At 45.2% G+C, this 230,686-nt stretch carries 210 protein-coding genes, 3 pseudogenes, 1 riboswitch and 2 other annotated features (2 of these 216 only partly in view); of the genes and pseudogenes, 58 read left to right on the top strand and 155 right to left on the bottom strand.

All coding sequences use genetic code 11. The features are described from left to right. Nucleotides 1-349, top strand: partial view of an LTA synthase family protein gene (locus QFZ80_RS38305; RefSeq protein ID WP_307563862.1) — the 3' end only. Its footprint begins 1,556 nt before the window's first position; the window shows 349 of its 1,905 coding nt (coding positions 1,557-1,905); its start codon lies off the left edge, out of view; it ends in the stop codon at nt 347-349. Nucleotides 350-991: 642 nt separating this feature from the next. Here the strand turns inward: QFZ80_RS38305 and QFZ80_RS38300 are convergent. From QFZ80_RS38300 to QFZ80_RS38230, 15 genes are all read right to left on the bottom strand, one after another. Beyond that, nucleotides 992-2,209, bottom strand: coding sequence for a stalk domain-containing protein (locus QFZ80_RS38300; protein WP_307563860.1), 1,218 nt, complete (start codon nt 2,207-2,209; stop codon nt 992-994). 282 nt (nt 2,210-2,491) lie between these two features. Next, the gene (locus tag QFZ80_RS38295; RefSeq protein ID WP_307563858.1) at nt 2,492-3,898 is read right to left on the bottom strand and encodes an undecaprenyl-phosphate glucose phosphotransferase; all 1,407 of its coding nucleotides are present in this window, start codon (nt 3,896-3,898) and stop codon (nt 2,492-2,494) included. Nucleotides 3,899-3,943: 45 nt separating this feature from the next. Continuing rightward, nucleotides 3,944-5,311, bottom strand: a complete 1,368-nt coding sequence (locus QFZ80_RS38290; protein ID WP_307563856.1) for a sugar phosphate nucleotidyltransferase — start codon at nt 5,309-5,311, stop codon at nt 3,944-3,946. 50 nt (nt 5,312-5,361) lie between these two features. Further along, on the bottom strand, nt 5,362-6,876 hold the full coding sequence (gene rfbH, locus QFZ80_RS38285; protein ID WP_373460339.1) for a lipopolysaccharide biosynthesis protein RfbH: 1,515 nt from the start codon (nt 6,874-6,876) through the stop codon (nt 5,362-5,364). Nucleotides 6,877-6,896: 20 nt separating this feature from the next. Beyond that, nucleotides 6,897-8,024 (bottom strand): glycosyltransferase family 4 protein, encoded by a 1,128-nt coding sequence (locus QFZ80_RS38280; RefSeq protein WP_307563852.1) that lies wholly within the window; start codon nt 8,022-8,024, stop codon nt 6,897-6,899. Beyond that, on the bottom strand, nt 8,021-9,109 hold the full coding sequence (locus QFZ80_RS38275) for a glycosyltransferase family 4 protein (RefSeq protein ID WP_307563850.1): 1,089 nt from the start codon (nt 9,107-9,109) through the stop codon (nt 8,021-8,023). The genes QFZ80_RS38280 and QFZ80_RS38275 overlap by 4 nt, the downstream gene beginning before the upstream one ends. Continuing rightward, a complete protein-coding gene (locus QFZ80_RS38270; protein ID WP_307563848.1) occupies nt 9,090-10,055 on the bottom strand; it encodes a hypothetical protein in 966 nt (321 codons plus the stop codon). The genes QFZ80_RS38275 and QFZ80_RS38270 overlap by 20 nt, the downstream gene beginning before the upstream one ends. 352 nt (nt 10,056-10,407) lie before the next feature. Next, nucleotides 10,408-11,400: a glycosyltransferase family 2 protein gene (locus tag QFZ80_RS38265; protein ID WP_307563847.1), complete on the bottom strand. Its 993-nt coding sequence runs from the start codon at nt 11,398-11,400 to the stop codon at nt 10,408-10,410. Further along, nucleotides 11,381-12,700: a lipopolysaccharide biosynthesis protein gene (locus QFZ80_RS38260; protein WP_307563845.1), complete on the bottom strand. Its 1,320-nt coding sequence runs from the start codon at nt 12,698-12,700 to the stop codon at nt 11,381-11,383. The genes QFZ80_RS38265 and QFZ80_RS38260 overlap by 20 nt, the downstream gene beginning before the upstream one ends. After that, on the bottom strand, nt 12,693-13,301 hold the full coding sequence (locus tag QFZ80_RS38255) for an acyltransferase (RefSeq protein WP_307563843.1): 609 nt from the start codon (nt 13,299-13,301) through the stop codon (nt 12,693-12,695). The genes QFZ80_RS38260 and QFZ80_RS38255 overlap by 8 nt, the downstream gene beginning before the upstream one ends. Then, nucleotides 13,288-14,193, bottom strand: coding sequence for an NAD-dependent epimerase/dehydratase family protein (locus tag QFZ80_RS38250; RefSeq protein WP_307563841.1), 906 nt, complete (start codon nt 14,191-14,193; stop codon nt 13,288-13,290). Before QFZ80_RS38250 ends, QFZ80_RS38255 begins: the two co-directional genes overlap by 14 nt. Nucleotides 14,194-14,196: 3 nt before the next feature. Next, nucleotides 14,197-14,748, bottom strand: coding sequence for a dTDP-4-dehydrorhamnose 3,5-epimerase (gene rfbC / locus QFZ80_RS38245; protein ID WP_307563839.1), 552 nt, complete (start codon nt 14,746-14,748; stop codon nt 14,197-14,199). A gap of 14 nt (nt 14,749-14,762) precedes the next feature. After that, nucleotides 14,763-15,833: a CDP-glucose 4,6-dehydratase gene (gene rfbG / locus QFZ80_RS38240; protein WP_307563837.1), complete on the bottom strand. Its 1,071-nt coding sequence runs from the start codon at nt 15,831-15,833 to the stop codon at nt 14,763-14,765. Further along, a complete protein-coding gene (gene rfbF, locus QFZ80_RS38235; RefSeq protein WP_307563835.1) occupies nt 15,830-16,627 on the bottom strand; it encodes a glucose-1-phosphate cytidylyltransferase in 798 nt (265 codons plus the stop codon). The genes rfbG and rfbF overlap by 4 nt, the downstream gene beginning before the upstream one ends. A gap of 19 nt (nt 16,628-16,646) precedes the next feature. Further along, on the bottom strand, nt 16,647-17,672 hold the full coding sequence (locus QFZ80_RS38230) for a Wzz/FepE/Etk N-terminal domain-containing protein (protein ID WP_307563833.1): 1,026 nt from the start codon (nt 17,670-17,672) through the stop codon (nt 16,647-16,649). Between the two features lie 213 nt (nt 17,673-17,885). Between QFZ80_RS38230 and QFZ80_RS38225 the strand changes: the two genes are divergently transcribed. From QFZ80_RS38225 to QFZ80_RS38215, 3 genes are all read left to right on the top strand, one after another. Next, a complete protein-coding gene (locus tag QFZ80_RS38225; protein WP_307563831.1) occupies nt 17,886-20,387 on the top strand; it encodes an O-antigen ligase family protein in 2,502 nt (833 codons plus the stop codon). Between the two features lie 117 nt (nt 20,388-20,504). Continuing rightward, nucleotides 20,505-20,777, top strand: coding sequence for a hypothetical protein (locus QFZ80_RS39285; protein ID WP_373460338.1), 273 nt, complete (start codon nt 20,505-20,507; stop codon nt 20,775-20,777). A 1,266-nt stretch (nt 20,778-22,043) separates the two neighbouring features. Further along, nucleotides 22,044-24,212 carry an S-layer homology domain-containing protein gene (locus tag QFZ80_RS38215; RefSeq protein WP_307563828.1) on the top strand — a complete coding sequence of 723 codons (2,169 nt, stop codon included), beginning with the start codon at nt 22,044-22,046 and terminating at the stop codon, nt 24,210-24,212. A 1,030-nt stretch (nt 24,213-25,242) separates the two neighbouring features. On the opposite strand, the gene groL is transcribed toward QFZ80_RS38215, so the two are convergent. From groL to QFZ80_RS38170, 9 genes are all read right to left on the bottom strand, one after another. Continuing rightward, a complete protein-coding gene (gene groL / locus QFZ80_RS38210; protein WP_307563826.1) occupies nt 25,243-26,871 on the bottom strand; it encodes a chaperonin GroEL in 1,629 nt (542 codons plus the stop codon). A gap of 95 nt (nt 26,872-26,966) precedes the next feature. Beyond that, a complete protein-coding gene (groES, locus tag QFZ80_RS38205; RefSeq protein WP_028553854.1) occupies nt 26,967-27,248 on the bottom strand; it encodes a co-chaperone GroES in 282 nt (93 codons plus the stop codon). A 227-nt stretch (nt 27,249-27,475) separates the two neighbouring features. Further along, nucleotides 27,476-28,234: a twin-arginine translocase subunit TatC gene (gene tatC, locus QFZ80_RS38200; RefSeq protein ID WP_307563824.1), complete on the bottom strand. Its 759-nt coding sequence runs from the start codon at nt 28,232-28,234 to the stop codon at nt 27,476-27,478. Nucleotides 28,235-28,303: 69 nt separating this feature from the next. Further along, nucleotides 28,304-28,912 (bottom strand): twin-arginine translocase TatA/TatE family subunit, encoded by a 609-nt coding sequence (locus tag QFZ80_RS38195; RefSeq protein WP_307563822.1) that lies wholly within the window; start codon nt 28,910-28,912, stop codon nt 28,304-28,306. A gap of 354 nt (nt 28,913-29,266) precedes the next feature. Next, nucleotides 29,267-30,262: a molybdopterin-binding protein gene (locus tag QFZ80_RS38190; RefSeq protein ID WP_307564343.1), complete on the bottom strand. Its 996-nt coding sequence runs from the start codon at nt 30,260-30,262 to the stop codon at nt 29,267-29,269. Nucleotides 30,263-30,276: 14 nt separating this feature from the next. Next, nucleotides 30,277-30,768 (bottom strand): MogA/MoaB family molybdenum cofactor biosynthesis protein, encoded by a 492-nt coding sequence (locus QFZ80_RS38185; protein ID WP_029197035.1) that lies wholly within the window; start codon nt 30,766-30,768, stop codon nt 30,277-30,279. Between the two features lie 111 nt (nt 30,769-30,879). After that, nucleotides 30,880-31,368 carry a cyclic pyranopterin monophosphate synthase MoaC gene (gene moaC, locus QFZ80_RS38180; protein WP_281365723.1) on the bottom strand — a complete coding sequence of 163 codons (489 nt, stop codon included), beginning with the start codon at nt 31,366-31,368 and terminating at the stop codon, nt 30,880-30,882. Nucleotides 31,369-31,384: 16 nt separating this feature from the next. Further along, nucleotides 31,385-32,014, bottom strand: coding sequence for a 5-formyltetrahydrofolate cyclo-ligase (locus QFZ80_RS38175; RefSeq protein ID WP_307563819.1), 630 nt, complete (start codon nt 32,012-32,014; stop codon nt 31,385-31,387). A gap of 65 nt (nt 32,015-32,079) precedes the next feature. Next, nucleotides 32,080-32,919, bottom strand: a complete 840-nt coding sequence (locus QFZ80_RS38170; protein WP_307563817.1) for an endonuclease/exonuclease/phosphatase family protein — start codon at nt 32,917-32,919, stop codon at nt 32,080-32,082. A 151-nt stretch (nt 32,920-33,070) separates the two neighbouring features. Between QFZ80_RS38170 and QFZ80_RS38165 the strand changes: the two genes are divergently transcribed. Further along, entirely contained in the window at nt 33,071-35,020 is a 1,950-nt protein-coding gene (locus tag QFZ80_RS38165; protein WP_307563816.1) for an ABC-F family ATP-binding cassette domain-containing protein, read from the top strand. A gap of 457 nt (nt 35,021-35,477) precedes the next feature. Here QFZ80_RS38165 and QFZ80_RS38160 read toward each other — a convergent pair whose 3' ends face one another. The 8 genes from QFZ80_RS38160 to QFZ80_RS38125 all read right to left on the bottom strand — a co-directional run bounded on the left by QFZ80_RS38160 (nt 35,478) and on the right by QFZ80_RS38125 (nt 44,037). Then, nucleotides 35,478-37,811, bottom strand: a complete 2,334-nt coding sequence (locus QFZ80_RS38160) for a hypothetical protein (protein ID WP_307563814.1) — start codon at nt 37,809-37,811, stop codon at nt 35,478-35,480. Nucleotides 37,812-38,178: 367 nt separating this feature from the next. Next, nucleotides 38,179-39,750, bottom strand: coding sequence for a 2-isopropylmalate synthase (locus QFZ80_RS38155; protein ID WP_307563812.1), 1,572 nt, complete (start codon nt 39,748-39,750; stop codon nt 38,179-38,181). A gap of 184 nt (nt 39,751-39,934) precedes the next feature. After that, nucleotides 39,935-40,205: a binding site (T-box leader), on the bottom strand. Nucleotides 40,206-40,285: 80 nt separating this feature from the next. Beyond that, nucleotides 40,286-40,536, bottom strand: a binding site (T-box leader). Nucleotides 40,537-40,610: 74 nt separating this feature from the next. Beyond that, nucleotides 40,611-41,669 (bottom strand): tRNA (adenosine(37)-N6)-threonylcarbamoyltransferase complex transferase subunit TsaD, encoded by a 1,059-nt coding sequence (tsaD, locus tag QFZ80_RS38150; protein ID WP_307564341.1) that lies wholly within the window; start codon nt 41,667-41,669, stop codon nt 40,611-40,613. A gap of 58 nt (nt 41,670-41,727) precedes the next feature. Next, nucleotides 41,728-42,234 (bottom strand): ribosomal protein S18-alanine N-acetyltransferase, encoded by a 507-nt coding sequence (rimI, locus tag QFZ80_RS38145; RefSeq protein ID WP_373460336.1) that lies wholly within the window; start codon nt 42,232-42,234, stop codon nt 41,728-41,730. Further along, nucleotides 42,234-43,058: a tRNA (adenosine(37)-N6)-threonylcarbamoyltransferase complex dimerization subunit type 1 TsaB gene (gene tsaB / locus QFZ80_RS38140; protein ID WP_307563810.1), complete on the bottom strand. Its 825-nt coding sequence runs from the start codon at nt 43,056-43,058 to the stop codon at nt 42,234-42,236. Before tsaB ends, rimI begins: the two co-directional genes overlap by 1 nt. Next, a complete protein-coding gene (tsaE, locus tag QFZ80_RS38135; RefSeq protein WP_307563808.1) occupies nt 43,055-43,546 on the bottom strand; it encodes a tRNA (adenosine(37)-N6)-threonylcarbamoyltransferase complex ATPase subunit type 1 TsaE in 492 nt (163 codons plus the stop codon). The genes tsaB and tsaE overlap by 4 nt, the downstream gene beginning before the upstream one ends. Nucleotides 43,547-43,672: 126 nt before the next feature. Beyond that, a complete protein-coding gene (locus tag QFZ80_RS38130) occupies nt 43,673-43,855 on the bottom strand; it encodes an H-type small acid-soluble spore protein (RefSeq protein ID WP_307549835.1) in 183 nt (60 codons plus the stop codon). After that, complete coding sequence (locus tag QFZ80_RS38125) at nt 43,852-44,037, bottom strand: hypothetical protein (protein ID WP_307563806.1); 186 nt, start codon at nt 44,035-44,037, stop codon at nt 43,852-43,854. The genes QFZ80_RS38130 and QFZ80_RS38125 overlap by 4 nt, the downstream gene beginning before the upstream one ends. A gap of 160 nt (nt 44,038-44,197) precedes the next feature. Here QFZ80_RS38125 and ku point away from each other — a divergent pair, with 160 nt between their 5' ends. Beyond that, complete coding sequence (ku, locus tag QFZ80_RS38120; protein WP_307563804.1) at nt 44,198-45,067, top strand: non-homologous end joining protein Ku; 870 nt, start codon at nt 44,198-44,200, stop codon at nt 45,065-45,067. Nucleotides 45,068-45,144: 77 nt separating this feature from the next. Here the strand turns inward: ku and QFZ80_RS38115 are convergent, their stop codons facing one another. Continuing rightward, nucleotides 45,145-46,092 carry an ATP-dependent DNA ligase gene (locus tag QFZ80_RS38115; RefSeq protein ID WP_307563802.1) on the bottom strand — a complete coding sequence of 316 codons (948 nt, stop codon included), beginning with the start codon at nt 46,090-46,092 and terminating at the stop codon, nt 45,145-45,147. A 550-nt stretch (nt 46,093-46,642) separates the two neighbouring features. Here QFZ80_RS38115 and QFZ80_RS38110 point away from each other — a divergent pair. The 5 genes from QFZ80_RS38110 to QFZ80_RS38090 are packed head-to-tail and all read left to right on the top strand — an operon-like array spanning nt 46,643 to nt 49,613. Next, entirely contained in the window at nt 46,643-46,915 is a 273-nt protein-coding gene (locus tag QFZ80_RS38110) for an ArsR/SmtB family transcription factor (RefSeq protein ID WP_373460467.1), read from the top strand. A gap of 35 nt (nt 46,916-46,950) precedes the next feature. Continuing rightward, a complete protein-coding gene (locus tag QFZ80_RS38105; RefSeq protein ID WP_307549845.1) occupies nt 46,951-48,243 on the top strand; it encodes an arsenic transporter in 1,293 nt (430 codons plus the stop codon). 24 nt (nt 48,244-48,267) lie between these two features. Beyond that, on the top strand, nt 48,268-48,690 hold the full coding sequence (gene arsC / locus QFZ80_RS38100) for an arsenate reductase (thioredoxin) (protein ID WP_307563798.1): 423 nt from the start codon (nt 48,268-48,270) through the stop codon (nt 48,688-48,690). A gap of 1 nt (nt 48,691) precedes the next feature. Next, entirely contained in the window at nt 48,692-49,165 is a 474-nt protein-coding gene (locus tag QFZ80_RS38095; protein ID WP_307563796.1) for an ArsI/CadI family heavy metal resistance metalloenzyme, read from the top strand. A 13-nt stretch (nt 49,166-49,178) separates the two neighbouring features. Continuing rightward, nucleotides 49,179-49,613, top strand: a complete 435-nt coding sequence (locus tag QFZ80_RS38090) for a protein-tyrosine phosphatase family protein (protein WP_307549851.1) — start codon at nt 49,179-49,181, stop codon at nt 49,611-49,613. Nucleotides 49,614-49,685: 72 nt separating this feature from the next. On the opposite strand, the gene QFZ80_RS38085 is transcribed toward QFZ80_RS38090, so the two are convergent. Beyond that, nucleotides 49,686-50,963: an adenylosuccinate synthase gene (locus QFZ80_RS38085; protein WP_307549853.1), complete on the bottom strand. Its 1,278-nt coding sequence runs from the start codon at nt 50,961-50,963 to the stop codon at nt 49,686-49,688. A 126-nt stretch (nt 50,964-51,089) separates the two neighbouring features. Here QFZ80_RS38085 and QFZ80_RS38080 point away from each other — a divergent pair, with 126 nt between their 5' ends. Continuing rightward, complete coding sequence (locus QFZ80_RS38080; protein ID WP_307563794.1) at nt 51,090-51,974, top strand: LysR family transcriptional regulator; 885 nt, start codon at nt 51,090-51,092, stop codon at nt 51,972-51,974. A 53-nt stretch (nt 51,975-52,027) separates the two neighbouring features. Here the strand turns inward: QFZ80_RS38080 and mnmH are convergent, their stop codons facing one another. The 7 genes from mnmH to QFZ80_RS38045 form a co-directional block, all read right to left on the bottom strand. Beyond that, nucleotides 52,028-53,059 carry a tRNA 2-selenouridine(34) synthase MnmH gene (gene mnmH, locus QFZ80_RS38075; protein WP_307549856.1) on the bottom strand — a complete coding sequence of 344 codons (1,032 nt, stop codon included), beginning with the start codon at nt 53,057-53,059 and terminating at the stop codon, nt 52,028-52,030. Nucleotides 53,060-53,074: 15 nt separating this feature from the next. Then, nucleotides 53,075-54,124 carry a selenide, water dikinase SelD gene (gene selD / locus QFZ80_RS38070; protein WP_307563792.1) on the bottom strand — a complete coding sequence of 350 codons (1,050 nt, stop codon included), beginning with the start codon at nt 54,122-54,124 and terminating at the stop codon, nt 53,075-53,077. A gap of 135 nt (nt 54,125-54,259) precedes the next feature. Beyond that, nucleotides 54,260-55,228, bottom strand: coding sequence for a ring-cleaving dioxygenase (locus QFZ80_RS38065; RefSeq protein WP_307563790.1), 969 nt, complete (start codon nt 55,226-55,228; stop codon nt 54,260-54,262). A gap of 82 nt (nt 55,229-55,310) precedes the next feature. Continuing rightward, nucleotides 55,311-56,036: an anti-sigma factor gene (locus QFZ80_RS38060; protein WP_307563788.1), complete on the bottom strand. Its 726-nt coding sequence runs from the start codon at nt 56,034-56,036 to the stop codon at nt 55,311-55,313. A 4-nt stretch (nt 56,037-56,040) separates the two neighbouring features. Next, entirely contained in the window at nt 56,041-56,607 is a 567-nt protein-coding gene (locus QFZ80_RS38055; protein ID WP_057304934.1) for a sigma-70 family RNA polymerase sigma factor, read from the bottom strand. A 158-nt stretch (nt 56,608-56,765) separates the two neighbouring features. Further along, nucleotides 56,766-58,448 carry a hypothetical protein gene (locus tag QFZ80_RS38050; RefSeq protein ID WP_307563786.1) on the bottom strand — a complete coding sequence of 561 codons (1,683 nt, stop codon included), beginning with the start codon at nt 58,446-58,448 and terminating at the stop codon, nt 56,766-56,768. Between the two features lie 1,235 nt (nt 58,449-59,683). After that, on the bottom strand, nt 59,684-60,283 hold the full coding sequence (locus QFZ80_RS38045) for a nitroreductase family protein (protein WP_307563784.1): 600 nt from the start codon (nt 60,281-60,283) through the stop codon (nt 59,684-59,686). A gap of 234 nt (nt 60,284-60,517) precedes the next feature. Here QFZ80_RS38045 and ligD point away from each other — a divergent pair, with 234 nt between their 5' ends. Then, a complete protein-coding gene (ligD, locus tag QFZ80_RS38040; RefSeq protein WP_307563782.1) occupies nt 60,518-61,402 on the top strand; it encodes a non-homologous end-joining DNA ligase in 885 nt (294 codons plus the stop codon). A 28-nt stretch (nt 61,403-61,430) separates the two neighbouring features. Here ligD and cls read toward each other — a convergent pair whose 3' ends face one another. Then, the gene (gene cls / locus QFZ80_RS38035) at nt 61,431-62,858 is read right to left on the bottom strand and encodes a cardiolipin synthase (protein ID WP_307563779.1); all 1,428 of its coding nucleotides are present in this window, start codon (nt 62,856-62,858) and stop codon (nt 61,431-61,433) included. 257 nt (nt 62,859-63,115) lie between these two features. On the opposite strand from cls, the gene QFZ80_RS38030 reads away from it, so the two are divergent. From QFZ80_RS38030 to QFZ80_RS38020, 3 genes are all read left to right on the top strand, one after another. Next, complete coding sequence (locus tag QFZ80_RS38030) at nt 63,116-64,792, top strand: spore germination protein (RefSeq protein WP_373460335.1); 1,677 nt, start codon at nt 63,116-63,118, stop codon at nt 64,790-64,792. Next, nucleotides 64,779-65,951 (top strand): Ger(x)C family spore germination protein, encoded by a 1,173-nt coding sequence (locus tag QFZ80_RS38025; RefSeq protein ID WP_307563777.1) that lies wholly within the window; start codon nt 64,779-64,781, stop codon nt 65,949-65,951. Before QFZ80_RS38030 ends, QFZ80_RS38025 begins: the two co-directional genes overlap by 14 nt. Nucleotides 65,952-66,203: 252 nt before the next feature. Further along, the gene (locus QFZ80_RS38020; protein ID WP_307549874.1) at nt 66,204-67,574 is read left to right on the top strand and encodes a GerAB/ArcD/ProY family transporter; all 1,371 of its coding nucleotides are present in this window, start codon (nt 66,204-66,206) and stop codon (nt 67,572-67,574) included. A gap of 55 nt (nt 67,575-67,629) precedes the next feature. Here the strand turns inward: QFZ80_RS38020 and QFZ80_RS38015 are convergent, their stop codons facing one another. Further along, the gene (locus QFZ80_RS38015) at nt 67,630-68,721 is read right to left on the bottom strand and encodes a ParM/StbA family protein (protein ID WP_307563774.1); all 1,092 of its coding nucleotides are present in this window, start codon (nt 68,719-68,721) and stop codon (nt 67,630-67,632) included. Between the two features lie 200 nt (nt 68,722-68,921). On the opposite strand from QFZ80_RS38015, the gene QFZ80_RS38010 reads away from it, so the two are divergent. The 3 genes from QFZ80_RS38010 (at nt 68,922) to QFZ80_RS38000 (ending at nt 71,225) form a co-directional block, all read left to right on the top strand. After that, a complete protein-coding gene (locus tag QFZ80_RS38010; protein ID WP_307563772.1) occupies nt 68,922-69,953 on the top strand; it encodes a peptidoglycan DD-metalloendopeptidase family protein in 1,032 nt (343 codons plus the stop codon). A 5-nt stretch (nt 69,954-69,958) separates the two neighbouring features. Beyond that, on the top strand, nt 69,959-70,411 hold the full coding sequence (locus tag QFZ80_RS38005; RefSeq protein WP_307549880.1) for a bactofilin family protein: 453 nt from the start codon (nt 69,959-69,961) through the stop codon (nt 70,409-70,411). 79 nt (nt 70,412-70,490) lie between these two features. Continuing rightward, on the top strand, nt 70,491-71,225 hold the full coding sequence (locus QFZ80_RS38000; RefSeq protein ID WP_307549882.1) for an HAD family hydrolase: 735 nt from the start codon (nt 70,491-70,493) through the stop codon (nt 71,223-71,225). 77 nt (nt 71,226-71,302) lie between these two features. Here the strand turns inward: QFZ80_RS38000 and QFZ80_RS37995 are convergent, their stop codons facing one another. After that, on the bottom strand, nt 71,303-72,247 hold the full coding sequence (locus QFZ80_RS37995) for an ABC transporter permease (protein WP_307563770.1): 945 nt from the start codon (nt 72,245-72,247) through the stop codon (nt 71,303-71,305). Further along, entirely contained in the window at nt 72,231-73,166 is a 936-nt protein-coding gene (locus QFZ80_RS37990) for an ABC transporter ATP-binding protein (RefSeq protein WP_307549886.1), read from the bottom strand. Before QFZ80_RS37990 ends, QFZ80_RS37995 begins: the two co-directional genes overlap by 17 nt. A gap of 203 nt (nt 73,167-73,369) precedes the next feature. Here QFZ80_RS37990 and QFZ80_RS37985 point away from each other — a divergent pair, with 203 nt between their 5' ends. Further along, nucleotides 73,370-74,569 (top strand): sensor histidine kinase, encoded by a 1,200-nt coding sequence (locus tag QFZ80_RS37985; protein WP_307549887.1) that lies wholly within the window; start codon nt 73,370-73,372, stop codon nt 74,567-74,569. Nucleotides 74,570-74,712: 143 nt separating this feature from the next. Continuing rightward, nucleotides 74,713-75,399, top strand: a complete 687-nt coding sequence (locus QFZ80_RS37980) for a response regulator (protein WP_307549889.1) — start codon at nt 74,713-74,715, stop codon at nt 75,397-75,399. Between the two features lie 69 nt (nt 75,400-75,468). Here the strand turns inward: QFZ80_RS37980 and QFZ80_RS37975 are convergent, their stop codons facing one another. Continuing rightward, a complete protein-coding gene (locus QFZ80_RS37975; protein ID WP_307563768.1) occupies nt 75,469-75,927 on the bottom strand; it encodes a hypothetical protein in 459 nt (152 codons plus the stop codon). Nucleotides 75,928-76,052: 125 nt separating this feature from the next. Between QFZ80_RS37975 and QFZ80_RS37970 the strand changes: the two genes are divergently transcribed. Continuing rightward, nucleotides 76,053-76,331 carry an MFS transporter gene (locus tag QFZ80_RS37970; protein WP_373460334.1) on the top strand — a complete coding sequence of 93 codons (279 nt, stop codon included), beginning with the start codon at nt 76,053-76,055 and terminating at the stop codon, nt 76,329-76,331. Next, nucleotides 76,309-76,491 carry a hypothetical protein gene (locus tag QFZ80_RS37965; RefSeq protein WP_307563766.1) on the top strand — a complete coding sequence of 61 codons (183 nt, stop codon included), beginning with the start codon at nt 76,309-76,311 and terminating at the stop codon, nt 76,489-76,491. The genes QFZ80_RS37970 and QFZ80_RS37965 overlap by 23 nt, the downstream gene beginning before the upstream one ends. Before the next feature lie 193 nt (nt 76,492-76,684). Here the strand turns inward: QFZ80_RS37965 and QFZ80_RS37960 are convergent, their stop codons facing one another. The 3 genes from QFZ80_RS37960 to QFZ80_RS37950 form a co-directional block, all read right to left on the bottom strand. Then, nucleotides 76,685-78,169, bottom strand: coding sequence for a glutamate synthase subunit beta (locus QFZ80_RS37960; protein ID WP_307563764.1), 1,485 nt, complete (start codon nt 78,167-78,169; stop codon nt 76,685-76,687). A 106-nt stretch (nt 78,170-78,275) separates the two neighbouring features. Beyond that, nucleotides 78,276-82,868 (bottom strand): glutamate synthase large subunit, encoded by a 4,593-nt coding sequence (gene gltB / locus QFZ80_RS37955; RefSeq protein WP_307563762.1) that lies wholly within the window; start codon nt 82,866-82,868, stop codon nt 78,276-78,278. A 216-nt stretch (nt 82,869-83,084) separates the two neighbouring features. Next, nucleotides 83,085-83,687, bottom strand: a complete 603-nt coding sequence (locus tag QFZ80_RS37950; protein WP_307549900.1) for a YdcF family protein — start codon at nt 83,685-83,687, stop codon at nt 83,085-83,087. A 99-nt stretch (nt 83,688-83,786) separates the two neighbouring features. Between QFZ80_RS37950 and QFZ80_RS37945 the strand changes: the two genes are divergently transcribed. The 6 genes from QFZ80_RS37945 to QFZ80_RS37920 all read left to right on the top strand — a co-directional run bounded on the left by QFZ80_RS37945 (nt 83,787) and on the right by QFZ80_RS37920 (nt 88,992). Beyond that, entirely contained in the window at nt 83,787-84,764 is a 978-nt protein-coding gene (locus QFZ80_RS37945) for an HD domain-containing protein (protein WP_307563761.1), read from the top strand. 34 nt (nt 84,765-84,798) lie between these two features. Next, a complete protein-coding gene (locus QFZ80_RS37940) occupies nt 84,799-85,374 on the top strand; it encodes a thymidine kinase (RefSeq protein ID WP_307563759.1) in 576 nt (191 codons plus the stop codon). Nucleotides 85,375-85,432: 58 nt separating this feature from the next. Further along, on the top strand, nt 85,433-86,614 hold the full coding sequence (locus tag QFZ80_RS37935; RefSeq protein WP_307563757.1) for an MGDG synthase family glycosyltransferase: 1,182 nt from the start codon (nt 85,433-85,435) through the stop codon (nt 86,612-86,614). A 25-nt stretch (nt 86,615-86,639) separates the two neighbouring features. After that, complete coding sequence (locus QFZ80_RS37930) at nt 86,640-87,137, top strand: hypothetical protein (protein WP_307563754.1); 498 nt, start codon at nt 86,640-86,642, stop codon at nt 87,135-87,137. Nucleotides 87,138-87,290: 153 nt separating this feature from the next. Further along, complete coding sequence (locus QFZ80_RS37925; RefSeq protein ID WP_307563752.1) at nt 87,291-88,016, top strand: polysaccharide deacetylase family protein; 726 nt, start codon at nt 87,291-87,293, stop codon at nt 88,014-88,016. 49 nt (nt 88,017-88,065) lie between these two features. Further along, the gene (locus QFZ80_RS37920) at nt 88,066-88,992 is read left to right on the top strand and encodes a polysaccharide deacetylase family protein (RefSeq protein ID WP_307563750.1); all 927 of its coding nucleotides are present in this window, start codon (nt 88,066-88,068) and stop codon (nt 88,990-88,992) included. Between the two features lie 19 nt (nt 88,993-89,011). Here the strand turns inward: QFZ80_RS37920 and QFZ80_RS37915 are convergent, their stop codons facing one another. Both QFZ80_RS37915 and QFZ80_RS37910 read right to left on the bottom strand, forming a co-directional pair. After that, nucleotides 89,012-89,212 (bottom strand): C40 family peptidase, encoded by a 201-nt coding sequence (locus tag QFZ80_RS37915; RefSeq protein ID WP_307549910.1) that lies wholly within the window; start codon nt 89,210-89,212, stop codon nt 89,012-89,014. A gap of 110 nt (nt 89,213-89,322) precedes the next feature. Continuing rightward, nucleotides 89,323-90,519, bottom strand: a complete 1,197-nt coding sequence (locus tag QFZ80_RS37910; RefSeq protein ID WP_307563747.1) for a WD40/YVTN/BNR-like repeat-containing protein — start codon at nt 90,517-90,519, stop codon at nt 89,323-89,325. Nucleotides 90,520-90,774: 255 nt separating this feature from the next. Here QFZ80_RS37910 and QFZ80_RS37905 point away from each other — a divergent pair, with 255 nt between their 5' ends. Beyond that, a complete protein-coding gene (locus tag QFZ80_RS37905; protein ID WP_307549914.1) occupies nt 90,775-91,779 on the top strand; it encodes a M23 family metallopeptidase in 1,005 nt (334 codons plus the stop codon). Nucleotides 91,780-91,785: 6 nt separating this feature from the next. Further along, entirely contained in the window at nt 91,786-92,238 is a 453-nt protein-coding gene (locus tag QFZ80_RS37900) for a bactofilin family protein (RefSeq protein ID WP_307563745.1), read from the top strand. A gap of 472 nt (nt 92,239-92,710) precedes the next feature. Here QFZ80_RS37900 and QFZ80_RS37895 read toward each other — a convergent pair whose 3' ends face one another. The 12 genes from QFZ80_RS37895 to QFZ80_RS37840 all read right to left on the bottom strand — a co-directional run bounded on the left by QFZ80_RS37895 (nt 92,711) and on the right by QFZ80_RS37840 (nt 106,154). After that, a complete protein-coding gene (locus tag QFZ80_RS37895) occupies nt 92,711-94,204 on the bottom strand; it encodes a leucyl aminopeptidase family protein (RefSeq protein ID WP_307563743.1) in 1,494 nt (497 codons plus the stop codon). After that, on the bottom strand, nt 94,201-95,100 hold the full coding sequence (locus QFZ80_RS37890; RefSeq protein ID WP_307549922.1) for a metallophosphoesterase family protein: 900 nt from the start codon (nt 95,098-95,100) through the stop codon (nt 94,201-94,203). Before QFZ80_RS37890 ends, QFZ80_RS37895 begins: the two co-directional genes overlap by 4 nt. Before the next feature lie 175 nt (nt 95,101-95,275). Beyond that, on the bottom strand, nt 95,276-96,232 hold the full coding sequence (locus QFZ80_RS37885; protein ID WP_307549924.1) for a carbohydrate kinase family protein: 957 nt from the start codon (nt 96,230-96,232) through the stop codon (nt 95,276-95,278). Nucleotides 96,233-96,263: 31 nt separating this feature from the next. Further along, nucleotides 96,264-97,283, bottom strand: a complete 1,020-nt coding sequence (locus tag QFZ80_RS37880) for a LacI family DNA-binding transcriptional regulator (protein WP_307563741.1) — start codon at nt 97,281-97,283, stop codon at nt 96,264-96,266. 43 nt (nt 97,284-97,326) lie between these two features. After that, complete coding sequence (locus QFZ80_RS37875; RefSeq protein WP_307563739.1) at nt 97,327-98,214, bottom strand: CehA/McbA family metallohydrolase domain-containing protein; 888 nt, start codon at nt 98,212-98,214, stop codon at nt 97,327-97,329. Nucleotides 98,215-98,237: 23 nt separating this feature from the next. Then, nucleotides 98,238-99,149: a carbohydrate ABC transporter permease gene (locus tag QFZ80_RS37870; protein ID WP_307549929.1), complete on the bottom strand. Its 912-nt coding sequence runs from the start codon at nt 99,147-99,149 to the stop codon at nt 98,238-98,240. 77 nt (nt 99,150-99,226) lie between these two features. Further along, nucleotides 99,227-100,957, bottom strand: a complete 1,731-nt coding sequence (locus QFZ80_RS37865) for an extracellular solute-binding protein (protein WP_307563737.1) — start codon at nt 100,955-100,957, stop codon at nt 99,227-99,229. 83 nt (nt 100,958-101,040) lie between these two features. Next, nucleotides 101,041-101,901 (bottom strand): ABC transporter permease, encoded by an 861-nt coding sequence (locus tag QFZ80_RS37860; RefSeq protein WP_373460466.1) that lies wholly within the window; start codon nt 101,899-101,901, stop codon nt 101,041-101,043. Between the two features lie 375 nt (nt 101,902-102,276). Beyond that, a complete protein-coding gene (locus QFZ80_RS37855; protein ID WP_307563735.1) occupies nt 102,277-103,302 on the bottom strand; it encodes an ABC transporter substrate-binding protein in 1,026 nt (341 codons plus the stop codon). 16 nt (nt 103,303-103,318) lie between these two features. Further along, nucleotides 103,319-104,083 carry an ABC transporter permease gene (locus QFZ80_RS37850; RefSeq protein WP_307549935.1) on the bottom strand — a complete coding sequence of 255 codons (765 nt, stop codon included), beginning with the start codon at nt 104,081-104,083 and terminating at the stop codon, nt 103,319-103,321. Continuing rightward, complete coding sequence (locus tag QFZ80_RS37845; protein WP_047687171.1) at nt 104,016-104,855, bottom strand: ABC transporter ATP-binding protein; 840 nt, start codon at nt 104,853-104,855, stop codon at nt 104,016-104,018. Before QFZ80_RS37845 ends, QFZ80_RS37850 begins: the two co-directional genes overlap by 68 nt. Nucleotides 104,856-104,894: 39 nt before the next feature. Further along, nucleotides 104,895-106,154: a DUF445 domain-containing protein gene (locus tag QFZ80_RS37840; RefSeq protein ID WP_307563733.1), complete on the bottom strand. Its 1,260-nt coding sequence runs from the start codon at nt 106,152-106,154 to the stop codon at nt 104,895-104,897. Nucleotides 106,155-106,314: 160 nt separating this feature from the next. On the opposite strand from QFZ80_RS37840, the gene QFZ80_RS37835 reads away from it, so the two are divergent. Next, a complete protein-coding gene (locus tag QFZ80_RS37835; protein ID WP_307549938.1) occupies nt 106,315-107,142 on the top strand; it encodes a DUF2935 domain-containing protein in 828 nt (275 codons plus the stop codon). 197 nt (nt 107,143-107,339) lie between these two features. Here QFZ80_RS37835 and QFZ80_RS37830 read toward each other — a convergent pair whose 3' ends face one another. From QFZ80_RS37830 to QFZ80_RS37775, 12 genes are all read right to left on the bottom strand, one after another. After that, on the bottom strand, nt 107,340-108,020 hold the full coding sequence (locus QFZ80_RS37830) for an HD domain-containing protein (RefSeq protein WP_307563730.1): 681 nt from the start codon (nt 108,018-108,020) through the stop codon (nt 107,340-107,342). Continuing rightward, the gene (locus tag QFZ80_RS37825) at nt 108,017-108,901 is read right to left on the bottom strand and encodes a TrmB family transcriptional regulator (RefSeq protein WP_307563727.1); all 885 of its coding nucleotides are present in this window, start codon (nt 108,899-108,901) and stop codon (nt 108,017-108,019) included. The genes QFZ80_RS37830 and QFZ80_RS37825 overlap by 4 nt, the downstream gene beginning before the upstream one ends. Nucleotides 108,902-109,114: 213 nt before the next feature. Then, complete coding sequence (locus QFZ80_RS37820) at nt 109,115-109,798, bottom strand: MgtC/SapB family protein (protein ID WP_373460465.1); 684 nt, start codon at nt 109,796-109,798, stop codon at nt 109,115-109,117. A 241-nt stretch (nt 109,799-110,039) separates the two neighbouring features. Further along, on the bottom strand, nt 110,040-110,729 hold the full coding sequence (locus QFZ80_RS37815; RefSeq protein ID WP_047687167.1) for a response regulator transcription factor: 690 nt from the start codon (nt 110,727-110,729) through the stop codon (nt 110,040-110,042). Continuing rightward, nucleotides 110,726-112,201 carry a sensor histidine kinase gene (locus tag QFZ80_RS37810; protein WP_307549944.1) on the bottom strand — a complete coding sequence of 492 codons (1,476 nt, stop codon included), beginning with the start codon at nt 112,199-112,201 and terminating at the stop codon, nt 110,726-110,728. The genes QFZ80_RS37815 and QFZ80_RS37810 overlap by 4 nt, the downstream gene beginning before the upstream one ends. A 5-nt stretch (nt 112,202-112,206) precedes the next feature. Next, entirely contained in the window at nt 112,207-112,956 is a 750-nt protein-coding gene (locus tag QFZ80_RS37805) for an ABC transporter permease (protein ID WP_307563726.1), read from the bottom strand. Continuing rightward, complete coding sequence (locus tag QFZ80_RS37800) at nt 112,949-113,686, bottom strand: ABC transporter ATP-binding protein (RefSeq protein ID WP_307563723.1); 738 nt, start codon at nt 113,684-113,686, stop codon at nt 112,949-112,951. Before QFZ80_RS37800 ends, QFZ80_RS37805 begins: the two co-directional genes overlap by 8 nt. Before the next feature lie 67 nt (nt 113,687-113,753). Next, nucleotides 113,754-114,686, bottom strand: a complete 933-nt coding sequence (locus QFZ80_RS37795; protein WP_307549950.1) for a hypothetical protein — start codon at nt 114,684-114,686, stop codon at nt 113,754-113,756. Between the two features lie 202 nt (nt 114,687-114,888). Further along, nucleotides 114,889-116,052: a Ger(x)C family spore germination protein gene (locus QFZ80_RS37790; RefSeq protein ID WP_307563721.1), complete on the bottom strand. Its 1,164-nt coding sequence runs from the start codon at nt 116,050-116,052 to the stop codon at nt 114,889-114,891. Continuing rightward, entirely contained in the window at nt 116,049-117,500 is a 1,452-nt protein-coding gene (locus QFZ80_RS37785; protein ID WP_307563719.1) for a spore germination protein, read from the bottom strand. The genes QFZ80_RS37790 and QFZ80_RS37785 overlap by 4 nt, the downstream gene beginning before the upstream one ends. Beyond that, entirely contained in the window at nt 117,500-118,114 is a 615-nt protein-coding gene (locus QFZ80_RS37780; protein ID WP_307563718.1) for a GerAB/ArcD/ProY family transporter, read from the bottom strand. Before QFZ80_RS37780 ends, QFZ80_RS37785 begins: the two co-directional genes overlap by 1 nt. Beyond that, nucleotides 118,104-118,592: a GerAB/ArcD/ProY family transporter gene (locus QFZ80_RS37775; RefSeq protein ID WP_307563716.1), complete on the bottom strand. Its 489-nt coding sequence runs from the start codon at nt 118,590-118,592 to the stop codon at nt 118,104-118,106. The genes QFZ80_RS37780 and QFZ80_RS37775 overlap by 11 nt, the downstream gene beginning before the upstream one ends. Before the next feature lie 204 nt (nt 118,593-118,796). Between QFZ80_RS37775 and bluB the strand changes: the two genes are divergently transcribed. Next, nucleotides 118,797-119,444, top strand: coding sequence for a 5,6-dimethylbenzimidazole synthase (bluB, locus tag QFZ80_RS37770; protein ID WP_307549956.1), 648 nt, complete (start codon nt 118,797-118,799; stop codon nt 119,442-119,444). A 230-nt stretch (nt 119,445-119,674) separates the two neighbouring features. Here bluB and helD read toward each other — a convergent pair whose 3' ends face one another. From helD to arfA, 7 genes are all read right to left on the bottom strand, one after another. Beyond that, nucleotides 119,675-121,975, bottom strand: coding sequence for an RNA polymerase recycling motor HelD (gene helD / locus QFZ80_RS37765; protein WP_307563714.1), 2,301 nt, complete (start codon nt 121,973-121,975; stop codon nt 119,675-119,677). Between the two features lie 21 nt (nt 121,976-121,996). Continuing rightward, nucleotides 121,997-122,968, bottom strand: coding sequence for an ABC transporter ATP-binding protein (locus QFZ80_RS37760; protein ID WP_307549958.1), 972 nt, complete (start codon nt 122,966-122,968; stop codon nt 121,997-121,999). A gap of 34 nt (nt 122,969-123,002) precedes the next feature. After that, nucleotides 123,003-123,794, bottom strand: coding sequence for an ABC transporter permease (locus QFZ80_RS37755; RefSeq protein ID WP_307549959.1), 792 nt, complete (start codon nt 123,792-123,794; stop codon nt 123,003-123,005). Beyond that, a complete protein-coding gene (locus QFZ80_RS37750; protein ID WP_307549960.1) occupies nt 123,791-124,567 on the bottom strand; it encodes an ABC transporter permease in 777 nt (258 codons plus the stop codon). The genes QFZ80_RS37755 and QFZ80_RS37750 overlap by 4 nt, the downstream gene beginning before the upstream one ends. Nucleotides 124,568-124,760: 193 nt before the next feature. Further along, nucleotides 124,761-126,779 carry an LTA synthase family protein gene (locus QFZ80_RS37745; RefSeq protein ID WP_307563711.1) on the bottom strand — a complete coding sequence of 673 codons (2,019 nt, stop codon included), beginning with the start codon at nt 126,777-126,779 and terminating at the stop codon, nt 124,761-124,763. A 97-nt stretch (nt 126,780-126,876) separates the two neighbouring features. Beyond that, nucleotides 126,877-127,191, bottom strand: coding sequence for a c-type cytochrome (locus QFZ80_RS37740; RefSeq protein WP_047687147.1), 315 nt, complete (start codon nt 127,189-127,191; stop codon nt 126,877-126,879). Nucleotides 127,192-127,458: 267 nt separating this feature from the next. Continuing rightward, the gene (gene arfA / locus QFZ80_RS37735; protein ID WP_307563709.1) at nt 127,459-128,970 is read right to left on the bottom strand and encodes an arabinosylfuranosidase ArfA; all 1,512 of its coding nucleotides are present in this window, start codon (nt 128,968-128,970) and stop codon (nt 127,459-127,461) included. Between the two features lie 164 nt (nt 128,971-129,134). On the opposite strand from arfA, the gene QFZ80_RS37730 reads away from it, so the two are divergent. Next, nucleotides 129,135-130,040, top strand: a complete 906-nt coding sequence (locus tag QFZ80_RS37730; RefSeq protein ID WP_307563707.1) for an ArsR/SmtB family transcription factor — start codon at nt 129,135-129,137, stop codon at nt 130,038-130,040. A 178-nt stretch (nt 130,041-130,218) separates the two neighbouring features. Here the strand turns inward: QFZ80_RS37730 and QFZ80_RS37725 are convergent, their stop codons facing one another. From QFZ80_RS37725 to QFZ80_RS37715, 4 genes are all read right to left on the bottom strand, one after another. Further along, on the bottom strand, nt 130,219-130,653 hold the full coding sequence (locus QFZ80_RS37725; RefSeq protein ID WP_307564338.1) for an SRPBCC family protein: 435 nt from the start codon (nt 130,651-130,653) through the stop codon (nt 130,219-130,221). A gap of 35 nt (nt 130,654-130,688) precedes the next feature. Beyond that, on the bottom strand, nt 130,689-131,033 hold the full coding sequence (locus tag QFZ80_RS39275; protein ID WP_373460464.1) for an SRPBCC domain-containing protein: 345 nt from the start codon (nt 131,031-131,033) through the stop codon (nt 130,689-130,691). An 82-nt stretch (nt 131,034-131,115) separates the two neighbouring features. Continuing rightward, on the bottom strand, nt 131,116-131,430 hold the full coding sequence (locus QFZ80_RS37720; RefSeq protein ID WP_307563705.1) for an ArsR/SmtB family transcription factor: 315 nt from the start codon (nt 131,428-131,430) through the stop codon (nt 131,116-131,118). A 59-nt stretch (nt 131,431-131,489) separates the two neighbouring features. Next, entirely contained in the window at nt 131,490-132,896 is a 1,407-nt protein-coding gene (locus QFZ80_RS37715; protein ID WP_307563703.1) for an MATE family efflux transporter, read from the bottom strand. Nucleotides 132,897-133,039: 143 nt separating this feature from the next. On the opposite strand from QFZ80_RS37715, the gene QFZ80_RS37710 reads away from it, so the two are divergent. The 8 genes from QFZ80_RS37710 to QFZ80_RS37675 all read left to right on the top strand — a co-directional run bounded on the left by QFZ80_RS37710 (nt 133,040) and on the right by QFZ80_RS37675 (nt 139,400). After that, nucleotides 133,040-133,918 (top strand): helix-turn-helix transcriptional regulator, encoded by an 879-nt coding sequence (locus tag QFZ80_RS37710; RefSeq protein ID WP_307549972.1) that lies wholly within the window; start codon nt 133,040-133,042, stop codon nt 133,916-133,918. Nucleotides 133,919-133,999: 81 nt separating this feature from the next. Further along, on the top strand, nt 134,000-134,242 hold the full coding sequence (locus QFZ80_RS37705; RefSeq protein WP_307549974.1) for a hypothetical protein: 243 nt from the start codon (nt 134,000-134,002) through the stop codon (nt 134,240-134,242). A gap of 97 nt (nt 134,243-134,339) precedes the next feature. After that, nucleotides 134,340-134,633: an MFS transporter gene (locus QFZ80_RS37700; RefSeq protein WP_307549976.1), complete on the top strand. Its 294-nt coding sequence runs from the start codon at nt 134,340-134,342 to the stop codon at nt 134,631-134,633. Next, entirely contained in the window at nt 134,612-134,887 is a 276-nt protein-coding gene (locus tag QFZ80_RS37695) for a hypothetical protein (RefSeq protein WP_307549978.1), read from the top strand. Before QFZ80_RS37700 ends, QFZ80_RS37695 begins: the two co-directional genes overlap by 22 nt. Nucleotides 134,888-134,948: 61 nt before the next feature. Further along, nucleotides 134,949-135,629 (top strand): TIGR00266 family protein, encoded by a 681-nt coding sequence (locus tag QFZ80_RS37690; protein WP_307549979.1) that lies wholly within the window; start codon nt 134,949-134,951, stop codon nt 135,627-135,629. Between the two features lie 1,263 nt (nt 135,630-136,892). Then, complete coding sequence (locus QFZ80_RS37685; RefSeq protein ID WP_307549981.1) at nt 136,893-137,642, top strand: IclR family transcriptional regulator; 750 nt, start codon at nt 136,893-136,895, stop codon at nt 137,640-137,642. A 14-nt stretch (nt 137,643-137,656) separates the two neighbouring features. After that, complete coding sequence (locus QFZ80_RS37680; protein ID WP_307563701.1) at nt 137,657-138,430, top strand: SDR family NAD(P)-dependent oxidoreductase; 774 nt, start codon at nt 137,657-137,659, stop codon at nt 138,428-138,430. Nucleotides 138,431-138,500: 70 nt separating this feature from the next. Further along, a complete protein-coding gene (locus QFZ80_RS37675; RefSeq protein WP_307549985.1) occupies nt 138,501-139,400 on the top strand; it encodes a fumarylacetoacetate hydrolase family protein in 900 nt (299 codons plus the stop codon). A gap of 83 nt (nt 139,401-139,483) precedes the next feature. On the opposite strand, the gene QFZ80_RS37670 is transcribed toward QFZ80_RS37675, so the two are convergent. Genes QFZ80_RS37670 through QFZ80_RS37650 form a run of 5 tightly spaced genes read right to left on the bottom strand, consistent with a single transcriptional unit; the run spans nt 139,484 to nt 144,276 of the window. Further along, on the bottom strand, nt 139,484-140,668 hold the full coding sequence (locus tag QFZ80_RS37670; RefSeq protein WP_307549987.1) for an acetyl-CoA C-acetyltransferase: 1,185 nt from the start codon (nt 140,666-140,668) through the stop codon (nt 139,484-139,486). Further along, nucleotides 140,661-141,341 (bottom strand): 3-oxoacid CoA-transferase subunit B, encoded by a 681-nt coding sequence (locus QFZ80_RS37665; RefSeq protein WP_307549989.1) that lies wholly within the window; start codon nt 141,339-141,341, stop codon nt 140,661-140,663. The genes QFZ80_RS37670 and QFZ80_RS37665 overlap by 8 nt, the downstream gene beginning before the upstream one ends. After that, nucleotides 141,338-142,045: a CoA transferase subunit A gene (locus QFZ80_RS37660; RefSeq protein ID WP_307549991.1), complete on the bottom strand. Its 708-nt coding sequence runs from the start codon at nt 142,043-142,045 to the stop codon at nt 141,338-141,340. Before QFZ80_RS37660 ends, QFZ80_RS37665 begins: the two co-directional genes overlap by 4 nt. A 41-nt stretch (nt 142,046-142,086) precedes the next feature. Next, nucleotides 142,087-142,872 carry a 3-hydroxybutyrate dehydrogenase gene (locus QFZ80_RS37655; protein ID WP_307549993.1) on the bottom strand — a complete coding sequence of 262 codons (786 nt, stop codon included), beginning with the start codon at nt 142,870-142,872 and terminating at the stop codon, nt 142,087-142,089. 24 nt (nt 142,873-142,896) lie between these two features. Next, nucleotides 142,897-144,276 (bottom strand): GntP family permease, encoded by a 1,380-nt coding sequence (locus tag QFZ80_RS37650; protein WP_307549994.1) that lies wholly within the window; start codon nt 144,274-144,276, stop codon nt 142,897-142,899. 174 nt (nt 144,277-144,450) lie between these two features. Between QFZ80_RS37650 and QFZ80_RS37645 the strand changes: the two genes are divergently transcribed. After that, nucleotides 144,451-145,341 carry a LysR family transcriptional regulator gene (locus QFZ80_RS37645; RefSeq protein ID WP_307549996.1) on the top strand — a complete coding sequence of 297 codons (891 nt, stop codon included), beginning with the start codon at nt 144,451-144,453 and terminating at the stop codon, nt 145,339-145,341. Between the two features lie 11 nt (nt 145,342-145,352). On the opposite strand, the gene QFZ80_RS39270 is transcribed toward QFZ80_RS37645, so the two are convergent. Then, nucleotides 145,353-145,436 carry a DUF3502 domain-containing protein gene (locus QFZ80_RS39270; protein WP_373460463.1) on the bottom strand — a complete coding sequence of 28 codons (84 nt, stop codon included), beginning with the start codon at nt 145,434-145,436 and terminating at the stop codon, nt 145,353-145,355. A 137-nt stretch (nt 145,437-145,573) separates the two neighbouring features. On the opposite strand from QFZ80_RS39270, the gene QFZ80_RS37640 reads away from it, so the two are divergent. From QFZ80_RS37640 to QFZ80_RS37630, 3 genes are all read left to right on the top strand, one after another. Next, nucleotides 145,574-146,077 (top strand): hypothetical protein, encoded by a 504-nt coding sequence (locus QFZ80_RS37640; RefSeq protein WP_307549997.1) that lies wholly within the window; start codon nt 145,574-145,576, stop codon nt 146,075-146,077. Then, nucleotides 146,049-146,555: a hypothetical protein gene (locus QFZ80_RS37635; RefSeq protein ID WP_307549999.1), complete on the top strand. Its 507-nt coding sequence runs from the start codon at nt 146,049-146,051 to the stop codon at nt 146,553-146,555. Before QFZ80_RS37640 ends, QFZ80_RS37635 begins: the two co-directional genes overlap by 29 nt. Nucleotides 146,556-146,832: 277 nt before the next feature. Then, a complete protein-coding gene (locus QFZ80_RS37630) occupies nt 146,833-147,003 on the top strand; it encodes a hypothetical protein (protein ID WP_307550000.1) in 171 nt (56 codons plus the stop codon). 179 nt (nt 147,004-147,182) lie between these two features. Here the strand turns inward: QFZ80_RS37630 and QFZ80_RS37625 are convergent, their stop codons facing one another. The 11 genes and pseudogenes from QFZ80_RS37625 to coxB all read right to left on the bottom strand — a co-directional run bounded on the left by QFZ80_RS37625 (nt 147,183) and on the right by coxB (nt 158,297). Next, a complete protein-coding gene (locus QFZ80_RS37625; RefSeq protein ID WP_307550002.1) occupies nt 147,183-147,629 on the bottom strand; it encodes a hypothetical protein in 447 nt (148 codons plus the stop codon). Between the two features lie 425 nt (nt 147,630-148,054). Continuing rightward, the gene (locus QFZ80_RS37620) at nt 148,055-148,234 is read right to left on the bottom strand and encodes a hypothetical protein (protein WP_307550004.1); all 180 of its coding nucleotides are present in this window, start codon (nt 148,232-148,234) and stop codon (nt 148,055-148,057) included. A gap of 482 nt (nt 148,235-148,716) precedes the next feature. Next, nucleotides 148,717-150,309, bottom strand: coding sequence for an ATP-binding protein (locus QFZ80_RS37615; RefSeq protein ID WP_307550005.1), 1,593 nt, complete (start codon nt 150,307-150,309; stop codon nt 148,717-148,719). A gap of 432 nt (nt 150,310-150,741) precedes the next feature. Next, a complete protein-coding gene (locus QFZ80_RS37610) occupies nt 150,742-152,028 on the bottom strand; it encodes an ABC transporter permease (RefSeq protein WP_307550007.1) in 1,287 nt (428 codons plus the stop codon). Further along, a pseudogene (locus QFZ80_RS37605) lies at nt 152,021-152,925 on the bottom strand (ABC transporter ATP-binding protein). Before QFZ80_RS37605 ends, QFZ80_RS37610 begins: the two are co-directional and overlap by 8 nt. Before the next feature lie 122 nt (nt 152,926-153,047). Continuing rightward, nucleotides 153,048-153,509: a DUF420 domain-containing protein gene (locus tag QFZ80_RS37600; protein ID WP_307550009.1), complete on the bottom strand. Its 462-nt coding sequence runs from the start codon at nt 153,507-153,509 to the stop codon at nt 153,048-153,050. A 9-nt stretch (nt 153,510-153,518) separates the two neighbouring features. Then, entirely contained in the window at nt 153,519-154,376 is an 858-nt protein-coding gene (locus QFZ80_RS37595) for a cytochrome c oxidase assembly protein (RefSeq protein WP_307550011.1), read from the bottom strand. Nucleotides 154,377-154,451: 75 nt separating this feature from the next. Continuing rightward, nucleotides 154,452-154,769, bottom strand: a complete 318-nt coding sequence (locus QFZ80_RS37590) for a cytochrome C oxidase subunit IV family protein (protein ID WP_307550013.1) — start codon at nt 154,767-154,769, stop codon at nt 154,452-154,454. 1 nt (nt 154,770) lies between these two features. Further along, the gene (locus QFZ80_RS37585; protein ID WP_307550015.1) at nt 154,771-155,385 is read right to left on the bottom strand and encodes a cytochrome (ubi)quinol oxidase subunit III; all 615 of its coding nucleotides are present in this window, start codon (nt 155,383-155,385) and stop codon (nt 154,771-154,773) included. Continuing rightward, the gene (gene ctaD, locus QFZ80_RS37580) at nt 155,382-157,253 is read right to left on the bottom strand and encodes a cytochrome c oxidase subunit I (protein WP_307550017.1); all 1,872 of its coding nucleotides are present in this window, start codon (nt 157,251-157,253) and stop codon (nt 155,382-155,384) included. Before ctaD ends, QFZ80_RS37585 begins: the two co-directional genes overlap by 4 nt. Before the next feature lie 27 nt (nt 157,254-157,280). Beyond that, nucleotides 157,281-158,297, bottom strand: coding sequence for a cytochrome c oxidase subunit II (gene coxB, locus QFZ80_RS37575; RefSeq protein WP_307550018.1), 1,017 nt, complete (start codon nt 158,295-158,297; stop codon nt 157,281-157,283). Between the two features lie 277 nt (nt 158,298-158,574). Here coxB and QFZ80_RS37570 point away from each other — a divergent pair, with 277 nt between their 5' ends. The 4 genes from QFZ80_RS37570 to QFZ80_RS37555 all read left to right on the top strand — a co-directional run bounded on the left by QFZ80_RS37570 (nt 158,575) and on the right by QFZ80_RS37555 (nt 163,501). Then, nucleotides 158,575-159,261 carry a YhcN/YlaJ family sporulation lipoprotein gene (locus QFZ80_RS37570; RefSeq protein ID WP_307563698.1) on the top strand — a complete coding sequence of 229 codons (687 nt, stop codon included), beginning with the start codon at nt 158,575-158,577 and terminating at the stop codon, nt 159,259-159,261. A 199-nt stretch (nt 159,262-159,460) separates the two neighbouring features. Next, nucleotides 159,461-161,512, top strand: coding sequence for a DEAD/DEAH box helicase (locus QFZ80_RS37565; RefSeq protein ID WP_307563697.1), 2,052 nt, complete (start codon nt 159,461-159,463; stop codon nt 161,510-161,512). Nucleotides 161,513-161,669: 157 nt separating this feature from the next. After that, the gene (locus tag QFZ80_RS37560) at nt 161,670-162,257 is read left to right on the top strand and encodes a guanylate kinase (protein WP_307550024.1); all 588 of its coding nucleotides are present in this window, start codon (nt 161,670-161,672) and stop codon (nt 162,255-162,257) included. A gap of 98 nt (nt 162,258-162,355) precedes the next feature. Beyond that, nucleotides 162,356-163,501 carry a conserved virulence factor C family protein gene (locus QFZ80_RS37555; RefSeq protein ID WP_307563695.1) on the top strand — a complete coding sequence of 382 codons (1,146 nt, stop codon included), beginning with the start codon at nt 162,356-162,358 and terminating at the stop codon, nt 163,499-163,501. A 203-nt stretch (nt 163,502-163,704) separates the two neighbouring features. On the opposite strand, the gene hflC is transcribed toward QFZ80_RS37555, so the two are convergent. The 5 genes from hflC to infC all read right to left on the bottom strand — a co-directional run bounded on the left by hflC (nt 163,705) and on the right by infC (nt 168,344). Further along, entirely contained in the window at nt 163,705-164,577 is an 873-nt protein-coding gene (gene hflC / locus QFZ80_RS37550; protein ID WP_307550028.1) for a protease modulator HflC, read from the bottom strand. Then, the gene (gene hflK, locus QFZ80_RS37545) at nt 164,574-165,575 is read right to left on the bottom strand and encodes an FtsH protease activity modulator HflK (RefSeq protein ID WP_307550030.1); all 1,002 of its coding nucleotides are present in this window, start codon (nt 165,573-165,575) and stop codon (nt 164,574-164,576) included. Before hflK ends, hflC begins: the two co-directional genes overlap by 4 nt. A gap of 108 nt (nt 165,576-165,683) precedes the next feature. After that, nucleotides 165,684-166,931, bottom strand: coding sequence for a M48 family metallopeptidase (locus QFZ80_RS37540; protein ID WP_307550032.1), 1,248 nt, complete (start codon nt 166,929-166,931; stop codon nt 165,684-165,686). A gap of 71 nt (nt 166,932-167,002) precedes the next feature. Further along, the gene (locus QFZ80_RS37535; RefSeq protein WP_307550034.1) at nt 167,003-167,497 is read right to left on the bottom strand and encodes a hypothetical protein; all 495 of its coding nucleotides are present in this window, start codon (nt 167,495-167,497) and stop codon (nt 167,003-167,005) included. 361 nt (nt 167,498-167,858) lie between these two features. Then, nucleotides 167,859-168,344 (bottom strand): translation initiation factor IF-3, encoded by a 486-nt coding sequence (gene infC, locus QFZ80_RS37530; protein WP_307550036.1) that lies wholly within the window; start codon nt 168,342-168,344, stop codon nt 167,859-167,861. 76 nt (nt 168,345-168,420) lie between these two features. On the opposite strand from infC, the gene QFZ80_RS37525 reads away from it, so the two are divergent. After that, nucleotides 168,421-168,729, top strand: coding sequence for a hypothetical protein (locus tag QFZ80_RS37525; protein WP_307550038.1), 309 nt, complete (start codon nt 168,421-168,423; stop codon nt 168,727-168,729). An 8-nt stretch (nt 168,730-168,737) separates the two neighbouring features. Here QFZ80_RS37525 and QFZ80_RS37520 read toward each other — a convergent pair whose 3' ends face one another. The 6 genes from QFZ80_RS37520 to QFZ80_RS37495 all read right to left on the bottom strand — a co-directional run bounded on the left by QFZ80_RS37520 (nt 168,738) and on the right by QFZ80_RS37495 (nt 174,838). Further along, on the bottom strand, nt 168,738-169,766 hold the full coding sequence (locus tag QFZ80_RS37520) for an LLM class flavin-dependent oxidoreductase (RefSeq protein WP_307550040.1): 1,029 nt from the start codon (nt 169,764-169,766) through the stop codon (nt 168,738-168,740). A 441-nt stretch (nt 169,767-170,207) separates the two neighbouring features. Beyond that, complete coding sequence (locus QFZ80_RS37515; protein WP_307550042.1) at nt 170,208-170,963, bottom strand: sugar phosphate isomerase/epimerase family protein; 756 nt, start codon at nt 170,961-170,963, stop codon at nt 170,208-170,210. Beyond that, a complete protein-coding gene (locus QFZ80_RS37510; protein ID WP_307550044.1) occupies nt 170,960-171,901 on the bottom strand; it encodes an aldo/keto reductase in 942 nt (313 codons plus the stop codon). The genes QFZ80_RS37515 and QFZ80_RS37510 overlap by 4 nt, the downstream gene beginning before the upstream one ends. 558 nt (nt 171,902-172,459) lie before the next feature. Then, nucleotides 172,460-173,143 carry a phosphatase PAP2 family protein gene (locus QFZ80_RS37505; RefSeq protein WP_307550046.1) on the bottom strand — a complete coding sequence of 228 codons (684 nt, stop codon included), beginning with the start codon at nt 173,141-173,143 and terminating at the stop codon, nt 172,460-172,462. A gap of 36 nt (nt 173,144-173,179) precedes the next feature. Beyond that, the gene (locus QFZ80_RS37500) at nt 173,180-173,845 is read right to left on the bottom strand and encodes a TVP38/TMEM64 family protein (RefSeq protein ID WP_307550048.1); all 666 of its coding nucleotides are present in this window, start codon (nt 173,843-173,845) and stop codon (nt 173,180-173,182) included. Between the two features lie 141 nt (nt 173,846-173,986). Next, nucleotides 173,987-174,838: a sugar phosphate isomerase/epimerase family protein gene (locus tag QFZ80_RS37495; protein ID WP_307550050.1), complete on the bottom strand. Its 852-nt coding sequence runs from the start codon at nt 174,836-174,838 to the stop codon at nt 173,987-173,989. 249 nt (nt 174,839-175,087) lie between these two features. On the opposite strand from QFZ80_RS37495, the gene QFZ80_RS37490 reads away from it, so the two are divergent. Further along, nucleotides 175,088-175,939 carry an AraC family transcriptional regulator gene (locus QFZ80_RS37490; protein ID WP_307550052.1) on the top strand — a complete coding sequence of 284 codons (852 nt, stop codon included), beginning with the start codon at nt 175,088-175,090 and terminating at the stop codon, nt 175,937-175,939. A gap of 309 nt (nt 175,940-176,248) precedes the next feature. On the opposite strand, the gene QFZ80_RS37485 is transcribed toward QFZ80_RS37490, so the two are convergent. From QFZ80_RS37485 to QFZ80_RS37445, 9 genes and pseudogenes are all read right to left on the bottom strand, one after another. Next, nucleotides 176,249-177,364 (bottom strand): aminopeptidase, encoded by a 1,116-nt coding sequence (locus QFZ80_RS37485; protein WP_307563692.1) that lies wholly within the window; start codon nt 177,362-177,364, stop codon nt 176,249-176,251. Nucleotides 177,365-177,367: 3 nt separating this feature from the next. Continuing rightward, complete coding sequence (locus tag QFZ80_RS37480; RefSeq protein WP_307550055.1) at nt 177,368-177,973, bottom strand: ArsR/SmtB family transcription factor; 606 nt, start codon at nt 177,971-177,973, stop codon at nt 177,368-177,370. 281 nt (nt 177,974-178,254) lie between these two features. Beyond that, the gene (gene thiC, locus QFZ80_RS37475) at nt 178,255-180,039 is read right to left on the bottom strand and encodes a phosphomethylpyrimidine synthase ThiC (protein WP_307550057.1); all 1,785 of its coding nucleotides are present in this window, start codon (nt 180,037-180,039) and stop codon (nt 178,255-178,257) included. Nucleotides 180,040-180,052: 13 nt separating this feature from the next. Further along, nucleotides 180,053-180,697 carry a thiamine phosphate synthase gene (gene thiE / locus QFZ80_RS37470; protein WP_307563690.1) on the bottom strand — a complete coding sequence of 215 codons (645 nt, stop codon included), beginning with the start codon at nt 180,695-180,697 and terminating at the stop codon, nt 180,053-180,055. A 161-nt stretch (nt 180,698-180,858) separates the two neighbouring features. After that, nucleotides 180,859-181,647, bottom strand: a pseudogene (thiD, locus tag QFZ80_RS37465) (bifunctional hydroxymethylpyrimidine kinase/phosphomethylpyrimidine kinase); the annotation flags it as partial. A gap of 520 nt (nt 181,648-182,167) precedes the next feature. After that, nucleotides 182,168-182,935, bottom strand: coding sequence for a thiazole synthase (locus QFZ80_RS37460; protein ID WP_307563688.1), 768 nt, complete (start codon nt 182,933-182,935; stop codon nt 182,168-182,170). Between the two features lie 5 nt (nt 182,936-182,940). After that, nucleotides 182,941-183,144, bottom strand: a complete 204-nt coding sequence (gene thiS, locus QFZ80_RS37455; protein ID WP_307550061.1) for a sulfur carrier protein ThiS — start codon at nt 183,142-183,144, stop codon at nt 182,941-182,943. Next, nucleotides 183,128-184,492: a glycine oxidase ThiO gene (gene thiO / locus QFZ80_RS37450; RefSeq protein ID WP_307564336.1), complete on the bottom strand. Its 1,365-nt coding sequence runs from the start codon at nt 184,490-184,492 to the stop codon at nt 183,128-183,130. The genes thiS and thiO overlap by 17 nt, the downstream gene beginning before the upstream one ends. Nucleotides 184,493-184,501: 9 nt before the next feature. After that, nucleotides 184,502-185,122 (bottom strand): thiamine phosphate synthase, encoded by a 621-nt coding sequence (locus tag QFZ80_RS37445; protein ID WP_307550065.1) that lies wholly within the window; start codon nt 185,120-185,122, stop codon nt 184,502-184,504. Between the two features lie 351 nt (nt 185,123-185,473). After that, nucleotides 185,474-185,572, bottom strand: a riboswitch (TPP riboswitch). Between the two features lie 151 nt (nt 185,573-185,723). On the opposite strand from QFZ80_RS37445, the gene QFZ80_RS37440 reads away from it, so the two are divergent. Further along, the gene (locus QFZ80_RS37440) at nt 185,724-186,707 is read left to right on the top strand and encodes a bile acid:sodium symporter family protein (RefSeq protein ID WP_307563685.1); all 984 of its coding nucleotides are present in this window, start codon (nt 185,724-185,726) and stop codon (nt 186,705-186,707) included. 38 nt (nt 186,708-186,745) lie between these two features. Here QFZ80_RS37440 and QFZ80_RS37435 read toward each other — a convergent pair whose 3' ends face one another. Beyond that, nucleotides 186,746-187,366 carry an NUDIX hydrolase gene (locus tag QFZ80_RS37435; protein WP_307563683.1) on the bottom strand — a complete coding sequence of 207 codons (621 nt, stop codon included), beginning with the start codon at nt 187,364-187,366 and terminating at the stop codon, nt 186,746-186,748. Nucleotides 187,367-187,590: 224 nt separating this feature from the next. Here QFZ80_RS37435 and QFZ80_RS37430 point away from each other — a divergent pair, with 224 nt between their 5' ends. Next, nucleotides 187,591-188,229 carry a hypothetical protein gene (locus QFZ80_RS37430; protein ID WP_307550070.1) on the top strand — a complete coding sequence of 213 codons (639 nt, stop codon included), beginning with the start codon at nt 187,591-187,593 and terminating at the stop codon, nt 188,227-188,229. A 59-nt stretch (nt 188,230-188,288) separates the two neighbouring features. Here QFZ80_RS37430 and QFZ80_RS37425 read toward each other — a convergent pair whose 3' ends face one another. The 12 genes from QFZ80_RS37425 to QFZ80_RS37375 form a co-directional block, all read right to left on the bottom strand. Next, the gene (locus QFZ80_RS37425; protein WP_307550072.1) at nt 188,289-188,807 is read right to left on the bottom strand and encodes a YbjN domain-containing protein; all 519 of its coding nucleotides are present in this window, start codon (nt 188,805-188,807) and stop codon (nt 188,289-188,291) included. Between the two features lie 14 nt (nt 188,808-188,821). Further along, the gene (locus QFZ80_RS37420) at nt 188,822-190,678 is read right to left on the bottom strand and encodes a hypothetical protein (RefSeq protein WP_307563681.1); all 1,857 of its coding nucleotides are present in this window, start codon (nt 190,676-190,678) and stop codon (nt 188,822-188,824) included. Nucleotides 190,679-190,762: 84 nt separating this feature from the next. Further along, a complete protein-coding gene (locus QFZ80_RS37415; protein ID WP_307563679.1) occupies nt 190,763-191,083 on the bottom strand; it encodes an eCIS core domain-containing protein in 321 nt (106 codons plus the stop codon). Next, nucleotides 191,055-191,621: a hypothetical protein gene (locus QFZ80_RS37410; protein WP_307563677.1), complete on the bottom strand. Its 567-nt coding sequence runs from the start codon at nt 191,619-191,621 to the stop codon at nt 191,055-191,057. Before QFZ80_RS37410 ends, QFZ80_RS37415 begins: the two co-directional genes overlap by 29 nt. A gap of 133 nt (nt 191,622-191,754) precedes the next feature. Next, complete coding sequence (locus tag QFZ80_RS37405; RefSeq protein WP_307563674.1) at nt 191,755-193,203, bottom strand: PP2C family protein-serine/threonine phosphatase; 1,449 nt, start codon at nt 193,201-193,203, stop codon at nt 191,755-191,757. Between the two features lie 21 nt (nt 193,204-193,224). Continuing rightward, a complete protein-coding gene (locus QFZ80_RS37400; protein ID WP_307550079.1) occupies nt 193,225-193,560 on the bottom strand; it encodes an STAS domain-containing protein in 336 nt (111 codons plus the stop codon). After that, the gene (locus QFZ80_RS37395; protein ID WP_307550081.1) at nt 193,557-193,973 is read right to left on the bottom strand and encodes an ATP-binding protein; all 417 of its coding nucleotides are present in this window, start codon (nt 193,971-193,973) and stop codon (nt 193,557-193,559) included. The genes QFZ80_RS37400 and QFZ80_RS37395 overlap by 4 nt, the downstream gene beginning before the upstream one ends. A 74-nt stretch (nt 193,974-194,047) precedes the next feature. Continuing rightward, on the bottom strand, nt 194,048-197,080 hold the full coding sequence (locus QFZ80_RS37390) for a cyclic nucleotide-binding domain-containing protein (protein WP_307563672.1): 3,033 nt from the start codon (nt 197,078-197,080) through the stop codon (nt 194,048-194,050). Between the two features lie 47 nt (nt 197,081-197,127). Beyond that, nucleotides 197,128-197,622 carry a GNAT family N-acetyltransferase gene (locus QFZ80_RS37385; protein WP_307563670.1) on the bottom strand — a complete coding sequence of 165 codons (495 nt, stop codon included), beginning with the start codon at nt 197,620-197,622 and terminating at the stop codon, nt 197,128-197,130. Nucleotides 197,623-197,643: 21 nt separating this feature from the next. Then, nucleotides 197,644-200,409: an adenylate/guanylate cyclase domain-containing protein gene (locus QFZ80_RS37380; RefSeq protein WP_307563668.1), complete on the bottom strand. Its 2,766-nt coding sequence runs from the start codon at nt 200,407-200,409 to the stop codon at nt 197,644-197,646. A 17-nt stretch (nt 200,410-200,426) separates the two neighbouring features. Further along, nucleotides 200,427-200,549 (bottom strand): stalk domain-containing protein, encoded by a 123-nt coding sequence (locus QFZ80_RS39265; RefSeq protein ID WP_373460462.1) that lies wholly within the window; start codon nt 200,547-200,549, stop codon nt 200,427-200,429. Between the two features lie 46 nt (nt 200,550-200,595). Continuing rightward, the gene (locus tag QFZ80_RS37375; RefSeq protein ID WP_307563666.1) at nt 200,596-203,715 is read right to left on the bottom strand and encodes a stalk domain-containing protein; all 3,120 of its coding nucleotides are present in this window, start codon (nt 203,713-203,715) and stop codon (nt 200,596-200,598) included. 361 nt (nt 203,716-204,076) lie between these two features. Between QFZ80_RS37375 and QFZ80_RS37370 the strand changes: the two genes are divergently transcribed. Beyond that, entirely contained in the window at nt 204,077-204,463 is a 387-nt protein-coding gene (locus QFZ80_RS37370; protein WP_060645930.1) for a DUF4280 domain-containing protein, read from the top strand. A 57-nt stretch (nt 204,464-204,520) separates the two neighbouring features. Then, a complete protein-coding gene (locus QFZ80_RS37365) occupies nt 204,521-206,185 on the top strand; it encodes an MORN repeat-containing protein (RefSeq protein ID WP_307563664.1) in 1,665 nt (554 codons plus the stop codon). 471 nt (nt 206,186-206,656) lie between these two features. On the opposite strand, the gene rarD is transcribed toward QFZ80_RS37365, so the two are convergent. The 9 genes and pseudogenes from rarD to QFZ80_RS37320 form a co-directional block, all read right to left on the bottom strand. Next, nucleotides 206,657-207,544 carry an EamA family transporter RarD gene (gene rarD / locus QFZ80_RS37360; protein ID WP_307563662.1) on the bottom strand — a complete coding sequence of 296 codons (888 nt, stop codon included), beginning with the start codon at nt 207,542-207,544 and terminating at the stop codon, nt 206,657-206,659. A 164-nt stretch (nt 207,545-207,708) separates the two neighbouring features. Continuing rightward, nucleotides 207,709-208,794, bottom strand: a complete 1,086-nt coding sequence (locus QFZ80_RS37355; protein WP_307564334.1) for a nitric oxide synthase oxygenase — start codon at nt 208,792-208,794, stop codon at nt 207,709-207,711. A 72-nt stretch (nt 208,795-208,866) separates the two neighbouring features. After that, entirely contained in the window at nt 208,867-209,199 is a 333-nt protein-coding gene (locus QFZ80_RS37350) for a hypothetical protein (RefSeq protein WP_307438416.1), read from the bottom strand. 25 nt (nt 209,200-209,224) lie between these two features. Further along, a complete protein-coding gene (locus QFZ80_RS37345) occupies nt 209,225-209,923 on the bottom strand; it encodes a pirin family protein (RefSeq protein ID WP_307550094.1) in 699 nt (232 codons plus the stop codon). 217 nt (nt 209,924-210,140) lie between these two features. Next, nucleotides 210,141-211,550, bottom strand: a complete 1,410-nt coding sequence (locus tag QFZ80_RS37340) for an arabinan endo-1,5-alpha-L-arabinosidase (RefSeq protein ID WP_373460461.1) — start codon at nt 211,548-211,550, stop codon at nt 210,141-210,143. A 47-nt stretch (nt 211,551-211,597) separates the two neighbouring features. After that, nucleotides 211,598-212,441 (bottom strand): annotated as a pseudogene (locus tag QFZ80_RS37335) (carbohydrate ABC transporter permease). 30 nt (nt 212,442-212,471) lie between these two features. After that, the gene (locus tag QFZ80_RS37330) at nt 212,472-213,362 is read right to left on the bottom strand and encodes a carbohydrate ABC transporter permease (RefSeq protein ID WP_307550097.1); all 891 of its coding nucleotides are present in this window, start codon (nt 213,360-213,362) and stop codon (nt 212,472-212,474) included. 108 nt (nt 213,363-213,470) lie between these two features. Then, nucleotides 213,471-214,862, bottom strand: a complete 1,392-nt coding sequence (locus QFZ80_RS37325) for an ABC transporter substrate-binding protein (protein WP_307563658.1) — start codon at nt 214,860-214,862, stop codon at nt 213,471-213,473. 214 nt (nt 214,863-215,076) lie between these two features. Further along, entirely contained in the window at nt 215,077-216,060 is a 984-nt protein-coding gene (locus tag QFZ80_RS37320) for a glycoside hydrolase family 43 protein (protein WP_307563656.1), read from the bottom strand. 247 nt (nt 216,061-216,307) lie between these two features. Here QFZ80_RS37320 and QFZ80_RS37315 point away from each other — a divergent pair, with 247 nt between their 5' ends. Continuing rightward, nucleotides 216,308-217,246, top strand: a complete 939-nt coding sequence (locus QFZ80_RS37315; protein WP_307563654.1) for an ArsR/SmtB family transcription factor — start codon at nt 216,308-216,310, stop codon at nt 217,244-217,246. A gap of 36 nt (nt 217,247-217,282) precedes the next feature. On the opposite strand, the gene abc-f is transcribed toward QFZ80_RS37315, so the two are convergent. The 9 genes from abc-f to QFZ80_RS37270 form a co-directional block, all read right to left on the bottom strand. After that, a complete protein-coding gene (abc-f, locus tag QFZ80_RS37310) occupies nt 217,283-219,193 on the bottom strand; it encodes a ribosomal protection-like ABC-F family protein (protein ID WP_307563652.1) in 1,911 nt (636 codons plus the stop codon). A gap of 106 nt (nt 219,194-219,299) precedes the next feature. Continuing rightward, on the bottom strand, nt 219,300-219,443 hold the full coding sequence (locus QFZ80_RS37305) for a hypothetical protein (protein WP_307550105.1): 144 nt from the start codon (nt 219,441-219,443) through the stop codon (nt 219,300-219,302). Nucleotides 219,444-219,540: 97 nt separating this feature from the next. Continuing rightward, nucleotides 219,541-220,443, bottom strand: a complete 903-nt coding sequence (locus QFZ80_RS37300) for a response regulator (protein ID WP_307563650.1) — start codon at nt 220,441-220,443, stop codon at nt 219,541-219,543. Nucleotides 220,444-220,448: 5 nt separating this feature from the next. After that, a complete protein-coding gene (locus tag QFZ80_RS37295; RefSeq protein WP_307438398.1) occupies nt 220,449-221,759 on the bottom strand; it encodes a sensor histidine kinase in 1,311 nt (436 codons plus the stop codon). Then, nucleotides 221,744-222,505 carry a TSUP family transporter gene (locus tag QFZ80_RS37290; RefSeq protein ID WP_307563648.1) on the bottom strand — a complete coding sequence of 254 codons (762 nt, stop codon included), beginning with the start codon at nt 222,503-222,505 and terminating at the stop codon, nt 221,744-221,746. Before QFZ80_RS37290 ends, QFZ80_RS37295 begins: the two co-directional genes overlap by 16 nt. A 33-nt stretch (nt 222,506-222,538) precedes the next feature. Further along, a complete protein-coding gene (locus QFZ80_RS37285; protein ID WP_307563646.1) occupies nt 222,539-223,189 on the bottom strand; it encodes an amino acid ABC transporter permease in 651 nt (216 codons plus the stop codon). Between the two features lie 20 nt (nt 223,190-223,209). Next, nucleotides 223,210-223,863, bottom strand: coding sequence for an amino acid ABC transporter permease (locus QFZ80_RS37280; protein WP_307550113.1), 654 nt, complete (start codon nt 223,861-223,863; stop codon nt 223,210-223,212). 69 nt (nt 223,864-223,932) lie between these two features. Next, nucleotides 223,933-224,805: a glutamate ABC transporter substrate-binding protein gene (locus QFZ80_RS37275; RefSeq protein ID WP_373460328.1), complete on the bottom strand. Its 873-nt coding sequence runs from the start codon at nt 224,803-224,805 to the stop codon at nt 223,933-223,935. A 19-nt stretch (nt 224,806-224,824) separates the two neighbouring features. Then, on the bottom strand, nt 224,825-225,553 hold the full coding sequence (locus QFZ80_RS37270; RefSeq protein ID WP_307550115.1) for an amino acid ABC transporter ATP-binding protein: 729 nt from the start codon (nt 225,551-225,553) through the stop codon (nt 224,825-224,827). Between the two features lie 229 nt (nt 225,554-225,782). Between QFZ80_RS37270 and QFZ80_RS37265 the strand changes: the two genes are divergently transcribed. Continuing rightward, nucleotides 225,783-227,159 carry an extracellular solute-binding protein gene (locus QFZ80_RS37265; protein WP_307563644.1) on the top strand — a complete coding sequence of 459 codons (1,377 nt, stop codon included), beginning with the start codon at nt 225,783-225,785 and terminating at the stop codon, nt 227,157-227,159. A 201-nt stretch (nt 227,160-227,360) separates the two neighbouring features. On the opposite strand, the gene QFZ80_RS37260 is transcribed toward QFZ80_RS37265, so the two are convergent. After that, nucleotides 227,361-230,686 carry the 3' portion of a hypothetical protein gene (locus tag QFZ80_RS37260; RefSeq protein WP_307563642.1) on the bottom strand. Its footprint extends 988 nt past the window's final position, so the window shows 3,326 of its 4,314 coding nt (coding positions 989-4,314); its start codon lies off the right edge, out of view; the stop codon is at nt 227,361-227,363.

The following is a 230,686-nucleotide window of genomic DNA, read 5'->3' as shown; positions in this document are numbered from 1 at the left end:
GAAAGAAAACTTGGAATCTTTTACTTCACAGGTTGCGGGACATCTTGATATTACCCCAACATTACTCTATCTACTTGGTATATCGACAGAAGATTCACACTTTATGGGGGATAATCTATTTGATACTAATAGTAAGAAGATAGTGGTATTTAGAGATAATTCTTTCATAACTAATACTTCCTTTTTTATAACAAACAAGAATTTTGATAGCGGAACTTGTTATGATAAAGAAAACAATGTTATTGATACTATGAAATGTGAACCTAATTTTATACAAGCAAAGAAACGTTTAGAAATCTCCGACTTGATTTTAAAAACTAACCTATTGACCCAACTAGATAACAAATAACCCCTAGTATGAGGTCAAGACCCCTTTTAGTGGACATTTAAAAATACCTATGTAGCAAGCTCTCGTCGGTACTTAACCAGCGTCAGCTTGTTTAGTTTTTCTTCGTTCTCTTTCCTCGTTTTAAAAGCGAATGTATATCTCAATTCTCCTTTGAGCTTCCTTATTGCTTCATATATCATAGGGATAGAGAACTTCTACTTTCAAATGAGATGAAAAGCTTTCCATAGCTGCAATTATAATAACAATTGCCCTTTGCCATGCATTCTGATTTGGACGCCAACTTTCGGCAGCATGCCGTGATAAGTAAGGGACTAGTATTGGCTCCATTGTATCGCTATGAACGATCAGTCCAATCAAATCATTCAAATCCTTAAAGTCAACGTAGCTCACATTCAGACGCCGTCTTCAGACGATGAGGATTCCCGCGGTTATCTTATAAAACGACGCTTCTCCCCTTCTACTTTACTCTTCACCCACGTCTTAACACGGCCTTAATCCTGAATTCCAAAATATTCCGTTTCTTCCGATAACTGCAAATTTAAAAATACACCCCTTAGAATTCTATCAGATTAACCATAGGGTTTTTCCAATGTCTATTCTAAAGGGTGCATCAAAGATTACTACACTCTAAAAGCACTTCAATTATTCAATACTTATTAATCGCTTTTCTTCATTCCAATTTAATTTTTCACCTAATACTTCACTATAAAACCTTAATGGCAGCATTGTGATTCCATCTTTAATAAAACCGGGATATGGTAAATCAACTAATTTATTGTTCACATTTATTAACTTATCTCCAATGACGTATTCTATTTTAACTTCATTAGTTCGTGAGGTAACTAACATTCTTTCACTATCCCAGTCTATTTGAGCCCCGTTAATTTCTAATAGTTTACGCATAGGTACAAAAGTAGTCCCATTAATAATTATTGGGTTTATTTCAAATTCTAACGGTTTCCCTTTGTATGTAATCAAGGGAGTGTTTGTTGGTTCTATTTTTTTAATTACATTTAGATCCTCATTATATATAAAATCAGTATAAAACCCAGCTACACCAAAACTCTTTTGTTTCCTAATTTCCTCTACATTGTTTGTTGTATGGGTATAAGTCTTAACTCCTTCTAACAATAATCTAGAGACAAAATCAGGGTTTGCTCTCGTTGTCCACATTGTAACAACATCAATTCTTTTATTTTTGACAAAATCAACAACTTGATTATCTGTATCATCTGAAGAGTACAATGTATAGATCATTGACTTGAATCGATAAACATTGTCTATCCATCCGAGCATTTCTTGGTTATATATCTGAGGGACAATACGATCAAGAACTTCTGGATCGATACCTTTAGTCATCTCTACTATATTAGAGAATTGCTTAACAACCATATTTTTATCAACATATTTGGTATCAGTGATTAATAACATATCTGGGTGATCTACCATGAACTTAATTATTTCCTCGAGGCTTAAATGTTGATACTTTCTCATGATTGTCATATTTGAGAACTCTTTGTAAGAGATAGGCTTTCCTATTTTTTCTACAGGGAACACATCTTCTTGCTGAAGGTATGTAATATAATCTTTCTCCCAACCATGTCTAGCAACCATGATTCCATCTTCTGTTAACATAAAATCAACCTCAAATAATCGCTGTCCCTTTTGATAATTATATAGCAATGCATCCTTAGAGTTTGTATACGTATTTCCATCAATACCACCCAATGCATGAGCTATAAGCGAGTATTTCTCAAACCATTTTTGTTGGAAAGTCGATTCCTGTGCAAAAGATAGTGTCACAGTATTTATTAATAATAATATAGAAAAGAAAATGCTAAATAAAAATTTTTTTCTCATATTTTCTCCAAAAATTGAATCTATTGATGTCAACTTAAACAGAATTTAAACCTCCTATCACAATTAACTGCTTTTTAGTTTGAATTGCAGGAACCAATATTTCCTTACCTACTGATCCTAAATGTGTTTCAATAATGTAACGTGGTCTTTGTTTAACTTCTTTGTATATCTTACCAATATATTATATTTGCAACATATTGCAACAAATTTCACGAGAAAAGAACTAGCTAAACAAGCTGACCCATAAATTATAGACGTCAGCTTGCGAAGATCTTTATTGAACTAGTATGCATTCTTATTCACAAATCCGTTAATTACAGTTTTTACTATAATTTTTAGATCTAGGATAAAACTCCAGTTTTCAATATAGAATATATCGTGATTAATTCTATCTTCTATCGATGTATCCCCGCGTAAACCATTACTTTGTGCCCAACCTGTAATCCCTGGACGAATATGATGTTTCACCATATATTTCGGTATTTCTTCTTTAAATTGTTCCACAAAGTGTGGACGTTCCGGACGTGGACCTACCACACTCATATGGCCAAATAACACATTAAAAAATTGTGGCAATTCATCTAAGCTTGTTTTTCTTATCAATGCACCGAATTTCGTTTTTCTAGGGTCGTCCTTAATAGTCCATTGTGTGTCTGAAACTCCCTGAGACAGTATTCTCATTGAACGAAATTTATACATCATAAAGTTTCGACGATTAAGTCCAACCCTTTCCTGTTTAAATATAATTGGCCCTGGGGACGTTACCTTCACACCAATGGCAATAATAATTAATAATGGCAACATCATTAATATTGCTGAAAAGGAGAATACTATATCGAAGCATCGTTTTAAAATTTGATTCCTTATTTCATCAAGTGGTACATCTCTAACATTAATTAGTGGCATTCCTGCAAAATTATCAAAACGAGGTTTTGCAGGCAAAAAATCGAAAAAGTCTGGAATTATTAATACTCTTACACCATATTTTTCACAAATGCTAATAATTTTGTCGTATTTTTGATAAGCAATGAGAGGCAATGCAATAGTAACTTCATCCACAAGGTTATTCTTAAGTATATTTTCCAAATCATCTACTTTTCCTAATATCGATTGATATATTTTGTTTTCAGTGTTATGTTCTTCTTGAAAATCATCAAGAAATCCTACAACTTTAAAACCCATTTCAGGATGTTGAATAATATTATCATAAAATTTACGTCCTAGTGTACCTGCACCAAGAATAAGAATAAACTGATGATTAAAACCTTTTTTTCTTATTTCCCTTAAAATACTTTTAACTATGTAGCGATAGGCTACAACAAGTATTATATTGACAATAAGAAAAATCGCAAGAAAATGCCGTGATATATCAACTACTTTAAAAACGTAGAGAAAACTAAGCAATATGATCAAACTAACTAAGTGAACTTGAATAACCCGAACAGTTTCTTGAGAGAAGCTTTTCTTTCTTTTAGGAGAATATAGTGTGAAAAAGTACCCCAACCCTGTTGCTATAAAACCATAAACAAAACTCCATGGAAAATAAGTTTCAAAGGATAAAGGATTCTCATATGGAATTAGTCCACTATGGAACTTTATCCACCATGAAATCAGAAATGATATTTCCACACAAATTAAATCTGATAAAGAATACACTTGAGTTAAAAACCTATCATTAGAACGAATCATATGTACCTCCTTTATCACTAATCTAAAATATATTAAATTAAGAAATTAAGTCATACAATACTTCATTGTATCTTCCCAATTCAAACTTATTCTAATGATGTCTTCATCAATTAGTTCAGTACCTGTTTGTATTTCAATTAATTCTATATCAGTTGTTGCCTTAATTCCATGCTTAGCTCCTGCAGGTATCTGAAGTACATCACCTGATTTGATTGGACTTATTACACCATTTAGTGCAAATAGTCCTTCTCCGCTAATTATGGTCCAGACTTCTTTTCTTTTTTGATGTACTTGATAACTTAAATTATTACCCTCAAGAATGCCAATGCGTTTTGTTAAAACCTCTCTACCTTCCTTGGCTTTAGTATAGTCTAATATCTTATACCAACCCCATGGTTTTTCTTCATACATAGGTCTTTCATCAAAATTAATTGCTAAATCTTTAATTCTTGGACTAGCAACCTTATCACTAACTAATATACCGTCAGGACTAGCGGCAACAATTACGTTAGGTAATCCAAGCACTGTAATGGGAATATTAAGTTCATTAATCAGATGAGTATTGGTTGAATCTTCACTTATTATACCATTTCCAATTAAATTCGCACCCATCTCTTCAGTTAAAGTGTTCCATGTACCCAAGTCTTTCCAATATCCATCATATGATAATGCAACTATATTTTTTGCTTTTTCAACAACCTCATAATCGAAACTTATTTTGGGCAATTCGTTATAATTTAATAATAATTCATCATATTGAATAGGAAGCCCTTTTTCCTTTATTATTGAAATTACAAAGCCAAGCTTAAAGGCAAACACACCACAATTCCAAAGTGCTTTTTGAGCGATTAGTTGTTTAGCTTGTTCTTCATTTGGCTTTTCTTTAAAATGACTGACTCTGATAAACAAATCGTTTTCCAAAGGACTTGATGGTACAATATAACCGTATTTTTCCGATGCGAAAGTAGGAGTTACCCCCAATAAAGCAAGATTAGATTCTGAAGAATGTAAAAGAATTTCCAGTTTCTTAATTTTATCAAAAAAATCTTTTTCGACATAAGGATCTACTGGTAAAACTGCAACAACTTCATCCAAACTTATACCTTGATTTGAGTATAAGTAAGCCGCTGCTAAAGCAATAGCTGGAAATGTATCTCTTCTCTCCGGTTCAACTATAATTGGAATATTAATACCTAACTGACTGTGAATCATATCTAATTGAGATTTACTTGTTGTTAAAAGTGTCGAATCTGCCATCCCAACTGCTTCGATTTGATTCCACACTCTTTGTACCATAGATTCCAGTAGACCTTCATTATTTCTTAATACTTTAAGAAATTGTTTAGATCGAGAATCGTTTGATAGAGGCCATAATCGTTTGCCTGATCCACCCGATAATAACACTAGCTTCATTAATTAATACACATCCTCACCAATTGAAGCAGGTGCTCCTTTAAATTTTTTTATAATTTAGCGTAACTAATTGCATCAATTATTGTTTTACTCATATAATCGATCATCTCGTCAGTTAATCCAGGATAAACACCAACTAAGAATGTATCATACATAATCTTATCGGTATTTGTAAGCTTGCTTGCCAACCGATACTCAACACCATCAAAAGCGGGTTGTTTAATGAGATTCCCAGCGAATAACATTCTAGTTTGAATTCGATTTTTCTCCAAGTATTCAGTCATTTTGTTTCGAGAAAGACTAGCTCCGTCCCTTACTGTTAAAATAAATCCAAACCAGCTTGGTATGCTGTTCTCGGTAGCCTCTGGTAAAATCAACATATCTTCAATACACTTGAGACCGGCTTTTAAACGATCAAAATTACTTATTCTTTTCTCGATGAAATATGGAAGTTTATTCAGTTGTTCTAGACCAATAGCTGCTTGCATATCAGTAACTTTCAAGTTATAACCAACATGAGAGTAAGTATACTTATGATCATAACCTTGTGGTAGCTGGCCAAGTTGCCAATCAAATCTCTTATTGCAAGTATTATCGCAGCCAGAAGGACACCAGCAATCGCGTCCCCAATCTCTGAAGGATTCGATTGCTAATTTTAATAATGGATGATTAGTATAAACAGCGCCACCTTCGCCCATAGTCATATGATGTGGCGGGTAAAAACTTGAAGTTCCTATATGTCCAAACGTACCTGTTAACTTGCCATTATACAATGAACCTAGAGCATCGCAGTTATCTTCTACTACCCATAAGTTATATTTCTCTGCAATTTCCATAACAGCAGATAAATTAAATGGATTTCCCATCGTATGAGCAATCATAATAGCTTTAGTTTTCGGTGATATTGCTTGCTCAATTTGATCAACAGAGATATTATAAGTTCCTAAATCAACATCAACAAATACGGGTATTAATTTATTTTGAACGATTGGTGCTACCGTTGTTGGAAAACCTGCGGCTACTGTGATGACTTCATCACCCGGTAACAATCGCTTGTCTCCGAGTTTGGGAGATGTAAGAGCAGAAACAGCAAGTAAGTTAGCTGAGGAGCCAGAATTGGTTAGGAGCGCATATCTAACACCTAAATATGCGGCGAAGTCTGTCTCGAATTTTTTGCTAAATCGACCAGATGTTAACCAAAAATCTAGAGATGCATCAATAAGAGAAACCATTTCTTTGCTGTCGTATACTTTACCTGCATAACTTAGATTAGATATCTCTGGGTCAAACGAATCCTTTTGGTGAAAAAGGTCATGAAACTCTTCAACTTTATCAAAAATAATGCTACGTTTAGCCGAATTCATCTGTGATTTATCTAGCCTTCCAACAATTTCATACCTTACCAATGATAATTCATCGTAACTCCATTCCTCTTTTTGGAATGAATCGATAGAATAATTTGTTACTTCAAGTTTACAAGAAACAGTTGTAATATATTTCTTACTTTTATCTATAACAGCAACTAATTTATCTTCAATCTTAAGCACTGCTCCTAAATCTAACAATATCAACACTCCTCTTTATATTAACTACACTGAAATTCTTTAAGCTTGGCTGAAACAAAACTTCTAATTTCATCTTTAAAACGCTCTGGAGAAAACCGAAGAGAGTTATTTCGGCAATTGTTTGGGGTAATAATATGACCTTCCTTTTCAAAAAAATTAACAGCATCTATTAAGCTTTGCACTGTTTGTTCTTTATAAAATAATCCAGTAGGATTATCTTCCCCAATATTACGAATGGTTTCCAATGATCCACCTTTACCATAAGCAATTACCGGAGTCCCACATGCCTGTGCTTCAACTGGAATGATTCCAAAATCCTCTTCTGCTGCAAAAACAAATGCCTTGGCTCGTTGCATATGATCTCTAAGAATTTCAAAGGTTTGATATCCTAATAGTGTTACATTCCTACCTGCTTTCTCTTTAATCTTATTAAATTCCGGTCCATCACCAATAACCAACAGTTTCTTGTCCGGCATTTTAGTGAACGCTTCTACTATCATATCTATTCTTTTGTATGGGACCATTCTTGAAGCAGTGAAATAAAAATCTTCCTTTGTTTCGCACATTATAAAACTATTTATATCAACAGGTGGGTAAATCACAGATGATTCTCTTCGATAAAACTTATATATTCGTTTAGATATAAATCTAGAGTTTGCTATAAATTCATCTACACTGTTAGCTGTTCTATAATCCCATAGGCGCATTTTGTGCAAAATCCATTTTGCAATCATACCCTTCATACCTTTATTTAAACCGGATTCTGTCAAGTATTGGTGTTGTAAATCCCACGCATAACGTATTGGTGAGTGTACATATGAAACGTGGAGTTGATTAGGTCCAGTAATAACGCCTTTTGCTACAGCATGTGAACTAGAGAGTATTAAATCATATTGTGATAAATCAAATTGTTCTACTGCAATTGGCATAAGAGGTAAATACTGTCGAAACTTTTTCTTAGCAAATGGAAGTCTTTGAATAAAGGAAGTAGTAACAACTTTATTCATGATAAAACTACGCTTATTAGACGGTAGAAAGTCAACCACACTATACAAATTTGCCTCAGGGAATATTTCCAGTAGCTGTTCTACTACTCTTTCCGATCCAGCATAGGTATCAAGCCATTCATGTACTATTGCAACCTTCACGAAGAAAGAACCCCCTCAATTACACCTATCGTTTCTTTTGCAGATTTATCCCATAGAAATTGCCTTGCACGAGAAAGTCCCTTTTGCACAATATCATTTCTTAGATCATCATTATTTAATAACATCTCTATTTTACTTGCAATATCCTGAGGATTAAAAGGATCGAAATACAACGCTGCACTATCGCAAATTTCCGGTATTGATGCAGCTTTTGATACTATTGTAGGGCAACCACAAGCCATTGCCTCAATGGGAGGAAGGCCAAAACCTTCATATATCGATGGAAAAACAAGCGCTTCTGCGTGAACATAATACTGTTTTAATTCATCATCAGTGATATAGCCTGTAAATTTTACTCTATCGCCCATTGTACTAGCCATATGTGCTATTTCATCGTCTCCTGTTATGAAGCCATCCTTTTTCCCAACAATTATAATATCATGTTTGATTTTTTCTTTAATTATATCAAACCCTTTAAGTAATGCCTTTAAATTTTTGTGTGGTTTCACATTACCTACATATAGTAGATAAGGTTTATTATTTGGAAACTCCTCTTTTGATATATGAAACCATTCCTCTTGTACACCATTATGAATAGTGCTTACTTTATTAACATCAAGTTTAAGATAATGTTGGAGTTCTTTTTGCGTGAAATTAGACGGTGTTATAATATGAGCTGCTTTCTTAGATAAAGTATTGTACATAAATCTTGCGTATAATTGCTTATGGAGGCCTCCTACTAATTGAGGATTTGCCAGAAAAAATGCATCGTGTACCGTCACTAACAATTTACCTCTAAACATCAATGGAATATTGATATGAGGACTCCAAAAGAGATCAGTTTGACTAGGAATCTTTCTCAATAGCTCTATTTGTTCTGTTAATGTGTAGATATTACTTGTACAATTAATAATATTGATATTTTTTCTTCTGGACCACGAGTATTCCTGTAATTCTTCGTTATTACCCAATAAGTTAATATTAAGATCAGTTAATACTTCTGCTACAGAGGGAACTAAATTCCGTAGATATGTTCCAATCCCAGAGTGGTGTAACATCCTAATATCAATTGTTAGTGTTGACATAGCTTACCTCCCGCTTAGCCGCGAAATAAACAGCGGAAAGAATTGCAATATGAAGCCATAAATAAGGCCTAAGTATATTTTGATTGAATTGTAAGATAACTAAAATAAAAATCAGTGAATAAACCATGCCTCGTAATATTATTTTCATTTCAGTATTCGAAATTCTTATAGCTAATTTTAGAGGTAAAATAATAAGACTACCGATGTATATTGCAAATGGAATAAAACCAATTATTCCACTTGCGGCTAATACCTCTCCAAAAACCGACATTCCTTCGTTACTTTTCGCCAATTCCAGGTTATTAACATCAATACCTCTCAAATTCCCTATAGCCCAAGCTATTCCACCTAGGCTATATCCCCAGATAGGGCTTTCCAAAAATATTTTAATTGTATCAGCCAATTCTTTAGATCTAATATCTACGGAATGACTTGAAGTATTACCAATTCCGATTCCATTCATCAAAAAAAGTACTTTATTTACCCCAACTACATAAACAACGGTGAAAATTGTAATCACAGATAATAAACAGAGCCATAATGTGTAATTCAAATACTTTTTATTAACTTTTGTATTAATAATTCTCCATAAAAAAAGTAATGGAAACTGTGAAAACCAAAATACCATCATTATCCATCCCATTCTGGAAGATGATAAGATCATTACAGTTGTCTCTAATAAAAATATAACTGTAAGATGAGACATTTTTACTAAAGAACTTTTGGTCTGAAGCAAATAAGCGGTTAATACCCATCCCAAAATCATATATGTCGCAAAATAGGAAGGCTCATAGGAGAAAGCATTAATCCTAGGTAATACATCAGGAATCCACCATTGTAAAACAAGAAATGGTTTGAAATGTAATATAGGCATGAAGAATTGGATTAACCCACAAATGGAAATAAAGGGGAATGAATAAAGATAAACTTTTATTAATTTTTTCATCTTATTCTCATCACCAAAGAAATGAACAGTTACCAATATTATTAAAATATTAAAAATTTAACCAAATACCATACCCTATATTTCTAGACATCAATGGTGTGTTTGGAATAAATATAATAACAAATAATGTCCATATTAATAATGATGTAATACCTAATGGGACTGTTATTGTCCCTTTAAGAAAGATATTTAATATGTAAAATATCATAGGGATAATCAAGCATAGTTGAGCTGCTCTAAAATTGAAACCAATATTAATTACTAAAAAAACATCAAATGAAATAGTGAAAATAACTAGATAAAACATCAAGTTAATTATTTTAGTAGTTGTCATCATTTCATCTGCTTTCTATTAAACTCTAGCTGAACTTGCAATTTTTTTTATTGTATAGAATAACTTATGAGGCATACAAAGCTTCATAATACTTATTAGCAATAAGTACATTCCCGTCATTCCAATAAAAGAACTCCTATGTTTAAAGTATAGGGAGAGAACTTGTTTCCTAGAAACCCCTTTTCTTACTAAAGAAGTTAAACTAGAAACAATTAATCTCTTTTTGTATTTTTTTCCATACTTTACAACATCATCGACTTGCAACTTACTAAATTCTTTCTCCAATATTTCTTGACACATCAAAATTAATGATGACAGGCCGTATTCCCATTCTTCGATCTTTGTTTGGGAGCCAATGTTTAAATTATGGATCCTGTAGTTGGATAAAACTCTATTAACATAAGCAACTTTCCCTCTTTTTATAGCTATCTCTACCCAAGCAGCCGTATCCAATGCCAATGAATACTTACTACCATTATAGCCACCTAATTTCTTAAGGTCTGTTGTTCTAAACATTAAACTACATGGATATACTTCGCGTTTCCAATTCAAAAAATTCAATAACATTTCAATAGATGGTTCGATTAACGGTGCGGTTTTGCTAAATGCAATAGTATTATTACTTTCATCTACTATCTTTGTTTGACAATAGACTATTCCTATATCATCTGAATAAAAGTGTTCTAAGAATGTTTCGATAGCAGTAGATTCTAAGTAGTCATCATCAGACAGTAACATAAAGTAATCTCCCTTTGCAATTCCCAAACAAGCATTCCAGTTTTCATCCATATTTATTTTTTCTTTATGATTTATGATTACAAGTCTATTATCATTAAATTTCGCAAGTTCTTCAATGGTATTATCTATAGAAGCATTATTAGATATAATAACTTCTATTTCAATATAAGTTTGCTGAAGCGCAGATTCTATTGCTTTAATTAAGTAAGAACTTCTATTGTAAGTAGGGATAGCAATTGTAACAATTGGTTTTTTATCTTTTATATTCGCCATTAGCCAATCCCCCATACTTTGAATGAGTTTTAAAAAATCTTAAGGTTGATATAACTACATATATTGTTGGAATTAAACTAGCTATAATATTACCAAGTGCAATTCCATTGATTCCAAAATATTTAGCACCCAGAAGCCCTAATATAATCGATAAAATACCATTGGTAATCGCTGGTGTAATATAGGTTTTTTTACCTGTAGCTAGAATAGGTGAAACATGAGAGTGGAAATGAGTATACACTATACCGAACAAAAGTAAAGGTCCAAATACCTTTGCACCCAAATAATTTCCATACCCAATCCAGATTGGAATTAGAATTGGAGCAGTAAGAAATAATAAAGCTGATAATACTATGCTTGTTATCAACGAGATCATAAGTCCTTTTAAATATAAGTCACGCGCTTTTTTATATACTCCTGTATTCCAACTAAGCGAAATATAAGGGTAGATCATTTGTTGAATTAGTAGAGAAACAGCAATAATTAATGTAACTATTTTAACCAGTGCACTATATAAAGGTATTACATTTAAGCCCCAGAATCTTTCCACAATTAATATATCAACATTTAGAACAATTACACTTACTAAATTTAATATGAGGACTTTAAGAGACTGTTTAAATATGTCTAATACTTCTGAGAAGTTTATTTTTTTTCGCGATAAAATTTTTGGCATTTTTACAAAAATTCTAAGTATTACTTTTGACCCATATAGATAAACTAAACTGAAAATGAAAAAGATGGTGGCTAGAAATATTAAACTTAATCCAAAATAAAGACCTATTACATAAGCAATATTAGAAAAAACAGTAACAACGATTTGTATTAACTTATCCCATCCTAATTCACCATAACCATTAACGGTATTGATGTTCTTGGTAGCATATATTTTCAAACAATATCCTAGAGTCATTATTGCCCAAACAATAATACCAGAGGAAAGATAATTTGATTTTATTAATACATCACGAATATAGAAAAGATAGAGCAGAGCGCAAATACAAAAAACTAAAAAAACCACAATTCTGTAACAATAATTAACCTTCAAATAATATTTCTCTATATCACTATCAGTAGAATCAATTTTAATTTCTGTTGCCATTCTTGTTATAACAGGTCCTAAACCAGCCTGTGCCAAATTTAAAAGAGCAGAAAATGAAGTTAATAAAATCCATAATCCAGCAAGTTCTTTTGGCTGATAATATAATAATACTGGGAATATTGCCAAACCAGCTATTCCGTCTACAGATATACTTAATATCCCTAATAATACACCGCGAGAAATTTTATTTTTAATCATAGTTTATCCATTGCTTTATGGTATTATCGAACTGCCTAATAATTCTTGCCGGATTTCCAACAACTACTGAATAATCAGGTATATTTTTATTAACTAATGAATTTGCTCCAATTACACAATGTTTACCTATTTTTACATTCGGTAAAATTACTGCATTATTATAAATGTATGTCTGGTCTCCAATATTAACCTCTCCCACTTTTATCTCTTGAAAATTTATAGGCATATTAGTATCTTCATATGGATGAATAATATCGGTAATTGTAACATTAGCCGTAATTATTACATTGTTACCAATTGAAATATTCCCTGCGCAAGTAATATGACAATTTTGATGAATTTGTGAATCATTTCCCATAACAAAATTAGGCTTGTACTTATTATTCATATAATTTTCAATAAGTTCTATCCGTGAATTCGCAAAAATAATTACCCTATCTCCTAAACTCATGTTACGCAATCCACTTAATAGATTTGGTTGATAAATTACTGTTTTTTTACCAATATGTTTCGCAATTAGTTTATAAAAGAAGAAAGTCACTAATAATCTATAGTAATAATGTATCTTATTTAAGTACTTTGAAACATCAATTCCTAACATACCCAACTCCTATAAAATCAATAATATAATCTTCTAGTCTTTCTAATGGCTCATATAACTCCAATATATAATTGCTATTAAATGTGAATTTCGATATCTCTAAACTTCCTTCTGGAATAACTAGTTTTACTTCACTATTTCTTTGAATTTCAAATACTCTTTTTACTTTAAGTGCCAATTCTCTAATACTCAATGTTTCTGGCCCAGGTATATGAGTTATTATATTTCCTTTGTTTGAATAAAACAGAGTTTCTATGATCTTGCATATATCGTTAATAGATATAAAATTTCTTATTTGATTACCGGGAGAGTTAAGTTTTATTTCTCCATTTTCAATAGCTTGCCTGCAGAAATCTAATGGGGCTAATGACCATCTATTACATGATTCAAAATCAACTGGAACTCCAAAAAAATTACTTGGTCTAAGAATCCTGCCAACTATTTTATTTTGTCTCGTATATAGCTCTACATATTGTTCTGCTTGCAAATGACTTAAGCCATAATCATTCGCAGGTAGAGGAATTGTAGATTCATCTATAACACCATAAGGATTACCAAACACATGGAATGTAGATAAATATACAAATTTCTCAATGTTGTTCGCAACACAAAAATCCAATGCGGCTTTTGTACCAGCAACATTTTGAAAAATGCTTCTATATGGTTGCTCTAGACAGGTTACTTCATGGGCTGCCGCTGCATGTATGAATAAATCAACGTTTTTACTAATCTTTAAAGTTGCAAAGTCATTTGGGTGATCTAGATCAAAATAAATATCGTCTTTTGTATTCCTAGTAGCCTTTAGCACTTCCCAGCCTATCTCGTTAAAATACCTCGAAGCTATTGCCCCAAAATATCCATTAGCCCCTGAAATCATAACTGTATAAGTCATAATTTAACCCTCTCTATAAACAAATGGACTTTTAAAATCGGAAAATCTTACAAAATCACTATCCCTTTTGGAGATAATTGGATATTTAATCGGCCAAGGTATTAACAATGAATCCCAGTGAATTCCAGTATCACATTGAGCTGAATAAACGGATGAAACATTATACATTAAGGTAGCTGATTCACTTAATACAATGAAACCATGTGCGAGTCCGGAAGGAATATAGATAATACTGTGAGTAACGTCATTAAGTTCAAATATCTCATACTTACCGTAGGTAGGAGAACCTTCTCTCAAATCAACAACTACGTCCATAACATTACCTGAGATGCAATATACTAATTTGTTATGTTCTTTTGGCGGGGTTTGAAAATGAAGACCTCGTAGTACACCTTTTTTAGAATGGGAGTAATATTGTTCTACAAAGTTAGTTTCTAAACCAGATTCTAAGTATACTTCCGAATGAAAAGTCTTTACGAAATGCCCTCTTTCATCAACAAATCTGTTTGGAATTATTTCGAAACAGTCAGGAATACCTGTTTGGTTTATTTTCATGTTCAGTCTCCTGTTTATGTTGATATATATTCATCAATTTGCTTCAAACAAGTTTCCATTAGATTGTCTTCGTTCTTATAAACTTCTACCCAGGAAATGACCTTTTTCAATGTTTGTTCCAAATTCCATTTTGGGTACCAGCCCAATATAGTTTTCGCTTTTGAGCAGTCTAATTTTAAATAGTGTGCTTCATGGGGATGATTCCCCTCATCTATAGAAAACGATGAATTATTACCCCATATTGTACACATCTTACTCACGATCCACTCGACCGACTTTGCATCCTCATCATTCGGACCAAAATTCCATCCTTCCGAGAAAGAAGCACCATCTTCATAAAGCCTTTGCGCAAGAAGCAAGTAGCCACTTAAGGGTTCCAAGACATGCTGCCAAGGTCTAATAGCATGAGGATTTCTAATGATAATTGGCTGATTATTCAGTAGACTTCTAATACAATCGGGAATGAGTCTATCTGCTGCCCAATCGCCTCCACCAATTACATTACCAGCCCTTGCAGAAGCGATACCTACTCCATGCTTTTCGTAATCTTTCGGATTGAAAAAGGAATTTCTATAAGAAGATGTAACCAATTCGGAACATGCTTTACTATTCGAGTAAGGATCATAACCCCCAAGCGGCTCATTTTCTCTATATCCCCAGGGCCATTCTTTGTTTTCGTAACATTTATCTGTTGTTACATTAACCACTGCACGAACACTCTTACAATTTCTAATAGACTCTAACAAATTGACTGTTCCCATTACATTAATGGAATATGTGTCTACAGGATTTTTATACGAATCTCTTACGAGAGGTTGAGCAGCCATATGAATGACAATTTCTGGCTGTGCTTCCGACATTGCATTGTATAATGATTGGTAATCCCGTACATCACCAATATTAGAATTAACTAATTGATCTATCTCACAAATTTCATATAAACTCGGCTTTGTCGGTGGATTAAGTGCATATCCTGTTATGTTTGCTCCCATTGAATTCAGCCACAAGGATAGCCAAGAACCTTTAAACCCTGTGTGTCCAGTAACAAATACTCTTTTGTTCTTCCAGAAATTTTGATTTATCATTTATTATTCACCACTTTGTTTTCCCATATCTTCCATGGTGCTTTATCGTTAGTCCATAAGTCTTCTAGATAAGTTTTGTCACGAACCGTATCCATAGGTTGCCAAAACCCATCATGTTTATACGCTAACAATTCCCTATCTCTCGCAATATGTTCTAAAGGTTCCTTTTCGAACGTTGTTGAATCCCCTGCAATGTAATCAAAAATTCCAGGTTCTAACACAAAGAAACCCGCATTAATCCATGCGCCGTCTCCTTTAGGCTTTTCTTGAAATCCTTTAACTATATTGTTATTTGACAACTCTAAGGCACCAAATCTTCCACTTGGTTGGGTAGATGTGACAGTCGCAAGTTTACCATGAGCTTTGTGTGTTTCCACCAGTTTCTTTATATCAACATTAGAAACGCCATCACCATAAGTTAACATAAACGTATCATTTCCAATATAGTCTTTAATACGTTTAACACGACCACCTGTCATAGTTTCAATGCCCGTGTTAACCAAGGTTACTTTCCACGGCTCTGCAGAATGGTTATGAATAATTCTCTGATTATCATTTTGGAAGTCAAAGGTAACATCAGACTCATGTAAAAAATAATGAGCAAAATATTCTTTAATATAATAACCTTTGTATCCTAAGCAAATTATGAATTCATTATATCCATAAAAAGAATAAATTTTCATAATATGCCATAAGATTGGTTTGCCACCAATCTCTATCATTGGTTTTGGTCTTAAATGTGATTCTTCACTAATTCTTGTTCCGAATCCACCAGCTAAGATTACAACTTTCATTCTACACACTCCCTTTATACTAAAGCGAAAGATTTTTTTCTTTCATTGATGTCTTTTGGCTTTTCTTCCAATACTCTCTTACTAAGACAAATAGTAAACCAATAGCCGCCCCGAATACTCCTGCAATGGCAGTGTTCATCTTTGTTCTCGGACCAATAGGTGCTTTTGGTTCTAATGCAGGATTAATGACAACAGCATTAAACTGACTTAATGATTCTATCAAACCTTGATTTTTGTCATTTTGCTGGTTAGTAGCTGTTTGTAAACTTCTAACTACTTCTTGATTTTTTGTTATCATTTCTTCAAGGTTTTTCTTCTGGGCTTGTAACTTTGATGTATTTATTGAAGCATCAGCCAACTTTGTTTTAACAGATATATATACAGGATTAATTTCTTCATTTTTCAATTCAATAGCACCAAGCTTTTTATTACTAGTATTACTTATCTCTGAGACTATTGATTGTAAGTAAGCATCATCAGCAAGCACTTTTTGTGTCACTATTTTCTCGGGAATACTTTGAAGCTGTTTATTTGCTTCTTCTACTTCAGATAAACTACCTTTCAATAAATCTTCGACATCAGACAGACGTTTTTTATAAATAACAATCATATCTAATCGAGTGGAACTCTCAATTAGAGAGGCTAATTCCTTAGACACTATGTTTGCTACTGTAGTTATTTTTGCAGGATTTACTCCTACAACTTTTATTTTTATTAAATTTGATCCTTTTACGACCTCAATACTTAATCCATCTTTTATCACATTTATTGATTCAGGATCAGAATTCAACTTTTGAGCAATTCTATCGACAACATAGCTATTCTTCATTTGCTCTACAAATATATTTAAATCTTTATTAACTTGTTGATCTTTATCTATTAAATTATTTACTGTAAGTGTTGTATTGACTTGATAAGTTGGTTTAATTATAAAAAAATTTGCAATTCCAGTTAATATCGTAGTTAGCAAGATAATTAGAATTATTATCCATTTATTCATCCAAAGGGGTTCTATAATCTCTCTTAAACTGATTTCATCTTGCATTAGTAGTTTACTCTCCTCATGATAGAATTAGGTTTAATTCAATTTTTAGAATTTGAAAGCATTGACGAATTTTAGACTTAAATATTGTAGCAAATATAGTACTTGAATACTAGTGACTAATTCTTTCTGGCAATTTCTAAAGAATGTTTGTTGGATCAAGTCGATGTTTGTGGTAAGATTATTGTCGTAATTCGGAGGGAAGGGAAGTATTTTATGGAAAACAAAGGTATAGCAACGAAACCATTTAGCTTAAAGAATGTTCCTCGTAATGATGAGAAAAAATCTATTATTTTTTGGTTGTTAATTAGTTTTGTCACGTCTTTTTTATTTTGGGCTCCATTCCAGAAAGCATTATTCAATGGAAACACTGTGGATTTTGAAAGGCCAATCTATTCTGCACTAGTATGGATTTCCTTAATTATGTTTTTACTAGCAATTTATTTTATTTATAACTGGAGTTTAATCACCTTTCGTGATGTAATGAGTATTTTGGTTTGGTTATTGCCAATCTGTTACTTACTTTCTACGTTCTCAAGTGCGTCCTCCTATTATTCAGCCAATATGCTCTACATTGAAATAATGTATACATCTTTTTTTATATTAGGATTATATCTATCTAGAAATAAACTAGGTTCTAACTTTATTGAAATAATGTTTTTATTTAGTGGGTATATTATTGTACTATTCGGGATTTTCCATTGGTTGGGTAATGGAACTTATATTTATAACTTGTTTAAATGGCTACTAATTGATGTAGACGACAATTCTAGTGTATATCGCGATGCTGTAATGGGGGAAGAAATAAATGGAATACGTTTAACTTCCGTTTTCCAATATGCAAATGCCTATGCAGCTTATTTGATTGCTTTATTATTTAGCACAATATTCATGATTATTAAATCAAAGAAATGGTATTTTGTTGTCATCCATTCTTTAATGATAGTTCCAATTCTAGTTTCCTTTATGCTTACTTTATCTCGCGGGGCTCTTGTAATCCTCCCCATAATAGCACTAATAATATTATTTTTCTTTAAATTGCATCGGCAATTCATTTTTCTTTTTTACTTTTTATTGGCAATTGTTACATCATTTGCAATCTTATCAAAAATTAATAATATTGGTGTCGAACATTTTAAAAACCCAAGCAACCCTACATTAACTGGGGGTTGGTCTGTTCTTGTTTTTGCAGCTTTAGGTTTTACAGTTGTAATAGTATTTGTTCAGATGGTAATAATGCCTTTATTAAAGAAATACTTAGATCGATGGGAAAAATATAGTTGGGTGAATTTAATTTTGCCCCTAACTGCAATAATCGTTGGAATTGTTGGAATCTCTCTACTATTTTCTGATTCAGGCTTTAAGAATATGCTACCCCAGAATATTAAACACCGGGTTGAAAATATCAATTTTGCCCAAAACAGCGTGTTGGAAAGAGGAACATTCTATAAGGATGCTATTAAATTGTCAAAAGATTATCCAGTCTTTGGTGCTGGTGGTGGAGCATGGTCTGCTCTATATGAGAAATACCAAAACAACCCGTATGTAAGCAGGCAAGCACACAATTTTTTCTTACAGTATTTGGTTGAGGTTGGAATCATAGGGTTATCTATTTTCATTATTTTTCTTGTTCTTATTTACTACTGCTACATTAGAAACTATTTCAAAAGCAGTAATGAAGATAAAGAGCGACATTTTATATTTTTTATTCTAACAATTTCGTTACTTTTTCATAGTGTTATTGACTTTGACATGAGTTATGTCTATTTATCTGTATTATTATTTTTCTCACTTGGTGCATTGGCTTCGAATGTTCAACTTAATCAAAAAGCACTTTTACGTCAATGGCTAGATAAGGTTCCACAAAGTAATTTCATTATTAATAAGACTTACCCCATCTTGCTTCTTGTCCTATCTATCATTATGTTCTTTATTAGTCTAAGATTACTAAGTGCTAATAGTTCATTTAAAGAATTCACTGCTGTCACTCTTACTAGCAATGATTATAACACCATCACTAAACCGCTTAAAGAAGCCATTAAACTACATCCTAACCATCCAAATTATGTCTTGCAGAAGGTAGGGATTCTTTTCCAAGTATATAACCAGACTAAGGATGAGAAATTCTATACAGAGGCACAAAATTTATTAAATGGATTGAACGCGGCCGAACCCTATAATCGTCAACGCGTTGCACAGCAGATTTACGCCCATCAGATCAAGAACCAATTAGATAAAGCCGCTGATCTTGCAGCTTCTGAGTTGGTTAACTTCCCATGGGATATTACGCTTTATGAAGACACGATTAATCTAAAGGTACAATTAGGTACCGCGGCCAAAATGGAGAAAAATATTAAGATTATGGAACAAAACTGGAATAGTGTTCTCGAAGTGTATAATACCGTTTTGCTAAAAACGAAATACTTAGAGACCCTACCTGGAGAACAGCAAAAAGGACGCATGTTCAACGTCACGAACAAAATTGCTCTCGGTGTTACCCAGATCTATTTATTACGTGGTGATTACGTCGCTGCATCTAATTTACTTAAGCCATTTGTCACTGATCAACTGGATGATGCAACTAATCGTTTAGTTGCTCGTTGGTACCTGGCTGCCCTTCAGAAGCAACAGCTGAACGACCAAACTTTATATGATAAGCTGATTGCAAAAGATGCGAAAGAAAAACAACAGATTGAAACAATAGTGAATATGAATTAAAATAGTGGGGCTTCGGTATTTAAACTGGTACCCATAGACTGGACACTTAGAAAAAAAGTGTTCAGGCTGTGGGTACCTTTTTTGTATACTAGAGTAAATACCGGAGAGGATTACATCATGTCTAAGAAAATCTTTAGTGAAAAAGACAGTTTAAATTTATCAACGAATAGATGCGTGACTACAATAAGCGAAAAAGCAATAACCTATGCCGATGAATTAATGCAGTTGTTCATTGATCAATACATGGCAGGTCAAACCCCTAGAGAGATCTTTGAAGCAAACAGGTTTAAAGTAAACGTAATTGGAATGAAACGTGTAAAACAGTGCGCCGAGCGTTGGAAGAAAGCATACGACCCAAGAAGGAATAATTCGATTAGCCGACTCCCGTAAAGAATCCTCTGGGCGTCGTCTGAAGCGTGAACCTACGCAGGACGAAGTGATTGCAAAACATGAAGCAAGGATTAAGCTCCTCGAGTCTCAGGTGGAATTGTTAAAAAAGCTAGACACGAAAGAAAAAAGAATAAGTCATTCGAACTGATTAAGTGATACTGTAGATCAGGGCCTAGGACGTATTACTCGCTATCTTTGCGATTTACTTAACGTATCCCGCTCAGGATACTATAGCTACATACAAGCCGGAGAACTAATCAAGAAAGCATTTCATAGAAAGGGCTTCAAAAAGGGTTCTCGCTCTATCAAGATGACACTTGAGAACGACTTTGGCGTTTATCTACAACTTGAAGAGAATTCGCAGGCTTATGAAGAAATTTAACCTCGTATGTCCACATCGAAAACCAAATCCATACAAACGTATGGCCAAGGCGAGACAGGAACATCGAACGCTCCCCAATAGCTTAGAGAGGGATTTTAGAAAAGGTGTTCCTGGCCTTCCATTGCTCACCGACATTACCTACCTCCCTAATAGCCGCTCAGAGACGGCTTATTTGTCGACCATATTAGATGCCTCAACAGGAGAAATCCTCTCTTATAATCTATCCAATCGCCTCACAACTAGACATTGCTACTGATACGATTGACGCACTCGTAAAGCAAAGACGGCTGAAGCCACACAAGGATGCATTTATCCATTCGGACCAAGGAAGTCATTACACGAGTTCCAAGTACAGGGGTTTAGGCCAATCCATGTCCAGAAGCGGGAATTGCTGGGACTATGCACTACAGGAGTCGTTTTAATGCCACATGAAGGACCACATAGAACACCGTAGTTGTCCATCATTACGGGACTACAACGCTAAAATTGATCGTTATATCCGCTACTACATCATCAATAGGTATCAATGGGGATTAAAAAAGATAACCCCTGAGAGAAAAAACAGGATTTATTTACTATTATTCTATTAATATTAGTCCTGATTCATTGGACTCTATGTCCTTTGGTACAGGTTTTTTTCGACAAATTCACCATTAATAATGTGAAACATCACACACTTTTACAAAATGCCGAATATTCAAATGTCAAGTCTATAAATCTCCCAAAAATGGTGATAGTATGTTTGAGCTGATAGTAGTTTGGAACTAGTCTTAAATTACTATTTACTATTCAAAGGAGGTGAGAGAAGAACTATGCTGTTAAAAAAAGAAGAGTCTAACTATTCAAAGAAAGGAGGAGAACATACCTTGTTAAACAAGAATGCAATGATGAAAACTTCACAAGTACTGTTTTTAGCTATGTTGCTTATGGTGTTCATGCCTGTTATCGCTTTTGCTTCTAGTGGATTTTCCGGAGTAACGTTTGACGGTAAGAATGTATCTGCTACTGTTTATGGAGAAACATATTCGCCAAAAGGAGTTGCCGTACATGTTTACGGTCCCGATGGATATGTCACTTCTACCACAGCTACATACAGCACGTACAATGTTACTGACAGTGTGTACGTTTATACACTCACTGACTTCAATGTTACAGGAAACGTATATAACACTGTTACTCTTAAGGCTCCAGATGTGACTACATCAGTATACACAGCAACTTATACAGCTCCAGTAGTTGTAACACCAACAGTTGATACAACATCACCTGATTGGACAGGCGCTGTATTGTCTGCAACACCAGGAGAAACCTCTGTGGTATTATCTTGGCCAATAGCAACCGATACATCCACTGTAACTTACTATGTTTACAATGGTACTTTATCTGTTGAAACTGTTACAGGCACTACATACACAGTGAATGGCTTAACGGCAGGGACTTCTTACACCTTTGAGGTGAAAGCTGTAGATGCTAACGGTAATTGGTCTACAACTGTATTGACTAAGACTGTAAGTACAACAAGTACTCCAGTTGTTCCAGTTCCAGTAGTTGATACAACTCCACCAGACTGGACAGACGCTGTTTTATCGGCTACACCAAGTGAAACCTCTGTGGTATTATCTTGGCCTGCTGCTATTGATACATCCACTGTAATTTACTTTATTTACAATGGTACCTTACCTGCTGGAACTGTTACAAGCACTACTTACACAGTGAATGGCTTAACGGCAGGGACTTCTTACACCTTTATGGTGAAGGCCATAGATGTCAAGGGTTATTGGTCTACAACCGAGTTGTCGAAGACTGTAAGTACTACAGCTACAGAAACAGATAAAGATACTAGCCCAAGCAATCCTGGTGGTACAAAAGCAAACGGACCATCCAACGAGATCGAGATTACGGTAGGCAGCCCTGTAGCCAAAGAAGCTTTGGAAAAAGCTTTTGCCGGTAACGATAATGTTACTATCAAATTAAAGGGCGATTCCGCTTCTCTATCTGCATCAGGTCTAATTGAAGCAGCTAAAAAAGCTGGCACATCTGTAACAATCACATCCGAGAACGGTACTTATGTACTTCCATTATCCCTTCTGAAGCTTGACGATCTTGCCAAATCACTTGGTATTGCTGTAGCTGATCTGAACATCAAAGTTTCGATCACGAAAGTAAGTGGCACAACAGCAACAGCAGTTAGTGATGGAGTGAAGGCTATCGGAGCTACATCCTTGACTGATGCTATTGACTTTAAAGTCACAGCAGAAGGCAAAGACGGTAAGTCGGTAGAGATTAATGGTTTCGGAAACTCTTATGTTTCCCGTAGCGTAACAATCGGCAAAGCCGTAGACATGAAGAAAGTGACAGGCGTTCTTTATAACGAAGTTACCAAGAAATTCAGCTTCGTGCCTGCAACTTTCGAAACGAAAGACGGTAAAACTGTAGCTACACTGAAACGTAACGGTAACAGTATCTATACTGTAGTTGAAATCAACAAGAACTTCACAGATATTGCTTCCCACTGGTCTAAGGATGATGTAAGTCTCCTTGCAAACAAGTTGGTAATTGATGGCGCAACTGATACTACCTTTGCTCCTGACCGCAATATCACTCGTGCTGAGTTCGCTGCATTGGTTGTTCGTTCCCTTGGACTGAACACAGATGCTACGTCCACTACATTTACTGATGTGAAATCCTCTGATTGGTATGCAGGTGCTGTTGCTGCCGCTGTCGGGGCGAAGATCATCAACGGATACGAAGACGGTTCCTTCAAAGCCAACGCTCAAATCACTCGTGAAGAGCTTGCTACTATGGTGGTTCGCGCTCTTACATTCGCAGGCGTGAAATCTGATCTTTCCGTAACACAACAAGCTACATTATTAGGTAAGTTCACTGATGCTGGCCAAATTGTATGGGCTAAGAAAGAAATCGCAGCTGCAATCGATGCTGGTATCATCAATGGATTAACTAATACAACAATCGGTTCCAGTAAGCAAGCTACTCGCGCAGAAGCTGCTACTATGCTGAAACGATTCTTGACTAAAGCTGACTTTATCAACTAATTCAACCGCAACTTCAAAAAGGGATCTGATACAATGTATCAGGTCCTTTTTTTCATGTAGCCCCCGTGTATTCGACAATTTCTTTGTTCGGAACACTACATAAAACAACCCCCGAAAAGAATCAACGATTCCTTTCGGGGGTTTCCTTGTCAACTAATCGCGCAATATCCCTTGATGCGGATGCGGGTGAGTGCCGCAATATTCATCTGTCTCTGAACAAGTGTACACATGCTCATAGACAGGAACACAGTGGTGGCGGTTAACGATTTGAATAGGATGAATAACTTGAACTTTCTGTGGGTGGTAGAAGTCTCTTACGATTCTTTCTGGACTTGTCATGATCGGGTCAGTTGGTGGACATTGATATGGTTTGCCTGGGCCAGGTTGACTAGGTTGGCTAAGTGGGCTGAGTTGGCTAGGTTGGAACGGTTGACTAAGCGGGCTGAGTTGGTTAGGTTTGTAATGATCCATTGACGGGTCAACTCCTCTATAGGTTTATGTTAGTATACGTTTATCCCTAGTCCAATGAATGTACCAATGCCTATTTATCCAATAAATAGGCGAATTTTATGGGCCAAGCAGGTTAAATGTCCAAGCAGACTCGAAAATGGCAGGCTACTAGCACCATGATACCTCTCCCTTTTGCTTCATATATTTGTTACAATTGAGAGATGACATTGATTTGATGGTATCATCCCATCCCCTGCGTCTTGAATTCCCATACCTTAGAAGGAGGAGGGAGAATGATGAATCATACAACTCAAAACACGAATTCCGACTTTCGGCATTTAACATACTCTCATGCCCCTGATTATTCGGAGATGCATCTACAACTTCGATAGAGACCAATTGATTGAACAGGCCGATACGGCGGAGATTACTGCGAAGCAGACGGGGAAGAATAAGGTTGTTGCGGCTTGGGATTTGAATTGAAATCATGCAAAAAGAGACCCTTCACAAGCGAACTTGTGAAGGGTCTCTTTTTTGTTACTATCTGGGAAAGCTTGATGCATAAGGGGGTTAACCCTTATTACATCATGCCGCCCATTCCACCCATGCCGCCCATGTCAGGCATGCCTGGTTTGTCTTTTTCCGGTTTGTCAGCGATAACAGCTTCTGTTGTTAGGAACATAGCTGCTACGGATGCTGCGTTTTGCAGTGCGGAACGAGTTACTTTAGCAGGGTCAACGATACCTGCTTCGAACATGTTCACCCATTGGCCAGTTGCTGCGTTGTAGCCGATGCCTACTTTTTCGTTCTTGAGGCGCTCAACGATTACGGAGCCTTCTTGACCAGCGTTAGCTGCGATTGTGCGAACTGGCTCTTCTAGGGAGCGCAGGATGATGTTTACGCCTGTTTGCTCGTCGCCAACAGCTACTACTTTAGCTACTGCGTTGTACACGTTAACTAGGGCTGTACCACCACCAGAAACGATACCTTCTTCAACAGCTGCACGAGTTGCGTTCAGAGCATCTTCGATACGAAGTTTGCGCTCTTTCAGCTCAGTTTCAGTTGCTGCGCCAACTTTGATAACAGCTACGCCGCCAGAAAGTTTAGCCAAACGCTCTTGCAGTTTTTCTTTATCGAAATCAGAAGTTGTTTCTTCCAATTGTGCGCGAATTTGAGTAACACGTGCGCCGATGTCTTTTTTGTCGCCAGCGCCATCAACGATGATGGTGTTCTCTTTGGTTACGCGGATTTGACGCGCGCTACCCAATTGGTCAGGAGTTGTGGATTTCAGATCCAATCCAAGCTCTTCTGTAATCACTTGACCACCAGTTAGTGCAGCGATATCGCCAAGCATAGCTTTACGACGGTCACCGAAACCTGGAGCTTTAACAGCTACGCAAGTGAATGTGCCACGAAGTCTGTTAACAACAAGCGTTGCTTGTGCTTCGCCTTCAACATCTTCAGCAATGATCAGAAGTTGTTTACCGGATTGAACCACTTTTTCAAGAACAGGTAAGATTTCTTGGATGTTCGAGATTTTTTTGTCAGTGATCAGGATGTATGGGTTGTCAAGGACAGCTTCCATTTTATCCGTATCAGTGATCATGTATGGGGAAGTGTAACCACGGTCGAATTGCATACCTTCTACAACTTCGAGTTCAGTAAGGAATCCTTTGGATTCTTCAACAGTGATAACACCGTCTTTACCTACTTTTTCCATAGCTTCAGCGATCAATTCGCCTACTTCTTCGTCAGCAGCAGAGATTGCCGCTACTTGTGCGATGGATTGTTTGCCTTCGATTGGTTTTGCAATTTTTTGAAGCTCTTCAACAGCTGCTTTAACAGCTTTCTCGATACCTTTGCGGATAACCATTGGGTTAGCGCCTGCAGTTACGTTTTTCAGACCTTCGCGGATCATAGCTTGTGCTAGAACCGTTGCAGTTGTTGTACCGTCACCAGCAACATCGTTTGTTTTGGTAGCAACTTCTTTAACAAGTTGTGCTCCCATGTTTTCGAAAGCATCTTCAAGCTCGATTTCTTTTGCAATCGTAACACCGTCATTTGTGATCAACGGGCTGCCAAATTTTTTCTCAAGAACAACGTTACGGCCTTTAGGACCGAGGGTTACTTTTACAGCATTAGCCAAAGCATCTACCCCACGAAGCATCGCGCGGCGTGCGTCTTCACTGAACTTAATTTCTTTTGCCATGAATAGGAAACCTCCTCTAATTTAGAACCTGTACATAGTAAGTAGTAAAACGTAAAAACTAAGTATACGTACTGCCGATCTATATCCTGCTAAAATTAGGCTAATACTGCGAGAATGTCGCTTTCGCGCAAGATCAACAGTTCGCGGCCTTCGTATTTCACTTCAGTTCCAGCGTATTTGGAGAAAATGATGCGGTCGCCTTCGCTTACTTCAAGCGGAACACGTACGCCATCTTTCAACGCGCCTGCGCCTACGGCTACAACTTTACCTTCTTGTGGTTTTTCTTTAGCTGTATCTGGCAGCACGATGCCACTTGCAGTAGTCTCCTCTTTCGCAACGGCTTCAATGATTACTCGATCACCTAACGGTCTGATCATGGAAAAATAGCCTCCTTTAGAAAATTGGTAATGGGTTTGTCGATTATTAGCACTCGAATGTGTTTAGTGCTAACAACAATTCTTATGATACTCATTCTGGGAGTAATTTGCAAGTCCTTTTACACATTTTTCATTCTTTCGGACACCCCCCTCATTCTACCCAAATGAAAAACAAATATTCCCTACTAAAAAAGAAAAACAGCCTGCACATTACGCAGACTGTTTTATTATTTAGGACCGAACTCCCGCTCCCATTCAGCATCCTTCGCCAACTGTTTGCGATAGATGAACCCCGACATAAATACGCTAAATTCATACAAAACAATAAGCGGCAAAGCCACTAAAATGGCCGAAATCGCATCCGGCGGCGTAATCAACGTAGACAATATAACGAGAAGCATGTACGCATATCTTCTGAACTTGTGCAGACGCTTCGGATTCAGAAGCCTAATTTTCGTGAGGAACATCACCACAATCGGCAGCTCAAACACAATAGCCAGCGGCAGAATAATGTTGAACATGAATGTAAAATATTGCGCTGCGCCATACATCTCCGTAATTTCAAGACTTTGGCTAATGGAGGAAGTAAAGTAAAAAGCCATCGGAAAAACAACCCAATAACCAAAGGAAAGACCTACTAAAAACAACAAAAACGCATAAGGAATATAAATAATCGATGCCTTCTGCTCAGACTCGCGCAAGCCAGGCTTAACAAACGCCCATATATGATAAAGAATAACCGGCAGGGTAATAAGAATACCTACGGCCAAACCAAAATTCATATACAAGCGTAAAGCGTCCCACGGGGAAAAAACGTTCCAACCGATGCTATCAGCAGGCGGAATGTTTTTGAGGTAGCGAATGATCGGCTTCGCGCAGATTAGTCCGCCTACCATCCCTATGACCAGGACGACCAGTACCCACATGATTCGTTTGCGCAGCTCACCAAGGTGCTCTACGAGTGACATTTCTTCGTTCGTTGTCATATTTCACCAACCTGATCTAGTGGATCAAACCTTACGGCTGAAGCACTTGTTATGCTGAAAAGAAAGCGGCTAGTCCGGTAGACGCCGCGTGTTGCTTGGCGGCGCGATAGGCGCGGCCTTGGGTGCGCTCGTCGGGGCAGATGCTGCCGTGGGGGCAGATGCTGCTTCCGTCTGAGCGGGTTCCGTCGGTGTGACCGACGGTGCTTCCACAGCGGAGACTGCTGCCTGAGAGGCAGATGGTTCAGTTGCAGTAGACGAACCCGATTGTGCTGAAGACGCGTCAACGGGCTGAACAACCGCATGAACAACCTTGGGTTCTGCAGTTGCGGAAGAGACTGACTCCGCTACTTCAGGTGTAGCTGCACTCGGTTCGACAGCCGACTCAACTACTGCGGGAGCTGCCGATACAAACTCCACTGCCGCTCTCTCGGAAGGAGCACCTGCTTCGACAGCGTTTGACGAGGCCGCTCCGCCTTGAGTCGAAACCTGCGGAGCTGGTTTGACCTGCGCCGCCGCTTCTTCAGGCTCATCGTTCAGTAGGGCGTGAGCGCCTTTCTTAAAATCGCTGATCGTACGCCCCAGCACGCGACCAATTTCGGGCAGCTTCTGCGGTCCAAATATGACAAGAGCAACGATGGCTATTAATAAGAGCTCGGTGAAACCGATATTTTGGAACATGGACTTCATCTCCATTTTTTTGTTGCGACTTCGACTAAACCGTATAAATAAATGGGCAAACACACATATGGCCCACTTTACCTGCATTTTGTTCATCAAAATCAGCAGAGAAAACAGCTAATATACCGCCAAAGCGCCAAAAAAAGATGTACATTTTGCAGCAATTTGCTAGATACGAAACAAATTCATCCAAATTACCTGCACAAAATGCAGCAAAATGTCCGAATGTGCTAAAAAAACAAATCAGCAGAGTAACCCTTAAACAACTCACCCAGCAAAACCAAACATACATATCTTGCAATCTCTCATCAACTACTGCAAAAAACTACTGCTAACGCTAGCAGTAGCCACTAGCTAACACTGATAAAACCCACCGTACCCCATCTCCGTGATGTCGCTGCGCACGATAGTCTCGCCCGCGCAAATCCGCGGGAGCAGCACATCAAAGGACGTGTATGGGTCGTGCATCACGCAACCCGGCAAGCCCATGATCGGCACATCGCCTAGATAGGCGATCATCAGCATCGAGCCCGGCAGCATCGGCGTGCCATAGCTGACCACGCGGGCGCCGGCCTGCTTGATCGCACCCGGTGTGCGATCGTCTGGGTCCACGGACATGCCGCCCGTGACCAAGACTAGATCCACGCCCAGCGCTAGCAGCGCGTGGATCTCACCTACAATCGCTTCGCTGTCATCTGACACGAAGCGTTGGTCTACTACCTCGGAGCCGAGCTGCGCGAGCTTCTCCTTCACAACCGGGCCGAATTTATCCTTGATTCGGCCCTTGAAGACCTCGCTGCCCGTCGTAATAACGCCGACGCGGAGCTTGCGAAACGGCTTCACCTCAAGCAAGGTGAAGCCCTCCTCACGTCGAGCGGCAGCCAGGCGCTCGACCTCTGCAACCTTCGCTTCGTCCACAATCAGCGGGATTACCCGCGTGCCAACTAGCGAAGTGCCTGCCTGAACAACCGTGTTGCTGCGAATCGTCGACAACACGACCTCATCGATGGCGTTCACACTGTCCACGAACGCCCTATCGATCTTGACCAAGCCGTGAATCGCCGATTTCACGTTCACTTTGCCCTCATGCGGCTCTGTCAGCGTGAGGTGCTCTCCAGCTATCGCGTTCGCCATTCGCAGCGCAGCTTCATCCTCATGCAGGTAGCCAGGCTGCAGCTCCATCACATAAATATGCTCTTTGCCGATGCTCAGAAGCGCAGGAATATCGGCCTCAGTCACCTGATGGCCTTTGCGAAACAGGCGCCCTTTGAACTCGCCAGGCAAAATCTGAGTCAGATCATGAGGCAAAATCATGCCGATGGCATCTTCGACTTTAACCTCGCGCAGCATGGATTCATGTTTGCTCACCCATGGTCACCTTCTTTGCCTGTCAGAATCCCCAGCGCATGCGGAAGCTGATCGATAATCGCCATCAGATTCTCCTGAACGCCCTTGGGGCTGCCCGGCAAATTAATGATCAGCGTGCGCCCGCGAATGCCGGATACCGCTCTGGAAAGCATCGCTTTCCGTGTTTTTTGCATCGAAATCATCCGCATGGCTTCAGCAAAACCCGGTGCTACCCGATCAATTACATTGAGTGTTGCTTCCGGTGTCACATCTCGGGGGGCTAGTCCCGTCCCGCCAGTCGTTAAAATCAAATCTGCCTGATAATAATCCGTCATTTCTATTAATGAAGCCATGATTTCATCCATCTCATCCGGAACGACCCGGTATTCGATGATCTCGCCTTGAATTTCCTCTTCAATCAGCTCGCGGATTACCTGAGCGCTAGTGTCTTCTCGTTCTCCTCGGTAACCGCGGTCACTGGCTGTCAAAATCGCAACTTTCCAGTGCATCCTTCGTCACCTCTCCCTTGTTAACTGAATGAGATAACCCCACTAACCTGAGTGATCGTCGACTTTCATTTCTATGAAAAAAACTGCTTAATCTGTCTAGTCGCGTCACGGTCAACTATCTTGTCTGTGAAAATCCCCATTTTTGCCGCCTGTTTTGAGGACAAGCAGCGTGGAGCTGATAATCATATCCTTCTCTACTGCTTTGCACATATCGTAGACGGTTAGTGCGGCGGCGGATACGGCAGTTAAAGCCTCCATCTCAACGCCAGTCGGACCCGTCGTCCGGACAGTTGCTTCTATGTATAGTTCATTGTTGCCATTATCAGCAAACTGAATATCAATGCCCGTGAGCGCAATTGGATGGCACATGGGAATCCAGTCTGACGTTTTTTTGGCGGCCATGATGCCTGCCACTTGCGCAACGGCGAGGACGTCGCCTTTTTTCATTTTACCCTGCTTAATTAAATCGAGCGTCTCGCTCTTCATCATTAATGTGGAACGCGCGGTAGCCGTACGTTTCGTCTCTGTTTTGTCCGAAATGTCGACCATTCGTGCTCGTCCCTGCTCATTAAAATGGGTTAATGGGGAAGAATCGGGCAAAGCACTCACCTCTATTTTAGGTTTCTGATTTGAAGACCATTTTGCTCTCGGTGACGATTCCGTCAACTCGGAAATCATGCCAGGAAGAAGGGACCGCAGGAATCAATTGATTATCAAAAGCGGCTGCAAGCGCAAATGGTCTTTTAAGCCCACGAGCAGCAAATAACTGCATGAAGCGATCATAAAAACCGCCCCCATAGCCCAGTCTTCCAAAATCCAAATCAAAAGCAAGCCCTGGCACTAAGATCATAGATAGGGTGGACAAATCGTGTTCAATCTGCACCTCGGCGCGAGGTTCTCTGATGCCCCATGCCCCGCTTTCCACATCTTCATAGCTGCTTATGACATGTAAATTCATTGTCTTCGTATCTGCTACAACCTTCGGCACAAGCACACGAATTCCCTGCTCCCAACACCATTCCATCAGAGGGGCAACATCCGGCTCAGACCGAAAAGGCATATAACTCATGATCGTAGGCGGAGCGGACGTTTCATTCTGTCCATGCCCAAGAAGCCTATCGCTGCATAGTTTTTTCAATCTCTCATTTATGCGCTGCTGCTTCTCTTCACGTTCTTCAGACATGATGGAGGAGCGCAGTTCTTCCATTTCTTTGCGTAATTCGATTTTCCGCTCTCGGATGTTCATACTAGCTTCAGCCCTTCCCTAACGAGGAGTGGTTTCCCCCATTTTAACATAAACAAGGAAAAAAACTATACTTGCACTGGGGACTCCAGTCGAATGCGCGTTATTACGGGAAAATGGTCCGAGAATATCGTCGGAATCGCCCATGAAGATTGGACATTCTTCCTATTTGTGAAGATGTGATCGATCTTTTTCCCATCCGTAAATGTCGAATTCACACCCGCTCTTAATGGTACATTGATGAGCTGATCTGTGTCTATTTTGAACGGAAAAGCGTCTACTTCCATATTAAAATCCCCCGCGACAACAAGTGGGTCATCGTAGTTTGTTACCATTTCTGAAATACGAGCAAGTTGAAGGCTTCGATCCTCATTGGACAGACCCAAATGCGTGGTGGCTATTCGAACAGGTTCAGAATCAACCCTGATTGTTACCTCTAACAGACTTCTAGTTTCCTTATGACCAGGAAGGAGCGTATAGCTGCTGTCCTCAATCGGATAACGGCTCAGAATCGCATTGCCATATTGACCGGCTGTATAGGTTAAACTAGGTGCAAAACGCATATCCATCCCAAGAAGCTCGGCCAGTTCATTCGCTTGATCCACATACCCGCTGCGCCAGCGGTAACGATCCACTTCTTGCAAAGCGACGACGTCGGCTTTTTCATTTTGAATGAGATCAGCAATACGTTTTATATTTACTCTACCATCTAAACCTTCACCGTGGTGGATATTAAACGTCATAATCGTGAATGCTGCTGGGGAAGTGGTTGAACTAGACGCGTGAACGGCAGATATGACCTGCCTCCCAATGTCTGATGAGCTTGTTACTCCTTGACATAGAAATATCAACAGAAGCAGGGGCAAGAACGTATAGCTTATATGCTTAGCATGCCTCAAAAGTACCATTTACCCATCCCCCACCCATGCTGATTTATGCAAAATTAAGCATACGATGCCGCCTCGCATGGTGTATACTAGTGAATTGATGGGATTTATAAGAGGGCGAAAGGACGGGCTTGGACAGGTCCTTTCATTAATAAGCAGGAGGTAGCAGCAGATGCTATTACAGGTTTCTAACATTTCAAAAAGCTATGGGGTACGTTCCGTACTCTCCAATATAACGCTTCAAATTGAAAACAGAGAACGGATCGGTTTAGTTGGCGTGAATGGCGCCGGTAAATCGACGCTGCTCCAAATTATTGCCGGCGAAATGTCCTATGACAGCGGTGACTTATTTAAGGCGAAGGAAACGAAAATCGGCTATTTGAAGCAAAACAGCGGACTGCAAACGGACAAGTCTATCTGGAACGAGCTGCTCAGCGTGTTTAGCTCCTTGCTGGAAACAGAGCGAGAGCTTCGTGAGCTTGAAGCATTAATGGCAGACCCTAATTTGATCTCGGACGAAAAAAAGTACGAAACTACGATGAATCGTTACGCTTTGCACTCCGAATGGTTCCGTGAACATGGGGGCTATGAAATTGAAGCGAAAATCCGCGGCATTTTGCACGGGATGGGCTTCGGTCAGTATCCTCCGGATACGTTAGTCAAAACGCTTAGCGGCGGTCAGAAAACAAGGCTTGCACTTGCCAAAATGCTGCTCGAAGAACCCGATCTTCTGATGCTCGATGAGCCGACGAACCATTTGGACATTCCAACGCTAACTTGGCTGGAAGGTTATTTACGCGGCTATCCGGGCGCTATTCTGGTCGTGTCTCATGACCGTTTTTTCCTGGATGCTTTGGTGACATCTATTTATGAAATTGAGCGAAATGCTTCCAAACGATATACCGGGAACTACTCCCGATTCATCGAGATTAAAGAAGCTAATTATGAGATCGAAATGAAGCAGTTCGAGAAGCAGCAGGATGAAATTTCCAAGCTGGAGGATTTTGTTCAGCGCAACATTGTGCGTGCTTCCACGACGAAGAGAGCGCAGAGCCGCCGCAAGCAGCTCGAAAAAATGGATCGACTCGATAAGCCGATGGGGGATTTGAAGCGGGCTTCGTTTTCTTTTGAAATCGAGCAGACCTCCGGCAAGGAAGTGCTGCAGGTTGATCGATTAGCGCTTTCCTATGATGGAAAAAACCGATTGCTCGATGGCGTCTCCTTCCAGCTTCGTCGTTCGGAAACCGCTGCACTCATTGGACCCAACGGTGTGGGTAAATCCACCTTGCTCAAAACATTAATTGGTCAGCACAAACAAGACGCAGGCACCTTCAAGTGGGGCGCTGGCGTCACAATTGGCTATTACGATCAGGAGCAAACAGGACTGACCCCTACCAACAATGTGCTGGAAGAAGTGTGGAATACGTATCCGCATCTGGAAGAAGCACGCATTCGGACTGTGCTCGGGAGCTTTCTTTTTAGCGGTGAAGATGTTTTCAAAAAAGTCGCTGCCTTAAGCGGCGGGGAAAAGGCCCGCGTAGCCTTAGCCAAGCTGATGCTGCAAAAAGCGAATGTTTTGATCCTCGATGAGCCTACCAACCATTTGGATTTGTACAGTAAAGAGGTTTTGGAATCGGCATTGATGGACTACGAGGGCACTCTCCTCTTCATCTCTCATGACCGTTACTTTCTGAACAAGATGGCTGAGAGCATGCTCGATCTGCAGAAGGATGGGCTAACGAGCTATCTTGGCAACTACGACGATTACGTGGAGAAAAAGGCCGAGCTCGCCGAGATGGAAGCGAAGCGTCTGGCTAAAGAAGCGGAGAAGAAGGCTGCTGGAGGCAGTGGTTCGGCTGGGAAAAGTGAACCTGTGAGTGGCGGTGGGTATGAAGCAGACAAGCTTGCGAAGCGCGAAGAACGCAGCCGCCAGCGCAAGCTGGAACAGCTCGAGTCCGATATCGCCCGACTGGAAGATGAAGTGTCCGCCTTGGAGGCGGAGCTTGCTGACCCTGCTGTGTATAACAACTATGTGCTCGTTCAAGAGAAGACCGCTGCTGTTGATGAGCGGAAGATTGCGCTCGCTGCTTGTTATGAGGAGTGGGAGCTTTTGTTGGCTTGATAGGTTATCACTCAGTGGATCAATGCCTCGGAAGCGAGAATTTGTTGGACTGAGCGTGCGAATTTGGGCCGTGAGGTAGCCTGAGAGGATCTAAAACGACCTCTCAGCTGGTCAATGCTTTCAGTGGCGGGGTTTTTCTGAGCTGAGAGCGATGATTTCGACCTCTCAGACGCATTTCCGCTCGTGAGGTAGCCTGAGAGAATCTAAAACGACCTCTCAGCTGGTCAATGCTTCAGTGGCGGGGTTTTTCTGAGCTGAGAGCGATGATTTCGACTTCTCAGACGCATTTTTGCTCGTGAAGCAGACTGAGAGGATCTAAAACGACCTCTCAGCTGGTCAATGCCTCAGCGGCGGGGTTTTTCTGAGCTGAGAGCGATGATTTCGACCTCTCAGACGCATTTCCGCTCGTGAGGCAGCCTGAGAGGATCTAAATCGACCTCTCAGCGGATTCATGTCCCTATGAGCGGGGATTTTCTGTTTCTAGCTCCTGCAATCGAAGGAGCTGCATTGGTACAGCGACGAAAATGATCAACGTCGCTGCTGCAACAATGCCGGAGTCGTTAAGCAGCAGCGCTGCAATGGCTCCGATCATATTGGCCGAGAACCCGTACATCCAGTACGGGTATTTGTGCTGCCACAAGCGGAGTCGGCCGCGGGGACGGAGCACAAGGACAGCCATCACGAAGAGACTGGTGATGAGCACTTTGCTCCATGCGGATGCACGAAGCAAGTGCACGTTCATCCGCAGCTTGCGCTCGATCAGCTGTCCGATCTGATCGAAGTGCCCGGCGTGCAGCGCGTGAAACGCGCGCCCGACATGGCTCTCCCGCGCGAATGCCGCGGGAGAATCGGCGCTGTTGAGGAGCCACAGCGCCCCAAGCCCCAGCGCGAGCAGCGCCGACAGCAGGGCTGCGCCCCTGCCTAGGCGCAGCTCGCGCCAACGTTCGCCGGCGAAGCAATGCGCGCCGGCTACGCCAAAGGCGACCGCGGCGCTCAAGGCGCCGCCCGCGTTCGCGCCGAGTGACGGTGCCGCCAGGCACCCTGCCACGAGCAAGAACGCCCCGCACGTGAGCAGCGCGGGCTGCCCACCCCCATGACGGCGCTGCAAGGCCGCCGTCACGCCAAGTACGAGGGCGCCGATCAAGACGCCCATGTATTCATTCCCGATGCCGTAGTAGCGGGCGCCGATCATCGGATCATAACCCAGAATGGAATACTTCATGGCATAGGCTCCTGTACAGGTATCCAGGGTTATGATCAAAGCGCTCCCTAGGCCGAGCCAGATCATGGCTGTGGATAGGCGGCATTTTTCCATAACAACAGAAATAAGCAGCGTGGACACAATAAAAAAGGCAATCAGCACCCGCATCGTTCCTTCTATCCCTATTCTTGTTGTCAGTGGAACAACCAACCAGCCCATCAACAGCATGACAGCAGGCGCCGTGAGCAACGAGAAAAGCAGCGTACGCACAATCCTGCGCCAAGGCACTGCCCCTTCCAAATACCCAGGGTCTGCTGCTCTCCTTTTTATCCATAAGCCATAGATCAAACTTATTAGCAATACGAGCATTTCATAAGTAACAAACGGATATAGCAGCAGCGGCCTACTGCGGTAAATCATTTGCATGCTGCTCTGTTCACTGACAAGCCCAGCAAGAACGTCATTTTTCTCCATATAGGATAAAGGAATGCCCATCAGCTCACTCGGGACCGGGATGTTGAACTCTTTTAACAGCGAACTTGTGAAATCTGGCGCCGTGACTACACCTTGCCTGCGAGTAGATTCCGAAACTAATATTGCTCCTCTGCTGTCGGTCGTGTAATGAAGGAGAGGAGATAAATAGGCTTTAGCTCTAGCCGCCTCACTATTTACCTCTGGAGAGAAAATCCACAAGCTTTCCTCTTCCGTCATTCCTGCGGCCACTTGCCCTAACCATTGATCCATTTCCCTCAATATTTGCCCTTTCAACCGCGTGAAACGTTCCTCGTTGTAATGCTCTTTATCCATGTAAAGTCTGTACAAATCACCTAATTCAATGAGTGTAATGCCGGGCAGCATCCTTTTTTCCCACAAAGAACGCAATTGTGCATAATTGGTACTAACACCGTACGGTCTATCCACAACCACAGTTATCACGTCATCTCCGATTGCACCTTTGTCCACAAAACCATTGGAATCCATGAGCATAAGAGGGCTGAAGCGCCGCAATTTCTTTTCTTCAATGCCTGATCTCTTCCCCAAATCACTGCTCCCCAGCACGGAACGAAAAACTCCATACTCCTTCAAAAATTCCCCTAGGGTGCCTGGTTCATAAGCTTGGTTCTCATTAGCCCGCTGCAGCATCGTGATGTCAGGCACGAGCACAGCGTCAGCCTCAATCGGTTTAACTTCCTCATAGCGGCCTATGTAACGATTCATAAGTTCGAAAAAATGAATTCCTTGCCTGGTTTCTTTTGCTGCAAAAGCCTGCACTTCTGCGATTCCTACGGAAGGTGCCCCTGCTCCCAAAGAGACATATACGTCTCTCATCGTTCTGCTCGATGTACGAATATTCATAGCTCCAATTGCACTTAACTCCGTCAGCTTACGTAAATGAGGCAGTTCCACTAGTTGATCTGGCCGGAGCTCCAAAAACGATAAACCCGGTATCGAAACCACCGTTACCTGCTTGGACTTTACTTCGTTGTGGATGGATGGGTCGATTCCAGCTTGTATTCCCTCCGCGCTTGTGGACAACTCTAACCATAACGTTAAGATACCCACAACTATGCCTGCTATTTTTAGTTTCATGTGTATTCACCCACAGTTTTTTCTCTTAGCATTTTCATCCAAGTGAAAAGCTATCCACTGCCGGATTGTTCCGATAATTTAAAGTGGGATGATTTTCGCCCAATAACTTATCCACATCGTTATCCACAAAAAAAGAGAGGCAAAATCCGCCTCCCTCTGCACAATTCCTTCGTTTTCCACAATCTTATCCACATTGTCCACAAAAAAAATGTGAAAAAGTTATTCTTCTCCGTATTCTTTTAAAAGCGTTGGTAACCGTGGGTTTGCTCTAGTTATGCACATTGCACACAGGGTATGTGAATAACTTTGCACACAAGCTGTGTATATATCTAAGTTTTCTTACAATTTGATATTGTTTAGTCGTTTATCACGCCGTCGTGGCTTCGGTTGGAGCCGCTGCGCTATTTTGCATACGAATGGCTTGGTTGCAGGCTGAGATAAAAGCTTTCGCTACCGCAACAAGCACATCCTGGTCAATGCCTGTATTTTTGTAAGTTTGGCCGCCCACTGAGATAGTGACTTCAGCTTCTCCAGTTGCTTTTTCACCTGTGGATAACGAATGAAGCTCCAGATCGGAGAAATCCACAGCCATCGGAATTGCTTGTCGAAGGCACTGTACGATTGCTTCAATCGGTCCTTCACCTGTTCCCGAGTACACATTTTCAACACCTGTTTGATTGTTCTTTACCGACACGGATGCGACCCGATTGCGATCACTGCTGGAAACGACTTGCATATGTGTCAGAGTAAATGGCTCCATTTGCCCATCAACGGTTGAGCCTACAAGTTCCATGAGTTGATCGTCAGTCACCATTTTCTGGTCATCTGCTTTTTCTTTGAATCTGGTATACAGTGTATCCAGTTCTTCGCCCGTAAGCTCAATGCCAAATTGTAGGGCGCGATGTTTAAGCGCGTGACGTCCTGAATGCTTACCAAGGATGATCATGGACCGTGGAATGCCCAGCTTTTCCGGATCCATAATTTCGTACGTATTGCGATTTTTCAGCAGCCCATCTTGATGGATACCCGCTTCGTGCTGGAAAGCATTACGGCCGACAATCGGCTTATTGTACGCAATGGGGAAGCCCATGATGCGGCTGACCATTTTGGATGTGTTGAAAATTTCACTAGATACGATCCCTGTTTCCACACCCATGGTTTGCTTACGAGTCTCAATGGCCATAACGAGTTCCTCTAGAGAACAGTTGCCTGCGCGTTCCCCTACACCATTAACGGTTACTTCCACATGTGTGACTCCTGCAGCAATAGCCGCAAGGCTATTTGCAACAGCAAGACCCAAATCATTATGGCAATGCGCGCTGTATTCCACAGTGTCGCCGCCTCTAACACTTTGGCGCACTCTGCGGAACATTGCCCCGTATTCTTCTGGCAGCGCGTAACCTACGGTATCTGGGATGTTCAGTATGGTTGCCCCCTCAGCAATGACCGCCTCGAGCACTTCAAACAGGAATTCGTCCCCTGTTCGCGTGGCGTCCATCGGTGAGAATTCGATACGATCCACGAATTGCTTCGTATAGGCGACCATGGAGCGAGCCATCTCTACCACCTGTTGACGGGATTTGCGAAGTTGGAAATCCAGATGGATGTCCGATGAGGAAAGGAACATGTGAATGCGTCTTGAAGCAGCATCCTGTGTGGCTTTCACCGCGGAGTCAATATCCGCTTTAACAGCGCGGGCGAAGCCGCAAATCTCAATACTCTGCAGCTCACGTGAAATTTGCTGCACCGCCTGAAAATCTCCAGGACTTGATATCGGGAAGCCTGGCTCGATGGTATCCACACCCATTTTCGCTAGCTGCCTTGCGATACGGATCTTCTCTTCCGGATACAGTGAGGCTCCTGGCGCCTGTTCACCATCTCTTAGTGTCGTGTCAAAAATGCGAATACGTCGATTTGTGTTCGTGTTGTTGATTTCCATGGTTATTCCTCCTCAAGGTTAGGCCAGACCTGCTGGCAATGTTCTTTTATGGTTTGAAAATGAAAATGAATGGTGCTACGACTGACTTATGTGCCTCCACGTTACTTTAGTGCTTTTTTTCATCGTTACAGAGATACGTCATTCAGCCACCTTAAAAAACAACAAAAAGACCCGTCATCTCCACATAAGAGACGACGGGTCTTCACCCAGCGCGGTACCACTCTTGTTGGCTCCAAGTCAACGGAGCCCACCTCAGACATAGTGCAGCAAAGCTAGCTGCTGCTCTACATCACCCGATCACGGAGGTCATCCGTTCATCCCTAATAGCATAAAACTAGCTGATCAGGATGACCGCTTCCAAGCGAGTTCGGGGCATTCACGGTCTGCGTCGCATCAACCCGCAGCTTTCTGTACCGTACAAGTGAGCCCTTACTACTCTTGTTCATCGCGTTTGTTATATGTTCATGTTCCTTCATCGCATTTGTTCATGTTCGCTTCAAGTTTCAGAACAACCAAAAAAGCCTGCCATCTCTATAAAAGAGACGACAGGCTTGAACCTTCCGCGGTACCACTCTAATTGATCCGAGCTGTTACACTCGAAACCACTCATGTACCTGATCACGGGGGTCAACCGTCAAGACCTACTTGGGTGCTGGATCCTTGGCATCCTTATCAGTCTTACCGCTCCCGGGCGAGTTCAGGTACCGTTTCGTCTGTGCTTTCACCAAGCGCACAGCTCTCTGAGCGAAACTACTGTTCCTTACTAATCCCGTTCGTTGCGTTTGAAAGTATTGATTGTGATTATAATATGCAGCTTTGGCAAAGTCAATACAGTTGTCAGAAAATTTATTTTATTGCCTTTACCACTCTTCAAGCTTGAGCTGAGGCTCTGCTTTCAGTTCCATGGAGTCGAATTCCTGCTTATCCCACTTGAGGAAAGCGGCTGCGCCTATCATCGCAGCGTTGTCTGTGCAGAGGCCGAGCGGTGGCACGAGCAGCGGCACATTTAGCTGCTCGCAGCGCTCGGCGAGCCTGCTGCGCAGCCCTTTGTTTGCGGCGACACCGCCCGCGAGCAGCAGCTGCTTCGCACCGTATTCACGCACGGCGCGGTCAGCCTTCTCCACAAGCACGTCGATGACGGAGGCTTGGAAGCCCTTGGCAATCTGCGCGACTTGAACGGCCTCGCCGCGCATCTTGCTTTGGTTGACGACGTTCAGCACAGCGGATTTCAATCCGCTGAAGCTGAAGTCGTAAGAGTCTGCCTCGAGCCACGAGCGAGGCATCTTGATCTCGGACTCGGCTTCCTGCGCAAGCCGATCTACGTGCGGTCCGCCCGGGTAAGGCAGGCCCATCGCCCGCGCGATTTTGTCGTAGGCCTCGCCAGCCGCATCATCGCGCGTTCGCCCGATGATGCGGAATTGGCCCGGCCCCTCCATGAGAATCAACTCCGTGTGTCCGCCGGACACAACGAGCGAGATCAACGGATACTCGAGCTCATGCACAAGTTGATTCGCATAAATATGCCCCGCAATATGGTGAACACCAATCAGCGGCAGGTCTAAGGCACAGGCTAGCGCTTTGCCCGCAACGACGCCCACTAACAGGGCCCCGATTAATCCGGGTCCTTCGGTTACGGCTATCGCGGACAGCTCCTGCAGCGTTACGCCCGCTTTCTCGACGGCTTCCTCCAGCATCCATGTGATCGACTCCACATGCTTACGGGAAGCCACCTCCGGCACCACACCGCCATAGCGTTGGTGCGTTTCGATCTGGCTGGAAATCACATTGGACCGAATGATTTTACCATTTTCGACAATGGCTACAGAGGTTTCGTCACAGCTCGTTTCAATGGCCAAAATATAAACCGGCTTCGTAACGGGAACTTCCTTCTGCTGTTGTCCTGTTTTACCTTTTTGCACATCCGTATCTATCTCTTGCCCTGTTTCTCTAGTCAAATTCGTCACCTATCCGAAAGCCTCAATCCCCGAGACTATCCTTTCTTCTCTTAGGCAAGTCCGCCCACATAATGACAGCATCCTCGCGATTATCCGTGTAATATCCTCTACGTACGCCAACAGAGCGGAATCCGACTTTTTCGTACAAATTTTGCGCAACGTTGTTCGAGGCCCGAACCTCAAGTGTCATCCGAATAGCCCCTAAGAAAGCAGCAGTTTTCATCAGCTCCCGAAGTAAACGTTCCCCCAATTTACGTCCTCTATACGTATTCCGAACTGCCACATTCGTGACATGCGCTTCCTCCATGATGAGCCACATGCCGCCATACCCGGCGACCTCACCTTCGATATCCATAATCATATAATGAGCGAACTGATTGTTCGTTAATTCATTCTCAAAAGCACCTTTTGTCCAAGGCGTCGTGAACGCTTCTTGCTCAATTTCACAAATAAAAGGGATGTCTTCCATTTGCATGGAACGGAACACCAACGAGTTTTCGGTTGTTTGCGGTTGTCGCTGCTCCATCATTAATGATCCCCTTTCTTCGTCTTAATCCCGGCAAGTAAATTTGCTTCGGCCTCCGGAAGTCTAGTGTAATTGGGAACAAACGTATGTACATCTGCCTTCTCCCCTTTAGCCAGCCTCGGATAGGCTAGTCTCCCGATATATTCGGCTTCAATGCCATAGGAACGTACACGAACGACTCCGTCCCAATCCTGTGCGAATTGTTCAAGCTCTGCCTTGAAGCCCTCGGTTTCACCCACAAACAGAATCTCTTGGGGCCTTTGTCCTTGCGAAGATGCTGCTAAATGAATGATTTGCTCCGTCCAAGTTCCAATGATTCGAATGCCATCAGGCAGAACTTCTTGCCAGCTTGCCCCTAGCTCTCCACTAGCTGTTATCGGAGAAGCCCCCTCATAGGCATAGACGGCTGTGAAAGCCTGCTTACGCCTGCCATCCATGAGCGGAACCACCCAAGTCGGCCCATTTCCGGTCGCGCTCTGCTCTTTCATAGCACCGCCAAGTGCCATTGCTTCTAAGCTGGACACACCAATGAGATCCAGACTTAACGACCATGCGAATGTTTTGGCAACAGACACAGCAATACGAACCCCTGTATAAGAGCCGGGGCCCTGGCCTACAGCAACCGATTGAAGGTCCTTGGGTTTGAGATGTAAACTCGCAAGCAATTCTTGAATATGGGGAAGAAGCCCGATCGAGTGATTCCGTTCAGCGTAGGAGCTGACCTCGCCCAACATGTTTCCATTTTCCAAAATAGCAACTGTCATTGCAGATGTTGAGGTATCGATGGCTAAGCATCGCCCTACATTCATTGTCCGTTCTGTCATCATTGTAAATGTCCGTTCTCCTTCATTTGTACACACCAGCTCTGATACGGGGCTCCGTGCGGAGTCAGGTGAAATACTCTGGTTTGATCATCCTTCTGGGCAATCGTGATGGCTAATCTCTCTAGCGGCAAAAGATCTTCAATTAAGCTTGACCATTCGATCAGCGTAACGCCCGCTCCATAAAAATAATCGCCTAGTCCTAGTTCATCCGCTTCCTCTTGGGAAATGCGGTACATATCCATATGGTAGAAAGGAAGCTCGGCTCCCTCGTATTCTTTGATAATGGTAAATGTAGGCGAGTTGACGGTTTCGGTAATTCCCATCGCTCTGGCAAAGCCTTGCGAAAACCTCGTTTTTCCCGCACCCAGATCGCCATCTAGTGTAAAGACGGTGCCAGGCTGCAAATAGGCGGCCAGCAATCTCCCTAATTTATCTGTATCTTCCTCATGCTGGGAGTTATACGTAAATGTGGATTGAGTCAGTGATCTCATCCCTTTCTTTCCGTTTGCGCGTGCTGCTCCTATTATAGTCCTCGCTAGTAGGCAACATCAACTCTGTAATTGAAAAAGCCCGCCCCAAGATAACTCGGAGCAGGCTTTGCTGTTCTTTCACATCCACTAAAGGACCTCTTCTAACTCTTGAACCGCCACGACCCGAGAATCTGCCGGGTTTTCTTCTGCATGAACTTTGGCAACTGCTTTGCCGGAATCCACACTGTCGATCCAGACAGGGAGGCCATTTAACTCGACGTGAATCTTCTCATCAGCGGCTAAAATTTCTTGAGCGCGATGAATGTTCATGGCTCATCCAATACGGATTCCGGATGATCCATCGTATCCGTTGTCGTGGATTCGATCAATCCATTGTGCATGGTGACGTTACCGCCTCCCAAGCCTTCATTAATCATGCGATCAATGTCCATGAAATGATCATCTTTGCCTTCATTGATCGTATCTTGGGATGCATTTGAATCTTGTGCCATCCGTAATCCCTCCTTAGCTTAGATTAGCTTCATGGTAATCAACTTTCGCTTTTAACGTACCCACTCAGGGGGCAATCCATTCTCTTAAATCCCTACCGTATAAAGGAATTAAATCAAGAGAATACTAGTACAATCACGATTACCCAGGAGGAATCACGAGATGCATACGGTTTGGAAAGGTGCTATTAGCTTCGGACTTGTTCATGTGCCTGTGAAAATGTTTTCAGCTACGGAAGATAAGGATATCTCCATGCGTTACATACATAAAACTTGTATTACACCACTCTCCTATGTACGTAAATGCCAGACTTGTGAGAAGGAAGTAGAGTGGGAGGAAATTTCCAAAGGATACGAGTATGAACCAGGACGTTTCGTTATTTTTGAGAAGGATGAATTGGAAACGATCTCGGGTGAAGCGAATAAGGAGATCAAGATTCTGGATTTCGTCAACTTGACAGATATTGATCCGGTTTATTTTCAAAAGACTTACTATCTAGGGCCTGGAGATACAGGGGCTGGCGCCTATCATTTGCTGCTGGATTCCATGCGTCAAACCGGCAAAATCGGCATCGCCAAAATCTCGATCCGTTCCAAAAGCTCACTGGCCGCCATTCGAGTTATTGAGAATTGCCTCGCTATGGAAACTATTTTTTACCCGGATGAGATTCGTCCGATTTCTCAAGTTCCCAACCTTCCTGAGAAAGTCACCGTGAACGAGCGTGAAATGGAAATGGCAAAGATGCTCATCAGCCAGCTATCGACACCTTTTGAACCCGAAAAGTATAAAGATGAGTACCGCGGCCGTTTGTTGGAAGCAATCGAGCATAAAGTGGCTGGAGAAGAAGTACAAGCTGCCCCTACGCTGCAGAAAACGAGCGTTATTGATCTCATGGCCGCGCTGCAGGCGAGTCTCGACGCCACGAAACCTACGGATGGAAAAGTAGCATTAGGTGAGGACGCCAGTGTCACTGAGGTCAAGAAGCCGAAAGCGAAACCGAGAGCCAAAAAAGTCAAAGAACCGATAACGTGAATGTGAATAGGACGCAAATAAAGCGCTGATTCTTGATATTCAAGGATTAGCGCTTTTGCTTTGTTCTGTTGTTTCATCTACATATTCTGTGCGAAGGTGCAATCCGCTAGATCCATTTGAACGAAAGCTTGAATACTGGGATGCCTCATCGTTCCGTGGGGAGTCCATTCAAGAAATTGGATTTTCGCCGTTAACTTGGGTTGGGTCCAAATGGCTTCTTTGCTCCGTTCAGGCTCGTTTATAAATGGCTTTTGTGACGTCGTCATCGGTTCAACGAGCTTCGTCAATTGACGCCAATCTTCCCTACTTAGTTTCCCTGTACCGGCGTGACCTATATAAATAAAACGGCCTTCTTTATCGTATAACCCCAGCAATATCGCATTGACAACTCCCGCCCTCGTCGTTACCCCGCCAATCACAGCAAATAGGTCGCGAAAAATCTTCTTCTTCATCCAACGGCTGTCTTTTCCCCCAATGGCATAAGTACTGTTGAGATCCTTGCACACAACCCCCTCCATGCCGTGCTCCTTCATAACATCGAAGAGTTTGTTGCCATCAGCAATGTTTTGCGTAAGTTGAAATTGGGGCAAGGGGGTAATCACTTCATGGAGGATCTTCTGTCTCTCTGATAATGGCTTATCCACGACCCACTTGTCATTGTACATAAGGATATCAAAAATCATATAAGTAATGGGCGTCTGCGTGACGGCTCTATCAATACTTTGGCTTTTTCGTAAAGATTCCCTCTTCATAATCTCATGAAAGGCAGGTTTCTTTTGATCAAATGCAATGATTTCCCCGTCTAAAATGACGGAAGAAGCCGAACAATATGTTTTTATTTCTAGCAGCTCGGGGTACTGTTTGGTACGGTCATTACATCTGCGATTCACTAAACGAACTTCATTTCCATCATAATAAGTTAACATTCTGACGCCGTCCCATTTTATCTGGGCCACCCAGCTACTTGATGTTGGAATCTTTTCCGTGCTGATCGGCTCGAAAGGAAATACAGGCTTAAGTTCCATGTGGTTCTCCCATGTTTGATATGTTCTCTTCATTGTTGCCATTATTGAAATAGAACAAACCAAAAATACTAGCTGCCAAGGTGATCAATGTTTACTTCAAGCCAAGTTCGCTAAAAAAACATGTTGTACTTTGTACAACAATAAGCAAGCAAATCCGCGTTATTCTCAGAATTGTTGCATAAAATACACCATTTACTGCTAAAAGTAGCCCCATAGCATGGAATATGGCTTTATAGAATTGTTGTACAAAATACAACATCTACAGCTTGATGAGAAGAAACGAAAGAAATTGTTGTACACTGTACAACTTTCGCTCTTAATACGCCGATAAAAGCTAGACTCACAAGCATCCTAATCATCCTTCTACCTTCAAATAAACAGCAAACCCTCATCCATCATATAATTAAATAATTATATAAGCATTGACAAATGCATAGGTAATTGAGAAAATGACAATGAAATTTCTTGTACTTTACGCCTTACGAAGGAGCGTGCATCTTTGGTTGAAATAGATAAAATCGCGGACGTTTGCAAGCTGTTGGGGGATAAAATGCGGCTCACGATTCTTTCGCTTCTTAAGGAACGCGAGCTTTGCGTGTGCGAAATCGTGGAAATCATGCATACCAGCCAGCCTAATGTGAGCCAACATATGCGGAAATTAAAGGACGGCGGCTTGGTTAAGGAAGCTAAGAGAGGGCAATGGGTATATTACTCGTTAAACATTGACGATAAGCCTTATTTGCACGAATTATTTCAACATTTGCCTTATCAAAAAGAAAAGGTAGATCTCATGTCTTGCGAGCAGCCCAATTGCTGCGACTAGTAGATGTTTACTAATTAGGAGGTTTAGGAGGATCCATGGTTTATTTAGCAGTTATCATCTTTTTACTTACGCTGACCTTCGTCATTTGGCAGCCTAGAGGGCTGAATATTGGCTGGTCCGCATCAGCAGGTGCCATTCTTGCGCTGCTCTTTCAGGTTGTTTCTCTGAATGACGTCGTCACTGTAACAGGCATTGTTTGGAATGCGACGTTGGCTTTTGTCGCGATTATTCTGATCTCTCTCATTTTGGACAACATTGGATTCTTCGAATGGTCGGCTCTACATATGGCACGCATTGCCAAAGGGAACGGGAAGGTCATGTTCATCTATGTCATCCTGCTCGGTGCCGCTGTTGCCGCATTTTTCGCCAATGACGGCGCCGCGCTGATTCTAACGCCAATCGTTCTGGCCATGGTTCGCGCCTTGAAATTCCCGGATAAAATGATTCTGCCGTTCGTTATGGCCAGTGGTTTTATCGCGGACACGACATCCCTTCCCTTTGTTGTGAGCAACTTGGTGAACATCGTATCGGCTGACTTTTTCGGTATTGATTTTGTCACTTATACTAGTCGAATGTTTGTTACAAGTCTTTTCGCATTAGGTGCAAGTTTGCTTGTACTGTTTCTCTATTTTAGAAAAGACATTCCTCAAAACTATGATGTCACTCAACTTAAACGTCCATCCGAAGCGATTAAAGATATTAAGCTATTCCGTTTATCTTGGCTGATTCTCGGCATCCTGTTGGTTGCTTACTTAATCAGTGGATTCATTAAAATCCCCGTTTCCATCATTGTTGGTGCCGCTGCACTTAACTTCATAGTGATTGCCCGATCAAGCAAAGTGATTGAAACCAAAAAGATCATCAAAGACGCGCCATGGGCTGTCGTGATTTTTTCAATCGGCATGTACGTGGTTGTTTATGGATTGAAAAATGCTGGCTTAACGGATGCTCTTGGAGAACTGATTGAAACCATTTCTGGACAAGGCTTATTTGCAGCCACTATTGGGATGGGCTTCCTGGCCGCTATCCTTTCCTCGGTTATGAACAACTTACCGACAGTTCTGATTGATGCGCTAGCGATCCAGGGCACTCAAACAGAGGGAATCATTCGTGAAGCTCTCATCTATGCCAATGTCATCGGTTCCGATTTAGGGCCTAAAATTACCCCAATCGGCTCGCTGGCGACTTTATTATGGCTCCATGTCCTATCCAAAAAAGGTGTGAAAATCACCTGGGGGTACTATTTTAAAATAGGCATCATCCTTACGATTCCAACTTTGTTAATCACGTTAATTGGTCTGTACCTATGGTTAAACGTAGTATCATAATCAACCTATAAGGAGATGTTCACGATGGACAAAATAATCGTATATTTTCTATGCACGGGAAATTCTTGCCGGAGTCAAATCGCAGATGGTTATTTGAAAGCTCTGGGCAGCGACAAATATGAAGTGAAGAGTGCCGGACTAGAAGCCCACGGCCTAAACCCAAGAGCGATTGCCACGATGAAAGAGGACGGCATTGATATCTCTAATCATACTTCTGATGTGATCGACCCCGAAATTTTGAGTCAAGCTGATTACATCATTACATTGTGCGGTCATGCCAATGACAACTGCCCTGTTGTGCGTAATGATAAAGCCGAAAGATGGCATTGGGGCTTCGATGACCCGGCCAAAGCAACGGGAACCGAAGAAGAAATTACAGCCAAATTCCGCGAGGTTCGCGATGCCATTAAAGCTCGTATTACGCAGTTTGTAAAAGAAGGTAACTAAGATGATCAAACGAATGCACGTCGCGGTGAATTGTTCCGATCTTCATAAATCGTTAGATTTTTACCGTGCTTTCTTCGGCGCTGAACCGACGAAAGTCAAAGACAACTATGCGAAATTCGAGCTTGAGAGTCCCGCTCTTCACTTCTCTTTGAATGTCAGGCCGTTCGAGAAAAACGGCGTTCTCAATCATTTGGGATTCCAAGTGGATAACACGGAAGAAGTCCTACAGATGGGTGAGCGTTTGAGACAAAGCGGCCTTCTGCTCACTGACGAAATGAACACGACCTGCTGTTATGCCGTTCAAGATAAGGTTTGGGTATATGATCCCGACGGCAACGCTTGGGAAATCTTTTATACCAAGGAAGATTCCGAATTTGAATCCGCGGGTGAGCCTTTGGATGCCTCATTATGCTGTGCACCACCGTCCGCACCTGTAAAGGCAACTATAGAATTCATGCCATTTAAGAAAAAATAAGGAGGGCTTATCTATGCCGAAAAATTATCAAGCCTTAATCGAGGATAAAATCTTCTTTGGCGGTGCCTCTGATGTTGAGGACATGGTTAAGAATGAGAACGTTGAAGTGATTGTTGATCTACGTGGAGAAGCCACAGAGTGTGCTTTCCCAGCCGGTAACGTCGAATGGATTCAAGTACCCCTTGGAGATAACGCAGAGGGACCACAGGATCAGCTTTTCCAGCAAGCAATCGATCACGTTGTAGAGGCTTACAAAAGCGGCAAAAAAGTTGGCTTTCACTGTGGCGGCGGCAAAGGCCGTACCGGCGCAGTAGCCATTGGGACTTTGATTACACTGGGCAAAAGCCAATCTATCGAAGAAGCGGAGAAAATCGCTCAAAGCATTCGCCCTGTCGTGAATGTTAGGGCCCCTCAACGTGAGGCTCTAGAGAAAATATTTAATAAATAAACCATAAAACCAGACCCCTGAGCAATTAATAATTGCTTAGAGGTCTGGTTTTTTGCTATTCCTTAACGCCGTTTATCTTTCAATAATTTGCTCGCGTTTCGGTCCAATGGAGACCCAGCGAATAGGTACACCAATCATTTTCTCAATGTGAATTACATAATTTTGAGCTTCAATAGGGAGATCACTAAAGGTGCGAATATGTGAAATGTCACATTTCCAACCCGGCAGCTTTTCATAGACTGGCTCTGCTTGCTGTAATTGTGAGGTATGCGGGAAATCCATGCAAATCTCATTTTCAATGCGATAAGCGCTGCATATTGGAATCTCCTCCAGATAGCCCAGCACATCTAGATTGGTTAGGGCAACCTCGGTTGCGCCCTGCAGCCCACAGCCATACTTAGTTGCAACGGCATCGAACCATCCTACACGCCTTGGCCTGCCGGTTGTTGCACCGAATTCTCCCGCATCCCCGCCACGCGTGCGTAACTCATGAGCGGCCTCGGCGTGAATTTCAGATACAAATGGCCCTTCGCCGACACAGCTTGAATAGGCCTTCGTTACAGCAACAACTTTCTTGATCGCATATGGAGGAACTCCTGCGCCAACAGCAGCGTATCCAGCCAATGTGGATGAAGATGTCGTATAAGGATAAATACCATGGTCTGGATCTCGCAACGCTCCTAATTGTCCCTCAACTAATACCGATTGTCCTTTTGCTAATGCCTCTTGCAGCAATGCTGTCGTATTGCATACAAATGGCTCAATGAATGCCGCTTGCTTCTGCACTTCATCAACAAGCTGATCTACATCCAGGGGAGCCTTTTTATATAAATGAGTGAGAAGTATATTTTTGGACTCTAATGCCCTATTTAACTTTGATCTTAAATGACTTTCATCAAATAATTCGGATACTTGTATACCAAGCTTCGCATATTTATCCGCATAGAATGGCGAGATCCCTTGCTTGGTTGACCCAAACTTCCTATCCCCTAAACGTTCCTCCTCTAATTCATCAAATAGAATGTGATAAGGAAGCACGACTTGCGCGCGTTCAGAAATACATATCTTTGGCTCAGGTACGCCCCGCTTCACTAATTCTTGAAATTCACTTTGGAGCTTACTCATATTTAAGGCAACACCTGGTCCAATGACGTTCGTGGTTCCAGGATAGAAAACTCCGGAAGGCAGCATATGCAAAGCAAATTTGCCATAGTCGTTAATGATCGTATGCCCCGCATTGCTCCCTCCTTGGTATCTAACTACAAACTGGGAATGAACAGCAAGCACATCTGTTAACTTCCCCTTGCCTTCGTCGCCCCAATTCGCTCCTACAATAGCTGTAATCGTCATCTTAAGATCAGCCTCCCATTGAAATAACTCCATACAACTAAGTATAATGACAATATTCATATTAAAAAAATTAATATTACTAATATTAGATATTAACAGTATTAATGTCATGGAGTTGAACGAACGATGATTCACAATATGGAACTATATCAAGTCTTCTATATCACGGCAAAAGCGGGAAGTCTGTCCAAGGCAGCTGATGAACTATTTGTTACACAACCAGCTGTTACGCATTCGATTAAGCAATTGGAGGCAAAATTGGGTGGGCAATTATTTTTCCGCACATCCCGAGGAGTGACATTAACAACGGAGGGCCGCGAGCTTTTCACCTATATTGAGCAGGCTTATCATTTTATTCTGAATGGTGAAAGAAAGATTACGGAGATGCATCAGCTTACGCACGGAGAGGTGAAAATTGGAGCCGGTGATACGCTTTGTAAACATTTTCTATTGCCGCATCTTAAACAGTTCCACGAATCGTTCCCTAAAGTAAAGATACAAGTAACAAACAGAACCACAACTGAGACGATTACTCTGCTAAAAGAGGGGAAAATTGACCTAGGTATCGTCAATCTCCCTATTTCCGACCCTCATATTTCAATTCAAGAAAGCATAGTCATTCACGACTGTTTCTTAACAGGGGCAGCGTACAAGCAGCTTGCAGAAACCCCCATTTCACTTCAGAAGTTGCTCGAGCATCCGATTATCCTACTTGAAAAGGGCAGCAGCACTCGTGCCTACTTAGATCATTTTGCAGAAGGGTATGGTTTGTCCATGAAGCCAGAGATTGAGCTTGGAAGTGTTGATTTACTAATCCAATTTGCTAGAAATGGCTTTGGTATAGCTTGCGGAATTAAAGAGTTTGTCAATCAAGAACTATTGGACGAAACATTGTATGAAATTCAGTTAACAACGCCTATCCCAGCCAGAAAAGTGGGTATTATTAAATTAAAGAGCACACCCCTTTCTGCTGCAGCCACTCATGTGTATGATACTTTAAGACAAATGTGAAAAAGTGCTAACTGATTGCAGTTAGCACTTTCTTTTTATGCCATAGCTGACTGCTAAAGCTCCGACAAATAGTTTTTCACAGCTTCGACAGCTTCTTTCCTATTTCCAGCCCTGATAACGACTCGGTCTTGTTCATATCGCTTCATCGCATGCTCATAGCGCGGGTCATAGTAATGCGTCAGAAGCAGCCTGACGGCGTTCTCATAGTGCTGTTCTTGAAGATTGGTCTCAATTTCTTTGGCTATGGGTGTATGGATGCGGTTTTTAATATGCTTAAACGCATGTAGAATATCCGGCTGATTTTCGAAAGGTTTATAATCCTCGATAATATGCTGAACACGTTCTTCGATAGGTATTTCTATAAAAATCTGCGTGGCAGCTTCTTTTTTTTGAACGATAAACTCAGGAAGAACAACTTTGCCTATTCGCTTGCTTTCTCCCTCTATTAAAACGTACGGCGCTGATTCAAGCTTCAGCAGTTGTCTGACGAGTAAGGATTCGAATGTTTTTTGGTTATGAGATTTCAAACCAATTTCTCCAAAAATGGAGCCTCTGTGGCCCGCCATCCCTTCAAAATCCAAGACAGGATAGCCCTCTTCCAGAAGACTGCGCAAAATAGCTGTTTTCCCCGTTCCCGTGTTTCCCAGAATAACATGTGCAGGAGGCTTAAAATCTCCAAGCTGCTCTAGTGTACTTACAACCCACTTCCGATAAGCCCGGATACCTCCGGTCAACCGGTAAACCCGAATGCCCATCAGCGACAAAACGGTTGCTGTTGTTCTACTTCTCATTCCGCCGCGCCAACAGAAAACGACCTTCGGTTCCTTGATTTGCTCGAAAGTCTTCACATAAGCGGGCAGCTTCGCAGAAACGATCTCCAGCCCTCTATCCTTAGCTGCTTGTACGCTCACTTGCTTATATAGGGTACCTATCTCGGCGCGCTCTGCATCCTCAAATATGGGAATATTCAAGCTGCCGGGGAACGTGCCATCTTCAAATTCGGATGAGGAACGGACATCGATCGTAGTGATCTCTTTTTTATGCTGCAGGGTTAGTAATTCTTCGATGGTGATGTCTTGAAACAATGGATTTTCGCTCCTTTAACGTACAACAATGCGTCCGGGATGTTCTGTCGTGATATCGCCAATCAAGCTCGCTTCTACGCCTGCATCCTTCAGTTTGCTAAGCAATTCATCCGCCTGCTCTCCATCGACAGAGATGAGGAGTCCGCCTGAGGTGACTGCGTCGCATAAAATCCATTGGCTAATTTGATCCAAAGATTCAGCAAATGTGATCGATTCCTGTACATGAGCGAAGTTATTCTTGGTGCCCCCAGGAACGAATCCTTCTTCGGCAAGCTCTCGCACTCGCGGCAATACAGGTACATCTTCCGCAGTAATGCGAATACCTACGCCGCTGCCTTTGGCCATCTCCAGAGAATGTCCCATCAAACCAAAGCCCGTCACATCTGTGCAGGCATGAACGTTATAAGGCTCCATCGTTTCCGCTGCGACCTTATTCAGCGTTGCCATCACCTGCGTGACTCGCTGAATTTCTTCCTCATTCAGTCGATCTTTTTTGATCGAGGTTGTCAGAATGCCAACGCCAATCGGCTTCGTTAAGATCAATTTATCTCCAGGCTTAGCCCCTGCATTGGTGCGAATTTTCCCTGGGTGCACTAATCCCGTGACGGCAAGTCCAAACTTCGGCTCGTTATCATCAATGGAATGACCACCTACTAGTGTAATCCCGGCCTCCTGCATTTTATCCCCAGCACCACGCAAAATATCGGCAAGCACTTGCTTGGGAAGCGTTTTAATCGGAAAAGCAACAATGTTTAATGCCGTTAATGGCTTACCGCCCATCGCATAAATATCACTGATGGCATTCGCAGCAGCCACTTGTCCGAATGAATAGGGATCGTCAACGATCGGAGTGAAGAAATCTACGGTTTGAACGAGTGCAAGCTCTTCACTTAATTTATAAACCCCTGCATCATCGCTAGTATCTATCCCAACCAGAAGATTGGGGTTAGCAACTGTAGTCGGCAAAGATTTTATCACTTGAGAAAGATCTCCCGGACCGATTTTGCATCCGCATCCACCTTTCGTGGAGTAAGACGTTAGTTTGATTTTATCCCCTGTTGTCATCTGGCATCTATCCCTTCATCATTTTCACGCTATGTATGTATCCATGATAACCGATTTGACGCCAATCATAAAATAAAAACGAACATCTCTAATCCGTGAGCTGAATCACAGAGCAGAAATGTTCGTTTTTCGCCATCAACGTTTCGTATGCAGCGACTTCAAGTTCGCTTCAATAGACGCACGTTGGTTCTCTAAAAATGGCGGAAGGGAAAGCGATTCACCCAGTGTCTCAAGGGGTTCATCCGTAGCAAAGCCCGGACCATCGGTCGCTAGTTCAAAGAGAATACCATTCGGCTCGCGGAAGTACAAAGAACGGAAGTAAAATCGTTCTACAAAGCCAGAGTTAGGTAATCCAGCTTTGTTAAGGATTTCAACCCAAGCCAGCAGTTCTTCCTTGTCTTCAATACGGAAAGCAACGTGATGAACGCCGCCGCTGCCTTGACTTGTAACCGGCAAATCGCTGCGCGGCTCGACTTGGACTTCGGCCCCTGACCCACCTTCGCCTACTTGCATGACAATGATATCTTCCTGTCCTTTAGTCAGTGCCGGAATGCGTTCTTTCTCTGTGAAGCCTAGTAATCGAAGCGCTGCCAGTGTGGATTCCGGTTTCCGCACGGTCAGCAGCACTGGGCCTAGTCCGGTAATACCGTATGAGACCGGAACCGGACTTTTTTCCCACGGCGTTCCGCCTTTAACACCAGTATTATTTTCATCGGAAACGATGGCTAGCTGCTGACCTTCCGGATCCTCGAAAAAAACGACTTTACGTCCCGCAAAATACTCCACAGGGGAGTATTTTACCCCGTGTTCCTTGAATCGCTCTACCCAATACGAAAGTGCGTCGTCATTTGCTACACGAAGAGATGTACCTGAAATACTGCCTACTCCTAAGACATTAGGCCCAACTCCCGGAAAATCAAAGAAGGTGAGCTCTGTTCCCGGATTTCCCTTTTCATCCCCATAAAATAAATGATAAGCCGTTGTATCATCTTGATTGACTGTTTTCTTGACAAGCCGCATGCCAAGCACCTCGGTGTAGAACTGAAAATTCGCTGCTGCATCCCCTGTCATCGCGGTTACATGATGAATACCTTTTACGTTCAAATCTTTCCGTCCTCTCTAAAAAAGCATAGACCTCTGATCAAACACAACTGGTAGTTTAACCTTAACCTATTCGTAGTATGAGCTACGAAGTGCCCAGTATCTTCTTCCCGCGCGGCTGCAAACCATTCGGATCCGGTTCTAACGTAACGCCAAAGGAATCAATTTGGAAATCCTTCACCTTCACAGGGATGCTGTATGTCAGCACACCAGTACCCTTCTCGTCTACACGGAGCGTTCCGCAATTGTATCGCTTCCCGCTTCGGTTATACCACACCTGATAGGCCCAATCCCCTTGGGTTTCCTTGAGACCTTGCAAATTAATGACCACATTGTGGATATCGCCATTTTGCAGCACATAAGCTGTGCCGGAAGCTGTTGGCATTGTACTTTCGACGGATTTCAATTGAAACGTATGCACGATTTCCGCAGGTTGATTTAAGATGGGGTTGGCTGAAAAGTTTTTAGGTTGTTGATTGTTCCACCATACGCCTACAACGAGGCCTAAGATAATGGCAGCAGCCCCGCCATACACCCATTTGAACGAACGTTTCTTCTTCTTTTTCTTGATGGCCTTCAATTGGGTTGGGATAATAGACTGCATAACCTGTTGCTTCAAATCCGAGGGGACTTCTACTTCCTCCATCTCAAAAGGAAGTGCCTGCCAGACCTCCTGCAGCTCGCTTAATTCTTCCCGGCATGTGACACAAGTTCGCAGATGCCGTTCGAAAGCAGCGCGTTCCCACTCCGTGCAGTCACCTGTCAAATAATTGACAAGATAACTGCATTCCACAGTCTCCTGTTCTTTCATTACGTCATCCCTCCCTCAATGATGTCAGATGCTTCCGAAGTATTTTTAAACCTTGATGCAAACGGCTTTTTATCGTACCAAGCGGCTCATTCGTTTGAGTTGCAATTTCGCTTAGAGAATAGCCCTGCCAGTACATCATATCGATCAATTGAATTTGGCTATCCGACAAATGCACATAAGCCTCTTGAATTTGCTCTCCTATCCATTTACGTGACATAACCGATTCTGGATCAGGATCGCTCGAAATGAGCGTATGTTCCCATTCTCTGGGCTCAAATTGGATCACTTGATCGAGTCTGCGCTTCTTGCGCAAGCAATCGATGGTGATATTACGAGTAACCGTGATCACCCAATTGACGAATGCACCTTTGCTTGCGTCAAAGCCCTTTTCTGTGGTCCATAGACGTGTGAAAACAAGCTGAACAATTTCTCTGGCCGCTTGCTCTTCCTTCATGGATTTCAGCGCAAATGAATACACCAGCTTCGCATAGCGATCGTATAGCTCTTCTAAGGCAGGATGATGCTTAGCCATCACCAGCTTCATGAGCTCACCATCTGTTCGATTTCGCATAATTCGGTACACCCCGAGTCGAAATGAAGTTTATTATCTTTCTACCTTATCGCCAGCTAGACTTCTTGGCAATAGCTTTATAGAAAAATAGCGCCCCAACGTCGCTGAATCTGCCAGCATGTTGGAGCGCAATAAACCTACAGGGTTGACAAGGAAAGTTATCTTGCTGTGGTTTGAGCTGGATCGAGGACGAACCAGACCTTTCCTACATTTTGCCCCGTTGTTTCACCGGGGTTGTGATCTTTGATCCAGTAGTAAAGCGGCCAGCCTTTATAGGTGCTTTGTTTCGTGCCATCGTTTCGAGTAAGGGTACCGAAATCGCTGCTAGCTAGATCCGAGGAAACCGTAAGGTCCGCATCATAGAAGATCGGCCAGTTAACCAAACATTGGCCAACACAAGAGTTAGGGTCCGCTTTATCTTTCGTAAACAAGTACAAAGCCATACCATTTGCATCCACCAAATATGTGCCAAGAGCATCCGATTTACTTGTTTTTACAGATGTATTCGCCGTCTTGGTGCCACTGAATTTCGCAGGATCAATCACGTACCAGACTTTACCAACATCCTGGCCTAACGTGTCCCCCATTTTCTTATCATCCACCCAATAGTACAGAGGGAAACCTTTGTACGTTGTTTGCAGTTTGCCATCTGCACGAATGAGAGTGCCGAAATCTGCAGAATTAACTCCCGTTGGAGGCGCAATATTCGGTGCGTAGAATAATGGCCATTTCTCCAAGCATTTGCCGGAGCAATTGCTGACGCCCTTCGTATCTTTATCATAGTAGTAGAGTGCCATACCGTTTGCATCTGTCAAATAATTGCCTAGATCGGTTTTGGTGCCTAGCGCCACCCCGCCGTTCGAGGGTTTAATAACGAACCAGACCTTACCAACGTTATCTCCTGTGGTATCTCCGGCTTTTTGATCCTTGACGAAGTAGTATAAAGGCCAACCCTTATAGGTTAGTTGTTCTTTGCCGTCAGCACGCACGAACACTTTAAAATCCGCTGCGCTAAACTCAGCAGGAACCGTGAAATTATTGCCGTTAAAGATCGGCCAGTTGGTCAAACATTGACCCACACATGAGTTAACATCTGCTGCATCCTTGGTAAAATAGTAAAGCGTCATTCCTTTGGAATCCGTTAGATAGCTACCCAACGTATCGCTTTGCTTCAAGCTGAGTTCTGCGTTCCCGAGCACTTCTAGCTTAGTCGCACTGATTTTACCTTTATCCGCCAAATCGGCACCTAGCGTTTTCGTAGTTCCTTTGATTGGCACCTTCAGAGCTTCGATGGTTGCTGTAGCGATATGTAAGTTTTTGAATTGCTTCACATTAGCTATCTTCGATAAGCCATTTTTCCCGGCAAAGGTAAATACGTTCGCGTACTCGAAATCCGTGCCTTGTGTGTAACCTAGTGATTCCAACAGCACCTTATAATACTGCTGCGCAGTAATTCCGGCGAGCGGTTCGAATTTATCGTCTCCAGTTCCTTGCCAGCCTAGCCCTGGATTCGCTTTCAAATAACCTAGAATTGCTTGGTTCTCTTTGGAAACGCCGCTAGCATCCTTAAAGCTAGTCGTTCCGGTGAAAGCTAACGCTTCGGCTTCCAATCCTTTTAATCTTAGGGACATCACCGCGGCTTGCAGCCTTGTAGTTGGCTTGTTTAAGTAATCAGCCGTTAACCCATTGCCCTCTCCTTGGAGGATACCAATATCCCCAGCTATATCCGTTTCGGATTTGACCTTCAGAGGCTCAGCCGCGACAGCTGATAGAGCCGTCACTCCCGCCATAAGACCTAGTAACACTAGGGAAGATACCCATACTTTTTTAAAATTACCCATGCTCGATTACTCCTCCTTAAATTTTCTATCTAAGGTAACGACGTGGAGCTGCAAGCGGTTTTACCGTTTGTGAAGAGGTGGACATTTATTTATTTTTAAGCGACAAAACGTTACCAAGAAAAGTGCTGCATGTGATGAAGGCTTGGTTTTCGAGCTTTCACACCTACGCCACACCCTCCACCTCAGCTGAAAGCTCGAATATCGACTTCTCAACCTTCAAATGACAACCTTCCACGTTCTATCTACTTTTTGGCACGTTTTCCGAGTCCAATGTCAGTCACTGCTCAGCGAAAGCTCGGTTTTCGAGTTCTCACCTTTGCTGAGAAGTCCGAAAATGACTTCTCGAAGGTAGAAGGATGCTTGTTAACTACAAATGTATGCCGAGAGAGCCGAAATGGACTTCTCACCGTCGCAAAAGTAACTAAGTGTTGCTGAGAAGTCCGAAAACGACTTCTCGAAGCCAGAATGATGCTTCTTACCCCACAAATGTATGCCGAGAGAGCCGAAATGGACTTCTCACCGTCGCAAAAGTAACTAAGTGTTGCTGAGAAGTCCGAAAACGACTTCTCGAAGCCAGAAGGATGCTTGTTAACCATAAATGTATGCCGAGAGAGCCGAAATGGACTTCTCATCGCCGCAAAAGTAACTAAGTGTTGCTGAGAAGTTCGAAAACGACTTCTCGAAGCCAGAATGATGCTTGTTACCCCACAAATGTATGCTGAGAGAGCCCAAATGGACTTCTCACCGCCGCAAAAGTAACTAAGTGTTGCTGAGAAGTCCGAAAACGACTTCTCGAAGCCAGAAGGATGCTTGTTAACCATAAATGTATGCCGAGAGAGCCGAAATGGACTTCTCACCGCCGCAAAAGTAACTAAGTGTTGCTGAGAAGTCCGAAAACGACTTCTCGAAGCCAGAAGGATGCTTGTTAACCATAAATGTATGCCGAGAGAGCCGAAATGGACTTCTCATCGCCGCAAAAGTAACTAAGTGATGCTGAGAAGTCCGAAAACGACTTCTCGAAGCCAGAATGATGCTTTTTACCCCACAAATGTATGCTGAGAGAGCCGAAATGGACTTCTCAACCTCCAAACGCCCACCTCGTCACGGTTCTCACTATATTAAGCTCATATAAAACTCAACTGTCAGGTTTTGTTCTTTTATGCAAAAAACCACCCCACCGTCAAAGGACGAATGGGATGGCTTTTTAAGAACGAATAGGATGGATGAACCTACTCTTATTGGAAAAATTTCACGCGGTCTTCAAGCGGTTGAAACTCTTTATCTCCCGGTGTAAAGGTTGGTTTACCGAACGGCATTTGGGCAATCAGCTTCCACTCGCTTGGAAGGTTCCACGTTTGTGTAACTTCCTCGTTGATCAATGGATTGTAGTGCTGTAGCGATGCGCCAAGACCTTCTTGCTCCAGTGCCGTCCAGACTACAAATTGCAGCATGCCTGAGGATTGGTTGGACCAGATCGGGAAATTGTCAGCATAAGCAGCAAATTGCTTTTGCAGATTCTCGACTGTCGTCTCATCTTCAAAGAACAATACAGTTCCATACCCGCTTTTGAAACTATCGATACGTTCCTCTGTTGGCGCGAAGCTGTCAGCAGGTACGATCTTTCTCAGTGTTTCCTTCGTAATGTTCCACAATTTATCGGATTGCTCGCCGAATAAGACAACAACTCTTGCGCTTTGTGAGTTAAAAGAGGACGGTGTATGTTTCACAGCCTCGTTCACAATCTCTTGGATGCGTTCATTCGAAACGACCACTTCTTTACTCAGTCCATAGTACGTACGTCTTTCCTTTACTGCAGCTAAAAATGAGTTACTCATATTTATCTCTCCTCCGTTGCTATCATCTGATAGAATTAAGTTTTATATACAAATAGGAATTACCTTCTACTTAATGTGTTACTTACTAAATGTTATTTACTTTTATTATTATCATGTTAATCCAACTTTTTGTCAAGCATAATTTCATTACCTTTCAACAGGCCGTATAAGTTTGAGATCCCTCCCCACAGGGAATAATCGGATGTAAATCCATATTAGGAGGGACGAATTTACATGGCGGTCACAACCAAAGGAACACTGCTCGTGGAAGGGCATGAGCTGACTATTACGAACCCAAACAAGCTTTTATGGGCTGAAACGGGCATTACCAAGGCCGATTATCTCGCTAAATTAACGGAGTTGTCTCCTTTCCTGCTGCGCTATTGCCGTAATCGCCACTTAACAACCATTCGTTTCCCTAACGGGTATAATGAAAAGTCCTTTTATCAAAAAAATGCCCCCGATCCGGTACCTAGCTTCGTGAAGCTGGCGCCGTTGGATGGCATTAATTACATCAATCTAGACTCGTTATCCACCCTAATTTGGCTGGGCAATTTGGCTTGCTTGGAGTTTCATCCATCCTTCCACCGTATTGGCGAGACGCTGCCAGCAGAATGGGTGATCGATATCGATCCTTCACTAGAGGAAGAGCCGCGTATTATGGAGGCTGCCTACATCATTGGAGAAGTGTTAGATTCCCTGCATATACAGTCGGTTCCCAAAACCTCAGGCGCTACAGGTGTTCAGATCTACATCCCGATTCAGCATGGCTACACATTTGAACAGCTTCGCCGTATCGGTCATTTTATTGGCGCCTTTGTCGTGAAGAAGTATCCCAATCTTTTTACCATCGAAAGGTTCAAGAAAAATCGCGGCGATAAAATCTACGTAGACTACCTGCAGCACTGGTATGGAAAAACATTATCCGCACCTTATACACCGCGCGCCAGAAAGGACGCCTCCGTTTCCACCCCCCTGTTATGGAAAGAGGTTGAGCTTCATCCTAATATTCGTGATTTCAACCTACATACGGTGATGAACCGATTGAGAACGTATGGTGACCTGATTGAGAAGGTTCCCCTACAAAATTTGAACGCCATCTTAGAGCGTCTTAAATAATATAATAGCCTTTGACAGAATTACGCTATCAGAACAAAGGGGATAACAACCGGGCAATAACTTCCTTCCCCTTCTCCATCCGAGATCTCATCTCAAATTCGGCTAATTTCAATTCAACACTGTCCTTCAAATCCATTAAAAAGTCAGTCTCTAAGCGCTCAATAACATCCTTATTAAACATCACGGCATTCAATTCAAAGTTGCTGAAAAAGCTGCGCATATCCACGTTCGCCGTACCTACTGTAGACATTAAGTGGTCAATAATCATGACCTTGGCGTGCATGAAACCTTTGCGATATAAATAGAACTGAACCCCCGCCTGCATCAGCTCAAGCAGATAGGATCGCGATGCGTACTGAACAATTTGGGAATCTGACTTATAAGGGAGAATAATACGGACATCGACACCGCTGATTACCGCTGTTTTGAGTGCCATAGTGATACTGGGATCCGGAATAAAGTATGGCGTTGTCATGTAAATTCGCTTCTTAGCTGCTATAATACCTGCGAAGAACATCTCCTGAATAGCATCCCAGTGGGCATCTGGACCGCTCGAAATAACCTGGGCCAACGAGGCTTGCGGTTCATTATGCTCAGGAAATAACGATTCTTCAGCCAATCGCTCCCCGCTAACGAACATCCAGTCTGTCATAAAAGTCTGCTGCAAGTAATACACCGAATCACCATGCAGCATCAGATGGGTATCCCGCCAGAAACCTAGCTCTCGATCTTTCCCCAAGTACTCATCGGCAATATTAATACCGCCAACGAACCCCACCAAGCCGTCAACAACAATAATTTTCCGATGATTGCGATAGTTCATTCGTTTATCGAAGAAGGCAATGAGCGGCCGCAAAAAAGGATGCACTTCAACCCCAGCTTGCTTAAACTTATTTATGTAAGCCGTAGAAAGCGTATAGCTCCCTACCCCATCATAAATAACTCTAACCTTGACACCCTCCTTCGCCTTACGGATCAGAACTTCTTGAAATCTCAAACCGGTTTCATCATGTTTGATGGTATAAAACTCAAAATGTATATGACTTTTCGCCTGTTCAATCGCCTTTATCATAGCCTCGTAAGTGACTTCCCCATTGGTCAACACTTCAACTCGATTCTTCTGAGTAATGGGGGAACCCGGAATGTTATGAAGCAGTCCACAAAGACGCGGCTCTTCGAACAGCTGATATTTCCCCGCATTGTTCGCAATCGCAGCCGATTCCTTATACATCCATTGATGTTTAATTTCATCCATCTTACGACGTCCTTTGCGCCGAACCATTTTCCTTTGGGTATATTCCTTAGCTAAGAAATAGTACATGATAAATCCGATGATTGGAAAAATAAACAAAACGAGCAGCCAGGCTACTGTTTTAGCTGGTCGTTTATATTCGCCGATCAAAATCGTTGCGGTCTGAAAGATGAATAGCAGTAGTAGTATGACAACCCACAACAAAAGCTCCATCTCCTCTACCAAAAAAGATAAACGATTTACGCCACCGTTAAGAACGAGCGTCATATTTGCGCGAAAATTTCCCCGCAATTTCTTATCATGATAGCTTTTGCCAAGGGCTTCTCATCTATACCCCTCCAACAGTCTGGGCTCGACTGAATAAAATTTTCCAACTTTCGTAATAAAATCCTTTCATTTCGAGAAAAATAGGAAACGCATTCCTATAATCTTCATCCAGATCGCGGCAGGAGGGCCCTCGCATGGTTAAAGCATCCAAACAATTGATGAAAAGTATCCTGCGTAAACGCCCATCAGACAGGACGGGTGAGAATGATGAACATTCTGAGCTTAGTGATTCGTTAGACTATCACTTCATCGAAGAGCTTAAGCAGACTAAAATATCACTTCTATTACATGAAAATCATAAATTTATTAAAGCCATGTTTCAGGACTGCTCTGATGTTGTCGTCCGTGAATTCGAGATTGAGCCGAACATTCCGGCAATGCTTCTCTTCGTGGATGGGCTCACCAACACCCAACTGCTCAACGAAACAATGAAATCGTTAATGATTCTGGGTGGCGGCCAAACAGCGATTGACCGCATCGTAGGTACGATACTGCCGGTGTCTCAGACACAGATCTCCGATAATTACGGGGACCTGCTCGTTTCTGTTTTGGGCGGGGACACCGCCCTGCTCGTGGAAGGCAACGCGAAAGCCATTCTGCTTGGTATTCGCGGTACAGAGAAGCGCTCCGTTGGCGAGCCGGAGACGGAAACGGTCGTACGCGGACCGAAAGAAGGGTTCGTGGAGAGCATTCGCACGAACACCTCTATGATCCGCCGCAAATTAAAGACACCCAGATTGAAGATGAAATCCATGAGCGTCGGCAAAGAGAGCAATACTGCTCTTGTCATTTGCTATCTCGACGACTTGGCAATGCCCTCCCTTATTGAGGAAGTAGTCAAGCGGATTGAGCAAATCAAGATCGATGCTATTTTGGAATCGGGCATGATCGAGGAGCTGATTCAAGACAATGTCTATTCTCCCTTTCCGCAAATTCAATATACGGAGCGCCCAGATGTCGTGGCCGCTGCTTTGCTGCAAGGACGGGTGGCCATCCTCACTGATGGAACCCCCTTTGTGCTTATCGTTCCCTTCGTATTCATACAGGTTATGCAAACGAGTGAGGATTATTATGAACGATTTCAAATCGGTGCGTTCTTACGGATGCTCCGTTACGTTTTTCTTTTCCTCTCACTCACGACACCAGCACTGTACGTTGCCATAACGACGTACCATCAAGAACTACTACCAACTGCTTTGATGCTAAGCGTTGCTGCCTCCAGAGAGGCAATCCCGTTTCCAGCCGTTGTTGAAGCCTTAATTATGGAGATCACATTTGAGGCTTTACGGGAAGCTGGCGTCCGCTTACCCAAAGCTGTCGGTTCCGCCGTCTCTATCTTAGGTGCCCTCGTCGTAGGACAAGCTGCTGTTCAAGCAGGGATCGTTTCGGCTCCCATGGTTATCGTCGTATCGATTACAGGCATTGCGTCCTTCACGATCCCGCGTTTTAACGGAGCTATTGCTGTTCGTATGATGCGCTTTCCTATTCTCATGGCTGGGTCCCTGTTCGGCTTCTATGGCATCTTCTTCTCTTTGATGATTTTAATTGGCCATATGGCGAATCTGCGCTCCTTCGGAGTTCCTTACTTATCACCGCTTGGACCTTTATCCGCTACGGATTTGAAGGATGTGCTCATTCGCGCTCCTTTGTGGCAGATGGAGAAACGTCCCGAATTCATGAGTGTCCAAGATACACAACGTATGGACAGCAAGCTGCCTCAACAAATCAAGAAGGACGGAGGCATAGACGGCAGTAACATTGAACACGAGCATAAAGCAAGTGAGGAGGGCAAGCCTAATGGCACATCATAAGCATCTATTCAAGCTCGTGATGACGATGCCCCTTATCTTGACATACCTAACTGGATGTTGGGATCGAACAGAGACCAACGATATTGCTTTTGTGTTATCCTCATCCGTGGATTTGGAGGATAACGGCAAATATCGTATTGCCTATATGTTACCGCTCCCTGGTTCAATGGGTGGTGCCAGCGGCGGTGGAGGAGGGACGTCTGGAGGCAAAAGCTATTACATTGATTCGGAAGTAGGATCAACGCTGCGCGAAGCCACAAGTAAACTGCAGATGCGCATGTCCCGCAGAATATTTCTCTCCCATCGGCGAACGATTGTCATAGGTGAGAAGTTTGCCAAGAAAGGCATTGATACTTTATTCGATGTTGTCCCCCGGTCGCCGGAGAGCCGTTTGACCACCTACCTTGTCTTGACCAAAGGCAAAGGCTATGACCTATTAAACACGGATCCTAAGTTCGAACGCTTTCCTGCTGAGACGATTCGTGAACTAACGAAGTCACGCCAGTCTATGGCCACCTCAACAAAGGATATTGGCATAGCCTTAAGCTTTAATAGCGACCCCATCATGAATTATTTCGAACCTAAAGAGGGACAAGTCGCCAAAGAGCCTTCACAAGAAATTCAGGCGTTTGGCTATGCTCAGTTTAAGGGCAACCGCTTGGTTGGCATTTATACGAAGCAAGAAGCAGATGGACTTATGTGGCTCCGAGACCAAGTAAAGGAGCATCTACTCACCTTCCCTATGGAACCAGGTAAAGATATTTCCATTTTAGTGACGGAAGGACACACCAAAATTAAGCCTAAGCTGCAAGATGACAAGGTTGTTTTCGAGCTTGTTGTAGATGCTGTTGGAGCGGTTCGCGAGGATTTATCCAAGCTTGATCTTAACAAATCAGAGTTAATTCATAAGATTGAAAGGAAGTTTTCGGTGCAAGTTAAGAAGTCCATACTAGCTACTATTAATCAGATGCAAAAAGAAGGGACGGATTCCGCCCAACTCGGTTTAATCGTTTGGCGAAAACATCCTCATGCTTGGAAAACCCGATTTGAAGCCAACTGGGAGGATTATTTTAAGGATGCGGAATTCCGTATTATGGTTAATGCCTCCATACCGGAAACCGGTCTTATCAACCAAAATGTGGTTCAAGAAGGGATGTAAACCATGAATGGCATCTTCATGCTCAGTTTTCTTTTCACGCTGGCTGTCTCCCTAATTATCGATCGTAGGATGCTGAAGCAAGAAAAAAACGCTGTAAAGATGACCTATGGACTCATTACTTTTCTCATCGTGGGTCTCTTTATCAGTAAACACTTGCATTGGAACATACCGATGCCTTCACGTTTCTTCATTCATACAGTCTCCCCCTGGCTAGTCCGTGTCTTGGGTATCAAATGAAAAGGTGGTCTCACCATGGATAGTAAGCAAGTGATTAACCAGCGTCAGCTTTCATGGATAGCTTCTTCTATTATCACAAGCGGAGGCATCCTCACCTTGCAAAATGTACTTGTCCGTATCAGCCAGATGGATGCCTGGTTCAGTTACTTACTAGCTGTATTCTATTTATTCGGGATTGCTAGCTTTTTTGGTTTCATGACGAGAATCTATCCCCAGAAAAATATTTTTGAGATTTCCAAAGAGGCACTTGGCAGGTGGGGAGGCACCGTTGTCAATCTGTTCATCTTGTTTCACTTCTGGCAGATCGTTATTCGTGACATTTCTGCCGTTTCACGATTCAGTACTACACTTCTTCTTCATTACACACCAGTGGAGATTTTAATTTTACTGACTTGTTTCTTACTTATTTACTTCGGAAAAACCAGCATAGAAGTCATTGCTCGCGTGAATGATCTGTTCTACCCACTTTTCGTCATTACCATTCTGAGCATGCCTCTGCTGCTATCTAACGAATTTTATCTTCGTCTCGTAACGCCTGTCCTGACGGCGCCGCTGCAGCATGTGGCCGCTAGTAACTTGCTGACGATCGGGAGTGTTGGCGATATTTTCATTCTTGGCGCCTTTCTTCATACGGTGTACAACGCCAATCAAGTCCGATCCTCTATTCGTCATGGATCACTGCTTGGTGTTTTCCTTCTCACACTTGTCATCTTCTCCATACTCGTCGTACTCGGGCCAAAGATGCCGGGAAATTTCTTATATCCATCTTACAATTTAGTCCAAACGATTCATGTCACCGACTTTCTCGATCGAGTAGATATCATTATGCTAATGATCTGGTTCCCAACAGTCACTTGCAAATTCGTTGTGATCTATTTGGCACTCCTCTTAGGAATCAGTTCGTTCCGTAATGAACGAAACTATCCGACCATTAACAAGCCAGTCGCTCTACTCATGGCCATGACCACCTACTTATCGTTCAAAAGCATAACAGAACTTCTATCGTTCTCGAACTACAGCTCTCCCGTTATCGTTCTTGGCTATCAACCTTTGGTCATGGGAATTCTTGTCTTCGCCGCATGGAGGAAGCAGAGAAAAAATCCTTCCAACCGTTCTCCTTCCTCTGGCGGGACAGACCCAGAGATGAACCCCTCTCGGAAAGTGTCTAAAGTAAGCCAACGCTTAACTTATAATCATTGGCTCTGGGGAGGAAATATACTGATGGTCTTCTCGGCTATTTTTGTGCTTATCGGACTCATGTTCAGCCCGTATAAGCCGATTATTGGAACGATCTGCGCGATATGCTTTGGCTGTTGTCTGTTCTTGACAGCCTGGACAACTTACATGGAGGTGAGCCTGTTGAAGCAAGCAGAAGCCAGCAAATGACTTTGGCATAAAAGCACGAAAAAAAGCACCGCATATTAGCAGGTGCTTGTGAGGATTAAACAGGAACTGACTGGCTTAACCGACTTTTGGCCACTTTCAAGTAGCCATACATATTTAGATATTCGCTTTCGTTCGCGAATCGCAATTTTAACGACCCTGCTGCTTCTTGGATATAAGGTTTCAGGGCTGATGCCCCTCCACCAATCACATAGAAGCATTGAATATCGGGATATTTGCGCCAGCGCTTTTTGATCATCTCGATCATACGCAAAGCCGCACGGCGGAAATGCTGATCCACGATCGGTCGAATATCGACTTGCCCTTCGCCAAGGAGTTGAATCGTAAATTCACGATTCTTCACTCGCTGCACCAGCTTCGCACGGCTTGGAAAGACGTAGCCGTAAGCATCTTCGACATCGCGAATGACGGCATCCAAATAGGTAGCGATACCAATTTGCTCGCCATGGCTGAAGTGATTGTCAATGGCCATCCGTTTGATAACAGGAAAATCAGTTGTCAGCGCACCGATCTCGCAAACGCCGATGCAGCCGTTGTAAATCTCCTCATCCTTGACTTGCAAGCTGTCGTGCGTAGCCAAATGGAACATTGCGGCCGCCCCTTCAATGGAGACTGCAACCTTGCGAACCGATACTTTAATCTTGCGGTTTTGGAATTGTGGAGTGGATAGAAATGTCACTTCATGCTCACCAAGAAGTCTCTGCTCGAATTGCTGGTTGAACTTCGCAAACGCACGCACAGGCAAACCGGTTCCAAGCGTATATTCGACTTCGTCTGCATTTCCGTACCCAGCATTAAATGCTTGGTTGGTGAGACCTTGATAAGCTAATGCAGTAAGCGCAACAATAAGGGATTGATCCGATATCGCCTTATTATCTGTGTCTTCAAGCTCTAGGTTATCTTCGTGTTCCAAAGCAAGTTGTCCGACGAAATAACGTTGATTTCTTTGTGAAAGGGATGGGCTGTAAATCATCACGTCCAGCGCTTTCAACGGTGTATCCTCTTCCTGCAAGATATGTCTTTCGTATCCCGGCGCAATGATATTCGGGATCACTAACGGTTCTCTAGAACCATCCAGCACCAGTTTAATACTATCGTTCCCTATATCGATACCTGCAAGCTTTATCATTAGTGGCTACACTCCATATCTACAACTTCCTGTATTTGTTAAGTACATTCGATTAAATCCGACAGTATTCCTTCCTACTTTCGACTCATTTTTTATAGGACCAGTAGGTATTAGGAAGGTTTTTATCAGAATATGACGAATGAAGTACAGGAATATGAACTTTACCAAATTCAACCACGACAGGAGACAATTAAGCCTTTATGAAGCTCAACTGGAAACCCAAAAAACTGACGCTAGTCATCATTCCAGATGCCAATCAATCGGTCGTCAGGTTTCGTATTCCCCATTTATTCGCTTATATCGCTGCAGCATGCCTTTCGGTGCTATTGCTTATTTCTATAATCACGTATGTGATGCATGCAAATACCTTGAAAAAGGCTAGCGCTTTGCAAACTAAGCTAACAGGAGCTAACCAGCAATGGAGTGCTGCATTAAATTCCAAGGACAAGGCCATCGAACAATTACAGAATGAGGTTATTCAACTGTCTCAGCAAGCCGAACAAATGAAAACACAAGTCGAAGAGATGAAGAAATTCGAAAATGATCTCAAAGCGATTGCCGGGATCGACGCCAACACAACCGGCACAGCTGTTGCCAGCACGTCATCCAGCAAACAGGATAAACCTGCGGATGCAGATGCAAAGCTCCCTACCCTTGATAGCGGCATTGGCGGAAGTCCTAATCCAGCTTCCCAGGAAGACATTATAAAGCTTGGTGAGAAGACGTTAGCTTCCTTCACGGCACTTAACAGCGAAGTGAAAGAACTGCAAACCAACTTAACCGCAACGAAGCAAAAGGTTGCCGATAAACAGCATTTGCTTCGCATTACCCCAACCCTGTGGCCGACAACCACAAAGGTCGTCACATCAACGTTCGGTTACCGTAGGGATCCTTTTACGCATCGTCCCAGCTTTCATTCCGGCATTGATTTCGGTGCCCGTGAGAATGATCCTGTCTATGCAACCGCAGATGGCAAAGTCATCAGTACGGGGAAGGATATGTTCCACGGCAACAATATCGTCATCGAGCATTCCAAGGGATTGCGCACTTGGTACATGCATTTAAATAAAATTTTAGTGAATAAGGGAGATTCTGTGGAAAAAGGTAGTTCTATAGGCCTAGTCGGCTCCACGGGACGCAGTACTGGACCTCATCTGCACTATGAAGTACTCAAAAATGGGGAAAGCATCGATCCCAAACCTTATCTCAAATCAATTCGAAAGGATGAATAACCACCATGTTTAAGAAAAAGAAAGACTTCATGAATCCGAATACAACCGATACTTTGATTGGAGAAGGAACAACCTTTGAAGGCCGTATCAAGTCAGAAGCAAGCATTCGCATCGAAGGCAGCATTACAGGTGATATCGAATGCGCAGGAGATGTTATCATAGGAGAAAATGGCGTTGTAAAATCCAATATTTCTGCAAGAGACGTTGTACTGGCCGGAAGTGTGCAGGGTAACATCATAACCAAGGGCAAGCTGACAATTACTTCTACGGGTTCCCTTCAAGGCAATATCAGCGCGGCTTCCTTTATCATTGAAGAAGGTGGTCTATTTCAAGGAAACAGTAAAATGGACTCGAAAACACCAACAGCTGCTCCTCTGCAAAACGGTGAGCAAGAGAATGGGAATAAACCTGCCTCATCCGCAAATGGAGCATTTAAGGGGAATACAGTGGCTATGTAAGGTCATTCCTAGGCTTGGGGCAAGGCGCATGATATAATAGTTGGAAATTCATTTCTAACTGATACAGGAGATAGGGCCTATGAGAGAACAGACGATACTTTTTGATCTTGATGATACGTTGGTGCATTGTAATAGATATTTTGACTTCGTGATTGACCAATTTATCGATCTTATGCTTACTTGGTATTCCGGGCACGGACTTAACGCGCAGGACATCAAGCAGAAGCAGCTTCAAATCGATCTCGCTGGCATTCACATTCATGGCTTTATGCCGGATCGTTTTCCCAAATCATTTGTTGAGACGTACCAATGGTTCGCCTCACAGTATAACCGTCCAACTAATGTAAAAGAAGAATCATGGTTGTTGCAATTAGGCCACACTGTTTATGAATACACGGCAGAGCCTTATCCGCTTATGAACGAAACACTTGATCATCTTAAGCAAGCCGGACATCGACTGTTCCTATATACAGGTGGCGATGCATCTATCCAAATGAAAAAAGTGAAAGATTTGAGCTTAGACACCTATTTTGATGATCGCATCTTTGTTACGGTGCATAAGACAAGAGAATATATGGAAACAATCATGAACGAACAGCGTTTTGATCGCAACCACACATGGATGATCGGCAACTCGATCAAGACGGATGTACTGCCTGCGCTGCATGCAGGTATCCACTCGATACACATTCCTGTACAGCAGGACTGGGAGTACAACACAGGAACCATTGACATCACTCCTAAAGGGGCGTTCTACCAGTTGAACTCCTTGAAGGAAGTTCCTGATACCATCCACGCGTATATTCAAAAATGAGAAAAGGACGATTCCAAAGGTTCATTACCTAGGAGTCGTCCTTTTTGGTATCCGTTAGTCTCTGGACCACCCGATAATCAGGCGGCTACATCACGTCTACGGAATATTTCCCATGAGAGTACATTAAACAATAAGAAATAGAAGAGCAGCACGGTTATAGAGAAACCAAGCGTCATCCCTTCCGCCAGCGGCTGCCCCACTAAGTAGGGAGTGAGATCGGTATTGGCGAATAAAAAATATTTGCCCCAGCTGTATCTCAGCAGCAATATCGTAATAATTTGCCCCGCGAACATGATGAAAATACTAAGTCCAATGGCTAGGGAAGAGCTGCGAAATACGGTCGAGATCATAAAGGCCATCGTCACGATCATGACGAGTTCGATTAACTTTAGTCCATAGGTTGCAAACACATACACCAGCATACTCTCTTCCTGAACTTGTCCTGCTGCATTTACAGTTAGGTGTGGAAGGCTTAGACTCTGAAATCCGTAGAGGAACCCGTTCACAATCAAAGAAGTAATAAACATCACAATCAGCAGAGTAGCTGCAAACAGAAGCGTTGTTAGATACTTTGATAAGAGAATCTTCGCTCGATTGGCAGGACGAATGAGCAGCAGTTTGATCGTCCCCCATGTAAACTCACCAGCGACCATATCTCCGGCAATGATTACGGTAAATAATGTAACCATGATGATTAATCCCGCTGCACTTAAGGTGCCACCCCATAACGTGTTATCTGTCGGAGGGTAATTATGATCCAACATGTACTGCTGGAGTGCTATGTCCTCCCTCATCTGCTCTCTAAATTTGGCCGGCACATCCTGATTTTCCAGTTCTTTCTGATTGTGCTCAATCGATTCCGCTGCTCTGGTCTTCCAGTCTTCATTTGCTTTATAGCCCGAATGTGAAAACAGCGCAGCTAATACGACAATAGCAATCAATAATCCACCTAGAATCCAAGTTCGCAGCCTACGATAAATTTTCATATGTTCATTTCGAATTAGATTAAGCAATCGGATCACTTCCCGTCATCTCTAAAAATTGATCTTCCAGGGATTTGGTAGCCGCTCGGATGCCGTAGACCGCAATCCCTGCCTCTACGAACCTTTTGTTCCACGCAGCGGTTTCTTGTTTATCGAGATTCATGATAAGGTCATCCCCAGCTACATTCACTTGTGCTCCGTGTTCTGCTGCTAATGTCAAAGCTTGATCCATCGATGCCACCTCAAAAGCCACCTGCTGCTTGCCATCCGCCTGACCAAACTCTTTAATCAGTCTGACGTCCACCAGCTTCCCGTTCTGAATAATGGCGACACGATCGCACATCAACTCCATCTCCGAAAGTAAGTGACTGGACACGATGACTGAGATTCCATCCTCCCGGGTAAGCTTCCGCAAATGATCACGCAGTTCTCGAATACCAGCTGGATCCAGCCCGTTGGTAGGCTCGTCGAGGATTAGTACCGACGGCTTATGCAGCAAGGCTTGGGCAATTCCAAGCCTTTGGCGCATACCGAGGGAGTACGTTTTGACCTTGTCATGGATTCTATTTTCCATACCAACAAGATCAATGACCTCATGAATTCGGTCTTCCTCAATGCCCGGGAACATTCTCGCGTAATGAACCAAATTATGATAACCGCTCAGAAACTTGTACATTTCCGGATTTTCCACAATAGCGCCAACATGACGAATCGCTTGCTCAAAATGGGTACGTATCGAATACCCGCCAATCCGTATATCCCCTTCCGTGATCGACATGAGTCCGACCATCATCCGGATGGTTGTCGTTTTTCCCGCTCCGTTCGGTCCGAGAAACCCAAACACCTCGCCCCGCGGCACCTCAAAGCTTAATTTATCAATAATCGTCTTAGAACCGATTCGTTTTGTAATTTGATCGATTTTTACTATCGGTGTAATGGCATCTGTTGTTGCCGTCATCCTTAACACTCCCCTAACTTTTAACCAATATAACCCAATGCTACCCTACCTGAACCGCTTTGCCTAGTAATCCTCCTAAGAATAGTATAGTCATAGAGTAAGGTCACAAACCATCACCTAACCTATATGACTGCACTCACTATGGCTTTTTCCTGTTTTTATGTACAATGATCTTATAAGATCTTGTGTAAAGGAGTCCTTTTATGATTCAAAGAAGACCTTGGCACGGTGTGGAGTGGTCCCTGTTTATCGTCTTGACTGGTTCTACGCTGCTTGGCTTACTTTATGCGCTTCTCCATATGCATGAGCATGAACTAACTGCCACCATCCAAACGATATTGGCCATCCTCCTGTCCTATGGCGTTCCATTTCTATTCTGGAGACCGAACTACATCAACTCAACTTTCTATCCGATTGCCGTGCTGCTGACAGGTATCCCTCTACAAATCTATCTTTCATGGATGCAGCAGGATGCGTACCTTACTATTAATTGCCCATTAATGGTTATTGGATTCCTCACCGACCGAAAAAATGCTTGGTGGACCGCTCCCATATTTATGGTGGCTATGCCTTTAGAGTATTTTTTCATCCTGCATAGCGGGATGGGGGTTGGCCAATTATTTAGCATTATCTTAAATGCTGTGCTGTTCTTTGCCATTGGCCTTAGCTTACAACGGGTTGTGACTTCGAATGAGAAGACCGAAAAGCTTTTAGCCGAGAACCAACGTCAGTATCGTTTAATCCATGAGCAAAATAACGCATTAGAGCAGTACGCCAACCAAATCGAACAGCTTACACTGCTTGAGGAGCGCAACCGGATGGCTCGTGAATTACATGATACAGTGGGGCATACGTTTACTTCCGTCATCATGGGGATGGACGCTGTGTCCTACCTGATCGAAACAGCACCAGACAAAGCCAAAGAAAAGCTGGATGTCCTGCGTAGTGTAACCCGCAATGGACTCGAAGAAGTACGCCGCAGCATTCATCAGATGGTCCCCGAGGGCGATATGCTGCTCTCCCAGCAATTGACGAGACTGGCCAACGAATTTGCCCTTCATACCGGGACCCAAATCCGATTCACGACCGTAGGCGAGGAATTCGACATTCCGAAACAAACCAAACTTTCACTCATTCGCTGCCTGCAGGAATCACTAACCAATGCCAAACGGCATGGCCGGGCTTCCACCGTAGAAGTTACACTCACTTACTCCGATGATTTAGTCGACATTCGCATTGAGGACGATGGCATCGGTACGGAGCAGCTGAAAGTTGGCTTTGGTATCAACGCCATGCAGGAACGCATATTTGCTCTGCAAGGTACACTTCAGGTGAGTTCCACATTAGGTCAAGGTACTGTCGTCCATTGTTCCATTCCCGCCAAACGCTTGCCATCATTCTAAATCCTTTCCCGTTGGAAGCACCGGGTGGTACAATGTGGATACACACTTAAGCAGCGCTTTCGATGCCAGTTTTTCTGGCGAAAAACTCAAGTAACGCTTTCGATGCCAGTTTTTCTGGCGAAAAACTCTGAGGAGGATCAAGCATGAACACGACCCCGCTTAAACTTCTCCTGGTCGATGATCAGGATTTAATTAGAGAAAGCCTGCACATCGTACTTGATATGGATCCGGATATTCATGTCGTTGGTTTGGCTGAGAATGGTCACATAGCCCTAAAGCAGTGCGAAGAACAGCAGCCTGACGTTGTACTCATGGACATTCATATGCCTGTCATGGATGGCGTCGAAGCGACCCGCCAAATCAAGGCAACATGGCCTCAGATTCGTGTCATCATCCTGACTACCTTCCAGGAAATCAGCTATGTCGTTGATGCCCTAGGAGCGGGTGCCGAAGGCTATTTGCTCAAAGCCATTCATCCGAAGGATCTGGCGGCCGGTATCAAATGGGTGCATCAAGGCGGTACACTCATCCCGCAAGATATCGCCAGAATGCTCGTCCAGGAAGCGAGAGGCGCTTCTGATCACACATCGCAGAGTGCTGGAGTCAAAGCTGTAGAAGAGCAGACTAGAACCGACACTTATGGACTGAGCGAGCGCGAGTTGCAAGTACTGCATTGTATCGCAGATGGCCTCAATAACCGAGAAATTGCCGAAAAGCTTTTCTTGTCCGAAGGCACTGTGAAGAACTATATTTCCAGCATATACTCGAAAATGGACGTCCGAGACCGCGTGCAAGCATCCAAGAAGGCTCATGAGGAAGGGATGCTATAGCATCCAGCTGTACTAAGACACGGAAAGACCGCTCTTCGATTAGGAAGATGCGGTCTTTTGTCTTTTCAACTATCCGAAAAGCTTCTCCAGTAACGACTTCTTTCGTTTCCGAATCTTTCTGTAGCTTTTCACCCTGGAATATGTCGGCTCTTCATCAACCGGGTCAGGCAATTCAGCTGAATAGAGCGTCAATTGTTGGGACTTCTTATTTAAAACTTCGACATCCATGTCCGTCGGCTGCTGCAGTACCACGATCCCATTTGCCAACTGTTCATGGAGCTTATGTTCAATTTGATATTCAAATTGCCGGAGCAGTTGTTCTTGTTGTTTGTTCTGGCGTATAAAATGCTCATGAAGCTGCGTTTGAAGATCCGCAACCTGCTGGGAGAGGAGCACAATTGCTTTTTGCAGAGAATGAAGATGCTGTGTACCGATGGGTTCGTCGATTTCAAATTCCTGAAGGTCCTCCCCATTCTCAGTTAGCAGTGCATGCAGTTCCGCCGGCGTGATGAGATTCTCTTTCTTCATGTGCTCCCCTCCAATCCGTGCATACTAGGCTTTCGCAGCATCGCGCGTTTACCTGCTCCCTCTATTGTACATGATGTGTATGAATTGTTCACCTTTTGATTCTGTGAGTTAGGAGTAAATCAAACATGCAAATAGAATCCCATCTTAAAAAGAAACAGCGAGTACTAGATAATTTCCTAATGCCTTTCGTACAATCACGTTCCTTTCCTTTGTGGCTTAGCCAACTCATCTCCATGCTCGGCGGTTCTGTTACTACCGTTATTTTACCCATGGTTGTTTATTCCCTAACAGGCTCAACCACGATGATGGGCATCGTAATGGCTGCATATATGCTCCCTTACGTAATCATGCTCCCCTTTTCCGGCTGGATCGTCGATCGCTATGATCGCGTTAAAATATCTTGATCTATTAGGTTCTTTCGCCCTGCTGCCTGTGAGTTATTTCCTCATTGGCTTAATTGCAGATGGGATTGGCGGGATAACAACCATAACGATATTCGCTTCGATTGGCATCGCCATTGTTGCTAGTGTGCTATGCGTACCGGCTATTCGTCGGTTTCATTAGCGGTTTGAAAAGCTTCCTTACAGCTATTGCCTTTCGGAAAACGGCTTCTCAGCCTACTTTTCCAGCCTCGTTGCGGTTTTTAAATACTTTAAGCTCGGCACAACTGCTTTTATTTCCACCAAATGCGGTAAAAAAAGATTTGCAAACAAAAAGGAAGAAACCCAAACCAAGGGTTCCTTCCTTTTTCCGCATATTATGGTAAATTCGACGATCCCATCAAGTAACGATCAACTTCACGAGCCGCTGCGCGACCTTCGTTGATTGCCCAAACTACGAGGCTTTGCCCACGACGCATGTCACCGGCAACGAAGACACCGTCCACGCTCGTCGCAAACTTACCGTAGTCCGCTTTCGCGTTGGAGCGCTCGTCTTTGACGACGCCGAGTTGATCCAGCACCGTGTTCTCCGGTCCTGTAAAGCCCATCGCGATCAGTACCAGCTGAGCTGGGTATACTTTCTCGCTGCCTGGAACTTCCAGAGGAACGAATTGACCCTTCTCGTTCTTCTGCCACTCGATGAGCACCGTGTGCAGTTCCTTCAAGTTGCCATTCTCATCCCCCACGAATTTCTTCGTGTTGATTAAGTATTGGCGCGGATCTTCACCTTGCACCGCTGCCGCTTCTTGTTGACCGTAGTCCACTTTGTGGACTTTTGGCCATTCCGGCCAAGGATTGTTCGCAGGACGTGTGTCCGGCGACTTGGGCATAATCTCAAATTGCGTAACACTCTTCGCTTTGTGACGCAAAGATGTGCCCACGCAGTCTGTTCCCGTGTCGCCGCCGCCAATGACGATAACATCCTTACCTTCGGCGGAAATAAACGCGCCGTCGGCGTGCTCGGAATCCAGCAAGCTCTTCGTGTTCTTGCTCAGGAATTCCATGGCTAAGTGGACGCCGCCTAGCTCACGACCCTCGATCGGAAGATCGCGGCCTTTCGTTGCCCCGCCGCACAGAACGATGGCATCAAACTCCTCTTGCAGCTTCTCAATCGGATAGTTCACACCGACATGAGCGCCGGTAACGAACGTGATGCCCTCGGCTTCCAGCAGATCCACACGACGTTGGACGTACTTCTTATCCAGCTTCATGTTCGGAATGCCGTACATGAGCAGTCCGCCCACGCGGTCTGCACGTTCGAACACGGTAACCCAGTGTCCGGCTTTGTTCAACTGCGCTGCTGCAGCGAGTCCGGATGGACCCGAGCCTACGACAGCTACCTTCTTACCTGTGCGCACTTCCGGAGGCTCAGGTGTAATCCAGCCTTCATCGAAGCCTTTATCAATAATGGCTTTCTCGATGCTTTTGATTGTAACCGGTGTATCCTTCAGACCTACCGTACACGAACCTTCACATGGCGCCGGACAAACGCGTCCCGTGAACTCAGGGAAATTGTTCGTCTTGTGTAAACGGTCCAGAGCCTCTCTCCATTGACCGCGATACACCAGATCATTCCATTCCGGAATGAGGTTATTAACCGGGCAACCAGCGGCCATGCCGCTGATCAACGCCCCTGTGTGACAGAATGGAATCCCACAGTCCATACATCTAGACCCTTGCGTCTGCAATTTATCTTCAGTCAGCGGCGTCGCAAACTCCTTCCAATGTCCAATCCGGACTAGGGGAGCAGCTTCAGATGCCACTTCACGACGATGTTCTATAAAACCAGTTGGTTTACCCATTTACGTTTAATCCCTCCCAAGAGTTTTTCGCCAGAAAAACTGGCATCGGAAGCATCACATGTTTTGCTTATGCAAAACTTACTTCGTCAGCATCTGATCTGATTCGTTAGTTTCCACCGACACGTGAAACATCCCTCATATTCGCCTCGAAAGCAACCATAACGGCTTCTTGTTGGCTTAGTCCAGAGCGTTTTACCTTTTCGATGGCATCAAACATCCGTTTGTAGTCCTTCGGTATAACCTTCACGAACTTCCAAACGTACTCATCCCAGTGCTTAATAACTTGGTGGGCAACGCTGCTATCCGTAAATGTGGCATGATGCTGTATCATCGTTTTCAGTTCGTTCATTTCATACGTTTCTTCCAACTGTTCTAGGTAAACCATTTCTTTGTTCACCTTACTTGAGAAGTCACCCTTCTCATCCAGCACATACGCGATACCGCCTGACATACCTGCTGCGAAGTTGCGGCCCGTAGAACCCAGGACAACAACACGGCCGCCAGTCATGTATTCACAACCATGGTCTCCAACACCTTCAACAACTGCTCGTACACCGCTGTTTCTTACGCAGAAACGCTCGCCTGCAATACCACGGATGTAAGCATCCCCGTCGGTTGCGCCATAGAATGCGGTATTTCCAATAATCACGTTGTCTTCGGGAACAAAGTGCGATTGACTGGAAGGGAAGATTGCCAGTTTACCACCTGATAATCCTTTACCAACGTAATCATTGGCATCGCCTTCCAGCGAAAGCGTGATCCCTTTCGGTACGAAAGCACCGAAGCTTTGACCAGCAGAACCATTAAAGTGGAGGCGGATCGTATCGTGCGGCAAGCCGTCCACGCCATGACGACGTGTAACTTCACTACCGACAATCGTTCCGACAACACGGTTGACGTTCGTAATTGGCAGGATGGCGTGCACATGCTCCTTGCGCTCAATAGCAGGCTCACAAATAGCAAGCAGCTTCGTTACGTCCAGTGAGCGATCCAAGCCATGATCCTGCGCCATTTGGCAGAATCGGCCCACATCCTCGCCCATCTCTGGTTGGTGCAGAAGCGGCGATAAGTCGACGCCCTTAGCTTTCCAATGCTCGACAGCTTGCTTAGACTCAAGCACATCTGTGCGGCCGACCATCTCTTCAATGGTGCGGAAGCCAAGCTCAGCCATCATCTCACGCACATCCTGCGCGATGAAGGTCATGAAATTGACCACATGCTGCGGATCCCCGGCAAATTTCTTGCGAAGCTCCGGATTTTGCGTAGCAACCCCAACCGGACAGGTATCCAGATGGCACACGCGCATCATCACGCAGCCAATGGTAATGAGCGGAGTTGTAGCGAAGCCGAACTCCTCAGCCCCGAGCAGGGCAGCTACGACAACGTCGCGCCCCGTCATCAGCTTGCCGTCTGTCTCGACGACGATACGGCTGCGCAGGTTGTTGAGCACGAGCGTCTGATGCGTCTCCGCTAGACCGAGCTCCCACGGCAGTCCCGCATGGCGAATACTCGTCTGCGGCGACGCGCCTGTTCCTCCGTCGTAGCCGGAGATCAGGACAACGTCCGCTTTCCCTTTGGCTACACCGGCAGCGATGGTGCCAACACCAACTTCGGATACCAGCTTCACGCTGATCCGTGCCCGCGGGTTGGCATTCTTGAGATCGTGGATCAGCTCAGCTAGATCCTCGATCGAATAAATATCGTGATGCGGCGGCGGCGAGATTAAGCCTACGCCTGGCGTAACACCGCGAACCTCGGCAACCCAAGGGTACACCTTGGTTCCCGGGAGCTGACCGCCCTCGCCGGGCTTCGCGCCCTGCGCCATCTTGATCTGAATCTCGTCCGCATTGACGAGATAATGGCTTGTGACGCCGAAGCGGCCGGACGCCACCTGCTTGATTGCGCTGCGGCGAAGATCGCCGTTCGCATCTGGCGTGAAGCGCTCAGGATGCTCGCCGCCCTCGCCGGTGTTGCTCTTGCCGCCGATGCGGTTCATCGCAATCGCAATCGTTTCATGCGCTTCTTTACTGATGGAGCCATAGGACATGGCTCCTGTCTTGAAGCGCTTAAAGATCGACTCGATCGGCTCCACTTCTTCGATCGGAATCGGTTGTCGGCCTTCCTTGAAGCTCAGAAGCCCGCGCAAAGCCATATATTTCTCATCCTCACGTTGGATGAGCTTCGAGAAATTCTTATATATCGCGTAGTTGTTCGTACGAACGGCTGATTGTAAGGCATGCACCGTTTCCGGTGTATAGAGATGGTCTTCACCGTCTCTGCGCCATTGCAGATCACCACCGGTATCGAGCACCTTATCGCGTCCCTCTTGCTCGGAGAAAGCGCGGTTGTGGCGGATCAAAGCTTCCTTAGCCACAATATCGATACCAATCCCGCCAATAGGGGTGTAGGTCCATGTAAAATACGAATCGATGAGTTCTTGGCTAAGTCCAATCGCTTCGAAAATTTGCGCCCCACGATAACTCTGGATCGTGGAAATACCCATTTTCGCCAGGACTTTAACAACGCCCTTCGTTACAGCTTTAATGTAGTTATACGTTGCTTTCTCAAGATCAACGCCAACAAGCTGCTTGCGCCCTATCATGTCGTCTAACGTTTCCAACGCGAGATATGGGTTAATAGCCCCTGCGCCATAACCGAGCAGCAAAGCAAAATGGTGCACTTCACGCGGTTCGCCCGACTCTACAAGCAAACTAACTTTGGTCCGTGTGCCTTGGCGAATCAAATGGTGATGGAGACCCGAAGTCGCAAGCAGCGCCGGAATAGGTGCCTTACGGCTATCTACACCACGGTCCGAAAGAATGATCAGCGAAGCGCCTTCCACAATGGCTTGATCAGCCGCTGCATAAAGGGCTTGCATCGCACTTTCCAGACCCTCTGTGCCTTCGGCTGCCTCGAATAACGTAGGCAAAGTAACCGTTTTGAAGCCATTGCGCTTAATATGACGCAGCTTCGCCAGCTCTTCATTGGAGAGGAATGGCGATTGCAAACGTATTTGTCGACAGCTCTCGGGTTCAGGGTTAATCAGGTTACGCTCAGGACCGATTGTAGTGCCTTGAGCTGTAATAATTTCTTCGAAATTCGCATCGATCGGCGGGTTGGTAACCTGCGCAAACAATTGCTTAAAGTAGTTATATAGCAGCTGCGGTCGATCGGAAAGCACGGCAAGCGGTGCATCCGTACCCATTGAACCAATGGGGTCTACACCCGTTTTGGCCATTGGCTCCAGTGTCTTACGCAGTTGTTCGAAGGTATAACCAAATGCATGCTGACGCTGCAGTACCGTGTCATGGTCGGAACCGAGCACGATTGGCGCATCTTCTAAGTCTTCAAGGGAAACGAGGTGCTCGTTCAACCAATCACGGTAAGGCTGTTCGCCAGCGATACGGCTTTTGATTTCCTCATCGGTTACGATGCGGCCTTCGATCGTATCAACAAGCAGCATACGTCCAGGTCTGAGACGATCTTTGTACAAAATACGCTCCGGCTCAATATCCAAGACACCTACTTCAGAAGCCAGAACAATGAAATCATCGGTCGTTACATAGTAACGCGCTGGACGCAAGCCATTACGGTCAAGGATGGCTCCAATTTGACTGCCATCTGTGAAAGCAATGGCTGCTGGACCATCCCACGGCTCCATCAGTGTACTGTGGTACTCATAGAAAGCCTTCTTCTCATCGTCCATCGTTTCGTGTTTGGACCAAGGTTCTGGCACCATCATCATCGCTGCATGCGGCAGCGAACGTCCAGAAAGCATGAGGAATTCTAATGTATTATCAAACATTTGTGAATCGGAGCCATCGGTATCAATAACAGGAAGAATGCGTTTGAAATCTTCGCCGAATAATTCGGTTTCGCACATAGCCTGACGGGCATGCATCCAATTCACATTGCCGCGCAGGGTATTAATTTCACCATTATGAATCAAATAGCGGTACGGATGTGCACGTTCCCAGCTCGGGAATGTGTTCGTACTAAAGCGGGAATGAACGAGTGCGAGTGCGGAGTCTACTTTCTCATCTTGCAATTCAATGTAATAAGCGTCAACTTGCTCAGGCGTTAACATTCCTTTATAAACAATCGTTCTGCTAGACAAGCTAGAATAGTAAAATTGCGATTCACGATGAGATAATTTGATAGCGTTCTCAGATAGCTTACGAATAATATATAGCTTACGTTCAAAATCCAAGTTGCTCGTTACATCTTCACTTTGACCGATAAAGACTTGGCGTACAAACGGTTCTGCTGACTTAGCGGAATCTCCCAAAGAACTATTGTCCGTTGGAACGGTTCTCCATCCGAGGAATTGCTGCCCTTCTTGTTTGACAATTCGCTCAATTATACTCTCACATGCTTGGCGTGCCTCCAAATCCTGAGGTAAATAAACCATACCGACACCATAGCTGCCAGCAGCAGGGAGCTTTATATTCTCATCCACACAAGCGAACTGAAGATACGTATCCGGGATTTGCATCAATAAGCCTGCCCCGTCACCCGTATTCGTTTCACTGCCTTGACCACCGCGATGTTCTAAATTACAAAGGACACGAAGCGCCTGCTTGACGATTTCATGTGATTTGACACCTTTGATATTGGCAACAAAGCCAATACCGCACGCATCATGCTCAAACCCCGGATCGTACAATCCCTGTTTGGGAGGTAATCCAATTTTAGTCATGTTGTGCAACCTTTCTTCCCTCGTTTTTGGTTGTACTCTTCGTCCTTGTTGGACGATGGAGTCGTTTACCCTTGGACGCACGCGTTAAAGCGCTAAAAAGTGATGACACGCGAATGTCTATTCCACCTAAACCAAGCCAATTAATTAGATGAAATATTCTCAATATTTTTTATATTATATTAACACTTGATATCCTATAGTTCAATTCAAAAATAATTAATATGAAAAGGGTTTCATTATAATAGATTCCAGTGTAAAGATAGCAATGCCTGCACACTCCCTTAACGTATAGTACGTCAATGAAAGCGGACGAATCTGAACCGGCTCCACCGTCGATGTCATTCCCAGGCTTCTCGCCATCAGAGATGCCCGATAAGCATGGAAGCCATGCGTTACAATCACCGCTGTCCGATATCCTTTTTCCATCATAATCGCTTGACTGTTCTGTAAATTCTCCATGGTGCTTCGTGACCTCTCCTCTAAAAGGATGGCCCGCTCCGGTACTCCTTTCTCCATTAAATAACGTTTCATCGTTACAGCTTCAGAGGGTTCACTGCCGCCTATCCCCCCACTGGCAATAATATTCGGAGCTAATCCGCTGCTGTAAGCCTCCACCGCAATATCCAATCGCTCACGTAAAGCCGGACTCGGCTTGCCATCCCATACCGCAGCGCCTAGAATAATGATACAATCACTAGGAGTTCCATGGGAATGTTTCCAAGTATAGTTAACTTTCCAACTCATGAAAGAAAAGTAAAACAGGATGATTAGGAACAAAGCGACGAGTATCCAAAGCCAAGTTTTGAGTTTCTTTTTCATAGGACCATGATAGCAAACTTTCTATGTTTCATGCTATGATAGCTTATACCGCTGCAATGAACATACATCCAGATTCCACAGCCTAGGAGGAACTCTGTTTTGAGTATACAGCATACTTTTTCAACCGGAACGATCTGGGAGCCTCTCTATCAATGGCAAATGAATGCCCATCCGATTGAAGTTGAGCTTTTCCGGTCGCAGCCGGTTCGCCGTCTGAAGTTTCTGCATCACTTCGGGGCATCTGCGCTTTTTTCACCGATGACACATTCCCGTTTTGAACATACCGTAGGCGTCTGGTCATTGATGGCTCACTTTTGCCCAGATGAACCTCATCTGCGTATTGCTGCGCTTCTTCATGATATTGGACACTTGCCTTTCTCCCATGCGGTTGAGAGAACACTTGGGTACGATCATCATCAGCAGACGGAGCAATTGATTAGGCGCGGCGTCGTTGCTGATATTCTCATCAAGCATGGCATTTCGCCACCGTCGATTGTGGATATTTTGCATCAAGATAGCCCTCTTACGAATAAAACTACGCTGCTCGGGCTCGATCATCTGGATAGCTTTCTAAGAGATACTTATTATGCCGGACAACAAGTACGTCCACCCTCTGAGATTGTCAAAGGGCTTCGCTTGCGCGGTCATTATGTGGAAGCTGACGAAGATACGGCTGCTGCGCTCGTTCATGCGGTTGTCGAGGACCACAGACTCTTTCTGAACCCACAGTTTCTTGCGATGGATGCTCTGCTGGCCAAGGCCGCTGCTCATCACTGCGAGTCGAACCCTGGTATGAAGGAACGCATTCCTTCCCTTATGGATCACGAATTGATCCAGGAGCTTTTGCAGAGTAATAATGCGACTTCCAGGGAAATCATCCATGTGCTGATGTACGAGCCCCAACGGATTCAAATCAATAGGGAGCCTGTTCCAGGCAGTATAGAAGTCAAAATTCGAAAGCCTTACAAGAAACAGCCACTGATCGGCGATAAGCTCGCCTCAGAAGCAAGCTTTCAATCCGCCGTTAAACTGGCAGAGCTCGATAGTATGACCGCTACTTACTTTTTCACCATATAACATTTATTACATCCGTAGAGGGGAATGGCCCAGCTTGGCAAAATTGTATTTCCGTTATGGCACAATGAACAGTGGTAAATCAATTGAAGTTTTACGTGTTGCACATAATTATGAAGAACAAGGAAAGAAAGTCCTGCTTCTCACGTCCGTCGTAGATGACCGTTTCGGGGTTGGCAAAGTCGTCTCCAGAATCGGCATGCAAAAGGTCGCTATCGTCGTCGACAAGAACTTGGATATGATTGCACTCGCGAGTACAGAACGCCCAAACTGCATTTTGGTTGACGAAGCGCAGTTTTTGAATAAAGAGCAGGTTGCTCAATTAATTGAAATTGTGGACGAATTGGATATTCCCGTTATTGCTTATGGGCTCAGGGCTGATTTCATGGGGCAATTATTCGAAGGAAGCGATGCCTTATTAGCTGTCGCTGACACGATTGAGGAGATCAAAACCGTTTGCTGGTACTGCGACAAAAAAGCGATTATGAATATGCGCTGCAAAGACGGGGAGCCGATCTTCCACGGTGAACAGATTCAAATTGGCGGTAATGAAAGCTATGTACCTGTGTGTCGTAAATGTTATGCATCTAAGCGAAAGTCTTCACAAATTTAAAGGCTATACCCTTATAAATAGGTCACAAAGAAATGGTTTACTAAGAAAGGTGAGTTCCTTGCGAAAAAAACGGGTTTTGCTCTTATCCGAGGGCTTCGGGAAAGGTCATACGCAAGCGGCTCACGCGCTTTCAGTGGAGCTTAGGCAAAGCTCATCTGAGATTATTACACGTGTGATCGAGCTTGGCGCTTTTTTACACCCTACCTTAGCACCTTGGATCTTTTCGGCATACCGCCGCACGGTTACATCACAACCCAAACTCTATGGTATGCTTTACCGTAATCAGTACGAAAAGTCGCCAAGTCGCGTTGCGGCGCTTGTTCTACATCGTATTTTCTATTCCCAAACGAAAGCAATCATCAAGCAGCTAAGACCAGATATCATTGTTTGCACGCATCCTTTTCCGAGCATTATCGTCTCTCGTCTCAAAAGAGCTGGACTTGATGTTCCACTCTTCACCGTCATCACCGATTACGACGTTCACGGCACATGGATTGATCCGGCAGTAGACAAATATTTGGTTTCAACCCCCATGGTGAGAGAACGCTTAATAGGACGCGGCGTGCCGGAAACGCATGTTGAAGTCACGGGGATTCCTGTGCATCCTAATTTCCGTTTGGAACATAGCAAAGAGCAGATTCGCCAAGAATTTGGTCTAAAAGCAATGCCCACGGTTATGGTCATGGGAGGCGGTTGGGGTGTATTTAAAAAGGAAGAAAAGGAAGAACTGCTGACGTACTTGGCAAGTTGGAGCAAGGATATCCAGCTTCTAATCTGCCTAGGAACGAATGAAAAAGCGCGTCAACAACTACTCGAGGAAGACGTGTTCCGGCAGCCTAACGTACATCTAATCGGTTATACAAGCGAGATTAACAAGCTGATGGACATCTCCGATCTGCTCATTACGAAGCCGGGCGGGATGACTTGTACAGAAGCAATGGCCAAAGGCATTCCGATGCTGTTCTACAGCCCAATTCCAGGTCAAGAAGAGAAGAACTGCGACTATTTTCAGGAACAGGGTTATGGACAGAAAATTATTTCACTAGAGATGATAGATCACTGGTTTAAATTACTGCTTGAACAGTATCCCGAGCTTGTGAAACGTAGAACAGATATCCGCAACCATCAAAAATATACGGCGCAAGACTGCTCCACAGCCATCATGCAATACTTAAAGTTATCGGAGAAACGTCCCTACATGCAGGCATCAACAACTACACCGCTCATACAATGGTATTAACCATGTATAGGGCGGTGTTTTATTTATGGATCCCCTTCACCGATTCGGCAAGCAGTTTATCTTCTCTTATTTGCTTATCTGGTTCGTCGGCAGCCTCTGGATGATGGCTGTGCTGGGCAGCGGTTCTGTTCAGGGGAAACTGCTCGGTGTCGACGTAAATCTATATCACGAGTACGCGTGCTTTGGATTTGCGGGAGCTTTAGGCGGAGCGCTGTATGGACTGCGCATGTTTCATGAGCATTACCACGACCTCACTACCCAGTGGGTGTACTGGTACCTGATGCGTCCGATACTATGCTTTGGATCAGCGATCATTACCATCGTCTTATTCGAGAGCGGCATTCTGCTGCTGCAGGTCGGAGACTCGATGGCCGCTCGTATCAGTGTGGCATTTCTTACCGGATATGGGTACGGGAAATTCATGGAGAAGATTCGTGCATTGACGACTACGTTTTTTAATGGAAACGGGAATGGGAACAATTCCGGAAACAGCAGTAATGGCGGTGACCAGCCGAAGAACTAATAAGATGGTGCAAAAAGACAGGTTGCGGCCGCAACCTGTCTTTTTTTTGCTCAAAATCACCTTAAGAACTAAAACAATCCAAATTTATATTGAATTGGATTCGATTAATTGGAGACTATAATTTTGTCACTCACTTGTATAAAGGAGAACACCATGAAAATATTTATTATTTTGTGTAGTTGTCTATTTTTGATGCAGCCAACTGCTAGTGCCGCTCCTAAGAAAGATCGAGCTTATTATGAGACACGCGGAGAAATCGTTTGGGAAATAACCACCGATGAAAAAGTCATTGCACTAACGTTCGACGATGGTCCTCATCCTGAGTACACAGCTCAGATTCTGAAACTGCTAAAACAGTACGAGGCTAGAGCCACTTTTTTCGTTGTTGGTAATAAAGTAAAACGGTTTCCTGACGTTCTAAATCAAACCCTACGTGAGGGTCATGAGATAGCTAATCATACATATAGCCACGCCTATCTAAGCAAAAAAAACAACATCAAAAAAGAAATTAATCAAACTGAAGAACTTATCTATGACACAACAGGAAGACGTTGCCTATTGTTTCGTCCACCTGGAGGGTTTTATAACGAACGACTTGTAGCTGCTGTTCGAGCAGAAGGCTATAAGTTGATTATGTGGAGTTGGCAATTGGATACAAAGGATTGGAGTACACCAGGGGTCAACACAATTGTAAATCGCGTATTAAAGAATGCGAAAAACGGAAATATTGTATTATTTCATGACTATATTGAAGGTCCTACACAGACCATAGCAGCCTTGAAGATCATCTTGCCGGAATTAAAAAGTAGGGGTTATCAGCTGGTTACCGTTTCGCAACTTCTAAACTATAACAAGGCTGTCCCTGTAAAAATTGATTAGACATAGAGATGCCTAAACCTAAAAGAGACATGAAATGGAGTGCTTTGCGATGGCACATGTTAAGCTGCGATATTGTTTGATCCTTTGTACGCTGCCTGTTTTATTCGGATTCACAGCATCCGCTGGCGATTCCATCATGACAGAGATTATGAATGAAGCTCCAAAAAAGCGGATCTTACCTATTTCCGCCAGAATAGATCGTGTTGAGGGTGCTATCCCTGGTTACAATGGTCTGGAAGTCGATATTCAAAAGACATACGAAATGAACAAGAATAACCTTGGCGGCAGATCTATTCATTATGTTTATAAGGAAATACCAGCGGAGATTCATCTTAATCAGTTGGGAGCAGCCCCGATTTATCGCGGTAACCCCCAAAAACCAATGGTTTCTTTCATGATCAATGTCGCATGGGGAAATGAATATATCCCTGTTATTCTCGATACCCTGGACAAGCATCATGTGAAAACAACTTTCTTTCTTGACGGTTCTTGGCTTAAAAAAAATGTGACAACGGCCAAACAAATCCTGAACCGCGGTCATGAATTATCCAATCATGCTTATTCTCATAAAAACATGAGCCAATTAAGCAATAGCCAAGCTTACCAAGAAATCTCGAAAACCGAGAAACTGCTTTCTCAAGAACTACAAGTAAAAAACCGATGGTTTGCTCCCCCGTCGGGTGATTTCGATAAAGAGACTGTAGAAGTTGCTCAAAGTATGAAGCTGAATACGGTGTTGTGGACGTTAGATACGATAGATTGGAGAAATCCAAGCCCACAATCCATTATTCATAAAATAAATACAAAAGCGGACAATGGTTTCTTAATACTCATGCATCCTACTCGATCAGCAAGTTCAGCCTTGGATGGCATGATTACCGCTGTCAAGAATAAAGGATTGCACGTAGGGACTGTAAGTGAAGTATTGTCTACAAAACGGGTTCCAGTTGGTGAAGAGTACTTCGGGACAGAATGACGTGGAACTTTTGGAGGAGTTACAGAACGCGCTTAGCCTGGACAAAGCGCTCTTTCCAAGAACTATTCAATTCAGATATCGTGACTCCAATGCCCTTGCGGAAGGTATGCAGCATAAGGCCGTTACCTAAGTACACCGCACCATGTCCGATACGGTCGATGCCAATTTTATTTTTTCTTTTGGGAGTGGTGAAAAACACGAGCTCACCTACACGTACCATTCTACGCCGATGACAAGGTCAGGGGGTATAGAGGATGGGATTTCATGGGTGATAAAACTGCAAAGAAGCCTTTCTGTCAGCAGTGCTCTGCTTCCAGAAAGGCTTCTTCTTCATTTCAGTGCATCAAACGTATGCACCTTGTTCCAATTGACACCACCGCTAGCGGTGGTGTACATCACGCTTGGCTGCTCATTGTCATTCGTGATGAGCCAGCCTTGATTGATGTCTGCCATAGCCAACAGCAGCTCACCATAACCTGTGAACGACTCCTTGCCGTTCACCCATGTCTTGCCGCCGTCCTTGGTCCACCCGACGGAGTTCGGCTTGTCGCAGCTCGGGCACTGGCCCCCCATAAAAGCTACGTCTGGACTCACGACGTAGAGAGGTCCGGGCCTTGCACCCGTGTTCTTCGGCCCCGATGTCTCACCCGCAGGCAACCCAGGGGCTGGACCACCTCCGGCGGTGCTGTTTGCCAGAACCGTCAGCCAGTTCTTCCCTCCGTCTTTCGTGTGAAACAACGAATACGAGGTTTGGGTCATTCCTGATTCCCCAATTAGCTCAACCCACGCATCGTTTGCACCCGCTGAACGAATAACGACACCGGTTAATGAGGCTGCTGTTTTACGCGACATCACCTTATTCCATGTCTTGCCGCCATCCTGTGTTCGCTGGACTTCTATATGATCTTTAACTTGTCTAACAGCCCATCCATTATTTTTATCATGGAAATAGGCGTCCCCCTTCGTGCCCTCGGGTACTTGCAAGGAAGTCCATTTCACGCCTCCATCCACCGTGTGTGCATTTCCGCTAAATGCTTCCTGCTTCGTTACAAAATGAAGGAATGCCTGGTTCGGTACTTTACCAACAGAAGTCCAGTGCTGACCTCCATCCTTCGTACTTATCAGTTTACCTTCATCACCGATAACCGCCCAAGCATCTTGACTATTCAGTGCAAACAACTGCTTAATGTCGCCTGTCCCCTCGTATTGAACCTTCCATTTTACGCCGCCATCGTCTGTCCGTGCGATCCAACCTTTGCCGCCGATCCAGCCGGATTTGGCATCAGCCAGCCTTACCGCTGTTACCCCGTTCATCGATACCTTCGACGGTGTTTCATTACCTTTATTGGGAACAGCTGTCGAACTAGGAGCTGGCGTTTCAGCCGAAGCTGTCGGTTGTGGCGTGATAGCTGAACTAGGTGTCGGTGAATTTGAAGTATTCACTGGCCCGCTTGTTGTTCCGGATGATTCACACCCTGTAAGTGCAAATAGCGTTATTGCCAAAAGCGTAATTGTTTTTCTCAACATTATGATAACTCCCTTCACTTCTAATCGCTCATCGATCTACCTTATAGACGTAACTTTCATTGGAAAAGTTGAGATCAAGACAGATTGGATGATTGGCAAATTTAGTATGTCCCATAGCATATAGTGCTTATGTTGGCAATACGAATGACCGACATCCTCTTTCTAGCAAAATAATAAATTAGGCATGACTCATCCTATTGACGAATACAATCGAATCAAGGAGGGGGACATTGTTACGGAAAGGAAGAGGATCGGTTGAAATTCATCTGGGGTAAAAAAGAACTCACCTTAATGATCATTCCGGGCGCCAACCACCGAACCGTAAGATTCAAGCTTCCGCATAGTAGTCTGTATATTGTGCCAAGCTTGATCCTGCTCGTGTTGATTGGATTTTTTGTCACGATTTACTTAATGAATATCTACTCCCATCAAACGAGAACCAGCATGCAGCAAACGTTCGATGGACAAGAACGCCAACTGGTTAATCAAATTACACTTAAAAATAGCGAACTGGAACAGCTTCAAACCAATTTGATTGACTTATCCCAGCAAGCGAATGAATTTAAGGTGAAGTTAGAAGAAATTAAGAAACTCGATCATGTCATTCAGTTAATGAGTGAGCCGGAGGGAACGAAAGGGACAAGCAAAAAGCTGTCTATACGAAACCCAGAGCCGCTGGATGATGCCAGCTCTGACGTCGGGGGCAGCGAGATCCCGGTTTCATCGGAAGATGTTTCTCATCTGGTCAGCAGCACCAAACAAGGGCTTTCTACGTTAGTTGGAGATATTAACGCCCTACTTGTGAATCTGAATGAGTCGGAAGCCAAGCTGAAAGAAGCAGAGCGCCTGCGAAGCATCACACCAACGATCTGGCCAACGGTCACTCACAGCATTACATCGGGATTCGGCATTCGTAGAGATCCTTTTACACTTAAACCGACCATGCATGCAGGGCTGGACCTCGACGGAGAGATCAATGACTCTGTATTTGCAACTGCGGCGGGTAAGGTCATAGAGGCCGGTTTTGACAACGAACTTGGCAATTATGTTGTTGTCGATCATTCCCGCGGGCTTCGAACCAAGTATATGCATCTGAATAAAATCCTCGTCAAACGCGGAGAATCAGTAACGAAAGGCCAAAAGATCGGCCTACTCGGCTCCACAGGACGAAGCACGGGCTCCCATCTGCATTATGAAGTTCATAAGAACGGCGTCCAGATTAACCCCTCCCCTTATCTTATTGCCAATAGAAAGGAATGAATCCTAATGCTTGGAAGCTCCAGAACGAAGCAAATTGATACTAAAACAACCGACACATTGATTGGGGGCAGTACCATTTGTGAAGGTAAAATCATGTCCGAAGCCAGCCTACGCATCGAAGGCCAGATGAACGGCGACATTGAGTGTGCGGGCGACATCACCATTGGTGAGAACGCTGTTGTGCAGTCCAACATCCAGGCACGCGATGTCATCGTTGCCGGCAAAGTGAAAGGCAATATTCACACCAAAGGCAAACTCATCGTGACCAGCTCCGGCGTGCTTGTTGGCAATATCGATGTCCGCTCCTTCATTATTCAGGAAGGCGGCATTTTTCAAGGAAGCAGTGCGATGAACCTCGCAGCTGTGAATGAAAAAGGCAGCGGAAACGGCAAAGTCATCGATGCTAAAGCACATAAACAGCAGAAAAATGAGCAACAGGCTGCCTCTGGCGGGAACTAAAATCAAAAGAGGCTGCCCCAAACTAACATGGCCTAACGGCCACCACCGTGAATGAAAATGTACATGGCCTGTGAATCTGTACGTTCCATACTGGAACTGCAGGTCACAGGCCATTTTTTTGGGGTAGGGCAACTCTGAGTTCCAGACCGGCAGACTGAATTCCCACGAGTACTGCAATGGTTGCTTCAAGCACGTGTATAGAAATTCTTTTCACTTGAGGGTAAATGACCTGTTACCAAATTTATTCAGTAGGTGATGGAAAGGTGTGCGGGGTGGAAACGAAATTCATACTTTCATTGGAATTGTCCAATGGAATTGACTTGCAGGCCACCAAATCCCTACTTCCATTGGATTAATCCAACGGAAGTAGGTTTCAGCTCTCCGTTAGATCCCTCAGGATCGCCTGCAGATTCACCGCGGACCACCAGGCTGCCATCTCCATGATGAGTCGTTTCAAGCGTATTGCCTTCTGCTACTCATCCCGGGAATTCCGATTGCGCACAAATTGCGCGAGCAAACGGGCTCCGTAACCGGTCGCGCCTGCCGAATGCCAGCCTTGAGCAGACGAGACATCCTTTAAAGACGCCATATCGATATGAGCCCAACGCAGCGATGGCTGGACGAACTTACGCAAAAATAAAGCTGCCGTCGTAGCCCCAGCTTCTCCTACCCTGCTGATGTTGCATATATCCGCATAATCACTGTGCAGGTAAGCCTCATATTCATCGACAAGCGGGAGCTGCCATACTTTTTCGCTAACTTGCTTCCCCGCTTGTACGATCTCCGCCACCATTGCGTCATGCCCCCAGATTCCAGCATACTTGGAACCTAGTGCGGCTCCGCAAGAATAGGTCAAGGTCGCAATATCAACGGCTTCCACTGCCCCAAGGCGCTGAGCATGAATCAAAGCGTCGGCTAGTACCAAGCGGCCTTCCGAATCCGTATTGCCCACTTGAACCGATATGCCGTTCGGATATTGCAGCAGCTCGCCAGGCAGCAGTGCCTCCCCGTCTGGCATATTTTCGGCAGCAGCAATAAGCACAACGACGTTCGCCTGCACATCCCCAGCAGCAAGAATATCAAGGGCGCCTATCACGGCTGCCGCCCCAGCCATATCCATTCGCATATCGCTGATATCGAAGTCCTTCTTTAGACTGATACCGCCTGTATCAAAAGTAATGCCTTTGCCAATAAGTGCCGTAAGCGGCAATGTCTCATCCGTACAATAACGCAGTTCCAGAAGCGCTGGAGGATACTTGCTGCCCTTGCCCACGGCGATCAAGCCGACCATCCCTAACTGCTCCAGACGCTCCCCTTCATAAACGACAGCCTCAACCTTCGTACGGGCAAAATGTACCATCGTCTTCTCGATGAGGGTCTTCGGACGCAGCATATTGGGGGGCTCATTCGCGAGATTGCGGGCTAGAATCGCCCCCTCTGCATAGAGGCGTCCCCATCGTACCGCTTCATTCAATGTATCGCTTGCTTCCTCTTCGAAGTCTGCATCGGTGAGAAACTGCAAGCTTACTTCCGCATGCTTGGTCTGTTTCGTTCGATATACCTCGAACGCATAGGTGCCTAGCTTCCAGCCCTCCACCCAAGCGGTTACTGCTTCCGCTTCGCGAATAGCAACCGAATGCTCACAGCGCTTCAGCAGCTCGCCCAAGTTAATGGCTGCTCGCTCTTTCTTGTGCTTGTTAACCGCTCGTCCTGCATTCCCCGCTGCCTCGCGGATTCGTTCCGTATCTAGGCGCGAGGCCTCTCCACAACCTACCAGCAGCGCGTCCCGCTCTCCAATACGGCCATGAAGCCAAGTCAGCTCCCCTCGTTCTCCCATATGAGGCAGAAGTGAATAGGCTTGCAGCCACGAAGGAAGGCGAGTCGCTCCCATCTCTTCGATGTCGTCTGAGCAGATGGGAATAATAAGAGTCTGGGCCGCATTTTCTCCCCCAACTGTAAAGGTCATCTTAAGACACCTCCATCTTCTAGACGCTGCCATGTATCAAAGGAATATCTTCCTTCTTGCAGACGAATGACGCGAGCGCCCCGAGGTAAGCCTCCGTAGGTGTTATAGCCTGTTACGCGGCCAAAACATAACCGAATATCATGCAGCGTACCACAGTAATCATTGTCATGATCATGTCCGACAAAGGTTCCCATCACATCGCCCATTTCCACCATTGCAGCAAATAACCCGCTGTTGAGTTTGGGACAACATACCTCTTCGTGCTTGATACCGCTCACTTTCCCCAGTTTCCATACATCGTTGTATTCAGGAAGCGGGATATGGAAAAACGCGAGACCAGGCCGTATTGCCCCGCTCCGTTCGCGGAGAGCAAGCGATTGTTGCTTATACCAATGCACCTGATCAGCGGCAATCCACGCGTAACCACCGACCGATTCTGGCGCCATCGCACCCGAATCGAGACAATAAAGCACAGCAGCCGGATTCTCGGATTCCACGCTTTGAATTGTGAGCATGTAATTGCCAACGCCGCTGAGATCGGCTGGTCCTGCTTGCGAGTAGCAAGTCTTATGTGTCAGCGCAATCGCCATCAGTTCCTCACGAGTCACATTTTCCTCGGCATCGTGATTACCGAATACGTGCGTCCAGGGTATGCTAGATTCAACTGCAGGAGCAATAGCTCTACGAAAGGATGCGGAAGGGTCAGATACGCCATAGCTTGAAATCAGGTCGCCCGTATACACGATGAGATCCGGCTTCTCCGCCGCTAGCACTGCTCTGACTAAAGCGAGCGTCCGCAAATCCGCTTCATTGTCCCTGTCGCCTCCAATATGCAAGTCCGTGAATTGCACAATGGTAAATGTTCCGTCCTCCCGGAACCTCAGATCGTTAGCCATTTGTCAGTGCCCCTTTCTTGTGCCGCGATTGCCCCATCTACCCTCGCAAAGCTGCTGAACAACTCTAAAATCTTTTGGAGTTATGCCCAGCATAATGCATAGCTAATCAAGCTGAATAGAAGATAAGCCTCGCATATCTTCTATTCCAAACTTAGATTTCATCGACATATCCTCGTTATATGACCTCAGAATGGTCGGATGTCTGTTCTTTATTTTGCCTGATAAAAGCTTCCAGCCCTTCCCGATCCGGAGTACCGTTGCTGCCGCCATAAGCTTCAACTGACATGGCTCCGCAAACGTTGCCATATAACAGGCAAGTCTCGACATTCAGCCCTGTTAAGAACCCATACATGTAACCCGCATTAAACGAATCTCCTGCTCCTGTCGTATCTAAGGCTTTGACGGAGAATCCGGGGCGAGACGTTTGCAAACCGTCTTTCATCGCTACGGCTCCTTTGGGGCCGAGCTTGACTACAACATGCTTACAGAAGCCCGACATATAGCTCAAGCAGTCATCTATGTGTTCGAAGCCCGTATAGTGGTGCGCCTCGGTTTCGTTCATCAGAAAGACATCTACATAACGCATCAATTCAAACACCCCGGAATACCATTCTCCGGTATCATCCCACCCTACATCGCAAGAAAGGGTGACTCCCATCTCTTTCAACTTCTTGGCCATAGCGACGAATTCGCCATGGTTGCGTCGTCCTCGATAACCGGTTACGTGGACATGTCTGCCTAACGTTACATGAGTTAAATCCAGATCGCTTACTTGCAGCTCCGCGTTTGATCCTGCATATGTAATGAAAGAACGATCCTGCTCAGGATTAATCGCTATCGTTATGCCTGTACGACTCGTTTGGCTAGTCAGGATCAGACTGGTATCGATACCATATTGTCCAAATTGTTCCCGGATATAACGGCCATAGCCATCATCTCCAAGAACACCGTTAAATGCTACATGCAGCCCTAACTTGGCTAATGAAATCGTAAATAGTGCCGCACCTCCGCCTACATGCATCAACATATCTTCAACAAAAATTTCCTGTCCCGGCAGAGGAATCTGATTACAGCCCACCACTACTAAATCAATATTGGCATCGCCGATGACAACCGCATCAAATTTGTTCATTCCGCACTCCCTCTCCCGCTCCGTTCTCTGTCTATCCTTCAGTTTGATAGGCTTTGCAGCTGTCGCGCACGACAAGCTTATGTCCTAATATCAAATCTTCCCTCGGACTGAATGTAGGATCTGAAATTAATTCAATCAGCGTATCCACCGTAATTTTCCCCATATCCTCAATAGGCTGTTCCATAGAGGACAAGCGCGGACGAACGAGCTCCGTCAGTTGGCTTCCATCAAATCCGATAATGGATATGTCATCGGGAACTTTTAGCTGATGGTCATGGATGCAGTTCATAGCTCCAACCGCCATATCGTCACTTACCGCAAATAAAGCCGTAGGACGAGGCTCACAGGCAAGCAGTTCCTTCATCAGATTGTATCCGCTCTGCGTCTTATAGTCTCCGAACCGGATATAGTCATTCACAATCCTTACCCCCTGATCTTTGAGTGCATTGCGATAGCCTACATAACGGTTCTGCCCTGAAGTGATGTCTCTCATATCCCCGCCAATAAAGGCAATTCGCTCATGTCCGAGCTCAATTAAATATCGGGTCGCATCATAGGCCGCTTCGTAATCATCGATAATGACAGAAACGAACTTATGATCTAGAGGTCTTACACTTGAAAAGATAACAGGAATATCTAATTTATTAATAAAACTCCGAATGTCATCGCTTAATTTTTCATGCATAATAATAATGCCGTCTACACGCATCTCTTTAAACACATTCAAATATTTCAGCTCTTTATCCGTATCCTCGATAATGTTGCAGACCAGAAGGTTATAATCATTCAAGCTCGCCGTTTCCTCGATGCTGCTCAATATGGTGGAATAGAAGCTGGATGTCAGATCGGGAACAATGACGCCAATCAGGTTCGTTTTCTTCCGCACCAAACTCCTCGCAATGTGGCTCGGCGCATAACCAAGCTCGTCAATCGCTCGTTTTACTTTGGCCTTCAGATCGTCCTTCACGTATTTTTCTCCGTTTAACACTCTGGAAACTGTTGTTACGGATACTCCCGCTTTCTTGGCTACATCTTTAATTTTTGGCGCCATGATTATCATCCTTTCTTACTGGCAGCATGCACATTTTTCTCTATTATTCGACAAATAATGGCTGAGAGAAAGCCCCGAATCCACCTTCCAAGTAGACAGCGATGCGGATATAACCTTCATCGCCTTTGACCTTATACTTCACCTGTTTAATTCTTCCTGTTTCCTCATGAAGTATTCGGCCTTCTTTACCGATCAATGTCACATATTTATACATTTTATCATACAATGGGCTTGACCGAAGATCATAAATAATTTGACCGTCTTCTACCCGAATTCCATCAAATCCATAACCTGTAGAAACATAAAAGCTGCCCTCACGAATCGCGGTAAGAATAGCTCCATTCGTATTTTCTTCTGTTAGCACCATATTCCAGGCTCGTTTCTCCTGCCCGTAGACGTGTGAGTCATCATTTCCGAAGCCCCATACCCTGCGTCCTGCAGATAATAGATAATCCCATTTATCGAAAGCGATGTCGTATTCCGGATTTCCATCCCCATTCACAACCTCAATGCCATTGTACCGCTGCATGCTGAGCATATCCTCATGCCGCCAATAATGGGAGAAAAAACGGTTCGGATGAGCCAGTATAGATAGGCCCCCGTTCTCTACACATATATCGGAAAGCTTCTGATAATTGGCAATGGTAAATTCATTGGAGTAGCCGTCCATGAGAGATCTCGGAGGGTGGACAAGCAGCATGTGCGTTTGCGAACTGCTCACCTCAATGGCTTCAAATACAGTCCCAATCGTGTGCTCACCCTCATGCTCGGTAATCAGATCATGATCGGATATGCCTAGAAAGTCATAATCATGATACATGCGGTACACCACCCAAAGCGGATGATGCCCGTCACTGGCCGTCGTATGGTTATGAAAGCTGCCTCGCAGCCATATACCTTGTCTGTCATAGGGATTTGATATTACTGTCACTTACAACCTCTCCTCTTAGGCGTCTATTCTTTGACCGATCCAATCATCGCACCCTTAGCAAAATACTTTTGAATAAAGGGGTAGGCAGCAATAATCGGTGCCACAACCACGATGATCGTCGCCATCTTCAGGGAATCTCCCGTAAGCTGCATGCGTTCAAGCATTTGAAATTGCGTCGTACCGGCGGCCTGCATCAGTGAATCCCGAATCGCATCCTGTTTGGTTAACATCTCCTGCAGCAGGGTAGATAAAGGTCTGAGCGAAGCGGTTCGAACATAAAATGCACCTGTGAACCAATCATTCCAATGACTCACTGCTGTAAACAAAGATATAGTTGCCAGCACAGGCTTGCTGAGCGGCATGATAATCCGCATAAAAATACCAAAATCGCTGCAGCCATCCAGCTTCGCCGATTCCTCCAGACTGATGCTAATTTGCTGGAAAAACGTCCGCAAGATAATCAAGTTCCACGCACTATATAGTCCCGGAAGGACATAGACCCAGATCGTATTGGTCAAATGCAGACTTTTGAGCAGCATATAATAAGGAATAATACCGCCAGAGAACAGCATCGTAAAAAAGACCATAAGTGTAAAAAATCGCACGCCCGGCATCGTCTTGCTTTTTAGCGTATAGGCGGCCATAGCTGATAAAAACACGCCTACAATGGTACCTAGAGCCGTACGAAATATGGAAATGGCAAATGCTTTGCCGATATTAGCCGATGTAAACACTTCCCGATAATTTTCTAGCGTCCAAACGCGGGGCCAGAAATAGATGCCTCCTCTTTCCGCATCCTTACCTGCATTAAAGGAAAGTGCCAGTATATTCAGAAAAGGCAATATGATGGATAGGCACAGGAGAATAATGAGTGCATAATTAACGAACTTGAATATTTTTTCACCTGCTGAGAGCTTATAAAATTCATTTCCCACGTTAATCTCTCCCCGTACTAAGAAGTGCGCTCCCGCCATGATCTGGGGGAGCGCCCGCTTCCCTGCTCATCCATTCATTATTTGAGAATAACCTTCGTTTTCGGATCGCTGTCTTTCTTCTGAAGCAGTTCTTCGAATTTGTCCAAGCCAGCTGCCTGCAGTTGCTTTTTCGATGCATCTAGAATTTTTTGCGCTTCATCCATACTCTTTGCATAGAACGCACGAATGACGCTTTCATTGTAGTTCGTTAAGGCTGTTTTTAATTCATTGCCTGTCGCATGCTCGTTAATAAATGAAAGGGGACGATAGCCATCGTTGATGATTGCGTTTTTCTTCTTCTCGTCATAGCCCCAGTACTCGGCAATTTTCAGCGGTGTCGCATTGGCTTCCGGTGAAACGGCATCGCCATACTGCATTTCGCCGAAATCGCCCAGTCTGTTGATATCCGTACTGCCGAGATAGCTTCCCCAGCCGTTCCCTACTCCCTCGAAGCCCAGCTCCTTAGCTGCTTTAGGATCTTTGTTCCGCAGCTCTAATACTTCTTTTTTAACCAAAGGATTGCCTTTGGCATCCAGCGTAAAATCTCTTCCCTCTAGACCGTACTGCCAGAGCAGCTTGCCTTCACGACTGGCCAGGAAATCGGCGAATTTGACGATATCTTGCGGATTTTTCGTTGTTTTCGGAATCGACCAGGCCATATACCCACTCTTATAGTCAACCGACATCCGGTAGCTTCCATCCAAAGAATTAATAGGTCCGAGCGGAAGATAGCTCATGTCTTTATTGAAGTCCAAATAACTATGCATATCGCCGATGATGCCAAATGAGCCGTTAATAGCTCCTTCCGTTGCTTTGTTTTCCTGCATCGCGTAATAATCCGGAACCATTAATTTTTCCTTCAGCAATTTTTGAACAAACTCAATGCGTTTCAGCGGATATTCCGTCTTGCTTTCGTGAACAATTTTACCTTCCTTGTTCTTTTCGAAGCGTTGGTCAACCGCTCCCCAGGTCATATCATTGAATAGAGGTCCATTCTCGTGATTGCTATTGCCCCAATATCTAGGTCCAAGGGGGGTAACCGCTTTTCCGTTTTTATCTTTGAAATTGCCGTCTTTGATCTTCTGGGCCAATTCATATACTTGATCCGTTGTTTTAATCGTTCGAGGATCAACCTTCAGCGCTTCGGCGATATCTTTACGTATAAAAGGACCTCCGACATACTTGCGCTCTTCGTAGCCGCCCTCTCTTTGAACGTTCATATGGACAAAGTAACTGGAGCCATTAAATTCCGGACGGAACATAACAGCGTTCTTCGTATCAAGCGGCAAATATTTATCATCCAGGTACTTGCTGTACACCTTGGTTCCTTTTATAAGAGGAGTCAGGTCTGTAAACATGTCTTCTTTGGCTGCTTTCAGAATGACTGGCATTTCTTGGCGACCGCTGTTATTCAGATAATAAACGATGAAGTCCGGTAAATCATTGGAAGCCAGCCCTGCAATCAGACCGTCAATCGCATGCTGCGAGTTCACACCCTCCATTTGCAAAGTAATCCCTGTCATTTCTTTCAGCTTCTTGGCAATCTCCGGATTGATGTCTTTCGTTATATCATCGCTGTCAATAAACAGAAGCCCCTTGATTGTTCTGTCTGCAATCCAAGTTGCGGGCTTGCCGCTGCTGGCTGTCGTTGACGGTGTTGAACTAGCGTTGTCCCCTCCACTTGCTGGTTGATTGGAACTTTCACAACCGGCAAGCAGCAAACTTGCTGCCAAAGGCATGGTAACCCACTTGACCCATTTTTTGCTCATACAATACTCCCCTTATCTTTCAATTTTTATGAACAACACCCGAAGGCGTCCTTCAACAGTTGAAAAGCGGAATCATGGTAACGTTACCATATTGATTCGTCAAAAAACTTTTTGGAAGCACGATTAGCAGCTACAACAAGAATCAGTCCAATAACACCCTGCATTAAACCAACAGCAGTCGCATAGCCGTATTGTCCATTTTGAAGCCCTACACGAATGATATAGGTGTCAAGAATATCGGCTAACTCCATATTTCCAGGTGTTCTCATGAGATAAATTTGATCAAATCCCGCCTGTAGAATGCTGCCCAGCGACAAAATAAACAGGATCGAAATCGTTAATCGAATGCCCGGCAAGGTAACGTGCCAGATTTCATGCCATTTATTAGCACCATCAATTTTGGCGGCTTCATGCAGCTCAGGATTAATGCTGGCAATAGCGGCCAAATAAATGATGGAATCCCATCCTATGCTTTGCCAAATATGGCTTCCAAACATGAGTGGATAAAAGTACTTGCTCTCCATCATGAAAAAAGTACTTCCGTCTCCGCCGAAGAATCGAATTGCCTCGTTCAGCAGCCCTGTTTCGGGAGCAAGCACTCGCTGCATAAGGCCAATGACGATAACCCAGGAAAGAAAATGCGGCAAATAGGATATGCTCTGTGTGATTCCGCGAAATCTTCGGCTTCTGACCTCATTGAACATCAGCGCAAGCAGAATCGGAAAAGGCAGCCCCAGAAATACTTTGATACTGCTGATAATAAGTGTGTTTTTAATCAACTTTGCGCTTTGATAATCGTTAAAAAAGGCTTTGAAATACGTTAACCCCACCCAAGGACTGCCAAGGATTCCCTTGTTAAACTGGTAATTCTTAAAGGCTAGCATGAGTCCACCCATCGGGATATACGAAAAAATAACGAAAAATACAATACAGGGAAGGAGCATGAGATATAAATGCTTGTGCCCAAGTATTCTTTTCCCCAGATCCGCATTTTTCTTCTTCGCCGCAGCGCCAACTCTTGCTTGCGGCAGATTCGTTTCCATGTTATAACCACCTTCCCTATTGGTTTCTGCAAACTTGTCTGGTATCGATTCCATATTACCTAAAATAAAAGAATCGAGATAAGAATTAAACAAGTAAGCGTTCTATGGAATCGCTTTCATACTGGAACTATTTCCAGTATAATGAAAGTGGTTTCGTTTGACAATACTTTTTTGAGTTCATATTTTTTAAATTTTCTGTAAAATAATTCTTCATCCTGTAGGAATGAAAAAGAAGCCAGCTCCATCCAAGATTCGGATCGAAACAGGCTTCTTACCTTACTTCTCGCTCTTTACTTCTTCGAGCATCGACAAATCGACGAATTTACTAAGGTTGAGCTCCTCTTTGTTAATGCCCTTAATATAGCGAGCATCGATGGACACCTTTGCCATCTCCTCCATCACCTTGACGTCAACGTCAGTGGTGAGTTTCAAACGGCTCAGTGAGGCTTTGATCAGGTCTATGTCCATTCCTTTACCGCTGTATTGCTTCAGCTGGTTGTTGATGAGATCATAGGCTTGCTCCGGACTGTTCTGGATGAACGCGATGCCATCCCTATTCGCCTTGATCGCGCCTTTCACCATATCCCGGTGCCGCGCAATGTACTTGTCGCTCGCGACCATGATGACCGTCGGATAATTGCCGTTGTTCGGCGGGATCGCCTTCCAGTCGACGACGACTTTGCCAAGTCCGGCCTTCTCGATCTGTGTCCCCCATGGCTCGGGGACGAGCGTCGCATCGATCTCCTTCTGACGGAAGGAGATCAGCGCATCCGACGGGGAGCGCACGATGAGGTGGGCGTTGTCCGCACCTCGACCCAAGCCCACTCCCTCTTGCTCAAGCAGCAGACGGAGTGAGATTTCGTTCGTGTTCCCTTTGGAAGGAATCGCAATTGTTTTATCTACTAAATCTTTAACGCTATTAATTCCTGTGCCATTCCGAGCCACAAGCACCGCGCCGCCATTATTCGAACCGGATACGACCCGGTAATTCTCACTTTTCAAAAAGAAAGTTGTCGCAGGTCCAGGACCAACGAATCCGATATCGATATCCCCTGTCGCCATAGCGATAGATAGGTCAGAGCCGTTATCGAAGGCTGTAACCTCAATCTTAACTTCGTTGCCCCATTCCCGAACGAAATAACCTTTTTCCAGCGCGATATAGGCTGCGGCATGTGTGACATTTTTGAATACACCGACTCGTACCACTTGTGCTTTGCCTGTAGGAGTCAGCTTCTCACCACAAGCACTTACCATCACAACCACGATCAGAAGCAGAAGCATCAGCCATGCACGTTTTCTCATCCGACCCGCCCCCTACTCAAGACTTCGAGCCAGCGAGGCCGTATCGCTCTAGCACTTTGTCTTCAAGTTTCTTAAAGCAGAAGTGATCAGATACCGTGCCCAGTACCGCGATAATAATGACAATACACAGCATCAGTGATGTATCGCCAAGATTTCTTCCGTCCTGCAATAGCTGGCCTAGACCAGCCCCTTTGGCAATAAGCTCACCGGCAACAAGCGCGCGCCATGCGAAAGCCCAAGCCGTGCGAACACCATTGATCAAATGCGGGAAAGCGGCAGGAATCATGACCTGCACGAATAAATTAAACCCATTGCCCGTTCCCATCGTTTGCGCGGCGCGTAAATAAATGGGGGGGATGTTTTTGATCCCTGTGCGGCTGGCCAAGGCCATCGTCCAGGTTGCTCCGAGTGTCGTAATGAAAATAACAGATGATTCGTTAAGACCAAACCAAATAATAGCAAAAGGCAGCCAAGCAATACTCGGAATGGTCTGCAAAGAAACCACCAGAAATCCAAGTGTATCATCCAGCATTCTGTAACGTGCGAATAAGAACCCAAGTGTTGTGCCTATTAGCAAAGACAAAGCAAAGGAAACCACCAACCTCGCCATACTTGCAAATGTCGCTTGGAGCAGTTCACCATGCACCAACCCATCGTAGAAGGCTTGCAAGGTTTGGGTAGGCGAAGGGAACTTCCATCCCCATCCGAATAATCTAAATCCCGCCTCCCAAGCTATCAGAAGCAGTACCAGAAAAATCGTTCTTCTTGATGCTGTACTCATCGCCAGTCTCCTCCCTTACCACTTTCTCCAGCTCGTCTGCCAACGCGTCCATGATCGAATTCTCCACATGATGGAGCACGGTGTCTGCACTATCCCGAGGTCTCGCCGCTTTCACGGCGAACTCCTTCTTAATGGTCCCGGGACGCGTGGACATCACGAATACACGGTCCGAGAGGATCACGGCTTCACGAATGTTATGGGTGATGAAGAGGATCGTTTTTCGCGTACGCATCCAGATTTCTTCCAGTTCTTTATGCAAAATAAGGCGCGTTTGCTCATCCAAAGCGGCAAAAGGCTCATCCATCAGCAATATCTCTGGGTCCATAGCAAGCGCCCGGGCGATGGCGGCCCGCTGCTTCATCCCGCCCGAAAGCTCATGCGGATAACGATCCGTAAAACGGCTGAGATGCACAGCTTTGATCTGTTCCATCGCCAGCTCGTAACGCTCTTTTTTACCAATACCCTTCTGCTTGAGACCGAAGGCTACATTGTCCAGCACCGTCAACCATGGGAATAGACCATGCTCCTGGAACACGACGACACGGTCCGCTCCAGCGCCGGTCACCTTTTTCCCATTCACCTGAATAACGCCTTCACTCTGCGTATCGAAGCCTGCGACCAAATTCAACACGGTCGATTTCCCGCATCCGGACGGGCCCAGCAGGGAGACGAACTCCCCTTTTTCAATCGTTAAAGTGATATTATCCAGCGCCTGATAGCTGCCGCCTAATCGCTGAACAAACGTCTTACTAACTCCTTTAATCTCGATCAAAATGCCTACCTCCACTCGGGATGCCCCGTCGTTTTTCACCTAAAACAACATTTTTAATCCTGCCAAGCCAAGTCCGATAATAAAACCGCATATCGCACCGTTGACACGAATCCACTGCAAATCATTGCCGAGCTTATCTTCCATTAACTGGGTCAGCTTATCGTTCGTCAGCTTATCCAGATTTTCTTTGACGAGTTGACCGATTTTGCTATGATTTTTCTCCAAATAAGCAGCGATTTGCTCTTGAATCCAGCTCTCGCCGCGCTGCAGCATATCCTCGTTTTCTTTCACTGAAATCAGCATTTTACGAACCACCGGAACCACATGCTGAGGCACAAAATCCGGCTGATCCACGAAATCCTCTGCCTTCGCCTTCAACCGCTCTAACAGCCCCGATAATTTCTCATCGAGATCAAATAGGCCCGGCAGCTTCGCTTTCAAGCCTTCTAGCTCAGCCAAAAGCTGTGGATTCCGCTCAAGCTTGTTCAGTTCATTCCGAATAAAGGTAAGAACCGCTTCCCTGCGCGGATGATTCTTCGTTCGCATTTGCTCAATGTAGGAAAGAACGAAGTTCTGGATAATGCCCCCGATCTTCTCTTCATTCACCATACCGATGAAGGCATTAACGGCAAATGCCATGAAGCCATTCGACTGCAGGCCCTCGAACGCTTTGAGCGCCATTGCACCCAACTGATCGCGCGTATCCGACTTAACGGCCCATGCTTCCACTTTATCGATAACAAAATCAAACGTTTTGCCGTCATAACCGCCATCAACAATGCTGTCCACAATCGTACTAACGAGTCGACTCGTGTCTACTTCTTGTAGAGCCTTATGAATTTCCTCCGCTAAAAGCGGCGTCAATTTGTCCAGATCAATCGCATTTAGAGCCTGTTTGGCTAGTGTCGAGAGACCCTTGTGAAGCGCCACATTATCCAAATGGCTTTCCGCCAGCTCAAGCCCATGTTCTAGGAAACGAATTTGCTGCAAACGAACACGAATGGTTTCTTTGGAAAGCAGTTCATTTTCAACAGTCGAGACAAGCGCTTTCGTAATCTTCTCACGATTTTTCGGCAATAATGCCGTATGCGGAATCGGAATGCCCAGAGGGTGACGGAACAGGGCACTAACCGCAAACCAGTCAGCCAAACCGCCTACAACTCCAGCCTCAAAACCACCTTGCAAAAAGGTTCCCCATATTGTTGAAGATACCGGTGTGGGCAACGTGGCCAAAAAGCCTGCTCCCATAACCCCTAAGGAAACCGTCGCTATATACTTTGCTTCTCTTTTCATTGTCATAACATCTCTTTCTGCTCGAAGTTAATTAATCATTCCTTCTATTTTATCACAAAATGCGACGAATACCGTTCTCGAACCTTTTTTTGTTGAATACACTTCGTTGATACGTAATAAATGAATGGGCATGGCGTAAAGTTTTAGTTATAGGAGGAGATTTTTCATGAGCCTAAATGAGACAATAACACCATGGCAGGAGCATTTATTCTGGGTCGAAATTTTACAGGATCATGCCATCTTTGTGGACGAGGCGCTCGCGAATGAAGAGGTGCAATGGATTACGATTGCCAAGCGTTACATTGGTGCTTTCACAGAGCTGCGGAACCGCATTTTGAAAACTGATCCAAGACTGCCTGTCTCCTCAGAAACGATGATTCAGCTCTCTAAAGATATTTACCCTGTTGTTCAAGGTTATTATCAATTCGAGGGCTATTTGCAGCATCTTCGCATCCAAAATAAAATCGTTGTCTCCTTAACTCCCGTCTATTTCAATGGAACCCTTTTGGAAAATGGTGAATATATACGGATTTTACATTATTGGATGAACGGTACTCCTTATGAGCCCCTTCCGCTTGTTACGCTGGTGGAAATGTGGCTGGAGGATCAACTCGGTCATGCTGTTCTTCTAGGCAATCATTTGGACCCTACGGAATTGGAGCTGATCAAAACCACACAACTATTCGCTCAACAATTCAGTGCTCACATCGTTACAAACACAGCAATCCGCGGCTTCCTCCGCTTCACAGCGCCTAATTTCCCCGTTCAGCAAAAGTTTGCCCGGCAAGTGGCCGAAACCGTCATCCGTTTTTACCATGTCGTCGAGGGTGTTATTCGCGATTATCAAGAAACCGAACTGCTCAGCCGGTTGACACTGCGGTTCCTTGAGCATCATATACCCGAGTCGTGCTATTTCCTGCGCAAGCTGGCGGCCTATAATGTGGAAATTCTGGCTCTTCCGAATTGTCCGTTGACGAAGCCTTCTTTTGAGTAACAGCTTTGGGAAATGCCCTGAGGGCGAAAATATCCACTCCGGAGTTGTACAAAGTGCAAGAATTTCTCTCAAATCGGGCATCTTTGAAGCAAATTAGAACAAATTGTTGCACAGCGTACAACAATCTTATCTGCAAAAGCGAAAAAGACCGCCCTATCTCACCAAAAAAAGAGCCATCATTGGCTCTTTTTCGTTTGTTATCGCTCGCCTTCCCACTCCGCATAAAACTGTTCGAGGTACTGCTCCATGAAGCGATGCCGCTCCTCTGCCAGCTGCCGGGCGTAGTCTGTGTTCATAAGCTCCTTCAATTTCAGGAGCTTCTCGTAGAAGTGATTAATCGCGGTATCTTTCCCAGCGCGATACTCCGCCTCCGTCATGTGCTCACGCGCCGTGACGGAAGGATCGTGAATCGGGCGGCCTTTCCAGCCCGAATAAGCGAATACGCGCGAGATGCCTACCGCGCCTATCGCATCCAAACGGTCGGCATCCTGCACGACCTGGCCTTCTAGCGTACGCATAGGCGGACGCGCGCCGCCCTTGAACGACATCGTGCTGATGATCTCCAGCACGTGCTGCACTTGCTCCGCTGGCGTACCGCTGGCAGCGAGCCAAGCCTCCAGTTCGCGCTGCGCAGCGGCTGGATCGGCGTTCAGCTTCTCGTCGACGACGTCGTGAAGCAGCGCCGCAAGCTCACAAACGAAGCCGTCGGCGCCCTCCTGGGCGGCAATGCGCTTCGTCGTCTGCACCACGCGATAGATGTGCCACCAGTCGTGGCCGCTGCTATCGCGCTCGAGCTTCTCTTTCACGAGTGCCTCCGCCGCGAGTAGGATGATCTCTTGCTCTTCTATATTCAGGTATTCCCCGTCACGCTGCATCATTTCTTCTTCTTCCTCTTTCCTTCGGGAGACTTTCCTTCATTAAACTTGCCTTCCATGGATTTTCCTGCACCCGCTGGCATAATATCCTTCTCTTTTGCCTCGGTGTACTTCTGGATAATTTTCTTGAAGTTCTTGCCGTATTTATCTTCCAGCTTCGCGCCCATATCCTGCTGCAACTCGTGGATCACCACATCACGGAAAAAATTATTCAGCAGCAGCTCCACCATCGCCGGATGCTCTGTCAACATCGCCAATGTCGGCTCATCACCGCCTCGCGTACCAATAATCGCCAGCCTACGGTCGATCAGCAGCGTAAATTTCCGCCCTTTGAACTTCTGCCAGCCCTCTTCGCGTCCGTGCCGGAATTGATGAACCCCGCTTGGCAGCTCTGCTTCGCCAATCGTCGAAACCAGCAATCGCACGCCTTGCGCTGGCATTAGCCGAAGCTCTTCCTTCAGCAGCTGCGCTTCTTCCGACCATAGCTCACAGAGCGCTTCTTCCTTCGCCTTTTTCAGCTCAGTTCGTATACGCTCGATGACCTTAGCGTCTCCCTCCAAGCTGAAGTACTCCGAGCGGTGCGCATCCTGCTTCGGCATATGCGCTTTCACATAGCGGATCGAGGCTTGCAGCTCCGCTTCAATCCGCTCGCCGATCTCCTCGATCGGCACGCTCTGGTAATGCGTGGGCTCACCGTGACTGGTGAGCACAGCCCCCTTCTCCGCGAGCTTCTGCAGCGCGGAGTAGACGTTCGAGCGCGAAACGCCAAGCTGCTTGGCGATTTCGTAGCCCGTCTGTGTGCCGCTTTCGGCGAGCACGTGCAGGCACTTGGCTTCTAGGTCCGTGAAGCCAAGGTTTTTTAAATGCAGATGAACATCCTCCATGCCAGCTCCCCTTTTCATTAACCCGTTATGATTTCTTGATCAATATTGTAACATGATTTTTCACTACAAGTTGAATAGACTTCCGCTCCCTATCTAGTACTTTAGCTGAACTCGGTACAAGATTCGCAGCTGCATCAGGTAATGCGAGCTAATTATAAAAAGGACCAAATTGCGTCAAAAACCACAATCCGATCCTATTACTTCTTTTGTCCCCTACAAGGTCTCAACTTCCGCAATCTCAATGTAATCCATACTTTTCAACTCATCATACACTTCCGAAGCATATTTTCTATCAATATACACGATGAAATGCAGCTCTTGCTGCTCCTGATTCAGCTCTTTAATATGTACGCTTTTCATCTTGTAGCCTTTGGCAATGATCGCTTTAATAATCGTTGTTAAGTTGCCGTCATGGGAGACGACGAGCCTCACGCGCAAGTCCTTCATAATCAGCGGTCTTGGACCCATTTTCTTAATAAAATAAGGCAAGAGAACGACGCTAATCATGATTAATACGAGTCCAAAAAAGGCTTCTACAAAGAAACCTGCCCCAACCGCGATGCCAAGTCCAGCAGCTCCCCATATCATTGCAGCCGTCGTTAACCCGACTATGACATCATTATGCTTGCGAAGAATCACCCCGGCCCCGAGGAAACCAATCCCGCTGACTACTTGCGCAGCAAGCCGCATAGGATCCATGACATGAAGTCCCATGACCGCATATTTATTTGCTGATTCGATTGAAACAATCGTCAACAAACAACTGCTTAAGCAAATGACTAAAGAAGTTTTCAGACCCAGCGGTTTATTCCTGATTTCCCGTTCCAAACCAATAATTAAACCGAAAATAGCGGAAATCCCTAATCTCATTAAAATGTTTACATCCACGGATAGCATCATTGTAAGTATTCTCCTCTGTGTAAATTACCTTTACAATATCTTAACATTTCATAGGAGTAAATGACCATTTGTTAATTACAAAATCATCATACTGGCTCGGAAAAGTGAGCTTATGTCAGACGGTGGCCAGAATATAGAGCCTAAGAAGTCCGTTTCTGAGCCCTCGCCGAGCGAAGCAAGACAACCCCACAAAACAAAAAGCCCAAGAAGAGTCATGCACTCTTCCCAGGCTTTCCTATCAAATCCTAAAGCGGTATCCCGCTCCCCAGATGGTTTCGATGTATTGCGGGTTGGACGGATCTTGCTCGATTTTCTCGCGCAGCTTGCGAATATGTACCGTTACTGTCGCGATTTCCCCCATGGCGTCCATGCCCCATAGAAGGTCAAAAAGCTGCTCTTTGCTGTACACCCGATTCGGATTCATCGCCAAATGAGTGAGCAGATCGAATTCTTTCGTCGTGAAGACGACTTCTTTCTCGTTTACAAACACACGGCGCGCTGTTTTATCAATCATCAAACCGCGAATGCGGACTTCATCATTCCGCGTTTCGCGCCGTCCCATCAGCCGTTCGTAGCGAGCTAAATGGGCTTTTACTCTGGCCACCAGCTCGCTGGGGCTGAAGGGCTTGATCATGTAATCGTCAGCGCCGAGGCCGAGGCCGCGAATTTTATCGATGTCTTCCTTTTTAGCGGAAACCATCACGATGGGAATGTCCTTCTCACTGCGAATACGCCGGCAGATTTCGAAGCCGTCCACCTTCGGCAGCATCAGGTCGAGAATAATGAGATCGTAGTCCGTAGAAAGGGCTCGCTGGAGCCCCTTGTCCCCGCTATTTTCGATATCAACTTCATAGCCGCTGATCTCCAAATAATCCCGCTCCAGCTCTGCTATACTTTGCTCGTCTTCAATAATTAAGATTCGACTCATCCTTCGCTCTCCCCCTGCCGACTAAGCGGTAATGCCATGTACACGGTCGTCCCCCGTCCAATGATACTGGATGCGCTGATTCTCCCGCCGTGCTCTTCCATAATTTGTTTGGCTATTGCCAGTCCAAGCCCGCTTCCTCCGGTAGCCGTGTTACGTGAAGGATCTGCCCGGTAAAACCGATCAAAAATATGAGGAAGCGACTCCTCCGATATGCCTTGACCTCTATCTTTTATTTGAATGACGGCATTGCCGTCTATCTCTCTCAACGTTAAGGTAATGTGGCATTTGCCTTCTTCACTATATTTTATCGCATTTTCGATAATGTTCAGCAGGACACGTCTGAGCTTGTCACGGTCTGCTGTTACATACAGCGGTGACTTCGGCAGCTCGGTGAGCGCGAACTGAACCCCTTTTTTCTCCATATCAAACTGCAATTCCTGCGCGCAATCCAACACGTATTGTCCGAGATCAACCTTCTCGAATTGAAATGGCACTTTGCCCAAATCCAGCTTGGAGAACAGAAATAATTCATCAATGAGCCGATCCATATCAGCTGCTTTGTTATAGATGGTTCGAATGTACCGATCCAGCTTATCTGGGGAATTCGATACACCATCCATAATCCCCTCGACATATCCTTTAATCGCCGTAACCGGCGTCTTGAGATCGTGGGAAATATTCGAAATAAGCTCCTTACGGTTCTCTTCATATTGAAGCTGAATCTCCACGGACTTCTTGAGCTTACGACGCATTTCTTCAAATGCCGTACTAAGCTCACCGATTTCATCATCGGAATGCGGTACAATCTCAAAGTCGAGATTGCCCTCTTTGATCTCCACCGCCGCTCGTTTGAGTGCTTTAAGAGGTTTAATAATACTGCGAGAAACGAAGTAAGTCAGTACACCATTCGTTAATACGAGAATGAGAATAAACGTAACAATAACGGATTTGGAAAACTGGTGAAGATATTTTTGAAAGGGACCGCCGTCTAGGAAAACGAATACAGATCCTTTACTTTTATCCGAAAATAAAAAGTCCTGCTGCCTAGTTATCCACAGGGAACCATGATTGCGCTGAAATTGACCCGAGGATGTGCCAAAAGAAGGCAATTTAGATGTATTCTCAGCCTCTCCTTGCTTTAAATAAGGTGATATATACGTAATCTCTTTATCCTTCCGGATAATGATGCCCATATTAATTTTATGGAATTTCTCCTCTAGATCCTTTACGAATGCAGGATCCAGAAAAGCATCCGGTTCCGTATCCGTCTTCGCTTTCATATAAGCGACATTTTCTAGTTCTTGATCAACAACACGTTTGATCGGATTGCCTTGGGAGAAATCAACCTGAAAGACCGACTTCAGATTCCCAAACGTTGCGACGCTGATTAAGATCACGGCTAGCACGGAGAGCACAAGCGGTACAAGCAGCATGGCTATATAGGAAAGTACCAGCCGTAAACGAATCGACATCCGGATCAAATCTCCTTTTTATCAAACAAATAAAATCCTGCTGTAAAAAACAATATACTACACGCCGTCAAAAACATAAAGATGCTGCTCATCTTACCAATGGCCATCGAGCTGCCAATCCAGAGCATATGCCAATCTGTGTAAGCTGTTGGCGAGTAGGTTGCAATTTGCGGAATGAAGAAAGCAGCTACTTTAAACGCCAAATAAAGAAGAATGCTAACGGTCAATGCGGAGCTGCTGCTGGAGAAGAACTGCGCGAGAAGCACGGCTGCAATACTGAGCACAAGCAGAGGAATGAAGGCCGAACCATAGGCGAGGAACCAAGTAAGTACTGTACTTACGCCTCCGAAGTCTTGAAAAAATAGGGCTGATAGGATCGAAGCCAGCAAAGCAGCGATTAAATAGAGTGCAATGTACACGCCCAGCGCAATTTGCTTGGATGCGAAAACCTTGAAGCGAGTGATCGGCCGCGTGAGCGTGTTCTTCATCGTTCGTTCACCCATTTCACCAGCGAATACATCCGCGGCTCCCATGAACACGAACAAAGGCAGGAATATACTCGTAAACAAACCGAGCATGACGATAGGGAAATCACCCGATGCAATGGCTCCGATGCCGATGCCGCTTTGAAAGCGTGCAAGCAATAAGCCTGCAATAACCGGAAGAAGCAGCGTAACAGCTAGGAAGAAAATGGTTTTCTTCTTCGATGCGAGTTTGATCGTTTCGTTCCAGACGTTGGCGGTTAAGCTATGCATGAGCAGCGAGCCTCCTGACTTCATTGATTTCGCGCAAGTACGCTTCTTCCAGCGTCGCGCTGCCTTTGGCTAATTCGGATACAAGCCCCTCGCGAACAAGCCGCCCTTGATGAATGATGCCCATGCGATTGCACATCAGCTCCATTTCATGAATGAGATGGCTGGAGATGAGGAAGGTAATTCGCTCTTCACGCGCTAAGTGCATGATGATTTCACGAATATGAACCATCCCTTCAATATCGAGTCCATTCGTCGGTTCATCGAGAATTAGCAGTTCAGGCTTCGAAAGCATCGCTGCCGCTAGTCCGAGCCGCTGCTTCATGCCAAGTGAGTAGCCCGCAACCTTTTCGTGCTGAAAAGGGGTGAGTCCGACGATCTCTAGCACTTCGTCCACTCGCTGCTTGCCGATCCCAGGATAAAAGCGCGCCGCTAGCTCCAGATTCCGCTTGCCGCTCATATAGGTATACGCTTCCGCTGTTTCAATCAACACGCCAACCTTCGCCATTGCCTGCTCATAATGCGTAGACACATCCTGGCCGAACAGCTTTACTTCGCCTTGCTGTGCTCTTGTTAAACCAGTCATGATCTTCATAACCGATGTTTTACCGGCTCCATTGGGTCCGAAGAACCCATAGATATCGCCTTGCTGCACCGTCATATTCACTTGATGGATGCCGCGCAAATTTTTGTAAGTTTTCGTGAGGTTCTTAATTTCTACTACGGGTTTCATGAACGGGCCGCCTTTCAGGATGAATGAGGAGGTCAACGATCGTTGAATCCTCCTCTTGTCTTTCTATTTAATGCTTCTCTCCCCAGTTTTTGCGGGAATTCTCATCAAATTTCACATTTTCTACTTGCTTTCCGTTCAGATCAACCGTATCTGGCGTTGTCGAGTTCAGACTAGATAATGTCATATCTACACTCAACACCACATCATGCGCTGCACCCTGAGCATCCTTACCGGAAATATGAATTTGTGCCGTTTGATTCGTAATGTGGTTATCCGCATCCACGCTAGCGTTCACTTCGACCTCATCCATTTTGATGTCCGTTACAAGCTGAGGCAGGCTGTTTTTGAGTGTTGTTACATCTACACCAAGGGTATCCGCTTTAGCCGGTAGTGGACGGTGACTGTTCTCTACAGTGCCATGTTTAATAACCAGCGAGCCAATTGTGTTCACAACGGGTGAAATCTGACTTCCGGACAGTTTGAAATGAATGTCCTTCACGTTACCAGGCGCTTCACTCATAGTTACATAGTTTTTCAGGTTACCAACCAATGCATCGACCACATTTTCCACTTCACTAATCACTTGTGGGTCAGGTGTATGGTTTCCGCGTTCATGCCCTTTGAATTTGCCCGGCATGCCGTCGCCTTCCAGTACTTTATACACCTCGGAATCTTCTGTTTTTACAATTTGCTTCCCATCTTGGCTGTAGAAGTGAATGGTTTGCTCATCCGTTCCACTTTTCACTGTGACTACAGCGCTGCCAGCGTGATCGACACCAGTGCTCTTAATCGTTGATTTCACATTGAGTAATGATGCTCCATTGTCTTGTAGGGACACATTCACCTGACGAGTCACATTCTCCACTGCTGCTGTCTGTTTGAATGCTGATTTGAATGTCTCATACCCGGGAGCATCTCCCACACCTGCATATACCGAGGTCACTAGCATCATGCTGCCTACCGCAACGCCTAATCCCAACATCGCTAACTTCTTATTCATATCTTATTTCCTCCGCGTATTCATACGCTTTATCTAATTTGGATGCGTTCCTCGCTTCCATGTATTCATCTTATCCCCTCTGCATTAACTGCCTCTAAATCACCTATTAACCGTGCCTAAAACAATTCTTAAAACTTTATTAAAAAAAGCCTCCAAAACCGCGATATCTGCGGAGAAGAAGGCTTCAAATATGGGTTAATGACTAATACTGCTGTTCCTTTTCTTTCATCTTAAGCATCCCTGAGTGGGACAGGCGGATATCTACTTTGATATCCCCTAATTCATAGTCTTCCAGCGGTTTCTCTCCGTTAGATGTAAGCTTAGACCACTCGGGAAAAGCTTGTTTATATAACGCATGTTCGAGCTGAAAAACATCCGTATCTTGCTTTTTTCCCTGCTTAAACGTTTGCTCGATTTCCTCTGCGATTTGTTTAACGATCTGTTTTTGCAGTGTATCTTCATCAACGTTCTCAAGCAATTCGGCAACGACGGCCTTGGCTTCGATATGAATATCGAATAGGGGTTGATCTCCTTTCATTCGAGGGGTAGTACGGGCTTTAGGCTTCTGAATTGCAACAGATAGTTCTGCCTTCCCATTTATATAAACGATCATAGGTGTACGGACGGTGCTTTTTTCTAACCAACGCGCACCTTTGAATTGATCCTCTGACAACCATTCCACATGATTTTTTTTAGCTATCGCATAGACACCGCTTACTTCTAATTTAGGATCTGGCTTTTCATTTTTCACCCACACGTCCTTACGAATGGCCAAGGAGGGCATCATCACCGTATTACCAGGCTCTCTAGCTAGGGCAGCAGCTCTGTACAATTTAAGCGGACGAATATAAGATCGTTGTAGGTAATTTTCTTCAGGCTGCATAAGAATAGACGCCAAAGGGGAGACATTGAAAAAAGGGATGACCGAAAAAATCGTCTCTATCGGCTCATCCGTACTATAAACCCATGGGGTAAACCTTGTTTCACCATAGCGTACGGAACTGTCAGTAAATTTACCTACACCATGCTTTAGGGCCTCTCTTGTAAAAACATAAGCACCCACATGCCCCCAAAAGACTCGTTGCTGCGTTGTTCTGTACAGACTGGCGAAAGCAGCATTAACCGTGTCCCCTTCCTCTTGTCCGACCCAAATCATCGGGGGTTGCCCTCCTTTACCGCCCTCCTGTTTAGCCACGCTAGAGAAATCCAACATTTGACAATACACCACATAGCGACCTTTTTGATAATCGAAGCCTATCGCAGTAATGTAATTCGTATCTTGGATCGTCTTTATATCCCAACAGCCTGTCTGACTAACCAGAAGCAGCATTCCGATGACCAGTCGTCCTAAACCTTTCGTAATCATGAGGACTCCCCGCCCTGGCGTGTGCCATCCTTCGTATTTAATGCCTTCGGTCTTCGCTTTATTTTGTTCCACGGCTTAGCCAGTAAGGAAGGTATGATATCCCTGAACTGAGGCGGCGACATGGGAGACAAGTAAGGAATACCGAATGATTCTAATGTTGATAAATATAAAATGAGCCCCATGAGGGATACCATAAATCCGTAAATACCGAAAATCGTGGATATCATCAAAATCATGATCCGCAGCACGGTAATTGTTCCTGCAAGTGATTGATTCACTAGGGTGTACATCGATATCGTCGAAATGGAGGTCACCACTAATGTTGTAGGACTCGTAATTCCCGCGCGTATCGCGGCGTCCCCAACAATTAGCCCACCAACGACAGTGACGGTTTGACCTACCACCTTGGGCAGCCGCGCTCCCGCTTCACGGAACAATTCGAACAGCAGCAGCATGATAATAAAATCCATCGGACCTGACAAGGGTAATCCCAGCCTAGAGGTGGAGATGGTGGCTACTAACGGATACGGGATTTGATCTAGATTAAAAGCGGAAAGTGAAATCCAAAAGCCAGGCAGTAAGGATGAAACGACCAACCCACCCAAGCGCAAAATACGTTCGAATGCTACATAATAGTAGGGGGTATGCACATCTTCGGGAGATTTCAGTATATACATCAGATTCGCTGGCGCAGTAAGAACCATCGGGGAACCATCGACCATGACCGCGAATCGTCCTCGCAGCAAGCTGTCCGCTACATAATCAGGTCTTCCCGTATAATCCAAAAGGGGGAAGAATGGGTATTTTCTCCCACACATCACTTCTTCTAATTGCGAGCTGCTAATCAGAGCATCAACGTTAATAGCTTGAAGCCGCTGCTTTGCTTCCTGGAGCACATTAGTATTTATTACATCGTTTATATAAAGAAGTGCTACAGAGGTTTTACTTCTCGTACCAATTTGCATCTTTTCACAGCAAAGACTGCGTGTCAGCAAGCGTTTGCGAACAAGTGCAATATTCATAATGATGCTTTCTGTAAAGGCATCTCTTGGACCTTTGATGGACGTCTCTGTACTTGATTCCTCCGGTGAGCGGTTGGGCGGTGAAGAAATATCCAGAGCATACAGCAATTGCGTCTCTTCGAAAAATAAGATCAGCGATCCTGCATACAACGAAACCGTCATCGACTCTATAGCATTAGAACCCGTAATTTCAATCAATTGAAGCATCGTATTTACATCTAGCTTAGAGGCGTTAACATCAACTTCATTTTTGAATAGACTTTCAAGTTTAGGCAGTACGAGATTCTCAATATGATCCATATTGGTCATACCTTCACAGTACATGAGCAACACTCGCCCCTTCGGATGAGCATCCGATAATCGGTAAGATTTCACGATGACATCATCAGACAACGCAAACCAATCCCGTAAATCCTGCTCATTCATTAGGCATTCTTCTCCTTTCGTTTCCCCGGCAGGATAGACATCACAAGCAAGACAAGAAGCAAGCTTAAGCCTATTCCAAACATAAGGGGATAATATCTATTTTGAATCAGATGCACCATCTCATTGTCTGTAACTGGGTACAAGCTCACTGTCAGGAACAACAGGCTAATCCCTAGCAGGATTAGAGTCCGTATGCGCTTCTTTTGAATACCAAGAAGATCCACACTAAGAAACATGAGCATCGACGTTCGGACACAAGCCCCTGATATCCATTGGAAAATAGACAAGAAATCCAAGTGGGAAATATATTTCCCCAAGGTAACCATACGCCATTGTTCAAAAGCTGGATATCTTAAATCCGCGGCTTCAAAGGGGCCAAATATGGCAATGGAACCCGTTAACGGCCCTATGGTAAGTCCAATCACACATACTGCGAGAATTAATAAAGCTGACAGTCGGATTCGCGTATCCACATGATGCTGGAGGAATACGATAGCTAGCAGTTCGAAGGAGGCACCGCAAGTAAGCATGATGGATGTAAGTGTAGGTCCATAACCGTGTGTAAATAAAGGTGTAAGCAGACTGTAGTCTTTATATTGAAAATTAGCTCCCATCCACAAAATACCCAAGCAAAACGACAATCGGCAGAAGAATACCTGCGGTGATCGCAATCGCTCGCAACCCTGATCTCGCTGCGAAGAAGCAAAAGATCATAAACAGAAGACTGATCATGAATGGCGGTGTCCGAGGTAAATAGGTTACATGTGTCCATGTCACCATATCTTTTATAGTTATAATTGCATTCACAAAACAAATGGCAATGAGACCTACTTTGAATGGAACAACGGCTATTTTACCAAATTTCCGTTTGATCCATTCCATCATATACTGCTGTTTCGTACGTTTAACAACGATATAAAGCAGACATACCCATATGAGCAAAGGAATCATGGCGACTGCTGCGCCGAACCAGGAATCACGTTTACCCCAATGCAGCAGCACCGGAATTAGTAAGACATGGTTCGTAATGCCAATGGAGAGGATTAAGACAAAATATAATTGAAGCGCGGTAATTTTCTTGGTTCCAGACATAAGCTAATCTCCCACATTGGTATTAGGTGGAAACTTTTTATAAGTTAAGATTTCCTATTCATGTGGATTTATGCGGTACGACAAATTAGATTTAGACGCCTAACGAAATTAGGTCTTCAATCGATTGCAAAAAGAGAAGTGAGGGTGTAAATTTAATTAATAATTACATCGTACGTGAGCTTGGTGAAGGGGCGGGGTGAAAGGATGTTTACGGAAGAAGAAAAGCAAGGTTTGTACAAGAGCATTTATACAAGACGAGATGTACGAACATTTTTATCGGATCCTGTCCCGGAAGAAACGATAATGAGATTGCTCAATGCCGCGCATCACGGTCCTTCCGTAGGATTTATGCAACCCTGGAATTTTATATTAATTTCTACGGATAAAGTGAAAGAACGTTTGGCATGGGCAGCAGATAAAGAGAGACGGGCTTTAGCCATTCATTATGAAGATACACGCCAAGACGAATTTCTAAATCTCAAGATCGAGGGGATCAAGCAGGCCCCTATCACGATTTGCGTCACTTGTGACCCAACACGCGGCGGTTCTCATGTGCTAGGCAGAAATTCTATCCCGGAAACTGATATCATGTCCGTTGCATGTGCGATTCAAAACATGTGGTTAGCAGCATGTGCAGAGGGATTAGCTATGGGCTGGGTAAGCTTCTATAAGAAAAATGATGTGCGAGATATACTAAGGATACCTCCTCATATTGATCCAGTAGCTTTGCTATCTATTGGATTCACAGAAAATTATCCAGAGAAGCCTATTTTGGAGACAGCCAATTGGGAAAAACGCAGGAGCCTGAATAATCTAATATTCAGCGAGACTTGGGGACATTCAAAAAGTTGACAAACGAAAACCGCCCTCCGATCAATTGGAGGGCGGTTTTGTGCATCCTATTTTTATATTAGAATGTTGCAAGAATGATGACCAACAGAATGTACAGTACCAATACGATCGCTGTGCTAGAATATCCAACGCCTGACATGGTGATTCCTCCCTTCTGCCTGCTGAACCTTTTCTTTGTTGTTGCTCGATATATCCTATGTCGGGCAGGGCAGATAGGTATGGACGTATGTCTATTTGTTCTGGAGAAAAGGTGTTAATTCACCTAGATAGAACACGTCTAGGTGATGAAGTGCACGGGTACAAGCGGTGTAAAACAGCTTGCGTTCCTTCGCTTCCGCGTAGACAGCCGCCCCGGCATCGTAGAGAATAACGGCGTCGAACTCGAGCCCTTTGGCGAGGTACGCCGGCAGGATCATGACGCCTGCCTCATAGTGCAGGGTCTCTTTGGTGATCCGTGCGAGTCCCGGCAGCAGCGGCTTAAGGCTGGCATGCGCGCCTCGCGTCTCGCGCTCGGTCTTGCAAATGATCGCGACGGAGCTTGCACCGCCGTCGCGCCTTGCTAGTGCCGCCTCAGCCACGAGGCGGCTGAGCTCGGTCTCGTCCGCCGCGCGCAGAACACGCGGCGTCTCGCCGCTGCGGCTGAACGGCTCGATCGGCTCGCCGCCAGGCAGCACGCGACTAGCGAAGTCGACGATTTCGCGCGTCGAGCGGTAACTCTTAACGAGGCGGATTGTCTCCGTCTCCTCTTCCTTCATCAGCTCGCTAATGGAGCTGTATTCGCTCTTTTGCCCCTCGCTGTCCGTACTACTGCTCGCGTTCGCGTGCGTGAAGATCCCTTGATTCCAGTCCCCGAGTAGGGTAAACCGAGCACGTGGGAACAGCTTCTTCAAGTAGGCATAGTGAAACGGCGAGTAATCCTGCGCCTCATCCACCAGACAATAACGGATGGTACCTACGCGCAGTTGCCCCTCAACAAGGCCCTTCAAATAGACAAGAGGTGTCGCATCTTCGTAATGCAGCATTCCACTAGCAAGCGCATCGGCCGTGAACGTGCTGATCGTATCCCAAGCTGCGGGTAGACGCTGCTCCGAATGGTGCATAAGCTCTTGATGCAGTTCACTATTCGTATAAAGATCTTGGTACATCCCGAGCACGTCCACATAAGCGAGCTTGCGTGCCTTCTCCTTAAGTGGAGCAATCGCTTTATGCGCTTTGACCTTGCTCATCTTTTTCATCTCTGGCTCGGTGCCGAGATATTTCGGCTCCCGCACCATTTTACGATAAAACCTCTTCTGTACATCCGCCTGAAACTCATCCAGCTTCTCCAGCATCCACTCCGATAACTGTTCCATACGTTCACCCAGAGCAAGAATGGAGGATTTGCTGTAAAATCGTTCGCTAAGCTCATCGGCAGTAATCAACACTTTCTTACCTACCGATAAATCGAGGAAACGAATGCCGCCATTTTTCAGTTTCTCTCCATAGGCCTCAATCACACTCAGAAAGGCTGCGGACGTTTTGTAATGAATGCTTTGCAGCCGCGCTGCGTAAGCGGGATCTTGATCCGTCCCCGTAAGGATGAACTCCAATTGGTCGTAGGGATCTTCTAACGTCAGACCCGTGTCGCTTAATTTATGTGTTAAATAGTCTTGGAATGTCGTCTGCTGCATGGTAGCTTCACCTAGCTCCGGCAGTACATGAGAGACGTAGTCGCTGAACAAGGAGTTCGGAGAAAATAGAATCATATTATCGGCGCTTAGCGTCGTCCGATATTTGTAGAGCAGATACGCGATGCGCTGCAGCGCGACGGAGGTTTTGCCGCTGCCGGCCGCCCCTTGCACAACCAGCACCTTGTGCCGATCATCGCGGATGATCTGGTTCTGCTCGCGCTGGATCGTCGTGACGATACTGTGCATCTTCTCGTCGGCGCTGCGGCTCAGCATCTGCTGGAGCATCTCGTCACCGATGGAGATCCCCGTATCGAACACATCCTGCAGCACGCCGGCTTTGATAATGTACTGGCGCTTAAGCATCAGCTGACCGCTGACATCCATCTCCGGTGTCCGATACGTCGCTGGACCCGGCGGATAGTCATAGAATAAGCTGGCTATGGGCGCACGCCAGTCGTAGATAAGAATTTCATCCGTCTTGGCATCTATAAAAGATGTCAATCCGATGTAAATCTTCTCGCGCTCCTGCTCCCCGCGCTCCTTGAAATCAATACGGCTGAAATACGGCGCATCGACGACACGCTGCAGCTTACGCAGCGCATCCTGCGCCAAGCGATAGCTGCGTTCTTGGCCCTGCAGCACATGCTCCTGTTGGGCCATACTCGCTGCCGTCTCAATCAAATCATCCGCATTATCCGCATTCACGGAGATGTCATCCCAGAAGCTGCGGCCAATCGCTGTCGCTTCCGATCGGCGCTCATCCACCGTTTGGCGCAGCTCTTCAATTCGCTGCTGTATATTAGCTCGTACAGAGGCAACGCGCTGCGTCTCCCTCTCCCGTTCTTCGTTCTCTATAGGCATACGGTCTCACTCCACTTCTATCTATTTATATACCCCGTGGATCACCTCTTCAAACTCAGGCTCTTCCATATGTACATCGTCCATATCGCCCCAGCTGCTGACGATACGCAGCACATCCATCGCTTTCAGCTCTTGGCGGTTACACGCAATCGTGAGCCTATTCGCTTCTTGCTCCACCACACGAAACGGAAGCTCCCAGCTAGCTGGGACTTGGATATCACCTCGATAAGTGACCTTCATCATCGTAGGTAAGCCAATGCGATCCCGAAGCTCATCAATCGAGCCGTCATAGCCGATTTGCCCATGGTTGATCACGATGACTCGTTTACACAGTTGTTCGATGTCATCCATATCATGCGTAGTAAGCAGAATCGTCTTACCGAAATCCCGATTTAATGTCTGAAGAAAGCCGCGAATGTTCCGCTTGGCGACAACATCCAATCCGATGGTCGGCTCATCCAGAAACAAAATATCCGGATCATGCAGCATCGAAGCTGCCAAATCGGCCCGCATCCGCTGCCCAAGGGAAAGCTTCCGGACAGGCGTGTCCATCAGCTCCTTCAGTTCAAGAAGCTCTGTCAATTCGCCTAACCTGCGGCGGGCGGTGCTTTCCTCCACGCGATACATGGCCGTAAGGATCTCATAGGAATCCTTGACCGGCAGATCCCACCACAGCTGGCTGCGCTGACCGAATACAACGCCAAGCTGCTTTACGACTCGTCTTCGATGCTTCTGAGGACTATAGCCGTGTATGAGCACTTCGCCGGAGGTTGGGTGAAGAATGCCTGTAAGCATTTTGATCGTCGTCGACTTTCCCGCTCCATTAGGTCCAATATACCCGACGAACTCGCCAGATTCAATCTCGAAGCTTACATCGCGTACCGCTTCCTTCTCTTTATAGGCTCGTGAGAACAAAGTTCGAATACCTGAGAACTTGCCTTCTTTGACTATCGGAGTTTGAAAGGTTTTGCGCAAATTCGTTACGGTTATCATGTTTCTTATGTTCCCTCCTTGTATAAGCCCTCGGTTAACTTCCTGTGCTTTGATAGCGAGATAGTCCTAGCTTCCAGAAGCGCATAGCCAGCCAGAGCGCAGCGAATGAAACAGCAATGGTGCCTATCAGCATCCCTATGCCACCTTGATGTCTCAGCAAATATAAGGTAGGAATGTAATTGACGAAGCCTACCGGAACGAGCACCAATAGCGCACCCTGCAGCCACTTTGGATACAAGGAAAGCGGATAGCGCGCCGCGGTTTGGGAAGCGTCCTCGGTCATATTTTGCAAGGATTCGATCCGTGTCAGCCAGAAGCCGGCTGCTGCTGTCGCTAGACCGATAGCGAATAAAATAATGGCACCCGTTAGGATAATTAACACCGTTAAAGGAACGGCTGACCATCCGATTTGTCCATCAGCCATTAAAGCTTTCATAGCAATAAACAATAAAATGATGCCTTGCCCAACTTCGGCAAATAAGAGCCGGGAATTTTGTGTCATCAGCGCCAGCAGCACGGGGACTGGCCGTGTGAGAAGCGCATCCAGATCACCCGAAACGAGATATTTCTCTAGATGATGTACATCGGAAGCCAGCGTGCGATAAATCGCTTTGGATATCATCATGACCCCATACAAATAGCAAACCTCATATAGCGTCCAGCCTTTGATGTTGCCGAAACGCATCATCACCAGCGCCACCATTAGAAATTCTGAGATATGTACAAAAGAAGCCATCACGGTCGAGAAAAAGAAATTAAACTTATACTGCATCCGGCTTCGCAAGCTCGCCCTGATCAGCAGCATATAGAGCCTCATCGTCATCATCCGCCCTGCACCTCCAGCTTTCTGCGTACCCCCTGCGTAACCGCCAGACAGACACAAGTAAACCCGATGCCCCATAAGAGAGAGCCGAGCACAACAGTTCCTTGTTCAAGCTGCATGTAGATACGAGTGGGATAATAGAGTAGATAGGGATATGGTGTGTAAAAGCTAATCGTGCGGAGCCAATTCGGCAACCATTCTAAAGGAATGAAAAAGCCAGAGAGCAGCGTACTGAACGAATAATTGACCCAGTAAAACCAGCGTGACTCTGTCGTCCACAAAGCTGCAACACCTATCAAATAATTCGTACAAATGGAGATATATGCTGCCAAGACGAGCGCGATCGCTGTCCAGCCATAAACCGAAGCGTGATGTGGGAGCTGTAAGGAGAAAATAAAGTAGTAGAGGGCATAAATCGGGATAAATTTATAAAGAAACTGATAATATACCTGACCCCATTCTCGGCTCATTGCCTGATAGAATAAGTGTACAGGCCGCATGAGATCGACCGCAATTTGCCCGGTGCGCACCGATTGCTCGAGCCCGAGTCCATTCGTCGTGAACTGCGTAATCCAAAGAATCGCTTGGTTAAAAGCTATATAACCTACAATCCCTTTCGCACCGTATTCGCCAAGTGACGCGTCGCTCCCCAAACCGGTCCAGATGCTCGCATAAATGAAGCCAAACACCGCACTCACTGCATTGTGGAGCAGATGCGAACCGCGATACTGCAAATTCCTCGCATACGCCTTGCGCGCCAAAACCGCGAAAAGCATAAAACACCTCCTGAGCTGTTTTGATCCTTTATCAACTAGCTTTTTTTTGCAGCCGCCGCGTAGAGACGGAAGTCTATATTACCAAAATTCCCCTAACCATGGCAATGATTATTTTTTAGTTAGTGATAACGCCTCCAACAAAATCAAAAAAGTCCCCATCTCGTCGCTCAAAGCAACAAAATGGGGACTTCTATTACTGCACGCTCACCGGCTTCGCAGTGGGAGTATTGCTGCTCACTCCCTGAGATTGTGGATGAATATTTTCTTCATCAAATTCTGCGTTATAGCTATCCTGAATGGTTTTCGTCAAATAGTCATGATCGATATGTTCAGCCAAGTACTGCTTGCCGAATAGTAAATCGTACTGCACATTCCTGTAGTCATCACGGAGTGCTTGCGCGGATTCGGGGACTTCAGTATGAAGTTCTTGGTTCGCATCAACAACCAGATTACTCAGTAGTCCTGGCACTTGCGCCGCCAATTCGGCATTCAACTTAAAATTAGCTGGTTTCTCCATATGCAGCATATCCAGCACGTGGGCACCGAGGAAGGAATCACTGAGGAGTGGAATGTCCTGCTTCGGCATATCGAAGTTCGACCACGTAACCAGCGGGATGCTGTGCATCTTCTTCACTTCTTCCAGCGACCAATCATTCGCGTTACTGGTTTGGATGAAACCTGCTTCTTTATATACTTGATAATCTAATCCCAGCATCGGCAAATGGTCCCCATAGAATACGATCATCGTCGGTTCATCCGAATTCTGGAAGTGATCGATCAGCATTTGTAAGCTTTGATCCGCATCATGCGCGCCCTGCGCGTATGTCTCAAGAATCGTTTTTGCTTCAGGCGTCAAGTCACCTTCCGCTTTGAACTGATTTTCTCCGTACCGAGGTTCATCATAAGGTCCATGATTTTGCATGGTTACGTTGTACATAAACATCGGATCATCGGTTTTATCTACTTCATCTATAATGCTCCTAGACACTTCGGCATCTGAGATAAAGTAACCCTTCATTTCCGGATTCTTGAAATGTTCACTGCTCTTAAAGCTTTCGAAACCTAATTCCTTATACACCGAATTGCGGTTCCAGAACCAGCCTTCATAGGAGTGAATACCCATACTTTTGTAACCCTGATCGGCAAAATAACTCGCCAAGCTCGGTACAGGTTTTGTTATATATTGTTGATACGGAATGGACCCTCCTGGCAGGAGGCTCATCGAGTTCCCCGTCAACACTTCGAATTCCACATTGCTGGTACCGCCACCGAATTGGGGGGACAACAGGTATCCGGATGTCGACTCCTTCTGTAAACGGTGGAGAGTGGGTACCGGATCTTCACTGAACTTCACATTCGTTAGCAAAGTTGGATCCCAAAAAGCTTCACTCATAATGAAAATCACGTTCGGCTTCTTCCCTTTTAGAGAATCAGCATCTACGGACCTTTTCAGTCCTGCCTTTTGCATGCCTACCTCTTGGAGATTAGCTGCAACGGTGGCAATACTCTGATCACTATACGTTTCTGGCTTTTGAACGATCGAATTTTTGACATTGAGGGTAAAAGCTAGCGCTAGTCCATTATTCGCATAGTTCTCTTTCTGATTCCATACAATCTCGTTTACACCTATATGGTCAAGAATTTTGCCAGCTAACGGTGTTTTGATTGCACATGCATACAAGGCATAGAGCGAGAACAGCCCTAAACCAATTCGACTGATAATAGATAAAGATACACGCGGGAGTACCCATTTTAATAAAAATACAAGGATGACCGCGATGACCACAGCTCCGATTCGGAGAAGTGCGGCTTTCCCTGTTACAAGCGAAGCTATATCCATACTTTCTTTGTTCAGTAAAATATCCCACGGGAAGAATGGCTCCCCAATCATTTTCACCTTCATATAAGAGATCAGAGCCATAAGGCCAAGCAATAAGGTTGAGATGGATCCGGAAATAGCTAATGATCCTACAACAGCATAAATGAAAGCTAATAAACAGAAAGATACTCCTACATTTAATAGAAAAAGTGATCGGTTAGATGTTATCCATTGGGCCGTTTCATGCAAAGTACCGCGTTCGAGAAGTTCCATTCCGGCTACAGAAAGTATAGGTAAGCAAATCATAAATAATAAAAGCGAAATCGTCGCTCCCAGACGGTTTGGTCTCATCTTCTTAGGAAGATGGTTCCGGGGCTTCAAATTCAAGTGCATATTGCATCACTCTCCTCTAGCCCCTATTATAAACACCAATTGTGAAGAAATTATGTAGCTAACCTTAAAGGAACCTTAGTTCTACCATAAAAATCCATTATTTGAGTCCTGCCAACCATGACGCCAACGCCTTCAATTCTTCCTCTTTCAGTGCCACTTGAAACGGCGGCATCCCGCCACCACCCTTTTGAATACGCTTTATGATCTCCGCTTCATCTAACCGTTCTCCCACTTTTTGGATATTAGGGCCTTGTCCACCTTGTAATTGATTACCATGACACGAGATGCAGAAATTTTGATAAATCTTAGGAACGTCCACTTTTACCGCCGCCGACTGCGTTTCATTTTGTTTATTTCCACAGGCAGATAAGCCGAGAGCCAGAACGATTACACCAAACAGCTTTAATTTCATACGCACGAAACTCCTTCAATCTGTTGTATTTCTCTCATCATACCAGAGCATAGATTGTAAAATAAAGGAGTTCTCCAGATTCAATTGTGATACCTATCGCGCAATTCACCGTTATTATGTTATTTAATGAGACTATTTATCGGATCTGACATCTGGAAAATCCTAACGCAAATTGATGATGCGGTCTGGGTAAAATAAAAAGACATGGTAGGGGCGATAGTCCCAGGCCATGTCCTATTTATATAGTAATATCGTCTACTCGTCTCTTTAAGCTAATTTCAACCGAATGACATTCCACGATGCTTTGCCAAGTATCGCCTGAATCTGGCTGTTTGACGATATGGCCGCATTACCTCCTGTGTGAGGCTTCACCCGATCCTGGGCATCAATGGTATTCGAGGCTTTCAGATCATCGTTCTCCAGAACGATATGCTCAATAACTCGGCATTCACCAAAACTGCGAAGATCCAACTCCAGCGGGAGTGCTTCTTCTAAATGCCGGTTGACTGCGAAGATCGTTACTTCGGACTTGTCTTCGTTATGAACGGCAACTGCTTCTAAGTAAGGTACATCCGTATAATCCTTCGCGTCGTATTTCGGTGATTTGATCAGCGGCACAAGAACAGTCCCGCGTCCAAACACACTTGCATGCATGTAAGGATAGTAGATCGTTTGCTTCCAGGCCGCTCCCCCATTCGCTGTCATGATCGGTGCAATGACGTTAACGAGTTGTGCCATACAAGCCATCTTCACACGATCCGCACGCTTCAACATGGAGATAAGCATACAACCTACTAACAAGGCATCTTCATGGTTGTAGATGTCTTCAAGCTGCGGCGGCGCGATGGACCAAGGCTCAATTCGCCGGTCCGCGTCGTTGGAGTGATACCAGACATTCCATTCGTCGAAGGATAAGTTGATTTTCTTCTTTCCACGCTTTTTGGCTTGAATGAAATCCGCCGTCGAGATCACCGTATTGATGAACCGATCCATGCCCATAGATTGTGCGAGGAAATTCGCAGAATCCTTATCGCGATTACCATAATATTGATGCAAGGAAATATAATCAACGTGATCATACGTGTGCTCAAGCACAGTCGCTTCCCAGTCAGGGAAAGTCGGCATAGTCAGACTGGAGCTGCCGCAGGCAACAAGCTCGATCGACGGATCGACCCACTTCATGACTTTGGCCGTTTCACAGGCTGTGCGTCCGTATTCCGCGGCTGTTTTGCTGCCTATTTGCCAAGGGCCATCCATTTCATTGCCTAGACACCAGGTTTTGATATTATGAGGTGCCTTGTACCCATGACTAATCCGTAAATCACTCCAGTAGGTACCGCCTTTGATATTCGAATATTCAATGATATCTCTTGCCTGATCAGGACCGCGAGTCCCCAGATTAACGGCCATCATTGCTTCTGTATTTGCTTTGCGGCACCAATCCATGAATTCGTTCAGTCCAACCATGTTAGGTTCAATAGTGCGCCAAGCCAGATCAAGTCTTTTCTTACGCTCTTCTAACGGTCCAATGGCATCCTCCCAGTTGTAACCGGATACAAAGTTGCCTCCCGGATAACGAACAATCGGAACATCCAAACCTTTTACCAGCTCCAGTACGTCTGCTCGAAAGCCCTGCTCATCCGCTTGCGGATGTCCCGGTTCGTAAATTCCGCCATAGACCGCGCGTCCCAAATGCTCAATAAATGAGCCATAAATACGAGAATCTACTTCTCCGATTTTAAAATCCTTGTCGATAATCATACTTGCTTTCATAGACATTGGGTTCACCTCTTAGTATAATTAATAAAAATGTGAATCGGTTAATATATTTATAACTCCATTGACTATATTAAACAATAATTAGAAGATGATTTCAAGCTTTTTATCTGCCTTCTTTTGAATTCATATTTTCATTAATAAGTCCACTAAGAGGAGATTGTCCGATGATCCAAACGACAACAGACCGCAAATGGCTGCCGCTGTATGAAGCGCTGGCAAGCGATGTGCGGCTTAAGATACTGGAGCTGCTTGCTGAGAAAGAGATGAATGTCAAGGAATTAGCTCATATGCTCGAATTAAGCAGCGCCATCGTAACTATGCATGTAAAAAAGCTCGAGGCTGGAGGGCTTATTCAGACAGCATTAGTTCGCAAGCAAGGCGGCACGCACAAAATGTGCAAGTTGGCCCTCTCCTACATCGAAATGCGACTCCCGCAGCCAACGGAGCAGCAGCGAACGTTCGATGAGGTTGCGATTCCAGTTGGCCACTACACACGTTTCGATGTACATCCAACCTGCGGTTTGGCTACGGCAGATCGTGTGATTGGTCAGTATGATGATCCGCGCTTCTTCTTCGAGCCGGAGCGGATGCATGCGAAGATTCTTTGGTTTGGCAGCGGCTTCGTGGAGTATCACATTCCGAACTATGTGCTGCCCGGTCAGACACTTGAGGAAATTGAGATTTCGCTAGAAATTGGCTCCGAAGCACCAGGTATTGAAGCGAATTGGCCGTCCGACATTCATTTTTATGTCAATGATACGCTGCTGGGCTATTGGACGAGTCCCGGTGATTCGGGACAAGGCCGCGGCCAGCTCACCCCTGCCTGGTGGCCGGACACGATAAATCAATATGGTTGGTTGAAGATCATCCGGGTCACGGAGCAGGGAACATTTCTTGACGGACAGCGACTCTCACCTGTCTCGATCAAGGATATCCCCATGTCCCGCAACGAGTGGACACTGCGACTCGAGGTGCCGAACCATGCGGCGCATGTCGGCGGTTTGACCTTGTACGGTGAGGGGTTTGGCAACTACAACCGTGACATTCTGTTTCGCACCTACCGTAGGTAGGGGGCGATTTGTGTCCACGCACGAATAGGGGGCTGTCCCAAGACTATTTTAGGAATGTCAGCCTCTCTATGTACTCACGTTCCTCATCATTTAGAAAGTGATAAAATAAAAAAGAGCCCCTAGGCTCTTTTGAACTTTTTGAACTTTCTTTAACCTACATGAGGTCATCTTTGGAAAGTTACCTCACAATTGCTGCTCTTAATCGATTAACACCAAATTCCAAATATCCCTTTAAACAGGTCAACATATAAACCCAACCTTCTTTATTATCTATCAATTGACTGGTTAGGTCCTCATCATTTTCATTAAACCCTTCTTCGCTAACTTCAATAACGGTACTCGAATCATCGAGCTCTTTCAGCGTAATCGTAACAACATTCCCATCATCCGTTGCACCCCACTGGAAAACGATTTTCTTATTTACCTCGATTTCCAATACTTTTATATCCACTTGTGCATCATATTCATCATATCTCCAAGTAATCGTCTCGCCTTGCTCCAATCTTCCAGAACCTGAAGAAAACCAATAATTGGACATTTTCTCAGGGTCTATAAGAGCTTCAAATACTTCATTAACGGGCTTAACTATTTTAAATTTCGTAAGGTTGTTCATACTATTCAACTCTCTTTCGATGTAATTGTGATTGGCTAAATAGAAATAGGTGGCAGAGTGTTCCCAGTTTCGAGTAAACTCTTCAAGTTGCTCAGAATAGCTGGCCATCCATTATTTAATCCCTCAAACGTACCTTCTCTATCCACGATGTCAGTCGATGCTAGATTATCGTGCTTAAGTATCAGTTTGACCGTCGAATCTAATGCTTTCAACTCAAAAGTGACCCGTGATGGCTGCTTACGAGAAGTTTCATCTCCTATCATGTTCCATGTAAAAGAAAGTAAACGATGCGGCTCGCACTTTAGTATGATTCCGTGATCGGTGACTTGTCCATTCCGCGAATAGGTAACGTTAGAGCCTTCCTGCCAGTCTGATTGAATTTTGCTTCCGAAGAAGTATTTTTCGGTAAAATCGCTGCTTGTAAAAGCTTCCCAATTCTGCTATAGGGATCTTTGAGCTTGCTCAAAGTCTCTCCGCTTCAAGCTTTTTTTTAAGATCACGCAATGCTTCGATGCGATCACGATCATATTTGCTGATCCAGCGGTCATAAATCTCTCCGATGGGTTCCACATTTAGATAATGAATTTTATTTCGGCCTTGCCAATCAATATGAATAAGATTCGCTTCCTCCAATATAAGCAAGTGTTTCGTTACGGATTGACGGGTCATATCAAGATGATCACATAGTTCATTCAATGTCTGGCCATTTTTCTTGAAGAGCTCGTCAAGGAGTCGTCTTCGGCTTGAATCAGCGAGAGCTTTAAATACTTTATCCATGCCATCATTTTATGCAACCATTTGTCTGCATGTCAAGTTTGGAACCCGCCATACCCCTGTTATTCATGCATACTCATACCAGCACCCTCGCCAGTCCCTGAAGCAGCAGCACTCTTATCATGCGCCTCCGCCCGGCGCAAATACTTCTGCTGGCGCCAACGGATGACAACGAGAATGCCGCGCAAATATTCGTCGAAAATCATAGCGACATAAATACCCGCCAGCCCCCAGCCCATGTGCAAGCCCAATACATAGGAAAGGCCCGCAGCCACTCCCCACATCGAGAACAGTGATATGATCATATTATAACGGGTATCGCCTACCGCGCTCAGCGCATTACCGAAGCCCATATTGAGCATTCTCCCTGGCTGTAGGATAAGAGTCAGCACCAAACAGGAGAGTCCCAGCTTGATAATATCCGCATCTGAGGTGAAGAAGCCGAGAAAGCTTTTGCCGATGACAAAGAGAATGATGCTGTTGAATCCAACCAAACCGAGTCCAATCCATGTACCTCGATATCCACTCTTATAAGCTTCTTTGATATTTCCGGCTCCATACAGATGAGCAATCTGAATTTGAACGGCTAAGGCAATGGAATAGCCTAACATAAAACAAATCGACTCGAGCGTGTTCATATACGTTCTCGCGGCCAATTCCTTAGCTCCCATCGTGGCTAGGAACGTGTAGATCGTCAACTGGGTCAATACCCAGGAAGACATGTTCACGCCAAGCGGCCAACCTATTTTCAAAATATCACCAAATAGCTTTCGATTGAATACGATAAGATCCCGCCACTCCATCCTCCGTTCGAACGCAGAAACGAACATAAACAGCAGCAAACACGTTGCCAACAATCGGCTCACGAGTGTCGAAATGGCCACACCTGTTAAACCCAGTTGAGGAAATCCGAGCTCGCCATATATAAATCCATAGTTAAACACGATGTGTATAACATTCATACCAATAGCCGTAATCATCGGCCCCTTGGTGTTCCCTGTATTCCGAATCACGGTGCTAAGCGCCGCCGTCAAAGCCGTTAAAACCATCCCGCTCCCCACAATCGAGATGTAGGTTTCAGCCATAGGAAGCAGCCGCTCCTCCAAGTGGAACAGTCTCGCCAGAGGGCGTGCCTCCATATAAAGAATCACACTCAGCACACTGCCTATCACTGCGCTGACGGTTACGGCCATAATGGCCACGGTGCGCGCAGATTCATTCTGCTTGGCTCCTATTTTCTGAGCAATCAAAATCCCGGCGCCACTCGAAACCGTTATAAATAAGATCATCATCGCTTGGAACAGTTGGTTCGCTAAGCCGACCACCGCCACCGCATCATCTGATACACGGCTCACCATTAAGGTATCGACGGCTCCTAAAAGCAATTGCAGAAGCAATTCGACGAAAATAGGCCAAGCTAGCAGCCATAGAGTAAACTTATTTTTCTCTTTGCCCATGTTTTTCACCATCCGATTATCATCTCTCTTTTTGTATAAATGAAACTTTGTTGTCTGCTCAAATTATAGATGCTATAGTTGATTCCAAGTATGAGTATTGCAACTTAAAGTTTCAAAATTCCAACCTCCACTCAAGAGATGAAAAGGTGACTCCGATGTCTTTTATCGAAATGACTGTCCCTCCGCTGCCGCACTATATTACAAGCGGTTTCAGCACGATATCCAAAGGCAGCAAACATCCGAGCAGACGCAATATCCAAGTATTTGATTTACTAATCACCACATCGGGCTGCTTCTATATAGGCGAGGAGGATGCTAGGTTCGAGGTAGCAGCTGGACAAGCCGTTATTTTAAGGCCGGACAGCTATCATTTCGCTACTGAAGTCTGTTCCGAACTGACGGGTACTTATTGGATGCATTTCCACGTAGGTGGACCATGGGCTATGGTAGACCATACGGTCCAACCTATACCTCTGGAAGACCCTTTACTTACCCCAATTGAACCATTTGCTGTAGAACCCTTTACGATTCGGATCCCTCAATATACAACACTTCTGCAGCCAGAAAAAACCTATGACCTGTTCGAACAGCTTCAGCAGCTGCAACCGAGTGCTCATATGAGCAGTGTCCGTTTTGCGCAGCAGCAGCTTTTTCATGAGCTACTGCGCCAGCTTTCCGCTACCATGGACAGCGATCATCCATCACCTTCCAAGGCCTGCGCGGAAAAAGCGGCCTCCTATTTAAGGCAGCATTACAAAGCGTCTGTTTCAGCCAAAGAACTCGGCGATCACGTTAACTTCCACCCTGTTTACATTGCACGCTGCATGCAAAAGGAATATGGCTGTTCCCCGACGGAATACCTACTACGGTTAAGGATCCAGCAGGCTAAGCTGCTGCTGCTTCAAACCGATCTTCCCGTTGCGCACATAGCGGAAGAGGTTGGTTTTGAGCAGCCTGCCTATTTTGCCACCTGCTTCACCAAAATGGAAGGTATCTCTCCTCGCAAGTACAGGCAGCGGTTCTCGCGTGGGTAATGAACGAACAACTCAAAGACATATATAGGCTAACTTCAAAATACAGTTAACTTATATAACTTATGAGGGAGTTGACTTGATTTGGAAGAACAACAAAATGCACCTGTCCTAAGCGTAAAAGATTGGATGATTACCATCCTGCTCCTTGCGATTCCACTTGTGAATATTGTGATGTTATTCGTGTGGGCATTCAGTAAAGGAGAAAACCCTACGAAATCTAATTATGCCAAAGCAAGCTTAATCTGGGCTCTCATCGGAATCGGTCTCTACATTATTTTCTTTGTACTCTTCTTCGGCGCAATGATGTCGAATATGAATCAATAAAACCTTCTCCGTACAGCTATCCTCCATGCGGCCGTAACCGCTTGGGGATAGCTCTTTTTATGTTATACTGGAAAAAAATGATAAGGAGTCTACGAACATGCCCTCCCCCTTACATTGGAAAAAGTCACTATGGATACTATTGGGCGCTAATTTCTCTGTTATGTGCGGCATGAAACTCGTTCTTCCGTTTCTACCGCTCTACATCGAAGAACTCGGAGTTCAAGATCTTAGCGAAATTGTACGTTGGACAGGCTGGATTGTCGCAGCACAGTTCATCACATCGTTTCTCACTCAGCCGCTCTGGGGAGCAATTGCGGATCGACGCGGACGTAAAATCATGCTGCTTCGCACCGGGTTCGGGATGCGAACTTGTTCGGTGCTCCATCCTTAGGGAGACTCGGCGACCGTATCGGTCAGCGCAAAACACTTGTGATCGCCTTATCGATGGCGGCACTTGCCTTCATCCCGCAGGCTTTCGCCACTAGCATCACCATGCTTCTCCTCATCGCCGTTCCTAGGCAATTTGATTGGTCCTTTTATTGGCAGCCATCTTGCTGCAGCGTACGGTTTCACGTCCGTCTTCTATGTCACGATGGGCATTTTACTGCTCTGTGCTGGATTCGTCTATACGAATCGCAGCTTTGACAGTCATAATCATTCAAAAACGGCTTAACACAACCATTTCATTTAAAATTGGAGGATGACTATGAAACACGAAATTTTATATAAAGGCGCATTTCCTATGTTGAAGGTAGAACTTCAGGCGGGCGAGAATATCAAGGCGGAAGCTGGAGCCATGGTCTCTATGTCCCCTAATATCGAACTCAAGGGAACCGTCGACGGCGGCATTATGAAGGGTTTAGGAAGAATGCTGAGCGGCGAGAAATTCTTCTTCCAAGAATTAACCCCTACAAGAGGATCGGGGGAGGTATTATTGTCACCTGCTGTCATTGGTGACATTGAAGCCGTAGAATTAGACGGCTCCTATAAGCTGTATGTGCAAAAAGACGGCTTTCTTGCAGGAACATCCGGCATTCAGGTGAATACGAAAATGCAAAACCTGATGAGTGGCTTTATGTCAGGCGAGGGCTTTTTTATCGTTGAGATAAGCGGAAAAGGCACCGTCTTCCTTTCCTCTTACGGCGCTATTCATGCCATTAATCTAGCTCCAGGGCAAGAAGTGATCATTGATAACGGGCATCTCGTTGCTTGGCCGGATTATACGCAGTATACGATTGAAAAAGCGGCCAAAGGCTGGTTATCCAGCTTGACGAGCGGCGAGGGCGTTGTCTGCCGATTCCGCGGCGAAGGTGTCGTGCTTATTCAAACGAGGAACCCGCAAAGCTTTGGCGGTTGGATTAAACGATTTATTCCAGGCGGCAGATAAGTAGTGATGGAACCCGGTACTGTACCGTGGGTGATTTGCGAGCTAAATGTGATGGAGTAACTTCATTAATGACATTAAATAGTTTGAATACAATTTGGAGCCTTCATTTGGAGCAGCTTCATTGGCAATGTTGTATTTTCTACAACTTTACGCAAGCAAATCCGTGCTAGCCAGTCCAAATGTTGCAGAACATACAACAATTCTGCCTAAAAGTAACCGTTTAGCAGGAAATCCTGCAAAATTGTTGTACTAGATACAACATCTCCAGCTTGGAGGGATGAAACGAAGGAAATTGTTGTACGTTGTACAACATGCAGTTCAAGTAACCTAATCTACCCTCTCTACTAAATAAAACCTGGCCGATGGCCAGGTTCTTGTCTACAGCTTACGTTTGAGCATGGGGAACGAACTTCTCTTTGCTATCACTCGCTCGTTTTAGATACCAATCCGCCATCTTCTCGTCTGTAAAGATGAAATATATCGTTACAGACACGATTCCACATCCCCTCGCTTCTGTAATGATGAAAAATATCTTTACAGCCTCACTCAACGCATAAAGCTGCTTTTTTCTCGTTTGTAAGAATACAAAACATCTTTAGAGACACGATTTCACATCCCTTCGCATCTGTAACGATGAAAAATATCTTTACAGCTTTTGCATTGGCTGTAGGTTATTGCACGCTTTGCAACAATTTGAACATGAATTGGCTACATCCACTCCCATTGGAAAATGTGCAGTAATCTAAGGAATGGGTATATCATTTTGAGGTGCAGATTGGATTATGTGCAATGGAATCACCTCGAAACCATTTCGTAACAAGAAATTTTACTACTTTTCTGATGGATAAATTCCAATAGAAGGCTCCTAAAGTGGCTCAAATGAAGAGATCTGCTGTAGTAGTTTTCCAATACTGACGTTGACGAACCTTGCCAACAGGAGATCTCTCATACCTCAGAAAACTTATAAATTCATATCTTTCAAGAATAAACGACCCCGTCGTCCTATACGGATGAGAGCGTTTGCCAAGGTTGATGTGAAGTAAGAGGGTTTGACCGCCACTATACGACGCTACACGCGCACCCAGAATTCGCGCGCGCCCGGATCAACTGAAAAAAAACGAGAATTCCTCACGGGGGTTCTCGTTTTTTTTCTGCTTATATGATAAAATGGTTCTATCATATAAACTTGGTTTTATATACAAAACCAAACAGTGAAAAACTCAAGTATTTAAACAATCGCTTTACGATCAAGGAGGCCCTTACTTGGATGATAAATACCGCGTTCCGGCCATCGAACGTGCACACCTGATTCTCAAAGAAATCTCTCAGCATCCCGGTGAGATGAAACTTATCGACTTGTCACGAACGCTCGCTATTAACAAAAGCTCGATGTACTCATTGTTATTAACCATGGAGAACTTGGGGTGGATCGAAAAGGAAACCAGAGAAACCTACCGGTTAGGAAGAGAATTGTCTCGTTTCGGCCATGCTGCCATGCAGCAGCGAGACTTGAATGAGTCCTTCCACAAGGAAGCTTCCTTGTCCAAGCTGAGGCTGGGCGAATCGTTCCAACTTGCCGTTCTAGATGGCAAGGAAGTCCTATATATCGCCAAAGAGGAAGCGCTTACGCCTGTTAGATTAGCATCTGAACCAGGCATGCGATTACCTGCTCATGCCACCGCACTCGGTAAGGCGATGCTGGCCGATCTCAGCAAGGATGAACTAATTTCATTCTATCCAACTAACCAAGAACCGTTTCAGCAGCTTACCGTCCATACCATTACCTCTTCACAAGCTTTAATAATGGACTTGGATCAAATTCGCAAGCAAGGCTATGCGCTTGATTTGGAGGAAGCCGTGCTTGGATTTAGCTGCGCAGCTGCTCCGATTCGTAATGCCGTGGGAAAAGTCATCGCCGCTGTCAGCTGCTCCATGATGCTGCCTCAATGGGAGCAGAAGAAGCAGTCCTGTATAGAAGAAATTTGCAAGCTCGCTCATAAACTATCCGAATAAAAAGGAGAATTCGCATGCGATTACGAGACAAAGTCATTCTCATCACAGGTGCAGGATCAGGAATCGGCAAAAGTACTGCTCTCTTATTTGGACAAGAAGGTGCGCAAGTCATCGTGAACGATCTCGACATCGTCAAAGGGCAGGAGACGGCGGATGAAATTATCGGGGCTGGCGGAGCTGCTGCGTATATACAAGCGGACGTTACCCAAGCAGACTCCGTCAGTCAGATGGTAGAGCAAATCATACAGGCACATGGCCGTATAGACGTACTTTTCAACAATGCAGGAATTAGCGGTGTAGGCGCGCTTCATGAGCTAGAACCTGACGCCTGGGACCGCATCATGAGCGTTAATGTCAAAGGTGTATTCTTACCTTCTAAGTATGTCGTGCCACATATGATGGAACGCAAATCCGGTTCTATTATTAACATGTCTTCCTGTATCGCTGAAATAGGTCTGGCCCGCCGGGCTTCTTACGCAGCAACCAAAGGCGCTGTTCTCGCATTAACGAAATCCATGCAAGTGGATTATGCCGCCTATGGCATCCGGGTAAATGCACTGCTGCCGGGAACCATTTTAACACCGTTCGTAGAAAACTATCTACGCACTTCCTACGACGATCCTGAAGCAGCCATCGCCTCTTTGAAATCCAGGCAGTTAAGCAACGAAATGGGCCGTCCGGAAGACGTTGCGCTAGCGGCATTGTTCCTCGCTTCAGACGATTCCAAATTCATGATGGGTTCACCGTTATATATTGACGGAGGCGTGACTTTCGGCAAGAACGCTTAAGTAGACGGCCCGCAATCTGCATTTATTCATTTATCATTCACTCATACAATTCATTCAGGAGGTTTTACTAATGAAACTGCTTACTTTTAAGAAAAATGATGAGTTAAACCTAGGCGTCCAAACCGAGTTTGGTGTGCTGGATGTCGTTCAAGCTGTCAAGCAGCTGTCGCCAGCATTCACAGTTCCTACCACTGTTCACGAAGCTATTAATGGCGGGGCATCAGCTAACGATGCGTTACATAAACTTGTTCATCTAGTCCTAGAGCGCGAAGACCGTGCTTCCTTGTTGCTCAGCGAAGAGACAATGATTTACGGCCCTTGCGTTACGCATCCCAACAAAATCATTTGCGTAGGGCTGAACTATCGCAAGCATGCCGAAGAAACGAATGCCCCGATCCCGCAATACCCGATTCTTTTCAACAAATTTAATAATACGCTTACCGGACACGGACATGACATTGCACTACCTCGTGTAACCAAGGAGGTCGATTACGAATGCGAGCTAGTTATCGTAATTGGTAAGCAGGCTAAGTATATCTCCAAAGAACAAGCTTTGGAGCACGTATACGGTTATTGCTGTGTGAATGACCTTTCTGCGCGTGATTTACAGATGCGGACCCAGCAATGGCTGCTTGGCAAATCGTGCGATGACTTCAGTCCACTCGGTCCTTATCTAGTGACTGCGGATGAAGTCGGCAACCCGAATGACCTTCAGATTAGCACCACAGTCAACGGCAAAGTACGTCAAAACTCAAACACGGCGGATATGATTTTCCACTGTGACGAAATTGTCAGCTATATCTCTCAGCATATGACGCTGTATCCGGGAGATATCATTCTAACAGGTACACCTGAAGGGGTCGTGCTCGGGGATCCTGTGGATAAGAGGGTATACTTGCAAGCTGGTGATGTGGTGACTATTTCTATTGAGAAATTAGGCAGTCTGACTAATCGCATGGTTAGCGAGTAACTAGCTTTCGTTTTTTTAACGGAATCCAAAAGCTCATCTTTACAGCAAAAGAGCAAGCCGCAGGAACGGCTTGCTTCTTCCATTTATCCACGCTCGACCAACATCGCAACGCCTTGTCCGCCGCCAATACATAAAGCAGCCACACCCAGCTTGCCATCTCTCTTCTCCAGCTCATGCAGCAGTGTAACCAGAATGCGGGCTCCGCTTGCACCAATCGGGTGTCCAATGGCAATCGACCCTCCATTGACATTTAATTTCTCCCGTGGGATGCCCAGTTCGCGGCCAACAGCTAAAGACTGCGAAGCAAAGGCTTCATTCAGCTCAAATAAATCAACGCTATCGAGTCGGATCTCCGTTTTACGGAGCAATTTATGAACAGCATCAACGGGCCCCATTCCCATCATGGATGGTTCTAAGGCAGCGTTCGCATAGCCTTTGATGCGAGCTAAGGGCTCAAGCCCAAGCTCCTTAGCTTTATCCGCAGACATAACAACCAGCGCAGCGGCTCCGTCATTAATGCCAGAAGCGTTGCCAGCCGTAACTGTTCCCTCTTTTTTGAAAGCAGGACGGAGCTTGCCCAGAACTTCAGCTGTTGTACCTGCCCGAGGAAACTCATCTTGCGCGAATAAGACTGGATCGCCTTTTCTTTGCGGGATGGCAACAGGCACGATCTCATCCTTGAATCTGCCGGATGCAATCGCTTGCTCCGCCTTCAGTTGGCTCCACGCAGCAAACTCATCCTGCTCTGCACGTGTAACACGATGATGCTCCGCTATATTCTCGGCCGTGATGCCCATATGGATGTCGCACATCGCACACCATAATCCATCCCGAATCATCGAATCCACCATGGTGCTGTCACCGAGCCGCAGGCCTGAACGAGCCCCGGGCAGCAGATAAGGCGCCTGCGTCATATTTTCCATGCCGCCTGCCACCACGATATCCGCATCTCCAAGACTCACAGACTGTGCCGCCAGCATGACGGATTTCAGGCCCGAACCGCACACCTTATTAATGGTCATCGCTGGAACGAAATGCGAATACCCCGCCTTCAGCCAAGCTTGCCGGGCAGGGTTTTGCCCAAGTCCAGCCTGAAGCACGTTACCCATGATAACTTCGTCTACTTGGCTGTCAGTCAGATTAGCTCTCTTCAGAGCCTCTTGGATAACTGTACTGCCGAGCTGCGGAGCCGATATATCCGCCAACGCTCCCTGAAAGCTGCCAACAGCTGTGCGGACTGCACTAACAATAACGACCTCTCTACTCATAATGATCTCCTTTGCTCATCTGAGGTACATTTTGGAGAAGAGGACTAATTATAAAACGCGCTTCCGTGTTGGCGAGAACCTCTTCCATCGTTACTCCTGGCTGTAGGCTGGATAACACTATGCCCTCTTCTGTAAAATCAAACACGGCTAAGTCCGTGATCAGACGATTCACTACACTCTTGCCTGTCAATGGCAGGGTACATGCCTTTTTAACCTTTGACTCACCTGCTTTATTCACATGTTCCATAATAACAATGATCCGTTTGGCGCCGTTGACCAAATCCATAGCGCCGCCCATCCCTTTCACCATTTTTCCAGGAATCATCCAATTGGCAAGGTCACCATTCTCCGCTACCTCCATACCGCCAAGAATGGCCAAGTCAATATGACCGCCTCGGATCATAGCGAAAGATTCTGCACTATCAAAAAAAGAAGCGCCCGCCACAGCGGTTACCGTTTCTTTGCCTGCATTAATCAAATCCGGATCTTCTTCCCCTACGTAAGGGTAGGCACCGATGCCCAGAAGCCCATTTTCCGATTGCAGCATAACCGTCATTTCTGGTGGTATATAATTGGCGACGAGTGTAGGCAAGCCAATGCCTAAATTGACATACATGCCCTCTTTAATTTCCTCAACGGCGCACTTAATAATCGCTAAACGGTCATTTTTCATGCCGATACCTCCTTACTTCGAACGGTGAGACGCTCAATCCGTTTTTCATAGGACGCACCCTTTACAATCCGCTGCACATAAATACCTGGCGTATGAATATCGTCTGGGCTCAACTCGCCTACTTGCACAATTTCTTCAACCTCAACGATCGTCACTTTTCCCGCTGCTGCTGCCAACGGATTAAAGTTACGCGATGTTTTGCGGAAAACTAGATTGCCCAGCGGGTCAGCTTTCCAAGCTTTGACCAAGGCAAAATCACCGACAATCCCTTTTTCCAACAAATAGGTGCGTCCTTCAAACGTTTTGTGCTCTTTGCCTTCAGCAACTAAAGTGCCTACGCCTGAAGCTGTATAAAACCCTGGGATGCCGGCTCCGCCTGCGCGAATTCGTTCGGCAAGCGTTCCTTGTGGAACCAGCTCCACTTCGAGCTCCCCGCTTAAAAACTGCTGCTCAAACGTTTTGTTTTCTCCCACATAGGAGGAAATCATTTTCTTGATTTGTTTATTGGCCAGCAATAGTCCTAGTCCACAATCATCAACCCCGCAGTTATTGCTAACTACGCATAAATCCTTGGTCCCTTGCGCTTTAAGCGCAGCAATCAAGTTTTCAGGAATCCCGCAAAGCCCGAAACCGCCAACAATTAACGTAACTCCGTCACGAAAATCCGCTACAGCTTCCTCTATGGAAGAACATATCTTGTTCATGATGATTCATCTCCTATTCCTATCCCTAGGTTGTTCTATCTCTACTGTGCCGTGTAACCCCCGTCGATTAATAGGGAAGCTCCCGTTACACCTCGTAATTTATCGCTTGCAATTAACATCGCATAGTCAGCAATTTCCTCAACAGCTAAGAGGCGTCTTTGTGGAACCAAAGGGTAAATAACTTCTTCAAGGACACTTTCTAAAGGAACATTGCGCGTTTTCGCCAAGTCCTGTAACTGCCCTCTAACGAGCGGTGTATCTACATAACCCGGGCACAGTGCGTTCACTGTGATGCCGTGGGGAGCACCTTCGAGTGCTGCTACTTTCGTCAAACCAATCAGCCCATGCTTTGCGCTGTTATAGGCAGCTTTGCCTGCAAATCCAATGACTCCGTTGATCGAAGCCATATTAATGATCCGGCCAAAGCCTTGTTCCTTCATGATAGGGAACGCATGCTTGATGCCGATAAAAGCACCTGTCAGCATCACCTTTATCATGAATTCAAACTTTTCTACAGGGAAATCCTCAATGGGTGCAACATGCTGTAATCCTGCATTATTAACGAGGATGTCAAGTCTCTTATAGGTTTGAACCACGGTTTCAATGGCTTCGACAAATTGCTGCTCCTGCGTTACATCGCATTTGACACCTATAGCTTCAAAGCCTTCTTGCTGCAACTTCTGTGCAGCCAAATTCGCTTGTTCTCCATTTATGTCGGAAATGACCACCTTGGCCCCTTCCCGTGCATAAGTACGAGCAATTTCAAGACCGATACCGCTTGCAGCTCCCGTTATCAAAGCAACTCTATTTTCCAAGAACCTAGTCATTGCGCATACCTCCATCTTTAACTTTTAAAAAATCGATAAAATGATCGCGAGCACTAGAACCGCTGCTGTTTTGATAACCGTAATTGCGAAGATATCCTTGTACGATTGTCGATGTGTGAGACCTGTAATGGCAAGGAGTGTGATAACTGCACCATTATGAGGGAGCGTATCCATCCCTCCTGAAGCCATCGAAGCAATTCGGTGTAACAATTCGGGGCTAATTCCTGCTGCGCTTGCTGCCGCCAAATATTGTTTCCCCATGACTTCCAAGGCGATGGATAGACCTCCTGATGCTGAGCCCGTTACACCTGCCAACACATTAACAGAAATAGCTTCCGAGATAAGCGGATGAGAACTTAAGCCTAGAATCCAACCTTGGATAGCTTTGAATCCGGGTAGGGTTTTTACAACATTACCGAAACCAACCTCTGATGCTGTATTGAATATTGCAAGCAGCGCTCCCATTGCTGCAGCAGTCAAGCCTGCTGCCAATTTACTTTGAACAACACGCGCATTAATGCATATCGCAGACAGGATACCAATGCATAAGGCCACAATTAGCGCCCAGGAAGACGACACCGTTTTTACGTTGGCAATATTAAACGTTTTCAAAAGTTCTGCTGAATACCAGTTGTTTACTGTTAAGAAACCTCTGCTCAGCAAATAGTTAAATACCAAGACCAGTACTAACGGAATGATGGACACCCAAAGCTTAGGATACTTCTGATTCTCTAGCCCCTCAGGCTCATTCTTATGTCCTAAACCATAGCCTTCACCAGCAGCTTCTGCTTGTTTACGTCTGCGTTCCAACCAGAACAGCCCTAAGCCAAATACGATAAGGCCGCCGATAATACCAAGGATTGGAGCCGCGTAAGAATCCGTTCCGAAATAAGTTGTAGGAATAATATTCTGAATTTGCGGTGAACCTGGAAGCGCATCCATTGTAAAAGTAAATGCTCCTAAAGCAATCGTACCGGGAATCAATCTTTTTGGAATATTGGCTTCTCGGAAGATCGAAACAGCGAAAGGATACACTGCAAACGCTACCACAAATAAAGAAACACCACCGTACGTTAAGATACCACACGCAAGAACTACGGAAAGCATCGCTCTTTTGGATCCCAATGCCTTCACTAACGATTGCGCAATGGAGGATGCTGCACCGTTCAATTCCATCACTTTACCGAACACAGCTCCCAATAGGAAAATCGGGAAAAAGTTTTTCACATAATTCGCTGCGTTCACCATATACACTTCTGTATAGCTTGGCATTAAAGCAATTCCCGAAATCAATACAGCCAGCAAGGTGAAAATAGGTGCGAACACGATGACTGGGTAGCCTCTGTAAGCAAAAAACATTAGAAGGCCCAAGGATAACACAATCGCTACAATCTCAATAAACATGTTTTGTTCTCCTTTAATGTCATTTGTAAAGCGCTTCCAACTTGTCTGGTATGAATAAACCGTTTAAATTACATTTGGATTAATTTCAGTTTACATGCTGATTCTCAAGAGGTAAAATTCATATTTGGAATGACCATCATGAAAAAATGTTATAGGTCGGGGAGGGATGATCCTTTGGATTTACGCCAGTTAACTTATCTGCTTGAAATTGCTAAACATATGAATTTTACCAAAGCGGCCGAAGCCCTTCACCTCACACAACCAACACTGAGTAAAATGGTGAAAAATATAGAAGAAGAACTAGGCGCTACTTTATTTGATCGTTCAGGTAAGTATGTCCAATTGACCGACTCGGGAGAGATCGCCGTTCAACAAATTCAAGTCATCGTTCAGGCTGTCCAAGATCTTCATCACCTATTAGATGATGTCTCCAACCTAAAAAAAGGAACCATTACCATCGGGTTGCCCCCAGTAGTTGGTTCCGTTTTCTTTACACGAGTTATCGCAAAGTTCCAAATTAAACATCCGAATATCCATTTCCAACTTGTCGAAGAAGGCGCTAAAAATGTAGAAAACCTTGTGCAAAATCGAAAGCTTGATCTCGGAGTTGTGGTTGGGCCTGTAGACACGTCTAACTTTGAAACCTTGCCTTTTCTCTTTCAAAAATTAGCGCTCATCATCCATCGTTCTCATCCACTAGCTGAGCAATCCAGCGTATCTCTTTTGCAGCTTAGAAATGAACCCTTTATCCTGTTCCCAAGCGGCTATGCCGTTCGAAACCATGTCATTCATGCCTGTCGATCCGTTGGATTCGATCCTTCCGTTGTCTACGAAAGCTCGCAGTGGGACCTTTTGGCTGAAATGGTTGCTTCGAATGCAGGTATCTCCATCATACCCGAGACGATTTGCAGTAAAATCACTTGTCCCGAAGTACTTACGTTACCTTTAACAGAGCCTTCTATTCCCTGGAATCTAGTTATTATTTGGCCGAAGGATCACTACGTCTCATATGCTATGCGTGAGTTTATTTCGTTTAGCCAAGAGCTGTCGGAGACAGAAACCTGACGTATCTAGCCTTATTTATTCGACTTCTTCCATTCATTATACTGTTTCTGAGCTTCTTGGATAACTTTATCCATACCAGCCGATTTAAACTTCATCGGACTATGTTCTTGTCACCCGACAAAACCTACAAAAACCAAAAGCACCCTGAGCTCTCTACACCGCGAAGTTACATATTTCCCCATTAATTGGAGCATGGTAAGAAGATAATCGCAACCTGAAAGGGGACCCTGTAATGCCGACTCTCCTTATCGCTTTTTTTATCAGCATGATCGGCATCGCATTGATTCCTGTTCTACGGAAGACGCTGCATCCGCTGGAAATATTGTCGTGCGGCTTATTAGTAGCTTCCCTAGAGCAGTTCTCCTATGCCATACTGACCGTGAACCTGCGGCTGTTGAATGTGAGTGACAATCCGTTCGAATTTATTGCATTGAAGCTGGAACAGATTATCCTCGCTCCACTCCTTATTCTGTTTGGTTTATTTGTGCTCTTTTCCAAATCAGGAAAGCCTTTTCTTAAAGCGATAGCATTGGCAGTCACCGTTGTTCTCCTTTGGGGCGTGCAGTATTTGTATCATCTAAGCGGCACCGTTCAATTTGTTAAATGGAAATGGGAATACGTATGGATCAGAGATGTTGCGTTACTTGCCATTTACATTATGTTTCTCGCGTTATTGCGAAAATTTTTACGATGGCAGGAGGTGTCCGATGATCCTGTATCCTCCGATTCGCTTTGATGCAAACGAATGGTTCATCCTGATCATATCCGTGTTTTCGTGGGGTATTTTCTTGCTGCTGCCGAACCGCCTGTCTCTCGTCAGCATATTTATCATTTGGCTGTTTAACGGATTGCTGGCATTTACAGCCGATTTTTCCATCGGCGTCAAGCCATTCGATCTTTACGATTTCGGCGATCGGCCAGAATTCGAGTGGTTCGATATCATTCTCTATCTGTTTACCTATCCGCCTACACCTTTTTTCATGCTGCACTTTTATAAAAAATGGATGCCTGCGGGATGGCGTCTCTTCGGATATATTTTCTTATTCAGCCTATTAACGGTTGGGCTCGAAGGAATCTCAACCTATTGGTTTCACGCCTTTACCTATAAGGGCTGGAAGCTGTGGTACTCGGGTCCGATCTATTTGATCATTTTTGCCTTGAACCTTCTGGTATTTCGCTTTGTGCAGCGTTACGTGCCGGAACGGAAAAAGTAACTCGCCGCCAGTCCTCGTAAAATTCGTTGACACTTGCATAGCGCTCATCCCGAGGTTGCGATAAGAAGAACTTTGATGAACTTAAGGATGAACTATACCCGTTTATACTAGAGGATTTATTGCACTTGCCCAGGTATAACAGTATGAATTTACTCAAAAGTAAGGATGGATATGCGAGATTTATTACCAAGTTACCAAGGTCTGTATCCAGTGTGTAATTTTGTATATAGATGGGGACTATACGGATAGATAAATCAATTCAAAAGGAGGTTTCAACGTGACTGATAAAAACATTACTGAACAAACAGCTTTTGAGACAGCAGGTATTCCTACTCCATCCGATCAAGAAAATATTGCAGCAACAGATAAAATTAGTGAAATGGTCAAGGGTATTATGGACAATATTGAGCACGCGTTTTACCCCGAAGCGGATGGGAATCAAGAGTAATGAATGACTTTTTTTCACCTGTCATTGATTGTTGTTGAAGCATCTCATTCACCTAATCGATTTGATACTTTAATTATATAGAAAAAAGGTACAGAACCTCAAAAATTTGAGGTTCTGTACCTTTTGCATTTAAGAGGGACTTTTTCAGTGGCCTCCAGTTTAGGAAGGGAAATTCTTTTTTATTGAAGATTTTGTATTGTTGTGGCAGTGGACTGTTCTTGCTGTAAAGTTTTTTGTGCTTGTTGAAGGGTTTGTTCTGCTTGTTGTAGTTGTTGTGCACTAGTTGCAGCGAGCTGATGAGCCTGTTGTGCCAATTGGTCCGCTTGAACCGCAGTTTGAAGGGCTTGGGTTGCTTGTTGGGTCACTTGCTGAGATTGTTGTTGTACCTGTTGATTCAATTGCTGAGATTGTTGAATAGTTTGCTGAGCTTGTTGCTCAACTTGTTGAGCTGTTTGATGAGGGTTCAATGTTTTTACGGTTTGAGCTGTTGCTTGAGAAGTTAAAGCTTGTGCTTGGATAGAAGACGATGCTTGGTTTGCAGCTTGTGTTACAGCATTCGATGCTGCTTGAGCTGCCGCGTCAACGACTTGTTTAGTCTTATCTTGAATATTATTTTGGTTGTCCAATTTATTCGCCTCCTTTATTCGGGTGTACCCTTCAATATAATTAATAAAAGAGGCTGAAGTTATACCTTGAAATTTAAGTTTAGAGGAATATATTATTTAGGGGGGATGTCATCATGGAATACTTGTGTAAAGCATAATGAAACGGGCGATGAGAGAACTTTGATTCCTGCTGTTCCAATAGTCTTACAATTACCATAAAATCAATCCTTTGTAACTACATCTAAATTTAATCAAACATGCGGTCAATAGAAGAATGATTTTTTCAATTTCTGCCCTTTACTGCCTATTAGCTTAAAAAGGCCAACGTCGTTACGGCCGCCCATAAATCTAAGCAAAGGAAAAAGCACCGCAACGGGTGCTTAGGGTTATTAATCCTTTTTAAAGTTATCCAATTGATTCAACTTACGTTAACGACCTGCCTCAACTCAAATACTGTTTATCGTGGTTCCTATGTTCTCCATTACCTCTTTTGTTCGTTCCTTTAGACTTGGCTCACTTGGAATCTTTTCAGTTGCCTGTCCATCCAGAATTATCGCTGCTTCATCACCATTCATTTCGTTTCGATCCTTAGTATGGATAACCGTTTTGTGCCCGCTTTTTTCCATTTTTGACTCCTTTGTACCTGCTAGTGTTTAAAAACACGATACTATTATTCCGATATCTCAATCCTTTATGCAAATAATTTATTTGTTTTAGCTGACCCCAGACTGAAATTGTAAAACCTTCGCGGCTTTTTAAATTAGATAATCAGAAGCCTACAAAAAGACTGAGACGATAAATGAAACAGCGGCGGGCTAGGAGTGAAATAAAGTGTCTAGACTGCCGCTTCCACTATTTAATTGCTATTGTTCTGCGTTTGCTCAATGTTTACTGGGTCAAGCAAACGTAGTGGCTGCTAGATTCGCCTTAGCATCCCGCACATCCCGTGCAACGTAGTACATATCGAGGCAGCCTAGAATTAAACAAAAAAAGAAGACGGATCCCGTCTACTAAATTGTTCGTCATCTTTTGAAACGTTATTCGATTAATCAATCAACGAAATATTATTTCATTGATTGATAAAAGCTCCCCTCCTCTGCATTCTTTACTATGCAAGCGGTAATGTAACCTCGAACCGAGTTCCATATCCTTTACGAGAGGTAGCTGTCATATTTCCCTTATGATTTTCAATGATACGGTAACAAATAGATAATCCAAGACCTACACCATTTTCTTTTGTTGTAAAAAATGGATTAACGATTTGATCAAGTTCTTGCTTCGTCATTCCCACGCCATTATCTTCAATGATGATCTTAAATTCTTGATTATCAGGAACTAACTCAGTACATAGTTTAATAAATCCATTTTTTTCAATGGATTCGATTGCGTTCTGAAGAAGGTTAACTAGTACTTGTTTAATCTGAGAAGGGTCAATCATCGCTATCGTTAATTCGTCATCATAGATAGCTGTAATTGAAGTGTTTTTTAAAATGGCTTGACTATCCATAAAGCGTATGGTGTCTTTCAATAATTCTTTCATATCAATTGCTCTTCTCTCTGGAGTACTAGGCTTCGCCATAACTACAAAATCGGAGACCAACTGTTTCATACTTTGAAGTTCCGTATTAATTAAATCAACGTATTTCTGAAATTTTTGTTGATCATTAGACTGCTGTAAGAGTTGGAAGAAACCAATAATAGAGGTTAATGGATTCCGAATCTCATGAGCTAATCCAGCTGCCATTTTCCCTATTGCCGAGAATTTTTCCGAGTTAATAATTTGCTTTTCCAAGATTACTCGATCTGTGATGTCACGAAACTGAGCGAATGCACCAAGCAATTCACCACGTTCATTTAAGATTGGCAGCACATCAAAGAGACACACATTTTCTTGATCTAATGAATAACGAAAAGTGAGCTCGATATTTTCACACTGCTTACGATATTTGAGTGCTTGATAGAAATAACCTCCAAAATGTTCAAATGGAAAAACCGGTGTCCCTGTAACACTCAAACGATTTCTTCCCGTTATTTTTTCTGCGTAAGCATTAAATTCTGTAATGATTCCTCTCTCATCCGTCATGATGATACCATTTCGCATATTATCGACTACAAGCTGCTGTATGAGGTTTTGATTATGATTGGTGAGGCGTAGTGACAATTCTCGCTCAATAGAGTCCACCATATTTGCAAGCAGTGCTAAATAAGTATGATTATGATGCTCAACAGAAGTCATGATTGAAATAGCACCTGAGAGGTTGTGGTAATTTGTGAAATGGAACGGGACGCAGTAACAAGCTGCATTCTCCAACATCGTATGGTAGTGTTCGGCACCTATAATTTGAATAGGCTTTTGTTCTTGAAGTGCCAGAGCTACCACGTTTGTCCCCATAAATTCTTCATCGAACTTAATGCCATCTTGGATGCCTAATTGATTTATCATCGACTTCATCGACTTGTCACCATAGTTATCTAAAATGTAGCCAGTGTCATTACTGACAACTATTAGATGAGGCGTCCCCGACAAGAATGCTAATATTTTTTCTGCAAAATATTTGGTGACAGCAAGGATATCCCTATATTTATCCTTCTCTTCATGAAGTTGTAATGTTGACAACTTAAAGCCCGGCTTAGGTATTTTCTTGGGGTCCATCCCCTGTTCCAAACACCTTTGACGGGAATTTACGATCCATTTATTCATATGATTCTCCTCAATTTAATAACAACTTGAATTTAGCAGACTTGCATGCTAAAGCCCCTCGTTTTCCGAAGGGCTGAAACTATGTCAATCACAACAGTTCCTGTACCGCCTCCCGTTGATTTATAGCGATCTCTTCCTCTTCCAACTTCTAATGGACTATGGATTGCGTTTCATTTTCGGGATAACTTCTTATGATGCTTGAAATATACCATTTGTCAGGGATATAGAAAGCAACACCACCCCAATCATTAGGGTCGATCTCAATCAAAGCACAATCTGTACATGATCAGGAATTCCTTCATCTCCCTTGATAAATACCGTTCCTTTTGCTGATGTATTTAAATCTGTTGAATCGGAATTTACGCTAAAACTTCTCGCCTGAACTACTTTTCGTTGACTGAATCTGCTGCTGCTGCTGCAGACGATATCTCTCTACACCTTATAGGCCCGCATCGCCTTCCGCAGCTCTCGCCACGAAGGACGTTTGCCGTACATCAACACGCCTGTGCGATAGATCTTAGCAGCAAGCCAAGCCATAGCACCGATAGATGCCAATTGAATGGCGATGGAGAGCCATATTTGCCAAATAGAGGGACTACTCATCCCTATTCGCAGGAACATGATAAGTGGCGAGAAGAACGGTATGAATGACATCGTAACAACGAATCCGGCATTCGGGTTGTTCAGTCCAAACATGGCAATCATGAAGGCTGCCACGATGAGCAGGGTGACTGGCATAATGGCCTGCCCCACATCTTCCGTACGGCTAACAAGTGAACCTACAGCTGCAAAAACAGTTGCGTATACGAAGAACCCCAAGAGGTAAAAGATTAAGAAATATACGATCAGCGATATTTGTAGATCGGACCAATTAAGGTGCAGCTCCGTAATTAGTTTACTGCTGCCAGAGAGACTTATATTGATAGCTATTACGGCAATCAGCAGAGCTACTTGCGATAAAGCCAGCAGACAGATCCCGATGATTTTACCGAACATCTGCTTGAGTGGTGATACGCTAGTGATAAGCAATTCCATTACACGAGAGCTTTTCTCTGCTGTAATTTCCATCGCAACCATGTTGCCAAAGCCGATTACCCCCATGTAAAGCATAAATAGCATCGCATATACAAGCGCGTAGGACATCACCATTTGGGATTCTGTTTTACCAGACGATGCCGTGTCATTCGTAGAGATTTGCACGGTCTCTAAGGAAACCGGCGCTTGAATATTAGCCTTTTGTTCAGCCGCGAGACCTGCTCCTTGTAGGGCCGAGTCTGTTTTAATAAGCTGAAGAGCTGTCTGAAGCTTGCCCTTTAACGAAAATTCCATCGTGCCTTCGGATTTATATACGATTTTCGGAAAACCAGCTGCAATTGCATCTGTAAATTCCAAATAGCCTTTGATCTTCTTATCAGCAATTTGCTGCTTGCCTAAAGCTTCATTCGCTGCAGCATTGCCCGCATCCTGAAGTGGAATAATGGCAATATCCGGATTCGGTTGATTTTTATAAAATGCCGCTAGCTTACCAGCAAGCTCTGTTTGTTTGCCTCCAAAGACACCAATCTTCGTCGCTTCATGGGAGGAAAGTTTATCAATAAGTGCAGGTAAATGAATCATAATGGATAATAGTACAATCAGAATCACACTCATCACACGAAACGATTTGGACCGAAAACGGGTCATGAAAGTGAATTGAATTACGGTCATGATCCTATTCATGTGCGCTCCCCACCTTCTGAATAAAGATTTCATTTAACGTTGGCTCCATCAACTGAAACCGATATACGTTTGACTGTGCCATGGCATGTCTGAGAATATACTGCGCCGCAGCAGCATCATTAATGCGTATCTCATACCGGTTAGATGTTTTTCAACTGCAGTAACGCCTTGGAGCTGCTCTAAACCTTCAATCGATTCCTCGGTTTCGAGTATGATTCTTTCTTTAGGAAACGTTGCTTTGATATCTTTCAAGCTGCCTTGCACAAGCGTATTGGAACGATGCAGAATGCAAATATGCTCGCACAGCTCCTCCACATGATCCATGCGATGACTGGAAAAGAGAATCGTCTTTCCCTCGTCACGTAAGCTTTTCACTGTTGTTTTCAGCAGCTCCACATTCACCGGATCGAGTCCACTAAAGGCTTCATCCAGAATTAGTATTTCCGGGTTATGTATGACCGCAGCGATGAATTGGATCTTCTGTTGGTTTCCCTTGGATAGCTCCTCCACCTTCATGTTGTAGTATTCGGGGACATCAAATCGCTCCAACCACAGCTTCAAACTTGCATCGGCTTGTTTACGGGAAAGACCACGAAGCTCCGCTAAATAGATGATCTGCTCGCTAACTTTGACCTTCGGATATAAACCTCGTTCCTCTGGCAAATAGCCCATCAGCTGTCTCAGCTCTTCCCGATAGCCTTGACCATTCCACTTTATGCTTCCATGATCCGGATATATGAGACCCAATACCATCCGCATCGTCGTTGTCTTCCCTGCTCCATTTGCCCCAAGCAACCCATATATCTCTCCCTGCTTTACGCGAAGCTGGATGTCATTCACTGCCGCTTTTTCCCCGTATTGCTTCGTAACATGATCAACGATCAAAGGATATGTCACCAATTAACCACCTTCCTTAGAAAACAGGATTTGTACATGAATTAGTTTACCATAATATTTGGAAAAAAACGGAACAAAAAAAGCCGAATGATGTGAGCAAAACTCACACATTCAGCTTCTCCTTACAAGCCAAAAATTGCATCAATCATTGGCTTCGTTGTTCCACCTGGATACATCAAATACAGCAAAACATATACCATGACGCCTGTAGGCGCCGTAAGCAGCCATACAATCGCGGCGACTCGTCCGATTTTTTTATGTTTTAGAAATTTATTTTTGTAAGCAAACCATAATGTGATTAGACCTAGAACTCCACCCAGCGTTGCCAGCGTAATATGGAAGAACAAGAATAAATGGTACGGCAGCTTCAAACTCTCAGGCCCGCCAAATGCCGTGTTTCCTTCAAACAAGGTACGGGACATGTAAATGATGAAAAACGCCACTGCGAAGATTGCTCCAAGAACCATCAGCTTTTGATGTGTTTCTCGATTCCCTCTCACAATATGATACCAGCCGAAACCAACAAATATGGCACTGATAACGATAAACATCGTAGAAATAGTTGGTAAAATGTGCATCTCCATAAATCCTTTCTAAGCGCGATTCCAATTCCCGCCTTGTTTATTCATGCTCTCTTGTGCCTCAATACGATCCATATCGTCATCTTCTTTACGCTCTCTACGGTACCATCTAAAGAAAATATAGGCAAGTGTAGCTCCATAGACGATTTCTTGGATGATTTTCATGATAACACCACCGAGCTGCTGATCATCGAGAGGTGATAAATGTGCGAAAGGCACAGTGACATTCGAATACATATCATAAATGACCGAATCCGCAAAAATGATTAGCGCACAAGCAGGTGTCAACAACATACCATTGCCGAAAATATACGCCAATTTCTTCAGGTCATTCAAGCGATTCAGCTCCGGAAGTGGACAAAATACAGGGAACCACATCATGAGCGCAGTAAACAGAAGCATCGTATGATAACCAAAAAGTAACACATCATTCTTCATCAAACCGTCCATAATAAAAGGCATATGATAGATGGAGAAGAGCATGTTGAACAAAAACAGTGCGATCAAAGGCCGCGTGAAAAAGGAAAGTAGGCTGCGGAAGACTGGATTTTTCATGAAAAGTCGGAGCAACCAGGCAGGTGTTCCTAACCAAATAAATATAGGAACTATTAAATAGAGAATAGTTTGCTGAAGCATATGCACACTAAACAAATAATGATGACCGATGTAGTTAATCGGACTCCCTTGTCCAATGTAGAACAGAGCAAGCCCCATATAGAAATATAGCTTCTGTTTATCCGAAACTGGCTCGGCATCTGCGAAATTCCCATTCCCCTTAGCGACAAATCGACTATACACATATCCGACAACGACGACCACCAACAGTATAACAGGATTCCACAACTCGAAAAATCCACCAATTTGGTTCATAGCTAATCTCTATCTCCTTTCAACTAAAAAAAGAGGAGGCACTTTGTCTAGACAAAGTTGCCTCTTCCTGCTTTCTTACCACCACATCCAATATACCGCTGTAACAACTCCTGTTAAAGCTACAAACGCTCCTGCCCCGATAAAAATGAGCGGGAATAAGTGTCCTCTTTCTTTGGCATGCATCCAGAACAGAAGCTGGATAACTGCTTGCACAATACCCAAGGAAACGATGAAGATTAAAATAAAGGAACGATCCAAGTCTCCATAAAGAACAACCGCGAATGCCAACATCGTGAGAAGAATCGAGATAATGTAAGACAAGTAGTGGTTTAAAGGTGATTCATGCTTAACTCGTTTGCTAGGTGCGTGTGTATCATGAGAATTGCTGCTCATCTTAGTGACCCACCTTCCCCATCAGATAAACGACTGTGAAGATAAATACCCAGACCAAGTCAATAAAGTGCCAATACAAGGCTGCTACATAAAACTTAGGTGCAGTAACAACCGTAAGACCTTTTTTGAATCCCTGTAGAATCAACAGAGTAATCCAACAAATTCCGAATGCTACGTGTGCCCCGTGGAACCCAACTAACGTATAGAAAGAGGTTGCAAAAGCACTTGTCGTGAACTTATGACCTTCGTGCACATACTCAACGAACTCATAGATCTCCAGCCCCAAGAATGCAAGACCAAACAACACCGTAACTCCTAACCAGAATAACAATTGACCAAGCTTATGTTTGTGCATGGCGATAATCGCGAATACACTCGTTAAGCTGCTTGTTAAGAGAATGAATGTAGACAACCCAACGATACTCAGGTTAAAAATTTCATCCGCAGTAGGACCGTCCGGAACAGAGTTCCGAAGCGCAATGTAAGTTGCGAATAAACAACCAAACAATACAACCTCTGCACCTAGGAATAACCAAAAACCTAGGACTTTATTTTTCCCTTCGAGGGTAGCCGTTTCCGGATTAGCAGGCAGTGTGCCCGTATGATGAGTACTCATGCCTTTACCCCCTTGTCATCTTCAAGCTCTTCTTTTTCAATATGCCAACCATGATCGTCATATACCGAACGTAAGAACATTGCGATAAATGTAACTACGATACCTGCGCCAGCTACCCAATAGTTTTTGTACATAAAGCCAAAGCCTGAAATGAATAACCCAATGGACATAACAAGCGGTAATATCGATGCGGAAGGCATATGAATCGAACCTACAGGTTCTGCCGGAGTCATCTCTTTATTACCAGCCATTTTTTCTTTCCAAAGTGCGTCTAAACCGCGAACAAGCGGCGTTTGTTTGAAGTTATACTCAGGTGCAGGTGAAGGAATCGCCCACTCTAATGTACGACCATCCCATGGATCTGCCGGAGCCGACACTGGTTTTCTTGCTGTTGCAATGATGTTGATAAGGAATACTAATGTACCAATACCCATCAAGAAGGCACCTACGGTTGAAACCAAGTTACCTACTTCAAGATCATATCCCGGTTGGTACGTAAAGACACGACGCGGCATTCCCATAAGTCCCAAGAAATGCTGCGGGAAGAATGTCAAATGGAAGCCGATGAAGAACAACCAGAAATGCAGTTTACCCATTCCTTCATTCAACATACGTCCAAACATTTTAGGCCACCAGTAGTAAAGACCCGCGAACAAACCAAGTATTAGACCACCGACGATAACATAGTGAAAGTGTGCGACAACGAAATACGTATCATGATACTGGAAATCTGCTGCCGGAATGGCAAGCATAACCCCAGTTGTTCCACCCATTACGAAGGTCGGAATAAAAGCTGTTGCGAAAATATTCGCTGTTGTGAAGCGAATTTGTCCACCCCAGAGCGTGAACAACCAGTTAAAGATTTTCACACCAGTTGGAACTGCAATCGCCATTGTAGCAATCGCGAAAATGGAGTTAGCAACTGGACCTAAACCAGATGTAAACATATGGTGAACCCAAACCATGAAACCGAGGAAACCAATTAATACTGTTGCAAAAACCATGGAGCTATATCCGAAAAGACGTTTCTTCGAGAAAGTTGAAACGATCTCAGAAATGATACCGAAAGCTGGAAGAATCAAAATGTAAACTTCAGGATGCCCGAAAATCCAGAATAAATGCTCCCATAGTACGTTATTACCGCCTCTGGCTGCATCGAAGAATGCTCCGCCAAAAATGCGGTCAAACATAAGTAGCACAAGGGCAACCGTAATCGCAGGGAAAGCAAGAACAATCAACCCAGAAGTAACGAAAGCAGACCACGTGAACATCGGCATACGCATATACGTCATACCTGGTGCACGCATGTTAATGATGGTAACGAGGAAGTTAATCCCACCGATTAGTGTACCAATACCGGCAATTTGTAAGCCGAGTACATAGAAATCAGTACCTTGCAAATTGTTTTCGATTGTTGCTCCCCAACCGCTATCTGTTATCGAGGACAATGGAGCGTATCCTGTCCAACCGGCATCTGGTGCGCCACCCAAGAACCAACTCGTGTTCATTAGGACGCCACCTGCTATGAACAACCAGAGACCAAGTGAGTTAACGAAAGGGAACGCAACGTCCCTTGCACCAATTTGTAGAGGAACGATGGCATTCATGAATGCGAAGATAATCGGCATAGCCGCAAAGAAAATCATCGTTGTTCCGTGCATCGTTGTTAATTGGTTAAATGTATCGCCGATAAAAATTTGTTGATCAGGATATGCAAGTTGAATCCGGATCAAGATGGCCTCAAGTCCTCCTACGAGGAAGAAGAAGCCGCCCGCTATTAAGTACAGAATACCGATTTTCTTGTGATCGACTGTAGTGAGCCAATCCATCAAACCGCTGTATTTTTTTACTGGATGAGAGTGAGCCAACGTATTAACCTCCTTTACCTGAGAAGCTTATTTCAAAGTCTGTAAGTACTGTACAATATCATTAATTTGAGCATCATCAAGCTTGCCATTCGCTTCTTTACCAAAAGCCGGCATTTTGTTGCCTGGTTTTAGATCTTGCGGATTTTTGATCCACTCTGCCATTTTTTCTGGCGTGTGTTCCAGAATCCCAGCAAGTGTATCGCGATCTGCGAAACCTTTGAGGTTAGGAGCAACTCCAGGACCATTAGCATTAACAGCGTGACAAGACATGCAATTTTCTTTGAAAAGCTCTTCCCCTTTTTGTGCAGTTGCCGGCACAGTAACAGGAGCTTTCATTTTCGCTACCCATGCGTTGAAATCAGCTTCCGTCTTCGATTCGACTGTAAAGTTCATTAAGGCATGCGAGGCTCCGCAAAGCTCTGTACATCTACCTTGGAACGTAGCGATTTCATCTGCTTGCAAGTAAAGCGTATTCGTGATTCCAGGATTTGTATCTACTTTACCGCCCAGGGACGGTACCCAGAAAGCATGAGCTACGTCAGCCGAAACAAGTTCAAATGCAATGATTTTATCCTTAGGTACGACAAGCTCTTGAGCTGTAGCGATGCCTAGATCGGGATATTCAAACTGCCACCAGAATTGATGCGCAGTTACTTTGACATGAACCGCTTCTTTGTCCTTATTGTAATTCGTTGAATGCTTAAATGTGTAGGTCACCGTTGGTACCGCAAGTACTAACAGAAGGAGGATCGGAACGACTGTCCAAATAATCTCAAGCACATGGCTACCTTCAACTTGCTTAGGTACGCTATTATCACCTTCACGCTTACGAAAGCGAATTAACACATACACATAAATTGCAAATACGACAATTACGACAAAAACCATGATAAAGAGACTTAATTTCATTAAATAAAGCTGCTCGGATGCAACAGGTCCTTTTGGCACTAAAGCAGACAAGGTTGGGTCTCCACACCCGGTTAGCAAGAACGTCATTGCCGCTAATAGAGGCACCAGACGCCATAACTTTTTCAATCGACTCATTGTATCAACCCCACTTTAAAACAATATTTTTACCACGAAGGCCATGCCCATGTCAATTCACTTTATTAACTATAAATTCGTGAAAAGTTTTTGTCAATCGCTGGAGGGAAGTTCACAAATTGTTCTTAAACCGCACTGTAGCGATATATTTTCCCTCCATGGTTATTTCCATACACCCGCCTCTTTATGCATAAAAGCCTTTATTTGTGAACACGAATAAAAGCGCAGAAACATCCCATCCTATAAACATTACAACGAATATGGGAGGTCTCTTTTGATGCTCAGGAAGTTAGGTTTTCCGATTTGTGGAATGATATTCCTCCTGCTGACAATTAGCGGTTGTGCAGAGAAAGGAAGAGAATATGGAAAAAGTCCCGATCACACGAATTTTGGCGCCCCTGTCGAAAAAACGGAGGAAACAGAGCGATCTTACCAAACCCAACAGCTCTATGGGCCTGTTACACACAACAATACGAAGCTCGAATACAGTCAATTTCTTTCTAATCAATTACATGCCATGAATGGGGTTAATACTGCCATCGTTATGACTACAGATCAGAATGCCTACGTAGCTCTAATGATTGATAGCAGTGCTGTAGGTACCAAGGGTACCACCAGAGAGACGAATAATCAGGGTACTAGCAAAGGTTTTTATAATGATAATGCGCCATTCAATGATTACCTGCCATCCAACGATCTGAACAATGGCTACAATAATTATGAAACCGCCGTGCATCATGATATGCTTTCTCACCGATTCAAGCAAGCCATGGCCGAGAAAATTCGTACGCTGCAACCGAACATCATGGATGTATATATTTCGGCAAACCGTGATTTCCTTAATAAAATGAACAACTATGCCCAAGAAAGCTGGAAAGGCCATTCGCTCATGCCGTTATTAACTGATTTCAATCAAACAGTTACTCGTATTTTCGGTACAGCGCAAGTGTTGCCTGAAGACTAATGTCGCAGCACATTTCATGAATTAAGCAAAATTTCTTCTATATATAATGTAGTAATTACTCCTTGTTGGTCGGCTCCTGTTTTCATTTGTCTGGCATTCCTGTACAATGAGGGGATCGTCTTTAACAAGGAGAGACTTTGGTCTATGACCAAAGATCCCTATATTAAGTAGTAGAAAAAAGGGAGCTGGCCAATTAACCATGTCAAATGGATTTGCCTCATTAGGTATTAGAGAAAGTCTTGTACACGTATTACAATCTGGAGGAGTCGTAGATCCGACCCCCATTCAAAAAGAAGCGATTCCTGTTTTATTAAAAGGTACAGATGTTATCGCACAAGCACAAACAGGTACAGGTAAAACCCTTGCCTTTGTACTTCCTATATTAGAAACAATTGATGTAGAAAGCCCAGATGTCCAAGCACTTATATTGACACCGACACGTGAATTAGCTATTCAAATAAGCAATGAGCTGAAAAACCTTGTCCCTGTTACAGGAGCAAAGGTTTTGGCCGCATATGGCGGGCAAGATGTAGAAAAACAGCTTAGAAAGCTACAAGGTAACATACATATAGTAGTAGGAACACCGGGAAGATTGCTCGATCACCTTCGCCGCGGTTCAATCAACTTCTATAAATTGAAAATACTTGTATTAGATGAAGCCGATCAAATGCTGCATATGGGCTTCCTTCATGAAGTGAAGGATATCATTGCCCAAACATCCCCTTATCGTCAAACGCTGCTCTTCTCTGCAACTATGCCTGAGCAGGTCGTAAACCTATCCAAAGCTTATATGAAAGAAGCTAAGGAAATTAAAATTCAAAGTAAACAAGTGACTTTGACTGAGATTAAACAAGTCCTAGTTCCAACGACAGATCGAGACAAACAAGATGCATTGATAGCAGCTATTAAAGAATATAAGCCCTATTTAGCGATGATTTTCTGTCGTACGAAAGCTAAGGCTATCGCGCTCAATGAGGTTTTGCAGGAAATCGGCTTAATGTCAGATGAGCTTCATGGTGATTTGTCTCAAGCGAAGCGCGAACAGGTCATGAAGCGTTTCAGAGACGGGCGAATCGAACTTTTGGTAGCAACAGATATCGCAGCTCGTGGCTTAGATGTTGAAGGCGTCACTCATATTTTCAATTATGATGTCCCGCAAGATGCCGAGAGCTACATTCACCGTATTGGCCGAACTGGCCGTGCTGGAGAATCAGGTGTAGCTGTTACTTTTGCTACGCAGCGAGATATGCCTACCATTGAATTGATCGAAAAAGGGATTCGTATGTCTTTGAGAAGTCCGGAACAACAGCAAAGACGTGTTCGTTCCAACTCTGAGGAATATGTTGACACGGATGGCAGAGGTTCCGCACGCAGAAGCAGCGGTGGGCAATCACGCGGAGGCCGCAATGAAAGAAACGGCGCAGCGGAACAGCGCGGCGGACGCAGTGGAAGATCCGGCGCGCGCGAAGCTAGCCGCGGCGGTCGAGACAACGTTCAGTATGGAACGAAAAGTTCATCCTCTAGAGGCGATAAGTTCGGTGCTCGAACCGCTGCACCTGGAAGTGCACGTACTGGCCCACGTCCTGCGAAGGTCAACTCGGAACGCAATCCGAATACATGGGGACGTGCTGAGAATAAGGAGCGCCCAGCAGCAACGAATGCCGGACCAGGTCGCGGCGACAACATGAATGCAGCTAAAGCACGCGTCACCAAGTCATGGAGTGGCGGAGAAGAAGCCGAACGCGCGCCTCGTACAGCAGGTCGCGGTGATGGTACAGAGCGCAGACGTTCTGCTCCACATGGCGATAAGTCTTATTCGCCATATAACAAGTATGCCGGCACGGGGCGTGACGACGCTGCAAGTGCATCACGCACGATTCGCGGCGGCAAAGGCCGTGGCGACAGTGCGGAGCGCGGAGCACGAGGTGCAGCAACGCCTCGTGGCGAGGGCTTTGGAGCTCGCGGTGGAGCACCGCGCGGCGAAGGCTTTGGGACTCGCGGTGGAGCGCCGCGTGGAGACAGACCGAGCGCGCCTCGCGGCGGTCAAGCTGGCGGCGAACGCAGCGGCCAGGCACGCGGACACGGCGACAGTGCCGAGCGTGGAGCACGCAGTAGCGCACCACGCGGTGACAGCTTTGGAGCACGCGGCGGAGCGCCGCGTGGCGACAGATCCAGCTCGCCTCGCGGTGGGCAATCAGGCGGATCCCGCGGCAGCGCACCACGCGGTGGTGGTCGTGGCGGAAAGCGCTAAGAAAAGAAGCGCTTTCTACGCAAGGCTTTACCGAATAACCCGAACGTTGTAAAATATAAATACGGCTGCAAGTGATCCTACTCATCAAAAATCGTTTCATACCGTTGCACGCACGTAGGATTTACCCCCCACAATTCCCATTAAGGAGGTATGTTCCATGTACGCATTAAAGGACAAGGAAATGATTTTTGTATTCACCGGTCCTCACGGTGCTGGTCGTAAGACGGTCGCAGAAATGTCAGGCTCTACTTTGGGCATGAAGCAGGTCATCTCTTACACCACCAGACCTCCGAAGGCTACCGAAGAAGATGGTCAAGATTATCACTTTATCTCTCCTGCCGAGTTTGCTAAAGCGCAAGCTGGCGGTGAATTCATTGAGATTAGTACGGTTAATGACCATTTGTACGGCATCAAAAGTGCAGATATTGAACACATGTTCGGGCTTAGCGGCAGCATTTATTTAATCTTGAACCGCTTTGGCGCCGAAACCCTCAAAAAGATTTATGGAGATCACGTAGTCCTTATCTTCATTCATGCCGGGCGTGATAAACTTGAAAAACGGATGAAAGAAAGTGGAGACTCTGAGGAAATCATTTCGAAGTATCTCTCTTATTACGAAGATGAATTAGCTTTCCGTGATCAATGTGATCATGTGTTTGAGAATGTTGATTTAGCGCATACCGTGTTTGATTTAACGAAAACGTTGGATCAGTACTTAAATCGCAATTTAGTTGATTTAGATTAAACGGCAGTAACTGCCTATAACAGGCCTGGACGGAACTTCGTCCGGGTCTTTTCACGTAACAGTTAGCGGCTACGATGCTTTATAAAGGAGTTGTCCACTTGAAAATTATATCTATTGAACCTACACCCAGCCCCAATTCGATGAAGCTCAATATGGATGAGTCTCTTCCTGCTGGTGTACGAAAAACCTATACAAAAGAAAACAGCATGCACGCACCTGAAAGCATTGGGCATTTGCTGGCTATTCAAGGTGTGATTAGTGTGTTCCACGCAGCGGACTTCATTGCCGTAGACCGGACCTCTAAGGGGGACTGGCAGTTCATACTGGCCAGAGCCCGTGAGATTTTCGGTGAAGCCCAGCCATCTGCAGACGGAGGCCTGCCTCCGGAACAGCAGCCCACGGCTGAAGCCGCATTCGGTGAGGCACAAGTCCTCGTGCAGATGTTTCGCGGTATCCCGCTCCAGGTGAGGGTACGCGCTGGCGAAGAGGAAGTTCGCGTAGGAATGCCGGAGCGCTTCACTCAGGCGGCAGTTCGCGCAGGAACGGCATCGCCGAACCTGATTAAGGAGCGGAAGCTCGAGGAGCTCGGCGTACGCTACGGCGAGCTCGGAGACATCGCGGGCGAAGTCGTCCAGGAGCTGGACGCTTCTTACGACGACGCCCGCGTCGAAAGCTTGCTCTCCCTCGCGATGCAGGAGACTTCGATCCTTGCTACGGAGGAATCCGCAGGGGCTGAAGACGCCGGTGCAGCCCGAGCGCAGCTGCGCCACAGCGATTGGAAGCTGCGCTACGCAGCGCTTCAAAAGATCCAGCCGTCGCTTGAGACGCTGCCGCTTCTCGTCCATGCCCTGCAGGACGAGAACACGTCGATCCGGCGACTGGCAACTGTATACCTCGGGGATATCAAGGAACCCGAGGTACTGCCTTTTCTGTATCGTGCCCTCGAGGACGATACACCTTCCGTTCGGCGGACTGCAGGCGATACACTGTCCGACATCGGCGACCCTGCCGCTACCCCGGCCATGGCTAAGGCGCTCAAAGACCGCAACAAGCTTGTCCGCTGGCGCGCGGCTCGCTTCTTGTACGAAGTCGGCGACCAATCCGTACTGGACGCTTTGCATGCGGCCGCAGACGACTCCGAGTTCGAGGTCCGCATGCAGGTGAAAATCGCTTTGGAGCGCATTGAAGGCGGCCATGCAGCCGAAGGCTCGGTTTGGCAGCAAATGACAAGAAGAAACGAATAGATGGCTTATGAGAAAACCTCTATCGAGGCCATTCAAAGATGAGCGACCGCGTTTAGATGTAGGTTTTATCGCCAATAAGAAAGCGGTTTTCGGGAACCGAAAACTTATACTTTCTTATGTGGTCAAAAAAGCACAAAAAGGTATCCAAATTTATTGGATGCCCTTTTGTGCTTTTTTGATGGTTTTCTTTGTGCATGATTCTTTTATTTACCAAGCAAAATTTTCGTGTACGGTGAATCGATCGGCAGCATTATAACAGGCTCCCCTTTAAAAGAAACTAAGTAGCTATCCAGCGTACGATAAAAATTATAAAAGTAGGGATCCTTGCCGTAAGCTTCGTTATAAATTTGCGCAGCCTGCTGCTCCCCCTCGGCAACAATTTTTTTCGCGTCCGCTTCCGCTTGAGCTATAAGCTCACGGGCTTGTCGGTCTGCCTTGGATGTGATTTTCTTCGATTCCTCGTCCCCTTCGGACAAGTACTTGGCAGCAATGGATTGGCGATCGGAAATCATTCGCTTGTAAACGCTCATCTTGTTAGATTCAGGAAGGTCCGTACGTTTAATACGCACGTCGACAATCTTAATACCGTAGTTATCGCGTTCCATCAGTTCGGATACTTCCTTAGTTATCTCATCGTTTAAATTTCCGCGCTGTGTGTTTTCGCTAATAATATTACTGTAATCTATTTCTGATAATTTCCGCCTTACAGTATTATAGACAGCCGCGTCAATGCGCTCTTCACCGCCCGTTATAGACTGAATGGTACGCAGGAACTGCTGTGCATCGACAATTCTCCATACGGTATAGTTATCCACCTCGATTGGCTTCTTATCCTTTGTCAAAATAGAGGTCGGTTTGCTGTCATATACCATTTGATATTTCGGAAGCGTCTTTACGGATTCTATAAAAGGAATTTTGATATGAATGCCCGGCTCTGATTTAATGCGAACCGCTTCTCCGAACTTTAAAACCACCTTATATTCCCCTTCCTTCACAATAAAGAGCGAAATCAAGGAAAAAAAGGCTATAACTCCTGTCACAATGAGCGGTAAAATCCATTTTCTCTCTTTGCTCATTTCGCCGCCCCCCCTTGTGTCTGTCCGGACGCAGGATTACGCAGCAGCTCATTGATCGGTAAATATTTTACTGTTTCTCCCGAGCTATCGCTTATAAAAATTTTCGCAGACGGTAAAATCTTCTCTAAAGTCTCTATCACAAGTCTGCTTTCAGTAACAGATTTATTATTTACATACTCCGTATGGATGGCATTAAACTTTGCAACATCCCCTTGTGCATTCAAAATCCTGGACTTCTTCTGTGCTTCAGCGTTTTCAATTAGTGCCTGCGCGTTCCCTCTCTCCCTCGGAAGGATATCATTCTCGTACTTCATGGCTACGTTAATTTTCGTACTTTTCTCTTCCCGAGCGTTTGTAACATCCTTAAAGGCAGTCTGAACATCCCCCGCCGGCGGTTCAATATCCTGGAACTTCAGGTCGAGTATATGGATCCCTGTTTCATATTTGGCCTGCATCTCAATCAGCCGCTCTTTTACCTTGCCCTGCACTTCCGTTTTTCCTTCCGTAATCGCAAAATCAAGTGATGTCGAGCCGATGACCGAGCGAATCGCCGCACTTGCAGAGTTACGCAGGAACAGTTCGGCTTCATCGATATTGTATAAATAGTTTTGCATATTGCTGATATTCCACTCCACCACCGCATCCGCAGATAAAATGTTCTCGTCGCCCGTGATCATCAACGATTCTTCTTCAACGGGATTGACTTTGCCATTCGTTTCTCTAAAGCCAATCTGGATACGCTGCGTCTTCTTCGCCGGCAATACGATAACCTGCTGGATCGGATAAGGCAGCTTAAAATGAAGCCCAGCTTCCGTTTCACCACTATATTTCCCAAAGGTTAAAATAGCCGCCTTTTCATGTTCCTGGACGGTATAAAACATAGACATTCCAACCATTAAAACTATGACGATGACAATTCCGGCAACAATCTTCGATACCACGCCCGGAGGCAGCCCTCCGGGCCGGTTAGGTACACTTCTACCTTCAAAAACTTCCAAAGTAACACCCCTTTACAATTTTCGTCCTTCTAAGTGATACGGGATTAGCTGTGAAGGGTTTCAAGAACATGTGACACACAGGCAGTTGATTCCGATAACCTCTCCAGTTCATTTTGAAAATTGTTTAAAATACTCAATCCTTTGAATAATGGTAGGATGTGAACCTCGAAACCATTGTACGAGCTTCGGTTGTGTAACGGGGCTCAAATTTTCTTTGGCAATCTTTTGAAAAGCTTGGATGGCCGAGTTGCCGTCTCCTGTCATTTTCATCGAATAGATGTCTGCTCGATGTTCAAGAATTCGTGAGAACACATTCTGCACAGGTGCAGAGGCGAAATTCATCCATGTTACAATCAGAAGCAGTACAGGCAAAGCAGCCAAATCTCGTTCTCCGCGGATTCCCCAAAGCGAACCCCAACGTGTGATAAAGAAACGATAAGCATGAAAAGTAAGCCAGAGGCCAACAAAGCTGAGTAAGACGCCATAAGCGATCCCCCAGTAAATATGCTTCTCGATATAATGTCCCATTTCGTGAGCCATTACTGTCAAAATTTCCCTTGACTGCAGCTTCTTCAGAATCGTATCCCATAGAACAATTCGCGCGTTGCCTCCGATTCCATTCACATAAGCATTGATGGCATTCGTCCGCTCTGACATGTTGACCTCGTAAACCTGATCAGTTGGAATATGCGACTGGGCTGCGAGATGAAGAATTTGAGCTTTAAGTTCTTGATTCTGAAGAGGTTTAAAGTCATTGTAAAGCGGATCAAGCACGACGGGTTGGATAAACGTAACAAACAAAATAAGTGGGATGGAAGCCAACCAAAACCAGAGCCACCAACTTCCTGGACTGCGTCTTATTACCCACCTGAATAGCCCAACCATCACGATCGTTCCTAATCCGTTAATCAAAAAATCTTTGCCATGATCGCCCCAGAACATGGCCAGAGTCTCATTCGATATGCCATAAGCATGGTCCACTCGAAATAAAAAGAAATCAATTGGCAGAAACAGCACGTCCATTAGTAAGGTAAAAATCAGCAAAAAAGCAATCGTTTGCAGCCAAGAGCGGTGAAACCATCTCTCCGTCCCATTTCGAATCCGAACGGCGCTGCCAAGTAGAACAACTAGCAATCCCATTTGCATAGGTGAACTTACGAAAAAGGCCAGCGAACGAATACGTGACAAGGACTCGGACTTTTCGATTTCCTGATTAGTCATGAAGGTATGTGGATCAGCTATTGTTCCGGTGAGTGTATGCGGAATTTGAAACAAGTCTCCCTTCAGCAAGTATAAACTCATGGCACATGCATACACACCAAATACGATAATGAGTATTGTGTAAAAACGCTTCATTAAACTCCTCCAGGCCTTATGTTAATTGCTAATATCCTCCTTGTTATTTAATATATGGGTTCAACTTGAATTTACCCCTCGATTTCATATAAATTAATCAACAGCCAATCAGGCGTGAAATCTCTGGATAGCAGCCAAACATCTGTAAACTGACCTCGCGGAAGGACCAGCTTATGTTTTTTTCCTAATACATCTGACATTCCAAAAAGCAGGGATACATTACGAATTAGGAGCATGCAAGGGTGTTCATGAGAATACCCCTTGAATTTCTCTTCTTTATTTCTTATTCGGTCATTAATGACATTAATGAATGTATCCAACACTTCAGCTCCAGGCTTTGTAAGTTCGGAGCGCGACAACATCAGCCGTGCCTCTTCGGTATCGTAGAACAGATGGGTCACTTCTAGACCTGTACGATTCTGCCTTATATCCTCCAACAAAGCATCAGGCTTCTCTTGCTGCCTTAACATGCGCAAAGATATATTATTATTCCTATTGTACAACTCTATAAATATGTCAATGGCTGTTAGTTCCATCGCCTTTTTCTCAGCCTCGTTTTTATTCATAAGTCTCCCTCATATCCATTAATCAGGTTTAATGTTTATCATTCTACCGTATTATATGAGTTTATTCCCCACATGGTCATGCACCAAGCATTGCATTTCCTCAGTATACGTGTGATCTTTGCCAAAAACGAACTAATGCCATCCGAGTATCACAAAGTTCACTGGTTTTAACTCGCAAAAAAACCGTCATGGAAGTTTTTCATCCTGACGGCCCTTTGATTTTACTCGAACACACCTTGGCAAGACGATCCGACTTGCAAACCACACTTCTTGTATGGGGAGTTGCTGCTGCTGTACTCCGGTGCACCTAATGTATGATTGGACAACCTTCCCCACCGCTCACGATATCGCCAACCACCGCTTATAATGGATCCAGCTGCACAGCCGCTTGCTTACCGCTAAGCTGAATGCCTGTGTGCTTACGCCCATGCGAGCTCAAATCTTTGGTCAGCATCTCAAGCAGTTCTTTCGCCTTCGCGCCTTCTTTGCCTGAGATCTTCACGACCAGCAGCACAGCGTCACCGCCATGCAGAATGCGCTCTGCCTGCTGCCTCTTCGTCTCCAAGTCATGATCTTCGATGTGAGGTGTTAAGCGGAGCTCCTTGACCTTCGGTGCTTGCTCCCGCTTGCGGGCCTGCTGCTTTTCCTGCAGTGCTTCTTGCTTCGCTTGCCCAGCACCAATGAGCTTACAAGGAGGAGGACTGCTCATGAGCGAGGTACAGATTAAATCCACTTTCAGCTGCTTCGCTAGCAGCAATGCTTCCTTCGTGGACATTACGCCCAAATCTTCGCCAAGTAATCCCGTAACATGAACCTCGGATGCTTTGATTTTCTCATTCTTAATCATTGTGATTACACCTAATCTTTCGCTATAATGAACCCATCAACAGGAAGAGGTTGTTTAAGGAGATGTCTATACAAATATGAATAATAAACAATTAGAAGAGCAAATGATCGAGAATTACAAACGTGAAGAGCATATGATGATCCTCGTTTTTGCACAATGGTGTATCAACCATGATTTGGATCCTGCTGCGCTTTATCATAGCGCCTATCCCGACCAGCCTAATAACGAATCGCTGCAGCAAGCCCTTGATTTAACGGTTCCCAAAGATGAAGCCGGTGAAGTCCCTGATGACACTGTACTAGGCGTACTATCATTATTCGGCAATGAGGAGCTAGCCTTCATTGTCACACAAGAAATCGATAAGCGGCCGAGTACAAGCCGTTAATCGTTTCCTTAAAATGCATGCTGCTTCATCTCAAGATTAAAAGCTTCTGCCAACAATTTAATTGTTTGCATTCTCGTCTCAAAACGATAGCCGCCGGCCACCACCATCACTTCGTCAACTTGGTAGCTTTCGGCTAGGTTCAGCACCTGCTCCCTTACTTGGTTCGGATCACCAATGATCATACGGGATCGATTGTCCCTTACCCTTGTATGGTCCCAATCTGAGTATACATAATTAGCCGCTTCTTCGGGCGATTTCACTCCTGTGAATTCGCCTTTTTCCATTTGCAGAATGCGCAAATCAATCGAAGCCGCAAGCCCCTCGGCCTCCGCCTGCGTCTCAGCGCACAGCACGTAGATGCACACCGTCGCCTGCGGCACGACATTCAGCGCGGACGGTCGGAACGAGCTGCGGTAGCTGCGCACCGCATGCTGTCCTCCCGCTCCGTTGATGAAGTGCGCGAAGCAGAACGCTGCGCCTGCTTGCGAGGCATACACCCCGCTCTGCCCGGTGGAGCCGAGCAGCCACACCTGGGGCATCGAGTCCACCAAAGGGGTGGCGCGGATGCCCTCGAACACATGCCCGGGTTCCACCGAGTCGGCGAGGAACCCTAGTAGATCTGTGACTTGTGCTGGAAACCGCTCAAGTCCTTCGAACATATCAGCGCTGATGCCTCGCAGCGCTTTGGCCGTATGCGGCGTGCCTCCGGGCGCACGCCCGATGCCAAGGTCGATGCGCCCCGGGTAGAGCGCCTCGAGCATACGGAAATTCTCAGCGACCTTGTAGGGGCTGTAATGGGGCAGTAATACGCCGCCGGAGCCGAGTCGAATACGACTAGTGCGGGCAGCCAGTGTGGAGAGAAGCACCTCTGGCGAGGAGCCTGCAAGGCCTGCCGAGTTATGATGCTCTGACACCCAGAATCGGGTGTAACCGAGACGGTCGGCCACCTGAGCCAACCCAATTGTTTGCTGTAACGCCTCGCTATGCGTAAACCCGGATGATACCGGTGACTGATCAAGAATACTTAGCTTCAGCATTGTCATCCCTTCTTTCTGAGTCATCTGCCGATGATCTTGATTATACAACGTCCGACCAACAAAAGAAAAAGGACAAACCCCTAATGGCGTTGTCCCCGATTGTGAATTTTAACATCTCAATTCCTCTTACTTACTAAAAGTGTATGGTTACGGGGAAATTTTATGCCGGTCTTTTTGCCAAACAATAATTTTTCAATGCACTTTTTTCTTTAATTGAGTGTTATCGGAATCCATCATCATATAGGCTCACATGAGGTTGCTGGATGAATGAATCCCTATTCTCGGTTGAATGATGTTGTACAAACTGCAACTGATCGTCTTCCGCAGCTGAAAACCGCTCCAAAGGCACCTCATCGCGATACCGGGTTTCGCTTAATTCTCGCACCCTCGCTTCCAGCTTCGATTCTGTAAAAACATATCGAATCTCTCCTCCTATCGATTTCAGTGAATCAATTTCTCTATCTTGAGCAAATTGGTATAACTTAACGCCAAACTATCCATCGGGTTTCCAGGGCAATAATCTTGCTCAACAGCGAACCATTCTACCCCATTTTGCAATCCCCACTTCAGGATCGGTGCGAAATCAATCAATCCAGTTCCGATTTCAGCGAAATATTTTCTTTCGTCTGCCGTAATGTCCTTCAGATGGAGGATCGGCATACGAAAAGCATAATTTTGGATGAAGGATAGCGGATCTTGTTCCGCTTTTTTTACCCAGTAGGTGTCAATCTCTGCATAAATAGCCGGATCATCAAGCAAATATTCCAAAGCAAATTTCCCATCGATTGTCGTATGAAATTCAAAATCGTGATTATGATAACCTACGCGGTATCCCAAGCCACTGACTTTGGAAGCTGCCTGCTGCAAATCGCGACGCACACTACCATACCCTTCTGGATTCTGCAGCCCATCCGGGAGGGAATGGCAGATCAGATCCTTCGTATCGAAAAGGCGAGCCTCCTCCAATACGGCGTCCATATCGTTCTTCAATCGATCCAAACCGACATGCATGCCAGCCGTTTGCAATCCGATTTCCTTCATAACCGCAGCAATATCTTTCGCGGGGTTTCCATGTAACCCATCGATTTGGACGGCCGCCCATCCCATCTTTTTGACCTCTTTCAGCACGCTTGGGAAATCTTTTTTCAATTCGTTTCTCAAGGTATATAATTGCGCAGCCAATTTATGTTTAATCATTCCGCAATCTCCTCCCTTTTCAAATCCAACCATTCGACCTCTTGCTTAGTTAAAGGCAGATTCATAGCTTGTATAGAGGAATCTAGCTCCTCCGGGTTTCGAGGCCCAATGATTGCACAGGTCGGGAATGACTGATTAAGAACGTATGATAAGGCAATTTGAATCGGTGAAACCTGCTTTTCTTCCGCCAGCTTCGCGGCACGACGATAACGTTCCCAGTTGTTTTCACTGTAGTACACGCGTACCATTTCCTCATCCGCACGATTGTCTGGTGTGAAATTTCCTGAGAAAAATCCACCAGCTTGGGCGGACCATGCCAACAATGGCAGCTGATTGACCGAATGCCAACCGCAGGTCTTCTCATCTGCCGAAACACAGCCCTCCCATCGGGGAACGTTTGGCTTAGCAAGACTAAGATTCGGACTGCTGAATGAAAAACCTATGAGTTTATGGTCATCCGCGTACTCATTCGCTTCCTGAATTCGCTTATACGACCAATTAGATGCTCCAATAGCTCGGATTCGCTTGGCTTCAAGGTGTGCATTCAGCTCTTCGATGATCGGTCCGACCGCTACCTCCGGATCATCTCGGTGCAGCGCATAGAGATCGACATACTCCGTTCCTAGCCGCTCCAGACTCTCCGTTAAATCCTTACGGATGGCTTCCGGATTTACCCGTGGACCCGGACTGCCGTCATCATGATGAGCACCCTTTGTTAGAATGACTACCTTTTCCCGGTTCATCTGCTCCGCAAGCCATTGGCCGAGAACTAGTTCTTTCCCGCGATATTGATGGGCAGTATCGAAGGCATTGCCGCCAGCGTGAATGTAACCATCCAGCATCATCCGTTCTGGCTCTTCCAATTTTCTTAAATCTCCCGTTCCCATGAACAACCGGGAAATGGGTTTGTCTACGCCCTTGATATTCATATATCTCATCCTGAATCCTCCTTCAAACTCAAACCGCTTCAATCAGATGTGAGTATGGCCGCTCTATTCAAATCCTCTGGCGTAAAATGGGTCACATCGACCGCCAACAGGTATCTGCCACTTTTACGCTTTGATGAAGCGCTTCCATTTTTATTAGAATTAGTCGCAGATGGTTTTTATGTCGAAGTATTCATCTTCTTTTCTGGTATCGATTCCAGAATCAGCGTTACATGTTGTATTTGAATAAACAATGCACTTTCTGGTATCGCTACCAGAAAATTGACTGTGCTTCTGGTTCATAGTATAAATCGATTATCTTCTTTTGACAATGGTATACATTTAGAAACAGTTAAAATTTTCACCTAACGAATCTCATCTATTCATAAAGTTTTTGCTCTATGCCGTCCCCATCTTCAGGGAGATACCCACTCATCGAAGATGTGCTGACTTTAGAGGATGTCTCCGTACAGATCAAGTTGGAAGAGAAGGTTGAAAAAGGCCGTCAGGATAATCCTGACGGCCTTTTGTGTTTACCTCAATCGATGTATGCTTTCTAACGAGTTAAACTCAGCCGCGCAGCTGTTCCGATCTAAGTATGCTTCGTATCTTTCTCGTTCTGATACGGTGAATCGCCATGATACATCCAATGAGTCCGGCACCGCCAGCTGCAAACCCTGCCAGTACATCACTTGGATAATGAACACCTAGATAAATCCGGCTTAGCCCGATACATACGACAACAACAATAGTAACAACCGGGATTAGCCAGGCTGCCTTCCATATTTTACGCACGTTGACCCATAATAAGTAGCCGATCAGTCCATAGAACAGGATGGATACCATCGCATGTCCACTTGGGAAGCTGAAGCTGTTTTCCTCAATCAATCGCATTCCCGCAGGGCGGTCACGCTGAAATAGATCTTTAAGAAGTTGATTCAACCCCCATGCTGTCAATACACCAATGAGCAGTACAAGTGTCTCCCATTTGTGCTTAAATTTGATCAGCAGGATGAGGGCTACAACAACGAATACAATGAATTCTGTTATCGCTTTTCCCATTATCGTAAAAAATAAAGCAACCGGTGTTACAGCGTCACTCCTCAGTGAACGTACAGCACTACCTATATTCTCGTCAAATTCCTTTAACCAGCTGGATGACAAGCTTTGAGAAAATAGAACGAAACCGATTAACAACACGCACGCTGCCCCAAACCCCCAAAATAAATCTTTGTACAACGATTTCCCCTGCATGACCCCATTCTCCCCCACAATGATCTTTTCTTTATGCTATGCCCGGTCGCGAGTTCTTATAGCCTGTGTCTTTTTTAAGAGCAGCGGTATTAACGCAAAAGCGATGTACATCCCCACTGCGGCATAAAACTTACCCGACCCAATGTCTTGCAGTGATGCACCAAAAACGTTATAAACAACGGCACCAGGAATTATACCAATCAACGTTCCCCACGTATAGTCCCAAAAACGAATTTTGGACAGTCCTGCCCCATAACTTACGCCATCGAAAGGAAAGAAAGGCATTAGACGCATATAAAGGACGACCACAAACCCTTTTTCTTCTGCCTTCTGGTCGAAAGACTGCAGCTTCTTATTTCGCAAAATTCGCTGAAAGCTGTTGCGGCCCCATTTGCGCGTAATATAGAAAGAAAGCAACGCCCCAGCGCCAGCCCCAATGATATCATAGATCGTTCCCCAGAAAGCGCCAAACACATAGCCCCCATATAGGGTCAACGGTGTCGCCGGAAATAACACCAATGGACGAAGCGTGTAAACAATAATATATAGCAGCCCGCCAAGTGGACCTAAGTCACGGAGCCAATCAGTCAGCCAATCTAGATCCAAGCGCTCCCATACACCAGTCCATTTCAAAACGAGCAGACCGGCGACAGCGATTATAAACCATAACAATAGTAACCAGAGCGACTTCGAGCGCGCCATGGTTCCCCTCCTTTATGCAATGCCCAGTATTCCTGAGTTCCATCTTACACAAAGCAAGGGCTACTAATCAACCATGGGCATTCAACTGAAAAAAGCCCCACTCGCTGAAGACGAGTGAGACTCCTATAACCATACCATTATTTATGCCAACCATTGTTTCACTTTCGATGCAAAATTGTTCAGCATCTCTTGCGAGCCATATTGACCGCTGAAATCTTCAATGCCAAGGTAACCATCGTAGCCGACCTCTTTTAAGTCATTCAGCAGCTGCTTCCAATTGACGATCCCTTCATTTAGTGGTGCCCACTCGCTTTTCCAGAGCTTGATACCCTCTTGCTCTTCGCCGGTTGGCAACCATCTTGCATTTTTAACATGAACATGCGCTAGATAAGGTCCGAGCAGCTCAAGGCCCATGCGGAAATTCTCGTATCCTTCATGCACCATGTTGCCGGCATCATGCAGAACCCCAATGTAATCTGAATTGAAGTTGGAAACCAGTCGGTGTGCCAATCCAGCACTTGGTGTGATCGTATTATGGTGGATTTCAGTTAAGGCTTTAATGCCATACTGCTGAGCAAATTCCTGCACATGATGTAAATAGTCCACAGCCGTTGCATATAAGTCATTATAATTCTTACTCTTGTCATAGCCAGGAACACCAACACGAATGAAGGAAGCTCCTATTTTCTGAGCCGTTTTGAAAACATGCTCGGTCTCTGCAACATTACAAGCATTTAAGTAAGGGGTGATACTCAAGTTCACTAAGTTATTGTTAACAGCAGCAAGTCGGAAACGTTCCAATTCTTCGTCTGAACCATTCGGATCAATGGAACAAAGATTATTTCTCCAGAAAGATGGCTTCTCATTTACCGCGTCAGCTGGAATATCTTTGAAACGCCATTCAATGCCTTCAATCCCGGCAGCAATGGCCGCCTTTGCTAGTTCTTCTGGGGTCAGGTCAGGTGTTGCTACAGTAAACACGGATAATTTCATTTGAATATGCCTCCTAATTTCATCAGAGCTTGGCGTCACTTTGTGGGATAATATAGGGATCTTTGAGCGTAGATCAAAGTCTCTCTGCTCAGGGATCTTTGAGCGTAGCTTAAAGTCTCTCCGCTCAAACAAGAGCAGGTTGATTGTTTATCTATTCTTTATTTTGCAGTATAATAAAAACGTATTCATTGCATTAATTGGGCAAAAGTTTGCTAATATTGACTCCAGCTAAATAGAGGAGAGCCTCACATGCAGGAACTTTACCAGAATCTACATCGCATGATCAATTTTAGACATGCCGTGACCCATGATCCGATTCCATTGGATTTCCATCAGCACCAGGACCAATATGAAATTTATTTTTTCCTTACTGGGGACGTTCACTACTTCATCGAAAAACAGGTTTACCCCCTGCAGTACGGGGATCTGCTGATCATGCACAGTAATGAATTGCACAGACCTAATTTCCAATCCAAAAAGCAGCGTTATGAGAACGTGGTGATCCATTTTAATCCTACTCTGGTGGAGAACTTTAATTCCCCTCAGTTTAACTTGCTTGATTGCTTCAATAACCGTATATTTGGTGAGCAAAACCGGATGCGGCTGACTCCACCGCAAATTGATGACATTATGAAGCTGTATGAACGTATGGAGATGCATAAGCGGCCTCAAGCGCTCCCAGGATCGGAAATTCTGTTTGTTTCAGCCTTTATCGAGCTGCTCGTGTTTATCAATCGAATTTTTCAAAATCAAGGCAAACAAGAAGAACAGGTCATGATTCCCGACAAGCTTTCCTCCCTATTCACCTACATTGATGAAAATTTAGATCAAGATCTGTCGCTCGAGGTACTGGAACACGTCGTGTTCATGAATCGTTCCTACCTATGCAGACTGTTCAAAAAACACACAGGCAGCACCATTCATGAGCATATCTTGTTCAAGCGCATCGCCAAAGCGAAACAGCTGCTGCGCGAGGGCTCTACAGTCACAGATACGTGCCAGCTAGCAGGCTTCAACGATTACTCTAACTTTATCCGAACGTTTAAGAAAGCTGTCGGCCTTCCTCCTCGTCAGTACCAGGCCCAGCAGCGGCGGGTATGATTGTGGAACTGTTAGTTAAACAGGTTGGTAGACAGGAATGAAAAAGTGCGTTGAGAAAGGCGCTAGACAGCAATGAAGAAGTGCCATTGAAAAGGTCGCTAGACAACAATTGAAAAACAGAAAAAGGTCGCCCAAGTCTTCTGACTTTGGACAACCTTTTTTTTTGTTGGAGCTACGGAGGGTAATCAGAACAGGCAGCTCATGCCTATAGGAGCTTTAGAGCCAAAATTGCTGCACAAAATACATCTATATGTACTAGAAGAGATACCTCAAAAACCAGCTACCTGATTACCGAACACCATGTCTGCTCTACTTCAAGTTTTCCGGATTCAGCTGCAGAAGCTCAGGCAGTACGAAAATACCGTCCTTACGAATCAGCACATCGTCAAACCAAATTTCGCCGCCGCCGTATTCTGGACGTTGGATATTCACGATATCCCAGTGCAAGGAGGATTTGTTGCCGTTATAAGCATCATCGTAGCAATTTCCTGGTGTGAAGTGGAAGCTGCCGTCGATTTTCTCATCGAAAAGCGTATCTTTCATCGGCTCTTGAATGTAAGGATTCACACCAATTGCGAATTCACCTACATAACGCGCACCTTCATCCATATCAAAAATTTGATTAATTCGGTCTGTATCGTTAGCTGTTGCTTTTATGATTTTACCATTTTCGAATTCAAGTACGATATTCTCGAAAATGAAACCATCATGAGGCGTTGGTGTATTGTAGGAAATGATACCATTCACCGACTCACGAACTGGTGCGGAGTAAACTTCGCCATCCGGGATGTTGAGCTCCCCATCGCATTTAACGCCGCCGATACCTTTAATGGAGAATGTCAAATCCGTGCCTGGACCGACTAGGCGCACTTTATCCGTGCGATCCATGAGGTCTTTCAAAGCATCCATTGCTTTGGACATTTTGCCATAATCCATCGTACATACGTTGAAGTAGAACTCCTCGAACTCATCCGTACTCATGCTGGCAAGCTGCGCCATGGAAGACGTCGGGTAACGAAGAACGACCCATCTCGTATCCTTCACGCGGATATCAAAATGAACCTGTTGATAATAAATTGAATTGTACAGCTTCATTCGATCTGCCGGAATATCCGACAGTTCATAACTATTGGCTCCGCCGCGTACACCTATGTATCCTTGCATTTGTTTCATTTGGAAAGCATCGGCATCTGCCCATGTTTGCATTTGAGCTTCTGTACCATTCATGATGAGTTGGCGCATAATCACATGATCTCTTACATTGACGAAAGGATGCGCGCCAGCTGCGTGAACCTTTTTCACGATCTCTTTTACAAGAGCAGAATCAATGCCATACGCTTCTATCAAAATATTTTCGCCAGGCTGTGCCTTAACCGAATAATTCACAAGGACATCAGCGAGTTTCGTTAGTCTTGGATCCAGCATACTTTATCTCTCCTCTTCTTCTTCAACAGGGTCAAAAGACGGCTCATTCGTTTGAAAGCCGACCGTAGTCAAATAAAACCACTCCCCATTTTCTTCCTGTGACGAATCGAGCTCAAAGATAAGAGCACGAAACTTTCTCAGCCATTCTGCATATTTCTCTTTGCTCATTTTGACTTCGACCTGCGTCATAATAATCGGCCATTGTGTACGATCAGGAGATGGAATTTGGAACGCCTCTTCGGGGGCATTAATCGCTCTGCGTCTAGCACGTCCAAGTACGCTAAGCGTCCTCTCGCGATAGTAATTCTCAACCTCTGAGACGTAAGGCAGCAGTTTTTCACTAGGGACGAAGCCGCGGGCTACTGCACGATAAAACTTTTGCAAAATACCATTCTTTAGTTCCGTACGAACGACCGAAATCAAGCCATGCTTCTCAAGCTCATTCAAATGATAATGTACTTTCGCACGTGCCATTCCCAGCAGTTTAGCCAATTGCTGACCGGTGTAAGCTTTCTCTATAAGATAAAGCAACACCTTAGCGCGAAGTGGATCACTTATCGTTTTTAATTGCTCAAGTTCCTCAATAATATAAACCGGTTGCAGCTTCATATGGACTCGACCTCCCTCTATTGTACCAATCTAGCCCTTAAACATGCGTCTTTGGTCAACTCTTAATCTCTTAATGAGATTAATTAAACGACGGTCAAATCTTTTTAACCGTATCATAATGCGAAAAGGATTTCATGTCAATTGCAGTCTCGGCAAGCATGAATGTCCTCATTTCTGACCATTTCAACGCTTTAACGAATTAACGAAGTTAAGCTTTCCTCTATGGTAGCAAAAAGGGACGTTTCTGTCACCCATTAAAGGTGGAAACGTCCCTCGATTTATTATCGATAAATATGGCTTCCAGCTTCACGGAATTCTTTGGACTTCTCCTCCATGCCGCTGTTTCGCGCGGACTCTTCATCAAGCCCTTGTGCGTGTGCGTACTGCCTTATATCCTGCGTAATGCGCATACTGCAAAACTTCGGTCCACACATGGAGCAGAAGTGCGCCGTCTTCGCGCCTTCGGCCGGCAGCGTCTCATCGTGGTACTCGATGGCGCGTTCCGGATCGAGCGAGAGATTGAATTGATCTCGCCAGCGAAATTCGAAGCGCGCCTTGGACAGCGCGTTGTCGCGAATTTGCGCTCCCGGATGGCCTTTAGCCAGATCGGCGGCGTGCGCAGCGATCTTGTACGTGATAACTCCAACACGTACGTCTTCCTTATTCGGCAGGCCGAGATGCTCCTTCGGCGTCACATAGCACAGCATCGCCGTGCCGAACCAGCCGATCATCGCTGCCCCAATGGCAGAGGTGATATGGTCATAGCCTGGCGCAATGTCGGTCGTCAGCGGTCCAAGCGTGTAAAATGGCGCTTCTTGGCAAACTTCCAGCTGACGGTCCATATTTTCTTTAACCAGATGCATCGGCACGTGGCCTGGTCCTTCAACCATCACTTGGACGTCGTGCTTCCAAGCGATTTGCGTCAACTCGCCAAGTGTTTCCAATTCGGCGAACTGGGCTTCATCGTTCGCGTCTGCGATCGATCCAGGGCGCAGTCCGTCACCGAGGGAGAAGGCGACGTCGTAAGCTTTCATAATTTCGCAAATATCTTCGAAATGCGTATAGAGAAAGTTCTCTTGGTGGTGAGCTAGGCACCATGCAGCCATGATGGATCCACCGCGGGAGACAATACCCGTTACGCGCTGAGCTGTCATAGGGATGTAACGCAGCAGTACGCCCGCATGGATCGTAAAGTAACTTACACCCTGTTCGGCTTGCTCAATCAGCGTATCACGGTACACTTCCCAAGTGAGGTCCTCCGCTTTGCCGTTCACTTTTTCGAGCGCTTGATACAGTGGTACTGTTCCTACAGGAACAGGGGAGTTACGGATGATCCATTCGCGTGTTGTATGTATGTTTTTACCTGTCGATAAATCCATAATCGTGTCAGCACCCCAACGGGTTGCCCATGTCATCTTCTCGACCTCTTCCTCAATGGAAGAAGCAACGGCGGAATTTCCGATATTGGCATTAATTTTCACAAGGAAGTTGCGTCCGATGATCATCGGCTCGCTTTCGGGATGATTAATATTGGAAGGAATGATGGCACGGCCAATAGCGACCTCTTTACGAACGAATTCAGCATCGAGATTCTCTCGAATTGCAATGTACTCCATTTCCGGTGTCACGATGCCTTGGCGTGCATAATGCATCTGTGTCACGTTACAGCCTTGCTTAGCTCGGAGCGGTCTGCGGTGTAAGCCTGGGAATATTTCGGCGGCACCTCTTGCATCAGGAGATACAAGTCCATTATCCTCCGGCTTCACTTCACGTCCAACGTAAGATTCAACGTCACCACGCTCTTCGATCCATGTTAAGCGATTAGCGGGAAGACCTTGACGGATATCCGTTTTCAGTTCTGTATCGGTATAAACACCACTTGTGTCATAAACCTGCACAGGCTCATTCGTCACTTCTTCTCCTTGAATATTTGTGGAGGTTCCCAAAGATATTTCCCTCATTGGCACTTGAATATCTGGTCTTGAGCCTTGTACATATACCTTTTTACTACCTGGAAATGTGGAAATTTGGACGTCTTTCACGGAACTACTATTAGTTGTTGTCATACGAATTCCTCCTCTATTTGATGTTTCTAAGCAGCTCAGCTGCTGCTTCACGTGGTGAGTGCGCACTTGCAATCGCGCTGACTACGGCTACGCCATCCGCCCCTGCGCGGATAACGTGGGATGCATTCGTGGCATCGATACCTCCGATGCCAACGAGCGGCAGCCTGATGCCGCCTGCGCGAATCCGCTGGATGACGGCTGGCCCCTGGACCTCACGCGCATCCAGCTTGGTGCGCGTGACGTATTGGGGGCCTACGCCTAGATAGTCGGCGCCTTCGGCGAGCGCCGACTGGGCTTCGCCAAGATCGTGGGCGGAGACGCCTACGATCATTTTGTTCAACCGCTGCCGCACGGCGGCGGCTGGGGCGTCTTCTTGGCCGATGTGAATACCATCGGCCGCAAGCTCTAGAGCGAGCCCTTCATCATCGTTGACGATGAAAGGGATCGCATGCTGCGCGCACAGGCGGCGCAGCCGCGCGCACAGCTCGAGCTTCGCCGCCCCCTGCAGGGCTCCGGCGCCCTTCTCGCGGAACTGAAACATCGTGATGCCGCCGGCAATCGCGGCCTCCAGCACCGCAGCCGGGTCAGCCCCTCCACAGTTAGGGCTGCCCAAGACCAAATACAAACGCAGCGCTTTGCGCAGCTGCTCGCTATTCATCGCACACCCCGTGTGAGAACATCTTCGTTGACGATAATGTCATCTAAGTCAGGGGCATTGACTTCAACGTTCACAGCCATATCACTCTTTTGCTGCCTGCCAGCTGACGTCCTATCAAGCTCATTCGCCACCGTACGTGCATTGCTCACTCTAACTCCACGTTGATAAGCCCAATGGTTCGTTGGACCATGACCGCTGCCTATGTGTAACGGCTCTGCGATTGCAGCTTGGATGAATATTTTTGCCAATTGGATGGCTTCTTTCGTCGTTAACCCCTGCGCAAGTCCTGAAGTGACCGCAGCAGCAAACGTGCAACCTGTACCATGCGTATGCTTGGTAACCAAGCGTCTGGACGAAAACTCCGTGAAAGTCTTCCCGTCATAAAGCAAATCAGTTGCGTACTCCGTATTCACTTCATGTCCGCCTTTAATCATCACATTTTTGCAGCCGTAAAGATGAATCCGCTTCGCAGCCTGTTGACGCGACTCACTGTCCGTTATTTGCAAGCCGCTAAGCACCTCAGCTTCAGGTATGTTCGGTGTAACCACATCGGCCAGCGGCAATAGAGAGTGAATCATCGCCTCAACAGCCTCTTGCTGAAGCAAGGAGGCCCCGCCTTTGGCTATCATCACTGGGTCAACCACGATCCGCTCCCACTTGTAGGTTTGTATCGCGGACGCTACGATTCGAATAATCTCACCACTGAATAACATCCCTGTTTTGAGCGCATTAGGTGTTAAATCCTCACCAATAGAGGCCAACTGCTGCTCGATCGCCTCGGTACTCATTGGATAAACCCCTTGAACACCAAGCGTATTCTGCGCAGTCACAGCGGTAATGACTGACATCCCATAAACGCCCAGCTCTTGGAACGTCTTCAAGTCTGCTTGAATCCCCGCACCACCTCCGCTATCCGAGCCCGCGATCGTTAATGCTTTGTAAACAGACATCTTACTCCCCCTTTCAGCTTCAACCTCTACATGTCCGCCCTCTCAGACCCATACTCTTGCTTCAGCGCGGTAACATCTACATCCGAGAAAGCATTTTCTGACCGCTCACCGTGGAATATTCACTATCCCTCTCCCGAGACGTCCATTTCGGTCCTCTCAGTCCCACATTCTTACTCTCAACCCACTCACACCACCCGAGAAGATCTTTATCGACCGCTCATCGTGGAATATCTACGTTCCCTCTACCGAGACGTCCATTTCGGCCCTCTCAGTCCCACATTCTTACTCTCAACCCACTCACACCATCCGAGAAGACCTTTATCGACCGCTCACCAGGAAATATTTACTATCCCTCTACCGAGACGTCCATTTCGGCCCTCTCAGTCCCACATTCTTACTCTCAACCCACTTACACCACCCGAGAGGACCTTTATCGACCGCTCACCATGGATTATCTACGTTCCCTCTCCCGAGTCGTCCGTTTTGGACCTCTCAGACCCACACTTTTGCTCTTCTCCAACTAAACTCGACTAAAGCCCTCCATTGGACTGCTAGCCGAGGCATACCGCTTCTTCGGAATACGACCCGCTTCGAATCCGGCACGTCCGGCTTCAATTGCCAATTTCATGGCGTAAGCCATTTTGACAGGATCCTTAGCACCCGACACAGCGGTGTTGAGCAGCACACCATCGGCTCCCATCTCCATAGCAAGCGCCGCGTCTGAAGGAGCGCCAATGCCAGCATCGACGATTACAGGTACGGTCGATTGCTCAATAATGAAGCTCAGGTTCAGCGGATTAATGATGCCTTGACCTGTTCCGATTGGCGATGCGCCAGGCATAATGGCATGAACTCCGAGGGCTTGCAAACGTTTGGCTAAAAGTACATCATCCGATGTGTATGGCAGTACGATGAAGCCCTCCTCTAGCAGCATTTCCGAGGCTTTCAACGTTTCAACCGGATCAGGCAGCAGCGTCATCTCGTCTCCTATAACTTCCACTTTGATCATGTCGCAAAGTCCGGAAGCCTTCGCTAGTCTCGCGATGCGTACAGCTTCTTCGGCTGTTTTGGCGCCTGCCGTATTCGGCAGTAAAGTGAAATTCGACACATCCAGCATCGACAAGAAATTAGGCTGACTCGCTTCAAAAATATTCATACGTCGCACGGCAAACGTCAAAATCTGAGACTCACTAACCTCAACCGCCTGCTTCTGAATATTGAAATCCGGGAACTTCCCCGTGCCTAGCAATAGTCGTGAACGAAACTCGTAAGGACCGATTTTTAACATAAGAATTATCCCCCTCCAACAAAATGAACGATTTCGATTTTATGTCCTTCAGAAAGCTCGACTTTCACGTGATCTTCTTTTTGTAAAATGTTTTCATTATGTTCCACGACGAGCATCTTCTCACTCAACTCAAAATGCGCGAGCAGCTCTTCAATGGTTCGGATCGAATCTGGAATGTCTATGCTTTGTCCATTAATGTGCAGCTTCAATGCTGTACAACTCCTTTCCTGTGGCTGAAAATAGGTTCCCTTCACGCCGCCCAATCCGCTTGGATTGCCCCGATAGATCAGGACTAAAAGCATCGAGCAACGATCCCATAGCCGAAAAGGTCAGTGTTCCTGTCTGTGTTCTTGCCTCGGATCTTGTCTCTGATCCAGTCTCTGATCCAGTCTCAGATCCTATCCCGGATCCTTTCCCTGATCTTGCCCCTGAACTTGCCTCAGTTGTCACTGATCCTATCTCCAATCCCAGCTCAAGCTCAGGCTGGAAGGAGTCCTCTCCCCCGCCTAAAACGAGATCCGCGATCACCTTGCCGGTGATCGGACTGAGCAAAATCCCATTGCGGTAATGCCCGCAAGCGGCATATAAACCCTCGTACGCCGGCACTTTGCCGATGTACGGCAGCCCGTCTATCGTCTGCGGTCGCAGACCCGACCAAGCTTTCTCCCACTCTGCTTCGCCAAGCGTGGGCATGAGCAGCCTCGCGCGATCCATCAGCTCAGCCAGCCCAGCCAGCGACACCTTGCGGTCGTAGCTGTTCGGCACTACCGTCGCCCCGACCAGCAGTCGTCCTCCGGCTTTCGGGACGATATAACACCCTGTCGTGAACAGGGTCTTCCTGGGCAGCGGCTTCGTCGTAAGGACAGAGAAGCACTCGCCCTTCACGGGATACACCGGCAGGTCGACGCCGATACCTGCCATTAGCTGCCCGCTCCACGTACCAGCTGTCACAACGACGTGGTCGCTATAGAGCGGACCTTCGCTCGTCATAACCCCGACGGCTCGGCCTCGCTCCGTCAGCAGCCCTTGTACCTGGGCGAATTCTTGCACCTTCGCCCCCAGTACTCGGGCTGCCTGCGCGAACGCCGCCGCCAACAGCGGAGCCTCTACCTGCCCATCCCCCGGCAGGTATAAGGCTCCGCGCGTCGCAAAGCTCAAGGCGGGCTCGAGCTTAGCGGCTGCAGCTGCGCTCAGCCACTCCGCCTGCTCGCCCGCTGCGCGTTGGAGCTTCTCCCTCGCGCGCAGCTCTTGCTCTTGAACGTCATTGAGCGCCACGTTCAGCAGCCCTTCACGGACGAGACCGATGTCGATGCCCGTGAGAGCTTTCAGTTCCTCGCTCAGCTGAGGGAACATCGCTCGGCTTTGCCGGGCCCACTGGAAAAGCGGTCCCGTATCCTCCATCTCGGATTGTGCTCCGAGCATGCCCGCCGCCGCCGCCGAGGCCTCCATGCCTAGCCTCCCGCGCTCGAGGAGCATGACGGACTGGCCTCGCTTTGCCAAGTTATAGGCGATTGAGGAGCCAATGACCCCGCCGCCGACGATGATCACATCGTTCATATGTTTCATTTATCCCGCCTCCTTTCGCTCTAGCTCCTTGGCGTAAGATCTCACAGCCTCCAACGGATCTTCCGCTTCCCATATCCCACTCATCACAGCTATACCGGAAGCCCCCGCTTCCAAAACTGAACTTACCCGTTCAGGTCTCATGCCTCCGATCGCAATAATCGGAATTGACACCTGGGCTGCCACATCTCTGAGCGGCCCCAACCCCCTAGGCGGGATACCCACCTTAGAATTCGAAGCAAAGATATGACCAAACATCACATAATCCGCACCCTCCCGCTCTCGCTGCTTAGCTTCCTCCGCACTATGTATCGATACACCAGTCCTCTGCACTCCCTGACAGAATTCTCTCAGGGTTGAAAGCGGCGGGGTGCTGCCTTGGAGTTGTAAACCACCTAAAGCTGCAGCCGTGACAATAGATGGGTAACCATTGATATATAGGCTTTTCGCAGGAACACCTGTTTCGAGCAGAAACTGCACACCTAGGAAGATCTCGTCTAATGATTTCGTTTTTTCACGTATATGAATGGCTGTAACATGGGGGTGAATCTGAGCTGCAATCGCCGCCAACTCCGTCCAAGATAACTTACCATTGGAAATGACATGCAGTTCATATGCTGACATATTGAGGCTCAACTCCCTTCCTGGGCTTTATTAATTCATAAAAAACAAACAAGACTAAAAACAAGAATTTTCCTTATTCAGCTTCATCTTCTGGTTTTAAGAATGTTTTTCACCGCACCAGCTACTTTAACGCTGAAAAACATCACTAACCCACTTAACTCATATATTCCAACTTTAGCGATCAAAAACATCACTATAATCCATATAAAATTGCAACTCCTAGGACCCGCCCAATATGTAAGAATTAAATCAATTCCCCTAAAAGCTTAATTTCAGGCATGAAAAAAACCACTTTTCCAAAGAAAAGTGGTTGTAGGTTGCGCCGCCTAATAAATATACAAAGATGGGGCTCCAATGATCGTTCCACTTTCCTCCGCTGGTATGACCCAGTTCAGGTTCAAAGGGTTCAGATTGCTCTGTCTCAGCCTTGCGGCGCCCCTAGGGATTCATTCGTATGTAATTGTTAAATATCATAGCACGTCATCCATTGCTTGGAAACAAAAAAATTTCTCCGCATCTTAATCTAGTCACCACCCCTTTCAACTCATATAATAGGGAGACAAAGCTGCCTAAGAAGTTTAAAGGAAGGATGTTCACCTAAATGCTGTCTCAATTGAATCGTCATTTAGAAAAAATCTTGCCGCTAATTACACCAGTCAGTGTGCTCATCGGTGTATTGCTAGGCAGTCATTTATCCGGATTCACCTATTTATCCCCTTGGTTGTTTGCCTTTATGACTTTCGCGGGCAGCATAAGCTCCAGCTTCAAAGAATTCGTCAAAGTCGTCGTTCAGCCTCTTCCACTTATAACCACATTGTTAATTCTACATGTCGCGATGCCGCTGATTGCGCTGGTTCTCGGGCATGTCGTTTACAGCCATGAGCCCATGACCATAACTGGGCTCATCTTAGCAGCAGCAATACCTACTGGCATTTCAAGCTTCGTCTGGGTAGCTATTTATCGCGGAAATATCATGCTCACGTTATCGATTATTCTCATGGACACCATACTTTCGCCCTTTGTCGTACCCTACACTTTATCTGCTTTAATTGGCACCAAAGTGCAGATGGACACCTTCGCGATGATGAAAGGTCTGTTCCTGATGATCGTTCTACCCTCCATCATTGGCATGCTGCTGAATCAATGGACACGCGGCAAAATTAAAGAACAATGGAGTGGGCGCCTAGGTCCTTTTTCGAAAATAACTATGGGCATCGTTGTCGCTATCAACAGTTCCGTAATCGCCCCTTATTTACGTGATTTTGATGCTAAATTACTAGGTTTAGCCGCATTTGTACTCTTCATAGCCTCACTTGGTTATATCCTAGGATGGCTTGTCGCCAAGCTTATGCGTTGGGATCAAGACGTCGTCGTAGCACTTACGTTTAACAGTGGAATGCGCAATATTAGTGCTGGCGCGGTACTCGCAGTTGCCTACTTCCCGCCTCCGGTAGCTATCCCCGTTGTACTAGGCATGCTGTTCCAGCAATCGCTGGCTTCTCTTTTCGGCTATCTGTTGAACAGACGCTACGCTTTGAAAAGTGATATTCCCAGCTTAACCGTGAAAAGTGTGAAACAAGTTTAGTTGAGGAGCTGCCCGAGCAGCTTCTTTTTTGTTAGTTTTTAAAGCTTCTTTACGACCCACTCATCCAAACGCTGAAAGTTAATCGGCAATTCACCTGATCTTAACCATTCAATTGCTTGAAGGACAAGAGGCGATGAATTTTCTGAATATAACTCACTCACTGGAACCCATAATGCTCCTAAAGAATCTTGCCCCTCAAACATTTTAGGATTAGATGATAAATTTCCACCCATATATTCAACTGAATAAAATATAGCCACATGATGAATATGAGAAGTTCCTCTCTTAGGAAGTACATATGGAACAATAAAATCACACACGCCGATATTCTTTTTAATTTGAATCTCTATTCCAGCCTCTTCCTTAATTTCCCTTCGCACTGCCTCCGCTAAAGTTTCGTTAGGTTCAATTGTGCCTCCCGGAAGGTCGAACCTCCCGATATATGGACCATTACTCTTTCGGATTACCAAAAGGCTTCCTTCATGCAAGCAAATTCCATATGCACCCAAGTGTCGGTGCCACTTCTCGATTTCGCTCTCTCCTTTGAAGCATTCAAAGCATATTAAGGTGTTATCGTCTAACACTACGCCGTTAATAAATCCATCATTGCAGAAAATCGGCTTTTTACATGCCTTGCATTCCCCAACAAGCTCCTGCATAAACAGTACCTCCCCGGTTGCAATCGGGCACCCATTAGCTGGATGCCCTTATCACTAGTCTATGGGTGTCGTGGCGCAATCATTTCGATTACGACATCATTTGTGTGATATCCCTCAGCACAAATTAAGCTAACATTTAGGTATCATTCAGCTTCTCTTCTCAGATTTTTCATAATTGCCATGTAGGATTGTGAAGAAGATGATTGATAGGAGTGATACATTGCATGATAAAAATGACAAAAATAGCGGGCTTATGCATCCTTATCCCGGTATTATTAAGCGCTTGTGGGAATCCCTCAACTTCACAACCTGCTGCAGCAAGCTCAGCACAACCGCAACAACAACAAAATGGACAATCACAGGCAGACGACAAGCAAAATGCTCAAGACCGACCTGTCATGAATGCTGCGCAAAGACAAATGTTCAGTACGTTTCAGACGCTGCTCATGCTAGACAAAGCAGATGGACTTACCATTACGAAGGAACAAGCTCAAGCTATGCTGCCCGTTGCCCAAGAAATCGTTACAAAAGCTGAGCTTAGTGATGCAAACAAGACCAAGCTGATTGAAAAGCTAACGGATGCCCAGAAGAAATTTATAGAAGACTCAGCTGGGCGTATGAGCAATCAAGGAAACGGCGCTGCAAATGGACCTGGGAATAACGGAAACACCAGCAATGGCAAGGGTAATCGAAATGGTGAATCTGGAAATACAGCAAATAAACCAGATGCTTCCGCACAACCAAACGCCAATGCACCCGATCGAACTGGCGGCAAGAATGGCAATGGAAATCGTCCTGCTGGCGGCGAAATGAGAGATCCCGGTAAGCAGCTTATCGAACTGCTGCAGACAAAAATCAAATAGTACCAGCCAAAAAACCGATCTCCTACTAAAGAAGGAATCGGTTTTTCGGTTTACTTCAATTATCTCAAAGACTGAACAACTTGCACGGCAGAGGCTTCGCCACTCGCTACTAATTCAACATGCTCAGCAAACATATCGCACATGTAGACGAACAAGCTGAGAATCTCCAACACTTCTTCGCTCTCAAAAGTGCTGGACGCTGAAATACTATACACATACCGATAGTGAAGCTCATTCTGTTCATTGATGCCAAAATGACCGATCGGCAATCTTGTGTTAATTTCCAGCAGGACAGAAGCCACGGCATCGCGCGATCCTTCTTGCAGATGAAAAGGTAGCGTGCTGTAAATTTGCAACAGCTGAATCGCACCAATTTCATCATCATTCAGCGGTAAAAAGCTAAAGTGAAGGAAACGTTCCCTGCCTTTTTTGTCCTCTTGAAACCCCGCCATAAGGACGTGAAGCGGAATCGCTTCGGATTTTTCCAATAAATTGGTTGCTAGGCCTGTCTCATCTAAAATTTCCTTCAGAAGCCCTAGTTGCGCCAAATGACGCGCATGTATTTTATCTGGCAACATGTATGTACACTCTCCTACTCTCTTTGGGCCATGGCTTCAATCAAGCTTTTTCTCAATTTAGTTCGATCGTTCTCAACCGTCTTAAGGGCTGGTAAACTTACTCCTGCCGCTTCTACATAACTGCGTACATGCTCATATCGAGCAAGAATAACTGGATCTGTAGGCATAGCTGCTGCTACAGGTATAGCTATCGGTGCAGGCGCTGGTGCAGGTGTCGCAGATACTGGTGGCTGTGCTGTTGCAGGAGCCTGTCCTGATGTTGCAGGTGCTGATGCCGATGTTGGTGTTGGCGCAGCAGTCACCGGTGCTGGTGTTGGCTCGTATAGCTTAGGAAGATTCCTGATCAAATTCAGAATTAAATCCGCATCCCGTCCGCGTTGTTCCCGCTTCTTATCAGTCGACTTATCAGCATCAAAGACCGCTTTGGTAATTCCCCATGCGCCGGCTTTGGAGGCGCGATCGCGGCCCGCTTGTTTCAAATTCCTCGCAATCGGTATCGCGGCGCTTACGCCGGAAGCGACAATTTTGAGCGGCGTTCCGACTTGCGCTCCGACCCCAGTCAACGTTGCAATGTCTGCAGCTATTTTAGTTAACTCTAACCCGATTTGCAAGCCACCGCGTGTTGTACGCTTCACGTTAATATTTTTCATTTCTTTCGCTAATTCATACTCAGCGATTTCTTCAAGCTGCTCTGCGGCACCTGCAACTCCTAGTGCCTTCTTCCGTTCAAGCTCCGCTTTATGCGCTGCAAGCTTTGCTTTATCCACACCAGCATTGCGGAACCAACGCTTAGCAATAATGAAGTCCGCACCCGTGTGCTTCCCTTTAAAGTCACGTTTCAACGTTGTCATGGCTGAGCGATTTAAGCCAGCTTTAATGACATCAACTGTTTTAATAGCAATCTTCACACCGCTTACAGCAATGCTGACACCTGGTATTACGGATGTTAAGCTGGCTGTGCTTGTTTCCATAAGCTTCATGATGCCTTTGGCCACTTTGAGACCGGATTGCGCAGTCTGAATGGCATTGCTAATAATTTCAATAGCGCCTTTGGACTTTTCGCCCTTGTCCAGACCGCCATTTTCAGCATGCTTACTGTACAAATCATAAATCGCCTTAACCGTCAAAATGGCGCTCTTAACAGAAGTTATCGCTTCAGCAACCGTTCCGGAATAGTCACTGACGGAGGAGGAAGCACCCACGCCATCTTCATGACCTGTGGATTTAGCTGATTTATCTATCAAGCCTACCGATCCACTGACCATTTTGGCTCCTGCTTCGGTTATGGATAAACCTGCTGACGTGTAGTCTAATTTTGTTCGGTCATCTTCAGAAATGGCTAGCATTTCTCTGATCGTACTCAAAATTTGGAACGGTCCGCCAATGAGATCCGCTGTTGAAGCAACAGCTCCCGTGCTATTCGATAGTTCTTCTTCACCCGCATTATTCGATTTTTTGAAGGACTCATCCAAGTCCTCCGATCTCATCCCGAAACTGTCACTGAATGTTGAAACAACGCCAGATCCCATGTCCGCACTTTCTTTAGTCCCGTCACTCTGCGGGGTCGCTACTGTTGTAGCTGGTGCTGCTACAGTGGAAAGTGGCGCAGGCGTTGCCACGGATGGCGCTGTTGTTGCCGTTGGCAAAGGAACCACTTGCGGCTGGGTAGCCGTAGGATTTCTCTGAATAAGTTGATTCGCATAAGCTTGTGTTGCCCGATTACCCGCTGTGCGCTGCATTTGCATAAAAAAGTCCCGAGCCAGTGGAGACGCCTGAGGTGCGCTACTACTAGTCTGAGATGTTTGCGATTGATTTGAATTCTGGTGTACAGATGCAATCGACTTGGTTTGAATTTGGTTACCTTTTGCCACAGAGCCTGACTCCTTTGTGCGTTATGTTATCCATACAAAAAGGCAACAAGCGAATAAGTATTCCTTGTTGCCGTAGATTTAAGTTTATTTGCCGCCTCGTTGCTGGATTACATGCGTTAATTCATGCCCCAGGAGTTCTTGACCTTGATGACTTTCTGGGTTATATCTGCCTTCACGGAAAAAGATATCATTTCCTGTTGCGAATGCTTCCGCTCCCAACGCCGCATTAAGCTTGGAAGACTCCGCATTATTATGAATATTAACGTTGCTAAAATCGGCTTTGAAAGCCGATTCCATCTTCGCTTGAATGCTATCATCCATCTTACTTCCGCTGCCTTGCTGCGATTTGATCTTGGATTCGATAGAAGCCCCTGCATCAAAGCTTCCGTCCGCCGACGGCTTCATCTGCAGTTCCTCTTCTTCCTCCATACGCTGTAATCGAGTCTGCCTCTGGCTTCATCTGAAGCTCCTCTTCTTCCTCCATACGCTGGATCGAGTCTGCTGATGGCTTCATTTGTAGCTCTTCCTCTTCTTCCATACGCTGGATCGTTTCGGTTGCTGGCTTCATTTGCAGCTCTTCCTCTTCCTCCATACGCTGGATCGTCTCCGCTGGCTTCATCTGAAGTTCTTCGTCTTCCGAACCTGCACCTTCACTCTCCGTACGCTGAACGTCAGTCTTAGATGCCCCGCCACTTTCCGATGCTGCGATATGATCAGCTACTTCTTTACCGACTTGATCGGCCTCTTGTTCATAAGAATCGCCCACGGGTCCAACAGTAAGCTTCGTCTGAACAGTCAGCATGCTGCCAACAGCTTTGTTGCCAATCGTGCGCTGAATATTCATCAGATCTGCTCCCGCAGACTGTCCTTGCGTACTGCTTTTGGTACGTTGATTTGTTTGCAAAGAAGTATCTGGTTGCCTGTTTAGTCGTGACTGTTGCATTGGCATGAACCCCCTATTGTGGTATTTCCCAGTCTTATTTCCCATCCGCTGATGGCTTGCATCCCCTAATTATCCGTGTCTGAACGCATGAAGTCGTATAAATTCACTATATCACAACTATATGGCTTTGAGATTACATTTTGGTTGTATTTCTGTCTATAACGAGCACAGCAATATCATCAGACTGGACAGCGCCATTCGTGAAGAAATCTACGTCCTCAACCATCCGCTCAAGCAAGCTCGTTTGATTACTTGCTTGCTCCTTCTTCAATAGTTCACTTAGTCGGGAGAAGCCATATTGCTCCTGCAGCAGATCCTCCGCCTCTGTAATCCCATCGGTATACAGTATAATTCGTTCACCAAGACCTAATGTCATTTCATTATCCATATAAAGCATATCATCCATAACGCCAAGCGGAAGCCCTTTCTTCCCTTTCAACTGCTCCACGTCTCCGCTTCCCCGCATGATGTAAGGGGGACAATGCCCACCATCGCTATAAATTAACTGCCCTGATCGAACATCTAGTAAACCGCAGAAAATCGTTGCAAACATCGTTGAGTCATCCTTATAAAGCTCTTGATTGACTGCCGTCAACAGCTCTCCAGGAGTCATCTCTGAGGTCATCTTCCCTTTCAACAACGTCATGGTTACCGCCATGAACAAAGCAGCCGGTATTCCCTTGTCAGATACATCGCCAAGCACGAAGAACAAGCGATCCGCCCCGATACAGAAGTAGTCGTAGAAGTCCCCGCCGACTTCACGAGCAGGACGAATAATGGCCTGTGTCTCCACGACGGCTACGTCACTACTTTCAAGACCTCCCGCTTCAGATGAGCTGCTCATATCACCCTCAACGCCGCCACTGCTTAAACACAAACTCCCGTGAGGCAGGAAGCCTATCTGGATGTCTGTAGCAATGCGCAGCTCGCTCTCCATCCGTTCCTTAGCAGCCGTCGTCATTTTCAATGCATGAATCGACTTCTCCAGCGCGTCATACAACATGGCATTTTCCAAAGAAACGGCTGTTGGCGAAGCGATGGACTCGAGAAGCTGCAAATCGCGATCCGTGAAATGAGCGTCATCTCGTTTGTTGAGCACCTGCAGCACACCGATAATTTTCCCTTTGCTAACAAGAGGGACACAGAGCATACTGCGTGTCGGGTAATCGACCCGTTTGGCCACCTTTGACGACCAGCGTTCATCCTTCGCAGCATCGTCGATTTTGACCGATTTGCCGGTTTGGGCGACCCAGCCTGCAATGCCTTCACCTATTTTGAGGCGAATTTCACGAACTTCATCGCCTTTTTCACCAAGCGCGAGGTCAAAGAACAGCTCCCCTTTTTCCTCATCGACCAAAATAACCGATGAAGCCTCGGCATTCATAATGCGGGAAGAGGTTTCCATGATTTTCACAAGCAAATCCTGCTTGCGGATCGTCGAATTCACTTCCAGGCTCACATCGAATAGTTGCATTGTCCGTTGAAGCTCCAACTCTGCAAATCTTCGTTTCCGCTCACTCAGCTTCCACAAAATGATAACCATAAGACAAACGATGAGAAGCACACCAACAACGATATTCATTTAGCGCGCCTCCCCTTCCAACTAAGAAATCGCATGGATGGCATCCGCTTCTGTCTCATAAATCGAGAAAATACGGCTAAATCCCGACATGTCGAAAACATCCTTCACATGCTCATTCATTCGTGCTAGCGCCAGCTTGCCTTGAATTACCTTAATCATTTTGGCTGCTGAAAGTAAGCTTCTGAGCCCTGCACTGCTGACATAGTCAAGACCTTGAAGATCAAACACGAACTTGCCCTTCCCCTGCTCGACTAGTTTGGCAAAAGCCGATTCCAAGCTCGCGGATGTATTCGCATCCAGTCGGCCGTTTAAGCTCAGCAGCGTGATTTCACCTTGCATTTGCTCGGTTATTATCATGATATTCCCTCCTCCTTGATTCGCCATTTTTTCATCATTAGAACATTTTCCTCGTTCAAGCGTTCATACACAATATCATCCATAACCTGCTTCACAAAGTAGATACCGAGACCGCCAATCCCTCGATCATCCAAGCTCTGATCCACAGTCGGACTTGACTTCAACAGAGGGTTGAATGGCACTCCGCGGTCTGTCATTCGAAGCTCCCAACCACCAGGGACACGCCCCACATCAATTCGGATCGTATGCATACGGGTTTCACCAGGCGGATAGCCATAGAGAATGATGTTCGTCACAAGCTCGTCGCAGACTAAATTCACTTGGTATAGCGTATGGTCATCCATGCCCATCGTCTCCGACAAGTCTCGCAAGAATACACCTAGCCGTTCCAGTTCCTTCAGATCATTGCTCAAAACGATAGACTCCAATGACACGACATTCACCCTCTCAGACGCTGATTACTGAAGCCACTAGCCGACCAACTGCTTTAAGCCATTTTCAAAAGCATATTTTCGAGCAGCCGCACTCTGGCACTAGAAGCATGAAGCAGCCCAATCCCGATCTCTGGATATAATCTCACTAACCGAGACAAGCTTTCCCCTTGCAAAGTGAGCACACGCACCTCATCGAAAATCACTTGCGCTGTAATCGAGGAAGGCGATCCGTCTAATGCCGTCGTTTCGCCGAACGCTTGCTTCGGTCCTAGTACACCAATCGTTACAGTCTCCCCAATACCTGTCTCATTGCTCAGTTCAACATTGCCTTCAATAATGAGATACATGGCTGCATTCCGCTCACCACGGCGCAATAAATAAGTAAGATCCTCATGTACTTCTTCCGTTGCAATCCCTGCAATTAAACCTAGTTCATCCACGGACAGGTCCGCGAATAGGGAGACCTGCTTCAAGAAAATAACTTTATCCAGCATCGTTAAAAACCTACGATCTTCCTTCATATCGGCACGCTCCAGTGAACTTAGTGCATAAACAGCAATATCTCGAAGCCAATCATCCGACCAAAACTTAGCTTCTTGCAAAATGAGAAGCGGCTCCGTTCTTGCTACACTGCTTCTCACAGTCTCTTTCTTTAATAATTCCAACAGTGCCAGGGCCAATCTGCGATCGCCGAGTCCCTCAGCAAGAACTTCCAAAGCGTTATCACGAACCTCATCACTCTCGTCCTGAGTCGCTTCGCGGAGTGTCGTCACCACACGTTCATCTACGAACTTGGCCATTACAGCCCACGCACCGCCTACCAGCGCATTATGAAGCTCCCCGCAGCGCTGATTAGCAAGCTCAGCAAGCCCCTGCATCCCCAGCTCTTGAAGAGCAGCCGGTAGAGCGCGTTCCTGCGTGGAAGCAAGCATTCGACTAACGCAGCGGTCAACTAACTCTGAACGTAATTTACTTTCATCCAGCAGCTCAGCAAGCGCTGTAACCGCCGAATTCCATATAAACGGATTCACATGATTCACGCCGTTCAGCAATGCTGGCAGGGCCTTAGCCCCCATATCTACGAAAGCCTCGAGAATGGCCTTGCGCAGCTCTTGATCTGCGAGTGGCACCATCGACAAGAGGCGGGGAATTGCATCCACCTGCTGAAGCTTACCCATACAGTGCGCAGCCGCAACTTTGACAGCAGGACGATGATCGTCGAGCAGCGATAACACCCATGCTGAATAGGAATCAAGCTTCAGATCAGCGACGGTATGACAGCCATAAACGGCCCATTCACCACCGTTATCGAGCATTTTAATAATCGCCTCGTCACAGGCTTGATAGCTTTCTTCACTTTCCAGCGCATAAAGTGCCTTAACGCCTTCGTGTACAACCTTCGGATGGTTATCTAGCAGCTTAACACGAATGAAGAAATGCGATTGGCTTTTGAGATGCGTTGCCTTTGAAATCAACTTCACACTCTCAGCACGTACCTCAGGGTCCTCGTCCTCCAAGAATGAAGCCACCTGCACGAGATCCTGGATCGTTGCCCCTTGCAAATTCATCGCCCGCAGCACAGCAATGCGGATTCTTGAGCTTTCTTCACCAATCATTCCGATCAACTGCGGCAGGAAAGCGGAATCTTTCGCTTTACCAATCACTTCGAGCGCCAACTCTCGCACATAATCATTCGGATGCTTCAGATAGCCGAGCATGGAGGCCAAAGCTTTGGAGCTGCGAATGCCCCCGATAAAGGAGCCAGCAATATCCGATAGATCCGCATGCAAGGACTGCACACTTTTGACCAACTCACGTATGTACAGATTCCTTCCGTACCAAGCCACAACGACGAGAATAGCCGCTGCAACTACACCTACCCAGGCAAGAGGGGACAGCTGAATGAGACCAAACGAATGCAGTAAGGATAGCAGCGAACCGATTAAGATCCCGCCCGAAGCAGCCACACCCTGAGCAAAATAACGATAGCCGTCGCGTTTTCCGATAGGCATCATTTTAAAAAAGAGCTGATAGCACGGCTCCGCAATGTAATACAGCAGAATATAAAAAATGGCATAAGAGCCGGATACCATCACGAGCCCCAGCGATTGATTTAAAAACAAAGCAGTAAGTCCAAAGCCGCCAAGAAAGATAACCGTAATCGCCAGCAGCATATTGCTCGCGCCCAGCCAGTTCATTAAGCGGGTAGACACGGTTTGTAGAAGCAAGCAGATCGTGAACTGAATAGCGGTAATTAATCCATAAAATGAGGTTAGATCGCCTTCCTTGGGGAACTTGCTCTCAGCAACCGTGAAGTACTGATACTCGATCATAAAATAAACCGCAGGCATAAGTGTCATCAAAGCAATGGCGCAAAGCAGGAACGGGCTGCGCAGCATCTGTTTCGCATAATAGCCAGCAGGCTGCTGTGCCTCTCCACCCGCTCCAGAAGTTCCAAGGTCCTTCAATCGTTTGTCTTCTTTCAAAGTCAAGGGCACCAAATACCGTGCCAACGCTTTGCGGAAAAAGATGAAGCCGAACACCATCAACACTGGAGCAAGCGCATACACCGCTTCGGTACCTAGCAGTTTACCAATTTGGTGGGCGATCAAGCCTGCCGTAATACCGCCGGTCGTCGTCGAAGCGATGAACACCGGCATTAACCTTTTGGCCTGCTGAGTAGGACATAGATCAAAGGCCGTACTCCAAAGCAGCAGCGTCAACTGCCTCACGACAAAGTTGGAAGACAAGAACAGAATCGGGTAGTAATACCTGAAATCAATGCCGCCAAGCTTAAATCCAAGCAGCACCGCACCATTGAGGAGCAGCAATCCCATCATGATTAGGTAGAGCGTAGTCATCATTTTGGCCTTGGGCAGACGATTCGCCAGCTTCGCTAAGAGCCAGCCCTCTAGAGGCATGATTGCCGCTTCTACGATATAGATATAAGGTAAATACTGCACACCGAATCTTTGGTTAAAAAGCGCCATGAACGCGGTATAGTTCAAGGATTCAGCAATCCCGCTAAAATAAAAGATCGGTAGCATCATCCATAGCTTCCGAATATCTTCTGTGCGCAGTCCCATCCATCTAGTTAAGCTTCCTTGCATATCATCAGGTCCAATCTATTATTTCATTTGTTGTTTAACAGTGGTTTGTAAAAAGCCAGCCTGGCTTCACCTTCATAATAGTAGTTCGGATAAGTGCCGATTAATTCAAAACCATTCGCTGTAAACATTTTTTGGATGGGTTGATACTCTGGCAAATCACAGGTATAGGTAAGTATATATCGTCCCTCCGCTAACCTAGCGAACGTCTCTAACGCTTGGAATAATATCTTCGCAAAGCCATGTCTGCGGTACTCGCGGTGTACAGCTAAGTAATCCCACAGAAATCCTCCGGATTGATGTTCATTTTCCTTGCAGCTGGTAACCGCAATAATCTCACCTGATTCGTTCTCAATAAACCAATGACGATGATTGCGCTGCGTTAAGCTTAGCAGGGGAGCATTGCGGAAATGATCAAGCTCTCCCGGTGTATGCCGCTGGTCATCAAAAGAATCCGAAGACAAATAGAAATCTGTAATTCGCAATGCGTCCTTTTCCATTACTAATTCTTGTACATGCATGCCAAGATCGCCTCTTTCACATTAAGAAACAGATAATGTACCATTCCACTCTGCTGTTGTACCGTTTTGGAAGTATTCATCACAAATATAGAAATACAGCTGTGCTGCTTTATCTTGGCGATTTTGCTTAATAACCATTAAGAACGCTTCACGAGCATCATAGAAACGGCCTACCTGGTAATACGTTACGGCTTGCTCGAACAAAGCTTTGGTTTTATCCTTCAGAGCTCGAATCGTATCCGGATCACCCTGGTACACATCGAACAGATGAAGCGGCTCTTTCACCCCTTCAACCTGAATCAATCCCAAATTGCGATAGTGGAAGCCGGCAGGCTGCTCCAACGATTGAACCACATAATCGGTAATGAGAATCGATGCCCCTAGCGGTTCCGTCATTTTCTCCAGCATGGTTGCCAAATTAACCCCGTCGGAAATCACATTGCCTTCCAAACGCTGCTCCTCACCAATGATCCCTAGTCGAAGCGGTCCTTTATGCAAACCAATGCCGAAATCAACAGGCTTATAACCAACTTTGGCTCGATGAGAATTGTAGATGTCCAGTTCTTTACGCATCTCAATAGAGGCTCGCAGCGCTTCATCTGCTTGATTCGGGAATAACGCCATGAAGCCCGCTCCTAAGTACTTATTCATGAGACCTTGATGATTGCGCACATAAGGTCCGAATCTTTTAAGAAATGAGTTCACAAAGTTGAAGTTCTCTTCCGGCGAAAGCCTTTTGGACAGTTGATAAAAGCCTCGGATATTGAAAATTAAGATGGACATATTTTGCTCCACCTGATCGCCAAGCTCGACATCCAGTATGCTTTCTTTGTTCAAAAAACGCAGAAATTGCTGCGGCACGAAGCGATAGTAGGATTGGCTGAAGTTTTCTACTTTGGTGATATAATCCCGAATGCGAGCAGCCATCGTATTGACACTGTCGCCTAGGTCTGACACTTCGTCCCTTGTGTTTATCGTAACAACCGCATCCCAGTTGCCCTTGGCAATCTCCCCAACGCTATTGCGAAGCTTACGAATCGAAGAGAGCAGCACATAAGTCATCAGAAAGAGAACGAGCAGTAAGCCTATCGAAATAAAAGCAATGTTGCGAATGATCGATTGGAGTACCGTTTGGCGATGCTTGAGGATGCCGTCCAAGTTTTTACTTGTTTCGAAAACACCGACAATTTTACCCGCTGAATTAAAAATAGGGGCAATCGCATATCTCCACTCACCGGAGAAATCCTGCCATTGGCCTTTGGCTGGCTTCCCTTGAAGCACGACCTGCTGATTCTCGGGTGTTTGTAGAAAAGGATTGAACATATGCATCCCGTCATCATCTTCCAAAATACGATAAATGACGCTGTTCTCGTATTTATAAACCGCTTTGTAAAAGCCTTGATTATCATCTTGCTCATTATTGTCAAAGACAGATTGAATCTTTTTACGGAACGATTGATAAATAGTCCCATTGTAATCCAGAGGTGAAGTAAGACTCTCTAGCTTATCGCCATCAATCAGGTTTTGACCGTTTTTAGCCAGTAAGAGAAGCTCACTGAAGGTTTCTTCTTCCATTTTCTTCGAGAAGCTAGTGTAAATGACAGTAGAGAGAAGAATCATCGAAACCGCAATAACCGGTACTAAAATAAAAATTTGTTTCATCATGAGAGGGAGACGACGCTGCAGCAAGTTAAAGAAAACGATTTTGATTGCATACAGCAGAAGTAGAATTCCTGCTATAGCGATAGACCAAAGAATAATGGCCTTTGTTTTCGTGGCTTCGCTATACAACGCCTCTACGAGGGAGGGGGTAATGGTTCCATCCGAAAGACGGCGATTAATTTGAGCTGATTCTACAATAATGAGGCTGCCATCTTGAGCGATACTGCTATTCGTTGCATCGAAGGCAAGCTCCACGCCGCTAGCTTTGGCTTTATCCTCATTCACAAGACCTTCGATGATGTAGGGCTGCTTGGGATCAAGTCTGGAGATTGATTTGCTGTTGAAATCGATGAAAGTCAGCCGTCCCTGATTATCCAAATGCAAGCTCTCCGGAAAATTACGTCTTGTACGGTCAAGACCGGGAAGCGGATAAACCAACTCGGAGTGTCCATCACTAAAAGCACGATAAATTTCTCCGCTGCGCGTTGAATAATAAATCTCCCCTGGCTTGTAGCCGTCTGCCTCGGACACATATTTATTCTCCGGAAGTTTAATCGTGTAAACGGACTTGGGCTCGGAGGATGAAGCTTCTCCTACAGGGGCCTGATATAAGGCTAATTGCTGAACCTCGTCGTTGAAAAAGTACACCATACCTTCACGAACCTGGACATTTCGTAAGGATCCAAGTCTGTATCGTTTCGTTTGTGAATCATATTCTTCTGTAAACAAGCTGCGATCAAACTGTCCGTTAGGCTTATAACGAACAATCTGCTCGGATTTGACCGCAATGCCGTAAGGATCAAGCAGTGTACGAATGGTATAGAGGTAGCCTTGGTCATCGACAGCCATATCATTAAAGCGATACACTTCCCCGTTCTTCCCCGTCTCACTTGTGATGGAGAATTGTAGAACACCTTGGCTGTTCAGCTTGTGAATGGTTTTTTTGGCATTATCGATCACGAACAAATTGTTTTGATGATCAGAGACAGCCTTCGATAAACCATCAAAGGGCATGCTTTTGTTAAAGGGCCATAGCGTGAAGCTATCCCGGTTTAGACTAAGATAAGTACCGGCAGCACCCAGAAGCAGCAGTACGAGCAGCAATGCCGCGATTGATTTCTTCATCGCTCTTTAATCTCCTCTTAATTAGAAATCTGAATGATTTGAGTTGGTGCATGCCAGTCGACCTGAAGTCCTAGGGACTCGGAAATGAACCTTAGTGGAACATAGGTCCTTCCTGCGAGCAGCAAAGAAGGTCCATCGATTTCGGCGGGCTCACCATCTATGTAAGCCGTAGTACTATTAATACGGCTAGTGATGGTCGCATATTTCCGTGCTTACCGTTACGGTAAGGCTTTCTTGGTCCCAATCAACGGCCGCACCGAACGATTCGGATACGGATCTTATAGGTAAATAGGCCTGCCCGTTTATTATAACAGGCGGAACGTCGAATTTGATGAAAATATTGGGAGAAAGTACGTTTTCTGCCGAAATGGGTTGAATCGTGACAGGAACTAGGCTGGAATCTGGGTCAGAGTCGGATCCAGACGGCACAGAACCAACTGAACCGTCAGAACCAGAGCTTGTGTCTACCTCTGTGATGTCAGCCAAGGTGGTTGAGATTTCAGCCAGAGCTTGCAGCTCCTCTGGCGTGTATTTGGCTTTCTCTTGCTGCTGGAGCTGCTCCAGCAGCTTGGTTATTTGCTGTTCCAGCTGCTGCTGCACGGCTGAAGCTGGCGGCAGCGCTGCCAGCAGCTCCTGCACAGCGTCAAGCTGCGCGAACAGCGCGTCCTTCTGCAGCGACTGCATCGCTTCGTCGACGGCTTGTAGTGAGCGGGTCAGCGTCGCGACCCGCTCAGGATCCTGCTGCGCTGCGCTAAGCGCAGCTTGGAGCTTCAGCTTCGCTTCTTTGAGCGAAGCCAAGCCTTCGGATGCGCCAGTTTGCGCATCCGCGAGCTGCGCCTGCGTCGCCAGAAGCGGCTGCAGCTGAGCTGCTGCCGCTTTCGGCTCGCCGGCGGCGAGGGCTTGCTCCAGCTTCTGCTGCTGGAGCTCGGCTTGTTCGGCCAGCTGATCCTCGCTGGCCTCGTTTCCGGCGTCCGGCCCTGCGCCGCCGGGAGTGCCTTCACCGCCCGGTTCGACCGGCGGTGCGGCTTCCTCGGACAGCGCTGCGATCAGCGCGTCCGGGTTGTTCACCAGCTCCATCTGCTTGAGAGCTGCCTGGCTGTCGCCTTTCAGCAGCGCTTCCAGCATCCCGAGCTGGGCCTCTGCATCCTTCAGCTGAACGGCTAGATCGGCGATCTCGTTCAGCTTCAAGTCCGTTACGGCCGCTTCTTTGGCCGCTTCCAGCTTCACGATATCTTTCTTCAGCGTATCGATCTGCTGCTGCAGCTGTGCGGGTGTTTCCAAGGAAGCAATAGCTCCCGGCTTCATGATCTCGACGGTAACCTTCAAAGCAGCCTTTGCTTCCTTCGTCAGCACAGCAGAACTGCTTGGATCGGTTAGCGCGCTAGGGTCTAGGGCATTATCCATGCCAATCCAAACCGCCCCAGGTTCCTCCGATTTATAAAAAATCCCTTGCCCCGACTTCGTCATCGTGGCTGCTGCTGCGTTATAGGCTGCTGGGGTTAGCGCGTCTAGCTGTACTTTGTAGGAACCGATGATGACGGTTCCCAGCCCTTTTTCTTCTTCAGCTGAACCTAAGGCATTTTCACCTGTGCCGCCACCAGATTGGCTGCCTGAGTCACCAGCCGTTCCATCATCGGCAGTTGCAGCTACTAATTGCCCTGAATTCCCTTTTCCTTCCAGAGGTAGTTCATCGATCTTTTTCCCTTTTTTATATAGCACAACCTTCAGCTGATCAATTGAACTAAACTTCAGCGATAAATTACGTACAGGCTTATTTATCTTCGTCCGCTTCCCAATAGCACGGCCTTCTTTCGTAAACACCGCGTACTCCGTAGCGCCCAGCTTTTTATTTACGGTGACACTGAAGTCGCTAAGCAGAGGGCCTACTGCAGGCTTCAGCTTCCAGGTTCCTAAGGGAGCCTTTGGCTTTTGGGGCTTAACCGCAGCAAGTCCATCATCAAGGTCACGATAAGGCAAGATACCTTTCTTTAACGTTCTTTCGACCGCTCCTCCGGTATCTATATCCAGCTTACCGAGCGCCATTTTATAACCCATTTGTGCAGATAGAATTTGTTGATCAGCTTGAATGACAGTGTCCTTATAAGCCTGCAGCTCATCCGTTTTCATCAGACTTAACTTCAGTTTCTGGTTCGCTTTATCCAGATTGGCTACCGCATTGTCTTTATCACGCAAAGCCTGCGCATAGCCTTCTTCGGCCTCTTTTGCTTCCAAAAATGACTGCCGCACCGCAGCAATGACTGCATTCCGGCTTTCCTTCTCCTGAAGCAGTGCTTTATTTTGCTCCATAGTCGCGATCGGAAGCGCATCCCTGAGATCGTCCAAATAGCGCAGCCCGTCAAACTCCCCTTGAAGCAGCGATTTAGGAATAGGAATGAATCCAAGCAGCATGAAAAAGCCTTCCCAATCCTTCTTCACTTGTGAAAGTGTCGTTTCATAACTAGCTAGGAACAGCTCCATATCCACATCTTTGGCTTTATACATGCCGTCCATGACCTTCATTCGCGCCGAACCAAACTTAGAGCTGTACAAATCACGCGTCGTATTCAGCTTCTCATCTGCTAACCGCCGATCCTCCGTGTCCTTAAGCAAACTTAGCGTTGACTTTTGAGCCCTTGCGATATAGGCAGGCAGTTGCTTCTGATTCAAATCCGCGTAATCCGGCTCAAACGAAAGCTGAACTTTATTTTCCATATCCAAATTCAGCAGCTTGCCCAGTGCTAGACGACTAGATTTGGCCGTTAGCTGCGCTTGTTTATATTCAGATAGCGACTTCTCCAGCGCCTTATCTGCCTTCTCTTGTTCAGTACTATCTGCAAGACCGAATTTCCGCTTCTTTTTCACCGTTTCCACTGCTGTCTTAGCTTCTTCCGTTTTCTTCCGTGCATTTTCTTCTGCCACTGCATCTTGATAAGCTGCTAAATAAGCTTTTTGCACATCAAATCGGGCAGTATTCGTCGTCTGCCGCAATGTTTCCTGCGCGATATAAAGCTGCTTGCGTGCTTCAGGCACCTTCAAACGAGTCGATAATTCCTGACCTAAATTGCGAGGTTTGGCAAATAGTCCGGAAGCCTTAGCTTCCTCATTTTTAACCGCATGCTGCGCTTGCTCCAGCTCTATCTTTTTCTTCAAAATATCGGTCTTGGCATCCCGCAATTGCGGACTTATTTTCAAACCCTGATCGATAGCTTCCCGCATGGTTAAAGACTTCACCGTCGCAGCTTCGGCTCCCGAACCCGCTGCCATAATCGACGAGGCTCCTAGCAGCAGCACAAGTCCCAACTTCACAAATTTTACCCCTATCACTATGAATCCCTCCGCTCAACCATCTCCTCCTATAGTACAATATCTACCCCTACTCCCGCACCCATCTTTTGGAGAAAAATAGTGAAAACGATCGAATATAGTAATAGACTGCTCATATACTTATCTAGTAGTATAAAAGTAATGGAAACAGCGGATTTTTGTAGGGATTACGCAGTCCTAATTGGGTACAGCTCATTTCCCCCATTCAAAGCTACTTTAACGATATAAAACAACCTTAAACGCAGGATAACTGCTAATTTCGTTACTTTAACGCTGAATACATGCTAAATGCTCATCTCTGGAAGCTCGTCGGCAAGTTTTGCACAAGGAAGGAGAGATTCACATGGGAAACCTCGTTTGCGGCGGAGCGATGCTGCAGTGCTCGTTCGGTGCAGCGCCTGGTACGTTAATGGTGCTTCCGGCGAACATGGTGATGACCGCTATGCCCATTGCCAACATTATGGATAATAAGCCGATGGTGAACATAATGCCGTTTGGGATGTGTAATTCTATGGCGAATCCGATGGTTGCTGCAGCAACGGCGGCTGCACTTGGAGTTCTGACTCCCATGCCCTGCGTACCTGTAACAGCTGCACCCTGGGCTCCTGGGTCACCGACCGTGCTTGTCGCGAACATGCCCGCTCTGAACAATACGTCCAAATGCATGTGCAACTGGGGCGGTGTCATTCAAATACAGCAACCAGGGCAAATGACCATTCAGGTGCCTTAAAATTTTAACTCATTTTAAAAAAAACCATTTAATAATTCCATCTAGGAGTGAGAAGATTTGGAGATCCAGCCGGTCAAAACCCTTGAAAAAGTGCTAAGGCCTGTCGTTGCACCATTCATTGGGCATATCATGAAAGCCATCTTAACAGTCGGAAGGCTGCCCAAACTAGCGATCATTAAGATTCAACAGCTCCTTAGGGTCATGCTGCAGACGCGCGAAACGTCGCTGAAAAACTACGTTTTGATCGGCTCCTATTATATCTCCAAAAGATTGCTTCTTTTCCTCACTTTGTTCCTACTCGTTTTGGTCTTTTTTATTTTCATCCGCCCTCCTGCAATCGTGAATAAGTGGTTGAATCGCGTTCCTGTTCTTCAGAAAGATACCCCTAAACTTACGAGCTTTTCAGGCAATGGCAAAGTCGTGGGTACCCAGAAGGATTCTCTCTATGTGGGGGATCTGGTTGACGGCAAATATGCCGGAAAAGGTAAACTTTTCCACAGCAACGGCAAGCCCGCTTATGAAGGTGATTTTGAAAAGGGGCAAAAATCAGGCAACGGCTCCTTGTACGACGAAAATGGCACCCTGCAATATAAAGGAGCATTTGCCGGAGATGTCTTTAACGGAGCTGGAACCCAATACGATCCCCAGCAGAACGTGCAGTATATCGGCGAATTTCAAAATGGAAAATACGGCGGAGCTGGGAAATTATTCGCGCCAAGCGGAGATCTTTTGTATGAAGGCTTGTTTAACGGCGGCCTATACAATGGGACTGGAAAGCTGTTCTCATCGGGCGGTATCGCCCAATATGAGGGTGAATTTGCAGCCGGTCAATATAACGGGGCTGGTAAGTTTTTTGATGCGAAGGGACTTCTTATTTATGAAGGCGGCTTTAAGAACGGCAGCTATTCCGGAGATGGCACCGAGTTTTATACGAATGGCCTGATCAAATATAAAGGCCAATTCCTCGCTGGCGCGTATGGCGGTGAAGGCACCGCCTTCGATGAGAAGGGCGTGCCGCGCTTCAAAGGCACGTTCCAGAGCGGCGTCCTTAGCGGCGCCGGGGAAGCGTATGACGAGTTAGGTAAACTCGTCTACAAGGGCGATTTCAAGGCCGGCGTCTATGACGGCCTTGGCACGTTGTTTGACGCAGACGGCGCGCCGCTGCTGCGGAGCTTCTTTGCAGGCGGCCAGGCCAGCCTGCAGAGTTTCATCGGTTTGTCCAGCAAGAAAGTCGAAGACTTGCTGGGCAAACCGGACGAGGTGACGCTGCAGGATAACAGCGTCATGCTCGCAGGCCAGGAGGCGCCGCAGGTTGCCTCCGCGGAGACGGCGGCTGCGGGCGACGCCGCCGTGGAACCTCCGGCCGCTGGCGCTGGCGCGGCCGATCCGGCATCAGCAGGAGGCGTTAAGCTCCTGCTGAACTATCCGGCCTACCAGCTGTCGCTGCTGGTAGAGCCGTCCAAGGGCAACCCGAAGGAGGCCGTCGTCACCTCCCTCAGCATTTGGGGCTCGAAGCCTTTGGCGCTGCTGCAGCCAGCCATCGAGACCATCAAAAAGCGCGGCGAACTGGGAGATGCCGGCTACATCGTCATGGAACTCGGGGTGGGTGCCGGGGCTGGCACTTACACGAACAGCTATTACAAAGGTGATTTCATCTTCACCTTCACGCATTTCAACAAAACCAAAGAAGCTCACCTGCTTCAGGTCAGCTCTACCAAATAAGAGGGGCTGTTGCCCCTTGTGTGTTTACGGGTTCCTTTTGCAGATGAAGCTGCCTCATGTCCTTCGTATGCTAATCGAGTTCCTTCTGTACACCGAGCTGCCTCATGTCCTTCGTATGCTAAACGAGTTCCTTTTGCACACGGAAAGGGTAGTTAGGCGTAAAGCTCAGACCTGACAATAGCGTTCTCCGCCCTTGACGGAACGTCGTTCTGCTATTTGGGTGAAAAAGCTCGAATTCCGGGACAAACGGAACGACGATACGTTATTTCGTTGTTTTGCCTCCAAATCGTGCTTATTCTATTAAATAAGGCACTCACGTTCCGCAATTTTCATTTTTAACACATATTTCACCAAATAGCGGATCGTCGTTCCTCTAATAGGTGGTATTGGCAGCACGCTATTCGCTAATGGAACGAGCATGCTAAAAAACCGTTCGAAGCTATTTGCTCGAACGGTTTTTTCTGTGTATATCTACTTCGCTATAGAAGTTCTCGTTCTCGCCACCCGCATCGACGCAAATGCGTAAACGATCAGCGCTGTCCAGATCAAGGAGAAACTGATGAGAAGCACGGGAGAGAATTTCTCTTTAAATACGAACACACTTAAAAGCAGCGTAATGGAAGGACCAATGTACTGAATGAATCCCAGCATGGAAAGAGGCAGCCGAGCAGCCGCCTTAGCAAACCATAATAGAGGCAAAGCGGTTGCAACACCTGACAATAATAGCAATGCTAAAGAGATAGGCGGTAACGTCCATGCGGAATCATGATGCGCAAAGTGTAAGTAGGCAATATACGCTACTGCTATGGGGAAGACAATGACGGTTTCACCTGCTAACCCGATAGAGGCATCGTAGGAAACTCTCTTTTTCACAAGACTGTACAGACCGAAGGAAAACGCTAGTGAGAGAGAAACCCATGGAAATCTGCCATAATCGATGGTTGCCAGCAAAACGCCGGCACCTGCCAAAGCAACGGCCACCCACTGACTACGGCTTGGTTTTTCACGCAAAAACAGGACCGCCAGCATGATATTAATTAGGGGAGTAATATAATACCCCAGACTCGTCTCGATGACATGGCCGTTATTGACGGCCCAAATGAATATCAGCCAATTGGAGCTGATTAAAATGCTGCTGACTCCGATCTGGAGCAGCATTTTCCCGTTCGTAACCATCTTACGAAATTCAGTCCATCCACTTTTCCCTATCAGTAAGAGAATGGCCATGAAAACAAATGACCAGATGACTCGGTGAGACAATATTTCACCAGCAAGCAAAGAGTCAAAAGATCTCCAATAAATAGGCAGCAAGCCCCATGCGGTATAGGCAAGAATGGCGTACCAAAGCCCTTTTTTCATAGTAAAATCCTCTTTTCAATTCTAGTAACACAATTCTATGAATCTTGTAATTTGTCCCTAGGTCAATTTTCAATTAAATAAATCCCCGATATACGGGGATCAAACTACACGATTGTTTGTGCTATCCTTTAACGAAGACGCAATCCCTTCTACCATGTGATTGCTCAGCCCTCATGCCGATAAAAAAAGTTAGGCAGCTTCACTTCATTTGAATAATGCTGATGGAAAATATGCGTTGTCGCCGGAGATAGCGGCGGGATCAACCACGACCAATCACCCGTGACATCACGACCGACCTTCTGCTCTTTCTCTTCAAAACTCTTAAATTGCCTCGCCGCTGTATGATGATCCACAATAGCTACACCTTGCTGTTGAAACGAATGCAGCACAGCCACATTTAACTCAACAAGCGCCCTATCTTTCCAAAGGGAGGCATCGCGCCGAGTATCCAGACCCATGACAGACGCTACACGCGGCAGCATGTCATATCTCGCTTGGTCGGCAAAGTTTCGCGCTCCGATCTCAGTGCCCATGTACCAACCATTGAATGGCGCAGCAGGGTAATGAATCCCTCCGATTTCAAGGTACATATTCGAGACGATCGGTACGGCATACCATTTGAGATGCAAATCATCGAACGCTGCTATGTCCGGATGTGTAATATCCACTTCCAGGACGAGCTCGGTAGGAATCTCGAACAGCTTTGGTTTCCGATCTCCCATTTGAACAACAAGCGGCAGCACGTCGTAAGGCGTCCCAGCCCCCTGCCATCCAAGCGATTGGCTTAACGCAGTTATATGAATAGAAGCTGGGTCACCGAGAATCCCATTGTCAGTTTCATAGCCCGCGTAACGGACAAGTTGGTCATTATGAATAAAGGCTCCCTGAGCCGAATCATGCGTAGGTGGGAAAATCGTAATCACTGGACGGATTTTGCCGCCATTGGTCGCCGTTTCTATATGACGAAAAAGTGCCTCAGCCATCTGTTCTTCGGTTTCAATATAACGAGCATCGTGTACCGTCAGTGTTTCCCAGAACAATCGCCCGATACAACGGTTGCTGTTGCGCCATGCCATTTTGGCCCCATGCTCAAGCTCTTGAAGGGTATGTTCGTAGTAACCTTTATACCTAATGGTTTCGGTAATTTCAGTAAGACGAGCATCGATTTCGCCCGAGCTTTGGCCTAGTTCACTACAACATTCCTTGATAAAAGGTATTGCTTTCTCTAGCAATTGATTCTGCACTTTCATTGGTGCTGCTCCAATCCGATAAAGGGGAGCCCCACAAGCATTTGACACCTGCACAGCTCTCCCTATGTTGAGTTACAATTGCGCACTAAACTGATCAGGAATGTATACGATTTGAGACTTTGCTACGATGGTTAACTCGCCTTTTTCCTCGGAATAGTGAACGGAATCATCGCCTACATAAAACCATAATTTCTTTGTTGGCTCATTTTCATATTCCTGAAATAAGAATACGTTGAGTTCCTCTTTCCATTTCAAAAGCTCAGCAATATCTTCCTTCTTCTCTATCTGCACGGTAAAAATCCATTGGTCACCAACCTGCTCCCATGTGTAGGGGATCGGATGTTTACCCGTATCTACGAACGCTCGACCGCCCACTGCATGTTTAATTAAAAAGACTTCCTTCATCCGCATAGCCCTCCTTCATCATCCATTATGGCAGATCGATTAGCATGAAATGTGTATCTTCTATCGCACGAATCTCAACCGTTTGTTCAGCTTCCATACGCGCGCTATCCTTAGTTTCCAATACAGCATCATTAGCAGATAACTTCCCGCTGATAAGCATAAGAAAAATACGGCGATTCTCTCCTTGTTTAAACACAAGCTCTTTGCCCGCTTCCAACTTGCTGAGGTAAATACTCATATCTTGGTGTATCTTGGCTGCATGCTCGCCTCCCTCGGGTGTAACTACCGGCAGCAGCGTGTTTATCAATGCTTCAGGTTCATAAGTGACATTCTCAAAGGACGGCTCCAAGCCCCGCTTAGAAGGCATGAACCAAAGTTGAAATAGGCTCATCGGTTCCGTATCCGACGCATTATACTCGGCATGTATAACGCCGCTTCCAGCTGACATTCGCTGCACGCCATTCACACCCGTTACCGCAACATGCCCCAAGCTATCTTCGTGTTTAATGGCTCCGCTGAGAACGATGCTGACAATCTCCATATCGCTATGGGGATGTGGACCGAAGCCTCGACCGGCAGCAATATCATCGTCATTACAAACACGCATAACCCCGAAACCTACATTATCCTCATCAAAATAATCGCCGAACGAGAAATTCTTATGGCTCTTAAGCCAGCCCAGATCGGTTGTATTACGCGTATGCGCAGGGAAAACTTGAATCACAGCAATCGCCTCCTTTTTTAATACGTATAGCTTATCATATATGGACTATCGACTTCTATGTCGGAACGGTGGCGGAAATACGCAAGCAAGACAAAAAACCTCATCTCGACTTTTATAGTGAGGTAGAGGTTATGTATGAATTCACCATCATTCAAGAACAGAACGGACATTGGCCAGAAATAGTAATTCAATTGCCGATAGGATACTATCATGTATCTTACTTAGCTGCTTGTGGAAGCTGTTTCCCCCATATAGCCGTACCTCGATTATTCATGCCTGTAAAGACAAGAGTTGAACGATTAAGCTCCCAATCCCATGACGGCAGCATCATAACTATTTCCTGAGATGCCAGCTCCTCACCATCGTACCAATAAAGCGTTAGGGTATGCTTTCCATCGAATTCCCAGTAGTCCTTGGAATCAGAATTGTTGATTTTCCCGCCTTTTAAAAGCTTTAACTCGTCCGATTCAACTTGGCCGTCGATCATTTTATCCATCACGATTCGTTCCCATTCGCCTGCTATGCTCGCCTTAGGGATATCTTGAACGGTCTCTCCAGTATATCTTTCCGGTGATACGACCGGCCAGCCGTCTTGGGTCCACAATATTTTTCTAACGTGGAGATACATCCAGTTCATATCCTGCTGCGGACGAGCATGATGGACGATATAAGTATGATCCCCATCCTGCAGCACGGAATTATGTCCAGGCGCAATCCATCCATCGCCTTCTTGGAACTTATAGCCACCCAATATTTTGTTGCCGATCTCAAACTGGGCTTCATACTTATCGTCCATAAGATCTCTTCCATTCACATCCAAATATGGACCTGTCATGGAGTCCGATCTACCTACCCGCACATTGTAATCCTGTGACAACGAATCAAAGGAAACAAATAGGTAATATTTCTTCAGCTCCGAATGATAAACAATATAAGGGCCTTCTACCGCTCCGGATTCCGTTTTATGATCCCTGGTCGCAATCTTTGTACCAAAACCAGGCTCTTTCAACTTGCCTGTTTTCGGATCTAGCGGAGAGGTATAAATCCCCCCGAAGAAAGAACCGAATACAAACCATGGATCTCCCGACGCATCCAATACAATGTTCGGATCAATCGCATTCGGCTTATCGCCGACACCCGTCTTTATTACTTCTCCTTGGTCAGTCCAAGGTCCCTCTAAGGAAGAACTTGTCGCTACGCCAATGAATGATTGGTTCGAACCGAAGGTCGATGCCGAATAATATAAATAGAACGTATCGCCGAATTTCTTAACATCAGGTGCCCATAAACCTTGAGCCCCTGTCCATTCCGCCGCTTGCTTGGGTACTCCATCAAAAGCGTATCCGACCCATTCCCATTGAATGAGATCCTTTGATTTCCTAACCATAATACCAGGCTTAGCCTTACCGCCAACTTTAGCATCCGTTGAAAAAACATAATAGGTATCGTCTTCTTTTATAATTGCAGGATCATGTGTATTGTTCGTATTCCACGCCAATTCGTTATGAAGGTTATCCGTATCAAACATTGGATAGCTTGGAGGCGCATCTGGATACTTTAACTTCGACTGCAAACTTCCTCCTCCTCCGATGGAACAACCTGCGAGAAGGAGAACAGCAACTGTCATGATGCTTACAAAGGCATTTCGTCTCCTTAGGCTTCCAGTTGATTTGATCATCCTTTAACACCTGGAAATTGCAACCGATTCAATGATTTGCTTTTGAAATATGAGAAAAACGATTAACATCGGTAATAACGCGATAACAGATGCTGCCATAATTAACGGGTAGTCCGTTTGAATGGCATAAGTTGCATTGAAGTTAGCAATTACTAGCTGCAGCGTTTGTTTCTCAGGTGAATTCAAGTAAATGATTGGTGCTAAATAATCGTTCCAAATGGCCATAAACCATAAAATAAGCTGTGCAGCTACTGCAGGTTTAATAAGAGGAAATATGATCCTGTAGAAAATTCCAAAGTAGGAGGTTCCATCAATCTTCGCAGCTTCAATTATTGCATTCGGCACGCTTGTTAAATACTGGCGAAGGAAAAAGATCATCACAATATTTCCGAAAAAGCCTGGGACAATTAACGGCAGCAATGTATCTACCCAGCCCAACTCTGAGAATAAAATGAACTGCGGTATCATAACAACTGGATAAGGAATCATTAAGGCTGAAAGCAGCAGTAAAAAAATCTTGTCCTTACCTGGGAACCTAAGCTTTGCAAACGAAAAAGCAGCTAAGCTGGAAGTAAAGGTTCCGATAATTGTTACAGAAACAGCAATGAAGACACTGTTTTTAATACCCGAAAGCAAAGGTCCCTTTTCCCAAATTTCACTGTATTTAATAAATAAAAACGTCTCGGGTATCCACTGAGGAGGCAGTGCGAACACATCCTTCTTTTCTTTGAAGGAAGTCGATACCATCCACAATAAGGGAGCTACCATGACAATAGCGCCGATTGCTAATATGAGAAAAATAACGATGCTCATTATTTTTTGTTGTTTGGTAATTATCATAGGATTACCCGCTCCTTCCCGATTGATGTACTAATCCACATCATAGGATGATTTTTCATTCATTTTAAATTGGATAAGCGTAACGATAAATATAAACAGACCCAGCACAACAGCCATTGCTGATGCATATCCCATTTGGAGGTTGCCGAATGCTTTCTGCCACACATAAAAGACGACTGAAGCAGAACTATACTCAGGACCACCTGTTGAAGTCATAATGTTAATCTCGGTAAAAATTTGCGAACCGCCGATGATGCTTGTCACAACGATAAAGAATGTAACCGGCTTCACCATTGGCCATGTAATATTCCAAAAAGACTGTAAAGCATTTGCCCCATCGATCTCTGCCGCTTCATAATAAGATCTGGATACGCTTTGCAGCGCCGCCAAATACAAGAGCATCGAGTATCCTAAGCCTTTCCAGATTGCCATAATCATAATTGCAGGTTTAACCGTATTTTTATTAGCTAACCAGTTAGGTCCTTCAATTCCGAATAGATCCAAAAACTGGTTAACTAAACCATAATCACCGTTATAAGCCCATTGCCACAAAATGGAGATCGCTGCCAACGAAGAAATGACCGGAATGTAGTATATGACTCGGAAAGTAGTAGTTCCAAAAATTCCTCTATTGAGACCAAGCGCCAACAGTAAAGCCAAAATCAAACCAATTGGAATGCCAAGCATTAGAAATAGAGTGTTGTACATAGCTTTGTAAAATTGCTCATCTTGAAATATGTCTATATAATTATCCAGCCCGATAAAGCTCATCTGGCCCAATCCATCCCAATCTGTGAAGGAACCGTAGAAAGAATATAAAACTGGGTACAATGTAAATAGAATTAGACCAAGAACGGGTGCAAGTATAAATAAAAACCCGTAATATTTCTCTTTCCGATAGAGATTAGATTTGGATTTCATAATTCACCCCTGATTTAGTTAGAAGAAAATGATGTTAGTTCTTTGTTATTACACTTCAGCAACTAACATCATTTTCAACTGCACTAAAAATAGTCTTTCATTAACTTGTTATTTTTTAGATTTTTGTTCTTGTTCAATTGCCTTATCGAGAAGTTTTTGCATTTTCGGCTGTTGACCCTTCACATAATCAGCTGCAGTTACTTTACCATCAATGACTGGCTGAATATCCGTGAAGAAGAGCTGGTGCCATTCTGCATTGTAAGTCAACGTATTTGGAATAGCTCTGCCGTAATCTTTAACTATTTCCAAAAATTCTTTCTTGTTTGCCGGTTTAATGGATGTGTCTGCAGCCCACTTGTCAGCCATATCGATCAAGTTCGGGATTTGTACTTTAGCATCTACCAGGGCTTGCTGTCCTTCACGCGAAGCTGTTAAGTAAGTTACCAAAGCAGTAGCCTCCTGAGGGTGTTTCGTTTTGCTGGAAACACCAATTCCCAAGGAACCTAACCATGTTGCAGATTTACCTGTCGATCCAGCTGGGTAAGGAATCAGATCATATTCAAACGGCAATTTTTCATAGGTACTTAGATCCCAAGGTCCTACCGGGAAGAAGCCCATTTCGCCCTTCATCCAACGCTGGTAAGTATCTAACGTTTGCGCATCTTCAATTGATGGAGTGATCTTATGCTTATTTTGCATATCAGCAAAATATTGCAAAGCTTCAGCAAATTTAGGTTCATCAATCGTAACTTTTGTTTTTGTTGCATCTAGCCAATCTGCACCATTGCTCCATACAAATGATTGCAAGGACCAGTTAACATTGAAACCAGTACCGAACTGATCCATCTTGCCGTCACCGTTGTTATCTTTGGTCAGTTGTTTGTTGACTTTAATAAATTCATCCCACGTATAAGGCTTATCTTTGTCAGGAAGTGGTACTCCAGCTTTTTCAAACATTGTTTTGTTATAGCCGAGTGCAAATGGGCCAACATCCTTTGGTAGACCGTAAATATTGCCTTTCCCAACAGTGGAACCGTCATAACGATAAAAGTCAACGCCGTATTTCCAGATGTTGTTCAGATCAACATTTTTATCACCTTTAATGTTAGCTGTCAGATCCAGGAGAACGCCGCCATTTACATAAGCTCTCAAATCACCTGGTTCAAAGTAGAATACATCGGGTAAGCTTTTACCTGTAATAGCTGCCTTAATTTTTGTTGCATATTGGTCAGCTGTTGTTGTGATGATTTTAACTTTAACACCCGGGTGCTCCGTTTCGAACTTCTTAATCGTATTTTCGTATGCCTTTTGCTCGTCGGGGCCGCCGCGGAACATAAATGTTAGTTCTTTTGTTTCTGTTTTTGCTGCCTCTGTGCTTTTGCTTTCTTCTTTTTTCGCCGTATCCCCACTACCGCTTCCCGCGTTGTTCCCACCACAACCTGCAAGTACAATTACTAACGACATGGAAAGCGCTGCTACTGATACTAGACTCTTTTTCATTTAAACCCCTCCTAATTGTAGTAAATAATAAAAAATCCGATGAAATGGAACCGCATACATATATTCAATTAATAATGTAAGTTCAACCTTTAAAGCGATTGCCTTACAAACGTAAGCGTTTATATTAATTATTAATATATATGTTAAACTTATAATAAATCAAAGCGCTTTCACTGTCAACACTATGTTATTTTGCAATTTTTCGAGTTCATTTTTATTTTTGAGTTAGAGCATCTGCAACCGGAATGCCAAAATCAGGTGTCCCGTCACTGTGCCAACCAAATATTTGTGCTCGTGTATGGCGATTTGGATCATATAGAGGGTCACCCTCAATAAATTTGTAATTGCGGGAATGGTACACGATCACATCCTTACCTTCCGGACAAACCGTAAAGCTATTGTGACCAGGTCCATATTGACCAGTAGTCTCATTAGTTTGAAATACGGGGTGAGGTGTCTTACTCCATGAATCCGGGTTTAACAGATCACTCGACTCATCAGCCGTCAATAAACCCATACAGTAATTATAGTCTGTAGCACTAGCAGAATAGGTAATGTAAATTTTCCCATTACGTTTCAATACGGCTGGACCTTCATTGACCAAAAAACCAATTTTTTCCCACTCATAGTCCGGCTGTGCAATCATGACCTGTTGACCGCTAATTGTCCATGGATCGCTCATCAGCGCAATATACAGATTGGAGTTTCCTACTATGTTCAAATCCTTCTGCGCCCATACTAAATAGAGATTACCTTCATGTTGAAAGGTAGTTGCATCGAGCGAGAATGACTCCCAATTCGGTTTGATCTGACCTTTCTCTACCCATTGCCCTTCCAGTGGATTCGGTGATTCATTCTCCAGAACAAACATTCGGTGATCAAACAATCCCTCCACCGTATCGGTAGTGCGAGCAGCCGCAAAATAGATGTACCATTTGTTATTCAAATAATGGATTTCCGGTGCCCAAATATTAGCGCTCATCGGGCCTTCCGCATATTTGTTCCATACGACTACCGGTTCGGCGAAACCGAGCCCCTGAATCGTAACTGCTCTTCTTACTTCGATTCGATCAAATTCCGGTACAGAAGCGGTAAAGTAATAATATCCATCGGTATGCTTATACACCCAAGGATCTGCGCGCTGTGGGATAATGGGATTCAAATATTCCTGTTCAATTGCCTTGACGTTACTCAACATGTTCAAAACCCCTATCATTTTGATGATTTTCACAAATATGAATAACTTCATATTGAGTAAATAGTAATGCCAGCCCCATCCTATTGTCAATATATTTATTAATAATACACATTTATATTAATGTTTGGTTTACATGAATCATCTTGTTAAACTTTTCGATGTTGTTAAAGATTTAAGAAAAATGTATATTACTATATAAGGAATCATTCACATAAATATTAATCTTTTATTATACGGGGGAATTTGTTTGAGAATTGATTTATCGGAAGATAATTTACCTCTATTTGAAGCACTTTCAAGTAACGTTCGCATTCAAATCGTCCACTTGCTCTCCCAGAAGCCCATGAATATCCGTGAATTGGCGGAGGCCCTTGGTCTTAGCAGCGCAATTATGACGATGCACGTCAAAAAGTTAGAGAAAGCCGATGTGATCCGATCCGAAATGATGCCCGGCAAAGGCGGCGCAGCCCAGAAGATGTGCTCACTTCACATGGATCATCTTGAGATTGCTTTTCCGCAGCGCAATGTCACCCCTCGTTATTCAAGAAGAACCGATGTATCTGTCGGCCACTATACGGATTTAAACATCATTCCAACTTGCGGTATTTGTACGGTATCTAAAGTCATCGGTATTTTCGATGATCCCCGTTATTTCCTTGATCCGGAACGATTGAACGCTAAGATTCTTTGGTTCGCGCAGGGATATGTCGAGTATAAGATTCCAAATTTCTTAATGAACAGCGAGGAACCAGAGGAATTGGAAATATCGATGGAGATATCTTCCGAAGCCCCTTTAACAAACAGCGACTGGCCTTCTGATATTACGTTCTTCTTCAATGGACTTAAGCTAGGAATGTGGACTAGCCCAGGTGACTTTGGCGGCAAGGGTAGACTTAATCCTGCATGGTGGTTTGAAGATGTGAATCAATTTGGTCTACTAAAGCGGATCATTATCAAAAAAGATGGAACGTTCATGGACGGCTTGAAGCTGTCCGACGTCACGATTGACCAAATCGACATTCGTAATCCTCACTGGTCCTTCCGAGTTGCCATTTTAGAGGATGCCGAGCATATTGGAGGCGTCACCTTATTCGGGTCCGGCTTTGGCAACTACAATCAAGATTTAAGCTTCAAGCTCTATTTTTCTAAATCTGCACAGGATACAAATGGAACAAAAGGGAATTGAAAAGAGGGAGTGCTTTCGCACCCCCTCTTTCTCTTTCTATTCCTGCTCCTCCATCTGCATCCAGTGCTCATAAAGCCCATCCAACAGGTCCTGTACCGCTTCTCTCTCTATCCATAGCTTGCTGAGTTCATCTGCCGCCAGGTTCTCTATTCGTTGGTCTAAATTCTTCAGACGCGCTTCTTCATTAGCAATCTGCTTTTCCAGATTGTCCCTAGTGAACACGGACGAGTATTTAGACTTTCCCCGTGACGCCGCATGTGCAGCAACCGACTTTGGCACCCCAATAACAGTGGTTTCACGTATTTGATCTTCGCGCAGCTGCCGGCTCTTCTCTTTATAGTCGTCAAAGTTACCCAAGTAAACGGTAATACGCCCTTGATCCAGCTCCCATATTTTCCGGGACAGCCGATTCATAAAATAACGATCATGCGTTACAGCCAGCACGGTACCAGGAAACTCTTCCAGCGCTTCTTCCAACGCTTCCCTTGAAGCAATATCCATATGATTCGTGGGCTCATCGAGAATGAGTAAATTAGGCTTACGCAGCACAAGCAGTGCTAGTCGCAATCTAGTCCACTCACCTCCCGAGAGAGAACTAACCGACTTGAAAACATCTGCTCCATAAAATAAATAAGCAGCAAGCCGGCCCCTAGCCTCTCCTTCTTCCAGCTTCGCTTCCTCACAGAAGTAAGTCAGCACCGATTTCTTATGATCCTCTGGATACTCTTGTTGAGCCAGATAACCAATGTCGACCCGCGCTCCAAGCTCGAGCTCCCCTTGGTCAGGCTGCTCTTCACCCAGAATCATCTTCAACAGGGTTGTTTTACCTGAACCATTATGCCCGACGAGCATCACTTTCTCGCCATATTCCAGCAATCCGCTTGCCCGCTTCAGCAGCACTTTATCTCCGTATCGCTTATTCACATCGTCGAATCGAATCACTCTCCGACCTGAGCGGTCGTCCAGCTTCAACCCGAATTCAGCTGCCTTCGGATCGAGAACAGGCCGTTTGAGCTTCTCCATCCGATCCAGCGCTTTCTGCATAGAAGCTGCCCGGCGGAAAAATTTCTCATTCCCTCCTACTCGGCCCCACTCCGTCAGCTGCTTAATCGTCTCTTTCATCTTTTTGATGACCTTCTGCTGCTCCTGATAATCAGCAAACTGCTGAAGTAATCTAACTTCCTTCTCCTTCACATATCCCGAGTATGAAGTCAGATAGGTCGTGGATTCACCATCTTCCAGTTCAACGATCTTCGTAACTACCCGATCCAGAAAGTAGCGATCATGAGAAACAATGAAACACGCACCATCATAATGGGTGAGATATTCCTCCAACCACTCCACACCAAACAAATCCAGATGATTCGTCGGCTCATCCAGCAGCAGCAAGTCAGGTTTGCCGATCAGCTGGGAAGCGAGAGCAATCTTCGTCTTTTCCCCTCCAGACAACGAGGTAAATCTCCGTTCGTAAAACTCCCGTGCAATACGAAGACCGTTCGCTACTTGGTCGATTCTTGCATCCAGCTCGTAGCCGCCTTCCCGTTCAAAACGTTCTTGCAGCTGTGCGTACCGCTTAAGCAGCTGATCTAGTTGCTTCTCATCGCTCATGACGTCCGGGCTCGACATTCGCTGCTCCAGCTCCGTCATGTTAGCGCGGCATTCAAGTACCTCTTGAAAGCTCGCGGCTAGCACATCATACACCGTACCGCTCTCCCATTCCGTTGGGATTTGTGCTAAATAGCCGATCCGCGTATCTTTTCGTACCGTTAATTGTCCTTCATCAGGCTTCTCCATCTTGGATATAAGGCGCAACAATGTCGATTTACCGCTGCCATTGCGTCCCACAAGTCCTATTCTTTCTCCCTGATGAATTTCAAAAGTAACATCTTCGAGCACCAGCTGCGCACCATGGTATTTCTTTATATTTTGACCATTAACTATTAACATAATGAAGGATCCTCCTAGTTTATGAAAGACCCTATCCATCGCAACCAACGTACAAAAAAAGGCCGCAGGAAAATTCCTACGACCTTTCGGATTGATCCGTTGAGGGTTAAGGTAGGTGTCTTTTCGTGAGTTGTAATTCCGTATGAGTATAAATGGACAGACTTCTCGCGTCTTTGCCTGCTGCATGAACGATGCCAGCCATCGCGATGGGTAACTGGCTCACACGGTTGTTCACGAACTCTCGATTCATCCTACCTTCACCTCCTTCTCTATCACTAATTCAAAATAATACCATAACCACCGGTCAATTCGCAACCAGAAACGGCCTAATTTCATTCGCCCTATTCTTAATATTCACTGCGCATCTTATCCGTAACTTCAAGAAAGAGAACTTGGAGAAATTTCTTAATATTGACCTTGCCCTTCTCCGGCTTACAGTTCTCATCGATTTCTTTCATCTTCATACGCACATCCTGGAATTCAAAATACAGAGGCGCATAATGCTCAAATTTGGGATTGCTGTAATCCGTCAAGCCAATACTGGCGATATGGGTCAACGCGGTCATTATCGTGCGGCGAATTCGCTGTTCGACGGCTTTACCTTCTTTTTCAACATCCGCTTCTTTTACCTTGTGACATCTGGACACAGTTTCATAAAGCTCCTTGAGCGGCGGAATTCCTTCCGCTTTATGATGACGAGTGAGATGTTCCATAATGTCCATCAGGTCGCGACTGCCGGTGTCCCCCACGATCCCCATATCCATGAGAATAGGCTGCATAATTTCGCGGACACCGCGCTTTTTGCGAATACTCTCAGTACCTGTGTGCAGTAAACTCAGCTTGGTTAATGATTCTTTAATCTCCTGCAAGGAGCGGCTAATGTTCCACTGCTCGTTAACCTTGGACAGCACCGCTTCCACTTCAATTTTATTAATTGGCTTTTGAATATAGAATTCGACACCGGCTTGATAAGCTTTGCCAATCATTTCTTTATTTTCAATTTGCGAAATCATCACGTATTTCCCTTGATAACCTTGCTCCTTCAATCGAATGATGGTCTCAATTCCATCCTGGTCCGGCATCAATAAATCAATGACCACGACATCCGGTGTGGTTTCCAGAAGAACTTTTTCTCCTTCGCTCCCGCTGCCAGCCGTACCTACGACTTCGCCTAATCCGCCTTTTTCAATGATCTTTTGAAGCATCAGTCTACTTACCGCATCATCGTCAACAATCCCGAATGACAGCATGATCTCTACGCTCCTTTTTTCAACGTATCGGTCAATATAGTAATCACAAAAGTGGTCTGAAAACCCGGCTCGTCAGAGCGTAAATGAATGTCTCCACCTAATGAATGAACAATATCTCGAACATGAGAGAGTCCAATCCCTGTCGCGGCAAAGCCCTCTTGATTGAATTTGGTCGTAAATCCGGGTGCAAAAATCATATCTCTATCCTGCTCTGAAATGCCAACACCAGTGTCGGCAACGATGATGATGGTCTCAGCACCTTGCTCATAAGCACTTACGAGAATCGATCCTTGATCTTCAATTGCTTCCACAGCATTAGAAACGAGATTATTGATTACGGTTAAAAGGGGTAGGTATTGATTCGAACAATAGTCCGTTTGAATGTCGCTTTTGAATTGAATCTTTTTTCCAATCATCGAACTATAACCCAGGTTGGACTTGATGGCGAACTCCACGACTTCAGCCAGCCTCATTTCGGAAGCGAAATCGCGATCGAACAGCTTTAACAACCCGGCTAGGATGCGTTGCGAATCTTTTTTGACTTCATGAATTTGCTGGGTAATTTCCAAAATGGTGCGAGAGTAGCTTTTTAACCCCGCGCCATTAATTTTTTCATATAAATTGTGGCTCTTGGCTGTTATTTGCTCAATCGTATCCATCGACTTCCGTAAGTAAAATACTTCGCCATATAAACCGCTATTCGTATTTAACATTTGTTCCATACGCTTCTGCTGCTCATTATGCAGGACTCGCATCTGATTAATGGTCACACTGTTGTAGATACCGACCACGAAGTAGCTCCGCACGACAGCGGTAACTGTGATATACACTAACTGCTCTGAAAACATATGCGGTGAATGGAAAATCAAGCTGCGAGCCAACAATTCAATCTCATTGGACATAAGATCAATAACCGATAAGAACAACCCAAGAACAAAAGGGTGGAATTGGTCCCAATTCCGTTTAATGAAGCTCATGGCAATCGCAAAGGCCATATAATAAAATGCGGCTGATAAATGCGTTTGCGCGCTCGCGCTGAAAGACATGGCCCCATGTAATAGGATACCATCTTCCAACGTCCGAAATAGCAGAACAGTGATTCCGGTAACGATACCTGTATAGATATAAGGCAGATGCTTCATCAAAAGCAAACAGAGTAGAAAGGCGCTGCTGCCAAGACCAATCCGAAACATTTCCCCAATGAAAGGTGTGATCTTAAACTCTCCGGCAATTGCCGTCACAATAGCGACGAGAATCATTTGCAGCCCTTCGTTCTTTAAGCGTCCCAGCCTTTCACCCCCTACAAGATATCCCATATCTGCTTACCAATGAGGATTATACAAACGGTAAGAAATAGCGGTCGAACATACGCTGATCCTTTGCGGATCGCCATGCGTGAGCCCAGCAAAGATCCACAAACCATGGCTATTCCCATCGGAATGCCTATCCCATAATTAATGGACCCCATAACCATGAAAGTAGCCAAACTAGCCACGTTGCTACCGAAATTTAGTACCTTGGCATTACCGGCCGCTTTGACGAAATCGAATCCTAACATCAGAAAAACGAAAATAAGAAAGGAACCGGTACCCGGTCCGAAGAAACCATCATAAAAGCCCAAACCGAATGCAGCGCAGCCCATTAACATCGCTGTTTTCGTTGAAAACTGGCGGAAGGTTGAAAGATCCCCCCAATTTTTACGAAAAATCGTGTAGATGGTGATCAGTATAAGCATAACGACAACCAACGGCTTTAAGAAATCAGATGGAATTTGCCGCAGCACCATCGTTCCGCATATTGCCCCTAAGAGAGACAAAATGAACAAACCGCGTACGGCTTTCAGATCGACATTTCCAGACCTCATGAATGAAATCGTACTTGTCAGAGAAGACATGGTGCCCGCCAATTTGTTCGTTCCTAACGCGACAGCTGGGGGTAATCCCGTTGCCAGCAGAACCGGAAGAGCGATCAGTCCCCCTCCACCAACGACAGAATCTACATAAGCCGCTAGAAAACCACCGATGATGATGAATATCATCATTTCCCAACTTACTTGTAACATGATGCCAAGACTCCTTCTGTGTGTTAAATTCCTCTATACCAATCTTGATTCCATCCTGCGGGCTGCTAATGATAAGGCATAATTCACAGCGAAATATAGAATAGCCACTAAAAATAGAATGGGCATGGTATAACTGTAGTTTTGTCCAATTACTATTTTCGCATGATGCATCAGTTCAGGCAAGGAAATAACAATCGCAAGAGAAGTATCTTTTAACAAGGAAATAAATTGACTCACTAGTGGCGGCATCATTCGGCGCAGCCCCTGAGGTAGAATAATATGCCAAAGGGTTTGCACATAGCCTAGTCCTGAAGATCGAGCGGCTTCAATCTGTCCTTTATCGATGGAATTCAGGCCGCTTCGCACAATCTCAGCAATCATCGCACCTTCAAATAACGTTAATGCCAAGATCGTTGCATTCATGGGTCCGAGTTTAATCCCGATATCCGGTAAAGCGAATCTCGAGAAAAACATGATTAACAACAATGGTAAATTGCGGATAAGTTCGACCAATACGGCAAGTATAGGTGATAACACTGGTAGCTTCGTATACCGAATAGTACCGACGATACAACCTACAATAAAGCTTAAAACAATAGAAATAGCAGCGACCTTTAACGTTATATAGAAACCTTCAAATACAAACCTTACATTATCAGCTGTGAAAGCCTGCATGATATCCATTCGTTCACCTCCCCCTAAAGTCAGTCCGTACGAGCTAATTTACGTTCTAGGCGTAAGGCCATGTAACTTAGCGGCAGCGTGAGTATCAGATAAAGCATTGCAACGAAGATATAGGTATCGAAAGTAGCATAAGTCTCACTTGCGACTTGATCACCGAAATACATGAGGTCAAAACCTGCGAACACGCCAAGTACGGACGAGTTCTTAACGAGGTTAATAAATTGGTTGCTAAGCGGCGGTATGACAATTTTGATTGCTTGCGGAAGGACGATATGCCACATCGTCTGGAGATAGGTCAGTCCTGAGGATTGTCCCGCTTCAGACTGTCCTTTGGGCACCGACATAATACCAGCACGGATCGCTTCTGCAATAAAAGCTGCCGTGTACACCGTAAGACCTAAGGTCCCGCATACGAATCCGCTAAGGGTAATGCCGATGGACGGCAGCCCATAGAAGAACACGAAAACAACAAGCAAGAGCGGTATGTTTCGAATGAATTCTACATAGGCCGTACCTATCCATTGCAGTGGTTTCACCGATCCGATACGAAAAATAGCAATGACCGTACCCAGCACAAAGCTGCCAATTAACGCAATAACACTGGCAATGATCGTGTTGAAGAAGCCCTTCATGTAGATATCAAAATAATCGGTAAAAATCGAGAAATCCGGCATGCGCTCCCCCCTCATAGACAGAAGATGGGCAGCAGCTGCCACCCATCTCTTCTTTTATTCTTGTTACTCTTATTTGGTTGGCGCTTTGCCAATCCATTTCTCATAGATTTTCGTATATTGACCGCTTGACTCCAACTTCTTCAATGCATCATTCACCGCGGCTTGAAGTGTTGTTTCACCTTTTTTAATCGCGATACCATAAGGCTCATCCGTGAACGGTTCGCCAACCACTTCGAAGTTCTTATCTTGCTCCATCATGCCATAGAGGATGGCATTATCTGTTGTCAACGTGTCCCCTTGACCCGCTTTCAGGGCGCTGAAAGCATCTTGGTAATTATCAAATTCAAGTATGGTGGCATCTGGGGATTTCGCTTTAATATTCGCAACGGAAGTAGCGCCTTTCACAGCCAACACTTTCGTTCCTTTTTTAACATCCGCTACACTCTTAATAGGGCTGCCTTTCTTGACGAGCAAAGATTGTCCTGCTTTAAAATAAACATCAGAAAACTCAACTTGTTTCTTCCGCTCTTCGGTAATCGTCATCGTCGCAACAATCATGTCAATCTCTTTGTTATCGAGCATCGGAATGCGTGTCTTGGACGTTACTTCTTTTAACTCAATTTTCTTCTCATCGCCGAGAATTTCTTTCGCTAATGCTTTCGCAATGTCGATGTCGAAGCCTTCAACTTCGCCGCCAGTCGGGTTTTTCAAACCGAATAGCTTGGTATCAAACTTCACACCAACGACAACTTTGCCTCTGCTTTTGATCTCATCCAGAACGGTCGCTCCACCTGCCGGCTTTGCAGTGCTTGGAGCGCTGCTTGCTGCCGGAGAGCTAGCCGGAGCGCTTGATGCGCCCCCTTTTGTGCCGTTAGAGGCACACCCCGCCAATGCAAATATCGTAATTAACATAAACATGAAATTCCACTTTTTTGACATCATGGTTTTGTTCATCTCCTTATTAATGGTTAAGTACCCGATTCAGAAATAATTTCGCTCTTTCTTCACGAGGGTTGACGAAGAATTCCTCGGGAGGTGACTCTTCTACAATCTGACCTTTGTCCATAAAAACAACACGATCGGCCACTTCACGGGCAAAGCCCATCTCGTGCGTAACCACAACCATCGTCATTCCTTCATTTGCAAGCGCCTTCATGACATCAAGAACCTCTCCGACCATCTCCGGATCCAAGGCTGATGTGGGCTCATCAAACAACATAATTTTCGGCTTCATCGCCAGTCCCCTCGCAATGGCCACACGCTGCTGCTGTCCACCTGATAACTGTGAAGGAAAACTGTACGCCTTATCCTGAATACCAACCTTATCCAGAAAATACATCGCGATCTCGTCGGCTTCTTTCTTAGCCATACCATGCACCTTCATCGGAGCAAGCGTAATGTTATCGATCACTTTCTTATGTGGATATAGATTGAAATGCTGGAATACCATGCCGATATCTCGACGCAGCTTGTTCATATCCATCTTCTTATCGCTGACCTTGAACTCATTCACGATAAGCTCACCGCTTGTGATGGTTTCCAGTCGGTTGATACACCTTAGCAGCGTACTCTTGCCTGAACCTGACGGACCTACAACGACAACGACTTCCCCCTGCTTGATCTGAAGATTAATTCCTTTGAGCACATGGAAATCGCCGTAATGCTTCTCTACTTGACGAAATGAGATCAATGGAACCCCCCCTTCGATGAATCATCATTGATGTAAACTGTTTGTTATGTAAATTAACACTTGATGTATTTAAATGATAAGGAAAAAACTATGAAATCTTATGCAATCCGACATTTAATTAAAAAAAATGATGACAGCAAGATACGAACCTTGTGTCCAATCAGCTTGGCATACTATAATATAACCCAGATAGATACCAACATTGAATGGCCCGGAGGTTCTAGAATAAATGGCGGGTAAACCCAAACGATCAACCTTCCGAACCCGACTGGAAGATATGGTCACGACATTACGCAGCGACATCGTAACTGGAAAACTTCAGCCCGGTGACTTTTTACCTTCCGAATTAACACTTGCTGAACAGTTTCAGCTTAGTAAAAATTCGGTTCGCAAAGGACTGGAAGCACTACTCGATCAGGAAATGATCGAAAAAGCGCCGCGAATCGGGACGCGCGTTGTTGGGACAGGTCGGAACGAAAAGCTTACATTGAAATTCGGTTATTACTCCACTCTTTCCCTTGAAGCTAATTTATTGGAGCTGGTCGAAAAGTTTCAACAGCAGCATCCGCATATTGTCGTCCAAATGATTCCTCTTTCGCATTCGTACTTTTCTCAGAACACGAAGGAAGCCATGGAGAGAGACGCGCTCGACCTTATCACTTTAAATACCCAAAACTACGAAACGGTTACTGAAACTGGAGCCGTCTTGGATATCCTAGAGCCGCTTGAACGAAAGAATGGCACGTATACCTTTCTGTCAGGACCTTTCACCAAAGACAGTCATTTGTATGTGCAGCCGTTTATTTTTTCACCGATCGTCTTGTGTTACAACCGAGATCATTTCAAGGAAGCAGCATTGCCAGAGCCGGATAGCAGTTGGAGTTGGAACGATGTCCAGAAAGCAGCGCTAGCCTTAACGCAAAAGCAGGACCGAATCGGCATCTTGTTTCACCTGCAATCCATCAATCGATGGCCGCTCTTTTTACTGCAAAACAAGGTCGTTTTTGAACGAGATCAGCATGGTAAGCTGATTTTCAACAACGATAATTTTCGGAAAGCCATGCAAACCAGCCTTGGGCTGTTTGAAGGAATGAACCCCGACACCGTCTATATGTCGGAGAATGACTCTGATGCCGAACGGTTTTTCTTGCAGCAAAAAACGTCCATGATTGTGACCAGCTATTACAGCTTGAACCATTTGCGTAATGCTGAATTCGCATATGACATCGCACCGCTTCCCTATTCGTTGGTAGCGAAGACTCAGCTCTTAATCATTGGTCTTGCGGTCATTAAGTCAAGCAAACAAAAGGAAGCAGCCCAAACTATGCTCGATTTTCTCGTTTCGAACGAAGCGCAGCTGCATATTCGCAAAACCACCCTTACCATTCCTAGTGTCAAAACGGCGGCGGAGTGGATCGGGGAAGAAACGTTGGCGCGTCCTTCCCGGTTCTTCATGTACCGGGACATCATCCCGACATTTAGTTTCTATAAAGACATGAATGTAACTTTCCACGAACTGGAAACCATGCGCCACATTCTCAAGCTTTACTGGGCACGGCTCGACGATTTCGAGACGGTTTGCCGAAGGCTGGAGGATAGCCTCTAAGAGAGATTTCCCAAAATAACGTATCAACGTTCCACTAACTAGAGTCGGGTGACTTTTGCCTTGCAATCGACAGAAAACAAAAACAAAAAAAAGAGATGGCAAGAATAACCTTGCCACCTCTTTTTTTTGTTTTCTATGCCCCTAAGTGAATATCTTTACGTTTGGGACAGCCTCGTTTGGTTATAATAAAGCTCTCCATTCTTAGTTGATATTGCCAGACCATTTTTGCCCCAGTACCTGATAGAACGGAGCACCTTGAGCATTCAGACCCTGCCATATTTGCAGTGAAACGACTTGCTGTTGTTTTCCCATCATAAGCCTGACCGTATAGGATACTCCATCATCGTCCGTTGCCTGACCCTGTATATAGGCACTACTCGATGTTACAACCAACCATTGAGCCGTTTTCAATTCCAGTTTTAATCCATTCGGCTCTGCATGAATCTTCAATTTTCCTTTTGGAAGATTTGCTTTTTCATCCATTTCCCATTCGGCTTCGATGTGTACTTTCTTAGCTTTGCTGCCAATCGCCGTATTTCCCTCGGTAATGGCAAACCATCCCTCAGCTTCCACCTCTTCTGCGCTGGAGCCGTATACAGCAAGAGTCACGTTCGACTCCGCTTTCGCATACCCGCTATTCATCAACAACTCTGTCTTCACCTGATATAATCCTGCTGGAAGCTGCTGATTCAAATAAACATTTCCTGTGACATCTGTCTGATATACAACCTGTAGCTCCGGAGCGGCATATGCCGTGAGTGTTCCATCCGGATTCATCTGTGAAATCGTAAATTGGATCGGCAGCCCAGCTATAGCTCCCAATTCTCCATCTTCCTGCTGAGAAACCTGAGCTGCTAGTTTCACCATCCCAACCAAAGCGGTAGTAGTGCCTGTGTAGGCGACTGACGCTGTTTCACGCTGTACAGTTATGCCGCCTTTTCCTTCGCTCGCTCCAGTATGCGTGATGTCATCCCGCTCGAAGACAGCCCGCACTTCATAAACAGCCTCCTCCATATTGGCCGGTACGCTTTGTGTCACTACATATGACAACACCGCCACGCCTTGTGCATTCGTCGAGGCACTTCCTATCGTCCCCCCATTCACTGAGAATTGTACGGAACGGTTTGCAAGTGGCTGGTCTTGAAGATCTGTCAACGTCGCGCTTAAAGTCGCCGTATCGCTATAAGTGGCTTCCGTTACTGTATTAACAGTCAATGAAGTGCCTTGATAAACGGTAACATTGATCGTATTCGTTCTGATCGCCGATTCACCTAAAGTGATATCGGCATAAACGTTCGCCGTTCCCGCCTTGAGCGCTTTAACCTCTCCATACACAACGGACAGAACAGTCGGGTCGCTGCTTGTGAAGGAAGTCGTGCCCCCTGCCAAGATGGCCGGCAGTCCGTTCTCCAGAACGCCGGAACTGATAATCGGCTCACTTTGCCCCTGATCCAGCGTAACCTTGGCCATTGATATTGAAGCTTGAGCCAAAGGAGCTTGTAGTTTAAACAGCGTCGGTCCCGAAGTATAGTAAATGCTTCCGTCTACACCCAAGTCCAACAGATTCGATTGCGTTTCCGTAAGTTTACGGTATTTCAGAGTCACAGGATCGAATACGGTTACGTTGCGAGCAATAGTCGTATACAGCAAGCCATCTTGCCCCCAGCGTAAATAAAAGGAACGCCATGGGCTACCACCACTTGCATTCGGGTAAATCAGCTTACTTTTCACAACCGCATTGGTGCTGGGATCCATCGCATAGATAGCATAAATGTCCCCCCCTTGATCACCCTTCCCCCATGCGCCGCCCCATAACAGTCCGTCAGGACCGAAAGACAAACCGCCGAGTAATTTAGGGGACGTCAGGCCAGGAATGACAGGTACAAACTCACCCAGCTTGGTACTTGTCGCAACATCCCATTTGAACAGTTTGGCCACCGCCGTGGGTGGCGTCGTTGTGCCGAGACCTCCGTCGATGGAGGTACCACCGTAGACAATGCCATCTTTATAGGCAAGCGCAATGATACTTTGATCTTCTACAACGTTACGGGTTGACGTCCAGTTATTCGTTGTTTCATTGTAAATGGTTAAACTGCCGCCCATTTTGCCGTAGAAAGGAATCGTTCCGATAAACAGCTTGTTATCGCCGGAAGCAAACGCATAAGGCCGATCTTGAGCATCGGGAACCGTGTAAACGAGCCCTGGATTATGCGATGGCGTTGATCCGTAATTGTAGGGCAGGCTTGCATCATAACGGTAAACGCGTGCTCCGCTATAAGCGCCGAAATAGGTCTTGCCATTCAAAAAGCCGATCTCCTCAACTTGATGGGGAGAGAACGGAGAAGAAATTTGAGCTTCATATTTTTGCGTTGACTGATCAAATACACTTAATCCATCCAGGAAACCACCGAGATATAGCTTGCCGTCCGGCCCTGCTGCGAGGCTTTGTATATTGACACCATCCCTTGCCATAGGCACCTGGATAGTCTGTATCGAATGATCCAACGGGTTATACAGCGTGTACTTGCCGTTCTCGTACAAGGTAGCCAACACTTGAACGCCATTAGGCAAAGTGATCCAATCAAACGCTCTACTCCCAGTCTCAGGGAGTCCAACCTCCGGCATTACGGCCTGCACCGTATTGGTTGAGACATTATATGTCCACAGATTGCTCGAAAATTTATTCCGGTAATAAAGCAGATTGGCGTCATAAGGAGACGGAGGTGAGATTTTGCCATCAAATGCCTCCGGATCTGTATAGGCAAATCGTTTCTTAACTTCAAACGTCTGTTCATCCAAGATGGCAAGCGATGTACCACGTGCAAGGTAAAGAAGTCCGTTGTAAGGAGAAATATTGTGCACGAAACCATCCACACCCGTGAACGGCATTTGAATCTCAAACTTTTCTCCACTTACCCGGTCGATTCGCATCAAATGCTCTTTGGAGCCGATCCCGACATACAAGTACTGATCGGTAACCCCGGCTCCTCGAGCATATTGTTCAACTGGATGCATGCTGCCTAGATCGGCAAACAAGCCTGTGTTGGTATCGTAACTAAAGACCTTGGCATTCGGATACGTAGAGCCGTATATGAGGCCATTAGAACTTGCATCCAAATCCCATACGAAATTATTGGAAGGATTATTCCCTACTTCTGTGATCTTTCGGAGTAACGGATCGTATTTCCAGAACTTACGATTGGCTGTAGCGGCAAAATAGACGTTCTTATCCGCCCCCACCGTCACCGCCCAAGTTTCTGTCGTACCAGGGACTGCCTCCGAGAAGTTAATACTTCCTGAAGCAGCATCAACGGCATAGAACGTCCCTGGATTGCCGTTGGCCACGAAATAGAGTTCGCCATTCCCTATCGCTCCCCCCATGGTTGTCGCCGTGAGCGTTGCTTTGCCCAAGTTGACGGGATTGCCATACTTAAATGGTAATTTAAGCGCGTCGCCCTTATAAGTAAATGAAACATCATCAAAGTGTGCTTTGCTGATCCCCCCTACCCCGGAATACAATAAAACCT

This window comes from Paenibacillus sp. V4I7, from assembly GCF_030817275.1.
Classification (GTDB): Bacteria; Bacillota; Bacilli; order Paenibacillales; family NBRC-103111; genus Paenibacillus_E.
This window is presented reverse-complemented; position numbering and strand designations above follow the sequence as displayed.

Coding starts and splice junctions, on each gene's coding strand:
- QFZ80_RS38300 (WP_307563860.1), bottom strand. CDS start 2,209: ATGAGAAAAAAATTTTTATTTAGCATTTTCTTTTCTATATTATTATTA.
- QFZ80_RS38295 (WP_307563858.1), bottom strand. CDS start 3,898: ATGATTCGTTCTAATGATAGGTTTTTAACTCAAGTGTATTCTTTATCA.
- QFZ80_RS38290 (WP_307563856.1), bottom strand. CDS start 5,311: ATGAAGCTAGTGTTATTATCGGGTGGATCAGGCAAACGATTATGGCCT.
- QFZ80_RS38275 (WP_307563850.1), bottom strand. CDS start 9,109: ATGTCAACACTAACAATTGATATTAGGATGTTACACCACTCTGGGATT.
- QFZ80_RS38270 (WP_307563848.1), bottom strand. CDS start 10,055: ATGAAAAAATTAATAAAAGTTTATCTTTATTCATTCCCCTTTATTTCC.
- QFZ80_RS38265 (WP_307563847.1), bottom strand. CDS start 11,400: ATGGCGAATATAAAAGATAAAAAACCAATTGTTACAATTGCTATCCCT.
- QFZ80_RS38260 (WP_307563845.1), bottom strand. CDS start 12,700: ATGATTAAAAATAAAATTTCTCGCGGTGTATTATTAGGGATATTAAGT.
- QFZ80_RS38255 (WP_307563843.1), bottom strand. CDS start 13,301: ATGTTAGGAATTGATGTTTCAAAGTACTTAAATAAGATACATTATTAC.
- QFZ80_RS38250 (WP_307563841.1), bottom strand. CDS start 14,193: ATGACTTATACAGTTATGATTTCAGGGGCTAATGGATATTTTGGGGCA.
- rfbC (WP_307563839.1), bottom strand. CDS start 14,748: ATGAAAATAAACCAAACAGGTATTCCTGACTGTTTCGAAATAATTCCA.
- rfbG (WP_307563837.1), bottom strand. CDS start 15,833: ATGATAAATCAAAATTTCTGGAAGAACAAAAGAGTATTTGTTACTGGA.
- rfbF (WP_307563835.1), bottom strand. CDS start 16,627: ATGAAAGTTGTAATCTTAGCTGGTGGATTCGGAACAAGAATTAGTGAA.
- QFZ80_RS38230 (WP_307563833.1), bottom strand. CDS start 17,672: ATGCAAGATGAAATCAGTTTAAGAGAGATTATAGAACCCCTTTGGATG.
- QFZ80_RS38225 (WP_307563831.1), top strand. CDS start 17,886: ATGGAAAACAAAGGTATAGCAACGAAACCATTTAGCTTAAAGAATGTT.
- QFZ80_RS39285 (WP_373460338.1), top strand. CDS start 20,505: ATGTCTAAGAAAATCTTTAGTGAAAAAGACAGTTTAAATTTATCAACG.
- QFZ80_RS38215 (WP_307563828.1), top strand. CDS start 22,044: ATGATGAAAACTTCACAAGTACTGTTTTTAGCTATGTTGCTTATGGTG.
- groL (WP_307563826.1), bottom strand. CDS start 26,871: ATGGCAAAAGAAATTAAGTTCAGTGAAGACGCACGCCGCGCGATGCTT.
- groES (WP_028553854.1), bottom strand. CDS start 27,248: ATGATCAGACCGTTAGGTGATCGAGTAATCATTGAAGCCGTTGCGAAA.
- tatC (WP_307563824.1), bottom strand. CDS start 28,234: ATGACAACGAACGAAGAAATGTCACTCGTAGAGCACCTTGGTGAGCTG.
- QFZ80_RS38195 (WP_307563822.1), bottom strand. CDS start 28,912: ATGTTCCAAAATATCGGTTTCACCGAGCTCTTATTAATAGCCATCGTT.
- QFZ80_RS38190 (WP_307564343.1), bottom strand. CDS start 30,262: ATGCTGCGCGAGGTTAAAGTCGAAGATGCCATCGGCATGATTTTGCCT.
- QFZ80_RS38185 (WP_029197035.1), bottom strand. CDS start 30,768: ATGCACTGGAAAGTTGCGATTTTGACAGCCAGTGACCGCGGTTACCGA.
- QFZ80_RS38175 (WP_307563819.1), bottom strand. CDS start 32,014: ATGAACATCCGAGAGCGGAAAATCGAATTACGCAAAGAAATGGAAGAA.
- QFZ80_RS38170 (WP_307563817.1), bottom strand. CDS start 32,919: ATGGTACTTTTGAGGCATGCTAAGCATATAAGCTATACGTTCTTGCCC.
- QFZ80_RS38165 (WP_307563816.1), top strand. CDS start 33,071: ATGCTATTACAGGTTTCTAACATTTCAAAAAGCTATGGGGTACGTTCC.
- QFZ80_RS38160 (WP_307563814.1), bottom strand. CDS start 37,811: ATGAAACTAAAAATAGCAGGCATAGTTGTGGGTATCTTAACGTTATGG.
- QFZ80_RS38155 (WP_307563812.1), bottom strand. CDS start 39,750: ATGGAAATCAACAACACGAACACAAATCGACGTATTCGCATTTTTGAC.
- rimI (WP_373460336.1), bottom strand. CDS start 42,234: ATGATGGAGCAGCGACAACCGCAAACAACCGAAAACTCGTTGGTGTTC.
- tsaB (WP_307563810.1), bottom strand. CDS start 43,058: ATGATGACAGAACGGACAATGAATGTAGGGCGATGCTTAGCCATCGAT.
- tsaE (WP_307563808.1), bottom strand. CDS start 43,546: ATGAGATCACTGACTCAATCCACATTTACGTATAACTCCCAGCATGAG.
- QFZ80_RS38130 (WP_307549835.1), bottom strand. CDS start 43,855: ATGAACATTCATCGCGCTCAAGAAATTTTAGCCGCTGATGAGAAGATT.
- QFZ80_RS38125 (WP_307563806.1), bottom strand. CDS start 44,037: ATGGCACAAGATTCAAATGCATCCCAAGATACGATCAATGAAGGCAAA.
- ku (WP_307563804.1), top strand. CDS start 44,198: ATGCATACGGTTTGGAAAGGTGCTATTAGCTTCGGACTTGTTCATGTG.
- QFZ80_RS38115 (WP_307563802.1), bottom strand. CDS start 46,092: ATGGAACTTAAGCCTGTATTTCCTTTCGAGCCGATCAGCACGGAAAAG.
- QFZ80_RS38110 (WP_373460467.1), top strand. CDS start 46,643: ATGCGGCTCACGATTCTTTCGCTTCTTAAGGAACGCGAGCTTTGCGTG.
- QFZ80_RS38105 (WP_307549845.1), top strand. CDS start 46,951: ATGGTTTATTTAGCAGTTATCATCTTTTTACTTACGCTGACCTTCGTC.
- arsC (WP_307563798.1), top strand. CDS start 48,268: ATGGACAAAATAATCGTATATTTTCTATGCACGGGAAATTCTTGCCGG.
- QFZ80_RS38095 (WP_307563796.1), top strand. CDS start 48,692: ATGATCAAACGAATGCACGTCGCGGTGAATTGTTCCGATCTTCATAAA.
- QFZ80_RS38090 (WP_307549851.1), top strand. CDS start 49,179: ATGCCGAAAAATTATCAAGCCTTAATCGAGGATAAAATCTTCTTTGGC.
- QFZ80_RS38085 (WP_307549853.1), bottom strand. CDS start 50,963: ATGACGATTACAGCTATTGTAGGAGCGAATTGGGGCGACGAAGGCAAG.
- QFZ80_RS38080 (WP_307563794.1), top strand. CDS start 51,090: ATGATTCACAATATGGAACTATATCAAGTCTTCTATATCACGGCAAAA.
- selD (WP_307563792.1), bottom strand. CDS start 54,124: ATGACAACAGGGGATAAAATCAAACTAACGTCTTACTCCACGAAAGGT.
- QFZ80_RS38060 (WP_307563788.1), bottom strand. CDS start 56,036: ATGAAAGAACAGGAGACTGTGGAATGCAGTTATCTTGTCAATTATTTG.
- QFZ80_RS38055 (WP_057304934.1), bottom strand. CDS start 56,607: ATGCGAAATCGAACAGATGGTGAGCTCATGAAGCTGGTGATGGCTAAG.
- QFZ80_RS38050 (WP_307563786.1), bottom strand. CDS start 58,448: ATGGGTAATTTTAAAAAAGTATGGGTATCTTCCCTAGTGTTACTAGGT.
- QFZ80_RS38045 (WP_307563784.1), bottom strand. CDS start 60,283: ATGAGTAACTCATTTTTAGCTGCAGTAAAGGAAAGACGTACGTACTAT.
- ligD (WP_307563782.1), top strand. CDS start 60,518: ATGGCGGTCACAACCAAAGGAACACTGCTCGTGGAAGGGCATGAGCTG.
- QFZ80_RS38030 (WP_373460335.1), top strand. CDS start 63,116: ATGGTTAAAGCATCCAAACAATTGATGAAAAGTATCCTGCGTAAACGC.
- QFZ80_RS38025 (WP_307563777.1), top strand. CDS start 64,779: ATGGCACATCATAAGCATCTATTCAAGCTCGTGATGACGATGCCCCTT.
- QFZ80_RS38020 (WP_307549874.1), top strand. CDS start 66,204: ATGGATAGTAAGCAAGTGATTAACCAGCGTCAGCTTTCATGGATAGCT.
- QFZ80_RS38015 (WP_307563774.1), bottom strand. CDS start 68,721: ATGATAAAGCTTGCAGGTATCGATATAGGGAACGATAGTATTAAACTG.
- QFZ80_RS38010 (WP_307563772.1), top strand. CDS start 68,922: ATGAAGCTCAACTGGAAACCCAAAAAACTGACGCTAGTCATCATTCCA.
- QFZ80_RS38005 (WP_307549880.1), top strand. CDS start 69,959: ATGTTTAAGAAAAAGAAAGACTTCATGAATCCGAATACAACCGATACT.
- QFZ80_RS38000 (WP_307549882.1), top strand. CDS start 70,491: ATGAGAGAACAGACGATACTTTTTGATCTTGATGATACGTTGGTGCAT.
- QFZ80_RS37990 (WP_307549886.1), bottom strand. CDS start 73,166: ATGACGGCAACAACAGATGCCATTACACCGATAGTAAAAATCGATCAA.
- QFZ80_RS37985 (WP_307549887.1), top strand. CDS start 73,370: ATGATTCAAAGAAGACCTTGGCACGGTGTGGAGTGGTCCCTGTTTATC.
- QFZ80_RS37980 (WP_307549889.1), top strand. CDS start 74,713: ATGAACACGACCCCGCTTAAACTTCTCCTGGTCGATGATCAGGATTTA.
- QFZ80_RS37975 (WP_307563768.1), bottom strand. CDS start 75,927: ATGAAGAAAGAGAATCTCATCACGCCGGCGGAACTGCATGCACTGCTA.
- QFZ80_RS37970 (WP_373460334.1), top strand. CDS start 76,053: ATGCAAATAGAATCCCATCTTAAAAAGAAACAGCGAGTACTAGATAAT.
- QFZ80_RS37965 (WP_307563766.1), top strand. CDS start 76,309: ATGATCGCGTTAAAATATCTTGATCTATTAGGTTCTTTCGCCCTGCTG.
- QFZ80_RS37960 (WP_307563764.1), bottom strand. CDS start 78,169: ATGGGTAAACCAACTGGTTTTATAGAACATCGTCGTGAAGTGGCATCT.
- gltB (WP_307563762.1), bottom strand. CDS start 82,868: ATGACTAAAATTGGATTACCTCCCAAACAGGGATTGTACGATCCGGGG.
- QFZ80_RS37950 (WP_307549900.1), bottom strand. CDS start 83,687: ATGAAAAAGAAACTCAAAACTTGGCTTTGGATACTCGTCGCTTTGTTC.
- QFZ80_RS37930 (WP_307563754.1), top strand. CDS start 86,640: ATGGATCCCCTTCACCGATTCGGCAAGCAGTTTATCTTCTCTTATTTG.
- QFZ80_RS37925 (WP_307563752.1), top strand. CDS start 87,291: ATGAAAATATTTATTATTTTGTGTAGTTGTCTATTTTTGATGCAGCCA.
- QFZ80_RS37920 (WP_307563750.1), top strand. CDS start 88,066: ATGGCACATGTTAAGCTGCGATATTGTTTGATCCTTTGTACGCTGCCT.
- QFZ80_RS37915 (WP_307549910.1), bottom strand. CDS start 89,212: ATGGTACGTGTAGGTGAGCTCGTGTTTTTCACCACTCCCAAAAGAAAA.
- QFZ80_RS37910 (WP_307563747.1), bottom strand. CDS start 90,519: ATGTTGAGAAAAACAATTACGCTTTTGGCAATAACGCTATTTGCACTT.
- QFZ80_RS37900 (WP_307563745.1), top strand. CDS start 91,786: ATGCTTGGAAGCTCCAGAACGAAGCAAATTGATACTAAAACAACCGAC.
- QFZ80_RS37895 (WP_307563743.1), bottom strand. CDS start 94,204: ATGACCTTTACAGTTGGGGGAGAAAATGCGGCCCAGACTCTTATTATT.
- QFZ80_RS37890 (WP_307549922.1), bottom strand. CDS start 95,100: ATGGCTAACGATCTGAGGTTCCGGGAGGACGGAACATTTACCATTGTG.
- QFZ80_RS37885 (WP_307549924.1), bottom strand. CDS start 96,232: ATGAACAAATTTGATGCGGTTGTCATCGGCGATGCCAATATTGATTTA.
- QFZ80_RS37880 (WP_307563741.1), bottom strand. CDS start 97,283: ATGGCGCCAAAAATTAAAGATGTAGCCAAGAAAGCGGGAGTATCCGTA.
- QFZ80_RS37865 (WP_307563737.1), bottom strand. CDS start 100,957: ATGAGCAAAAAATGGGTCAAGTGGGTTACCATGCCTTTGGCAGCAAGT.
- QFZ80_RS37860 (WP_373460466.1), bottom strand. CDS start 101,901: ATGCTCCTTCCCTGTATTGTATTTTTCGTTATTTTTTCGTATATCCCG.
- QFZ80_RS37855 (WP_307563735.1), bottom strand. CDS start 103,302: ATGAGAAAACGTGCATGGCTGATGCTTCTGCTTCTGATCGTGGTTGTG.
- QFZ80_RS37850 (WP_307549935.1), bottom strand. CDS start 104,083: ATGAGTACAGCATCAAGAAGAACGATTTTTCTGGTACTGCTTCTGATA.
- QFZ80_RS37840 (WP_307563733.1), bottom strand. CDS start 106,154: ATGACAATGAAAAGAGAAGCAAAGTATATAGCGACGGTTTCCTTAGGG.
- QFZ80_RS37835 (WP_307549938.1), top strand. CDS start 106,315: ATGAGCCTAAATGAGACAATAACACCATGGCAGGAGCATTTATTCTGG.
- QFZ80_RS37830 (WP_307563730.1), bottom strand. CDS start 108,020: ATGATGCAGCGTGACGGGGAATACCTGAATATAGAAGAGCAAGAGATC.
- QFZ80_RS37825 (WP_307563727.1), bottom strand. CDS start 108,901: ATGGAGGATGTTCATCTGCATTTAAAAAACCTTGGCTTCACGGACCTA.
- QFZ80_RS37820 (WP_373460465.1), bottom strand. CDS start 109,798: ATGCTATCCGTGGATGTAAACATTTTAATGAGATTAGGGATTTCCGCT.
- QFZ80_RS37815 (WP_047687167.1), bottom strand. CDS start 110,729: ATGAGTCGAATCTTAATTATTGAAGACGAGCAAAGTATAGCAGAGCTG.
- QFZ80_RS37810 (WP_307549944.1), bottom strand. CDS start 112,201: ATGTCGATTCGTTTACGGCTGGTACTTTCCTATATAGCCATGCTGCTT.
- QFZ80_RS37805 (WP_307563726.1), bottom strand. CDS start 112,956: ATGCATAGCTTAACCGCCAACGTCTGGAACGAAACGATCAAACTCGCA.
- QFZ80_RS37800 (WP_307563723.1), bottom strand. CDS start 113,686: ATGAAACCCGTAGTAGAAATTAAGAACCTCACGAAAACTTACAAAAAT.
- QFZ80_RS37795 (WP_307549950.1), bottom strand. CDS start 114,686: ATGAATAAGAAGTTAGCGATGTTGGGATTAGGCGTTGCGGTAGGCAGC.
- QFZ80_RS37790 (WP_307563721.1), bottom strand. CDS start 116,052: ATGATTACGAAAGGTTTAGGACGACTGGTCATCGGAATGCTGCTTCTG.
- QFZ80_RS37785 (WP_307563719.1), bottom strand. CDS start 117,500: ATGAATGAGCAGGATTTACGGGATTGGTTTGCGTTGTCTGATGATGTC.
- QFZ80_RS37780 (WP_307563718.1), bottom strand. CDS start 118,114: ATGGGAGCTAATTTTCAATATAAAGACTACAGTCTGCTTACACCTTTA.
- QFZ80_RS37775 (WP_307563716.1), bottom strand. CDS start 118,592: ATGTCTGGAACCAAGAAAATTACCGCGCTTCAATTATATTTTGTCTTA.
- bluB (WP_307549956.1), top strand. CDS start 118,797: ATGTTTACGGAAGAAGAAAAGCAAGGTTTGTACAAGAGCATTTATACA.
- helD (WP_307563714.1), bottom strand. CDS start 121,975: ATGCCTATAGAGAACGAAGAACGGGAGAGGGAGACGCAGCGCGTTGCC.
- QFZ80_RS37760 (WP_307549958.1), bottom strand. CDS start 122,968: ATGATAACCGTAACGAATTTGCGCAAAACCTTTCAAACTCCGATAGTC.
- QFZ80_RS37755 (WP_307549959.1), bottom strand. CDS start 123,794: ATGATGACGATGAGGCTCTATATGCTGCTGATCAGGGCGAGCTTGCGA.
- QFZ80_RS37750 (WP_307549960.1), bottom strand. CDS start 124,567: ATGCTTTTCGCGGTTTTGGCGCGCAAGGCGTATGCGAGGAATTTGCAG.
- QFZ80_RS37745 (WP_307563711.1), bottom strand. CDS start 126,779: ATGCACTTGAATTTGAAGCCCCGGAACCATCTTCCTAAGAAGATGAGA.
- QFZ80_RS37740 (WP_047687147.1), bottom strand. CDS start 127,191: ATGAAATTAAAGCTGTTTGGTGTAATCGTTCTGGCTCTCGGCTTATCT.
- arfA (WP_307563709.1), bottom strand. CDS start 128,970: ATGTCTATGAAAGCAAGTATGATTATCGACAAGGATTTTAAAATCGGA.
- QFZ80_RS37730 (WP_307563707.1), top strand. CDS start 129,135: ATGATCCAAACGACAACAGACCGCAAATGGCTGCCGCTGTATGAAGCG.
- QFZ80_RS37725 (WP_307564338.1), bottom strand. CDS start 130,653: ATGAACAACCTTACGAAATTTAAAATAGTTAAGCCCGTTAATGAAGTA.
- QFZ80_RS37720 (WP_307563705.1), bottom strand. CDS start 131,430: ATGGATAAAGTATTTAAAGCTCTCGCTGATTCAAGCCGAAGACGACTC.
- QFZ80_RS37715 (WP_307563703.1), bottom strand. CDS start 132,896: ATGGTGAAAAACATGGGCAAAGAGAAAAATAAGTTTACTCTATGGCTG.
- QFZ80_RS37710 (WP_307549972.1), top strand. CDS start 133,040: ATGTCTTTTATCGAAATGACTGTCCCTCCGCTGCCGCACTATATTACA.
- QFZ80_RS37700 (WP_307549976.1), top strand. CDS start 134,340: ATGCCCTCCCCCTTACATTGGAAAAAGTCACTATGGATACTATTGGGC.
- QFZ80_RS37690 (WP_307549979.1), top strand. CDS start 134,949: ATGAAACACGAAATTTTATATAAAGGCGCATTTCCTATGTTGAAGGTA.
- QFZ80_RS37680 (WP_307563701.1), top strand. CDS start 137,657: ATGCGATTACGAGACAAAGTCATTCTCATCACAGGTGCAGGATCAGGA.
- QFZ80_RS37675 (WP_307549985.1), top strand. CDS start 138,501: ATGAAACTGCTTACTTTTAAGAAAAATGATGAGTTAAACCTAGGCGTC.
- QFZ80_RS37670 (WP_307549987.1), bottom strand. CDS start 140,668: ATGAGTAGAGAGGTCGTTATTGTTAGTGCAGTCCGCACAGCTGTTGGC.
- QFZ80_RS37665 (WP_307549989.1), bottom strand. CDS start 141,341: ATGAAAAATGACCGTTTAGCGATTATTAAGTGCGCCGTTGAGGAAATT.
- QFZ80_RS37660 (WP_307549991.1), bottom strand. CDS start 142,045: ATGAACAAGATATGTTCTTCCATAGAGGAAGCTGTAGCGGATTTTCGT.
- QFZ80_RS37655 (WP_307549993.1), bottom strand. CDS start 142,872: ATGACTAGGTTCTTGGAAAATAGAGTTGCTTTGATAACGGGAGCTGCA.
- QFZ80_RS37650 (WP_307549994.1), bottom strand. CDS start 144,276: ATGTTTATTGAGATTGTAGCGATTGTGTTATCCTTGGGCCTTCTAATG.
- QFZ80_RS39270 (WP_373460463.1), bottom strand. CDS start 145,436: ATGAAGTTTAAATCGGCTGGTATGGATAAAGTTATCCAAGAAGCTCAG.
- QFZ80_RS37640 (WP_307549997.1), top strand. CDS start 145,574: ATGCCGACTCTCCTTATCGCTTTTTTTATCAGCATGATCGGCATCGCA.
- QFZ80_RS37635 (WP_307549999.1), top strand. CDS start 146,049: ATGATCCTGTATCCTCCGATTCGCTTTGATGCAAACGAATGGTTCATC.
- QFZ80_RS37620 (WP_307550004.1), bottom strand. CDS start 148,234: ATGGAAAAAAGCGGGCACAAAACGGTTATCCATACTAAGGATCGAAAC.
- QFZ80_RS37615 (WP_307550005.1), bottom strand. CDS start 150,309: ATGAATAAATGGATCGTAAATTCCCGTCAAAGGTGTTTGGAACAGGGG.
- QFZ80_RS37610 (WP_307550007.1), bottom strand. CDS start 152,028: ATGAATAGGATCATGACCGTAATTCAATTCACTTTCATGACCCGTTTT.
- QFZ80_RS37600 (WP_307550009.1), bottom strand. CDS start 153,509: ATGGAGATGCACATTTTACCAACTATTTCTACGATGTTTATCGTTATC.
- QFZ80_RS37595 (WP_307550011.1), bottom strand. CDS start 154,376: ATGAACCAAATTGGTGGATTTTTCGAGTTGTGGAATCCTGTTATACTG.
- QFZ80_RS37590 (WP_307550013.1), bottom strand. CDS start 154,769: ATGAGCAGCAATTCTCATGATACACACGCACCTAGCAAACGAGTTAAG.
- QFZ80_RS37585 (WP_307550015.1), bottom strand. CDS start 155,385: ATGAGTACTCATCATACGGGCACACTGCCTGCTAATCCGGAAACGGCT.
- coxB (WP_307550018.1), bottom strand. CDS start 158,297: ATGAGTCGATTGAAAAAGTTATGGCGTCTGGTGCCTCTATTAGCGGCA.
- QFZ80_RS37570 (WP_307563698.1), top strand. CDS start 158,575: ATGCTCAGGAAGTTAGGTTTTCCGATTTGTGGAATGATATTCCTCCTG.
- QFZ80_RS37565 (WP_307563697.1), top strand. CDS start 159,461: ATGTCAAATGGATTTGCCTCATTAGGTATTAGAGAAAGTCTTGTACAC.
- QFZ80_RS37560 (WP_307550024.1), top strand. CDS start 161,670: ATGTACGCATTAAAGGACAAGGAAATGATTTTTGTATTCACCGGTCCT.
- hflC (WP_307550028.1), bottom strand. CDS start 164,577: ATGAGCAAAGAGAGAAAATGGATTTTACCGCTCATTGTGACAGGAGTT.
- QFZ80_RS37540 (WP_307550032.1), bottom strand. CDS start 166,931: ATGAAGCGTTTTTACACAATACTCATTATCGTATTTGGTGTGTATGCA.
- QFZ80_RS37535 (WP_307550034.1), bottom strand. CDS start 167,497: ATGAATAAAAACGAGGCTGAGAAAAAGGCGATGGAACTAACAGCCATT.
- infC (WP_307550036.1), bottom strand. CDS start 168,344: ATGATTAAGAATGAGAAAATCAAAGCATCCGAGGTTCATGTTACGGGA.
- QFZ80_RS37525 (WP_307550038.1), top strand. CDS start 168,421: ATGAATAATAAACAATTAGAAGAGCAAATGATCGAGAATTACAAACGT.
- QFZ80_RS37520 (WP_307550040.1), bottom strand. CDS start 169,766: ATGCTGAAGCTAAGTATTCTTGATCAGTCACCGGTATCATCCGGGTTT.
- QFZ80_RS37515 (WP_307550042.1), bottom strand. CDS start 170,963: ATGATTAAACATAAATTGGCTGCGCAATTATATACCTTGAGAAACGAA.
- QFZ80_RS37510 (WP_307550044.1), bottom strand. CDS start 171,901: ATGAGATATATGAATATCAAGGGCGTAGACAAACCCATTTCCCGGTTG.
- QFZ80_RS37505 (WP_307550046.1), bottom strand. CDS start 173,143: ATGCAGGGGAAATCGTTGTACAAAGATTTATTTTGGGGGTTTGGGGCA.
- QFZ80_RS37500 (WP_307550048.1), bottom strand. CDS start 173,845: ATGGCGCGCTCGAAGTCGCTCTGGTTACTATTGTTATGGTTTATAATC.
- QFZ80_RS37495 (WP_307550050.1), bottom strand. CDS start 174,838: ATGAAATTATCCGTGTTTACTGTAGCAACACCTGACCTGACCCCAGAA.
- QFZ80_RS37490 (WP_307550052.1), top strand. CDS start 175,088: ATGCAGGAACTTTACCAGAATCTACATCGCATGATCAATTTTAGACAT.
- QFZ80_RS37485 (WP_307563692.1), bottom strand. CDS start 177,364: ATGCTGGATCCAAGACTAACGAAACTCGCTGATGTCCTTGTGAATTAT.
- QFZ80_RS37480 (WP_307550055.1), bottom strand. CDS start 177,973: ATGAAGCTGCAACCGGTTTATATTATTGAGGAACTTGAGCAATTAAAA.
- thiC (WP_307550057.1), bottom strand. CDS start 180,039: ATGACAACAACTAATAGTAGTTCCGTGAAAGACGTCCAAATTTCCACA.
- thiE (WP_307563690.1), bottom strand. CDS start 180,697: ATGAATAGCGAGCAGCTGCGCAAAGCGCTGCGTTTGTATTTGGTCTTG.
- QFZ80_RS37460 (WP_307563688.1), bottom strand. CDS start 182,935: ATGTTAAAAATCGGTCCTTACGAGTTTCGTTCACGACTATTGCTAGGC.
- thiO (WP_307564336.1), bottom strand. CDS start 184,492: ATGAACGATGTGATCATCGTCGGCGGCGGGGTCATTGGCTCCTCAATC.
- QFZ80_RS37445 (WP_307550065.1), bottom strand. CDS start 185,122: ATGTCAGCATATGAACTGCATGTCATTTCCAATGGTAAGTTATCTTGG.
- QFZ80_RS37440 (WP_307563685.1), top strand. CDS start 185,724: ATGCTGTCTCAATTGAATCGTCATTTAGAAAAAATCTTGCCGCTAATT.
- QFZ80_RS37435 (WP_307563683.1), bottom strand. CDS start 187,366: ATGCAGGAGCTTGTTGGGGAATGCAAGGCATGTAAAAAGCCGATTTTC.
- QFZ80_RS37430 (WP_307550070.1), top strand. CDS start 187,591: ATGATAAAAATGACAAAAATAGCGGGCTTATGCATCCTTATCCCGGTA.
- QFZ80_RS37425 (WP_307550072.1), bottom strand. CDS start 188,807: ATGTTGCCAGATAAAATACATGCGCGTCATTTGGCGCAACTAGGGCTT.
- QFZ80_RS37415 (WP_307563679.1), bottom strand. CDS start 191,083: ATGAAGCCGTCGGCGGACGGAAGCTTTGATGCAGGGGCTTCTATCGAA.
- QFZ80_RS37410 (WP_307563677.1), bottom strand. CDS start 191,621: ATGCAACAGTCACGACTAAACAGGCAACCAGATACTTCTTTGCAAACA.
- QFZ80_RS37405 (WP_307563674.1), bottom strand. CDS start 193,203: ATGAATATCGTTGTTGGTGTGCTTCTCATCGTTTGTCTTATGGTTATC.
- QFZ80_RS37400 (WP_307550079.1), bottom strand. CDS start 193,560: ATGATAATAACCGAGCAAATGCAAGGTGAAATCACGCTGCTGAGCTTA.
- QFZ80_RS37390 (WP_307563672.1), bottom strand. CDS start 197,080: ATGGGACTGCGCACAGAAGATATTCGGAAGCTATGGATGATGCTACCG.
- QFZ80_RS37385 (WP_307563670.1), bottom strand. CDS start 197,622: ATGCATGTACAAGAATTAGTAATGGAAAAGGACGCATTGCGAATTACA.
- QFZ80_RS37380 (WP_307563668.1), bottom strand. CDS start 200,409: ATGAAGAAATCAATCGCGGCATTGCTGCTCGTACTGCTGCTTCTGGGT.
- QFZ80_RS37370 (WP_060645930.1), top strand. CDS start 204,077: ATGGGAAACCTCGTTTGCGGCGGAGCGATGCTGCAGTGCTCGTTCGGT.
- rarD (WP_307563662.1), bottom strand. CDS start 207,544: ATGAAAAAAGGGCTTTGGTACGCCATTCTTGCCTATACCGCATGGGGC.
- QFZ80_RS37355 (WP_307564334.1), bottom strand. CDS start 208,794: ATGAAAGTGCAGAATCAATTGCTAGAGAAAGCAATACCTTTTATCAAG.
- QFZ80_RS37350 (WP_307438416.1), bottom strand. CDS start 209,199: ATGAAGGAAGTCTTTTTAATTAAACATGCAGTGGGCGGTCGAGCGTTC.
- QFZ80_RS37340 (WP_373460461.1), bottom strand. CDS start 211,550: ATGACAGTTGCTGTTCTCCTTCTCGCAGGTTGTTCCATCGGAGGAGGA.
- QFZ80_RS37330 (WP_307550097.1), bottom strand. CDS start 213,362: ATGAAATCCAAATCTAATCTCTATCGGAAAGAGAAATATTACGGGTTT.
- QFZ80_RS37325 (WP_307563658.1), bottom strand. CDS start 214,862: ATGAAAAAGAGTCTAGTATCAGTAGCAGCGCTTTCCATGTCGTTAGTA.
- QFZ80_RS37320 (WP_307563656.1), bottom strand. CDS start 216,060: ATGTTGAGTAACGTCAAGGCAATTGAACAGGAATATTTGAATCCCATT.
- abc-f (WP_307563652.1), bottom strand. CDS start 219,193: ATGTTAATAGTTAATGGTCAAAATATAAAGAAATACCATGGTGCGCAG.
- QFZ80_RS37305 (WP_307550105.1), bottom strand. CDS start 219,443: ATGAATCGAGAGTTCGTGAACAACCGTGTGAGCCAGTTACCCATCGCG.
- QFZ80_RS37300 (WP_307563650.1), bottom strand. CDS start 220,443: ATGCTGTCATTCGGGATTGTTGACGATGATGCGGTAAGTAGACTGATG.
- QFZ80_RS37295 (WP_307438398.1), bottom strand. CDS start 221,759: ATGGGATATCTTGTAGGGGGTGAAAGGCTGGGACGCTTAAAGAACGAA.
- QFZ80_RS37290 (WP_307563648.1), bottom strand. CDS start 222,505: ATGTTACAAGTAAGTTGGGAAATGATGATATTCATCATCATCGGTGGT.
- QFZ80_RS37285 (WP_307563646.1), bottom strand. CDS start 223,189: ATGGATATCATGCAGGCTTTCACAGCTGATAATGTAAGGTTTGTATTT.
- QFZ80_RS37280 (WP_307550113.1), bottom strand. CDS start 223,863: ATGCCGGATTTCTCGATTTTTACCGATTATTTTGATATCTACATGAAG.
- QFZ80_RS37275 (WP_373460328.1), bottom strand. CDS start 224,805: ATGATGTCAAAAAAGTGGAATTTCATGTTTATGTTAATTACGATATTT.
- QFZ80_RS37265 (WP_307563644.1), top strand. CDS start 225,783: ATGGCGGGTAAACCCAAACGATCAACCTTCCGAACCCGACTGGAAGAT.